The sequence below is a fragment of the Aliiroseovarius sp. CAU 1755 genome, from assembly GCF_054482655.1.
In genome coordinates this window covers 1-225,224 of sequence record NZ_JBTLRH010000003.1, presented here as the reverse complement: position 1 = coordinate 225,224, position 225,224 = coordinate 1, and the positions used below count along the sequence as shown (strand labels likewise).

At 59.7% G+C, this 225,224-nt stretch carries 223 protein-coding genes, 4 tRNA genes and 4 pseudogenes (1 of these 231 running past the window's edge); 98 read left to right on the top strand and 133 right to left on the bottom strand.

What is annotated here, in order from left to right:
- On the top strand, window positions 1-649 hold the 3' portion of the coding sequence (locus ACXYMP_RS13060; RefSeq protein WP_458906846.1) for a helix-turn-helix transcriptional regulator. 104 nt of this gene lie to the left of the window's left edge; 649 of the gene's 753 nt are visible here — the last part of the coding sequence; its start codon lies off the left edge, out of view; it ends in the stop codon at window positions 647-649.
- 482 nt (window positions 650-1,131) lie between these two features.
- Here ACXYMP_RS13060 and tsf read toward each other — a convergent pair whose 3' ends face one another.
- Both tsf and rpsB read right to left on the bottom strand, forming a co-directional pair.
- Complete coding sequence (gene tsf, locus ACXYMP_RS13055) at window positions 1,132-2,007, bottom strand: translation elongation factor Ts (RefSeq protein ID WP_298570878.1); 876 nt, start codon at window positions 2,005-2,007, stop codon at window positions 1,132-1,134.
- A gap of 116 nt (window positions 2,008-2,123) precedes the next feature.
- Window positions 2,124-2,906: a 30S ribosomal protein S2 gene (gene rpsB / locus ACXYMP_RS13050; protein WP_298570880.1), complete on the bottom strand. Its 783-nt coding sequence runs from the start codon at window positions 2,904-2,906 to the stop codon at window positions 2,124-2,126.
- Between the two features lie 306 nt (window positions 2,907-3,212).
- Between rpsB and ACXYMP_RS13045 the strand changes: the two genes are divergently transcribed.
- Both ACXYMP_RS13045 and ACXYMP_RS13040 read left to right on the top strand, forming a co-directional pair.
- Complete coding sequence (locus ACXYMP_RS13045; protein WP_458906843.1) at window positions 3,213-4,109, top strand: PfkB family carbohydrate kinase; 897 nt, start codon at window positions 3,213-3,215, stop codon at window positions 4,107-4,109.
- Window positions 4,106-5,014 (top strand): pseudouridine-5'-phosphate glycosidase, encoded by a 909-nt coding sequence (locus ACXYMP_RS13040; protein ID WP_458906841.1) that lies wholly within the window; start codon window positions 4,106-4,108, stop codon window positions 5,012-5,014. Before ACXYMP_RS13045 ends, ACXYMP_RS13040 begins: the two co-directional genes overlap by 4 nt.
- A gap of 30 nt (window positions 5,015-5,044) precedes the next feature.
- On the opposite strand, the gene ctrA is transcribed toward ACXYMP_RS13040, so the two are convergent.
- Window positions 5,045-5,758: a response regulator transcription factor CtrA gene (gene ctrA / locus ACXYMP_RS13035; RefSeq protein ID WP_298570884.1), complete on the bottom strand. Its 714-nt coding sequence runs from the start codon at window positions 5,756-5,758 to the stop codon at window positions 5,045-5,047.
- A 98-nt stretch (window positions 5,759-5,856) separates the two neighbouring features.
- Window positions 5,857-6,135: a CtrA inhibitor SciP gene (gene sciP / locus ACXYMP_RS13030; protein ID WP_298570886.1), complete on the bottom strand. Its 279-nt coding sequence runs from the start codon at window positions 6,133-6,135 to the stop codon at window positions 5,857-5,859.
- Between the two features lie 125 nt (window positions 6,136-6,260).
- On the opposite strand from sciP, the gene mnmA reads away from it, so the two are divergent.
- Both mnmA and ACXYMP_RS13020 read left to right on the top strand, forming a co-directional pair.
- Window positions 6,261-7,436: a tRNA 2-thiouridine(34) synthase MnmA gene (mnmA, locus tag ACXYMP_RS13025; protein WP_458906838.1), complete on the top strand. Its 1,176-nt coding sequence runs from the start codon at window positions 6,261-6,263 to the stop codon at window positions 7,434-7,436.
- 95 nt (window positions 7,437-7,531) lie between these two features.
- Window positions 7,532-8,020 (top strand): DUF2059 domain-containing protein, encoded by a 489-nt coding sequence (locus tag ACXYMP_RS13020; protein WP_458906836.1) that lies wholly within the window; start codon window positions 7,532-7,534, stop codon window positions 8,018-8,020.
- Window positions 8,021-8,048: 28 nt separating this feature from the next.
- On the opposite strand, the gene lpxB is transcribed toward ACXYMP_RS13020, so the two are convergent.
- The 13 genes from lpxB to pyrH all read right to left on the bottom strand — a co-directional run bounded on the left by lpxB (window position 8,049) and on the right by pyrH (window position 20,867).
- On the bottom strand, window positions 8,049-9,224 hold the full coding sequence (lpxB, locus tag ACXYMP_RS13015; RefSeq protein ID WP_458906834.1) for a lipid-A-disaccharide synthase: 1,176 nt from the start codon (window positions 9,222-9,224) through the stop codon (window positions 8,049-8,051).
- The gene (locus ACXYMP_RS13010) at window positions 9,221-10,036 is read right to left on the bottom strand and encodes an LpxI family protein (RefSeq protein WP_298570893.1); all 816 of its coding nucleotides are present in this window, start codon (window positions 10,034-10,036) and stop codon (window positions 9,221-9,223) included. The genes lpxB and ACXYMP_RS13010 overlap by 4 nt, the downstream gene beginning before the upstream one ends.
- 9 nt (window positions 10,037-10,045) lie before the next feature.
- Window positions 10,046-10,855 carry an acyl-ACP--UDP-N-acetylglucosamine O-acyltransferase gene (gene lpxA / locus ACXYMP_RS13005; RefSeq protein WP_458906832.1) on the bottom strand — a complete coding sequence of 270 codons (810 nt, stop codon included), beginning with the start codon at window positions 10,853-10,855 and terminating at the stop codon, window positions 10,046-10,048.
- A gap of 3 nt (window positions 10,856-10,858) precedes the next feature.
- Complete coding sequence (fabZ, locus tag ACXYMP_RS13000; protein ID WP_298570897.1) at window positions 10,859-11,323, bottom strand: 3-hydroxyacyl-ACP dehydratase FabZ; 465 nt, start codon at window positions 11,321-11,323, stop codon at window positions 10,859-10,861.
- Between the two features lie 87 nt (window positions 11,324-11,410).
- Window positions 11,411-12,178 carry an OmpH/Skp family outer membrane protein gene (locus tag ACXYMP_RS12995; protein ID WP_458906829.1) on the bottom strand — a complete coding sequence of 256 codons (768 nt, stop codon included), beginning with the start codon at window positions 12,176-12,178 and terminating at the stop codon, window positions 11,411-11,413.
- Window positions 12,132-14,486, bottom strand: a complete 2,355-nt coding sequence (gene bamA / locus ACXYMP_RS12990; RefSeq protein ID WP_458906827.1) for an outer membrane protein assembly factor BamA — start codon at window positions 14,484-14,486, stop codon at window positions 12,132-12,134. Before bamA ends, ACXYMP_RS12995 begins: the two co-directional genes overlap by 47 nt.
- Before the next feature lie 282 nt (window positions 14,487-14,768).
- On the bottom strand, window positions 14,769-14,900 hold the full coding sequence (locus ACXYMP_RS12985) for a hypothetical protein (RefSeq protein WP_298570902.1): 132 nt from the start codon (window positions 14,898-14,900) through the stop codon (window positions 14,769-14,771).
- Window positions 14,901-15,029: 129 nt separating this feature from the next.
- On the bottom strand, window positions 15,030-16,370 hold the full coding sequence (rseP, locus tag ACXYMP_RS12980) for an RIP metalloprotease RseP (protein WP_458906824.1): 1,341 nt from the start codon (window positions 16,368-16,370) through the stop codon (window positions 15,030-15,032).
- 33 nt (window positions 16,371-16,403) lie between these two features.
- On the bottom strand, window positions 16,404-17,615 hold the full coding sequence (gene dxr, locus ACXYMP_RS12975) for a 1-deoxy-D-xylulose-5-phosphate reductoisomerase (protein WP_458906822.1): 1,212 nt from the start codon (window positions 17,613-17,615) through the stop codon (window positions 16,404-16,406).
- A gap of 10 nt (window positions 17,616-17,625) precedes the next feature.
- Window positions 17,626-18,441 carry a phosphatidate cytidylyltransferase gene (locus ACXYMP_RS12970; RefSeq protein WP_298570905.1) on the bottom strand — a complete coding sequence of 272 codons (816 nt, stop codon included), beginning with the start codon at window positions 18,439-18,441 and terminating at the stop codon, window positions 17,626-17,628.
- A gap of 99 nt (window positions 18,442-18,540) precedes the next feature.
- On the bottom strand, window positions 18,541-19,302 hold the full coding sequence (locus ACXYMP_RS12965; protein WP_298571206.1) for an isoprenyl transferase: 762 nt from the start codon (window positions 19,300-19,302) through the stop codon (window positions 18,541-18,543).
- Window positions 19,303-19,352: 50 nt separating this feature from the next.
- The gene (gene frr, locus ACXYMP_RS12960) at window positions 19,353-19,919 is read right to left on the bottom strand and encodes a ribosome recycling factor (protein WP_298570906.1); all 567 of its coding nucleotides are present in this window, start codon (window positions 19,917-19,919) and stop codon (window positions 19,353-19,355) included.
- Between the two features lie 174 nt (window positions 19,920-20,093).
- On the bottom strand, window positions 20,094-20,867 hold the full coding sequence (gene pyrH, locus ACXYMP_RS12955; RefSeq protein ID WP_458906819.1) for a UMP kinase: 774 nt from the start codon (window positions 20,865-20,867) through the stop codon (window positions 20,094-20,096).
- Between the two features lie 114 nt (window positions 20,868-20,981).
- On the opposite strand from pyrH, the gene miaA reads away from it, so the two are divergent.
- From miaA to ACXYMP_RS12930, 5 genes are all read left to right on the top strand, one after another.
- Window positions 20,982-21,881: a tRNA (adenosine(37)-N6)-dimethylallyltransferase MiaA gene (gene miaA, locus ACXYMP_RS12950; protein WP_458906817.1), complete on the top strand. Its 900-nt coding sequence runs from the start codon at window positions 20,982-20,984 to the stop codon at window positions 21,879-21,881.
- Window positions 21,882-22,126: 245 nt separating this feature from the next.
- Complete coding sequence (locus ACXYMP_RS12945; RefSeq protein WP_298570908.1) at window positions 22,127-22,933, top strand: helix-turn-helix transcriptional regulator; 807 nt, start codon at window positions 22,127-22,129, stop codon at window positions 22,931-22,933.
- An 82-nt stretch (window positions 22,934-23,015) separates the two neighbouring features.
- Entirely contained in the window at window positions 23,016-24,650 is a 1,635-nt protein-coding gene (locus ACXYMP_RS12940) for a hypothetical protein (RefSeq protein WP_298570909.1), read from the top strand.
- Window positions 24,651-24,740: 90 nt separating this feature from the next.
- Window positions 24,741-25,286 (top strand): VOC family protein, encoded by a 546-nt coding sequence (locus tag ACXYMP_RS12935; protein WP_458906814.1) that lies wholly within the window; start codon window positions 24,741-24,743, stop codon window positions 25,284-25,286.
- 50 nt (window positions 25,287-25,336) lie between these two features.
- Window positions 25,337-25,699 (top strand): antibiotic biosynthesis monooxygenase family protein, encoded by a 363-nt coding sequence (locus ACXYMP_RS12930; RefSeq protein ID WP_298570911.1) that lies wholly within the window; start codon window positions 25,337-25,339, stop codon window positions 25,697-25,699.
- Between the two features lie 60 nt (window positions 25,700-25,759).
- Here ACXYMP_RS12930 and ACXYMP_RS12925 read toward each other — a convergent pair whose 3' ends face one another.
- Complete coding sequence (locus ACXYMP_RS12925) at window positions 25,760-26,368, bottom strand: lytic transglycosylase domain-containing protein (protein ID WP_458906811.1); 609 nt, start codon at window positions 26,366-26,368, stop codon at window positions 25,760-25,762.
- A 205-nt stretch (window positions 26,369-26,573) separates the two neighbouring features.
- Between ACXYMP_RS12925 and ssb the strand changes: the two genes are divergently transcribed.
- Entirely contained in the window at window positions 26,574-27,059 is a 486-nt protein-coding gene (gene ssb, locus ACXYMP_RS12920) for a single-stranded DNA-binding protein (protein WP_458906809.1), read from the top strand.
- Window positions 27,060-27,082: 23 nt separating this feature from the next.
- Window positions 27,083-28,171: a site-2 protease family protein gene (locus ACXYMP_RS12915; protein ID WP_298570914.1), complete on the top strand. Its 1,089-nt coding sequence runs from the start codon at window positions 27,083-27,085 to the stop codon at window positions 28,169-28,171.
- Window positions 28,172-28,230: 59 nt separating this feature from the next.
- On the opposite strand, the gene aroB is transcribed toward ACXYMP_RS12915, so the two are convergent.
- Window positions 28,231-29,361 (bottom strand): 3-dehydroquinate synthase, encoded by a 1,131-nt coding sequence (gene aroB, locus ACXYMP_RS12910; RefSeq protein ID WP_298570916.1) that lies wholly within the window; start codon window positions 29,359-29,361, stop codon window positions 28,231-28,233.
- The gene (locus ACXYMP_RS12905) at window positions 29,342-29,953 is read right to left on the bottom strand and encodes a shikimate kinase (protein ID WP_458906806.1); all 612 of its coding nucleotides are present in this window, start codon (window positions 29,951-29,953) and stop codon (window positions 29,342-29,344) included. Before ACXYMP_RS12905 ends, aroB begins: the two co-directional genes overlap by 20 nt.
- Window positions 29,954-30,129: 176 nt before the next feature.
- Between ACXYMP_RS12905 and ACXYMP_RS12900 the strand changes: the two genes are divergently transcribed.
- The 3 genes from ACXYMP_RS12900 (at window position 30,130) to ACXYMP_RS12890 (ending at window position 34,867) form a co-directional block, all read left to right on the top strand.
- A complete protein-coding gene (locus ACXYMP_RS12900) occupies window positions 30,130-31,743 on the top strand; it encodes a hypothetical protein (RefSeq protein WP_298570921.1) in 1,614 nt (537 codons plus the stop codon).
- Window positions 31,740-32,678 carry a tyrosine recombinase gene (locus ACXYMP_RS12895; RefSeq protein ID WP_458906803.1) on the top strand — a complete coding sequence of 313 codons (939 nt, stop codon included), beginning with the start codon at window positions 31,740-31,742 and terminating at the stop codon, window positions 32,676-32,678. Before ACXYMP_RS12900 ends, ACXYMP_RS12895 begins: the two co-directional genes overlap by 4 nt.
- Window positions 32,679-32,872: 194 nt before the next feature.
- Window positions 32,873-34,867 (top strand): DEAD/DEAH box helicase, encoded by a 1,995-nt coding sequence (locus ACXYMP_RS12890; protein WP_458906801.1) that lies wholly within the window; start codon window positions 32,873-32,875, stop codon window positions 34,865-34,867.
- Window positions 34,868-34,940: 73 nt separating this feature from the next.
- Here the strand turns inward: ACXYMP_RS12890 and ACXYMP_RS12885 are convergent, their stop codons facing one another.
- Window positions 34,941-35,396 (bottom strand): type II toxin-antitoxin system RatA family toxin, encoded by a 456-nt coding sequence (locus ACXYMP_RS12885; RefSeq protein WP_298570927.1) that lies wholly within the window; start codon window positions 35,394-35,396, stop codon window positions 34,941-34,943.
- Between the two features lie 69 nt (window positions 35,397-35,465).
- On the opposite strand from ACXYMP_RS12885, the gene hpt reads away from it, so the two are divergent.
- Complete coding sequence (gene hpt, locus ACXYMP_RS12880; protein ID WP_298570929.1) at window positions 35,466-36,011, top strand: hypoxanthine phosphoribosyltransferase; 546 nt, start codon at window positions 35,466-35,468, stop codon at window positions 36,009-36,011.
- 182 nt (window positions 36,012-36,193) lie between these two features.
- Here the strand turns inward: hpt and lipA are convergent, their stop codons facing one another.
- Both lipA and ACXYMP_RS12870 read right to left on the bottom strand, forming a co-directional pair.
- Window positions 36,194-37,144: a lipoyl synthase gene (lipA, locus tag ACXYMP_RS12875; RefSeq protein ID WP_458906798.1), complete on the bottom strand. Its 951-nt coding sequence runs from the start codon at window positions 37,142-37,144 to the stop codon at window positions 36,194-36,196.
- A 101-nt stretch (window positions 37,145-37,245) separates the two neighbouring features.
- The gene (locus tag ACXYMP_RS12870) at window positions 37,246-38,160 is read right to left on the bottom strand and encodes a LysR substrate-binding domain-containing protein (RefSeq protein WP_458906796.1); all 915 of its coding nucleotides are present in this window, start codon (window positions 38,158-38,160) and stop codon (window positions 37,246-37,248) included.
- A gap of 92 nt (window positions 38,161-38,252) precedes the next feature.
- Between ACXYMP_RS12870 and ACXYMP_RS12865 the strand changes: the two genes are divergently transcribed.
- Together ACXYMP_RS12865 and ACXYMP_RS12860 are read left to right on the top strand one after the other, a co-directional pair.
- A complete protein-coding gene (locus ACXYMP_RS12865; protein ID WP_458906794.1) occupies window positions 38,253-39,707 on the top strand; it encodes a catalase in 1,455 nt (484 codons plus the stop codon).
- Between the two features lie 176 nt (window positions 39,708-39,883).
- Window positions 39,884-40,429, top strand: a complete 546-nt coding sequence (locus ACXYMP_RS12860; RefSeq protein ID WP_458906792.1) for a redoxin family protein — start codon at window positions 39,884-39,886, stop codon at window positions 40,427-40,429.
- A 164-nt stretch (window positions 40,430-40,593) separates the two neighbouring features.
- Here the strand turns inward: ACXYMP_RS12860 and ACXYMP_RS12855 are convergent, their stop codons facing one another.
- The 4 genes from ACXYMP_RS12855 to ACXYMP_RS12840 all read right to left on the bottom strand — a co-directional run bounded on the left by ACXYMP_RS12855 (window position 40,594) and on the right by ACXYMP_RS12840 (window position 43,449).
- Window positions 40,594-41,277: a hypothetical protein gene (locus ACXYMP_RS12855; RefSeq protein WP_458906790.1), complete on the bottom strand. Its 684-nt coding sequence runs from the start codon at window positions 41,275-41,277 to the stop codon at window positions 40,594-40,596.
- A gap of 96 nt (window positions 41,278-41,373) precedes the next feature.
- Entirely contained in the window at window positions 41,374-41,898 is a 525-nt protein-coding gene (locus tag ACXYMP_RS12850) for a gamma carbonic anhydrase family protein (RefSeq protein ID WP_458906788.1), read from the bottom strand.
- Window positions 41,895-42,551, bottom strand: a complete 657-nt coding sequence (gmk, locus tag ACXYMP_RS12845) for a guanylate kinase (protein WP_298570945.1) — start codon at window positions 42,549-42,551, stop codon at window positions 41,895-41,897. The genes ACXYMP_RS12850 and gmk overlap by 4 nt, the downstream gene beginning before the upstream one ends.
- Window positions 42,552-42,555: 4 nt before the next feature.
- Window positions 42,556-43,449, bottom strand: a complete 894-nt coding sequence (locus tag ACXYMP_RS12840; RefSeq protein ID WP_298570947.1) for a YicC/YloC family endoribonuclease — start codon at window positions 43,447-43,449, stop codon at window positions 42,556-42,558.
- Between the two features lie 169 nt (window positions 43,450-43,618).
- On the opposite strand from ACXYMP_RS12840, the gene ACXYMP_RS12835 reads away from it, so the two are divergent.
- Window positions 43,619-44,482 (top strand): PAS domain-containing protein, encoded by an 864-nt coding sequence (locus ACXYMP_RS12835; protein ID WP_458906785.1) that lies wholly within the window; start codon window positions 43,619-43,621, stop codon window positions 44,480-44,482.
- 95 nt (window positions 44,483-44,577) lie between these two features.
- On the opposite strand, the gene ACXYMP_RS12830 is transcribed toward ACXYMP_RS12835, so the two are convergent.
- A complete protein-coding gene (locus ACXYMP_RS12830; RefSeq protein WP_458906783.1) occupies window positions 44,578-45,951 on the bottom strand; it encodes a class II 3-deoxy-7-phosphoheptulonate synthase in 1,374 nt (457 codons plus the stop codon).
- 249 nt (window positions 45,952-46,200) lie between these two features.
- Between ACXYMP_RS12830 and ACXYMP_RS12825 the strand changes: the two genes are divergently transcribed.
- From ACXYMP_RS12825 to ACXYMP_RS12785, 9 genes are all read left to right on the top strand, one after another.
- Window positions 46,201-47,190 (top strand): GlxA family transcriptional regulator, encoded by a 990-nt coding sequence (locus ACXYMP_RS12825; protein ID WP_298570953.1) that lies wholly within the window; start codon window positions 46,201-46,203, stop codon window positions 47,188-47,190.
- A complete protein-coding gene (locus ACXYMP_RS12820; RefSeq protein WP_458906780.1) occupies window positions 47,187-47,714 on the top strand; it encodes a GNAT family N-acetyltransferase in 528 nt (175 codons plus the stop codon). Before ACXYMP_RS12825 ends, ACXYMP_RS12820 begins: the two co-directional genes overlap by 4 nt.
- 84 nt (window positions 47,715-47,798) lie before the next feature.
- Entirely contained in the window at window positions 47,799-48,989 is a 1,191-nt protein-coding gene (locus tag ACXYMP_RS12815) for an ABC transporter substrate-binding protein (RefSeq protein WP_298570956.1), read from the top strand.
- Between the two features lie 88 nt (window positions 48,990-49,077).
- Window positions 49,078-49,860: an ABC transporter ATP-binding protein gene (locus ACXYMP_RS12810; RefSeq protein WP_298570957.1), complete on the top strand. Its 783-nt coding sequence runs from the start codon at window positions 49,078-49,080 to the stop codon at window positions 49,858-49,860.
- Window positions 49,857-50,684, top strand: coding sequence for an ABC transporter ATP-binding protein (locus tag ACXYMP_RS12805; RefSeq protein WP_458906777.1), 828 nt, complete (start codon window positions 49,857-49,859; stop codon window positions 50,682-50,684). The genes ACXYMP_RS12810 and ACXYMP_RS12805 overlap by 4 nt, the downstream gene beginning before the upstream one ends.
- Before the next feature lie 2 nt (window positions 50,685-50,686).
- Window positions 50,687-51,028: a hypothetical protein gene (locus tag ACXYMP_RS12800; protein ID WP_298570961.1), complete on the top strand. Its 342-nt coding sequence runs from the start codon at window positions 50,687-50,689 to the stop codon at window positions 51,026-51,028.
- Window positions 51,028-52,038, top strand: a complete 1,011-nt coding sequence (locus tag ACXYMP_RS12795; protein ID WP_458906775.1) for a branched-chain amino acid ABC transporter permease — start codon at window positions 51,028-51,030, stop codon at window positions 52,036-52,038. The genes ACXYMP_RS12800 and ACXYMP_RS12795 overlap by 1 nt, the downstream gene beginning before the upstream one ends.
- Window positions 52,035-53,390 carry a branched-chain amino acid ABC transporter permease gene (locus ACXYMP_RS12790; protein ID WP_458906772.1) on the top strand — a complete coding sequence of 452 codons (1,356 nt, stop codon included), beginning with the start codon at window positions 52,035-52,037 and terminating at the stop codon, window positions 53,388-53,390. The genes ACXYMP_RS12795 and ACXYMP_RS12790 overlap by 4 nt, the downstream gene beginning before the upstream one ends.
- A gap of 5 nt (window positions 53,391-53,395) precedes the next feature.
- Window positions 53,396-54,013 carry a nucleotidyltransferase family protein gene (locus ACXYMP_RS12785; protein ID WP_458906770.1) on the top strand — a complete coding sequence of 206 codons (618 nt, stop codon included), beginning with the start codon at window positions 53,396-53,398 and terminating at the stop codon, window positions 54,011-54,013.
- A 23-nt stretch (window positions 54,014-54,036) separates the two neighbouring features.
- On the opposite strand, the gene ACXYMP_RS12780 is transcribed toward ACXYMP_RS12785, so the two are convergent.
- From ACXYMP_RS12780 to ypfJ, 7 genes are all read right to left on the bottom strand, one after another.
- Complete coding sequence (locus ACXYMP_RS12780) at window positions 54,037-54,711, bottom strand: Hint domain-containing protein (protein WP_458906768.1); 675 nt, start codon at window positions 54,709-54,711, stop codon at window positions 54,037-54,039.
- Window positions 54,712-54,965: 254 nt separating this feature from the next.
- Window positions 54,966-56,078, bottom strand: a complete 1,113-nt coding sequence (locus ACXYMP_RS12775; RefSeq protein ID WP_298570970.1) for a cystathionine gamma-lyase — start codon at window positions 56,076-56,078, stop codon at window positions 54,966-54,968.
- A 67-nt stretch (window positions 56,079-56,145) separates the two neighbouring features.
- Window positions 56,146-56,231, bottom strand: a tRNA-Leu gene (locus ACXYMP_RS12770).
- A 75-nt stretch (window positions 56,232-56,306) separates the two neighbouring features.
- Window positions 56,307-57,659: a TRAP transporter large permease gene (locus ACXYMP_RS12765; protein ID WP_248364998.1), complete on the bottom strand. Its 1,353-nt coding sequence runs from the start codon at window positions 57,657-57,659 to the stop codon at window positions 56,307-56,309.
- A complete protein-coding gene (locus tag ACXYMP_RS12760; protein WP_248364999.1) occupies window positions 57,656-58,240 on the bottom strand; it encodes a TRAP transporter small permease in 585 nt (194 codons plus the stop codon). Before ACXYMP_RS12760 ends, ACXYMP_RS12765 begins: the two co-directional genes overlap by 4 nt.
- Before the next feature lie 129 nt (window positions 58,241-58,369).
- Window positions 58,370-59,407, bottom strand: coding sequence for a TRAP transporter substrate-binding protein (locus ACXYMP_RS12755; RefSeq protein ID WP_458906765.1), 1,038 nt, complete (start codon window positions 59,405-59,407; stop codon window positions 58,370-58,372).
- 297 nt (window positions 59,408-59,704) lie between these two features.
- The gene (gene ypfJ / locus ACXYMP_RS12750) at window positions 59,705-60,547 is read right to left on the bottom strand and encodes a KPN_02809 family neutral zinc metallopeptidase (RefSeq protein WP_298570976.1); all 843 of its coding nucleotides are present in this window, start codon (window positions 60,545-60,547) and stop codon (window positions 59,705-59,707) included.
- 160 nt (window positions 60,548-60,707) lie between these two features.
- On the opposite strand from ypfJ, the gene ACXYMP_RS12745 reads away from it, so the two are divergent.
- Window positions 60,708-61,286 carry a YqaA family protein gene (locus ACXYMP_RS12745; protein WP_298570977.1) on the top strand — a complete coding sequence of 193 codons (579 nt, stop codon included), beginning with the start codon at window positions 60,708-60,710 and terminating at the stop codon, window positions 61,284-61,286.
- Window positions 61,283-61,759, top strand: coding sequence for a disulfide bond formation protein B (locus ACXYMP_RS12740; RefSeq protein WP_458906762.1), 477 nt, complete (start codon window positions 61,283-61,285; stop codon window positions 61,757-61,759). Before ACXYMP_RS12745 ends, ACXYMP_RS12740 begins: the two co-directional genes overlap by 4 nt.
- Here ACXYMP_RS12740 and ACXYMP_RS12735 read toward each other — a convergent pair whose 3' ends face one another.
- Window positions 61,760-62,491: an RNA methyltransferase gene (locus ACXYMP_RS12735; protein WP_458907348.1), complete on the bottom strand. Its 732-nt coding sequence runs from the start codon at window positions 62,489-62,491 to the stop codon at window positions 61,760-61,762.
- 131 nt (window positions 62,492-62,622) lie between these two features.
- On the opposite strand from ACXYMP_RS12735, the gene ACXYMP_RS12730 reads away from it, so the two are divergent.
- Window positions 62,623-63,288: a thiamine phosphate synthase gene (locus ACXYMP_RS12730; protein ID WP_458906760.1), complete on the top strand. Its 666-nt coding sequence runs from the start codon at window positions 62,623-62,625 to the stop codon at window positions 63,286-63,288.
- Here ACXYMP_RS12730 and olsA read toward each other — a convergent pair.
- From olsA to ACXYMP_RS12715, 3 genes are all read right to left on the bottom strand, one after another.
- Window positions 63,285-64,121, bottom strand: coding sequence for a lyso-ornithine lipid O-acyltransferase (gene olsA / locus ACXYMP_RS12725; RefSeq protein WP_458906758.1), 837 nt, complete (start codon window positions 64,119-64,121; stop codon window positions 63,285-63,287). The genes ACXYMP_RS12730 and olsA overlap by 4 nt on opposite strands.
- Window positions 64,118-64,894: an L-ornithine N(alpha)-acyltransferase gene (gene olsB / locus ACXYMP_RS12720; protein ID WP_248365007.1), complete on the bottom strand. Its 777-nt coding sequence runs from the start codon at window positions 64,892-64,894 to the stop codon at window positions 64,118-64,120. Before olsB ends, olsA begins: the two co-directional genes overlap by 4 nt.
- A gap of 106 nt (window positions 64,895-65,000) precedes the next feature.
- Entirely contained in the window at window positions 65,001-65,192 is a 192-nt protein-coding gene (locus ACXYMP_RS12715; RefSeq protein ID WP_248365008.1) for a DUF3553 domain-containing protein, read from the bottom strand.
- Between the two features lie 27 nt (window positions 65,193-65,219).
- Here ACXYMP_RS12715 and ACXYMP_RS12710 point away from each other — a divergent pair, with 27 nt between their 5' ends.
- The gene (locus tag ACXYMP_RS12710; protein ID WP_458906755.1) at window positions 65,220-65,819 is read left to right on the top strand and encodes a histidine phosphotransferase family protein; all 600 of its coding nucleotides are present in this window, start codon (window positions 65,220-65,222) and stop codon (window positions 65,817-65,819) included.
- A 6-nt stretch (window positions 65,820-65,825) separates the two neighbouring features.
- Here the strand turns inward: ACXYMP_RS12710 and ACXYMP_RS12705 are convergent, their stop codons facing one another.
- The 8 genes from ACXYMP_RS12705 to ACXYMP_RS12670 form a co-directional block, all read right to left on the bottom strand.
- Window positions 65,826-67,073: a glutamate-5-semialdehyde dehydrogenase gene (locus tag ACXYMP_RS12705; RefSeq protein WP_458906753.1), complete on the bottom strand. Its 1,248-nt coding sequence runs from the start codon at window positions 67,071-67,073 to the stop codon at window positions 65,826-65,828.
- 32 nt (window positions 67,074-67,105) lie between these two features.
- Window positions 67,106-68,212 carry a glutamate 5-kinase gene (gene proB, locus ACXYMP_RS12700; protein WP_458906751.1) on the bottom strand — a complete coding sequence of 369 codons (1,107 nt, stop codon included), beginning with the start codon at window positions 68,210-68,212 and terminating at the stop codon, window positions 67,106-67,108.
- On the bottom strand, window positions 68,200-69,231 hold the full coding sequence (gene obgE / locus ACXYMP_RS12695) for a GTPase ObgE (RefSeq protein WP_248365013.1): 1,032 nt from the start codon (window positions 69,229-69,231) through the stop codon (window positions 68,200-68,202). Before obgE ends, proB begins: the two co-directional genes overlap by 13 nt.
- A gap of 85 nt (window positions 69,232-69,316) precedes the next feature.
- On the bottom strand, window positions 69,317-69,838 hold the full coding sequence (locus ACXYMP_RS12690; protein WP_458906748.1) for a GNAT family N-acetyltransferase: 522 nt from the start codon (window positions 69,836-69,838) through the stop codon (window positions 69,317-69,319).
- Window positions 69,835-70,353 (bottom strand): GNAT family N-acetyltransferase, encoded by a 519-nt coding sequence (locus ACXYMP_RS12685; RefSeq protein ID WP_458906746.1) that lies wholly within the window; start codon window positions 70,351-70,353, stop codon window positions 69,835-69,837. The genes ACXYMP_RS12690 and ACXYMP_RS12685 overlap by 4 nt, the downstream gene beginning before the upstream one ends.
- 9 nt (window positions 70,354-70,362) lie before the next feature.
- Window positions 70,363-70,902 (bottom strand): GNAT family N-acetyltransferase, encoded by a 540-nt coding sequence (locus ACXYMP_RS12680; RefSeq protein ID WP_298570994.1) that lies wholly within the window; start codon window positions 70,900-70,902, stop codon window positions 70,363-70,365.
- 196 nt (window positions 70,903-71,098) lie between these two features.
- Entirely contained in the window at window positions 71,099-71,368 is a 270-nt protein-coding gene (gene rpmA / locus ACXYMP_RS12675) for a 50S ribosomal protein L27 (protein ID WP_298570995.1), read from the bottom strand.
- A gap of 21 nt (window positions 71,369-71,389) precedes the next feature.
- Complete coding sequence (locus ACXYMP_RS12670; protein WP_458907346.1) at window positions 71,390-71,998, bottom strand: 50S ribosomal protein L21; 609 nt, start codon at window positions 71,996-71,998, stop codon at window positions 71,390-71,392.
- 386 nt (window positions 71,999-72,384) lie between these two features.
- Between ACXYMP_RS12670 and ACXYMP_RS12665 the strand changes: the two genes are divergently transcribed.
- On the top strand, window positions 72,385-74,553 hold the full coding sequence (locus ACXYMP_RS12665) for a tetratricopeptide repeat-containing sulfotransferase family protein (RefSeq protein WP_458906743.1): 2,169 nt from the start codon (window positions 72,385-72,387) through the stop codon (window positions 74,551-74,553).
- 49 nt (window positions 74,554-74,602) lie between these two features.
- On the opposite strand, the gene ACXYMP_RS12660 is transcribed toward ACXYMP_RS12665, so the two are convergent.
- Together ACXYMP_RS12660 and ACXYMP_RS12655 are read right to left on the bottom strand one after the other, a co-directional pair.
- Window positions 74,603-75,493, bottom strand: a complete 891-nt coding sequence (locus tag ACXYMP_RS12660) for a hypothetical protein (protein WP_458906741.1) — start codon at window positions 75,491-75,493, stop codon at window positions 74,603-74,605.
- Entirely contained in the window at window positions 75,490-76,320 is an 831-nt protein-coding gene (locus ACXYMP_RS12655) for a DUF2059 domain-containing protein (RefSeq protein ID WP_458906739.1), read from the bottom strand. Before ACXYMP_RS12655 ends, ACXYMP_RS12660 begins: the two co-directional genes overlap by 4 nt.
- Before the next feature lie 165 nt (window positions 76,321-76,485).
- On the opposite strand from ACXYMP_RS12655, the gene ACXYMP_RS12650 reads away from it, so the two are divergent.
- A tRNA-Ser gene (locus tag ACXYMP_RS12650) sits at window positions 76,486-76,575 on the top strand.
- A gap of 251 nt (window positions 76,576-76,826) precedes the next feature.
- On the opposite strand, the gene ACXYMP_RS12645 is transcribed toward ACXYMP_RS12650, so the two are convergent.
- The 9 genes and pseudogenes from ACXYMP_RS12645 to ACXYMP_RS12605 all read right to left on the bottom strand — a co-directional run.
- A complete protein-coding gene (locus ACXYMP_RS12645; protein ID WP_458906737.1) occupies window positions 76,827-77,111 on the bottom strand; it encodes a hypothetical protein in 285 nt (94 codons plus the stop codon).
- Complete coding sequence (locus tag ACXYMP_RS12640) at window positions 77,111-77,389, bottom strand: hypothetical protein (RefSeq protein WP_458906735.1); 279 nt, start codon at window positions 77,387-77,389, stop codon at window positions 77,111-77,113. The genes ACXYMP_RS12645 and ACXYMP_RS12640 overlap by 1 nt, the downstream gene beginning before the upstream one ends.
- Before the next feature lie 4 nt (window positions 77,390-77,393).
- Window positions 77,394-78,131 (bottom strand): hypothetical protein, encoded by a 738-nt coding sequence (locus tag ACXYMP_RS12635; RefSeq protein ID WP_458906733.1) that lies wholly within the window; start codon window positions 78,129-78,131, stop codon window positions 77,394-77,396.
- A 27-nt stretch (window positions 78,132-78,158) separates the two neighbouring features.
- Window positions 78,159-78,509 (bottom strand): hypothetical protein, encoded by a 351-nt coding sequence (locus ACXYMP_RS12630; RefSeq protein ID WP_458906731.1) that lies wholly within the window; start codon window positions 78,507-78,509, stop codon window positions 78,159-78,161.
- Window positions 78,510-78,698: 189 nt separating this feature from the next.
- A pseudogene (locus tag ACXYMP_RS12625) lies at window positions 78,699-79,061 on the bottom strand (transposase); the annotation flags it as partial.
- Between the two features lie 237 nt (window positions 79,062-79,298).
- A complete protein-coding gene (locus ACXYMP_RS12620) occupies window positions 79,299-80,042 on the bottom strand; it encodes an acylneuraminate cytidylyltransferase family protein (protein ID WP_298571005.1) in 744 nt (247 codons plus the stop codon).
- A gap of 65 nt (window positions 80,043-80,107) precedes the next feature.
- Window positions 80,108-80,797, bottom strand: a complete 690-nt coding sequence (locus ACXYMP_RS12615) for a hypothetical protein (RefSeq protein WP_458906729.1) — start codon at window positions 80,795-80,797, stop codon at window positions 80,108-80,110.
- 116 nt (window positions 80,798-80,913) lie between these two features.
- On the bottom strand, window positions 80,914-82,227 hold the full coding sequence (locus ACXYMP_RS12610) for a 3-deoxy-D-manno-octulosonic acid transferase (RefSeq protein ID WP_458906727.1): 1,314 nt from the start codon (window positions 82,225-82,227) through the stop codon (window positions 80,914-80,916).
- 541 nt (window positions 82,228-82,768) lie between these two features.
- Window positions 82,769-82,927, bottom strand: a pseudogene (locus ACXYMP_RS12605) (IS3 family transposase); the annotation flags it as partial.
- Window positions 82,928-83,028: 101 nt separating this feature from the next.
- Here ACXYMP_RS12605 and ACXYMP_RS12600 point away from each other — a divergent pair.
- The 5 genes and pseudogenes from ACXYMP_RS12600 to ACXYMP_RS12580 all read left to right on the top strand — a co-directional run.
- Window positions 83,029-83,608, top strand: a pseudogene (locus tag ACXYMP_RS12600) (transposase); the annotation flags it as partial.
- Window positions 83,609-83,610: 2 nt separating this feature from the next.
- Window positions 83,611-83,865 (top strand): type I restriction endonuclease subunit R, EcoR124 family, encoded by a 255-nt coding sequence (locus ACXYMP_RS12595; protein WP_458907344.1) that lies wholly within the window; start codon window positions 83,611-83,613, stop codon window positions 83,863-83,865.
- Between the two features lie 32 nt (window positions 83,866-83,897).
- The gene (locus tag ACXYMP_RS12590; protein WP_458906725.1) at window positions 83,898-86,744 is read left to right on the top strand and encodes an AAA family ATPase; all 2,847 of its coding nucleotides are present in this window, start codon (window positions 83,898-83,900) and stop codon (window positions 86,742-86,744) included.
- Window positions 86,741-88,048, top strand: coding sequence for an McrC family protein (locus tag ACXYMP_RS12585; protein WP_458906723.1), 1,308 nt, complete (start codon window positions 86,741-86,743; stop codon window positions 88,046-88,048). Before ACXYMP_RS12590 ends, ACXYMP_RS12585 begins: the two co-directional genes overlap by 4 nt.
- A gap of 413 nt (window positions 88,049-88,461) precedes the next feature.
- Complete coding sequence (locus ACXYMP_RS12580) at window positions 88,462-89,451, top strand: glutathione S-transferase family protein (protein ID WP_458906721.1); 990 nt, start codon at window positions 88,462-88,464, stop codon at window positions 89,449-89,451.
- A 43-nt stretch (window positions 89,452-89,494) separates the two neighbouring features.
- On the opposite strand, the gene betB is transcribed toward ACXYMP_RS12580, so the two are convergent.
- The 3 genes from betB to ACXYMP_RS12565 all read right to left on the bottom strand — a co-directional run bounded on the left by betB (window position 89,495) and on the right by ACXYMP_RS12565 (window position 92,930).
- A complete protein-coding gene (betB, locus tag ACXYMP_RS12575) occupies window positions 89,495-90,949 on the bottom strand; it encodes a betaine-aldehyde dehydrogenase (protein ID WP_458906719.1) in 1,455 nt (484 codons plus the stop codon).
- 137 nt (window positions 90,950-91,086) lie between these two features.
- Window positions 91,087-91,818 carry an RlmE family RNA methyltransferase gene (locus tag ACXYMP_RS12570; protein ID WP_458906717.1) on the bottom strand — a complete coding sequence of 244 codons (732 nt, stop codon included), beginning with the start codon at window positions 91,816-91,818 and terminating at the stop codon, window positions 91,087-91,089.
- Window positions 91,818-92,930 (bottom strand): Ppx/GppA phosphatase family protein, encoded by a 1,113-nt coding sequence (locus tag ACXYMP_RS12565; RefSeq protein ID WP_298571018.1) that lies wholly within the window; start codon window positions 92,928-92,930, stop codon window positions 91,818-91,820. Before ACXYMP_RS12565 ends, ACXYMP_RS12570 begins: the two co-directional genes overlap by 1 nt.
- A 277-nt stretch (window positions 92,931-93,207) precedes the next feature.
- On the opposite strand from ACXYMP_RS12565, the gene ACXYMP_RS12560 reads away from it, so the two are divergent.
- The 9 genes from ACXYMP_RS12560 to ACXYMP_RS12520 all read left to right on the top strand — a co-directional run bounded on the left by ACXYMP_RS12560 (window position 93,208) and on the right by ACXYMP_RS12520 (window position 102,118).
- Entirely contained in the window at window positions 93,208-93,504 is a 297-nt protein-coding gene (locus tag ACXYMP_RS12560; RefSeq protein ID WP_458906715.1) for a virulence factor, read from the top strand.
- A 26-nt stretch (window positions 93,505-93,530) separates the two neighbouring features.
- Window positions 93,531-94,469 (top strand): methylenetetrahydrofolate reductase, encoded by a 939-nt coding sequence (locus ACXYMP_RS12555; protein WP_458906713.1) that lies wholly within the window; start codon window positions 93,531-93,533, stop codon window positions 94,467-94,469.
- Window positions 94,470-94,472: 3 nt separating this feature from the next.
- Window positions 94,473-95,546 carry a methyltetrahydrofolate cobalamin methyltransferase gene (locus ACXYMP_RS12550; protein ID WP_298571022.1) on the top strand — a complete coding sequence of 358 codons (1,074 nt, stop codon included), beginning with the start codon at window positions 94,473-94,475 and terminating at the stop codon, window positions 95,544-95,546.
- 158 nt (window positions 95,547-95,704) lie between these two features.
- The gene (locus ACXYMP_RS12545) at window positions 95,705-96,862 is read left to right on the top strand and encodes a CaiB/BaiF CoA transferase family protein (RefSeq protein ID WP_298571024.1); all 1,158 of its coding nucleotides are present in this window, start codon (window positions 95,705-95,707) and stop codon (window positions 96,860-96,862) included.
- Window positions 96,863-97,051: 189 nt separating this feature from the next.
- Window positions 97,052-99,097: an ASKHA domain-containing protein gene (locus ACXYMP_RS12540; RefSeq protein ID WP_458906710.1), complete on the top strand. Its 2,046-nt coding sequence runs from the start codon at window positions 97,052-97,054 to the stop codon at window positions 99,095-99,097.
- 89 nt (window positions 99,098-99,186) lie between these two features.
- A complete protein-coding gene (locus ACXYMP_RS12535; RefSeq protein ID WP_458906708.1) occupies window positions 99,187-100,290 on the top strand; it encodes a hypothetical protein in 1,104 nt (367 codons plus the stop codon).
- Between the two features lie 60 nt (window positions 100,291-100,350).
- Window positions 100,351-100,424: transfer RNA gene (locus ACXYMP_RS12530), tRNA-Gly, on the top strand.
- Between the two features lie 39 nt (window positions 100,425-100,463).
- Window positions 100,464-100,955, top strand: coding sequence for an acyl-CoA thioesterase (locus ACXYMP_RS12525; protein ID WP_298571031.1), 492 nt, complete (start codon window positions 100,464-100,466; stop codon window positions 100,953-100,955).
- A gap of 113 nt (window positions 100,956-101,068) precedes the next feature.
- Window positions 101,069-102,118 (top strand): hypothetical protein, encoded by a 1,050-nt coding sequence (locus tag ACXYMP_RS12520; protein ID WP_458906706.1) that lies wholly within the window; start codon window positions 101,069-101,071, stop codon window positions 102,116-102,118.
- On the opposite strand, the gene ACXYMP_RS12515 is transcribed toward ACXYMP_RS12520, so the two are convergent.
- The 20 genes from ACXYMP_RS12515 to ACXYMP_RS12420 all read right to left on the bottom strand — a co-directional run bounded on the left by ACXYMP_RS12515 (window position 102,115) and on the right by ACXYMP_RS12420 (window position 120,021).
- Window positions 102,115-102,939: a sulfite exporter TauE/SafE family protein gene (locus ACXYMP_RS12515; RefSeq protein WP_298571035.1), complete on the bottom strand. Its 825-nt coding sequence runs from the start codon at window positions 102,937-102,939 to the stop codon at window positions 102,115-102,117. The two genes, ACXYMP_RS12520 and ACXYMP_RS12515, sit on opposite strands and share 4 nt — an antisense overlap.
- Window positions 102,940-102,947: 8 nt before the next feature.
- A complete protein-coding gene (gene dusA / locus ACXYMP_RS12510; protein ID WP_458906704.1) occupies window positions 102,948-103,979 on the bottom strand; it encodes a tRNA dihydrouridine(20/20a) synthase DusA in 1,032 nt (343 codons plus the stop codon).
- Between the two features lie 69 nt (window positions 103,980-104,048).
- Window positions 104,049-104,816, bottom strand: coding sequence for an SDR family NAD(P)-dependent oxidoreductase (locus ACXYMP_RS12505; protein WP_458907342.1), 768 nt, complete (start codon window positions 104,814-104,816; stop codon window positions 104,049-104,051).
- A gap of 81 nt (window positions 104,817-104,897) precedes the next feature.
- A complete protein-coding gene (locus ACXYMP_RS12500) occupies window positions 104,898-106,694 on the bottom strand; it encodes a SulP family inorganic anion transporter (protein ID WP_458906702.1) in 1,797 nt (598 codons plus the stop codon).
- 57 nt (window positions 106,695-106,751) lie between these two features.
- On the bottom strand, window positions 106,752-107,081 hold the full coding sequence (locus ACXYMP_RS12495) for a protein tyrosine phosphatase family protein (RefSeq protein WP_298571043.1): 330 nt from the start codon (window positions 107,079-107,081) through the stop codon (window positions 106,752-106,754).
- An 11-nt stretch (window positions 107,082-107,092) separates the two neighbouring features.
- Entirely contained in the window at window positions 107,093-107,980 is an 888-nt protein-coding gene (locus tag ACXYMP_RS12490; RefSeq protein WP_458906700.1) for an MBL fold metallo-hydrolase, read from the bottom strand.
- Between the two features lie 45 nt (window positions 107,981-108,025).
- Window positions 108,026-108,469: a YeeE/YedE family protein gene (locus tag ACXYMP_RS12485; RefSeq protein ID WP_247035610.1), complete on the bottom strand. Its 444-nt coding sequence runs from the start codon at window positions 108,467-108,469 to the stop codon at window positions 108,026-108,028.
- 12 nt (window positions 108,470-108,481) lie between these two features.
- Window positions 108,482-108,946, bottom strand: coding sequence for a YeeE/YedE family protein (locus ACXYMP_RS12480; protein ID WP_458906697.1), 465 nt, complete (start codon window positions 108,944-108,946; stop codon window positions 108,482-108,484).
- A 144-nt stretch (window positions 108,947-109,090) separates the two neighbouring features.
- On the bottom strand, window positions 109,091-109,549 hold the full coding sequence (locus tag ACXYMP_RS12475; protein ID WP_458906695.1) for a DUF302 domain-containing protein: 459 nt from the start codon (window positions 109,547-109,549) through the stop codon (window positions 109,091-109,093).
- A gap of 122 nt (window positions 109,550-109,671) precedes the next feature.
- A complete protein-coding gene (locus ACXYMP_RS12470; protein WP_458906693.1) occupies window positions 109,672-110,946 on the bottom strand; it encodes an FCSD flavin-binding domain-containing protein in 1,275 nt (424 codons plus the stop codon).
- 94 nt (window positions 110,947-111,040) lie between these two features.
- Window positions 111,041-111,751: a c-type cytochrome gene (locus ACXYMP_RS12465; RefSeq protein WP_458906691.1), complete on the bottom strand. Its 711-nt coding sequence runs from the start codon at window positions 111,749-111,751 to the stop codon at window positions 111,041-111,043.
- A gap of 78 nt (window positions 111,752-111,829) precedes the next feature.
- On the bottom strand, window positions 111,830-112,417 hold the full coding sequence (locus ACXYMP_RS12460; RefSeq protein WP_458906689.1) for a thioredoxin family protein: 588 nt from the start codon (window positions 112,415-112,417) through the stop codon (window positions 111,830-111,832).
- A gap of 165 nt (window positions 112,418-112,582) precedes the next feature.
- Window positions 112,583-113,632, bottom strand: coding sequence for a c-type cytochrome (locus tag ACXYMP_RS12455; RefSeq protein WP_458906687.1), 1,050 nt, complete (start codon window positions 113,630-113,632; stop codon window positions 112,583-112,585).
- Entirely contained in the window at window positions 113,616-114,896 is a 1,281-nt protein-coding gene (gene soxC / locus ACXYMP_RS12450) for a sulfite dehydrogenase (protein WP_298571059.1), read from the bottom strand. The genes ACXYMP_RS12455 and soxC overlap by 17 nt, the downstream gene beginning before the upstream one ends.
- A 95-nt stretch (window positions 114,897-114,991) precedes the next feature.
- A complete protein-coding gene (gene soxB / locus ACXYMP_RS12445; RefSeq protein WP_298571061.1) occupies window positions 114,992-116,689 on the bottom strand; it encodes a thiosulfohydrolase SoxB in 1,698 nt (565 codons plus the stop codon).
- Between the two features lie 110 nt (window positions 116,690-116,799).
- Window positions 116,800-117,651, bottom strand: a complete 852-nt coding sequence (gene soxA, locus ACXYMP_RS12440; protein ID WP_458906685.1) for a sulfur oxidation c-type cytochrome SoxA — start codon at window positions 117,649-117,651, stop codon at window positions 116,800-116,802.
- Window positions 117,652-117,678: 27 nt separating this feature from the next.
- Window positions 117,679-118,008 (bottom strand): thiosulfate oxidation carrier complex protein SoxZ, encoded by a 330-nt coding sequence (gene soxZ / locus ACXYMP_RS12435; RefSeq protein ID WP_298571065.1) that lies wholly within the window; start codon window positions 118,006-118,008, stop codon window positions 117,679-117,681.
- An 18-nt stretch (window positions 118,009-118,026) separates the two neighbouring features.
- Entirely contained in the window at window positions 118,027-118,443 is a 417-nt protein-coding gene (soxY, locus tag ACXYMP_RS12430; protein WP_298571067.1) for a thiosulfate oxidation carrier protein SoxY, read from the bottom strand.
- A 41-nt stretch (window positions 118,444-118,484) separates the two neighbouring features.
- Complete coding sequence (gene soxX / locus ACXYMP_RS12425; protein WP_298571069.1) at window positions 118,485-118,955, bottom strand: sulfur oxidation c-type cytochrome SoxX; 471 nt, start codon at window positions 118,953-118,955, stop codon at window positions 118,485-118,487.
- Between the two features lie 328 nt (window positions 118,956-119,283).
- Complete coding sequence (locus ACXYMP_RS12420) at window positions 119,284-120,021, bottom strand: cytochrome c biogenesis CcdA family protein (protein WP_458906682.1); 738 nt, start codon at window positions 120,019-120,021, stop codon at window positions 119,284-119,286.
- A gap of 82 nt (window positions 120,022-120,103) precedes the next feature.
- Here ACXYMP_RS12420 and ACXYMP_RS12415 point away from each other — a divergent pair, with 82 nt between their 5' ends.
- The 4 genes from ACXYMP_RS12415 to ACXYMP_RS12400 all read left to right on the top strand — a co-directional run bounded on the left by ACXYMP_RS12415 (window position 120,104) and on the right by ACXYMP_RS12400 (window position 122,804).
- Window positions 120,104-120,493, top strand: coding sequence for a thioredoxin family protein (locus tag ACXYMP_RS12415; protein WP_298571072.1), 390 nt, complete (start codon window positions 120,104-120,106; stop codon window positions 120,491-120,493).
- 172 nt (window positions 120,494-120,665) lie between these two features.
- The gene (locus tag ACXYMP_RS12410; RefSeq protein ID WP_298571074.1) at window positions 120,666-121,031 is read left to right on the top strand and encodes an ArsR/SmtB family transcription factor; all 366 of its coding nucleotides are present in this window, start codon (window positions 120,666-120,668) and stop codon (window positions 121,029-121,031) included.
- Between the two features lie 60 nt (window positions 121,032-121,091).
- Window positions 121,092-122,150 carry a YeeE/YedE family protein gene (locus ACXYMP_RS12405; protein WP_458906679.1) on the top strand — a complete coding sequence of 353 codons (1,059 nt, stop codon included), beginning with the start codon at window positions 121,092-121,094 and terminating at the stop codon, window positions 122,148-122,150.
- 159 nt (window positions 122,151-122,309) lie between these two features.
- Window positions 122,310-122,804: a flavin reductase family protein gene (locus tag ACXYMP_RS12400; RefSeq protein WP_298571078.1), complete on the top strand. Its 495-nt coding sequence runs from the start codon at window positions 122,310-122,312 to the stop codon at window positions 122,802-122,804.
- 12 nt (window positions 122,805-122,816) lie between these two features.
- On the opposite strand, the gene ACXYMP_RS12395 is transcribed toward ACXYMP_RS12400, so the two are convergent.
- A complete protein-coding gene (locus ACXYMP_RS12395) occupies window positions 122,817-123,230 on the bottom strand; it encodes a hypothetical protein (protein WP_298571080.1) in 414 nt (137 codons plus the stop codon).
- 167 nt (window positions 123,231-123,397) lie between these two features.
- Between ACXYMP_RS12395 and ACXYMP_RS12390 the strand changes: the two genes are divergently transcribed.
- Complete coding sequence (locus tag ACXYMP_RS12390; protein ID WP_458906676.1) at window positions 123,398-124,411, top strand: hypothetical protein; 1,014 nt, start codon at window positions 123,398-123,400, stop codon at window positions 124,409-124,411.
- 181 nt (window positions 124,412-124,592) lie between these two features.
- On the opposite strand, the gene ACXYMP_RS12385 is transcribed toward ACXYMP_RS12390, so the two are convergent.
- Window positions 124,593-124,799: a cold-shock protein gene (locus ACXYMP_RS12385; protein ID WP_298571084.1), complete on the bottom strand. Its 207-nt coding sequence runs from the start codon at window positions 124,797-124,799 to the stop codon at window positions 124,593-124,595.
- Window positions 124,800-125,044: 245 nt separating this feature from the next.
- Window positions 125,045-125,458, bottom strand: a complete 414-nt coding sequence (locus ACXYMP_RS12380; protein ID WP_458906673.1) for a VOC family protein — start codon at window positions 125,456-125,458, stop codon at window positions 125,045-125,047.
- 180 nt (window positions 125,459-125,638) lie between these two features.
- Here ACXYMP_RS12380 and ACXYMP_RS12375 point away from each other — a divergent pair, with 180 nt between their 5' ends.
- Complete coding sequence (locus ACXYMP_RS12375) at window positions 125,639-126,931, top strand: O-acetylhomoserine aminocarboxypropyltransferase/cysteine synthase family protein (RefSeq protein ID WP_458906671.1); 1,293 nt, start codon at window positions 125,639-125,641, stop codon at window positions 126,929-126,931.
- 72 nt (window positions 126,932-127,003) lie between these two features.
- Here the strand turns inward: ACXYMP_RS12375 and ACXYMP_RS12370 are convergent, their stop codons facing one another.
- Window positions 127,004-127,702 (bottom strand): SIMPL domain-containing protein, encoded by a 699-nt coding sequence (locus tag ACXYMP_RS12370; RefSeq protein WP_458906669.1) that lies wholly within the window; start codon window positions 127,700-127,702, stop codon window positions 127,004-127,006.
- Between the two features lie 186 nt (window positions 127,703-127,888).
- Between ACXYMP_RS12370 and ACXYMP_RS12365 the strand changes: the two genes are divergently transcribed.
- A complete protein-coding gene (locus tag ACXYMP_RS12365; RefSeq protein WP_458906667.1) occupies window positions 127,889-130,855 on the top strand; it encodes a hypothetical protein in 2,967 nt (988 codons plus the stop codon).
- A gap of 75 nt (window positions 130,856-130,930) precedes the next feature.
- Here the strand turns inward: ACXYMP_RS12365 and hppD are convergent, their stop codons facing one another.
- Window positions 130,931-132,028, bottom strand: a complete 1,098-nt coding sequence (gene hppD / locus ACXYMP_RS12360) for a 4-hydroxyphenylpyruvate dioxygenase (RefSeq protein WP_458906665.1) — start codon at window positions 132,026-132,028, stop codon at window positions 130,931-130,933.
- A 141-nt stretch (window positions 132,029-132,169) separates the two neighbouring features.
- Between hppD and ACXYMP_RS12355 the strand changes: the two genes are divergently transcribed.
- Window positions 132,170-132,631, top strand: coding sequence for an Lrp/AsnC family transcriptional regulator (locus ACXYMP_RS12355; RefSeq protein WP_298571094.1), 462 nt, complete (start codon window positions 132,170-132,172; stop codon window positions 132,629-132,631).
- A gap of 312 nt (window positions 132,632-132,943) precedes the next feature.
- Window positions 132,944-133,969, top strand: a complete 1,026-nt coding sequence (locus tag ACXYMP_RS12350; protein ID WP_458906662.1) for a chemotaxis protein — start codon at window positions 132,944-132,946, stop codon at window positions 133,967-133,969.
- A gap of 32 nt (window positions 133,970-134,001) precedes the next feature.
- Here the strand turns inward: ACXYMP_RS12350 and cobT are convergent, their stop codons facing one another.
- Entirely contained in the window at window positions 134,002-135,021 is a 1,020-nt protein-coding gene (gene cobT / locus ACXYMP_RS12345) for a nicotinate-nucleotide--dimethylbenzimidazole phosphoribosyltransferase (protein ID WP_458906660.1), read from the bottom strand.
- Between the two features lie 79 nt (window positions 135,022-135,100).
- Here cobT and cobS point away from each other — a divergent pair, with 79 nt between their 5' ends.
- Window positions 135,101-135,895, top strand: a complete 795-nt coding sequence (gene cobS / locus ACXYMP_RS12340) for an adenosylcobinamide-GDP ribazoletransferase (RefSeq protein ID WP_298571101.1) — start codon at window positions 135,101-135,103, stop codon at window positions 135,893-135,895.
- A 63-nt stretch (window positions 135,896-135,958) separates the two neighbouring features.
- On the opposite strand, the gene ACXYMP_RS12335 is transcribed toward cobS, so the two are convergent.
- The 5 genes from ACXYMP_RS12335 to ACXYMP_RS12315 form a co-directional block, all read right to left on the bottom strand.
- Complete coding sequence (locus tag ACXYMP_RS12335) at window positions 135,959-136,465, bottom strand: CarD family transcriptional regulator (RefSeq protein WP_298571103.1); 507 nt, start codon at window positions 136,463-136,465, stop codon at window positions 135,959-135,961.
- A gap of 295 nt (window positions 136,466-136,760) precedes the next feature.
- A complete protein-coding gene (gene fdxA / locus ACXYMP_RS12330; protein WP_248365160.1) occupies window positions 136,761-137,096 on the bottom strand; it encodes a ferredoxin FdxA in 336 nt (111 codons plus the stop codon).
- Window positions 137,097-137,145: 49 nt separating this feature from the next.
- A complete protein-coding gene (locus ACXYMP_RS12325; protein WP_298571213.1) occupies window positions 137,146-137,520 on the bottom strand; it encodes an RNA-binding S4 domain-containing protein in 375 nt (124 codons plus the stop codon).
- Window positions 137,521-137,577: 57 nt separating this feature from the next.
- Window positions 137,578-140,469 carry a helicase-related protein gene (locus tag ACXYMP_RS12320; protein ID WP_458907340.1) on the bottom strand — a complete coding sequence of 964 codons (2,892 nt, stop codon included), beginning with the start codon at window positions 140,467-140,469 and terminating at the stop codon, window positions 137,578-137,580.
- A gap of 54 nt (window positions 140,470-140,523) precedes the next feature.
- A complete protein-coding gene (locus ACXYMP_RS12315) occupies window positions 140,524-141,153 on the bottom strand; it encodes a tetratricopeptide repeat protein (protein ID WP_458906657.1) in 630 nt (209 codons plus the stop codon).
- Between the two features lie 183 nt (window positions 141,154-141,336).
- Here ACXYMP_RS12315 and ACXYMP_RS12310 point away from each other — a divergent pair, with 183 nt between their 5' ends.
- Window positions 141,337-141,627 (top strand): SCP2 sterol-binding domain-containing protein, encoded by a 291-nt coding sequence (locus ACXYMP_RS12310; protein ID WP_298571111.1) that lies wholly within the window; start codon window positions 141,337-141,339, stop codon window positions 141,625-141,627.
- A gap of 32 nt (window positions 141,628-141,659) precedes the next feature.
- On the top strand, window positions 141,660-142,619 hold the full coding sequence (locus tag ACXYMP_RS12305) for an alpha/beta fold hydrolase (protein ID WP_298571113.1): 960 nt from the start codon (window positions 141,660-141,662) through the stop codon (window positions 142,617-142,619).
- A 57-nt stretch (window positions 142,620-142,676) separates the two neighbouring features.
- Here ACXYMP_RS12305 and pgi read toward each other — a convergent pair whose 3' ends face one another.
- From pgi to ACXYMP_RS12260, 9 genes are all read right to left on the bottom strand, one after another.
- Window positions 142,677-144,308: a glucose-6-phosphate isomerase gene (gene pgi / locus ACXYMP_RS12300; RefSeq protein WP_458906654.1), complete on the bottom strand. Its 1,632-nt coding sequence runs from the start codon at window positions 144,306-144,308 to the stop codon at window positions 142,677-142,679.
- Between the two features lie 24 nt (window positions 144,309-144,332).
- The gene (gene pgl, locus ACXYMP_RS12295) at window positions 144,333-145,007 is read right to left on the bottom strand and encodes a 6-phosphogluconolactonase (protein ID WP_298571117.1); all 675 of its coding nucleotides are present in this window, start codon (window positions 145,005-145,007) and stop codon (window positions 144,333-144,335) included.
- Entirely contained in the window at window positions 145,004-146,458 is a 1,455-nt protein-coding gene (gene zwf / locus ACXYMP_RS12290; protein ID WP_458906651.1) for a glucose-6-phosphate dehydrogenase, read from the bottom strand. Before zwf ends, pgl begins: the two co-directional genes overlap by 4 nt.
- A 115-nt stretch (window positions 146,459-146,573) precedes the next feature.
- Window positions 146,574-147,524 (bottom strand): agmatinase, encoded by a 951-nt coding sequence (locus tag ACXYMP_RS12285; protein ID WP_458906647.1) that lies wholly within the window; start codon window positions 147,522-147,524, stop codon window positions 146,574-146,576.
- A gap of 81 nt (window positions 147,525-147,605) precedes the next feature.
- The gene (locus tag ACXYMP_RS12280; protein ID WP_458906645.1) at window positions 147,606-148,190 is read right to left on the bottom strand and encodes an HNH endonuclease; all 585 of its coding nucleotides are present in this window, start codon (window positions 148,188-148,190) and stop codon (window positions 147,606-147,608) included.
- A gap of 167 nt (window positions 148,191-148,357) precedes the next feature.
- Window positions 148,358-149,041, bottom strand: a complete 684-nt coding sequence (locus tag ACXYMP_RS12275; RefSeq protein WP_458906643.1) for an alpha/beta hydrolase — start codon at window positions 149,039-149,041, stop codon at window positions 148,358-148,360.
- Window positions 149,041-149,679 carry a DNA-3-methyladenine glycosylase family protein gene (locus ACXYMP_RS12270; RefSeq protein WP_458906641.1) on the bottom strand — a complete coding sequence of 213 codons (639 nt, stop codon included), beginning with the start codon at window positions 149,677-149,679 and terminating at the stop codon, window positions 149,041-149,043. The genes ACXYMP_RS12275 and ACXYMP_RS12270 overlap by 1 nt, the downstream gene beginning before the upstream one ends.
- Window positions 149,655-150,386, bottom strand: a complete 732-nt coding sequence (locus ACXYMP_RS12265) for a precorrin-6A/cobalt-precorrin-6A reductase (RefSeq protein ID WP_458906639.1) — start codon at window positions 150,384-150,386, stop codon at window positions 149,655-149,657. Before ACXYMP_RS12265 ends, ACXYMP_RS12270 begins: the two co-directional genes overlap by 25 nt.
- Window positions 150,383-151,435 (bottom strand): cobalt-precorrin-5B (C(1))-methyltransferase, encoded by a 1,053-nt coding sequence (locus ACXYMP_RS12260; protein ID WP_458906637.1) that lies wholly within the window; start codon window positions 151,433-151,435, stop codon window positions 150,383-150,385. Before ACXYMP_RS12260 ends, ACXYMP_RS12265 begins: the two co-directional genes overlap by 4 nt.
- 97 nt (window positions 151,436-151,532) lie before the next feature.
- On the opposite strand from ACXYMP_RS12260, the gene cobA reads away from it, so the two are divergent.
- The 7 genes from cobA (at window position 151,533) to ACXYMP_RS12225 (ending at window position 160,631) form a co-directional block, all read left to right on the top strand.
- Entirely contained in the window at window positions 151,533-152,402 is an 870-nt protein-coding gene (cobA, locus tag ACXYMP_RS12255) for a uroporphyrinogen-III C-methyltransferase (protein WP_458906635.1), read from the top strand.
- Window positions 152,402-153,694, top strand: coding sequence for a cobyrinate a,c-diamide synthase (locus ACXYMP_RS12250; RefSeq protein ID WP_458906633.1), 1,293 nt, complete (start codon window positions 152,402-152,404; stop codon window positions 153,692-153,694). Before cobA ends, ACXYMP_RS12250 begins: the two co-directional genes overlap by 1 nt.
- Window positions 153,695-153,772: 78 nt before the next feature.
- The gene (locus ACXYMP_RS12245) at window positions 153,773-154,999 is read left to right on the top strand and encodes an MFS transporter (RefSeq protein ID WP_458906631.1); all 1,227 of its coding nucleotides are present in this window, start codon (window positions 153,773-153,775) and stop codon (window positions 154,997-154,999) included.
- Between the two features lie 184 nt (window positions 155,000-155,183).
- Window positions 155,184-155,582, top strand: coding sequence for a hypothetical protein (locus ACXYMP_RS12240; protein ID WP_458906629.1), 399 nt, complete (start codon window positions 155,184-155,186; stop codon window positions 155,580-155,582).
- Window positions 155,579-156,187: a TetR/AcrR family transcriptional regulator gene (locus ACXYMP_RS12235; RefSeq protein ID WP_298571137.1), complete on the top strand. Its 609-nt coding sequence runs from the start codon at window positions 155,579-155,581 to the stop codon at window positions 156,185-156,187. The genes ACXYMP_RS12240 and ACXYMP_RS12235 overlap by 4 nt, the downstream gene beginning before the upstream one ends.
- A complete protein-coding gene (locus tag ACXYMP_RS12230; protein ID WP_458906626.1) occupies window positions 156,184-157,545 on the top strand; it encodes an efflux RND transporter periplasmic adaptor subunit in 1,362 nt (453 codons plus the stop codon). Before ACXYMP_RS12235 ends, ACXYMP_RS12230 begins: the two co-directional genes overlap by 4 nt.
- Window positions 157,542-160,631, top strand: a complete 3,090-nt coding sequence (locus ACXYMP_RS12225) for an efflux RND transporter permease subunit (RefSeq protein ID WP_298571141.1) — start codon at window positions 157,542-157,544, stop codon at window positions 160,629-160,631. Before ACXYMP_RS12230 ends, ACXYMP_RS12225 begins: the two co-directional genes overlap by 4 nt.
- 106 nt (window positions 160,632-160,737) lie before the next feature.
- Here ACXYMP_RS12225 and ACXYMP_RS12220 read toward each other — a convergent pair whose 3' ends face one another.
- Together ACXYMP_RS12220 and ACXYMP_RS12215 are read right to left on the bottom strand one after the other, a co-directional pair.
- Entirely contained in the window at window positions 160,738-161,016 is a 279-nt protein-coding gene (locus ACXYMP_RS12220) for a hypothetical protein (protein WP_458906624.1), read from the bottom strand.
- Between the two features lie 30 nt (window positions 161,017-161,046).
- The gene (locus ACXYMP_RS12215) at window positions 161,047-163,845 is read right to left on the bottom strand and encodes a [protein-PII] uridylyltransferase family protein (RefSeq protein WP_458906622.1); all 2,799 of its coding nucleotides are present in this window, start codon (window positions 163,843-163,845) and stop codon (window positions 161,047-161,049) included.
- Between the two features lie 138 nt (window positions 163,846-163,983).
- On the opposite strand from ACXYMP_RS12215, the gene ACXYMP_RS12210 reads away from it, so the two are divergent.
- Window positions 163,984-164,451, top strand: a complete 468-nt coding sequence (locus ACXYMP_RS12210) for a YbaK/EbsC family protein (protein ID WP_298571146.1) — start codon at window positions 163,984-163,986, stop codon at window positions 164,449-164,451.
- On the opposite strand, the gene ACXYMP_RS12205 is transcribed toward ACXYMP_RS12210, so the two are convergent.
- Window positions 164,448-164,918, bottom strand: a complete 471-nt coding sequence (locus tag ACXYMP_RS12205) for a MarR family winged helix-turn-helix transcriptional regulator (RefSeq protein WP_458906619.1) — start codon at window positions 164,916-164,918, stop codon at window positions 164,448-164,450. The two genes, ACXYMP_RS12210 and ACXYMP_RS12205, sit on opposite strands and share 4 nt — an antisense overlap.
- A gap of 92 nt (window positions 164,919-165,010) precedes the next feature.
- Between ACXYMP_RS12205 and ACXYMP_RS12200 the strand changes: the two genes are divergently transcribed.
- The 7 genes from ACXYMP_RS12200 (at window position 165,011) to ilvN (ending at window position 171,096) form a co-directional block, all read left to right on the top strand.
- Window positions 165,011-165,544, top strand: a complete 534-nt coding sequence (locus ACXYMP_RS12200) for a cytochrome b (protein WP_458906617.1) — start codon at window positions 165,011-165,013, stop codon at window positions 165,542-165,544.
- Complete coding sequence (locus ACXYMP_RS12195) at window positions 165,544-166,035, top strand: enoyl-CoA hydratase (RefSeq protein WP_458906615.1); 492 nt, start codon at window positions 165,544-165,546, stop codon at window positions 166,033-166,035. The genes ACXYMP_RS12200 and ACXYMP_RS12195 overlap by 1 nt, the downstream gene beginning before the upstream one ends.
- Window positions 166,036-166,234: 199 nt before the next feature.
- A complete protein-coding gene (locus ACXYMP_RS12190) occupies window positions 166,235-166,774 on the top strand; it encodes a DUF2852 domain-containing protein (protein WP_458906613.1) in 540 nt (179 codons plus the stop codon).
- A 99-nt stretch (window positions 166,775-166,873) separates the two neighbouring features.
- The gene (locus ACXYMP_RS12185; RefSeq protein ID WP_458906611.1) at window positions 166,874-167,362 is read left to right on the top strand and encodes an RDD family protein; all 489 of its coding nucleotides are present in this window, start codon (window positions 166,874-166,876) and stop codon (window positions 167,360-167,362) included.
- A gap of 125 nt (window positions 167,363-167,487) precedes the next feature.
- Window positions 167,488-168,339, top strand: a complete 852-nt coding sequence (locus ACXYMP_RS12180) for an arginyltransferase (protein WP_298571152.1) — start codon at window positions 167,488-167,490, stop codon at window positions 168,337-168,339.
- 422 nt (window positions 168,340-168,761) lie between these two features.
- Window positions 168,762-170,516 carry an acetolactate synthase 3 large subunit gene (locus ACXYMP_RS12175; RefSeq protein ID WP_298571153.1) on the top strand — a complete coding sequence of 585 codons (1,755 nt, stop codon included), beginning with the start codon at window positions 168,762-168,764 and terminating at the stop codon, window positions 170,514-170,516.
- Between the two features lie 13 nt (window positions 170,517-170,529).
- Entirely contained in the window at window positions 170,530-171,096 is a 567-nt protein-coding gene (gene ilvN, locus ACXYMP_RS12170; protein ID WP_298571154.1) for an acetolactate synthase small subunit, read from the top strand.
- Between the two features lie 72 nt (window positions 171,097-171,168).
- Here the strand turns inward: ilvN and ACXYMP_RS12165 are convergent, their stop codons facing one another.
- The 6 genes from ACXYMP_RS12165 to pdxH all read right to left on the bottom strand — a co-directional run bounded on the left by ACXYMP_RS12165 (window position 171,169) and on the right by pdxH (window position 178,292).
- Window positions 171,169-171,456 (bottom strand): hypothetical protein, encoded by a 288-nt coding sequence (locus ACXYMP_RS12165; RefSeq protein ID WP_298571155.1) that lies wholly within the window; start codon window positions 171,454-171,456, stop codon window positions 171,169-171,171.
- Window positions 171,457-171,916: 460 nt separating this feature from the next.
- Window positions 171,917-175,624, bottom strand: a complete 3,708-nt coding sequence (locus ACXYMP_RS12160; RefSeq protein ID WP_458906607.1) for a vitamin B12-dependent ribonucleotide reductase — start codon at window positions 175,622-175,624, stop codon at window positions 171,917-171,919.
- A gap of 747 nt (window positions 175,625-176,371) precedes the next feature.
- Window positions 176,372-176,448: transfer RNA gene (locus ACXYMP_RS12155), tRNA-Pro, on the bottom strand.
- Between the two features lie 80 nt (window positions 176,449-176,528).
- On the bottom strand, window positions 176,529-177,026 hold the full coding sequence (locus tag ACXYMP_RS12150; RefSeq protein WP_458906605.1) for a DUF192 domain-containing protein: 498 nt from the start codon (window positions 177,024-177,026) through the stop codon (window positions 176,529-176,531).
- A 6-nt stretch (window positions 177,027-177,032) separates the two neighbouring features.
- The gene (locus ACXYMP_RS12145) at window positions 177,033-177,572 is read right to left on the bottom strand and encodes a cold-shock protein (RefSeq protein ID WP_458906603.1); all 540 of its coding nucleotides are present in this window, start codon (window positions 177,570-177,572) and stop codon (window positions 177,033-177,035) included.
- Window positions 177,573-177,686: 114 nt separating this feature from the next.
- Window positions 177,687-178,292 carry a pyridoxamine 5'-phosphate oxidase gene (pdxH, locus tag ACXYMP_RS12140; protein WP_298571159.1) on the bottom strand — a complete coding sequence of 202 codons (606 nt, stop codon included), beginning with the start codon at window positions 178,290-178,292 and terminating at the stop codon, window positions 177,687-177,689.
- 156 nt (window positions 178,293-178,448) lie between these two features.
- Here pdxH and fabI point away from each other — a divergent pair, with 156 nt between their 5' ends.
- Entirely contained in the window at window positions 178,449-179,267 is an 819-nt protein-coding gene (gene fabI / locus ACXYMP_RS12135) for an enoyl-ACP reductase FabI (RefSeq protein WP_298571160.1), read from the top strand.
- 12 nt (window positions 179,268-179,279) lie between these two features.
- Window positions 179,280-179,783 (top strand): xanthine phosphoribosyltransferase, encoded by a 504-nt coding sequence (gene gpt, locus ACXYMP_RS12130; RefSeq protein ID WP_298571161.1) that lies wholly within the window; start codon window positions 179,280-179,282, stop codon window positions 179,781-179,783.
- 122 nt (window positions 179,784-179,905) lie between these two features.
- Here gpt and ACXYMP_RS12125 read toward each other — a convergent pair whose 3' ends face one another.
- From ACXYMP_RS12125 to prfA, 3 genes are all read right to left on the bottom strand, one after another.
- Window positions 179,906-180,481, bottom strand: coding sequence for a DUF4167 domain-containing protein (locus ACXYMP_RS12125; protein WP_298571162.1), 576 nt, complete (start codon window positions 180,479-180,481; stop codon window positions 179,906-179,908).
- Window positions 180,482-180,776: 295 nt separating this feature from the next.
- The gene (gene prmC, locus ACXYMP_RS12120; protein ID WP_458906600.1) at window positions 180,777-181,622 is read right to left on the bottom strand and encodes a peptide chain release factor N(5)-glutamine methyltransferase; all 846 of its coding nucleotides are present in this window, start codon (window positions 181,620-181,622) and stop codon (window positions 180,777-180,779) included.
- A complete protein-coding gene (prfA, locus tag ACXYMP_RS12115) occupies window positions 181,619-182,674 on the bottom strand; it encodes a peptide chain release factor 1 (protein WP_298571164.1) in 1,056 nt (351 codons plus the stop codon). Before prfA ends, prmC begins: the two co-directional genes overlap by 4 nt.
- Window positions 182,675-182,781: 107 nt before the next feature.
- On the opposite strand from prfA, the gene ACXYMP_RS12110 reads away from it, so the two are divergent.
- The gene (locus tag ACXYMP_RS12110; RefSeq protein WP_458906597.1) at window positions 182,782-183,087 is read left to right on the top strand and encodes a hypothetical protein; all 306 of its coding nucleotides are present in this window, start codon (window positions 182,782-182,784) and stop codon (window positions 183,085-183,087) included.
- Between the two features lie 12 nt (window positions 183,088-183,099).
- On the opposite strand, the gene ACXYMP_RS12105 is transcribed toward ACXYMP_RS12110, so the two are convergent.
- The 3 genes from ACXYMP_RS12105 to ACXYMP_RS12095 all read right to left on the bottom strand — a co-directional run bounded on the left by ACXYMP_RS12105 (window position 183,100) and on the right by ACXYMP_RS12095 (window position 185,905).
- Entirely contained in the window at window positions 183,100-183,543 is a 444-nt protein-coding gene (locus ACXYMP_RS12105) for a DUF1499 domain-containing protein (RefSeq protein ID WP_458906596.1), read from the bottom strand.
- Between the two features lie 152 nt (window positions 183,544-183,695).
- Window positions 183,696-184,658: an agmatinase gene (gene speB, locus ACXYMP_RS12100; protein ID WP_298571167.1), complete on the bottom strand. Its 963-nt coding sequence runs from the start codon at window positions 184,656-184,658 to the stop codon at window positions 183,696-183,698.
- 83 nt (window positions 184,659-184,741) lie between these two features.
- Window positions 184,742-185,905, bottom strand: coding sequence for a M20 aminoacylase family protein (locus tag ACXYMP_RS12095; protein WP_458906593.1), 1,164 nt, complete (start codon window positions 185,903-185,905; stop codon window positions 184,742-184,744).
- Between the two features lie 54 nt (window positions 185,906-185,959).
- Here ACXYMP_RS12095 and mazG point away from each other — a divergent pair, with 54 nt between their 5' ends.
- Complete coding sequence (mazG, locus tag ACXYMP_RS12090; RefSeq protein ID WP_458906591.1) at window positions 185,960-186,814, top strand: nucleoside triphosphate pyrophosphohydrolase; 855 nt, start codon at window positions 185,960-185,962, stop codon at window positions 186,812-186,814.
- A 70-nt stretch (window positions 186,815-186,884) separates the two neighbouring features.
- A complete protein-coding gene (locus ACXYMP_RS12085; RefSeq protein ID WP_458906589.1) occupies window positions 186,885-187,901 on the top strand; it encodes a Fe(3+) ABC transporter substrate-binding protein in 1,017 nt (338 codons plus the stop codon).
- Window positions 187,902-187,959: 58 nt separating this feature from the next.
- On the opposite strand, the gene uvrA is transcribed toward ACXYMP_RS12085, so the two are convergent.
- The gene (uvrA, locus tag ACXYMP_RS12080; RefSeq protein WP_458906587.1) at window positions 187,960-190,818 is read right to left on the bottom strand and encodes an excinuclease ABC subunit UvrA; all 2,859 of its coding nucleotides are present in this window, start codon (window positions 190,816-190,818) and stop codon (window positions 187,960-187,962) included.
- A 212-nt stretch (window positions 190,819-191,030) separates the two neighbouring features.
- Between uvrA and ACXYMP_RS12075 the strand changes: the two genes are divergently transcribed.
- The 3 genes from ACXYMP_RS12075 to ACXYMP_RS12065 all read left to right on the top strand — a co-directional run bounded on the left by ACXYMP_RS12075 (window position 191,031) and on the right by ACXYMP_RS12065 (window position 192,271).
- Window positions 191,031-191,384: a rhodanese-like domain-containing protein gene (locus ACXYMP_RS12075; RefSeq protein ID WP_248410835.1), complete on the top strand. Its 354-nt coding sequence runs from the start codon at window positions 191,031-191,033 to the stop codon at window positions 191,382-191,384.
- 124 nt (window positions 191,385-191,508) lie between these two features.
- Window positions 191,509-191,850 (top strand): ArsR/SmtB family transcription factor, encoded by a 342-nt coding sequence (locus ACXYMP_RS12070; protein WP_458906584.1) that lies wholly within the window; start codon window positions 191,509-191,511, stop codon window positions 191,848-191,850.
- A complete protein-coding gene (locus ACXYMP_RS12065; RefSeq protein WP_298571173.1) occupies window positions 191,843-192,271 on the top strand; it encodes an SRPBCC family protein in 429 nt (142 codons plus the stop codon). Before ACXYMP_RS12070 ends, ACXYMP_RS12065 begins: the two co-directional genes overlap by 8 nt.
- Before the next feature lie 71 nt (window positions 192,272-192,342).
- On the opposite strand, the gene lpdA is transcribed toward ACXYMP_RS12065, so the two are convergent.
- The 5 genes from lpdA to ACXYMP_RS12040 all read right to left on the bottom strand — a co-directional run bounded on the left by lpdA (window position 192,343) and on the right by ACXYMP_RS12040 (window position 200,760).
- Entirely contained in the window at window positions 192,343-193,737 is a 1,395-nt protein-coding gene (lpdA, locus tag ACXYMP_RS12060; protein WP_458906582.1) for a dihydrolipoyl dehydrogenase, read from the bottom strand.
- Window positions 193,738-193,883: 146 nt separating this feature from the next.
- The gene (locus ACXYMP_RS12055; protein ID WP_298571175.1) at window positions 193,884-194,468 is read right to left on the bottom strand and encodes a DUF924 family protein; all 585 of its coding nucleotides are present in this window, start codon (window positions 194,466-194,468) and stop codon (window positions 193,884-193,886) included.
- Window positions 194,469-194,540: 72 nt separating this feature from the next.
- On the bottom strand, window positions 194,541-195,791 hold the full coding sequence (locus tag ACXYMP_RS12050; protein ID WP_458906579.1) for an MFS transporter: 1,251 nt from the start codon (window positions 195,789-195,791) through the stop codon (window positions 194,541-194,543).
- A 102-nt stretch (window positions 195,792-195,893) separates the two neighbouring features.
- Window positions 195,894-196,955 (bottom strand): tRNA preQ1(34) S-adenosylmethionine ribosyltransferase-isomerase QueA, encoded by a 1,062-nt coding sequence (gene queA / locus ACXYMP_RS12045; RefSeq protein ID WP_458906577.1) that lies wholly within the window; start codon window positions 196,953-196,955, stop codon window positions 195,894-195,896.
- 43 nt (window positions 196,956-196,998) lie between these two features.
- The gene (locus ACXYMP_RS12040) at window positions 196,999-200,760 is read right to left on the bottom strand and encodes a hypothetical protein (RefSeq protein ID WP_458906575.1); all 3,762 of its coding nucleotides are present in this window, start codon (window positions 200,758-200,760) and stop codon (window positions 196,999-197,001) included.
- Between the two features lie 117 nt (window positions 200,761-200,877).
- Here ACXYMP_RS12040 and bcp point away from each other — a divergent pair, with 117 nt between their 5' ends.
- The 4 genes from bcp (at window position 200,878) to ACXYMP_RS12020 (ending at window position 204,279) form a co-directional block, all read left to right on the top strand.
- Window positions 200,878-201,360, top strand: coding sequence for a thioredoxin-dependent thiol peroxidase (gene bcp / locus ACXYMP_RS12035; RefSeq protein WP_458906573.1), 483 nt, complete (start codon window positions 200,878-200,880; stop codon window positions 201,358-201,360).
- Complete coding sequence (locus ACXYMP_RS12030) at window positions 201,357-202,229, top strand: ferritin-like domain-containing protein (RefSeq protein ID WP_458906571.1); 873 nt, start codon at window positions 201,357-201,359, stop codon at window positions 202,227-202,229. The genes bcp and ACXYMP_RS12030 overlap by 4 nt, the downstream gene beginning before the upstream one ends.
- A 204-nt stretch (window positions 202,230-202,433) precedes the next feature.
- The gene (locus ACXYMP_RS12025; RefSeq protein WP_298571183.1) at window positions 202,434-203,753 is read left to right on the top strand and encodes a M23 family metallopeptidase; all 1,320 of its coding nucleotides are present in this window, start codon (window positions 202,434-202,436) and stop codon (window positions 203,751-203,753) included.
- Complete coding sequence (locus ACXYMP_RS12020; protein ID WP_298571185.1) at window positions 203,743-204,279, top strand: bactofilin family protein; 537 nt, start codon at window positions 203,743-203,745, stop codon at window positions 204,277-204,279. Before ACXYMP_RS12025 ends, ACXYMP_RS12020 begins: the two co-directional genes overlap by 11 nt.
- A 221-nt stretch (window positions 204,280-204,500) precedes the next feature.
- Here the strand turns inward: ACXYMP_RS12020 and ACXYMP_RS12015 are convergent, their stop codons facing one another.
- The gene (locus ACXYMP_RS12015; RefSeq protein WP_458906568.1) at window positions 204,501-205,292 is read right to left on the bottom strand and encodes a DUF2189 domain-containing protein; all 792 of its coding nucleotides are present in this window, start codon (window positions 205,290-205,292) and stop codon (window positions 204,501-204,503) included.
- Between the two features lie 249 nt (window positions 205,293-205,541).
- On the opposite strand from ACXYMP_RS12015, the gene ACXYMP_RS12010 reads away from it, so the two are divergent.
- Window positions 205,542-206,345: a lytic murein transglycosylase gene (locus tag ACXYMP_RS12010; protein ID WP_298571187.1), complete on the top strand. Its 804-nt coding sequence runs from the start codon at window positions 205,542-205,544 to the stop codon at window positions 206,343-206,345.
- Window positions 206,346-206,380: 35 nt separating this feature from the next.
- On the opposite strand, the gene ACXYMP_RS12005 is transcribed toward ACXYMP_RS12010, so the two are convergent.
- The 7 genes from ACXYMP_RS12005 to ACXYMP_RS11975 all read right to left on the bottom strand — a co-directional run bounded on the left by ACXYMP_RS12005 (window position 206,381) and on the right by ACXYMP_RS11975 (window position 214,437).
- Window positions 206,381-206,875: a GNAT family N-acetyltransferase gene (locus ACXYMP_RS12005; RefSeq protein WP_298571188.1), complete on the bottom strand. Its 495-nt coding sequence runs from the start codon at window positions 206,873-206,875 to the stop codon at window positions 206,381-206,383.
- Between the two features lie 3 nt (window positions 206,876-206,878).
- On the bottom strand, window positions 206,879-208,006 hold the full coding sequence (gene prfB, locus ACXYMP_RS12000) for a peptide chain release factor 2 (protein WP_458906565.1): 1,128 nt from the start codon (window positions 208,004-208,006) through the stop codon (window positions 206,879-206,881).
- A 90-nt stretch (window positions 208,007-208,096) separates the two neighbouring features.
- Complete coding sequence (locus tag ACXYMP_RS11995; protein WP_458906563.1) at window positions 208,097-209,206, bottom strand: ABC transporter ATP-binding protein; 1,110 nt, start codon at window positions 209,204-209,206, stop codon at window positions 208,097-208,099.
- Window positions 209,207-210,868 carry an alpha-amylase family glycosyl hydrolase gene (locus ACXYMP_RS11990; protein WP_458906561.1) on the bottom strand — a complete coding sequence of 554 codons (1,662 nt, stop codon included), beginning with the start codon at window positions 210,866-210,868 and terminating at the stop codon, window positions 209,207-209,209.
- Window positions 210,869-210,871: 3 nt separating this feature from the next.
- Window positions 210,872-212,008 (bottom strand): carbohydrate ABC transporter permease, encoded by a 1,137-nt coding sequence (locus tag ACXYMP_RS11985; RefSeq protein ID WP_298571215.1) that lies wholly within the window; start codon window positions 212,006-212,008, stop codon window positions 210,872-210,874.
- A complete protein-coding gene (locus ACXYMP_RS11980) occupies window positions 212,005-213,000 on the bottom strand; it encodes a carbohydrate ABC transporter permease (protein ID WP_298571192.1) in 996 nt (331 codons plus the stop codon). Before ACXYMP_RS11980 ends, ACXYMP_RS11985 begins: the two co-directional genes overlap by 4 nt.
- A gap of 84 nt (window positions 213,001-213,084) precedes the next feature.
- Entirely contained in the window at window positions 213,085-214,437 is a 1,353-nt protein-coding gene (locus tag ACXYMP_RS11975) for an ABC transporter substrate-binding protein (protein ID WP_458906558.1), read from the bottom strand.
- 312 nt (window positions 214,438-214,749) lie between these two features.
- Here ACXYMP_RS11975 and ACXYMP_RS11970 point away from each other — a divergent pair, with 312 nt between their 5' ends.
- The 10 genes from ACXYMP_RS11970 to ACXYMP_RS11925 all read left to right on the top strand — a co-directional run bounded on the left by ACXYMP_RS11970 (window position 214,750) and on the right by ACXYMP_RS11925 (window position 223,251).
- A complete protein-coding gene (locus ACXYMP_RS11970; RefSeq protein ID WP_458906556.1) occupies window positions 214,750-215,826 on the top strand; it encodes a substrate-binding domain-containing protein in 1,077 nt (358 codons plus the stop codon).
- 11 nt (window positions 215,827-215,837) lie between these two features.
- Window positions 215,838-217,181, top strand: a complete 1,344-nt coding sequence (locus ACXYMP_RS11965) for a GH1 family beta-glucosidase (protein ID WP_458906554.1) — start codon at window positions 215,838-215,840, stop codon at window positions 217,179-217,181.
- A complete protein-coding gene (locus ACXYMP_RS11960) occupies window positions 217,178-218,140 on the top strand; it encodes a glucokinase (RefSeq protein ID WP_458906552.1) in 963 nt (320 codons plus the stop codon). The genes ACXYMP_RS11965 and ACXYMP_RS11960 overlap by 4 nt, the downstream gene beginning before the upstream one ends.
- A 136-nt stretch (window positions 218,141-218,276) precedes the next feature.
- Entirely contained in the window at window positions 218,277-218,561 is a 285-nt protein-coding gene (locus tag ACXYMP_RS11955; protein ID WP_458906550.1) for an STAS domain-containing protein, read from the top strand.
- On the top strand, window positions 218,558-218,938 hold the full coding sequence (locus tag ACXYMP_RS11950; RefSeq protein WP_298571198.1) for a response regulator: 381 nt from the start codon (window positions 218,558-218,560) through the stop codon (window positions 218,936-218,938). Before ACXYMP_RS11955 ends, ACXYMP_RS11950 begins: the two co-directional genes overlap by 4 nt.
- A complete protein-coding gene (locus tag ACXYMP_RS11945) occupies window positions 218,931-221,108 on the top strand; it encodes a chemotaxis protein CheA (RefSeq protein ID WP_458906548.1) in 2,178 nt (725 codons plus the stop codon). The genes ACXYMP_RS11950 and ACXYMP_RS11945 overlap by 8 nt, the downstream gene beginning before the upstream one ends.
- Complete coding sequence (locus ACXYMP_RS11940) at window positions 221,101-221,580, top strand: chemotaxis protein CheW (protein ID WP_458906546.1); 480 nt, start codon at window positions 221,101-221,103, stop codon at window positions 221,578-221,580. Before ACXYMP_RS11945 ends, ACXYMP_RS11940 begins: the two co-directional genes overlap by 8 nt.
- Window positions 221,577-222,461, top strand: coding sequence for a CheR family methyltransferase (locus ACXYMP_RS11935; protein ID WP_458906544.1), 885 nt, complete (start codon window positions 221,577-221,579; stop codon window positions 222,459-222,461). The genes ACXYMP_RS11940 and ACXYMP_RS11935 overlap by 4 nt, the downstream gene beginning before the upstream one ends.
- Window positions 222,462-222,473: 12 nt before the next feature.
- Window positions 222,474-222,860 (top strand): response regulator, encoded by a 387-nt coding sequence (locus ACXYMP_RS11930; protein WP_298571202.1) that lies wholly within the window; start codon window positions 222,474-222,476, stop codon window positions 222,858-222,860.
- Window positions 222,861-222,864: 4 nt separating this feature from the next.
- On the top strand, window positions 222,865-223,251 hold the full coding sequence (locus ACXYMP_RS11925; protein ID WP_298571203.1) for a hypothetical protein: 387 nt from the start codon (window positions 222,865-222,867) through the stop codon (window positions 223,249-223,251).
- Between the two features lie 69 nt (window positions 223,252-223,320).
- On the opposite strand, the gene ACXYMP_RS11920 is transcribed toward ACXYMP_RS11925, so the two are convergent.
- The 3 genes and pseudogenes from ACXYMP_RS11920 to ACXYMP_RS11910 all read right to left on the bottom strand — a co-directional run.
- Window positions 223,321-223,851, bottom strand: a complete 531-nt coding sequence (locus ACXYMP_RS11920) for a chemotaxis protein CheD (protein WP_458906541.1) — start codon at window positions 223,849-223,851, stop codon at window positions 223,321-223,323.
- Window positions 223,848-224,897, bottom strand: coding sequence for a protein-glutamate methylesterase/protein-glutamine glutaminase (locus tag ACXYMP_RS11915; RefSeq protein WP_458906539.1), 1,050 nt, complete (start codon window positions 224,895-224,897; stop codon window positions 223,848-223,850). The genes ACXYMP_RS11920 and ACXYMP_RS11915 overlap by 4 nt, the downstream gene beginning before the upstream one ends.
- Before the next feature lie 21 nt (window positions 224,898-224,918).
- Window positions 224,919-225,224 (bottom strand): annotated as a pseudogene (locus tag ACXYMP_RS11910) (hypothetical protein); the annotation flags it as partial.

Genomic DNA, 225,224 nt, shown 5'->3' with positions numbered 1-225,224 from the left:
GCTGATCTATGGCTTCACGCATTACATGACACCCAAGTCACTGGGCCCGCGCGAGGATTCGTTGATCCTGTTCTCGCACGCTCCCGAATACATGAAGCTCTACAAGGATGAAGAGATCTATCGCCATTCTCCGATGATCGAATGGGCGGCACAGAATACCGGCGCCTGCAGCTGGTCGTGGATCCGCGAAAACATCGAACGGTTCGGAAATCTGGGCCAGCAAGTGATCCAGATCAATCGCGACATGGGCGTCGTCGCGGGCTACACAATCTCGTTTTCGGAAACCTCGAAACGCGCGCGTGGTGTGATTGCTCTGACGGCCAAGCCCGGACTGTCGCAGTCCAAAGTTGATGACATCTGGGCCGAACATGGGTCGATGATCGAAGCCATGAACAATGTCGCGCATCTTAAGATCATTTCACTGCCGCAACAAACGGACCGTGCGAAACTGTCGGCCCGTCAGCGCGAGGTGTTGGAGTGGGTTGGTGACGGGAAAACCAATCAGGACATCGCGACAATCCTGGGTGTAACGCCCGCAACGATCGAAAAACACCTTCGGATTGCACGTGACAAACTGGGCGTTGAAACCACGGCGCAGGCAGTTCTGAAGATTTCCTACTTTAACCAGATTCACACACCAGAAAGTTGATGGTATTCACAAACGGGTAGGTTATCCGCTGTGAACAGCATTACTGTTGTCCATTTTGCGACAAAAAGTCACGAAGTGTTTACGCTAAGGTAGGGAATCCCTGACTTCCCCCATCACGAGAAATTGTGCACACTAAACCTGTTCCGTGAGTGGTGGCTTTATAGCCGTTGGAACTTGAAGGGGTGGACGTTCTGTGATTTCAGGTGACGCTTCATTCTTCCGGGAAACCGGGTGCTGACACTAAGGGAGTATTGATCCCCGCGGTGTCAGCGTCTTTCCGGCTTCTGGAATCCTCCTGAACCACACAGTGTCCCGTGTGGGTCTCAACGGCGCCGACCTCCCTGTCGGCGCCGTTGTTGGTTTTCATCTCGAACGCTGCGGGCGACCAAATCGAATGCCCCTGCCCCGCCTTCGTCCGGACAAAGAAAAGGGGGCCGAAAAATCGACCCCCTTGATACTCTCTTCAAAAAAGAAACTGCGACTTAGCCCTGAACGGCGGCCGCGACCTCGGCTGCGAAGTCCGATTCTTCTTTTTCGATGCCTTCGCCGACTTCCATGCGAACATAGCCGGTGATTTCAGCCCCAGCCTCTTTGGCGGCAGCTTCAACCGTCAGATCGGGATTGATCACGAAGTCCTGGCCCAGCAGTGTCACTTCGGCCAAGAATTTCTTCATGCGGCCTTTGATCATGTTCTCGATGATGTTTTCAGGCTTGCCGCTTTCGCGGGCTTGCTCGGTCAGGATGGTGCGCTCTTTCTCAACGACAGAGGCGTCCAGCTCGGCTTCGTTCAAAGCTTGCGGGTTGGCAGCTGCGATGTGCATCGCAACCTGACGACCGAAGTCTTCCGAACCACCCGTCATTGCAACCAGCACACCGATTTTACCCATACCGTCGGCGGCAGCGTTGTGTACATAGGTCACAACCGTTTCACCTTCGACCGAGGCCATGCGGCGCAGCGACATGTTTTCGCCGATGGTGGCGATTTTGTTGGTGATCGTATCGGCGACAGATTTGCCACCCAGATCGGCCGCGTTCAGCGCGTCAACATCCGACACGGTCAATGCAGCCGAAGCGATCGACGAAACCATTTCCTGGAATTCGCTGTTCTTGGCAACGAAGTCGGTTTCGGAGTTCACCTCAACCGCGACGCCCTTTCCACCCGAAACTGCGACGGCCACAAGACCCTCTGCAGCCGTGCGGCCAGCTTTCTTGGCGGCTTTCGCCAGACCTTTGGTGCGCAGCCAGTCGACGGCGGCTTCCATATCGCCATCGGTTTCGACCAATGCCTTTTTCGCGTCCATCATGCCAACGCCGGTGGATTCGCGCAGTTCTTTGACGAGTGCAGCAGTGATTGCCATATCTCAGCTCCTTGGTGTCTCGGGGCATTTCGGGCGCGGAGAAGATGCGCCGCCCCGGTATCAATTCTGTGACAAAAGCGCGAGGCAGGTCGCCCTGCCCCGCAATTGCGCGGTCCTTATTCGGCCGGCGCAGCTTCTTCGGCGACTTCGGCAACAGCCTCTTCCGCCGGTGCTTCTTCCATCGCGCCCAGATCAACGCCAGCAGCGCCCAACTGTGCCGACATACCGTCCAGCGCCGCGCGCGAAGCCAGATCGCAATACAAGGCGATTGCGCGTGCCGCGTCATCATTGCCGGGGATGATATAGTCAACGCCTTCCGGCGGGCAGTTGGTGTCGACGATGGCCACAACCGGGATACCCAGCTTGTTGGCTTCCGCGATGGCCAGGCTTTCTTTCTTCACGTCAATGACGAACAGAAGATCGGGAACGCCGCCCATTTCACGAATACCGCCCAGCGACGCTTGCAGTTTTGCCTGCTCACGTTCCATGCCCAGACGCTCTTTCTTGGTCAGGCCTTCGGCGCCATTCGCAAGTTTCTCGTCAAATTCTTTCAGGCGTTGGATCGACTTGGACACGGTCTGCCAGTTGGTCAGCGTGCCACCCAGCCAGCGGTGGTTCATGTAATACTGGGCCGATTTCTCGGCGGCTTCAGCGATGGCACCCGCAGCTTGACGCTTGGTGCCGACGAACAGCACACGACCGCCCTTGGCAACCGTTTCGCGCACCGCGTTCAGGGCGGCGTCGAGCATCGGCATGGTTTGCGTCAGGTCAAGGATGTGAATCCCGTTACGTTCACCATAGATGAACGGGCCCATGCGGGGGTTCCAACGTTGGGTCTGGTGACCAAAGTGAACGCCAGCTTCCAAAAGCTGACGCAGTGAAAAATCAGGCAGCGCCATGTTCTTTTCCTTTCCGGTTTCTACCTTGACGGGGCCATACGAGCGGTTCATGTCCTTGAAAAGACGTCGTTTTCACAACTACCCTTTCGTGGTCATTCCCCGGCTCAACCGGCGGACCTTTGGGAATGTCTCCCCCATCGGCCCAACCCCGCCTGTGGATTGATTGGGCGCGTATAGACGCCCGCCCCCACCCTGACAAGCCCAAAAAACAAGGATTTGCCCATATTTTGCTGGCGCGCTGGGTCGTGCGGATTGCAAGACGCATCCACTCTTGTGTCGCTTCGTAATCCTCGGCAGAACAGGGATATGAACATGAAGCACGATATTCTTTGCATCGGGTCCGTCCTGTGGGACGTGATCGGGCGCACGCAACAGCCGATGAACATCGGCTCGGACGAGCCCGGCCGCATCACCCGCCTGCCCGGCGGTGTCGCGATGAACATCGCCAAAACGGTGCAGCGGTTCAACCTGCGCCCCGCGATTTTGACCGCCATCGGGCGTGACGCCGAAGGTGAAGAGCTGATGGCCGAATGCGGTGCACGTGGGATTATCACGTCATACGTTTATCGCCCTTCTGGTCTGCCGACGGATATCTATATGGCCATCGAAGGACCACAGGGACTTGTGTCCGCCCTGGCTGATGCGCATTCGCTGGAAGCTGCTGGCGATGCGATCCTGACCCCGTTGGAGGATGGCACGTTGGGTTCGGCCGACGCGCCATTTGCGGGTATGATCGCGCTTGATGGCAATCTGACGGCGCCGCTGCTGACCGATATTGCCAAACGGCCCAGCTTTGCGGCGGCGGATTTGCGCGTCGCCCCGGCCAGCCCCGGCAAGGCGCGGCGCCTTTTGCCGCTGATGTTGCATCCCGGCGCCACGCTCTATCTGAACCGGGAAGAGGCCGGGTATCTGGCGGGCAAAACATTTGACAACGCGCTTGCCGCCGCCGAGGGGCTGCTTGCTGCAGGTGCCAACCGGGTGTTGGTCACGGATGGCGGCAGCTTCGCCGCAGATGGCAGCAGGCAGGATGGGATTATCCAAACCCCCTGCCCGGCCGTGCGCGTGCGACGCATTACCGGCGCAGGCGATACATTCATGGCCGCCCATATTGCCGCTGAAACGGCCGGCAAAAGCCGGGTTGACGCCTTGGCGCACGCCCAGAAAACCGCAGCCCATTATGTATCCGGAGAAGACGACACATGACCATAGCCATGCATTTCTCGCCCGAAGTTTCCGACGCGCGCGCCCGCGGCCTTCCCATTGTCGCGCTGGAAAGCACGATCATCACCCACGGAATGCCTTGGCCGCAGAATGTGGAAACCGCGCGCGAGGTAGAGACGGTGATCCGTGAAAATGGGGCTGTCCCGGCGACCATCGCAGTGCTCGATGGCCGTTTGCACATAGGTCTGACAGACGACGAGCTTGACGCATTGGGGCAAGCGAAAGACGTCGCCAAACTGTCGCGCGCCGATTTGGCAGCGTGTATGGCGACCGGCGGCACGGGGGCAACCACGGTCGCCGCCACGATGATCGCGGCGCATCTGGCTGGCATCCACGTCTTTGCCACTGGTGGGATCGGCGGCGTGCATCGCGGGGCGGACACCAGCTTCGACATCTCCGCTGACCTGCAAGAGCTTGCTAAGACCCCAGTCACCGTGGTTGGCGCAGGTGCGAAAGCCATTCTGGACCTGCCAAAAACGCTTGAAGTGCTAGAAACGTTGGGCGTGCCGGTGATCGCATTTGGACAGGCTGATTTCCCCGCGTTCTGGTCGCGCAGCTCCGGTCTTCCAGCGCCCCTGTCGATGGATAGCCCGTCCGATATCGCGCGGTCGATGGTGCTGCGGGGCGAAATGGGGCTTGAGGGCGGCCAACTGGTCGCCAATCCGATCCCAGAAGCGGACGAGATTCCGTCCTCTGTGATAAACCCGGTGATAGAAGAGGCACTGGCCGCCGCAACAGCGGACGGCATCGCCGCAAAATCCGTCACGCCCTATCTGCTTGATCGCATTTATCATGCGACCGATGGTGCCTCGCTGGTCGCAAATATCGCTCTGGTTAAAAACAATGCGCGCCTTGCAGCGCGCATTGCCAGCGAGTTTTCAGCTTGAGGATCGCCAGGCGCAGACTGGCCTGACAGCCTAAGCCCCCATCGCGATCTGGGCATCCAATTCGGCCGGTTCCGGATCGCGTAGAACATAGCCGCGACCCCAGACGGTTTCGATGTGATTGTCGCCACCAGTCGCCGTGGACAGCTTTTTGCGTAATTTGCAGATGAACACGTCGATGATTTTCAACTCAGGTTCATCCATGCCACCATAGAGGTGGTTCAAGAACATCTCTTTGGTCAAGGTCGTGCCCTTGCGCAAGGACAGTAGCTCGAGCATCTGGTATTCCTTCCCGGTCAGGTGAACCGTACGCCCATCCACATCAACGGTTTTCGCGTCAAGGTTGACCGAAATATGACCGGTCTTGATCACCGATTGGCTGTGTCCCTTGGAGCGGCGAATAATGGCATGGATGCGGGCGATCAATTCCTCGCGGTGAAACGGCTTGGTCATATAATCGTCAGCCCCAAACCCGAACCCCTTGATCTTGTTTTCGGTGTCATCGGCACCGGACAGGATCAGGATTGGTGTTTCGACACGCGCCAGCCGGAGCTGTCGCAACACCTCGTGCCCGTTCATATCAGGCAAATTCAGGTCGAGCAGGATCAGATCATAGTCATAGAGCTTAGCCAGATCGATACCCTCTTCGCCCAGATCGGTGGCATAGACGTTAAGGTTCGCATGGGTCAGCATCAATTCGATGCTGCGGGATGTGGTTGGATCGTCTTCCACCAAAAGGATACGCATATTCGGGTTCTCCGCTAAAAATTCCTAACGATTGCAAGCAGCATCACGTGAAATGGTTAATCACCGGTTACCCACAAAGAACTTTTAGCGAAAACAATCTAGGGTTGTCTATACCTTTGCAACGATGTGGCCTTCAACGCGGCCTCGCCGTGTTCAGAAACAGCCCGCATCCATTCATCCAGCTCTTCGGTAGACAGGGCATACATCTGCTCTGCATCCTTTTGCGTGATCAACCCGGAACGCACCGCTTTGACAACAGCTGCCTTACGGCTGGCCACCCAGCGGCGCGTGTCATTTGGCGGCAGATCAGCACGCGTCATGATTGATCCATCCGGCAGGGTGACTGCCCTTGGTCCTTCGACTTTCTTCAAATACATGTTTGGCCCTCACTTCAACGTATGCGCCAACTTTGTCGCCATTCACTTAAGGAGAGGTGAAGCTACCCCTTGTTGTTCATTCGAATTTTCCTATATTCCGTGTCTCTTCTGGAAAGGATTTGGTCATGACTTCGACCGCAGGCACCACGACAAAGACTAAAGACGCGGCTGTGCTGAATTCGTTGGGCTTTGCCAAATCCCCTGCGGACACCCGTGTGGTCGTGGCCATGTCGGGCGGTGTCGACAGCTCGGTGGTGGCGGCGATGCTCGCCGAAGAAGGCTATGACGTGATCGGGGTCACGCTACAGCTCTACGACCACGGTGCGGCCCTGGCCAAAAAAGGCGCGTGCTGCGCGGGGATCGACATTCATGACGCGCGCCATGTTGCTGAAAGCATGGGATTTCCCCATTACGTTCTGGATTACGAAAATATCTTTCAGGACGCGGTGATCGAGGAGTTTGCCGACAGCTATCTGGGCGGCGCAACCCCGGTGCCCTGTATCCGCTGCAACGAGCGGGTGAAGTTCAAAGACCTGCTGGAAACCGCGCGCGACCTTGGGGCGGATTGCATGGCGACCGGGCATTATATTCAGCGTGCCGACGGGACCGCCGGGCCAGAGCTTCACAGTGCCGCTGACCCAACGCGCGATCAAAGCTACTTTCTGTTTTCAACCACACCAGAGCAGTTGGCGTATTTGCGCTTTCCATTGGGTCACCTGAAAACCAAGGATGAAACCCGTGCTTTGGCTCGTAAATACGGGTTGGAGGTCGCCGACAAGCCCGACAGTCAGGACATCTGCTTCGTGCCGGACGGAAATTATGCCAGCGTGATTGAAAAACTGCGCCCCGGGGCTGCCGAACCCGGTGACATCGTCGATGCGGATGGCCGCGTGTTGGGCCGCCATGACGGCGTCATTCACTACACGATCGGACAGCGCCGCGGGCTGGGCATTGGCGGACTTAGCGAACCGCTTTACGTGGTCAAACTGGACGTGGACGCCAAACAGGTGGTCGTCGGTCCGAAAGAGCTTCTGGCCACCCGCACCGTGCCTGTTCGCGAGATCAACTGGTTGGGGGATGAGCCCTTCACCGCACGCAAGGAATGGCATCTTGGCGTGAAGATCAGGTCAACCCGACCCGCCCGCGAAGCGATTGTCAGGCCGACTTCTGAAACTGAAGCCGAGGTCGAGTTGTTGACCGCCGAAGAAGGCGTCAGCCCGGGGCAGGCCTGCGTGTTCTATGACCTTGAAGGCCCGCGCGTGTTCGGTGGCGGTTGGATCTGGCGCGGCCAGTCCTCATAGGCCTGAATTTCGCGCCTGGACTTGACCAATGCAGTGGCGGCAGACGCAAAACGAACCGAGTATTCGCAAGAACCGAACTCTGAAAGGTAAAACTCATGCGTAAAACCCTTGCCGCCTTTGCCGCTGTCGCTGTTCTCGGCGCGCCAGCCCTGGGCGAAGAAACCTATGAACAGCGCCTCGCGCTGGCCACCGGGTATATCGACGCCACGCTTGAAGACATCGACATGCAGGCGATGGTCAAGACCATGTGGCAGCCAATTGTTGCAGATGTCACGGCAAAGGGCATTCCACTGGATGAGGGTCAGATCGCGAAAATCGACCAGCTGTATCAGGAGGAAATGACCGGTCCGATGTATGAAATCATGCGCAATCAGGCCGCGGTCATGGCAGAGCTGTTCACCTTCGATGAAATCAAAGCCATACGAGATTTCTATGCCAGCGATCTTGGCCGTGCCGCGATGACCAAGCTGCCACAGGTGACCCAGCGACAGACGCCTATGGTGCTGCAGATGGTGCAGGAGAAAATGCCCGAGATCATCCCGAAGGTTCAGGCAATCCTGAGCGAAGGCAGCGCGGCGCAATAGCGCCCGCCCGTCCAGTTTGGCACGCTCATCAGTCTGCTTTTGAGCGCGCCACAACGTCCACCACCGCGCGCGCCGCGCGCAATCCCGGTGCCTCACCGCCCTGCCCCAAACGCGCCATCGTCACCTGCATTGCCGCGTGCTGGGCGGTTGGGTCTGCAAGCATTGCCAGAACCGCTGGGGCAATCCGGGCGGGTTGGCAGGCCTTGCCAAGAAATTCCGGCACCGCGCGTGTCTCAGACACAAGGTTGACCAGGGTCACCGTGTCGATTTGCAACAGCCAGCCAATCATCAACCGGCTGAGCCAGTTCATGTCATAGGCAATCACCATCGGTGTGCCCGCGGCAGCAAGCTCCAACGAGACGGTGCCGGACGCCGCCAACGCGACATCGGCGGCCCGAAAGGCTGCGCGTTTCTGATCGGGCTGGTCAGCGGGGATCAAAATCGGGGGGCTGGTCCAAGTGGCCGTTTGCGCGCGCACCTGATCCTCGACCCCTTGGGCGACGGGCAACGCTACGCGCAGGTCGGGATGTTCGCGTTGCACCCGCGCCAGCGTCTCGCCGAAGCGAGGCGCCAGCCGCGCAATTTCGCCCTGACGCGATCCGGGCAGCGCCAGAACCAAGGGTGCCGCGCCAATCTGGTGCTGTTCACGAAACGCTTGCGCCTCGGCGTCGGTGGCGACCGGTTCAGCCACGACGGGATGGCCAACGAAATCGCAGCCCATGCCAGCAGCGGTCATCAGGGGCGGCTCGAACGGCAACAGCGCCAGCACATGATCGACCCATTGCGCCATCTTGTCGGCCCGCTTTGGTCGCCACGCCCAGACGGAGGGCGCGACATAGTGCACCACCGGTATATCATGTCCGAAAGTCTGGCCCTCGACCTCGTCTTGTTTGACGATCTTCGCCACACGCAGGCAGAAATCCGGGCTGTCGATGGTCACCAGAACATCAGGGTCGGCGTCGATCACAGCCTTCGCGGTTTCACGAATGCGGCGTTTGAGGTGGAAGTATTTCGGCGCCACTTCGGCGATGCCCATCACTGAAAGGTCGGACATGGGAAACAGCGAGGTCAAACCCTGCGCCTGCATCGCCGCACCGCCAACGCCGATGAATTCTATATCGTCGCGCAACGAGGACAACCCCTCCATCAGCGCCGCCCCCAGCTTGTCGCCCGACGGCTCGCCCGCGATCAAAAAGACCTTCATGAGGTGTCCTCGAGGATGTCGAAAAACAGGTCATGCGCGGCAACAAGGCGTTCGACCTCGGGGCGGTCCAGAACGATGATGCCCGTCGCAGGCACCGCGATCCCGCCAAGGCCGGCTTCGGCCACCGCGCGCACGGTGTCCGGTCCGATTGTGGGGATGTCCATGCGCGCATCCTGTCCGGGCTTGGGGCGCTTGACGAACACCCCGCGCGCGCCTTGCTTCAGATGCGCAGGCGTGGCGGCCACAAAGCGCAATAGCGCGTCTGTGCCCTGAATGGTTTCAATGCCCAGACATTGCCCGCCAGCGACCACAACACCCTGCGCCACGTCTTCCCCCGCCAGCGCATCAAGGATGGACCAAGCGCGATCGCGGTCCGCACAATCCTGCGCATCAGGTTGGCGTCCAATGGTCGTGGCCTCGATGGTCAGGCCATCGGTCACGTCGGTGGCCGAGACCACTTCGAACCCCTGCTCTTCAAATACTTCGGCCACAAGCCTCAGCAGCGCATCGTCGCCTTTTCCCAAAACGGCTTTCACCCGAGGGAAAAGGCCAAGCGTCACGCGGTCCATCCGCAGCGGGTTCAACTTGGGTCGGTCAACCTTGCCGGCAAACACCACCCGCGTGACGTCACCTGCGCGCATGGTCTTGAACAGCGCCCCCAGCTTTTCATAGCTGGCTTCGGCCAGTTCAACCGCGTCGGGCGCAGCGACCTCGACCCCCTTTATGGTGACGAACAAGGCGTCCGGGTTGGCGGCCGCGATTTGATGCGGCAAGTCCCCGGTTCCGGCGATGATGGCAAGGCGATCTGTCATGCCCCCCCCTTATTTCGGGGTCAGAAACCCGCGATCGCTGTCGCCGGTAATGAAGGCCACCATCTCGCGGACATAAGGGCTGTCGGTATCCTCGGTGAGCCGGGCGGCGCGTTCCTGAAACGAACCTTCGCCCTGTTTGAGCATGAGAAACGCAGCACGTAAGGCCGTGATGTCGGCGCGGTTGACGCCACGCCGCTTCAGCCCGACAAGGTTCAACCCGTCCAGCTCGCCTCGCGGACCTTGCACAAGGGCGTGGGGCAAGACATCTGCCGTGACCATCGACAGGGCACCGATGATCGCACCACGGCCGATGCGCACCCATTGGTGCAAGCCCGACAAACCGCCGACGATCACATCGTCTTCGATCACCACATGGCCCGCGACGGCCACGTTGTTCACCAAGATCACGTTGTTGCCGATCTGGGCGTCATGGGCGACGTGACAGCCAGCCATGAACAACCCGTCATCGCCAATCCGGGTGACAAAGCCGCCCCCGGCGGTGCCGGTGTTCATGGTGACATGTTCGCGAATACGGTTGCGCTTGCCGATCACAAGCCGCGTGTCTTCACCGGCGAATTTCAGATCCTGCGGGATCTCTCCGATCACCGAGAACGGGAACACAACCGTGTCGTCGCCAATTTCGGTGTCACCAGTCACGATCACATGGGATTTCAGGACCACGCCCTGCCCCAACTTGACCCGCGCGCCGATGCAGCAAAACGGTCCGATCTCGCAACCCGCGCCGATGATGGCGCCCGCTTCGACGATGGCGCTGGCATGGACCGACGCCGTGGGATCAACACTCCCGTTGGCTGTCATTGGTCAGCCCTTTCCGCCGGTTACGTCGATCATGGCCATGAAGGTGGCCTGACAGGCGATCTCGTCACCGACCTTGGCAAGGCCGTCAAATTTCCAGACCTTGGCCCCGCCGCGCAATGTGGTGATTTCCAACTCCAACACGTCGCCCGGCACGACTTTGCGCCGGAACTTGGCACTGTCGATGCCCATGAAATAGACGACCGCACCCGACCCGACCAGATCCAGTGACAAGGACACCATAACCGCCGAGGTTTGCGCCATTGCCTCGATGATCGTGACACCGGGCATGATCGGCAGACCAGGAAAGTGACCCTGAAAATGAGGTTCGTTCATGGTCACCATCTTGATACCGCGCGCGAATTCTTTCTCGCGAATGTCCTCGACCCGATCAACCAGCAGGAACGGATAGCGGTGCGGGATACATTGCTGGATCAGTTGAATATCTGCAGTGCTGGGCACATCGACCATGTTTTCACGTCCTTTTCCGTCTTTGACCCTTGTCGGGCCTTTCGTTCCAACCTGACTAGCAGTCCGGTCAAACCGAAACAATCGCAATCAGTTGTCGGGCAAAGGCGCGGGCAGGTCACCATCGGCGGGCGCGGTTGGGGCAAGACCTTCAGGCGTCGGCGCGTCTGTGTCGCCCTCCACCGCATTGTCGTCGCCAGAGTTGGTATCCGCTTCGCGATCTGCGCCATCGCCCAAAACCTCGTCAATGCGTTGCACTGCCAGTTTGGTAATGTCGATGTTTTGCGTGGTCAGAAGAATGGCGCGACGGTCAAGGATCACCACAGCGCCCAGTTCCCGCACAAGCTGACCAAGAATGGGGCCAACCTGCTCAAAAAACTCGACCTGTTGGCGTTCTAACGTACTGACAAAGTCCTGTTCGCGGGTGGTGCCTTCGGCCCTGAGCGCCTGCACTTTCTCGTCAAATGCCTTCGCCAGCGCCCGGAAAGCCTCGGGGGTCATTTCGGCGCGCTTGGCGGTCAGGTCGCGTTCTTCTTGCAGCAAAGCCGCCTCGACCTTGCGCGTCTCGGTGGCCAAGCGTTGCCGTTCCACTTCGACCGTTTGAACGACCCGTCGACCATACTGCGTGTCTGAAAACAGGCTTTGACGATCAATCGTCACAATCTGCGACACCGCGCGCCCCAGCTCTTGCGCATGCGCGCCTGCACTGGTCACTGACAAGGTGCAAAGCGTCACACACCCGATGCGCAGCGCAGACACCACTTGGCGATGCAATCGGCGCATCAGCTGCGGCCCACCCATCCAAGCCCGATCAGAACTGGGCAGAAATCGTGAGTTCGAAGTTGTTTTCTTCGTCATAGGCTTCCTTGGCCAGCACGCGCGAGTAGTTAAACCGCAACGGGCCGATAGGGGTATCCCAGAAGAGCGACGCACCGATCGAGGACCGCAAATAGGCCTTGTCGTCAATTGCGCCGCCCAAAGTGTCATCCAATCCCCAAAGCGACCCAGCATCCACGAACAGACCACCGGTAATGCCATATTCTTCGGGCAGACCCAACGGGAACTGCGCCTCAAGCCGGGCCACGGCATACATATTGCCGCCCAGCGTATCCTGATTGACCGCCGTCAAATCGCGCGGCCCCAAACCGTTGGTTGCAAAGCCGCGTAGTTTCGACGGCCCCATGCGGAACCGGTCCGTCACCCGTGACACACCACCGTTCAACGACCCCAGCACACCGCCCTCGACCGTCGCCAACAGCGTGACCTGATCGTTCCAGACCTTGGTCTGTGCCTGTGCCAACGCGGTCGCGCGGGCGTATTGGTAATCCGAGCCAACGCCGCCGATATCACCGTCAAGCTGGAAGTAATACCCGCGGTTCGGATCAAGTCCGGTGCGACGGGTGTCATAGCTAAAGGTAAACCCAACCCCGCCACCGATCTGACGGCCCCGCGCGGCTTCGTTTTGCAACACGACAGAGCTATCGACACCAACATCCGTGATCTCGGCCCCATCGGCAAACACCCGCACGCCAAGGCGCGAATATTCACTGATCGGGAAGGTCAGCGATGGGCGGAAAGCAATGGCCTTGGTGTTGTATAGTGCCGAGGCAAAAGCGGTTTCGCGGTAATACGCCTCGAACCCGAGCTCCAGATCGCGACCAAGGAAATTCGGTTCGGCAAACTTGAACGAGAAACTGGTGGAATCTTCGGTGTTCTGGAAGCTTGCGCTGAGAAACTGACCGCGCCCAAGGAAGTTACGTTCGGAGAAGGACAGGTTCAGGCCAAAGCCGTTTTCAAGACTGTAGACGCCACCAAAGCTAAGCGACCCTGTGGGCCCCTCTTCCACATCCACATCAATGACCACCTGATCGGGGGCGGACCCCTCTCGGGCTTCGACGTTGGAGTTGGAAAAATAGCCAAGCGCGCGCACCCGTTCAGCCGCCTCGCGGATTTCGCGCGGGTTGAAAGGGTCACCTTCGACGATCCGAAACTGGTTGCGCACCACACGGTCAAGCGTGGTGGCGTTACCTTCGATGTCGATGCGTTCGACAATGATACGCGGGCCGCGGGTCAGCACCAGATCCACATCCAGCGTCAGATCACGATCATTGCGGGTCACGCGCGGCTCGACCCGCACGAAATCCAGCCCCTTGCGGATGGCCAGACGTTCCATCCGCGCGGTGGCATTTTCCAGCAGCGAGGGGCTGTAGACAGCACCCGAACGCAAGTTTTGCACCGCGTCGAACTCGTCGGCGTTAACCTCGGCGATCTCTGAGCTGGTGGTGATGTTGCCAAAGCGATACTGCTGGCCTTCCTGCACCGTGAAGGTGATGAAAAACGCATCGCGTTCGCGCGAAAACTCGCTCGTCACGCCGGTGGTCTTAAAATCGACATAACCGCGCGACAGGTAGAAGTCGCGCAGAACTTGCTTGTCGAATTCGATCCTGTCGGGCGTATACGTGTCCGCGCGGATCAGGGCGCGCAGAATGCCCGCCTGCTTGGTCTCAAGAACACGCCGCAAACGGCTGTCGGAATAGATGCGGTTGCCGACGAAAGACAGGCGCTCGACCTCGACGTTCTTGCCCTCGACGACTTCGAACACCAGATCGACACGGTTGTTCGCCCGGCGGATGATTTTCGGCGTCACCTGCGCGGCCAAACGGCCCTGCGCCTGGTAAAGCTCGGTGATGGTTTCAACGTCCAGCTCGGCCGTCGCAGGATTATAGACCCGGCGCGGTTGTGATTTCAGCAACGGCGTAAACACGTCGTCCTTGATCTTGCGGTTGCCTTCAACCGAGACAACGTTGATCGTCGGGTATTCACGCACTTTCACCACCAACACGTTGCCGCGCGGCAGGATCTGCACATCTTCAAACAAGCCCGAGCCGACAAGACGTTGATAGCCATCGTTCAGCGCTGCTGCCGACACCACCTCACCCTGAGCGATTCCCAGATAGGACAGGATGGTCGCAGCCTCGATCCGCTGCGTTCCCTCGATCTCGACCCGAGAGAAGGAATAGGCCTGCGCTGCGGCGGGCTTCGGGGCCACAACCGTAACCGCTGAAATTGCAAGGAAAATCGCAAGACCGCTGGTGGTTGCCAGTGCCTTGGTGCCTTGTTTCACGAAATCAAAACGGTTGCTGCTCAACCCCTCGACAAATGCCATCGTATTTACTTTCCTCAGACACCCCAGTTCCAATGTGGATAAGCGGTTGGGACGTTCTTGTCAAAGCGCGAAAGCAGAGTTTTCGAGGCCGCTGTGCATGGGTCACACCATCCGGCGCGCGCAATGCCTTCTGCCCAGCATGACGGCATCATTAGGCTGCATGGCGGACGGGGACAAAGCGGGGCGTCCAGAATGAAAAAACCCCGCCCGCAGTGGCACTGCGGCGAGGATCCATTTCAGCGATGGGCTTGATCGTGTCGGTGCCGGGCGGCAGCGTGGCCTTTAGTGCATCATCCCGCCAAGAATGACGCTGAACCACAAGGCGGCCGCGATGGCACCTGCAAACATCACGCGATCGTAATTGAGATCGAACAGAAGCGTCAAACCGCGGGTTTTATATCCAAAACGTTCCATATTCGCCTCTTGCCTTGTCTGGTCACTGGACCGGATCGCGTGTCGATTTCGATCATCTTGGCCGCCAATTGGGGCATCAGAATTTCGGAATTAAGGCAAAATTGTGGCAAAAGAGCCCGTGGCTGTTGTCTATGGACAGAACAAGTCGTTGGTCAGACCAAACATCATCAGCGCAAGAACGAGCGTCAGACCAATCGCCAGCAGCACATTCAGCACCTTGTCCGAGGGCGGCTTGCCAGTGACGGCTTCCCACGCGTGAAACACAAGATGTCCCCCGTCCAGCACGGGGATCGGAAACAGGTTCAACAGACCGATGGCCGTGGACAACATCGCGATAAAGCTGATGAAGCTTGTCGCCCCCATGGACGCCGCCTGCCCCGACACCTGGGCGATGCCGATCGGGCCGGACAGGTTGCAACTGGAAATCGCCCCCGTGATCATGTGCCAAAGGCCCGACAAGCTGGCGCGGATGATATAGATCACCCGATCGACGCTGGCTGTGACGCTTTCCCACAGGCCCGGCGTGCGGGTTGCCGGGTCAAACACCATGCCCGAGGTGATGCCGATCAGCCAGCGGGTTTCGAACCCGCCTTCGGCCGACGGGATGTCTTGGCGGCGCGGCGTCAGCGTCACCTGCGTGGGGGTGCCATCGCGCAAAAGACCCAGCGTCAGCGCAGCGCCATCGCCACCCACGACGATTTCACGCAAGCCTTCAAAGGTTGCCACCGGCACATCGTCAACGGTGGCGATGAAGTCGCCGGGCTTCAAACCCGCTTCAATCGCCGCTGATTTCGGACTGACCGACCCGACCAAGGGGGGGAACGGATGGGTTGCGGTCAGGTCAATGACCGCGCCGTCGCGGCGCACCTGATAGGCGACACGCGCAGTGTCGGGCAGCTTGTCCACGATGGTCTGAAACTCTGCAAGCGGAGGCGTCTCGATGCCCGCGATGGACAGAATTTCGTCACCGGGTTTCAGCCCCTGCTCCATCCCCGGAACGTCCTGCACCGCAGCGACCGACAGCGGATCGCGGGCGACGCCCGTGGACAGGATCAAGCCCGTGAAGATGATGACAGACAGGATGAAATTGAAAACAGGCCCGGCTGCAACCGTCGCCGCCCGCGCCCACAAGGGCGCACCATGCATGGTGTGGCGCCGCTCTTCGTCGCTCATCCGCGCCATGGCATCTTCGTCGGCGCTGCCCGAGGCAACATTGGCGTCGCCGTGGAATTTCACATAGCCGCCAATTGGGAAAGCAGCGATCTGCCAGCGGGTGCCATGTTTGTCCATTCGCGACCCAAGCACCGGCCCCATCCCGATCGAGAAGACATCCGCCTTGATCCCGGACCAGCGCCCCACGATGTAGTGGCCGTATTCATGCACTGCGACAATCACCGTCAGCGCCGCCAGAAAAGCGAGGATCGTGAAGGCAAGGTTGCCGAAATCGGGAAGCAGCCCGGTCAATTCCATGGAGTTTTCTCCTGCTTTCTTGGTTTTGGCTGCTCAGGGCCGCTGTGTGACGATTTGGGTGGCGGTTGTGCGACCCATTTGGTCGGCCGCGCGCACATTATCAAGGGTCATGCCCCCATGGGCCAAGCTCACATCCCCGTCAAGACGGCAAAGCGTGTCTTCGACCACGCCCGCCATGTCCATGAACCCGATGCGTCCGGCGATGAAACTGTCCAGAGCGATTTCCTTGGCGGCGTTGAAGATCGCCCCGGTCAGGCCACCTGCAGACATAACCTCGCGCGCAAGGCGCAGGGCTGGATAGCGCTGCTCGTCCGGCGTGGCAAAGTCAAGCGTGGCGACACGGGCCAGATCCAGACGCTCCACGGGCAGTGCACGGCGATCAGGCCAGTGCAGCGCATAGCCGATGGCATGGCGCATATCGGGTGCCCCCAGATGCGCCATCAACGCCCCATCGCGAAACCCGACCAGGGCATGGACGAGGCTTTGAGGGTGGATCAACACTTCGATCTGCTCAGGAGACACCTCAAAAAACTCTTTGGTTTCGATGACTTCCAGCGCCTTATTGAACATCGAGGCGCTGTCGATCGTGATCCGTTGCCCCATGTCCCAATTGGGATGCGCGCTGGCTTGGGCAAGGGTGGCCCCGGCCAGCTTTTCCATCGGCCAATCACGAAACGCTCCGCCCGATGCGGTGATGATGACCCGTTCGACCGCGCTGATATCTTCGCCGGCAAGCCCCTGAAACACCGCCGAATGTTCGCTGTCCACCGGCAAGATGCGCGCATGGTGCGCGTGGGCCGTGGCCAAGATCAACGGCCCCGCCGTGACAAGGCTTTCCTTGTTGGCCAACGCCAGTGTGGCCCGCGCTTCAAGCGCGCGCAAGCCGGGCAAAAGCCCCGCGGCCCCTACGATTGCGGACATCACCCAGTCACAGGGGCGGGTCGCGGCCTCTTCTATCGCAGCTTCGCCAGCGGCTGCGGTTATACCGGTGCCGGCCAAGGCGTCGCGCAGGGCCGGAAGGTGTTCTTCATGCGCTGTGACCGCGACCTCTGCGTTCAAGCGGATTGCGTCCTGGGCAAGGCACGCGATATTGTGCCCCCCCGTCAGCGCCACGACCTCATAGCGGTCGGGATCGCGCGCGATCAGGTCGATGGTGGATTGCCCGATAGACCCGGTCGCGCCAAAGATCGAAACGCGCCTCGCCGTGTTTGGCCGCGAATTTGGCGTTCTGTCGTCCTGTGCCATACGCCCTGCCCTAGCCCGCAACGCTGAGCGAGGCGATTGTAATCAGAAGGATCATGGCGCCGGACGCGCCGATCATGGCGTCAAACCGATCCAGCACGCCGCCATGACCGGGGATCAGGTTCGAGCTGTCCTTGACCCCCATCTTGCGCTTGATCGCGCTTTGCACGATGTCCCCCATCTGGCCGGCAAAGGCGACCAGCGGCAAAGCCAGGGCTTCGACCGGGGTGAAGGCGCCCAGAGCGGCTCCAATCACGCCCAGACCAAGCGCGCCGATCCAACCGGCAATGGTGCCGGACCAGGTTTTCTTGGGACTGACGCGCGGCCAGAACTTTGGGCCACCCAGAAGACGACCGGCAAAGTAGCCCGACACGTCCGAGATGATGATGATCAGAATAAACCAAACCAGAATCTGGCTGGTGCCCATTGCCACAAACCCAAGCCCGGCCAACATGATCAGAGCGGCATAGAAGAAAAACAACACCCGATGGCGCGGCAGCAACGCTGCCCCGACGAGGGGCGCGCCCAGCAGCACAGCAATTCTTGGCAATGAGAACAGCGCGACCGGGTCCGGGCTATCAAGGGTGATGCCGCAATAGATGACGCTGACCCCGGCAATCACTCCCAACACCACATGAAGCGCGCGGGCTTCGGCATGGATCAGGCGGGAAAACTCCCACATGCAAAGCCCGATCACCACCGCGAGGACAGCCAGAAAAACGGGTCCCCCCAAGGCAACAGCGATGATGGCAATCGCTGCCATACCAACAGCGGACAGCACACGCGGTGCCAAATCGGCCCATTTAGAGGAGGTGTCGGTTTGCGTCATGTGGGGGTTATGGCATTCAGGCGCGATGCTCTCAAGCAGTTGTGTGCAGCTTCTGCACGTTACGCAAGGCAACTGCCTCGGCCAATTCTGAACTGGGTGTTATTCTGCAGCGGTTTCCGCGATTGATCCAACCGCGCCGAACCGACGTTCACGCCCGGAAAAACGATCGACGATCTCGGCAAAAATATCCGACGAGAAATCGGGCCAGAGCGTGTCGATAAACTCGTATTCCGCATAGGCGGACTGCCACAGCAGAAAGTTGGAAATCCGGGCTTCGCCGCTGGTGCGGATGACAAGGTCAGGATCAGGTAAAACGCATGTATCCAAATAGCTTGCCAGCGTTTGTTCATCTACATCTTCCGGGTCAAGCTGACCGGCGGCCACATCGCGTGCCATACGCTGGGTGGCCCGTGCAACTTCGTCACGCCCCCCGTAGTTCAGCGCGATCGTTAGATGCACCCGGTCGTTGCCTTGGGTCAGCGTCTCAAGCTCGTGCATCAGCGCGATCAGCTTTTTGTCCAACCGGTCACGATCCCCAATAAAACGCACCCGAACGCCTTCGTTGAACAAGGCGCGCGCTTCTTTGTGGATGTAACGGCGAAACAGGCTCATCAGACCCGCGACTTCCGATTGAGTGCGTTTCCAGTTTTCGGTCGAGAAGGCAAAGATCGTGATATATTTCACGCCAAGGTCTGGGCACGCCTCGACGATTTCGCGCACCCGTTTGGCTCCGGCATGGTGGCCAAACAGCCGCGGCTTTCCACGGCGCTGCGCCCAACGCCCGTTGCCATCCATGATGATGGCAACATGGTCCGGCGTTTTCAACGCCTTCGCCTGTGCATCTGAGGCTTTGCTGCCCATCATCGCCTTGCCCAATTCCCGTCCATACGCCACGCTGATCCCCCGAAGGGTTACACCTGCATGATCTCTTCTTGCTTGACCTCAAGGGCCTTGTCCACTTTTCCGACAAATTGGTCTGTCAGAGCCTGAACTTCATCATGCCAGAATTTGTGGTCATCTTCACTCATTCCGTCATTTTTAGCCTTTTTAAGCTGTTCCATGCCGTCACGGCGCACATTGCGCACCGACACGCGGGCGTGTTCAGCGTATTGCGCGGCGACGCGGCTCAGTTCGCGGCGGCGTTCTTCGTTCAATTCCGGGATCGGCAGCATGATAATGGTGCCGTTCAGTTGGGGATTGATGCCCAGACCGCTTTCACGGATCGCTTTCTCGGCAACCCCAACCAGCCCTTTGTCCCAGATATTCACCGTGACCATGCGCGGCTCAGGCACGTTGACCGTGCCGATCTGGTTCAGGGGCGTTCGACTGCCGTACGCTTCGACCATGATCGGTTCAAGCATCGAGGCAGAGGCCCGACCCGTGCGCAAAGAGGCAAATTCGGTCCGCAAAGATCCCAAGGCGCCATCCATGCGGCGTTCAAGATCGGTCATATCCAGTTCAAATTCTTCGTCAGCCATCGCAGGCATCCCTTCGTCTTATTCTCAAGCTCTTGTCATCCGAGCGCATTGCGCCCGGTATAACGCCACTGCACACCTATTGTATAGGTCCAGCGCCGGGTGGCGCGGCAATCCCATCGTGGCTGGGCAGGATATTGCCTTGCGGGTCAATCCATGCGCCAGGATCAGATCACATTAGCCACCGACGCGCGTATAGGTGCCCTCGCCGGCCAGAATGCCACGGAACCCACCGGGTTCATCCAGCGAAAACACGATGATCGGCAGGTTGTTGTCGCGCGCCAGCGCGATCGCCGAGGCATCCATGACCCCCAGCCGCTTTTGCAAAACATCATCATAGCTGACATCGTCATAGCGCTGCGCTTCGTCGTGTTTGGCGGGGTCCATGTCATACACGCCATCGACCTTGGTGCCCTTGAAGATCGCCTCGCAAGCCATTTCATTTGCTCGCAAAGTTGCTGCCGTGTCGGTGGTGAAATAAGGGTTTCCTGTGCCCGCGGCGAAGATGCAGACGCGGCCCTTTTCAAGGTGGCGCACGGCCCGGCGCCGGATGTAGGGTTCGCAGACCTGATCCATCGGAATGGCCGAGATCACACGCGTGTAGACGCCAAGCCCCTCAAGCGCCGATTGCATGGCCAGCGCGTTCATCACGGTCGCCAGCATCCCCATGTAATCAGCCGTCGTGCGCTCCATCCCCTGCGCGGACCCTTGCAGGCCACGGAAGATGTTGCCACCCCCGATCACCATGCAGATCTCGACCCCCATGTCGTGCACCGACTTGACCTCTTGTGCGATGCGCTCGACGGTCGGCGGGTTCAGGCCAAACCCCTGATCGCCCATCAGCGCTTCGCCTGAAATCTTCAACATGACACGTTTATAGGCCGGTTGCGGGGTGTCGGGGTTGCCGGTGTCGGCATCCTCGCCCGTAACCTCGGAGGCTTGTTCACTCATCGGTTGCCACTCTCTGGTTGTCGTGATTGTGTTGGCGCGCAAGATGACCGATCCGGGCGCGACTTTCAATGTGCGATCCCGTGCTTGTCGGAAAAAAGGGGAGCAAGGCGCAGATTGTCGGCAACCAACACCGATATCAGCCAGATCGTGGCCAGCATCGACGCCCGCCAGCCCGTGTTGATCGCGGGGGCTACGGCGTCCGGCAAATCGGCATTGGCGCTGGCAATTGCAGAGGCGTCAGGCGGGGTGATCGTCAATGCAGACGCCCTGCAGGTTTTTTCCAACTGGCGCATCCTGACCGCCCGCCCGACACGGGCTGACGAGGCGCGTGCCCCGCATCGCCTTTATGGGCATATCGCTGGCGATACGGCCTATTCCGTGGGCCATTGGCTTCGCGACGTGGCGCCCATTCTGCAAGGCGATCAGCGCCCGATCATCGTCGGCGGCACGGGGCTGAACTTCACCGCTCTGACCGAAGGGTTGGCCGACATTCCCCTGACCCCGCCCAGCATCCGGGCCGAGGGCGAAGCGCTGTTGGAAACGGCAGGATTGCCCGCCCTTCTGCGCGCATTGGATGCTGACACTCTGGCGCGGATCGACACACAAAACCCAGCCCGCGTGGCGCGCGCATGGGAGGTGCAGCGCACCACCGGGCGCGGGCTTGCCGAATGGCAAGATGACACCCCTGCGCCGCTGTTGCCGCGCGCGGATGCCCGAGCTTTTCATCTGGATGCGGATCGCGACTGGTTACGCGACCGGATCGACCGGCGCTTTGACCAGATGTTGCGTGATGGCGCATTGGAGGAAGCACGCGCCAATCTGTCCGATTGGAACCCCAAAGACCCAAGCGCAAAAGCCATCGGCGCGCCCGAACTGATCGCCTATCTGCGTGGCCAGATTTCGTTAGAGGAAGCGCGCGCCCGTGCGATCACCGCCTCGCATCAATATGCCAAGCGGCAACGGACCTGGTTTCGTAAACGAATGCGAGATTGGGAGGTGATTCCCCGCCGCTGACCCGCCCCCGACCCGGCTCAGGCTCGCGCCCGCTGATCGGCGCGCAGACGCCAAAGAGACGCCAAAGACACGTGCAGATGTGCATCAATTCGCCAAGATCGCAGCAATTGTCCTCGTTTCATGTGTCAACTGCGCCTCTACTTGGCAGTTTGCAGGAAATTTTTCTGGGCCAGAGGCGCTTTTTGCGTTACCCCTGTTCTATTCAGATCACCTTTCTGTGCCCTAAAAATGTGTTCGATCGTCCCATGACCAAAACCACATCCGTCTCGTCTCCGTTCCGTGTTATGCCCTTGGCCCGTTTGGGGTCCGGCGGGCGATGGCGCACCGAAGCGATGCGGTCCTATGGTGCTCCGGTCCTGCTGTGGTTCACCCGTGGGCAAGGTCGCATCACCGTGAATGGTGTCACGGCGGGCTACGGCCCACATAACTGCATCTTTCTGCCGGCCGGAACGATGCACGGGTTTGAAATGTCCAATCAGGTGTCCGGCACGATCGTCGTGTTCCCGCAAGGATGCGAAGCCGATCTGGCCCTTCCCGAAGACCCGTTGCACCTGCGGCTGCGCGACGTCGACAGGCAGCTTGAGCTTGGTAAGCTGGTCGATGACCTGCTGCGCGAGATGGAAAAAGCGTCTGATCAGGCCCACCGCGCCATGATGTGCCACGCGGGGCTGTTGTCTGTCTGGCTTGAACGTCAGATTGCCAATCTGGACAGCGACAAACTGTCGGTGACCGCCACCGGACGCCTTGTGAATGCCTACACGGCGCTTGTCGAACAAGATTTCCACAGCACCAAAACCGTGCGCGACTATGCCGCTGAACTTGGCGTCACGCCGACCCACCTGAGCCGCGTTTGCAACAGGGCGTGTGGTCGTCCGGCCTCGGCGATCTTGCAAGACCGGGTGCATTACGAAGCCCGCCGCCTGCTGACCGAGACACATATTCCGATCAAGGATATTGCAGAATCCTTGGGGTTTGCCTCGGCCGCCTATTTCACCCGCGCATTTCAAAAACAGACCGGCGCGACACCTTCTGCGTTTCGCAAAGGTGGCTGAGACGCCCGTTCTTGCCAGCTGACCCGTCAGGCGAAACCCTGCGCGCGGTAGATTTTCGCGCAAGTCCCGAGTGCCCCACGCAATGAACTACAGACGCGCCTCCACGATCGAACTGATCTTGCTTTCAGCTGCTGCCTATGCCGCGATCCCCGTGGCTTTGTCGCAGATGGATTCGCGGCTTGTGTCAAGCTTTCCGGTGGCACTGATTGCGCTGAAATTGCTCACTGCGGTGCCCGTCTTCTTCCATCCGTGGAGCAGAAGCCGGCTGCTGAAATCCGTGCGCGACAAAGCGATTATTTTGTTCGCGTCAGCGCAGGCCTTCTTCTTTGTGCTGTCACTTTTGCTTTTCGCAATGTCACTGGCCACGCTCGACACCCCCGTCGCGATCGTCATCGCGGAAACCTGGCCAATTCCATCCGCCATCGCGATGAGCTATCTGCTGCGCGACCAGCTGCATCGACTGTCGCTAAGCGAATTCATGTGGGGCGGCATTGCGTTTTTGGGGGTGGTGCTGGTGCTTGACCTGCCGGGCAAGCTTGGCGCTGTCGAAACGACCACCTGGATCGGGGCCTTCCTGGCCATCGCCTCGGCTGTGTCGATGGGGTTGTCGACGGCATTCAAGGCACGCGCGGTCAAGCTGATGAAAAATCGCTACAGGATCGGACCGATGCTGAGCTTCTTTTTATTGCAATTCTTTTTTCTGCCGGCACTGCCACTGTTTGCACTCTATTTCGTGGTCTTTCCCAGTAGCCCGCTGGATCTGCCTTCGACGGTCTTGCAGGGCGCTTTGCCATGGGTGGCGCTGGTCGTGTGCCTCAATTTCACATCTTCGGTGCTGTATTCGTTCGCCACACTGAAGCTGAAACGCGCGTCGGACGGGTTTGTGTGGTTTTTTACCCCCGCCTTTTCCTTATTGCTGTTCGCATTGTGGACCGGCGAGGCGCTGAAGGGGCACGAGCTGATCGGCCTGACCTTCATTCTCAGCTCGAACCTGCTACTGACAATCGCCGCAGACACCTCGCGCGCGTTCAAATCGCTGGTGTTGACTGTGCTGGGCACCGGGTCATGGTGCTATTTCGTCGACCCTGTCTTCACGCAAAGTGACTACTACTTTGATGCCATCAGTATTCTGAGCATCTTCTTCGTCTTCATCCTTGTCGACGGGCTGGGGCAAGTGTCGCGACAGGCAGACGACGAAGAACGCCTGCTAATCGCGCTGAACCACAGCCTAGCCGAAAAACCCACAAGGTTTTCCAAATGTTTTGAACAGATCGCGACGCCGCTGAACCCGATCATCTTCAAGCGACGCTACCTAGTGCTGCGCCGCGAGTTGATTGCCGCGGGCGAACAGGCCCTTGCGCTGCAACTTGACTACCTTGCCCACGCGCGCAACCGGTCGCTTCGTCTTGGCAAGCACGTTTCGCTTGCGGCCTGCCTTCTTGCGACCGGCGCCATCGGGCTGTTGGCCCGGCCCGAGACATGGCTGACCGAGATGTTCATAACCGTCTACCTGCCCTCGATGGTGTTTTCCTTCTTCATCCTGATCGAAGGACAGTTGGGCGGCACCCGGTCGATCTTTCGCCTTCTCAACACCAGAACGCCCACCCATGTCATTCGGATCATGTCGCGCCGGTCGCCGCGCGACAGTGTCATCTGGTCACTGATCCTGAGCGCTTTCATCATCGTCACCTATGCCTATGCGCTGTCCCTGCCCTAAGGTGCTGATGTGGCGCATCAATGCGTCAATCCTATTTCGTTGCATTTGCAACGAGTGAATGTTAAACTCCCTTCAAACAGGAGATCACGCATGAAAATTGACCAAATTCACCACGTCGCCTACCGCTGCAAAGACGCCAAAGAGACCGTCGAATGGTATGGCAAAATGCTGAATATGGATTTCATTCTGGCGATTGCAGAAGACCACGTGCCATCCACTCACGAACCCGACCCTTACATGCATGTGTTTCTGGACGCAGGAAACGCCAATGTCTTGGCATTCTTCGAGCTTCCGACAAAACCTGAAATGGGGCGCGACCCCAACACGCCAATCTGGGTTCAACACATCGCGTTCAAGGTGAAGGACCGCGAGGAACTTATTGAATTCAAGGAACATCTTGAATCTAATGGTGTTGAGGTTCTGGGCGTAACTGACCATTCGCTGTTTCATTCGATCTATTTCTTCGACCCCAACGGGCACCGCGTCGAACTGGCCTGTCCCGACCCCGAGGAAGAGGCGATGCTGGCGCGCATGGATGCGGTCAAATGGGACATGCTGAACGAATGGTCCGAAACCAAGCGCGCGCCTAAACATGCCGAATGGCTGCATAAAAAAGAGCTCTCAGGCATAGAATAACCAAGGCCACCACTCTAATCTGGGCGTGCCCAAATCAAGGACACGCCCAGATGGTCTCCGACAGTCAGACCCCGAACCGCTTTGCCCCGATGCCAGATCCGCCTTATTACGCGGTCATCTTTACCAATCAGCTTGCAACCCCCGCGCCCGGCTATGACGCCATGGCGGATTTGGTCCTCGCCCTCGCCCAATCACAGCCAGGGTTTTTGGGGGCCGAAAGCACCCGTGACGAGGCGGGGCTCGGGATCACAGTGTCCTATTGGAAAGACGAGCGCGCAATCTCAGCCTGGAAGGCCGAGGCTCAACACCTTCTTGCCCAAAAGCTGGGGATCACGCGTTGGTATGCGCGTTACAACTTGCGGGTTGCCAAGGTTGAACGGGCCTATGACGGCCCGCAAGGGCGCGAGGTCTAGGTTGGCAAAGCCTCACATTTCAGGGGCGCACCCACATCAAACACCGCCGCCGCCCGCGCCTTAGCTGCCAAGGATCGCGCGCACATAGCCGCGCGTTTCGCGATAAGGGGGCACGCCGGAATATTTCTGAACCGCTTCCGGCCCGGCGTTATAAGCCGCCAACGCCAGACGCCACGACCGAAACCGATCATATTGCTGGCGCAGATACCGGGCACCACCTTCAAGGTTCTGCACCGGATCATGTGGATTGACGCCCAGCTTGCGCGCTGTGAAGGGCATAAGCTGCGCCAGACCAATCGCGCCTGCATGGCTTTTGGCACGCGGGTTCCAGCCGCTTTCCTGCTGCACAAGCCTCAGGAACAGATCTTCGGGAATGCCGTGACGCCGCGCTGCGGATTTCGCCAGCGGCAGATACTGGCCCTTGTAATTCCCTTTGAAGGAAGGAATGCCATAGGTCGGCACCGCCCCCTTGTTGGGCGTCAGCCGCACCGAATTGGCATATTGCTGGGCGCCACGCGTGTCGAGCACACGGGTCTGAGCAGAAAACGCTGCCCGCCCCCCGGAACTGGAAAAAAGCGTATCGGCCTCAGCCGGTCCGCCAAAAGTCGAAATGCTCATCGTCAGCCCTGAAAACAGGCCCGCAGCCACCAACAAAACCTTGCGTGACATCACCGTCCCCCGAAATAGATTGGCGCCAATATAGTCGGGTTCGCTCTTTTGGGAAAGGGGGTGTGACACTGGGGCCAGCGCCGCAAGGGCGCACGCGCGCTCGGCCTGTCGATGGCAGGCGGTCGAAAACCACGAAATCGCTCTGCCACTATGTCCTGTCTTGGTGTAACCATGTTGGCAACTTACAGAATCGAAAGGACGCAGGATGGCGGGTTCGCTCAACAAGGTCATGCTAATCGGAAATCTGGGGCGTGACCCGGAAGTGCGCACATTTCAGAACGGCGGCAAGGTGTGCAACCTGCGCATTGCCACGTCGGAAACCTGGAAAGACAAGCAAACAGGTGAACGGCGCGAGCGGACCGAATGGCATTCGGTCGCCGTGTTCCAAGAAGGTCTCGTTCGCATCTGCGAGCAATATCTTCGCAAAGGGTCCAAGGTCTTTGTCGAAGGCAAGCTTCAGACGCGCAAGTGGCAAGACCAATCCGGCAATGACCGCTATTCGACCGAGGTCGTCCTGCAAGGGTTCGACGGCACCTTGACCATGCTTGACGGGCGTGGCGAAGGCGGTGCTGGTGGCGGCGGCCAACAGGGTGGCTATGGCGGCGGTGATCAGGGTGGCTACGGTGGCGGCGATCCCGGCCCGGCTCCGGCTGGCGGCGGCGGCGGCTTCGACGACGAAATTCCGTTCTAATCAGACAGTAAGGAGGGCGCATAATGGGGTGGTCCTTTCCCATCGGGCGCCTTTTCGGTTCACAGCTCAGGGTCCATGTGACCTTCTTTCTGCTGCTGGGCGTCATTGGCTATGCCGCCTTCATTGAAGGTGGCGCGGCAGCGGCCCTGTGGACCACGGTCTTCGTGCTGTTGCTGTTTGTTTGCGTGATCGCACACGAATTTGGCCATGCGCTGATGGCGCGCAGGTTCGGCATTCGCACGCCCGACGTGACCCTGTTGCCGATCGGCGGTTTGGCGCGTCTGGAGCGGATGCCCGAGAAACCAGCGCAGGAAATCGCGGTGGCGCTGGCCGGACCTGCGGTGAACGTGGTGATCTGGGCGGTGCTGACCTTGGTCTTCGGCGCGCCCGAGGCACCCTCGGATCTGGTCGGGCTGGCCACCAACCCGCAATCGCTGCCCGCACAGTTGGCGACGCTCAATCTGGTGCTGGCCGTGTTCAACCTGTTGCCCGCCTTTCCGATGGATGGCGGGCGGGTGTTGCGCGCCGCACTGACCATGGCCACTGATCGGGTGACGGCCACGCGCATTGCTGCCAGCGCCGGGCAAGTTCTGGCCTTTATGATGGGGTTTGTCGGACTGACCAGTGGCAACCTGATGCTTGTGCTGATCGCCTTTTTCATCTTCACGGCGGCTGGGGCGGAAAGCTCGGATGTGGCGATGCGCCAGATTGCGCGCCGCTTGATGGCGCGCGATGCGATGATCACCGAATATGAAACGCTGCGGCCTGACGACACAATCCAGACCGCCGCGAACACCCTCATCCGCACCACCCAGCACGAGTTTCCCGTGGTGGACGTGAACGGGTTTTTTCAAGGCTTTCTGACCCGCGCCGTCCTGTTCGAAGCGATGGCGCAGGGCACGCAGGTGCATCGGGTGGCGGACCGGATGCAGACTGACCTGCCAACGGTTAAACTGCTGGATGGGCTAGAGACCGTGCTGGAACGCATGGGCGATGGGATCGCTCCTTTGGCCGTCGTCGATGAGACCGGGCATCTTCTGGGCTACATCACCCGCGAAAACATCGGAGAGCTGATGGTCGTCGCCAATGCCCGCCGTGACAGAGCAGTATGACCAGGGACGCCAAGTCGCCGAGAGTATATTGATTTCTATCAATAGCTAATTTGCCTAACTTAACGTTGCGCCAGCGCGTCATCCAAAACAGCACGCACCACATTCATGTCGACATCTTTTGCCACGAAGGCCTCACCGATCGCGCGCGCGAGGACAAAGCGCAGCTGTCCCGCCTCAACCTTCTTGTCTTGCCCCATCAAGGTGATCAGCCCGTCGGTATCGGGCAGATCGCCCGCGATGTCGGACAGGTCTTTTTTCATACCCATCGTGGACAAGTGCTGGCGGAAACGTGACGGGCATTCCTGGCTCATCACCCCCAAACGGGCCGAGGTTTCGAACGCAAGCGCACATCCGATGGCGACGCCTTCACCGTGCAAAAGCCGGTCGGAATACCCGGTTGCCGCTTCCAGCGCATGGCCGAATGTGTGGCCAAGGTTCAACAGCGCGCGATCGCCTTGTTCGGTTTCATCGCGCACCACGATGTCGGCTTTCATCTGCACGGATCGGCGCACAGCCTCTTGGCGCAGCGCCATGTCGCCCGCGGCCAGCGCGGGTCCGTTGACCTCGAGCCAGTCGAAGAAGGCCGCATCACCAAGACCGCCGTATTTCACGACTTCACCGTAACCCGCCAGAAAATCGCGTGGGGTCAGGGTGCCCAGCACCTCGATATCGGCCAGCACCAACGAGGGTTGATGAAAGGCGCCGATCAGGTTCTTGCCCTGAGGCGCATTGATCCCGGTCTTTCCGCCCACCGAACTGTCCACCTGCGCCAATAGCGAGGTCGGCAGCTGCACAAACCGCACCCCGCGCCGCAAGATCGCCGCTGCAAACCCGACAAGGTCACCGATCACCCCACCGCCAAAGGCAAGCACCACATCCTTGCGCTCGACCCGCGCTTCCAGCAGCCATTCGACGGTGCGCATCAGCTGCGGCCAGCTTTTGGTGCTTTCACCGGGTGGCAGGATCAGGGTTTGCGTGGCGATGCCCGACGCGCCCAACCCGGCATTCAGCGCGTCCAGATGCAGGCGCGCGACGGTTTCTTCGGTCACGATCCAGACTTTCGGACGGTTGAGCAGCGGCGCGATCTCGGCCCCGGCATTCGCCAATAGTCCGGGCGCGATGCGCACGTCATAGGCGCGATCGCCCAAGGGCACATGAACAGTGGTCACGTCAGATCTCCTCCAGAACATCAGGGCGGGTCAACAGAGCCGCCACCACCGCGTCGGCCATATCGGCAATCGAATAGCTCGCGCTGGCTTCGACCTTCAGGTCGGCCAAGGCGTAGACCGGCACGCGGGTGTTATAAAGCTGGGTCAGCGTCGCTTTCGGATCGGCCGTGCGCAACAACGGGCGCGTGTCTTTGTGTTTGACCCGGTTCCACAACAAATCCAGATCCGCCTTCAGCCAGACCGCCACACCACGCTTCGCAATCATCGAGCGGTTGCGTTCGGACATGAATGCCCCGCCACCGGTCGACAGAACCGCGCGTTCGGTATCCAGCAGACGGCCGATGACCTCTGTCTCGCGGTCGCGAAAGAAACGCTCTCCGTCGCGTTCGAAAATCTCGGCGATCGACATGTTGGCCGCGCGCACGATCTCTTCGTCGCTGTCAAGGAATGGCACCTTCAGCCGGCTGGCCAATGCCTGCCCGACCGCGGTCTTTCCCGCGCCCATCATTCCCACCATGACGATGGATTTCTTCACCTTGAAGGCCAAAGCGGCGTCCACTTGCTCAAATACGGGTTTCTTTCCTGAATGGCGTGATCTTGCTGGAAATGCCATATATAAAATGAGGCAAAACAGTATCTGAGGCAAAAATGGGCGAAACAACATGCTATTTCGATTGATCAAGCTATTGTTCTTTATGACAATATTGGGCCTGATCGGACTGACCGGCTATGCGTTTTTGGGGGATATGTCGCCCCGAACCGCGCCACAAAGCACCACAGTGACGCTGAATGGCGGCTGACAGACATGCGCAGCCGGGACGGGCGCGGGCCGTCTGTTGTGGCGGTTTGGCGATTTGTTTGCTCGCAGCGGGCGTCAGCGTAGCCGCGGCACAGTCAGAGCCGCCCGCGCGCCCGCTGTCGGCAATCGACTGGCTGTCTGACAGCATTGCCCTGCCCCCGCCATCATCCGACAACGCAATTCTGCCACCCGACCCCAACGAGCCTGCGACCAGCACCGGCGCGTCGGTCGCCGAAGTGACGATGTCGTTGCTTGAGATGCCGATCCTGGATGCGGTCGGGCTGTTGCCCCATACCGCGACGGGTTTGCCACGCGATCTGTGGGGCACTTCGCGCCCAGACGATCTGGCCCGGCGCATCGCTGCGATCGAGGTCGATCTGCTGCCCGCCATGCAAGACCTGCTGCACCGATTGCTGCTGGCCGAGCTTGATCCGCCCAAAGGTGCCAGCGCAGGCGAGGATCGCTTGTTTCTGGCCCGCGTCGACCGCCTGTTGACCATCGGCGCGCTGGATCAGGCCGAGGCGCTGTTGGCCCGGGCCGGGTCTGTGAACCCGCGCGTGTTCCGTCGCGCCTTTGACACCGCCCTTCTGTTGGGCAATGAGGACGCACAATGCACCACCCTGCGCGCCACTCCTGATCTAAGCCCCACCTACACCGCGCGGGTGTTCTGCCTTGCGCGCAGCGGCGATTGGGATGCGGCGGTGCTCACCTTGGGCACGGGGCGCGCGCTGGGCTATATCAGCGCCGAAGACGATGCGCTTTTGGCGCGGTTCCTTGATCCCGATCTGTTCGAAGAAGACCCCGAGCTTGAGCGCCCCGACCATCCTTCGCCCTTGGTGTTCCGGATGTATGAGGCGATAGGCCTGCACATCAACACCTCCACCCTGCCCCTTGCCTTTGCCCAGTCCGACCTGCGCGCCAATATCGGCTGGAAGGCCCGTGCCGAAGCTGGCGAACGGCTGGCACGCGTGGGGGCCGTGACAGACAACCAATTGCTGGGGCTGTATTCTGAACGAAAGCCCGCGGCCTCGGGTGGCATTTGGGATCGCATGATGGCGGTTCAAACCGTCGAACGGGCGCTGTCTTCAGGGTCCGATGACGATCTGGCCGCCGCCGTCGAAAACCTCTGGCCCCGGCTAGAGGAAAGCGGACTGGAAGTGCCCTTTGCGCAGGTGTTCGGGCCCGAAGTCGCGACCCGGTCCTTAGGGGGTGCGGCAGGCCGCATCGCGCTGCGACTTGGCCTGTTGTCAGACAGCTATGAGCGCGTGGCGGCACATGCAACCGCTGATCCAACCGATGCGCTTGCCCCCATCCTGATCGGCGTGGCCCAGGGCGATGTCACGGGCCTGTCGCCGATAGATGCGCGCAGCCGTGCCGTGATCGAAGCGTTCAGCGCCGATAAGATCCCGGTTCGGTTGCGATCGCTTGTGGACCAAGGCCGCCTGGGCGAAGCGATCTTGCGCGCCGTCGCGCTGTTTAGCAGCGGCAGCCACGGTGATCTGGACGAATTGACGGATGCGTTGGCGTTCCTGCACCAGATCGGTCTGGAACAGGTCGCACGCCAGGCCGCTCTTGAATTTCTGATCCTCGAGAGGCGCGGATGAACAGCGATCACGCCCGTTGGATCTCGACCTTCCTGGAGGCACAGGCGGCGGAGCTTGATGCCTCGGAGAATACGCTGCTGGCCTATGGGCGCGACCTGAAAGGGTTTGCCGAATTTGCCGCGGATCGCGGGCTGAACTTCGAGGATCTGACCCGCACGGATATCGAACGTTACATGGTCGACTGCGACACGCTTAGCTTAGCACAATCCACCCTTGCGCGGCGCTTGTCCGCGATCAAACAACTGTTTCGCTTTGGCTATGAAGAAGGCTGGCGCACCGACAACCCGGCTTTGAAAATCAAAGGGCCGGGTCGGTCCAAATCCTTGCCCAAAACGCTAAGCGAGGCAGAAGTGGAGGCGCTTTTGACCGCCGCGCGCAGCCATGGGCGCAGCCCGGCCGACAAGCTGCGCAACAGCTGTCTGGTCGAACTTCTCTATGCCACCGGGATGCGGGTCAGCGAATTGGTCACCCTGCCCGTGGCAGCCACCCGCGGCGATCCCAGAATGCTGCTGGTCAAAGGCAAGGGCGGCAAAGAACGGATGGTGCCGCTGTCTGGCCCGGCGCGCGACGCCCTGACCCGCTGGCTTGACGCCCGTGACGCGGCCGAAGACACAGCGCGGATGGAACGCGGCGCCAAGCCGTCGGCTTTCCTGTTCCCGTCGACCGGCAAAGGCGGCCACCTGACCCGCCATCGGTTCTATGGGTTGATCAAGGAAATCGCGGTCCATGCTGGCGTGCCCCCGGGCTCGGTCACACCGCACCGGCTGCGCCACGCCTTTGCCACGCACCTTCTGGCCCATGGCGCAGACCTGCGGTCGATCCAGACGCTTCTGGGACACGCCGATGTTTCGACCACCGAGATCTCCACCCATGTGCTGGAGGAGCGCCTGGAAGACCTGGTGCTGACCCGCCACCCGCTCGCCAAAGCCACCTGAGCAGTCCTGAGCGCCCCTGTGACCCCCACAGCAAGCCCGCGCAGGCGTGATAGGCCTATACATTCAGCTGCGGACAGGCTATTGCGCGCTTTCGTGATCCATCCCCACCGGACCCATGCGCTGTGCACGCATGTTCTGCCGCTTGTTGGCAGACCGCACGCAACTGGCACCCGACCAAACAGAATTGATTGCCCGTGAAAAACCTGATCTCTGACGCGCTGAACGAGCGTGGCTATTCCACATTGACGCAAGTGCAAACCGAAGTCTCCAAACCCGAGTTTGAAGGCGCAGACCTGCTGGTGTCGGCCCAGACCGGATCTGGCAAGACGGTGGGCTTTGGTCTGGCCATTGCGCCGGTCCTGTTGGGGGATGACGACCGGTTCGGTCCGGCGCAAAGCCCGCTTGGCCTGATCATTGCGCCAACGCGCGAACTGGCACTTCAGGTGAAGCGCGAGCTGACATGGCTGTTTGCGAAGACTGGCGCTGTTGTGGCGTCCTGCGTCGGCGGGATGGACATGCGCGACGAGCGGCGCGCGCTGGCGCGTGGGGCGCATCTGGTGGTGGCCACACCCGGACGGCTGCGCGACCACGTCATGCGCGGCTCGATCGACCTGTCGGCGCTGCGCAGCGTGGTGCTGGACGAAGCGGACGAGATGCTGGATCTGGGCTTTCGCGAAGACCTTGAGTTCATTCTGGATGAAACGCCTGACGACCGGCAGACCCTGCTGTTCTCAGCCACCGTGCCCAAAAGCATCGCCACGCTTGCCGCACGGTATCAAAAGGACGCCAAGCGCGTCACCACCGTGGCCGAGAAAAGCCAGCACGTTGACATTGAATACCGTGCGATGCCGGTTGCCCCGCGCGATGGGGAAAACGCGATCATCAACGTGTTGCGGTTTTTCGAGGCACCAAACGCGCTGATCTTCTGCAACACCCGTGCTATGGTCAGCCGACTGGCGACGCGCCTGTCAAACCGGGGCTTCTCGGTCGTGGCTCTGTCGGGGGAACTGACCCAGAACGAACGCTCGAATGCGTTGCAATCCATGCGCGACGGGCGTGCGCGCATTTGCGTGGCAACCGATGTCGCCGCACGTGGGATCGACCTGCCCAAACTTGATCTGGTGATCCATGCCGAGCTGCCCAACAACCATGAAACCTTGTTGCACCGGTCCGGCCGCACCGGGCGAGCGGGTCGCAAGGGGGTCAGCACGCTGATCGTGCCGCCAGCCGCGCGCAACAAGGCCGAACGTCTTTTGCGGTTTGCCAAGCTGAATGCCACATGGGCACCCCCGCCCTCTGCGCAAGAGGTCCATGCCGAAGATCAAAAACGCATCCTTGCCGACGAGGTCTGGCAGCAAGAGCCAACAGCAAACGAAGCCGCCCTGGCCGAGGAATTGGTCGAGACGTTCACCCCGGCCCAACTGGCCACCGCCTATCTGCAACTCTACCACACCGCCCATGCCGCCCCCGAGGAGCTGTCTGCCGTGAACGCCAAGCCGCAGGCGCGCGAACCGTTCGGCGCCAGTGTCTGGTTTTCGATGGCCAAAGGGCGCGATCAGGGTGCTGATCCACGCCACATCCTGCCGATGCTTTGCACGGCGGGCAACATCACCCGCACCGATATCGGCGCGATCCGCATTCAGGGCGACCAAACTTTCTTCGAAGTGAAAGACGCACAGGTCGACCGTTTCCTGAACGCCATCGGCCCCGGCATGACGGTCGAGAAACTGGCACTGACGCGGCTGGACACGCCCCCTGATCTGGGTCGCACAAGCAAGCCGCCTCGGCGCGACAAGCCCCGCAAGTTCGACAAACCCGGCAAGCAGGCCCGGTTCGACGATGACGCACGTCCACCCAAGCCGCACCGCAAGGGCGGTTCGGACACTGCGCCAAAGGGGGATCGCAAACCGAACCCGAAGCATAAGTGGAAAGACGACAAAGACAGCGACCGCCCGGTCAAAGCCTATGCCAAGCCGCAGGCCGAGGACCGCAAGCCCCGCAGCAAGGGTGCGAAACCGTCTGACGGAGCACCCACCGGCAAGCGCCCTGCCCGCGCCACGGATGCAAAGAAGGGGCCGCCACCGCCGAAGGGAAAGGCCTCCAGCAAGAAAAACCGCGCGCGCGCGGCTGCAAAGGTGCAGGCGAAAGCCAAAGGTGGTGATGGCGTGCCGAAGCGCCGAAAAACCTGATGTGATTTGGGGGCGCCGCGGCCAAACGGTCCGGTGCGCCCAATGCATTCCACCAGAAACTTAGCGCAGGGGTTTAGCTGACGGGGTCGTAAAGCACTGCGGCGCGTTTCTCGAACGCCGCAACGATGCGGTGCATCGCTTCGTTGAACACCAAGCCGATGACCCCTTGCAAAACCGTGCTCTTAAACTCGAAATCGACAAAGAACTCGACCTCGCACCCAGCCGGGTGGTCGCGAAATATCCAGTGGGATTTCAAGTATTTGAAGGGTCCATCAAGATATTCCGTATCAATCTTTCTGGTCTCCTGATCCAGCATCACACGGCTGGCAAACCGTTCGCGGAAAACCTTGAAGCTGATCACCAGATCGGCGTCCATCAGATGCCGGCCATCGGGTTGAGGCGTCACCCGACGCACCCGCGCCGCTGAATTCCAAGGCAAAAACTCCGGATACCGGCTCACGTCGGCCACCAGATCATACATCTGCTGCGGCGTGTAAGGCAGGACACGTTTTTCGCCATGTGTCGGCATCAGGCGGTTTTTCCTTCTAACTCATCGCCACATGTCCTAGGAATACGACCGGAAATCAAGGGGGAAGACATGGCACAGCGACCATATGTCATTGACACGATGATCTCGGCCAAGCAGATCGCGGCGCGGGTCGAAGAGTTGGCAGCCGACATCCAGAAGGAATTTGCCGGCACGGAAAAACTGGTCGTTGTCGGGCTGTTACGCGGATCGTTCGTGTTCATCGCTGACGTCGTGCGCGAACTGGACTTGCCGGTCGAAGTCGATTTCCTCGAAGCCTCATCCTATGGCGATTCGACTGAAAGCAGCCGCGAGGTGCGCATTCTGAAAGATTTGCGCGGCGAGATTTCGGGGCGTGACGTGCTGGTTGTCGAAGACATTGTCGATACAGGCTACACGCTTAAACACGTTGTTGGCCTGTTGAAGGCCAAAGGCCCGAGAAAGCTCAGAACAATTGCGCTGCTCGACAAACCCTCGCGCCGCGAGGTCGACATCCGCGCGGATTGGACCGGGTTCGAAATCCCTGACGAATTTGTCGTGGGATACGGCATCGACTATGCACAACGTGACCGCAACCTGCCCTGTATCGGCAAGGTGCGCTTTCTAGACGAGGACTAGCAGATGCACCAGCGGTGGTTTTGGCGGATGTCCAGATGGGCTCGTAATCCGCCCTCTGCCAAGCGTGTCAGGTTCGTGCTGGCAATCATTGCGATCTGCCTAATGCTCGTCGCATATGAAAAGATCTTTGGCATGCCAGGCTGGATGGAGCTTGAGCGGATCAGGCCATAAATCTTTTCTTATCAAGATTTTGCAAGACTTTCTTCACGTGCTTGGCGCAGTCGAGCGAAATCGTCACCCGCGTGATAGGATGATCGCGTCAAGGGTGTCGAAGACACCATATGAAAGCCTTTGCCAAACGCTGCAGTCTCGTAGTCCTTGAACTCATCAGGATGCACGAACCGTTCCACCGCGTGGTGTTTGGGCGTCGGCTGCAAATACTGGCCGATGGTCAGAAAATCGATGTCAGCGGCGCGCATGTCATCCATGACCTGCAACACGCCCTGACGATCTTCGCCCAATCCAACCATGATGCCCGATTTGGTAAACATCGACGGGTCCATTTCCTTGACCCGCTGCAACAGTCGCAGCGAATGGAAATAGCGCGCGCCGGGGCGCACCTGGGGGTATAGCCCGGGCACAGTCTCAAGGTTATGATTGAAAACGTCGGGACGTGCTTCCACAACGATTTCAAGCACTTTCGGGTCACACTTCAGAAAATCAGGGGTCAAGATCTCGATTGTTGTGTCAGGTGATTGGTGACGGATCGCGCGGATGGTCTGGGCAAAGTGGTCGGCCCCGCCATCGGCAAGATCGTCGCGATCGACGGATGTGATCACAACATGGTTCAAACCCAGTTTCTTGACTGCATTGGCGACGCGGCCGGGTTCGAACGCGTCCAGATCATCAGGCCGCCCGGTCGCCACATTGCAAAATGTGCAGCCGCGCGTGCAAATCTCGCCCATGATCATCATGGTGGCGTGGCCCTGGCTCCAGCATTCGCCGGCGTTGGGGCATGCGGCCTCTTCACAAACAGTGGACAGGTTGTTTTCGCGCATGATTTTGTGCGTTTCGGCGTATCCCTTGCCACCCGGAGCCTTGACGCGGATCCAGCTGGGCTTTTTGGGCTGCGCATTGTCCGGCCGATGCGCTTTTTCAGGGTGGCGGCTCTCGGGTATTTTCAAGTCACGCATGGCGGTCCTCCGGCCAAAAAACGGTTCACCGACGTATACCCGTATCCCGCGGGCAAGTCACCTTGAAAGCCGCAACGCTGCTATGCACGCCTTGCATGACTTTACGTCGGGTCATCTGCATGCGCTGCCTCGGTCAACAAGGCAGCCAGCGTCTCGAACCAGACCACATGGCGCGACAAATCGCGCCGCACCAAACCAATCTGGCGAAACGGCTGCGGGTCGGCAAACCGCGCAACTGCCAGATCTGGCGTCGCGGTCTGTTCATCCTTGCGGGCCATTTCAGGCAGAAATGTCACCCCCAAACCGCCCGCGGCCAGCCGACACAGCGTGCCCAGCGACGCCGCGCCAAGATCCAAGCGCCTGTCGCGACGACGAAACCCGCACACCTCAAGCGCCTGATCTGCGAGGCAGTGCCCTTCGTCCAGCAACAAAAGCAGGTCTGGATCAATCGCCTCGGGGCGCAGCGCCGCGCCGTGGGCGGCAAGCCCAACAATCTGTTCAGGTGTTCCGGCAAGCAAGAAACGGTCCTTGAACAGGGGCGTTTCCACCACTCCACTGGTCCCGGTGGGCAAGGCGACGATGGCGGCATCCAACCGACCGTTGTCAAGATCGGCCATCAGCTCTGTTGTTTGTGCCTCTCGCAATCGCAGGTCAAGGCCCTCGGCCCGCGCGCGGATCAAGGGAAGTGCGACGGGCAAAAGATAGGGGGCAACCGTCGGAATGATACCAAGGCGCAGGCGACCGGTCAGTCCTTGCTGCCAGTGAACCGCGTCTTTCATCCGGTCCAGTTCGGCCATGATCCGTTTCGCCGTGCCCAGAACGTCTTGCCCGGCCGAGGTCATGTCGATCCCATGTCGACTTCGCACGAACAGCTCTGTCCCCAAGCGGTTTTCCAGCTCCTTGATCTGATTGGAAAGCGCGGGTTGGGTCACGTGGCACTGCTGCGCGGCGCGGCCAAAGTGGCGGGTTTCGGCAAGGGCCATAACGTAGGTCAGTTGGCGCAAGGTGACTTCCATAACCTAAAGTTATCATAGCGCTAAGAAAAAGCAATTTTTCTTTATCGCGCTTAGCTGGCAAGCTTGTGTCGAACTTCATCAGGGAGAATGACATGTCCAAAACACGCATGACCACCACGGCTGGCGCCCCAGTGCCGGACAACCAAAACTCGCTAACCGCAGGTGAACGCGGTCCGGTTTTGATGCAGGACTATCAACTGATCGAAAAATTGGCCCACCAAAACCGCGAACGCATCCCCGAACGCGTCGTGCACGCAAAGGGCTGGGGCGCGTTTGGCACGCTGAAAATCACGGGCGATCTGTCAAAATACACCCGTGCCAAAGCCCTGCAACCCGGCGCTGAGACGCCGATGCTGGCGCGGTTCTCGACCGTGGCGGGCGAATTGGGGGCTGCGGACCACGAACGCGACGTGCGCGGCTTCGCTCTGAAGTTTTATACCGAAGAAGGCAACTGGGATTTGGTTGGCAACAACACTCCGGTCTTCTTTGTGCGCGACCCGTTGAAGTTTCCCGACTTCATCCACACCCAAAAACGCCACCCGCGCACCAACATGCGCAGCCCTACGGCGATGTGGGATTTCTGGGGGCAAAGCCCGGAGGCGCTGCATCAGGTGACGATCCTGATGTCGGATCGCGGCCTGCCGCAAACGCCGATGAACATGAACGGTTATGGCAGCCACACCTATTCGCTTTGGAATGACGCAGGCGAACGGTTCTGGGTGAAGTTCCACTTCAAAACCCAGCAAGGCCACGCGCATTACACCAACGAAGAAGGCAACGCCCTGATCGGTCAGACCCGCGAAGGGTATCAAGAGGCACTGTTTGGCACGATCGAGGCCGGCACCTTCCCGCGCTGGAAAATGCAGGTGCAGATTATGCCGGAAGCGGACGCGGAAAAGACGCCCTACAACCCGTTTGACCTGACCAAGGTTTGGCCGCATGGCGACTACCCGGTCATCGACGTGGGCGAGTTTGAACTGAACCGCAACGCGGACAATTACTTTGCCGAGATCGAACAAGCCGCCTTCAGCCCGTCCAACACCGTTCCGGGGATCGGCCACAGCCCCGACAAGATGCTGCAGGCGCGCGTGTTTTCCTATGCCGATGCCCACCGATATCGTCTGGGCACCCATTACGAGGCCTTGCCGGTGAACGCCCCGCGCTGCCCGATGCATCACTATCACAAGGACGGCCAGATGAACTTCATGGGCCCCAAAACGGGTCATCCCGACGCGTATTACGAGCCGAACATGTATGAAGACGCCGCGCGCGAAGATCCGACCACGCTGGAGCCGCCCTTGCGCATTTCAGGCGATGCGGCGCGGTATGATCACCGGGAGGGTAATGACGATTACAGCCAAGCCCGCGCGCTGCATGACTTGATGAACAGCGATGAGCAAGCCCGCCTTTACAGCAACACGGCGGCCGCGATGGACGGCGTGCCAGATGAGGTGATCGACCGGGTTCTGGTTCACTATGACAAGATCAGCCAAGCCTATGGGGATGGCATTCGGGCGGCCCGCAAGGCGCTGTCTGCGTCTGGCTGACCGTAGACCCTCGCCGACCCAGATGGTGCGCCCCGGTAACGCGGCGCACCTTTTTTATTGCACTTGCTGCAACTGCGAGAAACCTGATTGAGCCTTCATTGGAATCGTTCTAAACAATCCGCGAACCCGCGTGGCGATTCCCCACGCAACTGGACCACTGATCAAAGGATTTTGACATGCAAAAAGGCGTTCGCGTTCCCAACATCACCTTCCGCACCCGTGTTCGTGACGACAGCATCGACGGCCCCAACCCGTTCCGCTGGCAGGACATGACCTCGGATGATTACTTCAAAGGCAAGCGCGTCGTCCTGTTCTCGCTGCCCGGCGCGTTCACGCCCACATGTTCGACCTATCAGCTGCCCGGCTATGAAAACGGCGCCGACGATTTCCGCGCCCAAGGCATCGACGAGATCTATTGCATGTCCGTCAATGACAGCTTCGTCATGAACGCCTGGGCCCGCAACCAAGAGCTTGGGAACGTCAAGGTCATCCCCGACGGCTCGGGCGAATTCACCCGCGGCATGGGCATGCTGGTCAACAAAGACAACCTTGGCTTCGGCGCCCGCTCGTGGCGCTATGCCGCAGTTATCAATGACGGTGTGGTCGAGGCATGGTTCGAAGAGCCGGGCCGCTGCGACAACCACGGCGAAGACCCATACGGCGAAAGCGCCCCGGAAACGGTTCTGGCATGGCTTAAAGAAGCTGGTGAAAAAGTCGCGTAAGGCGTTTCAGACTGACAGACCGAAAAGGGCCGCTGGTTTCAGCGGCCCTTTTTGTTGCGCTTTTTTTTCCACCGACTGAAATGATGGCGTTTGGTCTGCTTTGCGGGTCCCGGCGGGGCCATAGTGCCGATGGTCAGGTGTCAAACGACCCGTGTTCGCAACGATCAGAATAGTATTGCAAGGCGTGCAGTGCCCCAAGCGACATGCCAAAAGAAATAAAATGCAAGTCGAAGAGTGATCATCGCGCCAAATCCATACCGTGTGAACAACCATATCTGTGCTGCGCTGATCAAACCGACGTTCGCCAACACCAGCCACGCTTGGATTCCGGAATCATAGGAATAGGTGGCTTGGAAAACAGGTTCCACGAACACCACGACAACAAACACCCACAAAGGAGCCGTGCGTTTTGACGTTAGACCGGTCAATGCGGTTAGGGTAGCCAGGGGAAGTAAGTGGAAGGTAACCTCTGCAACCAATGCTATAGCTGGGTAGAACAATAAGGCATTCGGCACCAGCACATTGATATCGCGGGGGAATCTGCTGAAAATATCAATTGTGACCGGAGGAACTGCAAGCATCGCACCCAGTCCGATCAAAGCGGCCAGTTGCCTCAGATTGGCAGGCATTGCCTTAGACCCGCAGATCGCCCTGCTTCGCAAAAATAGCAGGCAAGGGTAGCCGACAAATGCGGCACAGACTGTAGCTTGGTACAATGGAACGACATCGAGGACTGGAATTGGTCCAGCATCATGCAGAAGTGCAAAAAAGGCCGCGCTAGCGCAGGCTATCGCCGAAATGAAAATGTAACCCAAGTTGCGAACTAGCACTTGCTGCAATTTGTTCATGACTGCAGCTTAGAAACGACAAAAAACATCACGTTGACACAGGTCAACGACACTTCATTTGGTGGCTGTACCTTTTAACTGGGCGCAAAGCTGCACCTATCCACCAACCCCCTTCAACCCCTTCAAGAACCTCGCCGCGTTTTCCTGATAGTGCACAGCCGACGCCTCAAGCCCCTTGATCGCGGCCTCGTCCAGCTCCCGCACAACTTTCCCCGGTGCGCCCAGAACCATTGACCCGTCGGGGATCACTTTGCCCTCGGTCACCAGCGCCCCTGCCCCGATCAGACAGTTTTTGCCGATCACGGCACCGTTCATCACGGTGGCGTTCATGCCGATCAGGCTGCCGTCACCGATCGTGCAGCCGTGCAGAAGCACTTTGTGGCCGACAGTCACGTTTTCACCGATGGTCAGCGGGAAGCCCATATCGGTGTGAAAGACGCAGTTTTCCTGCACATTTGTGCCCGCGCCCACGTCAATCAACTCGTTATCGCCGCGCAACGTGCTTCCGAACCAGACCGAGGCACGTGCGCCGATGCGCACCTTGCCGATCAGGTTGGCATCCGGCGCGATGAACGCGTCGTCGGCGATGTCGGGTGAAACTCCGTCCAAGTCGTAGATCATTCATTTCCCTCTTCAAACTCGGCCTGCAACTTACGGACATGGTTCAACAATCCCGGTTGCTGGTTGCGCCGCTGGCGTGTGGCGTTCACGATGGTGATCAGCTTTTGCGCGGTTTCTTCCAGGTCGTCGTTGATCAGGACATAATCATAACTGCCCCAATGGCTGATCTCGTCCCAGCTTTTCTGCATCCGCTTGGCGATGGTGGCCGCGTCGTCCTGCCCGCGCCCCTCAAGCCGTGCGCGCAACTCTTTGATTGAGGGCGGCAGGATGAAGATCGACAGCGAATGCGAGGCAAGCGAGGAGTTTCGGATCTGCACCTCGCCCTGCCAGTCCACGTCGAACAGCACGTCACGGCCGGTTTCGATTGCCTTGCGCACGGGTTCAGACGGCGAGCCGTAGAAATTGCCAAAGACATGGGCGTGTTCCAGCATCTCGCCCTGAATGACCATGTCCTTGAACTTGGACTCGTCCACGAAATGATAGTGCTGCCCGTCCACCTCGCCCTCACGCGGGGCGCGGGTGGTGGCCGAGACCGAGAAGCTGAGCGTCGGATCCCAGTCCATCAGCCGCCGCGCCAGAGTGGATTTGCCTGCGCCCGATGGCGAAGACAGGATGATAAGAAGGCCGCGACGTTGATTGTTCTGGGCGCTCATGTCTCTACTCCACGTTCTGAACCTGTTCGCGCATCTGATCTATGACATGCTTCAGGTCAAGGCCAATGGCGGTCAATTCGTTGAACTGCGCCTTTGAGCACAAGGTGTTAGCCTCGCGATTGAATTCCTGCATCAGAAAGTCAAGTTTGCGCCCCACGGGGGCATCAGACTGCAGATGCTGGCGGGCCGCGGTGACGTGGGCGCGCAAGCGGTCCAGCTCTTCGCGAACATCGGTTTTCACGGCGATCATGGCAAGCTCTTGGGCCACGCGGTCGCCATCTGCCCCATCGGTGTTCTCCATCACCCGGCGTAGCGCGGATTTCAGCCCCTCGGCACGGGCATCGGCGCGCTGATCCAACACGGCTTCTGCGGCAGTGATCAGCAGATCGACCTCGTCAATCTGGGCAGACAGGATGCGGCCCAGTTCGACCCCTTCCTGACGGCGCGATTGCGTAAAGTCTTCCACCAGATCGGGAATTTGCGCCAACAAGGCGTCGATCAGGGGGGCGTTGTCCTGCTCGGACGGGGCGCGGAGGTCCAACACCCCGCGCATCGCAGCTATATCAGCAGGGCTGATCGGCGACACTTGCAGGCCGCGCGCCTCTGCCTCGGCCGAGATGGCGGACAGGTGACCAAGCGCCAGCAGCAATCCCTCCGGGCTAAGCGACAGCGCGCCCGCGTCGTCTTGGCGGGCTATTTTCAACGCTACCGAGACATTGCCCCGCGCCACCGCGCCTTTCAGCGCTTTGCGCAAGGCATCTTCGATTCCGTCCAGCCAATCAGGCAGCCGGGTGCGGATATCCAACCCGCGCGCATTCACCGCGCGAATGTCCCAGGTCCAGGTAAAACCCGCCTGTTCCCCGGCGGCGCTGGCAAACCCTGTCATCGACTGAGTCATGTGTAATTAACCATTTGTTAAGTTTTTACGCCAATTCCGCGCGGAATGTGGCATATTAAGACATCGGTAAGGAATACCTATTTATTCGTTAACAAACGGTCACAATTTGAACAAGGATACGGTTTAGGCCGTTTGTAGTGATTACCGTTTCAAACCTGGGGCGAGAAACATGAAGATCGAGTATTTGAAAGGCGGGAACGTCGTTGCATTGTCAACTGTGCGCCGCCAAAGCATTTTTCCCGCGACGGCACAGATCGAAGCCTATTGGCATGGTCTCAGAAATGGGCGGTTGATGCCTCAGCGCAGTGATGTGGATCCGCGCGGCATCTCTGACCAACTTGCCCATGCTTTCGTTCTGGAACGCATCGCCCCCGGACTGGCTCGCATCCGTCTGGCCGGACAGCATCTGAACGATATTCTGTCCATGGAAGTGCGTGGCATGCCAATCAGCGCCTTCTTTCTGCCCGGCGCACGCACCGAATTTCAACGTGTCCTCGAAAGCGTCTTCGACAGCCCCGCCGAAGCCTGCCTGAACTTGCGTGGCGAAGCCGGCATGTTTCAAGGCCGGGTGGACGCGCAGATGGTGCTCTTTCCGCTGAAGGACGCAGAAGGTCGCGTGACCCGCGTTCTGGGTGGGCTGCAAGTGCAAGGCCCGCTGGGACGCGGCCCGCACCGGTTCGACATCCGCGAGCTGGAACTGCGCCCGTTGCTGACCGAAGCCCCTGCCCCAAGCCGCACGCTGGCCAGCCCCCCGGACCTTGCTGCAACGTCCTTCACCTCGGACGCGGTCATGATGCGCGATGTGCATGACAGTGGTCTGCCGGACGTGACCCGTGTCGATATCCGCCCCACCCAATCCGAACATACTGGCGAGAAACGCACCGGGCACATCGTGCGACCGGGCTCTGGCGCGCAAGCCTTCATTCCGGGTTTTGCAGAACATGCACAGGGGTTTCAGACGCAAACCGCGCCTGAACGCGCGCCCAAACCGTTGCGCCCCGGCGGCCATCTGCGCTTGGTCAAATCTGACTGAGCCGCCTTCGGCGCCCGGCCAAAACACGTCAGTCTCAAAGAAAAACCCCGGACCGTGCCGGGGTTTTTCAGTTTCACAACAATTCTAGGTGCGAGTTAGCTTGCTTTGGCCGCCGCAGGTTGCGCATCGCGCATGGCCGAAAGCTCTTCGGCCACAAGGAACGCCAATTCCAAGGACTGGCTTGCGTTCAGACGCGGGTCACAGGCGGTGTGGTAGCGGTCTGACAGATCCTCATCCGTCACAGCGCGCACGCCACCCGTGCATTCGGTCACATCCGCCCCTGTCATTTCGAAATGCACGCCGCCAGGAATGGTGCCTTCGGCTTTGTGAACGCCAAAGAACTCCTGCACTTCCTGCAGCACATCATCGAACGGCCGGGTCTTGTAGCCAGTGGCAGACTTGATCGTGTTGCCATGCATCGGGTCGCAGGACCAAACGACATTGGCGCCTTCGTCCTTCACGGCCTTGATCAAGCGTGGCAAGTGGTCGGCCACGCTGCCGGCACCAAACCGCGCGATCAGCGTCAAACGACCGGCGTCGTTGTCCGGGTTCAGCTTGCTCATCAACACCTTCAGGTCATCAGCCGTTGTGGTCGGGCCACATTTCAGGCCGACCGGGTTGACCACGCCGCGGCAAAACTCGACATGCGCACCGTCCGGTTGGCGGGTGCGGTCGCCGATCCAGATCATATGCCCGGACCCGGCGACGGTTTTTCCGGTGGTGGCGTCCAGACGGGTCAGCGCCTCTTCGTATTCCAGCAGCAATGCCTCGTGCGATGTATAGAAATCCACCGTCTGCAGGCTGTGCATCCGGTCCGCGGTCACACCGGCAGATTGCATGAAGTCCAGTGAGTCCTGAATACGTTCCGCCATTGCGCGGTATTTTTCCGCCTCGTCCGATTCGGTGAAGCCCAGCGTCCAGCTGTGCACCTTGTGCACATCCGCCAGACCGCCGGTCGAAAAGGCGCGCAGCAGGTTCAGCGTCGCAGCTGCCTGCGTATAGGCCTGCAACATCTTGGCGGGATCAGGGATGCGCGCCGCCTCTGAGAAGGCAAGCTCGTTGATGATGTCGCCCCGGTAGCTGGGCAACTCAACCCCGTCGATGGTTTCGGTGGGTGCGGAGCGCGGCTTGGCGAACTGACCCGCCATGCGCCCAACCTTGATCACCGGCACTTTCGCGCCGAAGGTCAGCACCATCGCCATTTGCAGCATCACTTTGAACGTGTCGCGAATGCCATCGGCCGAGAAATCAGAAAAGCTTTCTGCGCAATCGCCGCCTTGCAAAAGGAAGGCTTCGCCACGTGACGCGCGCCCAAGCTCTCTGCGCAGTCGCATCGCCTCTCCGGCAAAAACCAGCGGCGGATACTTTGCAAGTTGTGCCTCGACCTGGGCCAGCGCGGCCTGATCGGTATAGTCAGGCATCTGCACCCGAGGCTTCTTGCGCCAGGCAGACTTGTCCCAATCCGTCATGTCTTTGCTCCGTATTCCTTAGTGGTTCCGCATGTGCGCGGTTCAAGCCCACCTTCTAACCTGACCAGCGCTAACGTGCAATTACAGTTATGTGACTGGCCTGTGACCGGCTATGATCATGTATTCTTGGGGCTGAGCTATGATCGCCGCAGAGAACGCCGCAGGCAGTTTCGGCCTTGTCGCAAGCCGTGAAACCTGTTGAAGTCCCCGACACCAAAGGGGAAAAATATCAGCAAGAAGGTAACGTTCATGACCAGAGAGACCTCGCCGGCAGACATGACGGCGCGCCGTTTCGTCTTTGTTTTGGTGGAAGGGTTCACCTTGCTGAGCTTTGCCGGTGCATTGGATGCGCTGCGCATTGCCAACCGCGCGGCCGGACAGCGGCTGTATGATTGGGTCATCATGGGCGAAGGCGGCGCGGTGGCGACGTCGTCTGCGGGTGCCTCATTCAATCTGGACAGCGATCTGGGCGAGCTAAAGCGCGACGACACCGTTATCATCTGCTCAGGCGTTGATGTTCAAACCCACTGCACCCCCAAACTGCTCGGTTGGTTGCGCCGCGAAGCGCGTCGCGGTGTGCGCGTGGTTGGGCTGTGCACGGCGGCCCATGTTCTGGCGCGCGCCGGGTTGCTGGCGGACAAACGCGCCACCATTCATTGGGAAAACCACGACAGCTTCGTTGAGGAGTTCGACGATGTCGATTTGACCAAGCGCGTCTTCGTCATCGACGGGAACGTGATGACGGCAGCGGGCGGCACGTCGTCGATCGACCTGATGCTGAAACTGATCGCGGATGATCACGGCGAGGACGTGGCCAATGTGGTGGCCGATCAACAGATCTATACGTCGATCCGCACGGATCGGGACACCCAGCGCCTGTCCGTGCCGACGCGGATCGGCGTGCGGCACCCCAAGCTTAGCGACGTGATCCAGAAGATGGAGGCAAATATCGAGGATCCGATTTCGCCCTCGACCCTTGCTTCCGAAGTCGGCATGTCCACCCGCCAGCTAGAGAGGCTGTTTCGACGTTATCTGAACCGCTCGCCCAAGCGGTATTACATGGAGTTGCGTCTTCAAAAAGCCCGCAACCTGTTGATGCAAACCGATATGAGCGTGATCAACGTAGCCTTGGCCTGCGGCTTTTCCAGCCCGTCGCATTTCTCGAAATGCTACCGGTCGCATTACGACACGACGCCCTATCGTGAACGCGGCAGCCACGCGGCAAAGGCGCCGACGTGATCCAGACACCGCGCCTGTTGCTGCGCGCGCCCGCTCCGAGCGATCTGCCGGCGTTGCACACGATCTTCTCCAACCCTGAGGCGATGCGGTATTGGAGCCATGAAACACATGACGACATCGCCCGCACAGAGCGCGTGCTGGACAATATGATCGCATCCCACGCCGATACCGGGCTTGAGTTTGTCGTCGAACGTGATGGAGCCGTGATTGGCAAAGCTGGGCTGTGGCGCATCGCCGAGCTGGGCTATATCCTTCATCCCGACCATTGGGGCCAAGGTCTGGCGCGCGAAGCCTTGGGTGCAGTGATCGAAGCAGCATGGCAAACCCGCGCCGACATTGATCGTATCACCGCAGAGATTGACCCGCGCAACACTGCCTCGGCCCGTCTGTTGACGCATCTCGGCTTCCACGAAACCGGGCGTAGACCGCGCACCTTACACCTATACGGCGAATGGTGTGACAGCACGGACTTCGCCCTGCCCCGTCCGCAGGCGACCGCCGCCAAAGAAGACCCGGTTTTTTAGGCGTTCAACACGCTTCTCCCTTTTCTTTTCCGAAACGCTTGCCTACGCTCGGCCCCGGAATTTTCCAATTGGGAGACAAAGAAAATGAAGAAGTTTCTGATGGCAACCGCCGCCACCGCACTTGTGGGTGGCGCAGCTTATGCCGACAACCATGAAACCATCAAAATCGGCACAATCCTTGGCTTTACCGGCCCGATTGAAAGCCTGACGCCGCATATGGCGGGGGGTGCCGAACTGGCGATGGAAGAGGTTTCGGCCTCGGGCCTGCTGCTGGGCGGCAAGAAAGTCGAAAGCGTGCGCGCTGATTCGACCTGTGTCGACAGTGCTGCGGCCACCGCTGCTGCTGAAAAACTGATCACCGGCGACGGCGTCAAAGGCCTGATGGGCCCCGACTGTTCGGGCGTGACCGGAGCAGTTCTGGCCAACGTGGCCCTGCCCAACGGCATCGTCATGATCTCGCCTTCGGCAACGTCACCCGGCCTGTCGACCGCAGAAGACAACGGCCTGTTCTTCCGCACCGCACCGTCGGATGCGCGCCAGTCGGACATCATGGCACAGATCCTGCGCGAAAACGGCGTGGACTCGGTCGCTGTGACCTATACCAACAACGACTACGGCAAAGGCATGGCCGATGCGTTCAAAGCCGCTTACGAAGCGGCAGGCGGCACCGTGACCATCGTGGCTGCGCATGAAGACGGCAAAGCCGACTATACCGCTGAAGTTGGTGCATTGGCATCGGCTGGCGGCGATCTGCTGGTGGTTGCGGGCTATGTTGACCAAGGCGGTGCTGGCATCGTGCGCGGCGCGCTGGACACCGGTGCGTTTGACATGTTCCACTTCCCCGACGGGATGATCGGGTCGAACCTCGAAGCCAATTTCGGCGACGAAATTGAAGGCTCGACCGGTCAGGTTCCGGGCACGGACAGCCCCGGCGCTGCCACGTTCGCTGAACTGGTGGGCGACAAGTTCGACGTGACCTCGCCCTATTCCGGCGAAAGCTATGACGCGGCTGCCCTGCTGTTGCTGGCGATGCAAGCCGCAGGCTCGGCAGAACCCGGCGACTATGCGTCGAAGGTCGAGATGGTGGCAAACGCCCCCGGCGAACAAATCTTCCCCGGCGAACTGGCCAAAGGTCTGCAAATTCTGGCGGATGGCGGTGACATCGACTATGTCGGCGCAACAGCGGTCGAGTTCGTGGATGGCGGCGAAGCAGCCGGTTCCTATCGTCAGATCAAGATCGAAGGCGGCAAGATGGTCACGGTTCAATACCGCTGATCTGCACCTTAGAAACAATGAAACAGCCCGGTTTTTCCGGGCTGTTTTGGTAAGTTAAGCAGCGAGATCACGCTGCGAAGGGGGATAGATGATCGTCATCGAAGACGTTCACAAGCATTTTGGCGGCTTCCACGCGGTGGATGGCGCATCCATGCGGATCGAGGAACGCTCTATCACCGGGCTCATTGGTCCCAATGGCGCGGGCAAAACCACGCTGTTTAACGTGATTGCCGGTGTGCTTCAGCCGACATCAGGGCGCGTCACAATGGCGGGCGAAGACATTACCGGCCTTGCACCGCATGAACTGTTTCACAAAGGGCTTCTGCGCACCTTTCAGATTGCGCATGAGTTTGGCTCGATGACGTGTCGCGAGAACCTGATGATGGTGCCCGGCAACCAGACGGGTGAAAAACTTTGGGACACGTGGTTTGGCCGCAAGCGGATCGCGGACGAAGAACGCGCACTGCGCGCCCGCGCCGACGAAGTGCTTGAATTCCTGACCATTTCGCACATAGCTGACCTGCGCGCGGGTGAAATCTCGGGCGGGCAGAAAAAGCTGTTGGAGCTTGGCCGCACCATGATGGTCGACGCCAAAATCGTCTTTCTGGACGAGGTCGGCGCGGGCGTGAACCGCACTCTGCTCTATACCATCGCCGATGCCATCAAACGCCTGAACGAAGAACGCGGCTACACATTCGTGGTGATCGAACACGACATGGATTTCATCGAACGCCTTTGCGATCCTGTCATCTGCATGGCCGAGGGCAAAGTGCTGGCCGAAGGCACGCTGGCCGAGATCAAGGCAAACGAGCACGTGATCGAAGCTTATCTGGGCACAGGTCTGAAAAACAAGGAGATGGTGGGCGCATGAGCCAGAACCCCTATCAGTCCGAGCGCGGCAACAAAGACGCTTCGATCGTGAACCCCAAGGGTCAGGGCACGATGATCCCGGCCACCGGCACCAAGCATAAGATGCACACGGGCGACGCCTTTCTGATCGGCGACAGCATGACCGGTGGCTATGGCAAAAACGGACCCGACATTCTGCATGATTGCACCATCGCCGTCGAAAAAGGCGAAATCGCTGTGATCGTTGGCCCCAATGGCGCGGGGAAATCCACGGCGATGAAGGCGGTGTTTGGCATGCTGAACCTGCGCCAGGGCTCGGTGCGGTTGAATGGCGAGGATATCACCGAACTCAGCCCGCAGGCGCGGGTGGGCAAGGGCATGGGGTTTGTGCCGCAGACGCAAAACATCTTCACGTCGATGACGGTCGAAGAAAACCTCGAGATGGGTGCGTTTATCCGCCAGGACGATATCTCGAAAACGATGGCGCAGGTCTATGACCTGTTCCCGATCCTTCATGAGAAACGCAATCAGGCGGCGGGCGAGCTGTCGGGCGGGCAACGTCAACAGGTGGCCGTGGGCCGCGCCTTGATGACCAAGCCAACCGTCCTGATGCTGGACGAACCAACAGCCGGGGTCAGCCCCATCGTGATGGACGAGCTGTTTGACCGCATCATCGAGGTCGCGCGCACCGGGATCTCGATCCTGATGGTCGAACAAAACGCCCGCCAGGCGCTGGAAATCGCCGACAAGGGTTATGTGTTGGTGCAAGGCGCCAACGGACATACGGGCACGGGCAAGGAACTGCTGGCCAACCCCGAAGTGCGTCAAAGCTTTCTGGGGGGATGAGCATGTTGAAACCCACATATGCCGTCTTGCTGAGCTGTTTGGGCGCGGTGCCTGCCGCTGCGCAGACCTGCACCTTCACCACCGAATGTTACGAGGCCGAGCCCTGTCAGGACACCAGTTTTGCGCTGTCCGCCGCGTTGGACGAGGCGAAACTGATCACGGATTTCGGCGATCTTGTCGTCGTCGGTGTCAAATCCGAGGGCAGTCTGACCACGATTTTCGCCACCGGCGAGGGCGCTGAATACCTGTTGTCGCGCAACGCGGACGCCGCGCGCTTCACCACCCACGCCAATGAAGGCCCCGCTGCAATCACCTATATCGGCACCTGCGAGGGAGAGTTCTGATGGATTTCCTAAATGCCATTGTGGCGCTTTCCAACTTCGTGCTGATCCCCGCGATTGCCTATGGCAGCCAATTGGCGCTAGGGGCCTTGGGCGTCACCATGATCTACGGGATCTTGCGGTTTTCAAACTTCGCACATGGCGACAGCATGGCGTTTGGGGCCATGGTGACGATCCTGATCACGTGGTGGTTTCAATCCATGGGTGTCTCGATCGACCCCCTGCCCACCGCACTTCTGGCGCTGCCTTTCGGGATCGTGGCAACCTCGATGATGCTGCTGGCGACCGACCGGGTGGTCTATCGCTTCTATCGGCAGGTCAAAGCCAAACCGATCGTGTTCGTCATGGCCTCGATCGGGGTGATGTTCATCATGAACGGGATCGTACGTTTCATCATTGGCACCGACGACCAGCGGTTTGCCGATGGCGCCCGCTTCATCATCAGCGCGCGTAAATTCAAGGAACTGACCGGACTGGACGAGGGGTTGGCCTTCAAGACCAGTCAGGGGCTGACAATCATCACTGCGGTGATCGTCGTCGCCGCGCTGTTCTGGTTCCTCAACAAAACCCGCACGGGGAAATCCATGCGCGCCTTCTCTGACAACGAGGACCTGGCGCTTTTGTCGGGCATCAATCCGGAACGGGTGGTGATGATCACATGGATCATCGTCGCAGGCCTGATCACCATCGCGGGCGTGCTTTACGGGCTGGACAAAAGCTTCAAGCCCTTCACCTATTTCCAGCTTCTACTGCCGATCTTTGCCTCGGCTATTGTGGGTGGGCTGGGCAATCCGCTGGGCGCTATTGCCGGCGGCTTTGTGATCGCTTTTTCCGAGGTGACGGTGACCTATGCCTGGAAAAAAGTCGCGACCTACGTGTTGCCTGAAAGCTTAGAGCCATCCGGGTTGGTGCAGCTGATGTCCACCGACTATAAATTCGCGGTCAGCTTCGTCATCCTGATCGTCGTTCTGCTGTTCAAGCCCACCGGGCTTTTCAAGGGGCAATCGGTATGAGCCAGTCCATTCGCACGCCGCTGTTGTTCGCGCTGGTCGCGCTTTTGTTCATCCTGCAAGGTTCGACCGACTGGTGGATTTTTGCGGGCAGCTGGAACTCCTCTCTGTCCATTCTCAACATGGCGCTGATTTCGGCGATCATGGCGCTGGGCGTGAACCTGCAATGGGGTTATGCCGGGCTGTTCAATGTCGGGATCATGGGCTTCGTGGCCCTTGGCGGGCTGGCGACGGTATTGGTGTCGATGCCCGCAACACCCGGCACCTGGGCGGCAGGTGGCAATAGCATCATCGCCGGGTTGGCGCTGGGTGCGGCTACGATCATGCTTGTGGTATTGCAAAACAAGCGCATGGCACCGGGACGCACGCGCATATTGACCATGCTGGCGACGCTGGTTCTGAGTTTCGTCCTTTACCGCTGGGTGTTCGACGCAGGCGTTGTCGGGGTCGAGGCCGTGAACCCGGCGCAAACCGGCTATCTTGGCGGGTTGAACCCCGGCGGGCCGGACAATTATCGGGCGCATGGCTACATGACGGTTCTCGCCTGGCCGGTCGGCGGATTGCTTGCGGCGGGGGCTGCGTGGATCGTGGGCAAAACCGCTTTGGGTCTGCGGTCTGACTACCTTGCCATCGCGACGCTTGGCATCGCCGAGATCATCATCGCCGTATTGAAGAATGAAGACTGGATGGCGCGCGGCGTGAAGAACGTGATCGGCCTGCCCCGCCCCGTCCCTTACGAGATCGACCTGCAGCAAAGCGCCGAATTCGCCACGCGCGCCGAGGCATGGGGCACGGATATCACCACCGCATCGACCATCGCGGTGAAGCTGTCTTATTCCGCGCTGTTCACCGTGGTGCTTGTCGTGCTGATCATCTTGGCACAATTGTCGCTTAATTCGCCTTGGGGCCGCATGATGCGCGCCATCCGTGACAACGAGGTTGCAGCGCAGGCGATGGGCAAGGACGTGACCAAGCGGCACTTGCAGATCTTTGTGTTGGGGTCTGCATTGTGTGGGCTTGCGGGCGCGATGATGACCACACTTGATGGACAGTTGACGCCGGGCACCTATCAACCGCTGCGCTATACGTTTCTGATCTGGGTGATGGTGATCGTTGGCGGGTCGGGCAACAATCTGGGGTCCGTTCTGGGCGCCTTTGTGATCTGGTTTTTCTGGATACAGGTCGAGCCGATCGGCTATTGGCTGATGTCGGTCGTGACCTCTGGCATGGCGGACGGATCTGCGCTGAAGGCCCACCTGTTGGATTCGGCGGCACATATGCGGCTGTTCTCGATGGGGTTGATCCTTTTGCTGGTTCTGCGCTTCTCGCCACGAGGCTTGATCCCCGAGAAATAGCCTCGATGCCCCCCGCCCCCCATATCGCCATACTTGTGATGGCGGCAGGCCAGTCTCTGCGGATGGGATGTGACAAGCTTTTGCTGCGGCAAGCGACGGGCCAGACCCTGCTTGAGGATCGGATCAGCGTGGCAATCGCGACGGGTCACCCTGTCTATGTCGCGCTTGGCGATCATGCCCGCGACCGCCACCGCATCACCCGCGCCGCAGGGGCCAACCCGGTTCTGTGTGCCGATGCGGAATTGGGGATGGGGCATTGCATGGCGCAAGCCGTTGCGACACTTCCAGCCCGGCTTGACGCCATCTTGGTGCTTCTGGCCGACATGCCCGCCATCACCACCGAAGACATCAACAGAGTTTGTGCGTCCTTCGATGGCAAACACGTGATCCGCGGGGCAGAGCCTGATGGAACCGCGGGTCACCCGGTCCTGTTTCCAGCCCAAATGCGACCCCAATTGGAGGCGCTTTGCGGCGATACAGGCGCAAAAGAGGTGGTGAAAACATCGCCCGCGCGTCTGGTGCACTTGCCACGACGTCACGCCACGACAGATATTGATCGACAGACGGATTGGGACAGCTGGCAACAGGCACAAGGCCGTGCCAATGGCGACAGAGAGCCTTAGTCAAGCACGCGCTTTTTCAGTGATCAGCTAAACAGCACCAATGCCTCGCGGGCATTCAGAACCGGACGGTTGCGCACATACGAAGCCAGCCCATGTTCGGTTTCCAAGCGCGGCAGAACTGCGGTGATTTCCTTCGCGACACCCAGATCAGCCGACCGGATATGGGACATGTTCGGCATCAGGCTTTCGACCCAATCCTCTCCGCATTTGATCAGCTCGTAGGTCTCAAACAGCAGGTGCACGAAAACCGGGGTGACGGTATCGTCTTGCACGAAAAGCCCCGCATCAGCCAGAAAGCGCGCGGGGCAAAGAACTTCATTGGTGCCGAACAAAAGCTCGGTGCGGGGATGGCGGACCATCACCAGGTTGTCGGGCGACAGCAACGTCGTGCTAGGGGAGCCGTCAGTTTCAACGCGGCGCATTGGCAGATCGCTGTTGTCCCCTTGGCGCGACAGGCCCACCCAACGCAGGGTCGCGAATTTATCGCCGTAGATCTTGACCTGATCACCTTCGCGCAGATCGCGGGCCGCGACCTTGCCGCGCAACGTATCAATGCGGGAATTGGCCGAAATGCCGGAAGCCGCAATTGCGTTGCGGGCTTGCGACGGACGCAGCGGGGCGTGATCCACGCCGAAGGGCGCGAAACCCGCTTGTGAAAGCGAACTGGATTGTTCGGATTTCAGGTCACGAAAGCTCAACTCGATATACCTCAACACAGGCCAGATGGGTCTCTGGTCAGACCATCTCTATAGCCAATTCATGCCGAAATTATGAAGAAAAACTATCAAAATTGGTGAATTTTCTATCGTCAGTGGTATTTACAGCAAGCCGCTGGGCACGCCCTATCCGATTTTCACCCTAAAAGAGAGCCACTCTAGCGAATTTCAGTGAATGGGCGTGGCAGGTCTGTGGCAGGGGTGTGACGATTCTGTTTCAGACGCGGCTTTGCCCCCTAAAGCCGGTCCAGCGCGGTCATGATCTCGGCGCGCAATGGCTCTTGCGGCTCGCACCCGACCGATATCCGCACAAAACCTTCGGCCACATCGTCGCCCCAGCGTGCACGCCGTTCGGCCGAGCTGTGCACCCCTCCGAACGATGTCGCCGGCCGCAGATAGGCACACTGCGCGATAAACCGTTCTGCTGTTGCCTTGTCGGCCAGCGTGACCCCGATCAGAAACCCAAACCGACGCATCTGGCGGCGTGCCAGGTCATGGGACGGGTCCGAGGCAAGACCCGGAAAGCGCAAGGCGCGCACGGCTTTGTGGGATGACATATCCTGCGCCACGGCAAGGGCAGTCTGACACATCCGTTCAAAACGGACCTCAAGCGTTTCCAGCCCGCGATGCAACAGCCAAGCCGCATGCGGGGCAGGAATGCTGCCCGACATCTTGCGCCAGTCCAGCACCGCGGCGCGCAAGGCCTCGTCACGCGTGGCAACGTGGCCCATCAGCATGTCGGAATGCCCGCCGGGCGCCTTCGTGTCTGACGCCACGACCATGTCCGCGCCCAGATCCAGCGGGCGCTGTCCAAACGGCGTCATTGTCGTGTTGTCCACGACTGTCACCCCGCCCATGGCACGCACCTCTGCCGTGATGGCGGCGATATCGCACAGATCAAGGCCGGGGTTTGACGGGCTTTCGATGAACACGACATCAATGCCGTTGAAACCGCCCGTGGCAAAGTCACAGGTCGGACGCTGGATCACGGTCACGCCAAGTTGGGACAAAAACCGCTCTGACAGGCTGCGCGTGACGTAATAGCCATCCGACGGGATCAACAAAGTCTGGCGGGTTTTCAGCGTCGCAAACAACGCCGCGGAAATCGCCGCCATACCGGATGGAAATGCCACGCAAGGCGCGTCTTCCAGAACCGACAAGGCATGCTCAAGCGCCTCCCATGTCGGGTTGTCCACGCGCCCGTAGCTGGCCGCGCCATCCGGGTCACCCGGCAGGTGGAACATCGAACTTGAGACAAGCGGCAACGCCACCGGTTCCCCTTTTGACAGCCCCTGCCCCCGAAGGTGCAGCAGATCGGCGGCGCGTTTGCTGGGTGGGTGATCCGTCATGGCAGGCTCCTGCGTCGCTCCGCGCGGACACGTGCCTGTTGCGGCATCGGTCTGATCGGATATCGGATGGTGCCCAAGGAGAGACTCGAACTCTCACGCCCGTGAAGGCGGGGGATTTTGAATCCCCTGCGTCTACCATTCCGCCACTTGGGCACTGGGTTGGAATTACCCAAGCGCCGGGGCAAGGTCAACGAAGTTTTTGCCCCGCCCCGCACGAATTTGCATGTTCTAGAACATGACCCCGACCAGCCAAAGCGTGATGCCCGGAAAGGCGACCAGAACCACGACGCGGATCAGGTCTGACAGCACGAACGGCGCCACACCACGATAGGTCGCCGACATCGGAATATCGCGCGCCATCGAGTTGATGATGAACAGGTTCATACCCACCGGCGGCGTGATCAATCCGACCTCGACCACGATCAGGGCGAGGATGCCAAACCAGATGCCTGCCTCTTCCGGGGTCAGTCCGAAATCGAGCACCTCGATGATCGGATAGAAGATCGGAATGGTCAGCAGGATCATCGACAGGCTGTCCATGACACAGCCGAAGATCAGATAGGCGACCAGCATCAAAGCCAGCACCATCAGCGGCGCATAGCCCTGTGCGGTGACCCACTCGGCCAGCATTTGCGGCGCTTGTGTGAAAGCCAGGAACGAGTTGAAAATCTGCGCGCCCAGCACGATGAAGAAGATCATCGCCGTGGACTGCGCGGTCGACAGGATGCTGTCCAGAAAGCCTTTCCAGTTCAGCCCGCCCGTCATGATGCCATAAAGGCCGGTTGCGACAGCGCCCACTGCGGCGCCTTCGGTCGGGGTAAACAACGCCTGAACGCCAACTTTGGACCAGTTCCAGTCCCCCGCGATGCCGCCCATCACCAGCCCGAAAATGACCACCACCGGCCAGATGGACAGAAGCGTCCTGAACCGGTGCGCATAAGACACCCGTTCGGCAGTCGTCGCGCTGTCGGGATTGATGCGCACCATGACCGCCACGGTCAGCATATAGCCGAGGGCGGCCAGAATGCCGGGGATAAGGGCTGCGATGAACATTTTCACAATGTTTTGTTCGGTCAAGATCGCATAGATCACCAAAATGACCGAAGGCGGGATCAGGATGCCCAGCGTCCCACCCGCGGCCAGAACACCGGTGGACAAAGCGTCGGAATAGCCGCGTTTGCGCATTTCCGGCAAGGCCACTTGCCCCATGGTCGAGGCCGTCGCCAGCGACGATCCACAGACCGCGCCAAAGCCCGCGCAAGCGCCGACGGCGGCCATCGCGACACCACCCTTGCGGTGCCCCAACCAGTCGGAGGCCGCCTCGAACAAGGCCCCAGACATACCTGACTTGGTGGCAAACTGCCCCATCAGCAAAAACAGCGGCACAATCGACAGCGAATAGCTGGAGAACGTGTCATAAGACAGCGTCTTAAGCTGGCTCAATGTGACTGCGGGTTTGCCCATCATATACCAGATGCCGAAAAATCCGGTCAGCCCCATCGCCAACCCAATGGGCAGGCGCAGGAAGATGGCCAGCAACATCAGGGCAAAGGCGACCAGCGCCAGTTCAATGCCGGTCATACCCGTTGCTCCTTGCCATCAAGAACCCAGTTGAAGGACCGCCAGACCGTAAAGGCTGCCACGATCAGAAAGAAAGCAGCGCCAATCACGCACAAGCCGAACGGGATCCACAGCGGGATCTCAAGCTCATAGGTGCTTTCAGGAAAGAAAGGTTTGGACCCCATGCCGAACACGCTGCGCAACCCGTCCGAGCCGAACGGGAATTTTTCGCCAAATCCCAGCCACAGCCGCCACAGGATGATGAACGCCGCGCCGGTCAGGAACACATCCCCGATCAGACCCAGAACGGCCTGCATGCGGTCCGACAGTTTGGAAATAAAGATGTCCACCGTCACATGGCCACGTTTCAGCTGGCACCACGGCATGAAGGCAAACACGGCCACCGCGCACCCCATTTCGACGATTTCATAGTCGCCTTTGATCGGGCTTAACCCGAAGCCGGACAGTGATCGACCGACAATCGAAAGGACCGTGGTCAACGCGATCCCAACCAGAATGGCCCCGCCTGAATACGCCATCCAACGGCTGCTGACCTCCATCAGTCGACCGATGCGGACTTGTGCTGATTTTGCGACTGCCACCGCGTGTCCCCTGCCAATTTGGTAAATGTGAGTGTGAAGCCCGACCCGCACGCCTGAGTGCGTCAGGCAAACGGGCGCAAAATCGCTTCGGGTCAGCCGGGGCCGCCCGAAGCGATCATCGCAACCCGATCAGTTGTCGGCGTATTTCGCAACCAGCGCCTTGGCGTCGGCAACCATACCTTCACCGTCAAGACCCTTCGAGGTCATATCAGCCGCCCAAGCCGCGGTCTGCGCCTCGCCGATCACCTTGATTTCATCGACCAACGCCGGATCAAGCTCGTGGATCTTGTTATCGGTGCCAGCCACGATCTCGCGTCCGATTACATCGCCCTTGTCGAACGACGCACCCGCCCAGCCCGAGGTTTCTAGCCCCGAATTGGCGTCGATAACGGCTTTCAGGTCATCGGGCAAATTGTTGTAGGTGTCATTGTTCATCGCCCAGATGAAGAACGTGTTGTAAAGCGACCGGTCGCCCGAGATTTCGGTGTGGCTGTCGGCCAGTTCATGCACCTTCAGCGGCGGCACGATTTCCCACGGGATGACGCCGCCTTCGACCACGCCTTTCGACAGGGCTTCGGGGAAGGTCGGCAAGGGCATACCGACCGGTGTCGCGCCCAGTGTTTCAAACAGGGCGTTGGCCTGACGGGACGGTCCGCGCAGTTTCAATCCGTCGAAGTCTGCCAGAGCCATCACAGGCTCGCCCTTCTTGTGGATCACACCGGGGCCGTGCACATGGACCGCCAGAAGGTGAACATCTGCCATCCGTTCCTGCATGTATTTCTGGGTAAACTCCCACGCGGCTTTCGAAGAGGCTTCGGCATTGCGGCCTGTCATGAAGGGCAGTTCGAACGCTTCAGCTTCAGGGAAGCGACCCGGCGTATAAGCCGGCAGCGCCCAGCCACAGTCGATCACGCCATCGCGGATCTGGTCATACAGCGCCTGTGGTTTGCCGCCCAGTTGCATCGCCGGATACAGTTCGACCTTGATGCGCCCTTCGCTTTCTTTTTCGATTTTTTCAGCCCAAGGGGTCATGAAATACAGCGGGGTCGAGCCTTTGGGTGGCAAGAAGTGTTGGCACCGCAGCGTGACCTCTTGCGCAAAGCTGGCCCCGGCTGTCAGCCCCAAGGCAACAGCGCCCGCAAAAGCAGTTTTCATGGTGTATTTCATTTCGCTTCCTCCCAAAGTCGCGATCTTTGACCGTTTCGTCACCGGTGGCTCCTCCGCCCGGTGCGTGGACTGATAAGAGCAGGCTCTGCCGTTTCACGCAAGCTTTTTAGACCGCTTGGTCGGTTTTGTTAGGCCCTGCTGCTGTGCAAGTGGTAGTCAAACTTCATTGCAAAAACAACAACCTTGAATTTGTTCATCTATTTGACCTACTTACCACGTTAAGCAATCGACTGAGACCTGTATCTGCAGCGTCTGCTGCGACAATCTTTCGAGCCAGAAGCCGAGAATCAGGCACCGTTAGAGCGCTTCGGCCGAGAACGTGTCACAGCTGCGCATGTCGCCCGTTTCATATCCTCGTACAAACCACGCCTGACGTTGGGCGGATGTGCCATGGGTGAAGGTATGCGGCATTGGCACCCGTCCGGCATTGCGCTGCAAGGTGTCGTCGCCAATCTGGCGCGCGGCATTCATCGCTTCGGCAATATCGCCGCGCTCCAACGTGCCAAAGCGCGCTTGCACTTCGCGCGCCCAGATGCCGGAGTAGCAGTCGGCTTGCAGCTCGATCCGGACCGAAATGGCGTTCGCCTCGGCGTCACTGACCTGCGCGCGGATCGCATTTGCCTGCCCCAAAATGCCAAGTTCGTCCTGCACATGGTGCGCGACCTCGTGGGCCACCACATAGGCTGCTGCAAAATCGCCACGCGCGCCAAGCTGGCGTGACAATGTGGTGAAAAAGCTGGTGTCCAGATACACTTTGTTATCGCCGGGGCAATAGAACGGGCCGGTCGCCCCCGAGGCGCCTCCGCAAGGGCTTTGTGTCACGCCTTTATACAAGACAAGCGTCACCGGGTTGTAGGCCTGCCCCACTTGCGTTCGGAAAAGATCGTCCCAGACATCTTCGGTATCCGCCAGAGTGACAGAGACAAATTCACCCGCCTGCTTGTCGGCTTCGGTGATTTCACCCCCGCCGCCACCGCCGCCGATGGCACCTCCATCTTGCAAGAACGGTGTCACATCGACCCCAAGGAAATACCCGATTGCCAACACGGCCAACAGCCCAAGACCACCCACCTGCGCCTTGCCACCAGCGCGCCGACGGTCCTCGATATTGCGACTTCCCCGCCGTCCCTGCCACTTCATCTTGTTCTCCAGCACTCGTAATTTGCACGGGGCCATCCCGTGTCATCCAGACCTGTGCAGTTTAACGGCCAACCCCCACGCATCAAGCCATGATCTTGCAGCTCACTCTTGACGCGGCAGGGCCCGCATGGTTCGTGAGGCAAAAACAAGAGGCACGCAGATGATCAGGCGTCTTTACGATTGGACCATGGGGTTGGCTGACACCCGCCACGCGCTTTGGGCGTTGGCGTTGGTGGCGTTTGTGGAAAGCTCGGTCTTTCCGATCCCGCCGGATGTCTTGATGATCCCGATGATCATTGCCCGCCCGTCGCGCGCCTTCGTTATCGCCACGGTCGCGCTGGTCGCGTCTGTCATCGGCGGGGCTTTTGGCTATTTCATCGGTTGGGGCCTGTTCGAAAGCGTCGGCCAACCTGTGTTGGAGTTCTACGGCAAGACCGACGAGTTCGGCCATTTCGCTGACACCTATAACAAGTGGGGTGCCTGGGCGGTGCTGATTGCCGGCGTGACCCCCTTCCCCTATAAGGTCATCACCATCCTGTCGGGGTCCACGGGGCTAAACTTTGGTGTCTTCATGGTGGCCAGCGTGATCGCGCGTGGCCTTCGTTTCTTCGTCGTTGCCACCCTGTTGTGGAAGTTCGGCGCGCCGATCCGCGACTTTATCGAACGTCGCCTTGGCCTGATGTTCATCCTGTTCGTCGTGATCCTGCTCGGCGGCTTTTACATGGTGAAATACCTATGAGCTATCTTGACCGCCTCACCGCAAACCAATGGATCGCCATTGCCGCTGCGTCGTCTGCGCTGATGCTGGCTGGCGCATTTGTCTTTCAGGCGCTGGGCTATGCGCCTTGCGAGATGTGCCTGTGGCAGCGCTGGCCCCATGCCGCCGCCGTCCTGATTGGCGGTGTCGCGTTGGGTTTTCGTCAGAAAGCGCTGGCATGGCTGGGCGCATTGGCGGCTGCGACGACATCCGCAATCGGCTTTTTCCATTCCGGCGTTGAACGCAAACTGTGGGACGGTCCGAGTTCCTGCACCGGCGGCGGTGTCGCGGACCTGTCGGTCGACGATCTTCTGGCGCAAATCAACGACGCCCCGCTGATCCGCTGCGATGAAATCCCGTGGGAGATGTTTGGCGTCACCATGGCCAACCTGAACGCGGTCGGATCGCTGGGTCTGGCCGTCATCTGGGTTGTGGCAGCCACTCGAAAGGGTTGATCAGTCCTGTTTGCCGCGCAGAAGCTGGCGCAAAATACCGTGGAAAATCTGCACATCCGCGCGTGTCATCGGCATGCGGCTCCACATATTGCGCAGCGCAGTTTTCATCACGGGGGCTTTGGTCGGCGGGTAAAAGAACCCAGCCTCGTCCAGCCGCGCCTCGTAATGCTCGGCCAGTTTTTCGACCTCGATCGCCTGCGCGCGCTCGGACCCGGCCCACTCCATCACCTCATGCTGAACCTCGGTGGTCTGTCGTCGCCACTCGTAAGCCGTCAGCAGCACACATTGCGCAAGGTTCAGTGACGCAAATTCCGGGTTCACCGGGACCGAGATTGTCGCGTTGGCGCGCGCGACCTCGTCATTCTCAAGCCCTGTCCGCTCTGGCCCAAACAGGATCGCGACTTTCTTGCCCGCCGCCCGCATTGCGCGTGCCTCGGCCATCGCACGTTCGGGGCTGAGGATCGGTTTTGCCAGATCACGCGAGCGCGCCGTGGTGGCATAGACGTAATCGCAATCGCCGATCCCGTCCGCGAGCGTGTCATAGACCCCGGCGGCGTCCAGCACCCGCCCTGCCCCAGACGCCATGGCCACCGCCGATGGGTTCGGCCAGCCATCGCGGGGCGCGATGATCCGCATCCGTTCCAGCCCGAAATTCAGCATCGCGCGCGCGGCCGCCCCGATGTTTTCGCCCATCTGCGGACGCACCAGCACGATTTCAGGCTGAGGTCCCAGATTGTCCGTCATTTGATCCGCCACCGCCGATCCTTCCTTTTGGTTGGCCGCGTGATACGCTGGCATTCGGCCCAGAGCAAGCATGCGTGGCGCGCTGGTCTGAATCACTTGCATTGGCGCAAGAGCCGTCTATGAAGCTGCAAGCACCAGACGAAAAGGACCGCAAGATGGCCGATACCGACATGGAACTTCCCCAGCTTTATCTGGTGACACCGCCCGAATTAGAACTGTCGCTGTTTCCCGACCAGTTGGCCCGCGTGCTGGATGCTCACGACACGGCCTGCCTGCGCCTGTCGCTGGCAACAAAGGACGAAGACCGCATCATGCGCGCCGCCGACACGTGCCGCGAGGTTGCCCATGCCCGCGACGTGCCGATTGTGATCGCCGAGCACGCTTTGATGGTTGAACGTCTGGGCTTGGACGGTGTGCATCTGGGCGACGGCGCGCGTCGGGTGCGCAAGACCCGCGATGATCTGGGCAATGACGCCATTGTCGGTGCGTTTTGCAACGCCTCGCGCCATGACGGCATGACAGCGGGCGAAGCGGGCGCGGATTACGTCAGTTTTGGTCCGGCGGGATCGACAGGGCTGGGCGACGGCACCCAAGCCGAGGCCGATTTGTTCGACTGGTGGTCAAAAATGATCGAGGTGCCGGTGGTGGCCGAAGGTGCGCTGACCGAAGACATCATTCGCACCCTGACCCCGTTCACCGATTTCTTCGCCATCGGGGAAGAGATCTGGCGCACCGATGATCCTTCGGCAACGCTGGCCCGCTTGCTGGGGGCGATGACCCGTTAAGACGCCTCGACGTTCAAATCGCCCAGCCCACCCCGCACCACAGTCTCGCAATAGGCGGCCAGGTCCTTGCGGCTGGCAAAGTCCGACACTTTGACCGGTGTGTGATAGACCAGCTCGACCCGGCCCTGTTTGCGCGCGGCAAGGGTTTGCACCAGATGCGGCACGAAATCCATATCGCCCCACCAGCCATAAAAGCGCGGGTCTTCCGTGTCGGGCGCGATATAGCGCACAGTCACGGGCTGCACCCACATGAAATCACGCAACTCCGGCGTGAAGAACGCTGCGAAAAGCGTTGACTTAAAGGGTAAAACGCGGCGTGAGTCGCTGGACGTGCCCTCGGGAAAGAACAGCAGCTTGTGGCCCGCCGACAGACGTTCGCGAAAGACCTCGATCTGGCGGGTCGCCTCGCGCCGGTCGCGGTTGATGAACACAGTGCCCGTCGCGCGCGCCAGCCAGCCGATCCCCGGCCAGTTCGCCACCTCGGATTTCGAAACGAAATAGACGCGTTTCTTGGCATTCAGCGTGAAGATGTCCAACCACCCCGCATGATTGGCCACGACGGCCCCCTTTTCGCGCATCGGCGTTCCGATGGGTTTAAACGGGATGCCAAGGGTCACGAACGCCATACGGCAAACGAATTGCGTGATATGGGGCGTGACCGGGCGTTTGATGCCGCAAAAGGGACGCTCTATCAGCCGGACGAGCAACAGCACCACAAGCCCGCCAAAAACAAGCAGCGCCAAGGGAACGCCGCGCGCGACAATGCGCACCCAATCCATGCCGGTCGGATGGAAGCTGTGCGGCTCTGGCTCGCCATGCCACAGGGCGGTCATGGGCGGGGCTTTCCGGTGTAGAATGCCGTGTGCTTCGCGCTCATCTGTTCGGTGTCCATGATCAGGCATACATCCGTGGTGTTGAAATCATGGTCAATATACGCGCCCTCGCCCACGAAACCACCCAGCCTAAGATATGCTTTGATCAATGACGGCACCGCGCGCATGGCGGCGGGCCGGTCGATCTGGTCCTCTGCCATCAGGTTCATGGTTTGAAACTGCGCGGGCTGTGCCCTCACGCGCAGGCCTTCCGGCGCCAGATGTCGGTGATGCAGCAGTGACAGCGGGGCCTTGAGCAGGTCGATATCGGTGCCGTGAAACGAGGCAACGCCGAAAAGCACCTCGATCTTGTGCTCCGCCACGTAGTCTGCCAACCCGCCCCACAACACCACCATGGCGCTGCCACCGCGATAGTCGGGGTGCAGGCAGGATCGGCCCAGTTCCAGAAGGTTGCGACCAGAGTTCTTTAGAACGCTCAGATCATATTCGTCCTCAGAATAAAACCGGTTCAACGCGCCGGGTGTGTCAGACAGGCGTGCGCCGCGCAACAGACGATAAACCCCTACAGCAGGCGTCCCAGGTCGAGCGCGATCAAACAGGATCAGATGATCGAAATAGGGATCAAACGCATCGCGTTCCAGGCGCGCATCGTGATCCACCAAATCGCCGCTACCGCCAAGTTCGTCCACAAAAACGTCATATCGCAGGCGCTGCGCCGCGATCAGATCGGCCTCGTCTTGGGCCAGGCGAAGGACAAAATCAGGCTGGGGCATCGGTTTTAACGTTTTGCTAACCTTGCTGGGCTTCTATGGCGACTGGTCCGGGTTTGCAACTGGGCCGAATACCATCTAGGGTTGTGTTTGAGTAGGATAATTTACTTCACGTTGCTTTCGGAGGCTCGAAGACTGGCATGAGATCAATTCGATCGGACATAATCACCTGCTTGCCGGCATGTTCGAAATTCACCGTGACTTTGCCGCCAATATTGGACTGCACCTGCCCCAACCCCCAATCCGGCTGTTGGGGGTGACGCACCAACATGCCCGGTTCCAGCAACGCTCCTAAACTCATCCCGTTTTCCCTTTCAAGGCACACCCCATGACAAAACAAGACCGCGACCTGACGGCACTGATCGGATCTCGTATCTGCCATGACCTTATCAGCCCTTTGGGGGCCATCGGCAATGGCGTTGAGCTTTTGCAGCTATCAGGCATGGCCGATAGTCCGGAAATGGCCTTGATCGCGGAAAGCGTGACAAACGCAAACCTGCGCATCCGGTATTTCCGCGTTGCATTCGGGGCCGCGCCGGACAACCAGATGATCGCCGAAAACGAGATTCGCGCTACTTTGGCCCCCGGCGTGGATGGTCGCAAGATCGAGATTGACTGGCAGCCGAACGGGGATCAACCGCGCACAGCCGTCAAGCTGGCTTTCTTGCTGCTGCAATGTTTTGAAACGGCGATGCCATGGGGCGGCCAGATTAGTGTCGTCAGCGACGGCAACCATTGGCAAATCCGCGGCGAAGCGAACAAACTAAAAATCGAGCCTGACCTTTGGGCGATGTTGTCGACGCCGCAACCCAACACGGATGTGCCACCCGCACAGGTGCATTTCGCGCTGGTCGCCCCAGAGCTTGCCCGGCAGGGTCGCACGGCCGGTGTGACGATCGCGGATCATTCGATCAGCGTCGAGTTCTAGGTCGTCTTAAGCCCGGACCGTCCCGTCGCCTTCGACCAGATACTTGAACGATGTCAGCTGCGCCGCCCCAACGGGCCCGCGCGCATGCATCTTGCCGGTCGCGATGCCGATCTCGGCGCCCATGCCAAATTCGCCCCCATCCGCAAACTGGGTCGAGGCATTTCGCATCAGGATCGCACTGTCGAGTCGGGTGAAAAACCGCGCCGCTGTGGCGTCATTCTCGGTCAGGATCGCGTCGGTATGGGACGAGGAATAGCGGTTGATATGCTCAATCGCACCGTCCACATCCGCGACGACCTTGGCGGCAATGATGCTGTCCAGAAACTCCTTGCCCCAGTCATCCTCGGTCGCGGCAAGCGTGCCGGTCAGCCCCTCGCCCGCGTGAACCTCGACCCCGGCCGCCATCAAATCGTCCAGCACCTTTTGACCAAGCGCAACCGCGTCCTTGTGGATCAGCAAACACTCTGCCGCGCCACAAATCCCAGTCCGTCGTGTCTTGGCATTCATCACCACACGCGCGGTTTTGTCGGGGTCGGCGTCCTTGTCGATATAGACATGCACGATGCCTTCCAGATGGGCAAACACCGGCACACGCGCCTCGCGCTGCACCAAGCCAACAAGACCTTTGCCACCGCGCGGCACGATCACGTCGATATAATCGGTCATGGTCAGCATCTCGCTGACTGCCGCCCGGTCACGGGTCGGCACACGCTGGATGGCATCTTCGGGAAGATCGGCGGCCCGCAGCCCGTCCTGCAAACACGCGTGGATCAGACCCGCAGAATGGAAGCTTTCCGACCCGCCGCGCAGGATCACGGCATTGCCCGCTTTCAAACACAGCGCCCCCGCATCCGCCGTCACGTTCGGGCGGCTTTCATAGATCACGCCAATGACGCCCAACGGTGTGCGCACACGCTTGATGTGCAGTCCCGAGGGACGATCCCATTCTTCCAGAACTTCGCCCACCGGATCGGCCTGCCCCGCCACGGCGCGAAGGCCGTCACACATCCCTTTGATGCGATCCTCGTCCAACATCAGACGGTCCATCATCGCAGGCGACAGTCCTTTGTCGCGGCCAAAGGCCATGTCTTTTTCATTGGCCGCGATGATCTCGGCCCGCCGGTCCCAACAGGCATCCGCCGCCGCCAGCAGTGCTTTTTCTTTGGCCTCGGCAGGCGCGAAGGCAAGCACCTTGGCCGCATCACGCGCGCGGCGTCCGATCTTTGTCATCATGGCCTTGATGTCTTCGCTCATTGGTCTGTCTCCAATATTCATGCTTTTGGCCGCTACAGCGCCATGTCGTCGCGATGGATCAGGGCTGCACGGCCCGGATAGCCCAGAATGGCCTCGATCTGGTCGGATCGCTTGCCCTGAATGGCGCGCGCTTCTTCGGCGGTATAGCGGCTCAGCCCTGCGCCCAGATGGGTGCCATCGGTGCTGTGAATTTCGACCGGGTCCCCGCGTTGGAAGCTTCCGCGCACTTGGGCCACACCTGCGGGCAACAGCGATTTCCCGGACTTGAGCGCCGCCACGGCACCCGTATCAACCACCACCGCCCCGCGTGATTTCATCGAAGCAATCCAGTGTTTGCGCGCCGCTTTCGGGTCCGTGCGGGCGGTGAACAAGGTGGACGCCGCCCCCCCAGCTAAAGCGGTCAGCGGGGACATACGTGACCCCAGCGTGATCGTCATATCGCACCCCGCGCCCGTCGCGGTTTTCGCCGCCATCACCTTGGTTTTCATGCCGCCTTTGGACAGTCCCGTTCCGGCATCACCCGCCATCGCCTCAATCTCGGACGTGATGGTGTCAATCACGTCATAACGCGTGGCCGAGGGATCATCCTTTGGGTTGCCGGAATAAAATCCGTCCACATCGGACAGAAGCACCAGGTGGTCCGCGCCGACCGTGACGGCCACCTGAGCGGCCAGGCGGTCATTGTCGCCAAAGCGGATTTCATCCGTCGCGACCGTGTCGTTTTCGTTCACGATGGGCACAACGCCCAGTGACAACAGCGTCTCCAACGTCGCGCGGGTGTTCAGGTAACGACGGCGATCCGCGCTGTCTTCCAGCGTCACAAGCACCTGTGCGGTGGTCGCGCCCAAGGGGGCCAAAGCCTCTTCATAGGCGCGCGCCAGCCGGATTTGCCCGACTGCGGCAGCCGCTTGTGATTGCTCCAGAGACAAGGTGCCAGCCGGCAAGCCCAGCACGCCGCGCCCCAATGCGATGGACCCGGACGAGACCAGCACAACATCCGCCCCGCGCGCCTTCAGCGCCGCCACATCAGTGGCCAGAGACTGCAACCAATTAGACTTCAACGCGCCCGTTTTGGCGTCGACCAAAAGCGCCGAGCCGATCTTGACGACGATTCGTTTGGCGTCTGTCAGGGCCGCCACGTCTCTTCCTCCTCTACGGGTTTTTGGCGGATGCGGTCCTCGGAAATCTCTTTGCGAAGCGCGCGCAGAACCTCGACGGTGCCTTGCTGGGCGACGCCGGACATCAGCATGACAGGCCCGGCAACGGCCTCAAGTGCTTTGCGTTTTTCTTCCCGTTCTTCATCGTCCAGCGCGTCAATCTTGTTCAGGACTGTCACGCGCGGCTTGCCGCCCAAAATGTCGCCATAGGCTTCGATCTCGGTGAGGATGGTCTGCCAATCTTCGACAACATCCTCGGACGTGCCATCCACAAGATGCAACAGGACCGAGCAGCGTTCGACGTGACCAAGGAACAGATCGCCTAGGCCCCGCCCCTCGCTTGCCCCTTCGATCAGACCCGGAATATCCGCGACGACAAATTCGGCGTTGTCCACGCCAACCACACCCAGATTGGGGTGCAGCGTGGTAAATGGATAATCCGCAATCTTCGGTCGCGCGTTCGATGTGGCCGCCAGAAAGGTCGATTTGCCCGCGTTCGGCAGACCCAACAGGCCCACATCGGCGATCAGCTTCAGGCGCAGCCAGATGGTGCGTTCGACACCCTCCTGCCCCGGATTGGCGCGGCGTGGTGCGCGGTTGGTCGAGCTGGTGAAATGCAGGTTGCCAAAGCCGCCATTGCCCCCCTTGGCCAGCACGAAGCGCTGCCCGACTTCGGTCATATCGGCGATCACGGTTTCTTGGTCTTCGTCCAAGATCTCGGTCCCGACGGGCACACGCAACACGATGTCGTCACCATCCGGGCCGGTGCGTTGTTTGCCCATGCCGGGGCGTCCGTTGCCCGCGAAGAAGTGCTGTTGATAGCGGAAATCGATCAGCGTGTTCAGACCATCGACCACTTCGACGATCACATCGCCGCCGCGTCCACCATCACCCCCATCAGGGCCACCATATTCGATGTATTTCTCGCGCCGAAACGACACGCAGCCGCCGCCGCCGGAGCCCGAGCGGATATAGACCTTTGCGAGATCGAGAAACTTCATGGGGCATGCGCCTTTTCTTGTTGTGACACTGGCGATAGAGGGAAATGAGCCGAGGCTCAAGAGTTGAGGGCCGTTTGGGGCGTTATCAAACCCGCGTAAGTGGCGGTCGTGGCAATTGGAAGCAACGAAGCGGAAAATCACCGCCGCGCGCTTTGCATGTGCCTATCGTTGGCTCGACCTCGTGAAAGCCCAGCTTATCAAGAACCCGCACCGATGCGGGATTGTCGTCATATGCCGAGGCTTTAATCACGTCCCAGTCATATTGTGCCCAGACATGGTCCAGCAGCGCACGCGCCATTTCGGTCGCAAACCCTTGGCCCCAATGGGCGCGCGCGAACATATAGCCTAGTTCAGGCCCGTCATCATACATCGACAGCGCGCCCATGATCCCGACGATTTCGCCTTTGCAAAACACCGGCCCCGCCATGCCATGCGCCGCGTTGATCGGAACGCACCGTGTTTTGGTGTAGGCGCGATCGGCGGGCCACGGCCAACTTGACGTCATCCGCACCACCTCGAAATCAGAGACGACGGCGTGGAACCCGTCAAGGTCCGTGGGTTGCGCGCGACGCATCATCAACCGGTCGGTGACAAGCCGCGTCATCATCGAGATGCCGCCCACATATCACGGGTCAATTCAGCCTTAACAAGCTTGACTTCAATACCTTGCGAGACGCAATTAACATCTTCGACGACACCCGTGTCACGAAATCCTAGCCTGTGCAGCACAGACTTGGACGCCACGTTTCCTTCGAAATACCCGGACCCGATTTGGTCGATATCCTGCTGCTGAAAGGCCCAGTTGACCAGCGCCGACGCAGCTTCGCCCATCACCCCGCGCCCTTGATGGGCACGACCCAGCCAATAGCCAAGCGTCGGGTCCAGACCGACCACACCCAGCACCTGACCCGCCTCTTCAATTGCCAATCCACCCAGCGGCGAGGTGTCGGCAAGATGCGCGAGGAACCCGTTGAAATCTGCCAACGTGTAAGGATGGGGAACAACCGTCAGCCAACGCGCCACCTCGTAATCATCCAGCAGGCGCACCACCGCGTCTCCGTCCGCAGGCCTTAGAGGACGGAGCGAGAACCGCTCCGTTCTGATATTGATTTCACGTGACATGGCAATGCGTTACACCATCTTCCTGATGTAGGTCCAGGTAGGCACATTGGTGTTGCGTGCCACCGAATGGCTTTCGGCGTCGCCAATATATTCAAACCCTGCATGGGTCAGCACCCGCGCCGAGGCCGGGCTGTCCTGAAACACCTCGGCAAAGATCGAGCTGTTATCTTGCGGGTTGGCCGCCACAAGCGCCTGCACGGCTTCGGACGCGATCCCCGCGTTCCAGAACGCTGGCGCGACCCAATAGCCAAGCTGCGACTGGCCGCGATCCAAGTGGTTCAGGCTGATCACACCCAACACCTCGCGTTGATCGCCCTGCGCGCCGTCCATGACCCAGACGTCTTCCGTGCGGGCAGGATCCAGGGCGCGTTCGACAAAGGCTTCGGTGACGCCGTCCGGCAAGGGATGTGGGATCGATCGCGACCCGCGCGCGACCCGTTCGTCACCCGCATAGAGCGAGATCATACCCGTATCAGACCGGCGCACCGGGCGCAGGACGAAACGATCCGCCTGAATGCGGGGTTGTGTCAGAATCTGTTCATGCTTCACGGCTTTCCCTCCTCTGAAAAGCGCAAGATGCACTGACCTTCATCAGCCCATGGGCCCCTCATACCTAACGATATGGCGGGGTTTACGACCAAAATGTGAAATCCTCGTGAAGGGCAGATAGTCACTTGATACAAAAAGAAAAGGGGCCGGCTATCACAGCCGGCCCCTGGTTTTTCACAACCTTGTCAGGTTCGGCTTACTCAGCGGCCTCCGCGACCGGGAGAACCGAAATAAAGGTGCGGCCCTTCAGGCCCTTGTGGAACTGGACATGCCCTTCGGCAGTCGCGAAGATCGTGTGATCCTTGCCCATGCCCACATTGGCGCCCGGCCACATTTTGGTGCCGCGCTGACGCACGATGATGTTGCCTGGGATGACCGACTGACCACCGAAAATCTTGACGCCAAGACGACGACCGGCTGAGTCGCGGCCGTTACGGGATGAACCGCCTGCTTTTTTATGTGCCATGCTATCTCTCCTTAGCTCAGATTAGGCCAGTGTCTTGGCCTGCTCAACCCACTCGGGCTTAACCTTGACGGCTTCAAAGCTGTCAACGTCAACGGCCGCAAGTTGGGCGAAGGTGGTGATGCCAGCGTCGGCCAGCTTCTTGGCGGCGGCCGGGCCGACACCAGTGATTGCGGTCAGATCGTCTGCTGCGGCGCCTTCCGCTTTTGCGGCTTTCGCAGGTGCGGCTTTCTTCGGAGCGGCTTTCTTGGCCGGAGCAGCCGCAACAGCTGCGCCACCCGAAACCGAACCTGCACCGATGGCAGCTTTCACGCCCGATTTGTCGGCACCCTTTTCAAGGATGTCCGTCACGCGCAAGAGCGTCAGTTGCTGACGGTGACCCTTGGTGCGCTTCGAGCTGTGCTTACGGCGACGCTTCACGAAGTGAATGACTTTTTCGCCTTTGATCTGGTCGATGATTTCAGCCTGCACGCCAGCACCGGCAACGGTGGGGGTGCCGACGGTTGCACCAACCATCAGAATCTCATTGAACTGGACTGTTTCGCCAGCATCAGCTGCCAGCTTTTCGACACGCAGAACGTCCCCAGCTTGGACCTTATACTGCTTGCCGCCGGTCTTCAAAACCGCAAACATTTGATCTTCCTTCATATTCCGCGTCCTGTGGCCCCGGAAAAACCGGTGTTTGACGAAGGGATGATCCCTTCACTTGCCTCGAACGGCGCGCCCCGATGGGCAAAGTTAAAGCTCCCACACGGGAAATTCCCGGTAAGAGTGGCGGCTTATCGGGTGATTTCGCCCATAAGTCAAGACGGTTTCCGGACTTTTCCGGCAGTTTCGCCAAGGGTCGAACGGGGCCTCGAACCGGGGATCGTGCAGGCGTTACGTCGCGAATTGAGAGGTGACCGCGCGCGGTGCACACCCCCTTGCAGGCTTGAGCGGGACATATTAGGCCAAGTAGGTGCTTGTCTACACAGGACATGCACCAAATAACGCGACGTAAAGACCCCGAGGAACCCGTCATGCTGCCCCTGAACACCAACCAGATCCCTGCCATGTTCAACCGGGCCATCGGGCTGGCACGGTCCGGCAAGCCACATGACGCGCTGGATGTTTTGGCCAAGCTGCGCAAACTTGCCCCCAAGCGGGCTGAGATCCCCTTCCATATGGGACAAATCCACCTGAAGCTGGGCCAGAACCAAGAGGCGACAGATCTGTTGGCGCAGGCCGTTCAACTGGCCCCGGGCGAACTGACTGTCTGGCGCGCCTATGCTGCGGCCATCACAGCACTTGGAAGCTCGCGCGCACGTGGCGAGGCCCGCAAGCTGTTGAAATCCGCCAAGCTGCCTGCGGCAGAGCGCAAGGCCATCGCGCAGGCTTTCGCCGCCAATCAGACCAGCAGCACGCGCCAGTCCAGCAAAGTCACTCCCACAGAGATCGAGGCGCTGGTCTCGGGTGTGAATGCCGGTCGCATCGCCGAGGTCGAGGCCGAAGCCCGCGCGCTGATCGCCAGCCGCGGCAAGAGCGAGATCCTGTCCACCATTCATGGCGCTGCATTGGCGCAACTGGGCCAGTTGCAAGACGCCGAGGCCGCCTTCAAGACCGCGCTTTCCATCGACCCGGATTACGGCGAAGCCGCCGCGCAGCTAGGTCAACTTTTGCTGGCCCAGAACCGCCGCGCCGAAGCCAAGACCCACCTGCTGCACGCGCGTCGACTGATCCCGCATAACCCGATTGTGCTGGGCAATCTGGGCAAGCTCTACAACGATATCAACGCGCCGCGTCATGCAAAGGACTGCCTTGACCTCTTGCTGAAGCAAGACCCTGACAATCGCCTTGCGTTGTTGATCCGGGCGCAGGCCGCGCTGTCGCTGGAAGAGGCCGCACAGGCGCAGGCCGATCTTGATCACCTCGAAACCCTGGCACCGGCTACCGGCGAGACACTTGCGCTTGGCGCGGTTGCGCGCAAGCTGTTGGGCGACGACGACAGCGCGCGCGCGATGATCGACGCGGCCTTGAAAAAAGACCCCGACAGCCTGCGCGTTGTCACCATTGCAGCCAACATGCTGCACCAAAGCGGCGCGTTTGACGAAGCGGATCGCTTGCTGCGTGACGCGCTTGCACGTGGGGTGCGGTCGGGCGCGATCTACAGGATGCTGACGCAAGGCAAGAGACTGCCTCTGGAAGACCCTGTCGTGGCTGAGATGCAGAACCTCTGGGACCGCCCCGACCTGCCCGATGACAGTCGCATGGACCTTGGCTACGGGCTGGTCAAAGTCATGGAGGACGCCAAGGACTATGACGCCGCATGGACCTATCTGGATCGATCCAACCAGATCATGCGCCAGCATTACCCGCATGACGCAGAGAAGGCCCAACGCGACTTCGACCGGTTCCATGCGTTTTTGAAGGGGTTTGATCGCGACCGGATCGGAACGGTCGGTTTTCAGGACAACCAGACGATCTTCATCACCGGCCTGCCCCGGTCCGGCACGACCTTGGTCGAACAGATCTTGGCCAGCCACACGACCGTCACGGGCGGTGACGAGTTGGGGATCTTCCACCCGATGGCATTCGAAGCCGTGGCAACCACAGACAAGACCGGTGGCACCATTGCCGACATGACCCCCGCGCAGCTTGACCAATTGGGGCGCGCCTATCAGGCGGCCATCGACACACGGCTTCCGGACGCGGACCGGATCACGGACAAAACCATTTCGACCTATCAGATTGCCCCCTTGGCGTGGCTGGCGTTGCCCAATGCCAAGATTGTCGCGCTGCGCCGCGATCCGCGCGACAACCTGTGGTCGATGCTCAAGAACCGCTTCGTGGCGGGGCTGCATCTGTATACCTATTCGCAGACTGATCTTGTCGACACCTACCGGCTGTATACCGAATACCTCGCCCTATGGCGCAAGATGGCACCGGATCGGATCTACGAAATCGAATACGAAGCGCTGGTCGCCAACCCCGAACAGGAGGTGCGCAAACTGCTTGCCTTTTGCGACCTTGACTGGGAAGACGCCTGCCTGAATTTCCACCAGACGGACCGCGAGGTCAAAACCCTGTCGCTGGCGCAAGTGCGCCAACCGCTTTACAGCTCGTCAGTTGGAAAATGGCGTCGTTATGCGCCCCATCTGAAGGACATGATCGAGGGGTTGAAAGGTCTGGAGGGCGTGCCGGAGGACTGACCGGCCTCTGCGACGGACCCTTGATCAAAGTATGGGCAAGCGCGCGGGTCTATAGCTCTTGCTGGCTGCTGAATTCGCCAACCGCGCGCCCCAGATCCGCAGATATCCGCAGATACATCTTATCAAACGCCGCAAAGATCGCATGGTTCAGCGCCTGCCCCGCATCGGTTTCCGAAAACGCGACATAGGCGTCCAGAACCTCTTCGGACACGGGGTCGTAGGCGGTGGTCAGAAAGGCAAACAGCCATTCCGATGTGTCTTGGCGAATTTCCACCTCTTCGGCCCAGACTTCGGCCAGGATCTGCTGATCTGTCATCCGTTCAGCGGCAACCGGATGGGCGTCCGTCATGGCCCTGAGAAACGCATAGTTTGAATTGAGCGCCCCAACCACGTTGCGTTCGATCAGGTCGTTGACCTCGACGAAGTGAAGGATCGCGTCCTCATGGGCGGTCAGTGCCAGACCGTTCAGCCATGCGCTGCGCGCCCGGTCTTCTACATCAGCATCCAAAAAGGCGCGCCGGACCGACACCTCCAACACGACGACGTTCTGCACCGACTGCGCGGAATAGAAGTCGCACAACGCATCCAGATGGGTGGGGTTCAGGGCCGCCAGCATCTCGCGCTGCAGGTCACGCTGCAAGCGGTCCATCTCGTAGATTTGTTCAAGCCGCTGCGTCCACGCCTGCCCGCCGGGCCGCCCCAGCAAGTCAACGTCAGAGGCCAGCGCAAGGGTGAAGCCTTCTTCGCGCATGATGACAACAAGGTCGTCCAGATGCAGAAGGCTCCAAAGTCGTTCAAAGTCCTGCGGCACGGTCTGCGCGCTGCCATGCGTGGGTGTCGCACTTTGGGGACCCGCCACGCCGGGATGGGTCAGCCCAAGTCCGATGGCAAATGGAACCACTGCGACCTTCACCAAAAAGAGGCGCAGCCAACAGATCACAATTCCTGCTCCGGGCTCAGGTCAGCCAGCCGGCTTGCAAGCGCCTCATACCGATCAGCCATGATCTGGTATTGGACCGCGTTCAGGATCTCATAGACCTGCCCCATTTGCGGGTCTTGCAGTGCCGACAGATAATCGATCAGTTCGCTGTCCGTCAGGTCGCGATAGGCATAAGCGTTTGAAATCAGGGTGTTCACTTCGATCCCTTCGCGCATCTGCCCGGCTTGTTCCATCAGCATCAGGCGCAGATCCTCTTCGCTGATGTCGAAATCACTCGCCCCGGCCGCGACTGCCGCCATCAGATAGCGCACCTGTATCTCCACGATCGAGCGGATCGCGGTCTCGGTCGACCCGATGGCGTCACTCATCGCGCGAAACAAGTCGACACGGATGCTGCCCTCATCAATCAGTTTGCCGGCCAGCGTCTCTCCCTCGGCGTATTTTTTCTCGTCATCGGCCATGTGGCTTTCATTTTCCACCGCGACGACACGTTGCCCCAGATCGCTGCCGTAAAAATCCACCCCGTGGTCCAGCAAAGGATCGGGCATGACGGCTGCCAGCATTTCGACCGCGTCGTCAATCATCTCGTCTGGATCGAAGATCTCTTCGGCCAGCTTGGTCCATTGCTTGCCGAACACCTCTGGGTCTTCGCCAGTCAGGGCCGGGCCCGCCATTGCGCCCAACTGGATCGAGGCGATGGCCACATCAAACCCTGTGACCTTCAGGAATTCCCTGATCTTCCCGTCCTCAGCCGCCTGCGCCCCCGATACGGTCCAGACCAGTGTAAATAGAACGGCAAAGAAAGGGGCTAATCTGTTAAGTCTCATAGGCTTAGTCGTCCTTTCGGAACTTTGATGCATCCGCAGACTAGACTTGACACCCCGGACTGCCAAGCCCTGCCCGGTCACGAAAGTGACAGTCGGCGGGGAAATGAGCAAAAAAATGGGTTGCACTAGTTGCGCGGTCGAATTATCCCCCCTCAAGACCCCCGCGGAGAGGTGCCGGAGTGGTCGAACGGGGCGGTCTCGAAAACCGTTGTGGGTGCAAGCCTACCCAGGGTTCGAATCCCTGTCTCTCCGCCACTTACCTTTGTAAGTATCTATTATTAAATAGAATTTTAGCTCAACTAAATCAAGATCCCCCAAACCATCCCCCAGGATGACTCTTGTGTGTTTGGTGGCATTGGATTGGGAATGAAGCCTGGACAACTCTGCGAGACAGTAAATCCCGGCCCATTCCGGACTTCAGGGCCAATGCTGGATGCTGCAGTGGCAGCCCGCAAAGCGGACATTCGTTTAGGCTATAGCCATGCTCTCCTCGCGGCCCGATGCCATCAATTCCATTCCGGCACCGGACCATCCTCAAAAAGATAAGCGAACAGCCGCTGAAGGTAGGCATAGAGCTCATCGTCACTCGCAAACTCAATATCGACATTCTCTTCATAAACTAGAGCATTTAACTGCCGCGAGATTAGGACGTGCTCAAAGTTGCGCTTCAGGCGTTCAGACCACTCGGATTTTTCTGCGGTGACCTGTCGTAGTTTGCCTGGGTCATATGTGTTGCCTCCGCAATACAGCCTAATATCTTGCAGGAACGCTTGTGTTTTCAGATCGCACATCAATTCAGGCTATTAGGCATCGGCCCATCCCCAAACAGGAAGCTATCCAGACCCGCAACCCAATTCCGAAGCTCATCAGCGTTCGTGAAACCGTAGTTTATATCTTTGCTCGCAACTGCAACTGACCAATTTTCGTCAGAGATCAGGCCTGCAAGATTTCTCCTGAATGCGGCGGAAAACTCAGGATCATCTTTCAAGAGTTCCTTCAATGCTTCAGGGTCATATGAATCCGCAGCAAGATAACAGAGGAAATTGTCATAAAATTCTTTATTTGGCATATGCTTATCTCTTGTTTGGATAGAGCGTATATAGTTCGACTGAACCGTCTGGTCGCAGAGTATACACCGCGATGATTGTCCCACCCTCAAATTTCACATCTACCGGGCGAGCGCCACTATCGCCGAATTCACCGATCCTTTCGACCCCTTCAACACGTCTAGCAAAATCAGGCTCCAAGGTATCTTCGATGGGAACCTCAACCCTGAAGCGACGGACGGGTTTTACCGGGCGGGCAGGTGCAGCATTCAGAGCATCTGTGAAATCTGCTCTCCGCTGGATGGTGGCGTCAGCAGCCACATAATCCGCTTCTGAAGTTATCCGAGATGCTGTTACCGGAGGCCGATGCTCTTGGCCAACATGGACACCATCAGACCTTGAGCCTGTCATCGGATCGAAACCACGCAGAACCCGATCCTCTAGCATCTGCCGCGTCACCGCTCCTTCATGCCGTTGTGGCCCGTGCCCTTGGGCCTCCAGCTCTGCAAAACGGCTCGCATTGAGCGCGTCCACCTCGCGGCGACGCGCGTTGATCATATCATCCAACCGAGTGCGACCAGCACGCAAGGCGTTCAGGGCCGCTGTCGGCCGTAAACGGGTCAGGTTGATCCCAAGCTTTGCGGCCCCCGCCGTGAAGGCCGTCCCACCAAGAAGCACCGACGCATCAAGGTAGGCCACGTCTTCGTAGGCGCGCAGCAAGGCCTCTTCACTGTTCAGGCCCAGGCGGTATTCAATGTCAAGCAAACGAAGCTCAGCGTGCTGCGCCTCGAACTAGGCGACCGCCTCCTCGGCGATCTGCTCGGCCGTTTCACGGTCCAGTTCCGCCAATCGCTCCAGCGCATCAAGGATATTCTGGCGCGCGGTCAGCCGCTCCTGTTCTTCCTCTTCTGTGCTGACACCAAACAGACGCCGGTATCCGAGATAGGAAAAAAGGAGCACATCATAGAGGCCAGTGACCGTGCCAACCAATGCGTCCCCACCGGCACTGGCGAGACCTCTGCCTTGTGCATCCGATATGCGATCCGCCAGGTCCGGCGACACCGGACGGCCTGTCAGAATAATTTGACCGTTGATGATGGCCGGTTCTGCGTAGCATCGGCAGTTGTGCGCTTCACCCGGCAAACCATCCGGAAAGCCGTGATCCCGCGGAAATACGCGGTCATCCCGCTCGGCATGGCTGGACCGGACCTTTGAATTGTCCGCTGACCACTAGATGTAATGTGTGACGCCCGCTGCCCGTTGCCGTGCTTCATTCAATTCGTTCTCAAACCGACGCAACAGCCAAGCTTCCGTCGATGCGATGTCCACTTCGATCAGAGACGCTATCTCGGCCCTGTTATGCCGGTTCTTCGAGAAGGTCGAGTGATCCGGAACCCGATCAGCTAGGTCGAGCCGGCAAAACCAGCGATACGCGAGGTTCAAATGCACCTCCTCGCAGAGGCGTCGCACGGACCGGATACCGAAACAGTAGCCGACCAGGAGCATGCGGATCTGCAGTTCGGGATCGGCAGACGGACGGCTGGTGTGACTGTAAAAACCCGCAAGATGGGCGCGGATGCTGCTCAGGTCGACGAACCGATCGATGGATCGCAGCAGATGATCTTGGGGGACGTGATCCTCCAGCGAGAACTCGTAAAACAGCGCCGCTTGTGCTTCTTGTTGCGGTCCCAAAATCGCCAAACCTCCCCTCAACTACAGGAATTGAATCAGCAAGCCAGACCCCGATCAAGGACGAGTTTTTCAACGAAATAAGCCCATAGTTACGGATGCTGCACTATGTATGAATGGCAGCAGACTGCAAAGTTTTGGCAAAAGTTCGCAGTATTGCCTTCTTCTGGCACTAACGATGTAAACGTTGGATGTGTGCAAGTGCTGCCGAATGAACACGGCATACACTCCAATACTTGAGCGTCAGATATCATCACCGGACGGGGTTTCATCTGACGTCCAGCCATATTTGCGCAACCATGCCTCGGTATAGGCAATATCTTCGTGCGTGTGGATGTCGATGCTGCCGGAATTTGGAACGCCCTTGATCCGTTGCCCCATGAAGTCCCAAGGTTGCTGACCTTGTGCTTCGGGACCGAAACAGGATGAAACCCTGAGCACCCAAAACGTGTGGTCGATAAACAGCGCCGGTTCGAGATCTTGCCGGTTTGTCGAGATTGGGCCTTCGGTTTCCAAAAACGGCACCAGATTTCCATCCGGGCCAGCCTTCTTGGTGCGCAGGGGATGATATTCATTTCGTTCTTCGACCGTGACCACGGAATCGAGTTCGGGGTTGTCGATAAGTTGCTGGATGCAATGATCCACCAGACCCGGGCGATGCGTGCCGACATTGCAAAGAAACACGACCAGAATCTCGGGCTTTTTCCCTTCCGCTTCAAGCACGGACAGTGCATGCGCGAGGGCATCTTTGTGCTGAGAGGTTGGCAGCGCAAGTTCTTCGGGGCGGTCGATGATCTTCAATCCCATCTCACGCCCAACGTCTTTCAGCTTCTCGCCATCGGTGGACAGGTAGACTTCGTCAATCAATTTCGATTGATTTGCCATCAAAGCCGCGTAACTCATCAAGGGGCGTCCCAAGACTTCGATGACATTTTTGTCGGGGATGGAGACACTTCCCCCGCGTCCAGTCAAAAGTCCAACAATCATCGTTTTCTCCTGTCTTTTTTCAATCGCATCATGACCTGTTTCCGGGGCATGTTGAACGGCTGATTTTACTTAAATTGGCGAAGGCTTTCGCCCAGATGCTTAGGTTCCAGTATTGTTTGATGCCGGTCCTCAGGCAGTTTCGCCCATTGCTCTGCGTCGCCATACCCATAGGCTGCATGCAACACGGTCATTGCCGTGCAAGTTTCATATAGCTCCAGCGGGGCTTTCGCTTGATCCTCGATCAAGACGAACTTCTGCTGCAAGCCACCATTGGCTTTCAGGATGCGACCAATCTGTTGCGACTTTCCAAGCCCGACATTGTCATACAATCCATTGAAATCACGAGAGTAAATTTTCTGCTCGTCAAATGGAAGGTTGGCCATTTTCAGGAAAGAAATCACAGCGGCCTTGTCCCGGGCTGTGCAAATATAGGTGTCGAACAATTCTGTGGAATCCCGCATCGCCTCGACCGCTTCGTTATAGGCGGTAAACAACCTAACATAGCGATTTTCGAGCAGGTATTGCAGGTCGCGGCGCGTGCCATAAAATGTGGTGTTGAACTTGCGGGATTTATCTTCATCCACCAAGACATCAAAGGCTTCCCAATACGCCTTGGACGAAGAAAAGTGGCGATTTGAGCGCACGAAATATTCAATCTGATAGAGGTAATCCTTCCCGTCCACGACATAGGGACGGTACGGTCGCAATGCTTCGGTCAGCGCGTCGACTTCTCCACTTTCCAGCGTTGTTTCCACAACATGCCGAGAAAGCGCTGGAAGGGTCCCCTCAAGCAATTGCATGGCAAAATGACTGACGGTTGCACACTCATACAGCGAGTTGCACACGACTCCGTCAAAATCCCAGATGCAAATCATGATGTTCCCTCCGGTGCCACATTATTCAACAGGATTGGTAGGGCCGCGATGCATTTTTCAGTCGCTCCGGCATGCGTCTGCAAGAAATCGCGTGTGGCGTTGGTGAACTTCAGCGCATCCCAACGGTCGGCAAGAAAATCGAGGGTAAAGGTCTCCAACTCTTCTATTGTTTCGCATTGCGTCAGAACACCAGCTTCGATCGCTTCCACCGATGGATATTCGATGTTCCAGGTGTAGGGGCCCACGACCACTGGTTTGCCCAGCAGCAGCGGCTCAATCACATTGTGGGATCCGCGCGGATGGAAGCTTCTGCCGACCACAACCATATCTGATAGGGCAAGATAGAAGAACATTTCACCAAGTGAGTTGCCGACAATCACTTCGATATCGTCAAGCGTCAGATTTTCTTTCTCTGAAAGGTCTGCATCCAGCCAATCGCTGCGCGCACAGGCCCGCAGGCCATAGCTATTCAAACTTTGGGTCAGTCCAGAAAAACGCTCGGGTTCGCGCGGGACATAGATGAAAAGAGGTTTGGTTTCAGTATCCTCAACGCGCTCCAGCATATGTTTCATATAGCTGAAGTGAAGATCCTCTTCTTCCGCGACCGCGCTGGTCAGTGCAATGACTTTGCGATTGGCAAATCCGGCCGACGCCTTAAGCTCATTGGCTGCTGCCAGATGATGTTTTGGCACGGGTTGGTCAAAACGAAGCTCGCCGGTGACGGCGATGTTCTTGATGCCCACTGCATGAAAGCGATCCTTGTGAAGGCTCGATTTCACCATCATGCCAGAAAGCTCACGCATGACGCCGGAACGTATGCCAAAAAGCTTTCGGTCCAATTCAACGCTCCGGCTTGAAAACAGGCCATTGCATAGAAAAAGAGGCACCCTTTGCCTGCGGCTTGCTGAAATCATGCGTGGCCAGATGTCGGCCTCGACGATAAGCCCGTATTTCGGGGCAAAAGCTTTAAAAAACCGTGAGAACACCCAATCGAACTCGAAGGGTACATAAACAGCTTTCAACCGTCCCGTTGCCATATCTTCTGCAAACAGTGACTGGGACGTGCGCCGCCCTGCAGGAGTGAAGTGGGTAATGATCACCCTTTCCCCCTGTGCAAGCAGCGCCCGGACTAGGGGTGCTACAGCAATGGTCTCGCCCATAGATACGGCATGAATCCAAACTGATGAGGACATGCCGAGATCCTGATATGAACCAAAACGCTCGGCCAGATGCTCTCTATATTCCCGGTCCTTGCGGCCGCGCAGGAACAAATATCCAAGAGCAAATGGAAATAACAGAACCCAGATCAAGGTGTATAATATATGAGTGAGATACAGCTTAATTGCGGGTCTTGATTTTTTCATCTTATGGATTTGCCAGCCTCGTTTAACATAGGGCCGTGAAGGATTGTTGGCTCATTATCAGGTTTTTTTCGTTGCGGACAGTCGAGAAATCAAGTCCTCCACTATTGATCAAGCGGGGATTCATTCCCGCGATGAAGGATCCCAACAACAAGCCAATATAAGTTTGGGACGAAACACTCTCTCATCTTGGCAGGCAGCTGGATGCGGTTTTGGCTTTGTTGGGCCGGATGCAGGAAAAATTGCAAGTCTATCCTGAAGCACAACGCAACGAGATTCATTTGATCATTAACGTTTTCGACGGCCGCACGGGAGTAGTGAGGACGTCCGGATCAATCTCTGTTTCCATCTGAGCAATGACCGCCTCGATATCCTCGAACTCGCCATTCGAATCCAAACGAGTGAGCATCCATACAAGCCCGCAGAGTTGTCGATTTACCGATGGATCCAGCACATAGGGGCCCATAGGAAGGTTTGTGCTTAGGCTCCACTCACGGCGGCAAAGGACAGCAATGCTTTCCTTGCCACGCAACCCCGCCACGACAATGCGGATCTTCTCCTCCGATGAATAGGTTTGCCGCGTTTTGCGGCGGCTATTCTTGACCACCTTGTCGGCAGCGTCTTTCGATGTGGCAGGCTTCCTCGTCATCTCGATCTCCTAATCGTTAAGATGAACAAGAAATCCTGCCTTATTTGATCCTCCCCCACTGAAATGGTCCTCCGCTATGTTTAGGAAAACGGAGCAAACACATGGCCAACAAGCGACCAAAGCCGGAAGAGACTGTCACGAAGCTACGGCAGGTTAAGGTTCTGACGGGGCAAGGGGTGCCACGTCTGGATGCGATCCGGCAGATTGGTGTGACTGAACAAACGTATTACCGCTGGAAGAAGAAGTACGGTGGAATGGGCACGGACCAATTGAAGGAACTGAAGCGCCTGCAGAAAGAGAATGAGCGATTACGCAAGGCTGTTTCTGATCTAACGCTGGACAAGCTTATCTTGGCGGAGGCTGCAAAGGGAAACTTCTAAGCCCCGCTCGTCGCCGTGCTCGCATTGATCGTGTTCGTGCTGAGCTGAATGTCTCGGAACGCCGCGCTTGTCGCGTTCTGAGACAACACCGATCCACGCAGCGCAAATTGCCCACCGGTCGCCCGGATGAAGACAGGTTGGTGGCGGACATGATCGAGCTGACCCGGCAATATGGCCGATACGTTTATCGTCGGATCGCCGCTTTGCTGAGAGATGCTGGCTGGCATGTAAACGAAAAACGGGTCGAAAGGCGATGAGGAAGACGCAGACGAAAATGCCGCCAAGAAAAAAGCGGTGCTGGACATTCTTGGTTCCGAGGCAAGACTGCGCAGCAAACGCGACCTCATCGAGGAATTCATAGAGTCCTACATGCCGCAGATGCGATCTGTTGATGAAACCAGAGATACCTTTAATGACTACTGGGAGCGCAAGCGATCCGAGGCTTTTGAAAGGATCTGTCGAGAGGAAGACCTGGATGCGGAGGCATTCAGCGCACTCATTGAGGCCTACCCTTCAATGAGCAGATGGGTGATATCGGCGACGCTTAGGCTACTTTGAGTTATTAACAACTGAACATTATTGAGGTTACTTTGCAGGAAGACAAATTCAGAAAGTGGTTATCCGAGGGCGGTGCGAATACCGAAAAGGGCCTCGACACTCGCATTTACGCGGTCAAGACAATCGAACGACAATTAGGCGCATTGGGATTTGATTGGCAGGATCTCGATCAAGCCTGGAAAGACGGTGGCTTTGATCAAATACGCGACCGCCTTAACCGGATCCGAGAAGATGCAAAGTCCGGCGGTGAGGACTTTCGAATTCTCTTTCCAAAATCCGAAAAGCCGCTTGGCCGTCTCTCAAGTTGGCGGAGCTGGTTGGCGCAATATGGCCGCTATCTGGCCGGCGATCCTCCTGGGCAGGCGCGCGATGCCGACCGGATCAGGCTATATGTTCTGGAACACTACATCGAGACTGCACGCGAACGCGGCGACGTCGCTGTCGACATCCTCGTGCGCGATGTGAATGAAGCTCTGGGCCTCTATCAAGCCTGGCCGAACATCTGTCAGGCTATTTCTGGCCCGATCTTTCAGGAAATTGCAGAGGTGACGGAGCCAGAGCGAATCGGAGCAAATCAAAGTTCCGCCACGATTTTCCGGTTTCATTTGAACGACGCCATGATTAACCGCGCAGTTCTTGAACAAATGCGAACCGTTTTCCTCAAAGAATGCCCAGACTTTCGAAAGTTTTCGGATCCCGGCGGCGGCTGGGCGAAGCGTGAAGGCGACTACAAGGTCGCTGCTTCCAAAAAGGTTCAGCAAGCAAGGCGTCAAAGCACCGAGGAAATAGAATTCGGTCAACAAGTATACGAAATCTTGAAAAACGCAGCACCTGACGGACCTTTAGTGCGGTGGCAGACGGAGGACTCAGTCAGAAAAATCGACAATGACCTGCTTGCCGATCTTTACTCTGCGGTCGGGAGGCTGGTCCGTTCGGAAGAACCCATCGATCTCGCCCTTGCTGAGGCTTTCCGCGAGCTCGAGCAGTTGCGTGCACGAGGCGCAACCACCCTGACCTTCGGCGAGCGGATCAATATCCTTACATCAGCCGCCGCTATGGCGCGACCCAGTGAAGTTGCGCCGTTCAAGATCACGGCGATCAATGGTGCATGGAAAGCGCTCACCGGCGCACCACTTTTCGTCGAATCCAAGTTCGACGCAATGCGAGACTATGCACGGCTGAAGTCCGGCTTTGAAGAGATGCTTGCCGTAATGCGAGACGACTGGGGTTGGGAACCCCAAAACTGGCTCGACGTTCAGGGGTTTTTATGGATCGCGATGGAAGGTGGATCGGAGTTCAATGCAATGCCTAAAGAAGTGAGTAATCCGGAGCCGGCCGCGCACCATTCCCCCGCCCCGACGAACCTGATCCTTTACGGACCACCAGGCACCGGCAAGACCTATGCGACGGCCGGGGAAGCCTTGAAGCTTTGCGGAGAAATCGTTCAGGAAGGCCGCGCTCAGGTCATGGCGGCTTACGCACGCCTCTGCGCAGAAAAGCGGATCGAATTCGTCACTTTCCACCAATCGATGTCATACGAGGATTTTGTCGAAGGGCGACAACCGATGACTGACGAGGCGGGCGACGACAGCAACGGGACAGGGTTCCGACTGGAAACGGTGCCAGGCGTCTTCCGCCGAATTGCCCGTCGCGCAGAGGCGAGTAAGGGGGGCACCCGGGACGACCACAGGATCACTCTGCAAGGGCGCCAAGTATTCAAGATGTCCCTTGGTGAGGCTGCCAACCCCGATGGCGCACATCTTTTCGATGATGCAATCGAAGGCGGCTATGCGATATTCGGGTTTGAGGACATCGATTGGTCGGACCCAAAATTCTCTGATCCGAATGAGATCTTGGCTGCTTGTCGGCAATTCGGCGAACGCGAAGGGCCTGTGACGCGGCAGTCCGGGCAAGTCAAATTGACAGACGTCTTTCGCAACAAGTTGAAGGTCGGCGACATCATCATTGTGTCCAAGGGCAACAAGCTGTTTCGAGCCATTGGAGAAGTCACCGGCGAGTATGAACGGCATGGACGGGAAGAAGGCGATTATGGGCATCGTCGCTCGGTGCGCTGGCTATGGATCGATGATGCAGGAGTTGCGGCCGAAGAGATCTATAAAGCCAATTTTATTCAACCGACAATCTACAGATTGAAGCGCGACTTTCTCAACATCCCGGCACTTGAGCGCTATGCAAACAGTCAATTGGAAAATGGTGACAGCGATCCTGAGCAATTCGTTCTGATCATCGACGAGATCAACCGGGCGAATATCTCCAAAGTTTTCGGCGAGCTCATCACACTCCTGGAACCCGACAAACGCCTTGGTCAACCAAACCAGATCAAAGTGCGCCTGCCCTATTCTGGCGATGATTTCGGTGTGCCGTCCAACCTGCACATCCTTGGCACCATGAACACCGCCGACCGGTCTATCGCGCTTTTGGATACGGCATTACGGCGGAGGTTCGAGTTCCGTGAGCTAATGCCGGAGCCGGTTTTTCTTGCCGATGCGGCACAGCAATGCGGCATTGACCTTACTCGCTTGTTGCAGGCCCTCAACGACCGGATCGAATACCTTTACGACCGCGAACACCAGATCGGCCATGCTTATTTCATCCAATGCAAAACCAAGGCGGCTGTTGACGCGGTCATGCGCGACCGGATCATCCCGCTGTTGGCAGAATATTTCTTCGAGGATTGGGCCAAGGTTGCAGCGGTTCTGGGCGATGCAGACTCAGCAGATGGTGAGATCAACGGTGGTTTCCTGAAACGCACGCGCCTGAAGGCCCCTCCGGGTATGGAAGACGATGAAGACGCAGTGCGGTTTCGCTGGTCCGTCCGTTCAGGGCCGTTCTCCTATGATAAACTGCTAAGCGCGTGATCCGCCGCACCATCCTTGAATGGCAACGCCTTCCTTACGGCGATGGGCCGGATCAGATCCCTGCGGGGGCTGCGTCCGGCCTTGCCGTCGCCGCTGCGGCGTCAAGTTTTGCTGGCCGCGGTGGCGACGGCGTGCTGGAGCATGGACGCAAATCGTTACGCGCGCGTGGGATTGTGGGCGTTCTGGCGACGCCTGACGCACAGCTGGAGATCCTGCCGAAGATCGACGCCCCGGGAGAGAACGATGCGGCAAGCGACACTGTCTTGCGCCATCGTCTTGTGCACATGCTCGGGGTTGCTCTCAACCTGCGCATTGACGAGGCGGGTATCGCGCGACTCGGTCTGCAAAGTGATAGTTTACTCGAAATCCTTATCCGCCTGTTCTCCACTCGTTTGCTGAACACGGTTCGCAATGGCATGCCTCGCCAATATCTGGCTCGGTCCGACGACCTCCCGGCCCTGCGGGGGCGGCTGAACACGACGCGGCAGTTCTCGGTTCTTGCGACGCATCCGGAGCGTCTTGCCTGCGACTTCGATGAATTGTCGGCTGACATCCCGCTGAACCAGGTAATGAAGGCCACCGTTACGCACCTGTCGCGGCTGGCACGAGCCAGCGACAACCAGCGCATCCTGAGGGAACTGGCCTTTGCTTATGCAGGCATTTCGAACCTGACGTTGGCCGAGTTGAATTGGGACGGGATCACTCTTGATCGGACCAACCAGCGGTGGGGCGACCTACTGTCGCTCGCCAGGCTTTTGCTGGGTGGACACTATCAGAAAACCAGCAGCGGGCGAACGGGAGGCCACGCCCTCTTGTTCGAGATGAACTTGCTTTTCGAAGAGTATGTCGCGCGGCTACTGAAAAACGCGCTGGCGGGCACAGAATTGCGCGTGTCAACGCAGGGTGGTCACCGATCGTGCCTCTATGACGGGGACGTAGGACGATTCAGAACAAAGCCGGACATCATCATCCGGCGCGGAAGCGAGATCGCAATGATCATCGACACAAAGTGGAAACGGATGACGCCCAGGATCGACGATCCCAAGCAGGGCGTAAGCCAAGGCGACGTCTATCAGTTGATGGCATACAGCCAACTCTATGGTTGCCAGCAGACCATGCTGCTTTATCCGCACCATACCGGTCTCGGGGACGAACCTGAAAACCGTGGTTATTCTATTGCTGAGCAGGACAGCCCAAATACTCTGACGCTGTCGACGATTGATGTGACAGCACCGGCTGTAAGTTGTGCTCAGGCATTGCGTAGGCTGGTGGGCACAAGGCTTTTGTCGACTGCTTCCCTTTGAGTGGTCTACGGACCGTCAGGCTATACTGAACTCCAGGACTGGCACCAACGGAGCAACTGTGACACTTTACTGTGACACCCCTGCCCGCTTTCGATGCCGATTTCGCGCATTTTTGGCGTCATTGACCCTTTTTTACTAGTCTCTCAATACCCGCCACACGTTCAAAAACGGTCTCGAAAACCGTTGAGCCTTCACGGGTTCCCAGGGTTCGAATCCCTGTCTCTCCGCCACTTTTCCCTTGGAAAACATGGCAATCCGGGCCGTCTGGGCTGACAGGCGGGGGCGCTTGCAGCGACTAGGCGCGCCGCGCTGGGGCGGTCTAGCTTGTGTCATTCCAAACCCTTGGCAATCCGAGCTTTCGTTATGGGATCAGATAGGTATCCTGTGGCGATACCTGCGGAAAGGGATTGAGCATGGGGCTATTGCAAGACGGGAAATGGGTCGACCAGTGGTATGACACGTCACAAACCGGCGGTCGGTTCAAACGAAAAGCCCCACAGTTCCGCAATTGGATCACGCCGGATGGATCCGCCGGGCCCAGTGGCCGCAGCGGGTTCACGGCGCAACCGGACCGCTATCATCTTTATGTGTCGCTGGCGTGCCCCTGGGCGCACCGAACACTGATCTTTCGCGCCTTGAAGGGGCTTGAGGACATGATCTCGGTGTCTGTGGTTCACTGGCTGATGGCAGAGCATGGATGGACCTTCGACACCTGCGACGGCACCATTCCCGACACGGTGAACAATGCGCGCTATATGCACCAGATTTACACGACCGCTCAGCCTGACTATTCCGGGCGCGTGACGGTGCCGGTTTTGTGGGACAGGCAGACAGGCACCATCGTGTCCAACGAAAGCTCCGAGATCATCCGCATGTTCAATACCGCCTTTGATGCGGTGGGCGCACAGCCGGGCGACTTCTACCCCGTCGCCCTGCGCCCCGAGATTGACGCCCTGAACGACCGCATCTACTCCACCGTGAACAACGGCGTCTACAAGGCCGGTTTCGCCACCACGCAAGAGGCCTATGAAGAGGCCATCGCCCCACTTTTCGAGACACTTGACTGGCTCGAAGCCCGATTGGATCGGCAGAGGTATCTGACCGGGTCCGCCCCCACCGAAGCGGATTGGCGGTTGTTTACCACCTTGCTTCGCTTTGATCCGGTCTATGTCGGGCACTTCAAATGCAACATCCGAAGGATTGCCGATTACCCCAATCTATCGGCCTATCTGCGCGATCTGTATCAGCAGCCGCGCATCGTTGAGACCGTCAATATGGAGCATATCAAAGCCCATTATTACGCAAGCCACGCGACGATCAATCCCAGTGGCGTGGTGCCTGTTGGGCCGGAGCAGGACCTGCACGCACCGCATGACCGGGCGCGATTTGACGGGGCGACTTAAGCGCGGCAGCTCTGCCCTGTCAGACTTGGCCCAACTGTCGTGATCAGAACGGCGCTTCCAGATCGCTCAACCGGACATAGACGGTTTTCAACTCCGAATAATGTTCAATCGCGGCTTTTGCGTTCTCGCGTCCAACGCCCGAGGCTTTGGTGCCGCCAAACGGTGCCTCGACCGGCGCGTCATTGTAGGTGTTGATGTAGCAGGTGCCCGCCTCGAACCCCGCCACAACACGGTGCGCGCGGGTCAGGTCGTTGGTGAAGACACCGGCGGCCAGACCGAATTCGGTGTCATTGGCGCGCGCCATGACCTCATCTTCGGTGTCGAAATCGAGCACGGACATGACGGGGCCGAAAATCTCTTCCCGCGCGATGGTCATGTCGTCGGTCACGTCGGCGAAGACGGTGGGCTTCATATAAAAGCCCTCGCCGTCGATCCGTTCGCCACCATAGACCAGCCGCGCGCCTTCCTCTTTGCCATTCTCGACATAGGTCATGACGATGTTCAGCTGCCCCTGGCTGACCATCGGGCCGAAACTGGTGTTGGGGTCAAGTGGGTCGCCAATGACCGCCCCGTCCAGCCGTTCAGCCAGACGTTTCAAGAAAGCCTCTTTGATGCCTTTCTGCACGAACACCCGCGTGCCGTTGGAACAGACCTGCCCGGAGGAATAGAAGTTGCCCAAAATGGCCCCCGACACCGCGTTTTCCACATTCGCATCATCAAAGACGATCATCGGGGACTTACCGCCAAGCTCCATCGTGACGTGTTTCATTTCGGCGGCGGCGGCGGCATAGACCTTCTTGCCCGTCGGCACGGACCCGGTCAGCGACACCTTGGCCACGCGCGGGTCAGTCACCAGGGCGCCGCCAACTTCACCATAGCCTTGCACGACATTGAAAATGCCCGCAGGTGCGCCGGCCTCCATCAGGATCTCGGCCACTTTGAGCGCCGAGAGCGGCGTCATCTCGGACGGTTTGAAAACAGAGGTGTTGCCGCAGGCCAGAGCCGGTGCGGCCTTCCAGCAGGCGATCTGGGTGGGATAATTCCACGCGCCAATGCCGACACAAACGCCAAGCGCCTCGCGCCGCGTATAGACGAAATCGCCATTTGCCATTGGAATATGCTCGCCCGTCAGGCTGCCGGCCAGCCCGCCGAAATACTCCAGCGCATCCGCGCCCGATGTCGCGTCAGCCACGCTGGTTTCCTGATAGGGTTTGCCGGTGTCGAGTGTTTCCAGAACCGACAGGTCATGGTTGCGTTCGCGCATGATATCCGCGGCGCGGCGCAGGATACGACCCCGTTCCGTCCCGGTCATCGCCGCCCAATCGGCCTGCGCCGACTTCGCCGCATCAAGCGCCTTGTCTATGATCGCGGGGGTCGCCGAATGAAGCTTGGCGATCACCTCGCCGGTTGCGGGAAAAACCACGTCGATCTGCGTGCCGTCCGTGTCCTCGACATATTCGCCGCCGATGAAATGGCTTGCTTTGGGTTGCGCTCTCATGCCGTTGCCTTTCTGCAAAGCGCGGTGTCGGGGGGCGTGGCCCGCCGGGAATCGCGCGCATTCGTGGAATTTCGCGCAGTGTCGCAGGATGGGCCGCAAAGGGCCATCCGAAAGGCGGCACCCTGCCCCGTGGTCGCCTAGCCCTTGAAGCCGGTTGCGACCACGAATTTCTCGGAACTGTCTGACCGGCTTGAGGGTGGCTTCACATTCACCACCTTTTCAAACTTCAGCTTCAGAAGTTTCTGCAACTCACCTTCCGCGCCGCCTGCCAAGACCTTGGCAACGAAGGTGCCGCCTTGTTCCAGCACATCGAACGCGAAATACGCCGCCGCTTCGCACAACGAGATGATGCGCAAATGGTCGGTCTGCTTGTGGCCGGAACTGGAAGCCGCCATGTCGGACATGACCACATCCGCCTTGCCACCCAAAAGCTCTTTCACCTTCACATCGGCGTCGTCTTCCATGAAATCGAGTTGGTGGAATGTGGCTCCGGCTAGCGGTTCAACCTCTTGCAAATCGATGCCCAGAAAGGTGCCGACCTTCTTGCCGCTTTTCTCACCAAGCGCGTTGATGCGCGGCACGGCGACTTGCGCCCAGCCACCGGGGGCGCAGCCCAGATCGACCACGCGTGCACCGTTCACCAGAAAGCGATACTTGTCGTCCAGATCCATGATCTTGAAGGCGGCGCGCCCGCGATAGCCCTCAGCCTTGGCGCGCGTCACATAAGGGTCGTTTAGCTGCCGTTGCAGCCAGCGGGTCGAACTGTTGGTCCGACCCCGCGCGGTTTTCACCTTCACGGTCAAATCCCGAAGCCCCCGGCCCGAGCTTTTGCGCGCCCGGCCGCCTTTTTTGCCACCTGTTTCTGTCATCAGAATGGTCCGCCTTCCAAAACACCGTCCGCAGACATCTGCGAATAAAGGATGCCCTCGCGCAGGCCGCGATCCGCCACGCTGAGCCGATCCGTCGGCCAGACGCGCAATAATGCTTGTAAGATCGCAGCGCCAGACATGATCAGCGATTGCCGATCGCGCCCGATATGCGAATTCATCCGCCGCCCCTGCGGGCCAAGCGCCAGATAGCCCTGGATCACCCGTTCGATCTGGTCCGAGGTCATGCGCAGCCCATCCACTTTGGTCCGGTCATAGCGGCGCAGGCCCAGATGGGTCGCCGCCACGGTCGTCACGGTGCCGGATGTGCCGATGATCTGGAACCCTTCGCGGGGCGGTTCATGGTGGAACGGGCTGAAGCCTGCCAGTTGCTCTTCGAAATGCACGGACATCAGCGCATAGCGGCCCGCGTCATCCTCTACGTCATCAAACATCTCACGCAGGGTGGCGACGCCCAAAGGCACCGAAATCCAGTCCACCACGCTGGCGGCGGGAAAATCGCTGACCCCACCGATAAAGCCGCGCCCCATCCGCATGATGGATCGCGGGCGTTCCAACGGCGGCACCTTGGACAGATCAAGCCACACAAGCTCGGTCGAACCGCCGCCAATATCGACGACCAAAAGCTGTTCGGTTTTTGTGGACACAAGCGGCGCACAGGACACGACGGCAAGGCGCGCTTCTTCTTCGGGCTTGATGATCTCCAGGTCCAAGCCGGTTTCACGCCGGATATAGGCCATGAAGCTCTTGCCGTTCGACGCACGGCGACAGGCTTCTGTCGCCACAAGGCGCATTCGCTGGACATCGTGCTTGATCAGCTTTTTGCGGCAAATACGAAGCGCCTGAACCGTGCGCGACATCGACGACCGGCTCAGCCGACCCGAGGCTTCCAGCCCCTTGCCGAGTTGCACCGATTTGGAAAAGCTGTCCACGACGTGAAACTGGCTTCCCTTCGGTTGGGCAACCAGCATACGACAACTGTTTGTTCCGAGGTCCAGCGCCGCATACAGGCTTGCCGGGTCCACGGGTGACGGCGCGGGGGTATCGACCGCTATTGGGAACGCGCCCGCACCATTGGGACGCTTGGGCGTCATAGGTCACGCCCTCCATTTCAAGTTGTCCTTAAGATAGGGATACGCGCCGTGTCTGACAATCCCTTCCCTGCAACATGGACGCACTATCCGCCGTCGCGCATAATCATCTTGAGAAGTATTCAGCTTCGCCCCCATGGCCCGTCGATGGGCAATCGCGTATCCCACAGATGCCAATCAGCATCATGGAAGTCGCTTGTGGTGCGCGTGGTGTCGAAAAACGACGCAGGAAACCCCCTGCCCACGCGTAGAAAAAGTGAAGCGGAGGAGGAAGAATCGCATGCCGGACGTGACCATCGTTTACTGGAGGGACATTCCCGCCCAGATCATCGTCGGCAAAGGGCGTCGTGGGTCGAAAGCCCCGCTGCCTGAGCGGTTCGAACAGGCCATCGACCGGGCCGCCATGAAGGTGAACGCGAAAGACAGCGACGCCTATCTGGCGGAATGGCGCAAGGCCGATCCCTATTCCGTGGACGGAGACCCGCAAGAGATCGCGGCGGCAGAAGCCGCCCGGATCGACACGGAATACGACAAAGAGCGCCTGGTCGCGCTGATTGGCAACGACGGATGGGCGTAAGCCTGTCCCGCATAAAGGAGGCAGCCATGGCGCTGTTGAACTTCCGCAGAAAGCCGACCGAAGGTCAGGCCACGCCCACGTCCCCCGCACTTCAGGACTTCCTGAAGGGCTATTCGATCGAGGTGATGCCCCGCACCGCCGAGAAGGTCGAGGATTTCCGCGACCTGCTGCCCGAGAACACCCGCGTCTATATCGCCCATATCGACGGCACCCCGATTGACGAGATGGTCGCCACCGCCAAACGCATCAACGCCGAAGGCTTCGAGGTCATGCCGCACTTCCCCGCGCGCATCATCAAGGATGAAGCCACGCTGGCCGACTGGATCGCCCGCTATCAGGGTGAAGCGAATGTGAAGCAAGCCCTGCTGCTGGCCGGTGGCGTGGAAAAGCCGCATGGTGATTTCGACAGCTCAATGCAGTTGCTTGAAACCGGTCTGTTCGACAAGGCAGGCTTCACCCAGCTGAACGTCGCCGGTCACCCGGAAGGCAACCGCGATATCGACCCGGACGGATCACGCAAGAACGTCATGGAAGCCATTCTTTGGAAACAGAAATTCTCGGAACGCACCGACGCCAAGATGGCCTTGGCCACGCAGTTCGCCTTTGAAGCTAAGCCGATTATCAAATGGGCGGACGGGCTTAAAGAGGCCGGCGTTGACCTGCCCATCCATATCGGCATCGCCGGTCCCGCCAAACTGCAAACGCTGATCAAGTTCGCGATTGCCTGCGGTGTCGGCCCGTCGCTGAAAGTGCTGCAAAAGCGCGCGATGGATGTGACCAAACTGCTACTGCCCTATGAACCGACAGAGGTTCTGAACGAATTGGCCAACCACAAGGCGGCCAATCCCGACTTCAACATCACTCAGGTGCATTTCTTCCCGCTGGGCGGGATCAAGACCAATGCCAACTGGGCCATCGAAAATGGCGGCGAAAACACCGCCCCAGTCAACGTGACCAAAGGATAAAGAATGACCCGTACCATCGTTGAGTCTCAATCAAAAACCGCCATCATCGGCTTTGACCAACCCTTCTGTGTCATCGGCGAACGGATCAACCCGACCGGGCGCAAGGTTCTGAACGCCGAACTGGAAGCGGGCGATTTCAGCCGCGTGCAAAGCGACGCGTTGGCGCAGGTCGCGGCGGGAGCGACGGTGCTGGACATCAACTCGGGCGCGGTATTTTCCAACAAGATGGCCGAAGACCCGCGCTATGCGGACAACAACTTTGTCGAACCGGACCTGATGCGCCAGCTGGTAGAAACCGTGCAGGCCGTCACCGATTGTCCGCTCTGCATCGACAGTTCGGTCCCCGGCGCGCTTGAAGCAGGCTTGAAAGCCGCCAATGGTCGCCCGCTGCTGAACTCGGTCACCGGTGAAGAAGAACGGCTGGAAATGGTTCTGCCGATGGTCAAGAAATACAACGTGCCGGTTGTGGCGATCTCGAACGACGACACGGGCATTTCGGAAGACCCGGACGTGCGCTTTGCGGTGGCCAAGAAAATCGTCGAACGCGCCGCCGATTTTGGCATCCCGGCGCATGATATCGTGGTCGACCCGCTGGTAATGCCGGTTGGCGCAATGGGCACGGCTGGCTTGCAGGTCTTTGCCCTTGTGCGTCGCCTGCGTGAAGAACTTGGCGTGAACACCACCTGTGGCGCGTCCAACATATCGTTCGGCCTGCCCAACCGCCACGGCATCAACAACGCGTTTCTGCCCATGGCGATGGGTGCGGGCATGACGTCTGCGATCATGAACCCGGTCGCCCTGCCCGTCGGCCCCACAAAGCTGGCGGAAAAGAAAGCCGAAGTGGAAGCCAAAGGCATCGTGATCCCGGCCGACATGGATGATGAAACCTTCTGCCAGCTGTTTGGTCTTGGTTCGACCCTACCGAAGGCCGGCAAGGAAATGGAGGCAATCCGCGCCGCCAACTTCCTGACCAACAACGATGACGGCGGGGCCGAGTGGATCAAGTTCAACTCAGTCAATGCAGGCGCCGCAGGCGCAGCTGGTGGTCGTCGCGGCGGACGTCGTCGCCGGGGGTAGGTTTTTGCCGCAGACAGAACGAGAAAGCCCACCTTTCCGGTGGGCTTTTTTCATCTCCAAGGATGTCGACAGCGGATTGCGGTGACTTGATCTGCCTCAAGGCCACGGTCCGCGACGCTCGCTAGTTGACCTTTGCGTAAACAGGAAAGGACAGGCCGATGAGCGCCCCTTTGGAAGATATCACCATTCTTGATCTGACCCATGTGCTGGCAGGGCCTTATTGCTCGATGGTCCTGTCGGATCTGGGCGCGAAGGTCATCAAGGTCGAACAGCCGGGCAGCGGCGATGACACGCGCCATTTTCCCCCCTTTCGCGGCACGGAAAGCGCTTATTTCGCGACGATCAACCGCAACAAGCAATCAATTGCCCTGAACCTGAAAGACCCAGCCGACCGGGCGATCCTAGAGCGCCTCTTGGCGCAGGTGGACGTCGTGATGGAGAATTTTCGCCCCGGCGTCATGGACCGGCTTGGCTATGGCTGGGACAGCCTTCACGAACGGTTTCCGCACCTGATCTACGGCGCCGTTTCGGGGTTTGGCCATACGGGGCCAGACGCCCAAAGACCCGCCTATGACATGGTCGTGCAAGCCCGTGGCGGAGTTATGTCAATCACCGGTGAACGCGACCGGGAGCCCGTGCGGGTCGGGGCCTCGGTCGGCGATATCGTCGCGGGGATGTTCTTGGGGCATGGCCTTCTGGCGGCATTGTATCAGCGCATCAAAACGGGGCGCGGACAGAAAGTCGACGTGGCGATGCTGGACAGCCAACTGGCTATTTTGGAACATGCCATCGCGATCACCAGTGAAACCGGGGTCGCGCCCGGGCCTTCGGGTGCGCGCCACCCATCGATTGCCCCGTTCGAGACCTTCCACACGAAAGATGGGCTGTTGGTCATCGCGTGTGGCAACGACACTTTGTTCGCCCGCTTCTGCGACGTTCTGGGCAAGCCAAAGCTCGCCAAACGCGCCGAGTTTGCGACGAACCTGGACCGGTGCGAAAATGTGAAGCTGTTGAAACGCCGCATCGAAACCGTGACCCTTGGCGAGACCCGCGACTACTGGCTGGAAAAGCTGTTGGCCGCCGGCGTTCCCTGTGCCCCCATTCTGGATGTGGCCGAAGCGATGCAAGACCCACAACTGCGTGCGCGCAACATGGTGGTGGACCTGCCCGCGCCAGACGGGGGCAAACCCTTCAAGGCGGCAGGCAACCCGATCAAGATGTCGGATCTGTCTGATATGACCCAAGCAGGGCCAGCGCCCTTCCTGGACGGAAACCGAGCGGAAATTCTAAGCTGGCTCAGCGCGCGCGAAACCTAGCGGGCGCTGCGGGGGCGCGGTCCTTGCGACCCGCACCTCAGAAACTGGGCCGCAAACTACGGGATTTGCACGAAAACCGGCGCGCTTTTGAAAAAATGGCGTTTCCGTCGCGCACATGCCGCAGCCAGGCATTGCACCTGCGCGCCATCTCCTTAGATTGGCAGAAATTCGATTGGGAAAGACGCGCGCATGTCACAAGATCCTTTGGTCATTTTCACCCCTTCGGGCAAACGCGGCAGGTTTCCCGAAGGCACCCCCATCCTGACGGCGGCCCGCCAGCTTGGCGTGGATCTGGACAGCGTCTGCGGCGGACGTGGGATCTGTTCCAAGTGCCAGATCACCCCAAGCTATGGCGAATTCCCCAAGCACGGCGTCACCGTGTCAGATGGGGCCTTGTCTGAGTGGAACGCAGTCGAGGCTCGCTATGACGACAAGCGCGGTCTGCCCAAGGGGCGCCGTCTGGGCTGTCAGGCCACCGTGCAGGGCGATGTGGTCATCGACGTGCCGCCCGAAAGCCAGGTGCACAAGCAAGTGGTGCGCAAACGGGCCGAGGCGCGCGACATCACGCTCGACCCGCTGGTCAAGCTGTTCTACGTCGCGGTGGAAGAACCCGACATGCACGAGCCGTCCGGCGATCTGGAGCGCCTAGTTCAAGCCCTGAAAGACCAATGGGGACTGGAAGATGTGAAGGCCGATCTGCACATCCTGCAATCCATGCAGCCGGTCCTGCGCAAAGGCGACTGGAAGGTCACCGTCGCGGTGCACTTGGGCGATGATGAGAACCCGCCCCGGATCATGCATCTGTGGCCCGGCTATTTCGACGGTGCAATCTTTGGGGTCGCAATAGACCTTGGCTCGACCACCATCGCCGCACATTTGTGCGATCTGGCGACGGGTGAAGTTGTCGCCTCATCCGGTTTGATGAACCCGCAAATCCGGTTCGGCGAAGACCTGATGAGCCGGGTGAGCTATTCGATGATGAACCCCTCGGGCGCGCAGGAAATGACGGATGCGGTGCGCGAGGGGCTGAACGCGCTGTTCACCCAAATCGCCTCGGACGCCGAGATTGACAAAGGTCTGATCATGGATGTGGTCGTGGTCTGCAATCCGGTCATGCACCACCTGCTTTTGGGCATTGATCCGTTCGAACTTGGCCAGGCCCCGTTTGCGCTGGCGACGTCCAACGCCCTTCGTCTGCGGGCCGATGATTTGAGTCTTTCAATCCACCACTCCGCACGGGTTTATCTGCTGCCCTGTATCGCGGGCCATGTGGGGGCGGATGCGGCTGCCGTGGCCCTGTCGGAAGCGCCAGACAAGTCCGACGACCTTGTGCTGGTGGTGGATGTGGGCACCAATGCCGAAATTCTGCTGGGCGACAAAACCGGCGTGATGGCGTGTTCATCCCCCACCGGCCCCGCCTTCGAAGGCGCGCAGATCAGCGCCGGCCAACGCGCCGCCCCCGGTGCCATCGAACGGGTCGAGATTGATCCCGTCACCAAAGAGCCGCGCTTCAAAGTGATCGGGTCTGACCTGTGGTCCACCGACGATGGGTTTGACGCTGCCGTCGCCACCACCGGCATCACCGGCATATGCGGATCCGGCATCATCGAGGTGATCGCTGAAATGCGCATGGCAGGCCTTGTGGACGCAGGCGGGTTGATCGGGTCGGCCGACCAGACAGGCACCGACCGCTGCTTCGCCGATGGGCGCACGAACTCTTTCCGGCTGTGGGATGGCGACGAAGATCACGGCCCGATTGCCGTGACCAATGGCGATATTCGCGCCATCCAGATGGCCAAGGCGGCGCTCTATTCCGGTGCGCGGTTGCTGATGGACAAGCGCGCGGTGGACAAGGTGGACCGGGTCGTGCTGGCGGGGGCCTTTGGGGCGCATATCTCAGCCAAGCACGCGATGGTGCTGGGCATGATCCCGGATTGCCCGCTGGACAGGGTGACATCGGCCGGCAACGCTGCGGGCACTGGCGCGCGCATCGCCCTTCTGAACCGTGCAGCCCGCGCCGAGATCGAAGACACTGTGCGCAAGATCCAAAAGATCGAAACCGCCGTCGAGCCGCGCTTTCAGGAGCATTTCGTCAATGCCTCGGCGATGCCCAACGCGGTCGAGCCCTTCCCGATCCTGCGCAGCATCGTTGCCCTGCCCGACCCGCATTTCAATACCGGTGGCGGGGACGGTGATGGCGCAGGTGGTCGCAGGCGGCGCAGACGGCGCGACTAAGCGCGCGGCCACACTGGCATGTCGCTTGTCTGCGCCCCCCTGATTTGCTAGGTCGCAAGAAGAAAAGCGTGCGAACGGGGCCTGCGGCCATGCTGAAGAAGATCATCGTTCACATCGGTTACATGAAGACCGGAACGACCTCGATCCAGAATTTCCTTCTGGCCCAGCGTGACGCGCTGCACCAGCGCGGTATCTTCTATCCCGACAAGCCGAACCATTTCGATCTGGCCCACCTTCACGACAAACGCGGACGCCTCCGCACGGATTATAGCTTCGAAGGTGCCACACCCGAAGACGCCCGCGCGCAGTCACGCCAGTGGTTCGATGTCCAGATTGCCGCGTGCCGTCGCGCGAAGCTCCACACGGCCATTTTTTCGTCTGAAGCCCTGCCGCGCAGCCGCCCCATCGATTTCGCAGCCCTTGATGCAGAGCTTCGCGGCCTTGCCACCGAGGTCACTTACCTGTGCTACGTGCGCCACCCATGGGCGATGTTTGAAAGCGTCTATCGCCAGCGGATCAAGACCGGGCGCACGACCTTTGCCGCACTGCAAGCCCAACCGGATTTGATCAATGTCAGCCCCGCGCGCAAACTGGCAAAGTTGGTGGACCGGTTGGGGCGCGATCGGTTCGACTTTCGGGTGTTTGACCGTGATCAACTTGTCGGCGGGGACGTGGTTTGCGATTGCCTGTCGGTGCTTGGGTTGTCCGATTTGGCGCCGCTGGCTACAGGCCTGCAAGACAACAACCCCAGCCCATCGCTTGAGGCGCTGTATCTGTCGGACCTGTTAACGCAGGACCTTCCCTATCTGGTGAACGGAAAGCGCAACCCGGCGCGCGCGCCGATGCCACAGATGAGCTTTGTCAAAGTGCGCGGCCGCCCGTTTCACCCGTTGACAGCGTCGATCGAAGCGGCACGACCCAACATCGAAGACGAGCTTGCTCTTTTTCGCGACACGCTTGGCATCACCTTCCCAGAGCGCGCCGAACCCATCTCGGTCGCCAAGTTCGACCTAGAGGCCGCCCGAACATGGGACGAAAGCGCCTTTCGCGATCTGGCCCACCTGATCAACGACATGAGCCTGGAGATCAGCGCGCTTCGAAAGGATCGTCACCGTCCGCTGTTGTCGCCGCTGAGCAAACCTGACGGCTGGCAAGCCGGATTGCGCAAACTGCGGACCCTGCTGCGGCGGTGACCGTCCGCGCGCTTGCCCCCCTTGACGCCCCTATCCGGGTGGCCTAATTCAAACCCCAACGCGGGTGTAGCTCAATGGTAGAGCAGCAGCTTCCCAAGCTGACGACGAGGGTTCGATTCCCTTCACCCGCTCCATTTTCCCGCGCCACTCGCCCCTTGCCGAAGGATCTGACCATGTCTGACCCATTTGCGAATATTCAACTCGTCACGCCGCTGGATGGGGCGACCCTGCAAAGTGTCGGCGTGCCGGCTGGTTGGAATTTCGGACTGGCAGACCGGGTTCGGTTTCATGAACTGGACGCCTTGAACCACGTCAACAACGTGGCCTATCTGCGGTGGTTCGAAAGCCTGCGCATCCCCTATTTCCAGGCCTACGGCATCACCACTTATGCGTCCGAGGACGATCCGCAAGTGGTTCTGGCCACCAACAGCGCGCGCTATTTCAAGCCGATGCATCTTGGCGAAAGCTATGTCATCACCGGGCGCACCATCAGCTTCCGCTCAAGTTCTTTCGTGATGGAATATGGCTGCTGGGTCGACGGAGACCTGCGGTGCAGTGGCGAAAGCGTGATCGTGTGTCTTGAGCAGGATGGCAAAACCAAACGCCCGCTCAGCACGGCCGTCGCCCAGACATTCATCGACCGCGACGGCGCGACACAAGGCTGACGAACGTCATCGGGCACGGCTTTCTTTCTAACACAATGTCAGATAGATAAGGGCGAACGCAGTCCATCTGCGCCCCACCGATCCATGGCCTGCCCCGCGTCCGGAGCCGTTGAATGTTTGACACGATCTACCTGCATGTCGGCAGCCCCAAAACGGGGACAACCAGCATTCAAGGCAGCTTCGACGCCAACCGCGATGTGCTGGAGCGTGCCGGATGGGGTTATCCAAGCGACCGCTTGCATTACCAGCTGATGGGGCTGGCAGGCTCCAACAAGCGCGTCTTTGGGCCCGGCGCGGACGACGGTCAGCCCATTGCGACCTTCAGGTCTGATTGCGAAACATGGTTCCGTCGCGAAACCAAGCGGCTGAGCGCGCTTGGCTTCAAACAGCTGATCTTCTCCTTTGAGCCCCTGTTCGCCGCCCCCGAGCCTGTGCTGCGTGAAATCATCGACCGGTTGCGGCACAAGGCGCGACGTATTGTGATCATCTGCTATTGCCGACACCCTTATCACAGATGGGCGGGTGTCTATCAGGAACGGGTCAAAAACGGCGGTTTGCCGGGCCGCAGATCAAAGCGGCTCGAGACCGGTCTGCATGACAGTCAAACGCTTGAAATGATAGAAAGCCTTGTGGGACCGTCGAACATGATCCTGCGCAAGTTTGACCGTGAAACCCTGATCAATGGCGATGTGATCGACGATTTCGCCGCCGCACTGGGATTTGCTGCCCTGCCGGCTGATTTCAGGAAATCCACGCGCGAAAATGAAAGCTTGTCCTGCGAGGCATTTGCCATTGCACGCGCGATCAACCGGCGTGTTCCGGCTAAGAAAAACGGGCTTTGGAATCCGGCGCGGGCCAAATCCCTGCCCGGCCTTCTGACGTCAATTTCAGGCACGCCCTTCGTGCCACCGCGCCGCGACATTGACCGTGTCGCCCCCTTGGTTGAGGCTGAACGCGCGCGTCTGAAAGACAGGTTCGGTCTGGACTTCGCGGCCCTTGAACCGCCCAACCGCCCTGCCTTGTTCCGGCGCAAGGATACGCTGGATGACATCGCACGGATCATCGCCGATCAGGCGGTCGAGATCGAGCGCCTGCGCGCCGCGCGCGACCGGGCGGTCTGGCGCCGTGCGCTCAGGTGGATCAGGCGGGCTGGCGGCGCTTAGCCAAGCAGCGCTTTTCGCAGCATGTTCAGGGCGACCAATGTCAGGAACACCGCAAACACCCGCTTCAACGGCTTTGGGTCCATGGCATGCGCGATTTTCACGCCATAAGGCGTGGTGATCAGGGTCATGGCGATAACCAGCCCAAACGCGGGCAGATTGACCGCGCCGATGGTGAATGGCGGGCGATGTTCGGGGGCTATGGGCAGCAACAAGAACCCCAGCACCGACGGCACAGCGATCAACAGACCAAAGCCCGCCGCCGTCGCCACGGCGCGGTGAATGGGACGGCTGTGCAAGGTCATCAGCGGCACGCCGAAGCTGCCCCCACCAATCCCCATCAGCACCGACAGGAAGCCAAGCATCGGCGACAGAATGGCGCGACGCAGCCCCTTGGGCATGTCCTGCGCAAGGCGCCACTCGGCCCGTCCCAGCCCCAAATAGGCCCCGATACAGAGGCCCAGAACACCAAAGATCGCCTGCAGCACCGTCGATCGCAGACCCGAGGCAACCAGCACCCCCAAAACGGCCCCCACCGCGATCCCCGGCGCCCATGTCTTCAGGATTTCCCAGTCAACCGCGCCCTTGCGATTATGCGCCAGAACCGACCGGATGGAGGTCACGACAATCGTTGCCAACGAGGTCGCCAGACAGATCTGCATCAGCTGATCCGACCCATACCCCAACCCCGCGAACGCATAGTAAAACGCAGGCACCAGAACGATCCCGCCTCCGACCCCCAACAAGCCAGCCAAGACGCCGGCAAAACCGCCGATCACCAAAAGCAATGCCGCCATGGGCAGTAGATTGATCAGGTCAGGCATCGGGTCTTTCAATCGGCTGGGATGTGGTCTGGATCTTGATCTGGAATACGGTCTGGCACATGTGACATCGCTTCACGCACAAGCGCAACCCCGGCGCCGTTGCGGGTGGCCCCTTCGGACAGCACGCGCCGCCATTTGCGCGCGCCCGGACGGCCGTTGAAGATCCCCAACATATGGCGGGTGATCGTGTGCAACCGAAGGCCGTTCGCCAATTGGCGTTCGATATAGGGCAGCATCGCCTCGACCACATCGTGAGCCGTCGGGGGCTCTGTCGTGGCCCCAAAAATCGCCTGATCAGCCCCAATTAGGATCTTCGCCGGGTCGTGATAGGCCACCCGCCCGACCATGACGCCATCCATGACCTGCAACTGCTCCTGAGCGTCATCCAGCGACGCGATGCCGCCATTGATCGACAAATGCAGATGTGGAAACGCGGCTTTCATCCGATGCACCAGCGGATAGTCCAGCGGGGGAATATCACGATTTTCTTTCGGGCTGAGCCCTTGCAACCACGCCTTGCGGGCATGGATCGTGAAGCGGGTCACACCTGCCGCGGACACGGTGTCCAAAAAGGCGGGCAGCGTTTCTTCGGCCAGTTGGTCGTCAACGCCAATGCGGCATTTTACTGTCACTTCAATGCCTTGCGCCGCACCCTTCATCGCCGACACACAATCCGCAACCCGCCGAGGATCGCGCATCAACACCGCGCCGAAAGTTCCCGATTGCACACGATCTGACGGACATCCGACGTTCAGGTTGACCTCATCATATCCGGCAGCAACGCAAAGCTTGGTGGCTGCCGCGAGTTCTTTGGGGTCAGACCCCCCCAATTGCACGGCCAAAGGATGCTCTGCCGCGTCATGGTCCAAAAGATACGTTGCCCCGCCCCGCACCAAAGCGGGCGCGGTCACCATCTCGGTATAGAGCAACGCCTCACGCGACATCAGCCGGTGAAACACCCGGCAATGCCGGTCGGTCCAATCCATCATGGGCGCGACAGACAGGCGCGCGGCTTTGCGTATGTCGACGTTGTAGCTCATCGCGGGCTACATAGGGGAATGCCCGGCACAATGCCAGCGGTTAGACGCCGGGGCGCAGCGGCGGCATTCTTAACGCGGCGCCATACGGATGGCGCCGTCCAGCCGGATCACCTCACCGTTCAGCATGGAGTTCTCGACGATATGGCGCACGGTGGCGGCGTATTCTGCCGGGTCACCTAGGCGCGAGGGGAACGGCACCTGTGCGCCAAGGCTGTCCTGCACCTCTTGCGGCAGTCCCGCGACCATCGGGGTTTTGAAGATGCCCGGCGCGATGGTCATCACGCGAATGCCGTCGCGCATCAGGTCGCGCGCCATGGGCAGTGTCATGCCCACCACGCCACCTTTTGACGCTGCATAAGCCAGCTGGCCAACTTGCCCATCAAACGCCGCGATTGAGGCTGTGTTGACGATCACGCCACGTTCGCCGTCATCGGTCACCGGGTCGGTTTGCGACATGCCCGCCGCCGCTTGGCTGGCGCAGTTGAACGTGCCGGTCAGGTTCACGCCGATGGTCTTTGCAAAGATGTCAGGGTCGTGGGGTTCGCCCTTGGACTGCGTTTTCGAGGCGGGTGCGATACCTGCACAATTGACCAGGACATGCTCCTGACCATGGGCCGCGCGCAGGGTTTTGAACCCTTCAGCCACCGACGCAGGGTCGGACACATCCACTTTCGCAAAGGTGCCGCCAATCTTGTCGGCCATCGCCTGCCCGGCGCCTTCGTTCAGGTCAAAGATGCCAACTTTCGCCCCGGCAGCCGCCAATGCCTGTGCCACAGCGCCGCCCAACCCGGACGCGCCCCCGGTGACGACGGCAACGGTGTTTTCAGTGATGTGCATGGCAAGCCCTCCGCTTATGGTCTGCTGCGACATAGCAAGAATTGCACAAGCGTTCAATAAACTCCGGAAGGTGCCCCTATGTTACGCAGCGTCGCCCTGCTCCGTTCGATCCTGCCCTGCACAGATCGGCACAGCCCCGTTCACAGGCCCCAACGCCTGCATGGCGGCAAACTGGGTCAGATACACGCAACCGGTCAGATGCTCGAGGAAATCTATGCGTTTCAAACGATCCATCACCGGGCCTTTAACCTCTGACAAGCTGAGCGTGATGCCAGCGTCGCCCAACTGCCGGTTCAGTTCTTCCAGCGTTTCCAGCGCGGACAGGTCGATCTCGTTCACTGCCGAACACATCAGCACCACATGCTTGATGCCGCCCTTCGCGACGCGGGCCAGCAGGTAATCCTCGATAAACCGCGCGTTGGCGAAATAGAGGTTCTCGTCCAGCCGCAGCGTGACCAGTTCCGGGTGGGTCAGAACCTTGTGGCGTTTGATGTTACGGAAATGCTGGGTGCCGGGGACCAATCCGACCTCGGCAATATGAGGCCGCGAGGTTTTGTAAAGATACAGCACGATAGACAGGATCACGCCTGCCGACACGCCAATTTCCACCCCGAAGCTGAGGGTCAGCAGGATGGTTGCCAGAACGGCGGTGAAATCCGCGCGGTGATAGGCCCATGTGGCGCGCAGGATGTGGAAATCCACAAGGCTCAGCACGGCGACAATGATGGTCGCGGCCAGCGTGGCCTTGGGCAGGAAGAACAGAAGCGGCGTCAGGAACAGTGCAGCCCCGGCGATGCCGATCGCGGTGAACGCACCGGCCGCCGGGGTTTCCGCGCCTGCGTCGAAATTGACGACCGACCGCGCAAACCCGCCTGTCACGGGATAGCCGCCCGACATGGCCGCTGCGATGTTCGACGCCCCCAGCCCCACGAGTTCCTGATCCGGCACGATGCGCTGACGCTTCTTGGCAGCCAGCGTCTGCGCGACCGAGATGCTTTCGACAAACCCGATGATCGAGATCAGCAGCGCCGAGCCAAACAAGCTGGTCCACAGGTCGGCATCAAAGCTGGGGAGTGTCAGCGGAGGCAGGCCTTGCGGCACGTCGCCCACAATGGCCACCCCCTTTGATTGCAGGTCAAACCCCCAACTGATCAGCGTCGTCACCGCAACAGCGCCGACAGGTCCGGCTTTAGCAAGTATTTCGGCCAGTCGCGGGCCAATGCCCAGCGACAGCAGCAATGGTTTCAACCCTTTGCGCACCCAAAACAGAAACGCGACGGAAGCGGCCCCGATGGCCAATGTAATGAGGTTGGTTTGGCTGACATGCGACAGAAGCGAGCCGAGAAGCTCAAACAGGGAATGCCCATGCGCCTCGATGCCAAGGATATGTTTCAACTGGCTGGTTGCAATCAAAAGCCCCGAGGCCGTGATGAAGCCTGCGATCACAGGATGGCTCAGGAAATTTGCCAGAAAGCCCAGACGAAACACACCCATGACCAGAAGGATCAGCCCTGACAGGAAGGCCAGTGTGATCGCGGCAGCGGCGTATTCGGCAGGGTTGTCCAACCCAAGATTGCCCACAGCGGCCGCCGTCATCAGGCTGACCACCGCCACCGGCCCCACGGCCAAGGCGCGTGAGGTGCCGAAGATCGCATAGGCCACCAGCGGCAGGATCGAGGCGTAAAGCCCCATCTCGGCCGGCAAACCCGCCAGCAGCGCATAGGCCAGCGATTGCGGGATCAGCATGATCGTCACAATCACCGCCGCCACCAGATCCGAGGTCAGCGCCGTGTTATCATAGCGCGCACCCCAGTCGAGGATCGGCACATAGCCTCTGAGGGCGGCGGCGCGCGCCACGGATTTCGACGTATCACTCATTCGCGTATTCCAAGTTTTCCGGACGCGGCGGGTCAGAAAGACCAGACCGCCATCCGTTTAGGTCTGTGCGGTCATCCAAAGGATCTCGCAGCGTGTGCCCGACCGGCAATAGGCAAAGACCGGGCCTGAGGCTTGCGCCAAGACGCGCTGGAAGGCGTCTTTGACGGCAAAGGCGTCTTCGCGGTTGGACATCGGCAGGAACGAGGTGTCCAGACCCGCCGCCTTGGCTGCGGCCTCGATTTCGGACCAGGCGGGCTGGCCCGGATCTTCGCCATCGGGTCGGTTGCACATCACAACAGTGAAGCCCGCCGCCTTGATCGCGGGAATATCCGCAACGGTGATCTGAGGGGCAACCGTGACCTGGTCATCCAGTTTCTTCATCTGCATCAAACTGCCTTTCAAAGCGTGTTCACGGGCACTTTCAGGAAGGTTCTTCCTTCCTCATCTGTTGGCGGCATCTCGCCTGCGCGCATGTTAACCTGAAGCGACGGAATGATCAGCCGCGGCATGTCCAGTTGCGCATCACGTTCGGTGCGGAATTTCACGAATTCCTCTTTCGTTTTGCCACCACCCACATGGATGTTGTGCGCTTTCTCATCTGCCACCGTGGTTTCCCACTGAATGGCGCGCCCGTTGGGGCCGTAATCGTGGCACATGAATAGCCGCGTTTCATCGGGCAGTGCCAGCACCTTCTGGATCGAGTCATAAAGCTCGCCCGCGTCCCCGCCGGGGAAGTCGGCCCGCGCTGATCCACCATCGGGCATGAACAGCGTATCGCCCACGAAGGCTGCATTGCCGATCACATGCACCATGCAAGCGGGGGTGTGGCCGGGCGTGTGCATCACGAACGCGTCCATCGTGCCGATCTTGTAGGTGTCGCCATCTTCAAACAGCCGGTCAAACTGGCTGCCGTCGCGCTGAAACTCGGTGCCTTCGTTGAAGACCTTGCCGAACACTTCCTGCACAACGGTGATCTGGCTGCCGATACCGATCTTGCCGCCCAATTGCTCTTGAATATAAGGCGCGGCGGACAAGTGGTCGGCATGGACATGGGTTTCGATCACCCAGTCAAGCGTCAGCCCTTCGGACTTGATATAGTCAATGATCACGTCGGCATGGTCATGGGTGATACGGCCAGCGGCATAGTCAATGTCCATCACGCTGTCGATCACCGCACAGGCGTTCGACGCCGGGTCTTTGACCACATAGGAAATGGTATTGGAATCTTCCTCAAAAAAGGCTTTCACCTCGGGTTTGAGGGATGTGTTGACGGGATAGTCGCTCATGATCTGTCCTTTCCAGTCTGCGCGGGCGCGATCGGCGCCCAATGATTAGTTTGCCTGCGCGGCATCGCGGCGGCGCGCGGTGTTTGTGATCATCCAGCGGGCCAGAAACAAACCCGCAACCATTGAAACCGTGAAGATCAAAACCGAGGGGTTCCCGGTCGAAATCACGGGCAACGCGGCACCGGGGCAGAACCCCGCCAGCCCCCAGCCAAGACCAAAGGTGAACGATCCCAGCACCAGTTTTCGGTCGATCAACCGGGTGCCGGGCAGTTTGAAGCTTTCGGCGAAGGCGGGTTTGGGGCGTTTGAACACCAGCATGTAGCCCGGTGCGGTCACCAGAAGGGCCGCCCCCATGACAAAGGCAAGGCTGGGGTCCCATGCCCCGAACACATCAAAGAAGTTCAGTACCTTGGCCGGATTTGCCATGCCCGAGATTGCAATCCCAAGCCCAAAGACGACGCCTGCCAGATATGTCAGAAAAAGTTTCATCTTACGCCCCCTTCACAACCCGATGACGTGACGGGTCAGAAAGACCATCACCGCCGTGCCTGCCATGAAGGTCAGCGTGGCGACGACTGACCGCGGCGAAAACCGCGCCATGCCGCACACGCCGTGCCCCGACGTGCAGCCCGAGCCATAGGTGACGCCGACGCCGACGATCAACCCGCCGACGATCATCGACAGGGTAGACACCGGCACCTCGATCGCCGGAAAGCCGCCTGTTGCCGCCAGAAAGATCAGCGGACCAGTCAGCATCCCCGCAAGGATGGTCGCGCGCCAGGACCAGTCGGTCGAGCTGCTGGGTTGCAAGAACCCCGCCAGAATACCCGTAGCCCCCAGCACATTGCCGCGCACATACATCAAAAGCACCGATGCCAGCCCGATCAATGCGCCCCCCAGCGCGGATGCGAGCGGTGTGAATTCCGTTTCGATCATGTCCTGCCTCACCAGTTGTTCTATTCGCATGTTAAATTTAGGGTCAGTGCTGCTTGCAGGCAAGACTTACATTCGTTTTTTTGAATGTTTTCTTCAAACCTACCGCAACGTCATGCCCCCGCGCGTCATTGGGACACGCGGGGGCATGTTTTTCAAGTCTTGCCGAAGGGTGCGTTATTCGCCCATCGCATCCTTGACGATCCCGTCCAGCAGCGCCTGCACCTTTTGCATGTCGCCGTCGGGATACTTGCGATAGCCGATGCGGACTTCGCCCTCTTTGTCGGTGACAAAAATACCATAGGGACAAAAGGCGATGTTCATCGGGTCGGTCTCCATCACTTCGCGGCTTGTTTGCGCCGAGCAGAACAGAAAGATATCTGCCGCATCAAAGATGGTCACATCCGATCCGACATCGCCCTTTGTGCGTTCCAGCATATCGCCGGTATGGCTGACATAGTCGATGACCAGCCCTTTGCCGACAATGGCCGTTTCGACCGAGAATGTCGCATCATCGAAATCCCCGTCAAACGCATAGGTGACGGCATGGTCGGTTTCCTGCATGGCGTGGTTGTCGGCCATCGCCGGTGCGGCCAAAAGGGCGGCGGACAGGGTGAGGGTCAGCAATTTTTTCATAAGAGGCTCTCCTTGACGTTGCGGGCAAGGCCCCTGCCCTGTCCATTGATTGCGTCGGGGGCCGTTCAACCGGCCCCGGCTGTGTTAAAACATATTCTTACTGCTGAATGTAATCAACAGGGTCAGCCGAACATGTCCGAGGTAATACCAGCATACCAGCCGATGCTTTCCTCATAGGTGGCTTTGCGCAGCGCGCTGTCTTCGCCGGTCTGGCTGATGAACCCGTCGACCTTGGCGATCTTTTCGTCCGTGGCTTCATAGCTCGCCCCCACCTTGACGCCATCGTCTGCGTCGATCAGCGACCAGCAGGTGTTGGTGAACTTGGCCGGGAACAGCTTTGACCCCGTCAGTGCGGACCGCACCGCCATCGCGGCCACCTTGGCCTGACTGTTGGCGGCAAAGCCGGACTTGGGCATGTCGCCCTGATGGCTGGCGTCGCCCAGCACATGGATGTTTTCATCCACACGGCTTTGCATGGTGTGCGGGTTCACGGGTGCCCAATTGCCATCGGTGATGCCTGCAATCTCGCAAATGCGCCCGGCCTTCATGGCGGGGATCACGTTGCAGACATCAACCTTGGTTTCCTCGCCATCAATGGTCAGCGTCATCGCGTCCGGATTGACCGAGACGTTGCCGCCCCCGAAATCCGGCCCGATCCAGTCAATCATGCCGTCATAGTGCCGACCCCAACCTTCCTGAAACAAAGCCATTTTCGAAAACTTCTCTTTCGGGTCGGCGATAATGATCTTCGCGGTCGGGTTCTTTTCCTTCAGAATATGCGCCACCATCGAGATCCGCTCATACGGCCCCGGCGGGCAGCGGAACGGGTTGGGTGGGGCCACCATGGCAAAGGTGCCGCCTTCGGGCATCGCCTCGATCTGCGCCTTCAAAAGCTCGGACTGCGACCCGGCCTTATAGGCGTGGGGCATCTTGTTTTGCTGGGTAACGTCCCAGCCCTCGACCGCGCCATCGACGAAATCAATGCCGGGCGACAGGATCAGGCGGTCATAGGGCAACGTCGCCCCACCGGCCAGCGTGACCGTGCGCGCCTCGCGGTCGATCCCGACCGCCCAGTCATGCACCACGTTGACCCCGAACTCGGACGCCAGCTTGCCATAGCTGTGCGCAATCGACCCAAGCTCGCGGAAGCCCGCCATGTAGAGGTTTGAGAAGAAGCAGGTGTAATAGCTGCGCGTGGGCTCGATCAGCGTCACGTCGATCTCGCCGTTGCTGTCCTTGGCGATGTAGCGCGCGGCGGTTGCCCCGCCAGCCCCACCGCCGATAACAACCACCCTAGGTTTGCCGTTGGTCGAGGCATGCGCCATTGGTGCCGACAACGTCGCGACAGCCGCCCCCGCCGCAGCCCCACCCATGAAAAGACGTCTGTTCAGTTTCATACGAATTCCTCCCGGTTTGGTGCGAGGTCCGCGCGCACCGTTCGCGTTTGACCGACCCGTCCCGGCCAGCCCCATTATTGCCCTGCTGTGATCGCTATGATCCTGCGGCCTCGAAATAGGCGGCCAGGGCGGCAATCTCTTCATTGGACAGTCGGCCTGCCATCATCTGCATCACGGGATGGGGCCGGAACTTGTCCTTGTAGGCGTGCATGGCGACCACGAAATCTTCGATCGGCCAGCCGATAATGCCCGGAATACCGTCATAATCACCATCCAGCTGATGGCACGACACACATTCCGACGACAGGTATTCGCCATATTCCGGGTCGCCCTGAATGGCGAGGATGGCGGCGTCGACCGAATGATCGGTGCCCGCAGCCGTCGGCGCGGCTTCCGGAATGTTGCTTGGATCATCGGAATACCTGCGCAAAAATGCAAGCAAATCAGCGCGTTGCTGCGCGTCTTTCAACCCCTTATACGCCATCCGCGTGTCCGACGCGAAGGCTTTGGGGTTTTCGACATAGCGATCCAGCAGATCAAAGTCCCAGACCAGCCCGTCTTTGCCCATGCGCGTCAGCCCGTTGGAGTAGTTGAACCCCTCAATCGCGGCCGCGCGACGGCCGAAAAGACTGTTCAGATGCGGCCCGACCCGGTTTTTCGCCCCTTGTCCCACGGAATGGCAACTTGAGCATTCGCGAAACACGGCCTCGCCCTTGTCGGCATCCCCGATCTCGTTGGCGAAACTCGGTGTCGCTGTGACAGCCAAGACGGCAAAGCAGGTCGTAATGTGTCGAATCCAACGCATGCAAAAAGCGTAACGTGTTAACCTGACGCACTCAATAATATTCATATCATGATGCGTGCATTTGGTTGGAATTTTCGATCACCACACGTCAGGCGTTTCGCCCTTCTCGTCCATCTGCTGGAACACATCCTGTAGATAGCGCTGGAACACCTGATCCTGATAGGCATCGGTCGAGACGTATTCGAGCGATTTCAGGAAATGAAACGGTTTGAAATAGCCCGGCATGCGGAAGGCTTCGGCTGTGCGGGCGGTGCTTGTATCAGGCGCGTCGGCGGGAAAAATCACCACGGTCGGCGTGAAGTTGACGCCCCATTTCACCGCCAGATCACGCTCTTCCAAGGCCTCGCCGTCGAAATCCACCACCTCGCGCGCACCAAACAGGTTCAGCTGCACGACCATGAAATTATCATTCAGGTGTTTGACGATTTGCTCGCGCGCGAAATTGACCTCGTGCAGCTCGCGGCAATAGGGGCAACCTTGCTGTTCGATCAGGATCAGAAGGTCTTTGCCCTCGGCCCCGGCTTCGGCCAGATCATCGGACATTTCAAGAAAACTGTCGGTGAACCATGGCTGCTTGTGCAAGCCGTCATCGCCCAGTTCAGCGGCTGTCACGCTGGTCGCCATCGTGAAGGCAAGAACACCAAGGATTACTGTTATCAAGCGCATCGGACCCTCCCGCGAGTTTGTGTTGGACTGACGGGTTTGAAAGACCGCCAGATAGACTGGAAACCTTCGAAAATTCTAGCACGATCACGTCCACTTACCAAATAGAGCGCGCAAAAAGGCGCCGCGGGTGTCCCGGCGGCGCCTTCTACTTGCAGCCTGATCAGCTTACTGGCTGTGTGACTTCAGAAATTCGAGGACGGCCTCGATATCTGCATCCTTTTTCAAGCCAGCGAAGGTCATCTTGTTGCCCTTCAGATAATTGCGCGGGTTGGCCAGATAGCCCGACAGGCTTTCCGTGTCCCACACCAACCCGCCTTCGCCGGCCGCCATCATGGGTTTGGAGTATTTAAACCCTTCGATGGTGCCAGCGGTTCGACCCCAGACACCGTTCAAGATGGGTCCAACGCCGTTTTTCGCGCCCTCACCCACCTTGTGGCAGGCTTTGCATTTCTTGAAGACCTTCTCGCCATCGGCGGCAAGATCGGCATCAAAGGCGACAGTCATGGGTGCTGCCTCTTCGGCGGCAGGGGCTGCGGCCTCGTCCGTTGCGGCAGGGGCTGTGGTTTCCACCTCGCCCGCATCAGCGCCCGCATTCGGGTCGCCTTTGAAGACCACGTTGCGCGTGATTTCGACCGGGCCGGATTTGCAATCGCTCATGCAGCGTTCGGTGAATGTGCCATACTCGGTCTCGGGCCGGTCATCGATGATGAACCCGTCCGCATTGGGCATGACCACGTCGGTAAACGTCTCTTTCGACAGGGTGAAATCTTCTTCGACCAGATAATTCGAATAGAGGATATACGCCACGATCGCATAGACATCGTCGTCCGACAGCGTTTGCGCCGATCCAAACGGCATTGAACGGCGCACATAGTCAAACGTGGTCGAAAGGTAAGGCCAGTAAGACCCCACCGTCTTCAACGGATCTTCATCCGCCAGACTGTCCTCGCCGCCCGCCAGTTTCGGCCAGTTGTCCACTCCTTCGGCAAATTCGCCGTGGCACGATGCGCAGTTCTCCGAAAAGACCGTCTCGCCAGTCAGCACATCACCCGAGCCTTCCGGCAGGTTCGACCCGTCGGGGAACACGTCCAGATCCCACGCCGCCACTTCGGCATCGGTGGCCGCGCGACCAAGGCCAAGCTTTTCCGCCATCGCAGGCGCGGCAGTCAGGGTGGCAATGGCGGTCGCCATCAGGAATTTAGGAAACTTCGACATTGTTCGCCTCCCCGTTTGCATTGACGTGCCAGGTCTGAATGCCGTTGTTGTGATAGATCGAGTTCAACCCGCGCACCTCGCGCAGTTGCGTCTTGGTGGGTTGCACATAGCCGCTGTCATCCATAGCGCGCGACTGCAGGAACATCTCGGACCCGTCCCAGTCGATATCCAGATAGAAGCGGCTCAACGCCATCGGCTTGCCGGGTTCGGTCAGCCGCGCCTCTTGCCACGTGACACCGCCGTCCAGCGATACATCGACAGCCGTGATCGCGCCGTTGCCTGACCATGCAAGCCCGGTGATAACCAGCGGGCCTTTACCGTGCGTGATCGGCATTTGCGGGCTGGGGCTGGTGATAATCGACTTGGCGTCCATCGTCCAAGTCCACTTGCGCGATGTGCCATCTTCCAGCGTGTCGGTGTATTTCGAGGTCTCTTCCCGGCTTTCCACCGGCTTGTCCATCACCTCGATCCGGCGCAGCCATTTGACCCACATGTTGCCTTCCCAACCGGGCACGACAAGACGCACAGGATAACCATGCTCCATCCGCAGCGCTTCGCCATTGGCTTTGAACGCGACCAGGCAGTCATCCAGCGCCTTCTCAATCGGGATCGAGCGGCCGTTCGACGAGGCATCCGCCCCCTCGACATAAACCCACTTGCCTGCCAGATCGCCTGCGGCGTCCAGTCCGGCCTCTTCCAACAAGGTGCGCAGGGTGACGCCGGTATATTCCATGTTGTGGATCATGCCGTGGGTGTATTGCGCGCCATTCAACTGAGCGCCTGCCCATTCCATGCCGGTGTTGGCGGCGCATTCCAGAAAGAAGGTGCGCGTGACACGCGGGAAGCGTTCCAGATCGGCGTAGCTGAACACCAAGGGCGTATCGACCAGCCCGTTTATCATCAGACGATAGTCTTCCTTCTTCAGCGTGATCGCACCCGAGTGGTGACGTTCAAACGCACAGCCCTGCGGGGTGATCGTGCCATCCAGCGCGTGAATGGGCGTGAAGTTGATCGAGCTGATCGTGTCCGCCGTCAGCCATTCCACAGTGCGCCGCACCACGTCGTCTTCGAACTCAATCGGCAGGCCATACGGCGTTGCATCAACACCGTCCCCAAAACCGCTCGCCCAGTCCTGCACCTCGGTGATCAGCGGATCACCTTCGGCCCGTGCGGCCCCTGCGGCTCCAAGCGCGGCCCCTGTTGCCGCGGCCCCTTTCAGGAACGCGCGGCGGGATGCGCCCGATTTCGTAGAGCTGTCACTCATTTGGCATCTCTCCTCTAACATCTCAATATTCGCCTATATGCATGAACAGGCTTGTAAAAATGGCCCGGAGCGTTGCCGCCCCGAGCCGTGATAGATCAGGCGCCGACCACTGTGACCGAGTTGTTCGGGTCCAGTTTGATCGTGCCTTGTTTCTTGATGTGGCTTTCGACCACATCCCAAATCTGCGGACCTTCCGTGCCCTCGTTCACCGAGGCCCAGCCCGCGACCACATAGGTCTTGGCCGGGTCAATCGCTTCGCCGGTTTTCAAAAGCGTCATCTCGGTGATCCGGTCGCCCTGCGGCTTGGTGATGTCGATGCGATAGCCCATGCCACCGATGCGAACCATGTCGCCGCCCTGCTGGTAATAGGGATCGGGGTTGAACAGGTTGTCGGCCACATCCTCAAGGATCGTGTGGATGAATTCGCCGGTCATTTCTGAGCGGTAAGCCTTGCCATAGGACATCGAGGTCACGTTCCAGATGTCTTCCCGCGTGATCTCCTGCCCCGGCAGAATGCTCGGCCCCCAACGCACGCCGGGCGACATGGCAATGTCGGCCTCGCGTTCGTTGATCAGCGCGTCGCAAATCAGGTCGTCCCACGAGCCGTTGAAATTGCCGCGACGATACAGAAGCGTGTCGGTGGTGCCGATCACCTCTTCCAACTCGGCCTTATACGGCGCGCGTTGCTCGTCGATCAGTTGGGTGATGGTCGCGTCCGGCGTGATCACGTCGGCGAAGATCGGGATCAGCTTGTGACGGATGCCCATCATCTTGCCATCGCGCACATCCAGATCGACGCGGCTGACAAATTTCGAGTTCGATCCCGAGGCGATGATGAAGGTCTGTTCGACTTGCACCGGTTCCGGCAGCGCGTCATGGGTGTGGCCCGACAAGATCACGTCGATCCCCTTGACCTTGCTGGCCATTTTCTTGTCCACATCAAAGCCATTATGGCTGAGGACAACGACCAACTCGGCCCCCGCCGCGCGCACTTCGTCCACCATCGCCTGCATGTTTTCATCGCGAATACCGAACGAGTATTCAGGGAACATCCAGCCGGGATTGGCAATCGGCATATAGGGGAAAGCCTGCCCGATCACCGCGACTTTCACGCCGCCACGCTCGAAGAATTTGTAAGGCTTGAACAGTTCAGCCGGCTCGTCCCACTCGGCGTCAAAGATGTTTTGACCGAGGGCGGCGAAGGGCAAACCTTCGACGATCTCGTTCACCCGGTCCGATCCCAGCGTGAATTCCCAGTGGAAGGTCATCGCGTCGGGCTTGAGCGCGTTCATCACATTGACCACGTCTTGGCCCTGCGTGTGGTGACAGGTGTAGGAGCCATGCCACGTGTCGCCGCCATCCAGCAGCAGCGCATCTGGGCGCTCGGCGCGAATGGCGTTCACCACGGTCGCCACGCGATCCATCCCGCCAACGCGGCCATAGGTCTGCGCCAGCGCCGAAAAGTCGTTATAGGTCAAGGCGTAAGCAGACGGCGATCCATCCTCGATCCCGTAAGCCTTGCGGAAATCTGCGCCGGTCACATGCGGCATCTGCCCTTTGGCAGCGCCCACGCCAAGATTGATCTCGGGCTCGCGGAAATAGATCGGTTTCAGTTGGGCGTGAATGTCGGTGATATGGATCAGGCTGACATTGCCAAACGTGTCGAACTTCAGAAGATCGTCCTGGGTCAGCGCCTGCTGGGCGGCCAAACGCGCCCAATTGCCGAAGCCCGAGCTGCCGTAAAGCGCCGAGGCAGCCATAGAGACCTGAAGAAAGTCGCGGCGAGAGATCATGTGCGGTTTTCCTTGGCTTTCAAACCCTTGGCGACCACAAGTCATGCGCAGGTTTGAATGTGTTCACGAAAAGAAACCCCGCCCGGATGAACCCGGACGGGGCGAAAGACTTAGTTACGGACAGACGGACCTTCGACCGACAGACCGTTGCCGCGCGAAGCGACATAAAGCTCAAGCGCCACGAACTCGTCCGACCCCGGGCTGAACGTTTCAGCGCGCGTATCGCGGATGCAGCCTTTGAAGCGCGAATGAATGCCGTTCAGCTTGGTGTTTTTCAATCGATACGTCGGAAATCCATTGATCTGACCTTGGCTCAGGTGGTCGGCGCGGATCATGTTGCCATAGTTCTGTTCGTGACAGTTGGCACAGCTCAGGTCCAACTGACCGAAACGGGTATAGTAAAGCTCTTTACCCTGCTCCCATGTGGCCTGCGCCGGGCCGTCAATGGCGACATTGACCGGCATCCCGCGTGACACGGACGCCAAAAGCGCCTCGGTATCGATGGCGGGCGCCTTGTCATAGCCCCAAGGCTCGGCCCCCATGCGGTTTTCGCGACAATCGTTCACCTGCATTTGCAATGTGCGAACTTCTTGGGCTTCGTCATTCCACTTGGGATAGACCGCTTTGACGCCGGCCATATCTTCCGGTGCACCGTGACAATCAGCACAGGACTTGCCTTCGGTGCCATCAGCGGTGGACCAGATCTCGATCCCGTTTTCGACACCCAACATACCGGGGTTGTCGAAATCATCCATTTGCATGGTCTGGGTCTGATCGGACCGGAAACGCCAGCCGGACATCACTTCGTCCAGCGCATCCGAAAGATGCGCAGGTGCGGCCGTTTTGGTGACGATCTCGATGTCACCATTGATGATAAGTTCAGCGTTTTCATCGGCGGTGGCGACCGCCGCCCCGGTGAACGAGGCAGCGATCAATGCTGCTATGCCGTGAAGTTTTTTCATTATATTTATTCCTCCCTTGCGCCGCGCTTAGCCGACTGCGATCGGCTTCGACTCTTCGTAGACAGAGCCGTCGTCGTCATACCAGGTGAATTTGAAATCACCGGCTTCGTCGACCTTGGCGTCGAATTCCAGATACGGATTGGTCGAAATCGCCGGTTCCAGAGTCACGTCGACCACCATCTTGCCGTTCAGCTCGCACGTGAAACGGTTGATGATCGAGCGCGGGATCAGGTTGCCGTCGCCGTCTTTGCGCTGACCCGATTCCATCTTGTGGCTGATCAGGGTCTTCAGGGTCACCACTTCGCCGGCGCTTGCCGACTTGGGGACTTTTACGCGGGGTTTTACACCTTTTGCCATGTCTTCAAACTCCTCTGATTAGCCGCCGCAGCCGCCGATGGTGACTTTAACGGTCGAAGTGGCTTGCACGAAGCTGCCATCGGCCATCTTGGCGATCGCAATCACGTCTTGAGTGCCGGCCAAACGAATACGGGTTGATGCAGCCTGGCTACCGGCGGCTTCGCCGAAGTTGAACTGCGCCACACCGGGGGTCGGGTTGCCTGCGGCCAGCAGCAGGATCGAAACGGCGCCGGGGGCGTCGACCGATACCGGCACTGTGTTGCCGTTCTCTGCAATCTCGGGGGCTGTCAGGGTGATCCCGCCAGCGCCAGCTTCAGCGCCACCGGTGAAGGCGGCGATCGCCTCGTCGGCGGCAGCCGCCGCACGCATCGGCAGCATGGCGACGGCGGTCGCGCCGAGTCCAAGTGCCAGAGCTTCACGTCGAGTGAATTTCATCTGTGTCTCCTGTAGATAGGTTTTCGTGCCGACCTGTGTGCTTATTTCAGCGTCATCAGGTAGGCGACAACATCTTCGATCTGCTGTGCCGACAGCAGCGGTTGGACTTCGCCTTCATGCGCCTTGCCCGTGTAGGCATTGCCCAGGCGGTTGAACCCGGTGGTTTGGTAGAAGGCCGGCATGACCGAGTCCTCGAACAATACCTTGGCGTTTACCAGAATGCCGCGCAGCTCTGCCGCGGTCCAGCGATCCCCTGCCCCATCGAGCAACGGTCCCACCTCACCATGAAAGGGAACATCTTCCAGATCGGTGATTTCGTGGCAGGCAATGCAATTGCCCATCGATTTCGTTGAAACAACCTTGGCACCTTCCGCCGGGTTGCCCGTGACGCCCGTCAAAGATTGGGCGACTGCGCCCTCTTCAAACGTGACAGCTTCTGGCATTACCGTTTCGGCGTTTGCCATTCCAAGCCCTGCAAGCAGGGCTACAAGCGTGATCGTTGTCCGCTTCATGTTACCTCCCATGACCGTTGTTGTGATAAACTAGCCATGTGAAGTAATTTTCGCAATATCAAATTCCATTATTTGAATTAATGTTAGGGCGCCGACACCTATGGCTTCGCTGCACCTGCGAAATCGGCGGTGCTGCTGGCAGGGTACCGCTGTATACGTTGAGGTTTTACCACCCCACACGGGGCGCTTGGTCTGCCGCTTTAGGCGTCTCTTTTGCAGAGCTTCGTCGAGTCGTTGCATGAGCAATGAAAAAAGTGATCGCGTGCGATGCTGCTCTGGGGCCATCTGAGCGGACCGTGCGCGAATCCCCCTTGCGGGCGACCAATGCCTAGCCGACGCTGGCCAGCCATGGCATCCAGTCGAGCAAGAACTGCCCGATCGCGTTGACGCTGTTGGTCACGATCAGCACCGCAAACAGGATCAGCATGACCCCCATGACCCGCTCGACCCATGGCAGGTATTTTCGATTGCGCCCCGCCCACGCCAGAAACGGTCGCGCAAACAGCGCCGCTATGACAAATGGTGTGGTCATGGCCAGCCCATAGACGGCAAGCAACAGCGCCCCGCGCCACAAATCCCCCATGCCGCTGGCAATCATCAGGATCGAGGCCAGCGCCGGGCCAACACAGGGCGTCCATCCAAAGCCGAAGGCCAGCCCCATCAGATAGGCGCCGATGATCGAACTGGGCTCGGCCCGGCTTTCCAAACGCGCCTCGCGATACAGAAACGGGATTTTCATCACGCCAAGGAAGTGCAGACCGAAGACCAACAGGATGGCCGCGCCAAAATAGCTAAGCGTTTCCTTGTGACGCGCGAAGGTGGACCCAAGAGCCGTGGCCCCCAGCCCCAAAAGGATGAAGATCGTCGTCACCCCAAGCGCAAATGCGATGGCAGACACCACAAGCCGTTTCTGCGCACCAGAGCTGATTTTCCCATCACCCGTTAGCTCAGACATCGAAATTCCAGCCATGTAGCACAGATAAAACGGCACCATGGGCAGGATACAGGGCGTGAAAAACGACAACAGCCCCGCGAACGCAGCGCCTGCCAATGAGATGTCCAACATATGGTGTTCCTTGAATTCGCAACATATTCAAATTAGGTGTTGTATTGAAACAAGGTCAACCTTTTCGCGAACGGGATACTTCATGCTACGTGCCTTTGCTGCCGCGACACTTGCGCTTTGCGTCTTTCTTGGCGCACCTGTTCGCGCGGCCGAGTTGATCATGGTCGAGGAGCCGGGCTGTGCGTGGTGCGCCAAATGGGAAAGAGAGCTGGGCGCCATCTATCCGAAAACGCCCGAAGGCCAGTTTGCCCCGCTGCGCAAGGTGCAACTGCACGATTTACGCAAAAGCGACGCGGTTTCGCGGCACGGTTTCACCCTTGTCCGTCCGGCCATGTTCACCCCGACCTTCGTGCTGATCGAGGACGGCAAAGAGCTTTCCCGCCTTGAAGGGTATCCTGGCGAGGATTTCTTCTGGGGGCTGCTAAAACAGATGCTGGTCGACCAGACCGACTATACGCCGCCTGAGAATTAGCAATCCGATTGGCAAAGCCCTGCATAGACCAACAAGCCCACGATTTGGTCAAAAAGGGCGCTGTGACACCGTGATCACGGTCGATTGAACGCAAATGCGGCAAGATTGCAAATTGATCGCTGCACCTTTATGACAGAAAAAGTGCGGTATCAGATAGAAAGAGGATCCGACAATGGCATTGCCTGTCATCCGCGAGAATATGACAAATGACGAGCTGGACAAGATGATGACCAGCGCCTGTGATGCCTCGACCCTTCTCAAGGCGATCAGCCACGAGGGGCGACTGATGATCCTTTGCCATCTTGTCACCGGCGAAAAATCTGTGACCGAACTGGAAAACCTTCTGCATGCCCGCCAGGCGGCCGTGTCCCAGCAACTGGCCCGTCTGCGGCTTGAGGGGCTTGTGACGCCGCGGCGCGAAGGCAAGACGATCTATTATTCTTTGACCGATGATCGCCCCCGGCGCATTCTTGAAGTGATTTACGAGCTTTTCTGTTCGCTCGACACGCCGGCCGACGATCGCAAGGCTGCGGAATAAACCGGCGCACCCCACCGCCACCGTCCCCAATTCGTCAATCCGGAAGCGAAGGAGTGGCCTATGTTTGACTGGATCAGCGACACCAGTTTGGCCGCTCTTGTCGGACTGATCGGCGGCGTAATGCTGGGCTTGTCGGCCCGGCTTGGCCGGTTCTGCACGCTGGGTGCCATCGAAGATGCTCTTTATGCCGGGTCGTTTTTACGGCTTCGTATGTGGGGTATCGCGATCGGTGTCGCGATGATCGGCACGCATGTTCTGATGGCAGCCGAGACCATTCAGGCCGCAGACGCGGTCTACCTTCGATTGGGCTGGAACCCGATCGCCTCGGTCATCGGCGGTCTGATGTTCGGGTATGGCATGGCGCTGTCGGGAAACTGCGGGTTCGGGGCCTTGGCGCGGCTTGGCGGCGGTGATCTGCGCGCCTTTGTCATCGTGCTTGTGATGGGCGTGTCAGCCTATGTCGCCATTTCCGGCCCGCTTGCGTGGCTGCGGGTGATGCTCTTTCCTGAAAGCGCTGCGGACCCGACCGCGTTGCCATCCGTCGCTGATGGTCTGGGGCGCGTCACAGGCATGTCGCCTGCGCTGATCGGGATCATCCTTGGCGCCGTGCTCGTCGCCGCGATGTTCACCACCAAAGAGATGCGCCGCGCCCACAAGGAGACATTCTGGGCCACCATAGCTGGTCTTGCGATCGTGACTGGCTGGGGCGGCACTGCGTGGGTTCTGGAGAACGGATTTGCCGCTATCCCAATGGAAAGCCACACGTTCTCCGCCCCGTTGGGCGACATGGTTCTTTACCTGATGACCTCGTCTGGCAGCAATCTCAACTTTGGCGTCGGCAGCGTCGTCGGCGTGTTGGTCGGGGCTTTCATCGGAAGCCTGTTCAAAGGTCACTTCCGCTGGGAGGCCTGTGAAGACCCGCGCGAGCTGAAACGCCAGATCGGCGGGGCCGCGATCATGGGTCTTGGCGCGGTCATCGCGTTTGGGTGCTCGATCGGTCAGGGCTTGTCGGCCTTCGCGATCCTTTATTACGGCGCTCCTGTCACCTTTCTGGCGATTGTTGCCGGCGCCGCACTTGGACTGCGGCAGTTGATTTCGGGCTTCGCCATCGCCGAGTGAGCGAACCCGTAAGGTCCATCGCATTGGCCCTGTCGATGCCCTGCTTGTCAGGCGGTGAAAACTCCTGCTTCATGTTTGGTCCGAAGCGCTATAGGGTCCGCGCCGAAAACGACGCGATTGCCCCATGGGCAAAACAGGATGACAGGGGACAGACCGTCCATGACCAGCTTCACCCCAAGCCCGGACCATGCTGGCGCCTTTCGGGCCGCCCTTGGGCAGTTCACAACCGGTGTTGCACTGGTCACCACCACCACGGCGCGCGGGCCGCTGGCGATGACGGTGAACAGCTTTACCTCGGTGTCGCTGGACCCGCCCTTGATCTTGTGGTGTCCGGCCAAAGTCTCGGCCCGCCATGACGGGTTCGTGGCCGCGTCCCATTTCACGGTGCATGTGCTGCGCGAGGATCAGGTGGATCTGGCGCGCCACTTCGCCCGGCAAGGCGAGGACTTTTCGACCGTCGATAACAGCCTGGGCGCGCATGGCCTGCCCTTGGTGGTGCCCTGTCTGGCCCGTTTCGAATGCGCAACGGACCGGGTTGTGGACGCTGGCGATCATTCAATCATGTTGGGCCGGGTCTTGCGGGTGACGCAGTTCGACGGGGCGCCACTGGCGTTTCATGCAGGCAAATTCGGCGCGTTCAGCACGCCTGATTGATCGGGCAACCCATCAGGGGGTCATGATCGACGCACGCTCGTAGGCGCCGGTCGCTTCTTGCCCATCATCATAGACCAGGCGCACCGTGACTGTTTCGATCGTGCCAAGCTCAAAGCTCAGATAGGGCAGTTTGTCTTCCACCTTGATCGCGTTGGGTTGCGATTCGCCTTCATAACAGGGTTCGGCCTCGAACTGGCGTTCAGACCCGCCATTCAGCGCATAGTGGATGCGGTCCAGTCCGCAGCGCCACGCCAGAAGATGGGTGAAATAGAGCAGATCTTGCCCCTCGTATTCCCGCACTGCCACCCAATTGGACTTGGTCGCCTCGAGGATCGGGCGCACCTCGTCTGCCGTGGTGAAATCCTGTGCCCCCGCCTGGGTCGCCAACAAAGCCAAACCGACCGCCGCACTCATCGACTTGCGCATAAAACGTTCCTTCTTGCAGGACCGGAGCACACGTGCCTTGCGCAACCTACGCAAGAGCGGGTGCAACTCCGGTCCGAGATCATTGCAGGTTTCGCGTCGTCAACACTTTCAGACTCGCCTGCTTCGCGCCTATACTGCCCCAAACAAAGACGACAGGCAAAGCAACGATGAACAAAGCCCCCCGCCGATCGGCAAAATCACGCCCTGCCGTCAACATTATGCTTGTCGCGCAGGCCGGTCGGCTGTCCTACGAGGCGTTGTTGTTTGCCGCATCGCTGCGGCACGCCGACCCCGACTTTTCCGGCCGCTTGATCATTGCCGAACCCCAACCTGGCGACCACTGGCCCAACGACCCACGCCTCAAGCCGCATATCTGCGAGGCGCTGGAGATGCTGGGCGCCGAGATCATACCGTTCGAGAACACACATTTCGGTCACGAGTATCCCAATGGAAACAAGATCGAAGGCCTGTCAGTCCTGCCCGAAGGCGAACCCTTCATCTTTTTCGACAGCGACACCGTGGTGACCGGAAAGCTGTCACAGGTCGCGTTCGATTTCGATCGCCCCTCGGCGTCGATGAAACGCGAAGGCACATGGCCGCAGATCGAACTCTACGGCCCCGGTTATGGCGAGATCTGGAAATCCCTCTATGACCGGTTCGGTCTTGATTACGCCGCGTCGCTGGATCCGAGCCAACCAGACGAATATTGGCAACGCTACATGTATTTCAATGCCGGATGGTTTTTCGGCGCTTGCCCACGGGTCTTCGGCCAACGGTATCTGGACTATGCGCTGGCCATCCGCGACGACCGCCCCGATGCGCTGGTCTGTCAGGAACTGTTCCCGTGGCTGGATCAAATCGCCTTGCCGCTCGTGATTTCAAGCCTTGGGGGTGGGCGCCCGGGGCCGGAGCTGGCCGGGCTGGATGGCGATATCACCTGCCACTGGCGCATTTTGCCACTGATGTATGCACGCGAATCCGACCACGTGATTAACACGATCGAGGCCGCGGCCGCCCCAAACAAAATCAAGAAGATCCTGAAGGAATATGATCCGATCAAGCGAATGATCTATCAGGGGCGCGGCCAGAAAGTGCGCGCCCTGTTCGACCGCGACGCCCTGCCCCGCCGTGAACAGGTGATCCGCAACCGGATCAAACGTGAAGGGTTCTGGATGCGGTAGCGCACGAAGCTTTGCCGCTTGCTAGGATTGCCAGCTTTATCAGGCTGTGCCGATGGCGGACCGATCAGGGCCACGCGGGCCTGCACGATCATGAAGGCCCACATTGCAAAGAAGAAGGGCGCACCGTTTCCGATGCGCCCCACTTGGTCAAGGAAACCTCGACCTATCTAGAACTCAAGGCTTATGCCAGAGCGATGTTCGACGCGCTTTCGCGGCCGTCACGGCCGGGTTCGATGTCGAAAGTCACTTTTTGGTCATCGGCCAGACCGGTCAGGCCTGCGCGCTCAACAGCCGAGATGTGCACGAACACGTCTTTGCCGCCACCTTCAGGTGCGATGAAGCCGAAGCCTTTAGTTGTGTTGAACCATTTGACGGTACCAGTAGCCATCATATTTCTCCTAGTTAGTCTGCCCGCAGGATGCGGCAGGTCGGCAAAGTCAGTACAAGATCGAGAGACTGAGCCTTTAGGAGCAGTGTAGTCGATAGTCGTAACGTCGCAGGGATTACATGGGGCTCTTGGGTCAAAAATACAAGTGTTTTTCTCTTGCGGCTGATTTTCGGTGGAAATTTGCGCGCCAAATTGCCGAACGCCACGCCGCGACGACGGAAGGCAAGGGGTGAACAGGGTCTGGATTAGCTTGCGAACACGCGCGATAAATCGCGAAACCCCTTCACTTCGATCGGATTGCCGGATGGATCACGGAAAAACATCGTCCATTGTTCGCCCGGCTCGCCCTCAAATCGGGCGGTGGGTGGGATCACCCAGTCAGTGCCATGCGCCTCAAGCCGATCAGCCAGCCCGCGCCAGTCGTTATAGCCAAGCACCACACCGAAATGCGGCATCGCCACCATATGCGCGCCGACCTTACCGGTGTCGGAGGTCTCAAATGGTGTGCCCAGATGCAGGCTGAGCTGGTGGCCGAAGAAGCTGAAATCGACCCAACTGTCTGTGGATCGCCCCTCCTTACACCCCAGCAGGTCGCCGTAAAAGCTGCGCGCGGCGTCCAGATCAGTGACATTCAGGGCAAGGTGGAAAGGGGTCAGCATGGCGTGCTCCGGAACAAGGTTCTGAAAACCATAGCAGCGGGCGAAAAAAGGACCAGCCGAAAGCGCCGGCGCAAATGCGGTTCCAATGTCCGCACCCCTGCCCGTTTCACTTAGCAAGACCCGTTGAAGCGCCACGCCCTTTCGCCTAGCCTGCGCGCAACGAAAACGAGGGAGACTTTCATGTCCAACGACCGCCAACTGGCCTTTGACACGCTGCAAATTCATGCTGGCACCGAACCTGATCCGGCCACCGGTGCCCGTCAGGTGCCGATTTACCAGACCACCGCCTATGTCTTCAAAGACGCCGACCACGCCGCGCGGCTCTTCAATCTGGAAGAAGTGGGCTACATCTATTCCCGCCTGACCAACCCAACGATCGCCGCCCTGCAAAACCGCATCGCGGCGCTGGAAGGTGGTGCGGGTGCTGTGTGCTGTTCGTCCGGTCACGCGGCACAAATCATGGCGCTGTTCCCGCTGATGTCGCCGGGCAAGAACATCGTTGCCTCGACCCGTTTGTATGGTGGGTCCGTCACGCAGCTGAGCCAGACCATCAAGCGGTTCGGCTGGGAAACCAAGTTCGTCGATTTCGATGACGAGGCCGCCGTGGCCGCTGCCATCGACGACAACACCCGCGCGGTGTTCTGCGAATCCATCGCAAACCCCGGTGGCTACATCACCGACATTCCGGCGATCGCCGCAATTTCGGACAAAGCGGGCGTGCCGTTGATCGTCGACAACACCTCGGCCACCCCTTACCTGTGCAACCCGATCTCGCTGGGCGCGACGCTGGTCGTGCATTCGACCACAAAATACCTGACCGGCAACGGCACCGTCATGGGTGGCTGCGTGGTGGATTCGGGCAAGTTCGACTGGATGGCGTCCGACAAGTTCCCGTCGCTCAGCCAGCCAGAGCCCGCCTATCACGGTCTGGTCTTTGCCGAGGCGCTCGGCCCGATGGCGTTCACCTTCCACGGCATCGCCATTGGCCTGCGCGATCTGGGCATGACCATGAACCCACAAGCCGCGCATTATACGCTGATGGGGATCGAAACCCTGTCGCTGCGCATGGAAAAACACGTCGCCAACGCCATTGAGGTCGCCAATTGGCTTGAATCCGACCCGCGCGTCGATGCCGTGACCTATGCAGGTCTGGACAGCTCGCCCTATAAGCACCGCATCGCGACCGTCTGCCCGAAAGGCGCAGGGGCGTTGTTCACCGTCGCGGTCAAGGGCGGTTATGACGCCTGCGTCAAGCTGGTGGACAGTCTGGAACTGTTCAGCCACGTGGCGAACCTTGGCGACACGCGGTCGCTGATCATCCACTCGGCCTCGACCACGCACCGGCAATTGTCGCCAGAGCAGCAGAAAGCCGCAGGGGCTGCACCCAACGTGGTGCGCATCTCGATCGGGACCGAGGATGCCGCTGACATCATCGCCGATCTGGATCAGGCGCTGGCGAAGGCCACGGCCTAAGTCTGGATCACCAACTAGAAAAAGGCCACCTGAAAGGGTGGCCTTTTTTATTTTATTACAATGCCCTTCAGATCATTCTTCAAGCAATTCGAACACCATAGTCACGCTTGATCCGATCTCAAGCTCGCCCGCCGCAATCGGCATGTCCGACTGCGCGGCCTCCATCGTCATGCGGCCATAGACTGGCGCCGCCCGTGCGCCGCCTTCGTGGATCGAGATGATCGGCCCCAGCGTGACACCCGCAGCGTCCGCCAGCACCTTTGCCCGCGCCATCGCGTCCTTGACCGCATCTGCGCGCGCCGCGTCTTCGGCGCTGGCCCGGTCCTGCACGTCAAACTGCAGCCCGTTCAGTTGATTTGCACCGTCCTGCGTTACCGCCGACATGATCGCGCCCAGTTGATCCAATGCGCGCACCTGCACAGCTAGTGTCGTGCTCGCGGTGAAGCCTGTCAGCTTCGGTGGCCCATCGCTGTTGCGGTTGTAATCATAACGGGGTGCCAGGCTGACCTGCGCAGTTTGCATGTCGCGCGGGGCGATCCCAACCGCCTCCAGCCGGGCGAATATCGCCTGCGCGACCTTGGCCACGCCCTCAAGTGCAACGGGCGCCTCTGGCGCGTCTTTGGTCACGCCAAGGCTGATCCGGGCCATGTCCGGCACCACGTCAGCGACGCCCTGCCCTGTGACCGTCAGTCGCGCTGCAGCGTCGTTTTCAGCTTGAAGCGGCGTGGCAAACGCCAACACCAAACCCATAATCGCAATCGTTCTTCGCATCTTAGCCTCCTGTTTCGGCCACTTTGCGCCGATCTTCGCCATGTGCAAGGCTGCCCTCCAGCCCCCCTTTCCATGGGCAATTTCCTGCTATAGTTTCAATGCAGTGGGCCCAGCCAATGGGATGTGCCTGCTTTGAAGAAGGGTCCCGGTCTATTCGGGTGGGGTTACGACAGGACGTCAGACGGCATGAAACCCAATTTCGCGCTTGATCTCAGCCATGACGGCATCGGTCTTGTCCATAGAGGCAAGGGCGGCTGGACGCTTGTGGGCGAGTTGTCGCTGGACGACCCCGATATGCATGGTGCGCTCGAGGGTCTGCGCCAAAAGGCAGCGGCGTTGGAAAGTGGCGGGTTTTCGGCCAAGCTGATCATCCCCGGATCGCAACTTCTTTTCACTAGCCTGACCGCCCCCGGCCCCGATGACGTCACTCGCGAGGCGCGGATACGCGAAGGGCTTGAGGGGCTGACACCTTATGCGGTGGACGATCTTGTGTTCGACTGGCATCCGGACGCGAACGATACGGCCTTGGTCCATGTCGCGGTTGTCGCCCAAGAAACGCTCGACGAGGCAGAAGCTTTCGCAACAGAGCACAAGCTTAACCCTGTCAGTTTTGTGGCCCGTCCCGAAGCCAGCTTTTCGGGCGAGGCATTCTTTGGCCTGTCCAGCGCCAATGTCTTGGCGCCGGGCACGCGGGTTGATCGTGATACGCGCCCCGTTCCCGTCCTTTTGGGACAGACCCCAGCCACGATACAAGCGACCGCAACTGCGGCCCCTGACCAAAGCACCTCTGAGCCCGAAGGCACGGCCAGCACGGACACCAGCGCGCGCAAGCCTTCGGACGGGGCCAAAACGCTGCCGGAACTTGCCCCCTTCCCGCCAACCCCGGAGCAGCCGGCCTCACCTCCGCTGACCCTTGGCAGCAGCGATCGCACCGACAAGGCGCGGTCGACCGATGCGAATTCAGACCCGGCGGGCGCCAAGCAACCCGCCGCCCCGGAGCGCGAACCCAGCCTGCCGCCCTCCACCAAAGCGCCTGCAGCACAGACCCGTGCCGAGCCGTCCGAAACGCCTTCTGCGCCACCGCCACCACCTGCGCCTCCTGCGCCGTCCACTGACCCGGCTGTGCGCCCGCAGACGCAGGCCAGCCCCTCATTCTCGTCCAGCCGCGCGGAAGAACGGGCAGAGGTTTCTGCCGTGGATCATACTGACCCGCGACCAGAGGACGACGCCGCTGACCGCCCTGACACATCCCCCACGGCCCCTGACAAACCTGCCGCTGACAAGCCTGCGCCCGAGGCGCCGCAAGTCGAGCCGGCGCCGGACGCTCTGCCCCGGTTGTCGTTTGGCGTGAGCCGGGACGCGGCTGATCTTGCCACACCGCCACAGGCCAGCTCTGAGCAGCCCGACGGTGATGCACCGACGGCGCCCGCAAAGACGGTTCACGTGCCCGTCACTGCGCCCACCGCATTCGGGGACGACCCTGATCTTGCGTCGGCCGAGGCATCTAAACGCCCTGAACGCAACGCCGTGAAAGGGACCGAGAAACTCGCCACGGCGGCCCGCAAAAGCGTGGCTGGTGTGGCGGCGGCGGCCGGTGCGGCCAGCGCCATCGGGCGCAATGCCGCCAAGAAGCTGCCGCAACCTCGCAAGACCGCAACAGACACGCCAAACACGCCCGAGGCCGGACGCGCGCGCGCATTCGGGCTGCGGCGCAAACAGGAAGCGGCGCAATCGGCCGAAACCGATACCGCCATCGCGCCGCCGCCGCAGCCGTCACAGGCGTCACAGGCGTCCGGGGCAACAGGCCAACGACCCCCATCGCGCCGGACCCGTGAAGCCGAAGCGATGACGATCTTTGGCGCGCGTCAGACGCAGGTTATCGGCGGAAAACCCAAATATCTTGGGGTCTTTCTGGTGCTTGGTTTGCTGTTGTTCATGGCGGTCGTGGTGATCTGGTCGATGTTTTTCATGACCGACAGCACGGCGTGGTTGTTTCCAGACCGTGAAGACCAGTTCGAAGCGGCGATTTCGTCACGTCCAATTGACCTTGATCGCGCCGAGATCGACGCGGCCAACGCCCCTACCGATGATCAGGAAGATGGCGCACTTGTTACCGGGGCCGATCCGAACGCGCCCGACCCCTTATCCTCCGAAGCCGCCCAAGCGCGCTATGCCGCGACCGGGATCTGGCAGCGGTCCCCGGACCCGTTGCGCGACCCCGTGACCGATGATCTGGACGATCTCTACATCGCCTCAATCGACCCGCTGGCAGGCAACAATGATGCGATCGCCCTGCCCTCGCCTGCGTTGACCGTCTTCGGGGCCGAAGGTCTGCTCCTGGCCGCCCCGCCCCCCTTGGGCACCACGTTTGCGTTGAACGAAGACGGGCTGGTTCTGGCAACGCCTGATGGCGCGCTGACACCGGATGGCGCGATCGTATTTGCTGGGCGTCCATCGCTGTTTCCCGCCCCGCGCCCGGGCAGCACAACCGAGCCGGAACCAGAAGAGGCCACCGAGGTCGCGCCGGGGCAGCCCGGTCTGCGCCCCCGCGCGCGCCCTGAGGGCCTGATCGAAGGCAACGAACGGTTGCAGCTCGGCGGGCGCACACGTAACGAAATGGCTGGCTTGCGCCCACGCGCGCGCCCAACAACGCCGAAAGCCGCCGCTCAGGCCGCCGCGATTGCAGCAGCGCTTGAAAACGCCGAGGTTTTCGAAAGCGCAGCGGCGGCAGTCATCGCCCCGACCAAGCTGGCCATCGCCAAGTCGATCGAACCACGCCATCGCCCGCGTAATTTCGGCAAGATCGTCGCGCAATCACGCGACAATGGGGATGCCTCTGATGGGTCTGTCGTCGTGGCGGCCGCCGCGGCCTCGCCGGCGCAAACCGTTTCTCCGAAGATCCCGACCCGTGCCTCGGTGGCCAAGCAAGCCACGATCAAGAATGCGATCAATCTGCGCAAGGTCAGCCTGATCGGGATCTACGGTTCGGCCTCGGCGCGGCGCGCCTTGGTTCGGCTGCCATCGGGTCGTTACTTGAAAGTCGGGGTGGGCAGCCGACTGGATGGTGGCAAGGTTCTGTCGATCTCGGCCACGAAGCTGGTTTACAAAAAGGGGTCGCGCACCCACGAACTGGTCGTGCTTCCCTTCAGCTAGGACTGAATGGAAGACGCCCGACATCGTGCATGCCGGGCGTCAAATCTTGCTTGAATTGGATTGCTAACCGGCCCTTCAGGCCACGTCGCCCAATTCACCTTTTTCAATCTGTTCGCGTTCAATGGATTCAAACAGCGCTTTGAAGTTGCCTTCGCCAAAGCCATCATCGCCCTTGCGTTGGATAAACTCAAAGAAGATCGGGCCGATCACGGTTTTCGAGAATATCTGAAGCAAGATACGTGTTTCGCCGCCACCAAGGACACCTTCGCCGTCGATCAGAATACCATGCTTCATCATGTCGGCCTTGGGTTCATCGTGACCCGTCACGCGGTCATAGGAGAGGTCATAATAGGTCTCGTTTGGACCGGGCATGAATTTCAGCCCACGCGCCGCAATCTCGTCGACCGAGGCATAGATATCCTCGGTGCCGACAGCGATGTGCTGGATGCCCTCGCCTTTGTATTTCTCAAGATAGGCGACGATCTGACCTTTCTCGCCGCGATCTTCGTTCAGCGGGATGCGGATCTTGCCACAGGGCGAGGTCAACGCGCGGCTGAACAGCCCGCTATGCTTGCCCTGAATGTCGAAAAACCTGATTTCTTCGAAGTTGAACAAATCGCCGTAGAACTTGAACCACACATCCATGTTGCCCTTGAAGACATTGTGGGTGAGGTGATCGAGGTAGTAAAACCCAACCCCCTTGGGGTGGGCATCCGCGATCCAGTCAAACTCAGCGTTATAGGCGCTGGTGTCGAAATACTGGTCGATGAAATAGATCAGCGAGTCGCCGATGCCATAGATCGCAGGCACATCCATCGCCTTGCCATCCGCCTCATAGGGTTTTGCCCCCATCTTCACCGCATGGTCAAACGCGCGCTGTGCATCGACAACGCGCCAGCCCATCGAGGGCGCACAGGGGCCGTGTTGATCAATGAAGTCCGCGGCATGACTGCCCGGTTCGATGTTGATCAGATAGCTGACGTCGCCTTGTTGCCACAGCTCGATCTTGCGTCGTTTGTGGTTGGCGGTGTGTTCAAACCCCATCTTGGTGAAAAGGTCACGCAATTCCTGCGGGTCAGGATGGGCAAATTCGACAAATTCGAACCCGTCGGTTCCGGCGGGGTTCTTTTCGCTGATTTCAGCGCGCGGGGCATCATGTGGAAACGGACCCATGTGGATCTCTCCTGTTCATTAACGTGTTATGGAACGAGTATCACGCAAGAGCATTGATTTTTTCGCGCGTTCTTTGCAGTATTTTGGATAAATACCGCGCGTTTTGCGCATATTTGGCAGAATTCCGTGGAGATCACGCATATGGACGAAACAGACCGGCGGCTATTGAAGGCGTTGCAGATCGACGCGCAGATGACCGCACAGGATCTGGGCGAGCGATTGAACCTGTCGGCCAGTCAGGCAGGACGACGGCGCGCCCGGCTCGAAGAACAGGGCTATATCCGCGCCTATGCCGCGCGGCTGGACCCGGCGCGCCTTGGGCTGCATGTGCAGGCCTTCGTGCAAGTGCAGATGGAAAGCCAAGCCCCAAAAGCCGCGCGCGCTTTTCTGCGTCTGGTCGAATTGCGGCCCGAAGTGACATCGGTCTGGACGCTGACGGGCAATTCCGACTACCTGATGCGGGTCTATTGCTCGGATCTCGGCGCCTTGAACGAGCTGATCCACGATGTGTTGTTGCCGCACCCTTCGGTGGCACGGGTTCAAAGCCAGATTGTGCTGGACCATGTCAAACAAGATGCCCCCCTGCCGACTGATCACAGTTGAAGGCAACTTTCTTCCCGCCCGTTAACCGATGCAAAACGGGTCTGACCTATAAGCTGAGGGCCTCAGGTGTCGACCGGCACCCGCATTTGGCATCGGCAATAACATGGGCAGACCAGTTTGACATTCATTGACCGGCGACAAGAACAACGCCCCAAGACAGGCGCCGCCCCCTTTCGGTTGGACGAGGTATTTTATTCTCGCACAGACAAACGAGGGGTCATTCAATCAGGGAACTACGTCTTTCGTCGGGTCAGCGACTATGACTGGCCTGACCTGATCGGCGCGCCCCATAAAATCGTGCGACACCCGGACATGCCGCGAGGTGTCTTCCACTATTTCTGGACCCGGATCGGGCAAGGTGACCCCTTTGGCGCCTATGTTAAGAACTTGGCGCGTGACGGCCTTCACTATTGGGTTTTTGCGGTCGTTTTGCCGCTGGGTGACGGGTATCTGTCGGCACGGATCAAGCCCTCGAGCCCGTTGTGGCGAAAGATGGAAACGGTCTATGCCGACCTTTCAGCGGCGGAAAAGTCGGACAAGCTAGCGCCCGACGACAGCGCGCAGCACCTGCTGGGACAACTCGCTGATCTGGGCTTTGCCAGCTATGACCAATTTGCCGCCATTGCCTTGGCCGAAGAACTGACCTGCCGCGATCTTGCCCTGACAGGTGCTGCGGACCCGCATCTGCAAGCCATGAAGGCGACGTTCGAGGCCGCGCGCAATATGGCCGCCGAAACCCAAGCGTTGATCCACGATTTCGAAGGGATGCAGACCATTCCACACAATCTAAGGGTCATCGCCTCGCGTCTGGAACCCACAGGCGGACCGATTTCCACGCTATCGCAGAACTATGGCACCATGTCGCGCGAAATGTCGGGATGGTTTGAACACAACGTGCTTGGCCCGAAAAGCGACTTTTCCAAGATCACGGGCACGGTCGCGACCTCGTTGTTTCTGACCGGGATGGTCAGGGTCTTGGCAGAGTGCGAGGCGCAGATGCGCCATGAGCAACGCAAGCTCGGACATCAGGACGCAAGCGAAGAACATGCGCAATTGATCGCCGCGACGAAAGCCTACCAGACCCTGGCCCATGAGGGTTTGATGCAGGTGCGCAGGGAAACCAGACGCATTCTGGATGCCTGCAAGGTGATGAACCGCTATGTGCTTGGGCTAAGCTCGACACGCATCATGTGCAAAATCGAAAGTGCGCGCTTGCAGGAAGGGGGCATTGGGCTGGCAGACATCATCCAACAGCTAAAGCTGTTTCAGGAACGGGTCACAGCGCGGCTTGAGGCGGTCGAGGCCAAGGCGCATATCATAGCGCTGACCCGTGACTGACATGGCGTGGCGAGAGGCGCACTGAACTAACTTCAGGCGTCTGAAACACCCGCTTCGGCAAAGGTCGCCATGCCGGAATGGCAAGCCACTGCGCCTTGCAAGATGCCAATGGCAAGTGCACCACCCGACCCTTCGCCCAATCGCATCCCCATGGACAGAAGCGGCGCCTTGTTCAACGCGGCCAGCACCTGACCATGCGCCGCTTCGGCCGACACGTGACCTGCCACCACATGATCCAGCGCGGTCGGGGATATCGCATTCAGGCAGGCTGCCGCGGCCGAGCAGATGAACCCGTCAAGGATGACCGGAATGCGGTCGACACGCGCGCGCGCCATGGCTCCGGCCATGGCCGCCACTTCGCGACCGCCAAGGCAGCGCAGCGCCTCTATCCCGTTGCCTTTCGCCATTGGGTTCGCCTGAAGCCCCGCGCCGACAACCCGCGCCTTTAGGTCAAGACCAGCGTCGTCGACACCCGTGCCACGCCCCACCCAGTCCTCAGGCGCGCCTCCGAACAGCGCGAAGGCGATTGCCGCCGCCGAGGTCGTGTTGCCGATACCCATCTCTCCGGTGACCAGCAGGTCAGTCCGCCCATCGACAGCGTTCCAGCCGATTGCCAATGCGTCCAGCAGATCAGCTTCGTCCATCGCGGGTCCACGGGTGAAATCTGCCGTTGGTGCATCCAGAGACAGCGCATGGACATCCATTTTCGCGCCGAACGTTTTGGACAACTGGTTGATGGCCGCACCGCCATGTTGAAAATTCAGCACCATTTGTTCGGTCACTTCGGCCGGGAAAGCAGATACCCCTTGTGCCGTGATCCCGTGATTGCCAGCAAAGACAATCACTTGTGGCGCATTGACCGCAGGGCGACCGGTGCCACGCCAGCTGCCATACCAAATCGCCAAATCCTCTAACCGTCCCAACGCGCCGGGGGGTTTGGTCAGTTGGCCATTACGATCCTGCGCAGCAGCGCGGGCGTCGCTGTCCGGGTCTGGCGCTCCCAATAGCACCGCTTCAAATTCCAAGAGCGAGGCGAAAGGCGGCGTGGTCATGGCATGATCCCGATTGATTCCCGTTGACACCCTCTTTACCCATGGCAGTGGCCCGCAACCAGACCGCAAAAGACCAAATATGACCAAACACGACACACATACCCATGATGACGCGCCGCTGATCGACCCGGTCGATGTTCCAGCCGCGTTGGGGCTGTTGACCCGTTTGCCGATCAAGGTGGACACAACGCGCGCGGTGGCACGCGGCGCGCAGGCAGCCTGGGCGTGGCCTGTGGCCGGGCTGGTGCCCGCCGGCCTTGCGGCCGTGACCGGCTTTGCGGCATTGGGTCTGGGTGCGGGGCCAATTTGGGCCGCGACATTAGCGGTGGGCGCGCAGGTGATGGTCACCGGAGCCATGCACGAAGACGGGCTGGCCGACACAGCGGATGGGCTGTGGGGTGGCCAAGACACAGCGCGCCGCCTTGAAATCATGAAAGACAGCCGGATCGGCGCCTATGGTGTGATCGCATTGATCTTGGCGCTTTTGCTCAGGATCAGCGCACTCGCGGCCCTTCTGCCCCTGTCCGGCGCATTTGGGGCTATTCTGGTCTGCGGGCTGGTGAGCCGGGTGCCGATGGTGATCCTGATGGCCTCGCTGCCAAATGCACGCAAGGTAGGACTGGCCCAATCCGTTGGTCGCGTTCCGGTCAAGACGGCCGGGCTTGCCACCGCTCTGGGCGGCGTGGCGACCTTGATCTTCGCACCTTGGGCGCTGCTGGCGCTGTTTTTCTGGATTGCGGTCCCGGTGTTGGCCTTGGCGGCATTGGCCAGAACGAAAATCGGCGGTCAGACCGGCGACATCCTTGGTGCCAGCCAACAGCTTTCCGAGATTGCGGCGCTGGCGGTCTTCGCGGCGCTGCTTAGTCAGACCTAAACACAAAAAAACCGCCGCCCGGTGTCCCGAACGGCGGATTTTCTTCTGCGTCGAACGCCGCGCTTAGGCGGCGCGCGACATCAGCACATCGCTTACGCGTTTTTGCGCGGCCAGCTCATCCCCACCGCCAACGGCGGCGACTTCGCGGGTTAGACGCTCAAGCGCGGCTTCATAAAGCTGACGCTCGGAATAGCTTTGTTCGCGCTGATCATCCGTGCGGTGAAGGTCGCGCACGACCTCAGCGATGGATTGCAGATCGCCCGAGTTGATTTTCTGCTCGTATTCCTGCGCCCGACGCGACCACATGGCGCGTTTCACACGGGCCTTGCCTTTCAACGTGTCCATTGCCTTCGACACTTCATCCGGGCTGGCCAAGCTGCGCATCCCGACTTCGGTCGCCTTGTGGGTCGGCACGCGAAGCATCATCTTGTCTTTTTCAAACGAAATGACAAAAAGCTCCAGCTCGATCCCGGCGACTTCTTGTTCTTCGATCGAAACGATCTTGCCAACGCCATGCGCCGGATAGACGACAAACTCGTCAGGGCGGAAATCCAGCTTTTTCTTGGTCATACAACGCATCCTTTGCGTATTTGTTTCAGTGTGCGGTCGGAATACGCGCTGTTCGCGAAGCGAAAAGAACACCGCAGGGGGCAAACGCTCCCTTCGGGTCAATCTCATTTTCGAAACAATCTGCCATGTGGCAGGGTGGATCCCAACTGTCTGACAGGGAGTATAGCACAAAATGCGCCCTGCAGAAAGTGCCGCAGTGCAGCAGCGCGCGTTAATCAAACCCGAACAGTAACTTAGAAGACTGACCGGCGGTCAAATACAGATCAAAACGGGCAGAAAACCTCGGCTATTCGAATCACTGCTCTGCAGGGGCTTCGGAGAAGTATTTCTGCATCTTGCCCTCTTCCCCATCGCGTTCTTCCGCGTCGGGCATTGGGTCTTTGCGTTCGATGATCACGGGCCAGAGCTCGGAATATTTGCGGTTGAACTCGACCCAGCTTTCGGTGCCCGGCTCAGTGTCTGCGCGGATCGCATCCGCCGGACATTCGGGTTCACAAACACCGCAGTCGATGCATTCATCAGGGTGAATCACCAGCATATTCTCGCCTTCGTAGAAACAATCTACGGGGCAAACCTCGACGCAATCGGTGTATTTGCAGGCGATGCAGTTATCTAGAACGACATAGGTCATGTGGACACCTCAATTTGGCTTACCGCCTCCAATATTGCAGGGCGCGCGATCAATCAAGCATTCCACCACGGGAAACTGGCAAGTTGCGACGATCTTTCTTGGTTGGGCGGCCTTTGCCGTAGAATTTCTTGCCCGAGGTAAGACCTTCCGGGACAGAATTCTGGCGCGGCTGTGGTGGATCAAGATCCTCATACAGCGCCTGTGCCTCGGTGGCAGGACCACGACGAGTCGATAGGACCTGAATACGGATCACCCGAACCTGATTGCCTTGCGGGAAGGTCAACACATCCCCGGACCCAACATTGAAGGCGGGTTTTGACACCTTGGTGCTGTTGACCCGCAAGTGGCCTGCTGAAATCAACTTGGTCGCCAACCCACGCGTCTTGAAAAACCGCGCATGCCAAAGCCACTTGTCGGCCCGCATCTTCGGGCCGTTCGAAGGGGCGGCATCACCGCCCCCTGAGTTGTCGGCCTTCACCAATCAGTTCTTTTCCTTCAGCGCCAACAGAGCCGCGAACGGGTTGTCAGGATCGATGGCTTTTTCCTTGCGCGGACCAGACTGATAGCTTTTGGGCTTGTTGTCCTGCGGTCCTTTGCGCGGACCACCCCGGCCCGGCTTGCCACCTTGCTTGCCACCGGGTTTGCCACCCTGCTTTCCACGAGGACGATCGCCCTGCGCCGCCCGTTCGCCGCGCGGTTTTCCACCGCGCGCGCGGCCAAAACCACCCCATGTGAAGGTATAAAAGACCTCTGTTTCGGGGGCCTCTTCGCCGTCGGAAGCGGGCGCCGCATCTGTGGCAGACGTTTCCGTCGGCACCTCGGTAGGGGCTTCGGTTGGTGTCTCGGTCGGGACTTCAACCGGCGCTTCGGCCGGCACTTCAGTGGGGGGCGCTGCAGGTGTTTCGTTTGGCGTCTCGGTTGGCGTTTCGACAGGGGGATCACCGGCAACCGTGCTGTCAGCCGCCCCAACTGCGGGCGCTTTCACCTTCACACGCTCGGCCTTGTCAGCCTTGTAGCCAAGTCCCTGCATCAAGTCGGCAAACTGCTCCAGCGTCATGCCAGTGATCGACAGCATGTCGGCTTTCGCCTCAAACCCGCCACGGCTGTCTTCAGCGCGCAGCTGGTCGGCCAGACGTTCCAACATGTCGATCCGGATCGCACGGGCACCGGCTGGGCGGTAACCTGCCAGCAAATAGGCATGCGGGTCGACACCGCTGACCGCGGGGATCGTCACCAAACCGGGCGGGGGCGATTCCGGAAACTCGGACAGGTCTTTGAACAGGCTGTCCAGCACCAGACGCAGACGCGTCGGCGCGGGTTTCAGCAGCAAAGGCATGAAGATCGTGAACTGGCCGAACCGGACGCCATGCTTGCGCAATGCCGCGCGGGCATCCTGATCCAACTCTTTCACTTCCTGCGCCACCTGATCGCGCGGGATAATGCCCAACGCCTCGATCATGCGGAAGCCAAAGCCCCGGGCCAGGCCGGTCAGCGTCTCGTCTTTTTCGATGGTGGTCAGCGGCTCGAACAGCGCCTGCACCTTGCGGTCGATGAAGTGCTGAAGGCGGCGGGTGACCTTTTCGGCGACATCCGTTCCGGCTTCCTCGTCAACAAAGGCCTGCACGCGCGGCTTTAGCAGCTCGTCGCCCTTGACCAGCTTACCAACGGCAAGCTCGCCCCACATCAACCCGCCCTGCTCAGTGAAATCAAGCTCGGTATCGGGCGCGTTATAGAAACGGTCCGCACGCAGGTGGAATTCGGGCGCGAGCGCCTTCATGCTGGCCGCGCGGAGGGTTTTTGCCTCTTCCGGGCTTTGGGCGGAGTCCTGACGAAACTGGAACCCCTCCAGTCGACCAACAAATTGGCCTTCGACCGTCACTTCACCTTTGTCATTCACGTCAGCCACGAGGCTCTCCTTCTGTTTCAACCGCCGCAGCAACACAGAGGTGCGGCGATCTACAAATCTTTTGGTCAATGCGCTGTGTAGTGCATCCGACAGGCGATCTTCTACAGCACGCGCTTCGCCGCGCCAATGGGCAACATCATCCAGCCAATCGCGTCGTTGTGCAACATATGTCCATGTGCGAATATATGCCAACCGTTTGGAAAGCGTGTCGATATCGCCTTCGGTGCGGTCAATCCGCTTCACCTGCCGGGCAAACCAGTCTTCGCGCACGCGCCCATGTTCGTGGATGTCATTGAAAAGGCTGGTGATCAGACCGGCGTGTTCTGCATGGCTGATACCGCGGAAATCGGGCAAGCGGCACACATCCCACAAAAGCCCGACAGAGCGCCCGTCAGTGGCGCGCGCGGCCACCTCGGCGTCTTCCGCAAGCATCTTCAGGGCCACAAGGTCATCCGCGTCCCGCGCCCGCGCCAACCAGCTGTTGGTGGTGGGCAATTCGAGTGAGCGAATAAGTGCCTGCACATTGCCAAACGCCAGATCGCCGTTGCGCCAACACAGCTTGCGGATCGGCGTGAAGGAATGCGAGGTGATGGCATCGGCCATCTCATCGGACAGCGGCGCGGCTTCGCCCGTCACACCGAACGAGCCATGTTTCATATAGCGCCCTGCCCGTCCGGCGATCTGCGCCAGCTCATTCGGCGCCAATTGCCGCATCCGGTGGCCGTCAAACTTCGACAGGGCCGAAAACGCCACATGGTCGATATCAAGGTTCAGACCCATCCCGATGGCATCCGTGGCGATCAGGTAGTCGACCTCGCCGTTCTGATACATCTCGACCTGTGCGTTGCGCGTGCGGGGCGACAGCGCGCCCATGACGACAGCCACGCCCCCTTTTTGGCGACGCATCAACTCGGCAATGGCGTAGAGGTTATCGACCGAGAACCCCACGATCGCCGAGCGCCCCGGCATGCGGCTGAGTTTCTTCGAGCCGGAATGAACCAACTCGGAAAACCGCTCGCGATAGAGGAACTGCACCTCAGGCACCAAACCCGCGATGGCGCTGCGCATCGTGTCGGACCCCATGAACAGCGTTTCCTGCGTGCCGCGCATGTGCAGCAGCCGGTCGGTGAACACGTGCCCGCGTTCCGGGTCGGCGCAAAGCTGGATTTCGTCGATGGCGACAAATTCTGCCCCGACGCCGAGCGGCATCGCCTCGACCGTCGCGACCCAATATTGCGCGCGTTCGGGCACGATGCGCTCTTCGCCAGTGACCAGCGCGACCGCATTGGGGCCACGAAGGGCCACCAGCTTGTCATACACCTCGCGTGCCAGAAGGCGCAGCGGCAGGCCAATTACCCCGGTGCGGTAGCCCAGCATCCGATCCAACGCATAGTGGGTTTTACCCGTGTTGGTCGGGCCAAGAACGGCCGTGATCCGCGGGCCACCCCGCGCATTGTCCGAGACCATGTTCTGCCTTTCCCGTCGCTGTTCGGCAGGCGCGCCCGCGCGCGCCATTTCCGATCAGATATCCTGCCCGTCCGCCGCTTCAAGCCGCTGAACGGCCTCTTTTACGTCGGGGTTGCGGGGATGTATAGCAAGCGAGAGGCGATAGGCATCCAGCGCGCGGCGTGGGTCGCCCAGATCCTCCATGATGATGCCCAGCCCGGTCAGTGCTGCGAAATGGCGCGGCTCCAACGCCAGTGCACGGGCGATATCATCCAGCGCCAACCCCAGCCGACCCGCCCGATAGAAGGCAGTGGCGCGGGCGTTCCATCCTTCGGCAAAGTCCGGCGCGTGATCGGTCAACGCGCTCAGATGTTCGATTGCAGCCTCAAGGTCGTCGCCCTCCATCGCCTTGCGCCCCCGCGCCAAAAGCAGGTCCAGCGCGTCAGAGCCTGACTTGGACCAAAGCTCCCAGACCTCGTCCTCCAACGCTTGCCAGTTGCTGTCATCGGCCTGACGCAAAAGCGCCAAAAGGCGATCCAGTTCGCTCTGACCTTCCCCCGCGATCAATTCAGAGGACACCGACTGGCTGTCCCCCAGATCCGTTCCTTGTGCCAAAAGCGCACCAGAGGATCCGCCCAGACAGGTGATCATCGCCAAGGCGAACAGGCTGTTGAAGTTGCAGGCGGTCAGAATGCGGCAGGTCATACGTCAAGTTAACGCCATGGCGGGGCCGGTAACAGACACTTTCCCGTGCAAACGGCAGGTTTTCGCCCGTCTGATGGTTCCCACACGTCACTTCGGCCGAAAAGCCGTTTACGCCCGCGTCAACGCTGCGTTAGCATTCAGATGATACAAAAGCCCTGTCGGGCACCAATCGGAGGATTACACGTGAGTGACGTGATCAATAAGGCTGTGGCTTCGCTGAACGAGAAGATGAGCGATGGGTTTGACGGCGGAACTGCCAAATTCGTGATCGAAGGCGAAGGCGCGATCATTGTGGATGGAAGCGGCGCACGCGCAGGCGATGACGACGCAGATGTCACTCTGACGGCCGATGCTGGCGTGTTTCAGGACATGCTGTCGGGCGAAATGAACCCGACCACTGCGTTCATGACTGGCAAACTGTCGGTCGATGGCAACATGGGACTGGCCATGCAACTTGGCGCTGCGTTGGGCTAGAATGGTCTGACAAGGGTCAATCGGGGGGCGAGATGAGCGACGCACCGCTGTTTGCAGATATCGCCAAAGGTCCGCCTGACGGGCGGGCGTTTTGGCGCATGACCTCGGACGGGGTCAGGCTGCGTCTTGGTCACTGGCCGCGCATCAGCGAAACACCTTTGCGTGGCACCGTTCTGCTGTTCCCCGGTCGCACCGAATATATTGAGAAATATGGCCTGATCGCCGCAGAATTGGCCGCGCGCGGGTTCGACACGCTGACGATTGACTGGCGCGGGCAAGGGTTGTCAGACCGGCCCGATGCCGAACGCGAGCTGGGTCATGTCAGCCATTTCGACGAATACCAAACCGATTTGGCTGAAATGATGGCCCTTGCCACGGAATTGGACCTGCCCCGCCCCTTTACCCTGCTGGGCCATTCGATGGGCGGCTGCATTGGTCTGCGGTCGCTCCAGAATGGGCTGGATGTCGTCGGTGCCTGTTTTTCCGCGCCGATGTGGGGCATCACCATGTCAACACCGCTCAAGCCCATTGCCTGGAGCCTGTCTTGGGCGTTGCATCAAACCCCGTTGAAGCTGATGCTGTCACCCGGAACCGCGCGGGCGACCTATGTTTCCACGCAGCCGTTTGACGACAACATGCTGACCACGGATCGCGAGATGTATGCGCTGATGCAAGATCAGGCCAAGCAGCATCCCGAACTGACCTTGGGCGGACCCACCACCGGCTGGCTGTTCGCCGCATTGACCGAAATGCGGGATCTGATGGCAATGCCAGCCCCATCGTTGCCGGCTGTCGCCTTTCTTGGCACACACGAACGCATCGTCGAGCCGGGACCGGTTCACGACTACATGGCGCGCTGGCCGCTTGGTCGGCTTGAGATCGCCCAAGGATGCGAACACGAGGTGCTGATGGAAGCCCGACCGATCCGCAAACGCGTATATGAGGCTTTGGAGATATTGGCACAGCGGCAGAGCGAGACGTCAGCGGCCTGAGCCAGCCAACTGGCGCGCAGGACACCCCTTCGCCACATCAATCGCAATCGAGTAAATTCAATTTCTTGGCACAGAGGCCTTCATCGCCTGCACATGTGACACCAGGGCGCGGGTCGATCCGTCCAGCCCTGCCCCATCACGCGCGCCGGTCACCACCGGTTCCAGCGCGACAGCCAGTTCCTTGCCCAGTTCGACGCCCCATTGGTCGAACGAGTTGATGCCAAGGATCACCCCCTCCACAAACACCCGATGTTCATAAAGCGCGATGATCTGACCCAAAACATGCGGCGTCAGCTTGGGATAGACCAACGTGGTCGACGGGCGGTTGCCGGGAAAGACGCGGTGCGCGGCCTGCCGCTCCAGCTCGTCTCCGCTAAAGTCCATGGCCGCCATCAGCGCGCGCGCTTTCTCCAGACTGCGCCCCTGCATCAGGGCTTGCGACTGTGCAAGGCAGTTGGCGACGAGCAAGCTGTGTTGATGGGCCAGCTCAGCCTCATGCCCTGTCGCGCCCACGAGGAATTCACATGGAATGATATCCGTGCCCTGATGGATCAATTGATAGAACGCATGTTGGCCGTTGGTGCCGGGTTCGCCCCAGACCACGGGGCCTGACGGCACGGACAATGGTTGCCCGTCCAGCGCCACGCGTTTTCCGTTGCTTTCCATCTCGAGCTGTTGAAGGTAGGCCGGCAGCCGTGCAAGGCGTTGTTCATAGGGCAAAACAGCCCGTGTCGGGTAGCCACAGACCTGCCGATGCCAAATCCCGACAAGCGCCAGCATCAAGGGCATGTTCGCGCGCCCGTCTGTGGTGCGGAAATGGTCGTCCATATCGCGCGCACCGGCCAGCAATTGTTCAAACCGCTCAGGCCCGATCGCAATCATCAGCGAAAGCCCGATGGGGCCCCACACCGAATATCGCCCGCCAACCCAGTCTTCAAAGCCGAACACGCGTTCAGCGGCGATGCCCCAATCGGTGGTCTTTTCAAGGTTCGAGGACAGCGCCACGAAATGCAGCCCGACCCCGGCTGCCCCAAGATCACGCATCAGCCAATCGCGCGCCGTCGCGGCATTGGTCATCGTTTCGATGGTCGTAAAGGTCTTGGATGCCACGATCACCAGCGTTTCGGCCGGGTTCAACCCCGACAGCACATCCGCGATCTGCGCCCCGTCCACGTTCGACACAAAATGAACCCGTGGCCCGTCATGGTAGGGCGACAGCGCCAGCGTCGCCATGGCGGGCCCCAGATCAGAGCCACCGATCCCGATATTGACCACATCGCGAAAGCGTCCGCCACCGGGGGCTCGGATCTGACCGGATCGCAAACGAGACGCGAAATCGCGCATACGGATCAGCGTCTGGCGCACCTCTGGCATGACATCCTGACCGTCAACGTGGATTTGTGCCTCGGACCCGGCACGCAACGCCGTGTGCAGCACAGCGCGCCCTTCGGTGAGGTTGATTTTTTCGCCACAGAACATCGCGTCGCGCCGTGATGCCACCTGCGCCGCATCCGCCAGTGCCAACAGCAAGTCAACGCCCGTATCGTCCAACGCGGTCTTGGACCAGTCGAACACCAGCCCGTTCGTGCGCGTTGAAAACGCCGCCGCGCGGTCGCCATCCGCAAACAACGCGGCGATATCACGGTCCTTATTGGCGTCGTGATAGACCTTCAGATTACTGATATCCATTGTTCCCCCACCCCGTGTTGGCAGCTAGGCCGCCCAATGCACCGTCATATCCGGCAAAACGGCTTTGACCGGTGCCTCGATCGCGTCATCCGCCTTGAGCGCCACGGCCAAAGCCGCGCGTTTCGCTTCACCCAGGATCAACAGGTGTTTTGACATCGCCCCGTTCAGAACCGGGGCGGTCAGCGTGACGCGCGGCTCGCTCGCCCCTGGCGCGCGCATAGCAAGCACGGCCGGCGCACGCGTCGACAACGCATCTGACAGCCGATCTGCCCCCGGAAACAAGCTGGCCGTGTGCATATCGGCCCCCATCCCCAGCAGCACGATCGACAAGGGCAAGGCATCAGAAACCCCGCGCGACAGGGCGTCCAGGCTGTCTTCTGGTGCTGCGGTGTCCGCGTAAAGCGGCACCAGCCGCGCCTTGGCGGCGTTGTTGACCAACAGCCGCGCCTTCAACAACGCCGTATTTGACCGCGGGTCGCTTTCCGGCACCCAGCGTTCGTCGGTCAACATGACATCCACCCGCGCCCAATCCAGATCGACAGCGCAAAGGGCATCGAACACCGGACCGGGAGACGTCCCGCCGGGCACCGCCAACGACGCGCGATCCTCGTGATCCAGCATCGCCACCAATTCCGAGGCCAGCGTGTCCGCCAAATCCAGCATCATCATGTCGCGATCGGCATATTCGATCAGTTTCATTCGCGGATCTCCCTCCAGCGACGTCCGTCTTTGTGGAGCAGCATAAGCGCCTCTTCCGGTCCCGTCGAGAAAGCGTCGTAAAGCCTGGGCTTGTCGCGACGGTCTACCCAGCCAGCAATGATCGGATCGGTCCAGGCCCAGGCGGCTTCTACTTCGTCTCCGCGCATGAACAGCGTTTGGTTGCCCCGAATCACATCCATGATCAGCCGTTCATAGGCATCAGGGGCATCGGCCACATCATCGCCAAGGGCTTCTGCAAAGGTCATATCCAACGGCACGTCGATCAGACGCATGCCGCCCAGTCCGGGTTCCTTGATCGTGACCTTCAAATCCATGCCTTCATTGGGTTGCAGGCGGATCGACAATTCGTTGGCGGACTGGCCGGTATCCTCTTCAAAGATCGAATGAGGCGGTTCCTTGAAGCGCACGACGATTTCGGACATCCGGGCGCGCAGACGTTTGCCCGTGCGCAGATAGAAGGGTGTCCCGTTCCAGCGCCAGTTCGAGATATGCAGCTTCATCGCCACAAAGCTTTCAGTGGTGCTGGCATCGGTTTCGGCGTCCTGAAGATAGGTCGCCACGCTGTCGCCACCGCGATATTGCCCCCGCACGATATCGTCAGAGGTCACCGGATCAAGGGCGCGTATGATCTTCAGTTTCTCGTCACGCACAGCGTCAGGTTCGAATTTCGAAGGCGGCTCCATCGCGGTCAGGCAAAGAAGCTGCATCAGGTGGTTCTGCACCATGTCGCGCATCGCGCCCGACTTGTCATAGTAACTGCCGCGACCTTCGACCCCGACGGTTTCGGCCACCGTGATCTGGATGTGGTCCACGTATTGCGCATTCCACAGCGGTTCAAACAGCATGTTTCCAAAGCGCAAGGCCATAAGGTTCTGGACGGTTTCCTTTCCAAGGTAGTGGTCGATGCGATAAATCTGACCCTCATCGAAATGCCGGGCCAGCACCTGGTTCAGCGCCCGCGCAGTCGCCTGATCATGCCCAAAGGGCTTTTCGACCACGATGCGCGCCTCGGGCCCGGCAATGCCATGGCGATGCAAGCGTTCCGCGATGGGCCCAAACAGGTTTGGTCCGACCGAGAAATAGAAGGCCTGCACGTGCTCATCGCGAATTTTGGCCTTCAGCTTGTCCCATCCCTGTTCCCCAACCGCGTCGACCTGAACAAAGCACAGCCTGTCAAGAAAGGCTGACAACACCTTTGGATCGCACTTCTTTTTGGAAATGAATTCGCGCACCGCTTCGCTGACGAACGCCCGATACCCTTCGGTATCCATGTCGCTGCGCGCCACGCCGATGATGCGCGCGGTGTCGGGCATTTGTTCATCTTGAAAACGCCGATACAGACCGGGCAGGATCTTGCGGCGCGCAAGGTCACCCGTGCCCCCAAAGATCACAAGGTCGAACGGATCGACTGGAATGACGCGAGAGACCATGGGAACCTCCAAGACTGCGTTAGCGCTAACGAACTGTGTGAAATGCGTTCTACCGATCAATACCCACGAAGTCTAGCATTCATCGGCGCGACCTCAAGCGAAAGTGGTCCGTCACCTAGCCCGTCATGACACACAAAAGCTCGAACATGATCGAGGCGCCCAGATATGCGGTTGCGCCGGATGCATCGAACGGGGGCGAGACTTCAACCAGATCTGCCCCGACAATCTTAGTCCCACGCAAGCCGCGCACCACTTCGAGCGCCTGAAACGAGTTTGGGCCACCCACTTCCGGCGTGCCGGTGCCGGGCGCAAAGGCCGGGTCAACAAAGTCGATATCGTAGCTGACATAGGTGTCGCCTGATCCCGCGATGTCACGAGCTTCGGCCATCACATCGGCCACGCCACGCTTGTGGAATTCTTCGATCGGGATGACCCGGATGCCAACGCTTTCGGCGAAATCCCGGTCCTCGTTGTCATAAGCCGTGCCACGAATACCGATCATCACCACACGCAGAGGGTCCAGAAGCCCCTCCTCCACCGCGCGGCGGAACGGGGTGCCGTGGGTATACATGGTCCCGCCGAAATAGGAGTGATACAGATCCGTGTGGCTGTCGAAATGCACCATGCCCAGCGGCTTGTCTTTGGCCAAAGCGCGCAAAATCGGCAGGGTGCACAGATGGTCGCCGCCCGCTGTCAGCGGCCTGATCCCCGCCGCCTTCACCCGTTCATAGAACCGCTCCATCCGCTGCAAACTGTCCATCAGGTCGGCGGGGTTTGGGGCCACATCGCCCAGATCGGCGCAGTTCGCGGCCTCGAACGGGCGCACACCGGTCGCCCCGTTTTGCGCACGGATCATGGTGGACAGATCGCGCAACTGGCGCGGCCCATGGCGTGGGCCGGGTCGATTAGTGGTGCCACCGTCCCATGGCGCGCCGATCAGGCCAATCTGCACTTCGTCAAATCGCGGATGATCGAAATCCACATGCGGCAGGCGCATGAATGTGGGCACACCGGCAAACCGTGGCAGATCGAAACCGGAGATTGGCGTGAAGAATGGGTCGGACATGGCGAAGCTCCCTTGAGTTGCGGCAAGGCTAACTGGCAATCGGGTGCGGGTCATTCAAAAAAGGTGCAGCGTCGGGCGGGTTCAGGCGTCCAGTTCGGCATCCCAATACAGGAAATCCATCCAGCTTTCATGCAGGTGGCCCGGTGGGAATTTGCGCCCGACATTGCGCAGCTCTTCTGCGGCGGGCTGGCGCGGCGGGCGGCGCAGATGCAGCCCGGACAGGCGCAGCGGTTTCGAGCCCTTGCGCAGGTTGCACCGCTGACAAGCCGCGACGACGTTTTCCCAGCTGGTCACCCCGCCTGCCGCCCGTGGCACCACGTGATCAAAGGTCAAATCACCCCGTGCACCGCAATACTGGCAACAAAACTCGTCCCTCAGAAAAAGATTAAAGCGCGTGAAGGCCACGCGCTTTTGAGGTTTGACATAGTCTTTCAGGACGACGACCGACGGGATCCTGATTTCAAGCGACGGGCTTCTGACCACCTCGTCATACTCAGCCAGTATGTTGACCCGGTCCAGCACCGCGGCCTTCACCGCCTCTTGCCAAGGCCACAGTGACAAAGGGTAGTAGGAAAGCGGTCTGTAGTCGGCATTGAGCACCAGGGCCGCGTGGTTCTTCACGCCACCCCCTTCGCGCACAAAATCTGTCCTGAAGTCTCCGTCCATCGTGCCACATCACCTCACCTTATCGACCCGTCGCGGTCGGATCAGGGCGAGATACCCGCCCCAGCAATATAAGATGACTATATATGGGCAATTCAACCTGACAACCCCTAGATATAGAGGCCGCACCGGCATCACACCACCGTCCGTCAGGATGGTGGAAACGCCAGCTACTTGGGCTGTGCGGCGCGCGCGATGCCCAGCTTGTCTTGCATGAAGCTCAGCGCGACCGACAGGCCATCCATGGCGATGCCGTGCCCCGTGCCCTTCATGATGAAGCCGTAGGTCTCGAACCCTTCGGCTTGCAGGATCTCGCCGCTTTCCGAAAAATGGCCGGGCGGAACCATGTCATCCTGATCGCCATGCACCAGCAACACCGGTGGTTTCGATTTCACCTGCTCCGCGAACTGGTCAGGTTCCAGCATGCGTCCGGAAAACGCCACAAGCCCCGCGATCGGCTCGGACCGGCGCGGCAGCACGCGCAGCGCCATCATCGTGCCTTGCGAAAACCCGAAAACGATGAGCTGTTCAGGGGTTATCCCCTCGTCTTCAAGCACCTGATCCAAGAAGGCATCGATATCCAGCGCGGCCTGATTGGCACCGTTCATGCTGTCTTCTTCGGAAGAACCGTCAAGCCACGGAATCGGGAACCACTGAAAGCCCACTGGGTTTCCTGCGCATTTCTCGGGGGCGTCGGGCGCGATGAACGTGGTATCCGGCATGTGTTCTGACAGCGGATCAGACAGACCCAAAAGGTCCGCGCCATCCGCGCCATACCCGTGCAGAAACACGACGACCGACTTGGTCGTGCCCGAGGCAGCCTCGCGGCGTTTTACATCCAGAATGCGGTTCATCATGCGACCCCTTCGCGTTTTTTCTCGACCCGGTAATACGCCCAGAGCAGCCGGGCTGCAACGCCCCTCCAGGGTGTCCAGTCTGCGGCCATGGTGCGCAGCGCTTTGTCGGTTGGCCGGGTGGGCAGATCAAACAGCATCCGGGCCGCCTCTTGTAAGGCCAGATCACCCGCCGGAAAGATGTCGGCGCGGGCCAGCGCGAACAAGGCATAGATTTCGGCGGTCCAAAGCCCAATACCCGGCACGGCAGTCAGGGTCGCGATCACTTGATCTGACGGTGCGCGACGCAATGCAGGGTAATCCAGCCCCGCCCCAGCCAGCGCGTGGGCATAACGGATTTTGGGGCGCGACAGGCCCAAAGCGGCAAGACCTTCCGGGCTGGCTTGGGCGACGCTGTCGGGTGTGGTCATCCCGGCCGCGTCAATCCGCGCCCAGATCGCCGCCGCCGACGCGGTTGAAACCTGCTGGCCGACGATGGCAAACAAGAGGGCTTCAAAACCGTCTTCGCGCAGACGCAGCGGTATTTCGTCGATCTGATCCAGAACACCCTGAAATCTGGGCTCCTTGGCGCAAAGCCACGCAGCACCTTCGTGCAAGCAATCCGGCCCACGGATCAGGCGCTCTGTGTGGTCAGCCACGTCAGCGCCTCTTGAGCGGTTTGCGCATGATCGCAGTCCAACATCGCGGGCCGGTCCAGCAAGGCGACCGGCAACCCCAAGGCGCGCGCTGCATCAAGCTTTGCGCGGGTCGGACCACCTGAGTTTTTTGCCACAACCCACTCTACTGCATATGTTTTCAGCAAACGCATTTCATAAGCCAGAACAAAAGGCGGCTGGCCGATAATCCAGCTTCCCTCATAGGGAAACGGGTCATTTGTTCGGTCCACACGCCGGCAAAACAGCGTTCTGCCTTTTGCAAGACCGGCCCATTTGTCGATGGATTGCGCCCCGGTCGCCAGAAACACGCGCGCGCGCTGCGGGATCAGCTTTTCGACGTCTTTCTCCGTTTCAACACTGTGCCACAGATCGCCGTCCTGAGCGCGCCAGGAGGGGCGCAGCAGGCGCAGATATGGCACCCCCAATCGCCGCGCAATGGTCAGGCTGCGGCTGGAAATCTGGGTTGCGAACGGATGCGTTGCGTCAATCACGGCGTCAAACTCGCCGTCTTGCATAAAGCGTTCTTGCGCGGCCTCGCCACCAAACCCGCCCCTGCGAGTTTGGATGGGGAACAACCTTGGCGCGTCGGTGACACCCGCCAGTGACGCGACCGCATCCACGCCGTCTGCGACGAACAGGTCCGCCAGCGCGCGCGCTTCTTGCGTTCCTGCCAGCAGTAAGGTTTTCACGACGCCCGCGCGATCACCGCGCCTTTGCGGTCGATCATGACAACATCAAGGGCAACGTCCGCATCCCGCAACATCTTGGCGGCCTCGCGCCGGGCTTTCTCGACGATCAAATCTGACATCTTTTTTCCATGTTTTTCATAGACCTCAAGGGCCGTATTCATGTGCTTTACTTCGGCGTCATCCAGCCAGATGGCGAGTGTTTCAAAATTCACCTGACTGCGTCCTGAATGCAGATCGCGCGCGCCTTGTGCCAGTTTCGTCAATTTTCCAATACCTCCGCCAATGGTCGCACGCTGGATCGGGTGGCGCGCGAGATATTTCAACAATCCCCCAACAAAATCCCCCATATCAAGCATTGCGCCATCCGGTAGGCCATAAAGCGCCTGCACCGCGCGTTCGGACGTTGCCCCCGTGCAGCCCGCCACATGTGCCAACCCCTCGGCGCGGGCCACGTCAATGCCCCGGTGGATCGAGGCGATCCATGCGGCGCAGGAAAACGGGCGAACGATGCCCGTCGTGCCAAGGATCGACAGCCCGCCTTTGATGCCAAGACGCGGATTCCAAGTCTTTTCAGCCAGTTCCGCGCCATTCCTAACCGAGATCGTGACATCCAGATCCGCGCTTTTTCCGAACGCATCCGCCGCTTCGTGAATGACCCCTTTCATCATCTGGCGCGGCACAGGGTTGATCGCGGGTTCGCCCGGTGGAATGGGCAGGCCGGGTTTGGTGACGATGCCCACGCCATCACCTGCCAGAAAGCGGATGCCTTGCCCCGGTTGCCCGGACGCGACATGCGCGCGGATCAGGGCACCGTGGGTCACATCCGGGTCGTCGCCCGCATCCTTGATGATCGCGGCTTCGGCCCAGCCGTCATCCCGCGCGGCCTCTTCAATCTGGAATGTTGGGGTTTCACCTTTGGGCAGGGTGATCGTGACCTGTGACGGCACACCTGCGCCCCACACCCCCTCCAGCGCCGCCTTTACGGCAGCCGTAGCGCAGGCGCCCGTGGTCCAGCCACGGCGCAGTTTGGGGGGCAAATCACTGCTCATCGCGCCGACTATAGGCGCAGCGGTGCACGCCGCCAATCCATCGTTTGGGGTCGCAACGGCGCTTTTCGTTGCCCGCCGTCCGGTGCATAAGAAGCCAATGAGCGAGTCGTCCACTTATACCCCGCCCCCCTTGCCAGGAACTGACTGGCCCGTGATGCAACCCGGTTGGGTGTGGCTGTGCGGCGCCGGTCCCGGCGATCCCGGGCTTTTGACGATCCATGCGCTCAACGCGCTGTCCCAGGCCGATGTGATCGTGCATGACGCGCTGGTGGCACCCGAGATCTTGGCGTGGGCGCGTGCCGATGCTGAAGCGATCTATGCCGGCAAGCGCGGTGGCAAGCCCTCGGCCTTGCAGCGCGATATTTCCCTGCAACTGGTGGATTTGGCGCGCGCCGGCAAGAAGGTCCTGCGCCTGAAAGGTGGCGATCCCTTTGTATTCGGACGTGGTGGCGAAGAAGGTCAGACCCTTGTGCAGCATGGCGTTCCGATCCGCATTATTCCCGGCATCTCGGCCGGGATTGGCGGGCTGGCTTATGCGGGCGTTCCCGTCACCCACCGTGACGTCAACCAATCGGTGACCTTCGTGACGGGGCACGACCAGTCGGGCGAAACGCCCGGCACGCTGGATTGGGCCGCGATTGCGCGCGGATCACAGGTGATCGTGATCTATATGGGCATGAAGCATCTGGACCGCATCCGCACTGCGCTGGTCAAGGCGGGTCGCCCGAGTGATGAGCCGGTGGCGATCACTTCAAACGCGACGACGCCGCAGCAGCAGGTTTTGGAAACCACCCTTGGCAGCTGCGTCGAGGACGCCGCGCGCGACGGGATCGGCGCGCCTGCGATCATCTGCGTCGGTCGCGCCGTCCTGATGCGACAGGCCTTGGACTGGCAGGCGATGGCAGCCGGTCATGCGCCCCGCAACACCGACCCGCTGGGCCGTGGGCGCCCGGCCGAGGATCGGTGATGCCCGCCGCCGCGCGAAACGGTCAGCGCGGGCTTATCCTATCCGCGCCGTCGTCAGGCAGCGGCAAGACCACCCTGACCTTGGGCCTTTTGCGGGCGCTGTCACGCCGCGGTGTGGATGTCAGCGGTGCAAAATCCGGCCCCGACTACATTGACCCGCGTTTTCACGCCGCCGCCTGTGGGCGCGACTGTCCAAATCTAGACGCGTGGGCGATGAAACCCGCACGGATCGACGCTTTGGCCGCGTCTGGCGCGGACCTGTTACTGATCGAAGGCGCGATGGGGCTGTTTGACGGTGCACCGCCACACGGGCGCGGGGCCACGGCCGAACTGGCCCGCCAGTTGGGTCTGCCCGTGGTGTTGGTCATCGACTGCGCGCGGTTGGCGCACTCTGTCGCGCCGCTTGTCTACGGGTTTGCGTCACACGACCCTGACGTCCGCGTCGCGGGTGTGATCCTGAACAATGTCGGCAGCCCGCGCCACGAGGCGATGCTGCGCGCCGCACTGCACCCAAGCAATATTGCGATATTGGGCGCGGTTCATCGCCAAACGGGCATGGCGCATCCCTCGCGCCATCTGGGCTTGGTGCAGGCGGGTGAACATCCGGATTTGCAGTCCTATCTCGACCGTGTGGCCGATGCTGTGGAGGCTGCGCTTGATCTGGAGGCGCTGGTGGCGCTGGCGGAACCGATCACGGCGCGCGCAGAGGCCATGGCGCGTCTGGCGGCACCGGGCAAGCGGATCGCCATCGCGTCAGACCGGGCCTTTGCCTTTGCCTACCCACATATACTGGCTGATTGGCAGGCAGACGGCGCGGCCATCCTGCCCTTCTCGCCGCTGGCCGACGAAGCCCCGGCGCGCGACGCCGACTTCATCTTCCTGCCCGGTGGCTATCCCGAGTTGCACGCCGCCACGCTGGCCGCAGCACAGACGTTCAAGGCCGGACTGCGCGCCGCCACCTGCCCGATCTATGGCGAGTGCGGGGGGTATATGGTGCTGGGCCGCGCGATCACCGACAAGGACGGAGATCGCCACGAGATGTTGGGGCTGCTCGACCTTGAAACCAGCTTCGCGGCGCGCAAGTTGCATCTTGGCTACCGGACCCTTCACGCGACCCACGGCCCCTTCCCCGGCGCATGGGCTGCGCATGAGTTCCACTATGCGACCACCCTGCGGGCCAATGGCCAAGCGCTGTTCGATGCGAGGGATGCGGAATGCACCGCCTTGCCCCCTATGGGTCTGGTGAACGGCCAAGTCTCAGGCAGCTTTGCGCATCTGATCGACCGCGCCTAGACGGCAGCGGTCAATTGCCGCGTCGCGGCTGGTTTTTCCATCTGGTCAAATCCGCGCCCCGCAGATACCCATATGCGCATGAGTGACGCGATCCAGACCCCAGGCGACGACGCCCGCGCCAAGCGCAATGTGACCATCCTTGTGCTGGCGCAGGCTTTTCTGGGCGCGCAGATGCCTATGATTTTCACCATGGCAGGGCTGGCCGGGCAATCGCTGGCGTCGAACCCCTGCTGGGCGACGCTGCCAATTTCGCTGATGGTCGGCGGCTCGATGTTCTTCGCCAATCCTGTATCTTGGGTCATGCAGACCTATGGCCGCCGTGTGGGCTTTTGGCTTGGCACGTTGGGCGGCACGCTGGGCGCCGCGATCAGCGCCTATGCCCTGACCCAAGCCGATTTCGGTATCTTCCTTCTCGGGTCGTTCCTGATGGGGCTATATCAATCCTCGCAAGGGTTCTTTCGGTTTGCGGCGGCCGACACGGCTTCGGCCGCGTTCCGACCCAAAGCGATTTCTTATGTCATGGCGGGCGGTCTGGCCTCGGCGGTCATTGGACCTCAGCTGTTCAACGCCACAAACGACGCGATGGTCGTGCCCTTTCTTGGGGCTTATCTGACCATCATCGCGATCAACATTCTGGGCTCGTTCCTATTTTTGGGGCTGGACATCCCCAAGCCGCCAAAGCCGCATGTGGATGACCCCAAAGGCCGCACAAGACGCGAGCTTTTGCGCGACCCTGTCATCGCCGTTGCGATCATCTGCGGGATGGTATCCTACGCATTGATGAACCTTGTCATGACCTCGACCCCGCTGGCCGTCGTCGGCTGTGGGTTTGAAACCGATATGGCGGGAAATGTCGTCACCGCACACGTGCTGGCGATGTTCGTGCCCAGCTTTTTCACCGGCCACCTGATCGCCCGCTTCGGCACCCGCAAGGTGATCGCAACCGGGCTGGCCATTCTTGGGCTGGCGGGCGTCGTCGCGCTGCAAGGCGTCGAGCTTGAGAACTTCTTCATCGCGCTGATCCTGCTGGGCGTCGGCTGGAACTTCGGGTTCATCGGCGCAACCACCATGCTGGCAGGTGCCCATGCCCCGGAAGAGCGTGGCCGCGTGCAGGGCATGAACGATATGATCGTGTTTGGCTGCGTGACCATCGCGTCGCTGGCCTCGGGCGGGTTGATGAACTGCTCAGGCGGATCGACGGTCGAGGGCTGGAACGCGGTCAACATCGCCATGGTGCCGTTTTTGGCGCTGGCGGGCGCGTCGCTGATCTGGCTGATGCTGCGCCCACAGGACGATTTGGCCTGATTGGACGCGCTCGGCGCGTCTGCATCAACTGCCCGTCGCACATCACCTCTTTTTTACAAAAATGTGTCACCGACCGCTTGGCACCAGCTTGCCCAGCGACATTTTGGCATGCCGGACGCTTTGGCTTGAAATCCTTGTGACGGGTCATTAGTTATAAGCCTATAACTAACCTTGCGAGGCCGCCATGCCCAACCAATCCACACCCGTTCGCTGGATCAAACCGATCGCTGTTGTTGCGTTGGTGTTTGGTCTTCTGACCCTCTTTTCCGGCGGCAACGTGCTGTTTGGCCCGGACGAAGCGCGCGCCTCCGCCGGGCAATATGTCGGTTTCGTGGTCTGGTTCAACTTCCTCGCAGGCGGCATTTACGTGCTGGCAGCCATCGGCCTGTGGCTTGGCAAGTCCTGGGCCCCCAGATTGGCCGCACTGATCGCCATTGCTACGGCAGTGGTCGGACTGGGCTTCGCATTCGTCGTCTTGCGCGGCAGCCCGTTTGAGATGCGCACGGTCGGCGCCCTGACCCTCAGATTTGCCTTCTGGGCCGCGATTGCCTTGATCACCACCCGACGCTCTGCCCCAGCATGAGCGCGCGCAAATCCACAGACGATCGCAAGACCGAGATCCTGGACGTGACCCTTGATCTGGCCTTCAGGGTCGGGCCGGACCATGTGACGACCGGCATGATTGCAACGCAACTTGGGCTGACCCAACCGGCGATCTACAAGCACTTTCCCAAGAAAGAAGATATCTGGCGGGCCGCGACCGACCGGCTTTGTGCCCTGATCCGCGACAATATCGACCGAACCGCCCAAGCAAACCTGCCCCCGACCCACGCCTTGCGTCGCCTGATACTTGGGCATCTGAAATTGGTCTGCGACACCCCCGCACTGCCCGAAATCATGGTGACGCGCGACCCGTCCGGCAATCTGACCCAAACCCGCCGCCTCATTCTGGAAGCGATGACAGAATTTCGTGCAACGCTTGCGCAATATCTTTCGAACGCCCAACAGACCGGACAACTTCGCCCCGATCTGCGAAGCGAAGATGGCGTGACGCTGCTGATCGGGATCGTGCAAAGCCTGGTGCTGCGCCTGATCGTAACCCGCGACACCGCAACGCTTGTGCCAGACGGCGAACGCCTGCTTGACCTGCAACTGACGCTCTTCGAACGCCAAGGAAAAGACATATGAAAACCGGCTTCAAACTGGCTCTGATCACCCTTCCCATCGCGGCCATTGGCGCGGGCATTCTGGCCTATGTCGTATCGACAAGCCCACCACCCGAACGCAGCACGCTGGCCGAACGCAGCGCCGCGGTGCGGGTGATCCCTGCTGACAGCAGATCACTTGTGCCAACCCTGACCGGGTTCGGGCTTGTGACCCCGCAACGCACGTTCGACGCAATCGCAGAGGTCGGCGGGCGCGTCGAATATGTCAATCCGGGGCTCCGCGGCGGGCAGATCCTGCCCGCAGGCGCCGTGCTTCTGCGCGTATCGCCTACGGATTTCAACCTCGCCATTGCACAGGCCAAGGCCAACATTCGCGCCGCCGAAGCCCGTCTGGCCGAACTGGACGTGTCCGAACAGAACCAGCGCGACGCCCTGGAGATTGAACGCGAGGCGCTGGAGGTAAAAGCATCCGATCTGGCCCGCGCCGAGGCGCTGTTCAAAGCAGGCACCATGTCGAAAGGCGCACGCGACCAGTCCCGTGCCGCCCATCTGGCGCAACGCCAGAAGGTGCAGGGGATTGAAAGCACGCTGGCCTTGTTCCCAACCCAGCGCACCGTTCAGACCGAACAGATCGCCGTTTACCAGGCAACGCTTGCCACCGCGCAACTGAACCTTGAGCGCAGTGAATTGACGTTGCCATTTGCGGCCCGCGTCGCCGCCTATTCCGTCGAGGTCGGGCAGTTTCTGAAAACCGGGCAAACAGCCGCAAGTCTGGACGGGATCGAGCGCGCCGAGGTCGTGGTGCAGGTGTCTCTGGACGATTTCGGCCGTCTGGTGCGGCTTGGTCGCAGCACAGCGCCGACAATGCCGATCGAACCAACCCAGATGACCGAAGCTCTTCACGCCCTTGGACTGACGGCTCAGGTCCGGTTGCGGCTGGGCGAGCAAACCGAAACCTGGCCGGCCACGGTTGACCGGATCAGCGACGGGATCGACCTACGGTCAGGTACGGTCGGTGTGGTTGTGGTGGTGGAAAACGCCTATGGGCAAAGCGGCCAAGGCAATCGCCCGCCCCTGACCAAAGGCATGTTCGTCGATGTGGTGCTCAGCAGCGCGCCAGTTTCGGGTCTTGTCTTGCCACGCAGCGCGCTGCGTGACGGCAGTCTCTATGTCGCTGACAGTGACAACCGGCTGCGTATGGTCGCAGCCACACCTCGGTTTGAACAAGGCGAGATCGCGCTTTTTGCCAGCGACACGCTTGCACAGGGCACGCATGTTTTGCTGACCCCGCCAAACCCGGTGATCGAGGGACAATTGCTTGATCCGCATGTGGATGAAGGTCTGATGCCGCAGCTTTTGGCCAAGGACGCAGCTCAATGATCAGGTTTTTCGCAGGTCACCCGACCATCGCCAACCTCCTGATGATCCTGTTCCTTGCAGCGGGGCTGTTTGTCAGCCCGACCTTGCTGCGCGAAACCTTCCCGCGTGCCAATCTCAGCGAGGTTGAGATCAGCGTCCCCTATCCCGGCGCCCGCCCCGAAGAGGTGGAAACCGCGATTTGCGAGCGGATCGAAAGCGCTCTTGATGGGGTGACGGGTCTTGAGAAACACGCGTGCGAGGCGCGCGAAAACGCGGCGCTTGCGGTCGTCAAAATGCGCGAGGGCGACAATTTTCAAACCTTCGTCGCCGATGTGAAGACGGAAGTTGACGCCATCTCGGATTTTCCAGAACGCGCCGAGGCGGCCACCGTCAGACCGTTGGGGCGCACCGATTTCGTCGCCTCGGTCGCGTTGACCGGTCCGCGCACGCGCACGGATCTGAACGACTATGCCGAATACATACGCACCGGTATGCTGCGCTGGGGCGGCATTCCGAAAGTTGACATTCGTGGCTTTGCCACCCGCGAGTTCCAGATCGACCTCCGCCCGTCAGAGCTTCAGAAATTCGGCATTTCCGTCGCTGACGTTGCACGCACGGTGCAGGCAAACAGCCTTGATCTGCCAGCGGGCAACATAGAGGCGGCAACCGAAACACTGCTGGTGCGTGTCGCCGAAGAGCGGCGCGATAGCCGTGCGCTGGAAGCCCTGATCGTGCGGTCCTCGGCGCAGGGGGGACAGGTGCGGTTGGGCGACATCGCAGACATTTCCGAAGGGTTCGCCTCTGATGACGATGTGATCTTGTTCGACGGCAAACCCGCCGCCATCCTTGATATCACCAAGACCCGCGCCGAAGACAGCCTGCGCACAATGGACGCGCTGCAGGGGTTTCTTGACGCCGAACGCGCACAGGCGCCCCCCGGTGTGACGCTTGAAATTACCGCTGACGGCGTGTCGGTGGTGCGCGACCGGCTTACACTGGTGGTGGTCAACGGCCTGCAAGGTCTGGCTCTGGTGTTTATGGTCCTGTGGCTGTTTTTCGGCTTTCGGTTTTCGTTCTGGGTGGCGATGGGACTACCGGTGTCCTTCATGGGCGGCGTCGCCCTGATGGGGCTTGTCGGCTATTCGCTGAACCTGATGACGACGCTGGGCTTGTTGATCGTGATCGGGCTGTTGATGGACGACGCCATCGTTATCGCGGAAAACATCGCCCGGTTGCGCGAAAAAGGGCGCAGTGCGCTGGACGCCGCGGTCGAAGGCGCAAGGCAGGTGTTTCCCAACGTCTTTGCCTCGTTCGGGACAACCGCGATGATTTTCGGCTCGCTTGCCTTTCTTGCCGGTGATCTGGGTGCTGTGTTGCGCGTGGTGCCTGTGGTGATGCTGTTCGTTCTTATGGTGTCGCTGGTCGAGGCGTTCCTGATCCTGCCCCACCACCTGATCCACAGCCTTGAGGTCGCCAACCACGACAAGGGGCTGCGCGCGCGTGTCGAACACGCCGTCGATTGGACGCGCGAACGCCTTGTCGGGCCGCTGGTCGATCTGACGATCCGTTGGCGATATGCGGTGGCAGGGCTAAGTCTTGCGGTGCTGTTGACCTCGGTCAGCATGCTGGCGGGAGGCTACTTGAAATTCACCGCCTTTCCCGAATTGGACGGCGACACGATTGTCGCGCGCGTTCTGCTGCCGCAAGGCACGCCGCTGTCGCGCACCGACCAGATCGTCGCCCAGCTTGAGGCCGGTCTGGACGAGGTCAATGCCACCCTGACGCCCGAGCAACCCAACGAGGCCACTCTGATCCGCCATGTCAGCGTTTTTCACGGTTTGAACCGGGATGCCTTCGAGACCGGCGCCCATGTGGTCACCCTGAGCGTCGATCTTCTGCCCTCGGCCAAACGCGTCAGCACACCGGACGAGATCATGGCGCTGTGGCGCGACACCGTCGGTCCCGTGGCCGATGTGATCAGCCTGAAATACGCCGAAAGCACGATCGGCCCCGCCGGGATCGCCATCGATTTGCGCTTGAAGGGCGACGATCTGGCAGCCCTCAAGGCGGCGTCGATCGAGTTGCAGGATTGGCTGTGGCAGTATGAGGGCGTCACCTCGATCCTTGATGACCTGCGACCGGGCAAACGTGAATTGCGCGTGACGCTCAGGGACAGCGCAGGCCCGATGGGGATCACCGCGGCGATGGTCGCAGACCAGTTGCGCGCCGCCTATATCGGCACCACAATCAGCGAAATGCAGGTCGCCGGAAGCCTGATCGAGGTCACCGCGCAATTTGGCAAGGATGATCGCGGCGACCGGTCCATCTTCGACAACTTCTCGGTCACCCGGAGCGATGGCAGCTATGTGCCCCTGGATATCGTCGCCAAGGTCGAGATCGGTCAGGGCTACAACCGCATCAACCACGAAAACGGGGTGCGCACGGTCACCGTTCAGGGGTCGATTGACACCCGCACCGCGAATGCGAACGCCATCGTCGGCGACACCCTGACGCGCTTTGTGCCAGAGCTTCTGGCGCGCCATCCCGGCGTCACACTTGATGTCGAGGGTCAGAATGCCGAGGCCGGTAAAACCCAGCAATCCATGCTGAAAGGGTTCGTCATCGGGCTATTGGGCGTGTTCTTGCTGCTCAGCTTCCTGTTTCGCTCGTATCTGGAGCCGATCGTGGTGATGTTGGTGATCCCTCTGTCCCTGCCCGGTGCGATCTTCGGCCACATGGCGATGGGGCTCGACTTTTCGATGCCCAGCATGTTGGGCTTTGTCGCGCTGGCGGGGGTCGTGGTCAACAACTCGATCTTGCTTGTCGATTTTGTCAAACACGAACATGTCGAGGCGGCAAATGTGTCGCAAGCCGCTGCGCGCGCTGCACGGGCGCGGTTCAGGGCGATCTTTCTGACCACCACGACGACGACGGCGGGTCTGTTGCCGATCCTGACGGAAACCAGCCTGCAGGCGCAGATCCTGATCCCGCTGGTGGCCAGCCTGGTGTTCGGGCTGCTGTCAGCCAGCGTGGTGGTGCTGTTTGTGCTGCCGGCGATCTATGCCATTTTGGATGACCTCGGCCTGACCACGCTGTCCAAAGCCTGACGGTCAGGTTCTTTGGGGTTTGGGCCGGGTCGTCGCTTGACGACACATCGCGTGGGCGGATCAGAAGAACGACCGCTTTGGTCAGGTCAGGTCAGGTCATGACAGGTCAGGCCTGATCGACCCGCCCCTTTCGACCACCACGCCGCTTGGGCTGGGGTAGCTCTTGTCGGGCGTCGCGCAGCACGGTGGTCATCGGGTGCGCAGGTTGAGCCGTTTCGTAGTGGTCCAGCAACAGCGTGATCCGTTCGGACTGCGGCATGGCATGGTCATCAAACAAGGCCCAGTCCAGAAAGATCGACCGGCATTCCTCTATCCTGATCCCGTCGATCAGATAGCTGTCCTTGATCAGACCGCGCGGGTCGATGTCTTTGATGAGATCGCTCATCGCGGCTCCTTGGGTGCCGACGCGATCGGGTTACCCCGGTGGTGCGGCCAGCACCTCTTCGATGGCTTGGGCGGCGGCCCTTGCCTTTTTCTCCAAATCCTCAACCAGCGCCGCCTCACTTTCGGCACCGGTCTCTCGCAAGAGCAAGTCCTGCCCGCCCTTCCCCAGCGCGTCAAGGTCCAACGGACCCTCTGACAGTAGTTTAGAGACCGCCTGAAGGCGCCACATCAGGTCATGGCTGTCGGCCAACGCGCGGCCTTGGGCGTCGGAAAACCAGCCGATCGCGATGCCTTGTGCAATCTGGTCGCGCGGCGCGCGGGCCGTTTCACGCGACAAAAGGGCAGCGGCCTGCGCGACCAGTTCAACGTCCTGGAGATGTCCGACGCCCAGCTTGGCATCCAGAGCCCCGCCCCCGTGGCCCTTGGCCTGTGCGATCCGGTCGCGCATCTCTTTCACATCGGCGACCACCGTGGGAGGGTCACGGTCAAACGCCAAAACCTCGGCGCGCGCGGCGTCATAGGAAGCGGCCACAGCGTCGGGTCCGGCAACCACCCGTGCACGGGTCAACGCAAGATGCTCCCATGTCCAGGCCTCGTCGCGCTGATAGGCACTGAAACTGCTTATCGACGTCGCCACCGGCCCTTGCCGTCCGGACGGGCGCAGGCGCATGTCGACCTCGTAAAGCCGCCCTTCCGCCATTGGTGCGGACAGAGCGGTCAGAAACGCCTGCGTCAGACGGGCATAATAGGCCCGCGTAGCCAGCGGACGACGCCCGTCAGACATGTCTTCGTCCTTGGGATCATAGATCACGATCAAATCCAGATCCGATGTCGCCGTCAAACTGCGCGCGCCCAATGACCCCATTCCCACAATCACAGCGCCCGCCCCCGGCGGCGGGCCATGCTTGAGCCCAAAGTTGTCGATCACCACGGGCCAAAGCGCCCGGATGACCGCATCGGCAAGGTCGGTATACTGGGTGCCGGCCTCGCGCGCGGTGATCAGTCCGCGCAGCAAATGCACGCCAATGCGAAAATGCCATTCCTTCATCCAGCGCCGCGCCATATCAAGGCGCGCCTCATAGTCGGTCGCTTTTTGCAAACGGGTCTCCAGCTGGCGTTCCAACGCCTCGGCGCTTGGCCAATCTTCGAAAAAACCGCCCCCGATGACAGCATCAAGCACTTGTGCATTGTTGCCCAGATACGCCGCCAGCGCCGGCGCGGTGGCCGCGATGTCCACGATCAGGTCCACAAGGGGGGGATTGGCTTCGAACAGGGAAAACAGCTGCACACCGGCGGGCAGGCGTGACAGAAACCCGTCGAAATGGATCAATGCGTCATGCGGGCGTGGGGCTTCGGCCAGACGCGCAAGCAAGTCGGGCTTCAGGCGTTTGAAGATTTCAACCGCGCGCGCTGATCGCAGGCAGGGATAGGTTTCCCAACGGCGCACGATCTCGGCTTCGTTTTCGTCCAGGTCGGGCACAGCCGAGGACGCGTCATCCGGCGCAAAGAAGCTTTCCGTCACCTCATGAACCTCGGACAAGGCGTCGCGCAGGCGGGCGCGCAAGCTGTCGGTGTCGCCTTCGCCCATCATCCGCGCCAGCCGGTCAAATTCCCCGTCCGTTGCAGGCAGTTTGTGCGTCTGCGCGTCGCGCATCATCTGCACCCGGTGTTCAACCTCGCGGTGGGACCGGTAATGGCCGGTCAGAATCTGCGCCACGCGCTCAGGAATCCAGTCGCGCGCGGCCAGTGCGGCCAGCCCCTGCACGGTTTCGCGCATCCGCAGGCTTTCGTCGCGCCCGCCCGCGATGATCTGGCGGGTCTGGGTGAAGAACTCGATCTCGCGGATGCCACCCTGCCCCAGCTTCATGTCATGGCCTTCCAGCGCCAACGCGCCATGCAAGCCTTTGTGCTTGCGAATACGCAAGCGCATGTCATGGGCGTCCTGAATGGCGGCGAAGTCCAGATGCTTGCGCCAGATAAACGGGCGGAGCCGCTCAAGATAGGCCGCGCCGGCGGCAAGGTCGCCGCCACAGGGGCGCGCCTTGATATGCGCGGCGCGTTCCCATGTGCGACCGAGGCTTTCATAATACCGCTCTGCGGCCTCCATCGAGACACAGACGGGCGTCACAGCCGGGTCGGGGCGCAGACGCAGATCGGTGCGAAAAACATAGCCATCGGCGGTCAGCTCGGACAGCATCGCGCTCATCTTGCGGGTGGCGCGAACGTGGCTGGCGCGGGCGTCGTGGAAGTCATCGCGGTCGAACTGGCTGTCGTCAAACAGCATGATCAGGTCGATATCCGAGCTGTAGTTCAGCTCGTGCGCGCCCATCTTGCCCATCGCCAGCGCGACCATGCCCCCGGCGCTGGCAATGTCGTCTTCCGTCTTGCCGGGCAGCTTGCCGCGTCGGATTTCCTGACCGACCTGAAACTGCATCGCTTTGGTGGTGGCGGTGTCGGCCAGATCGGTCAAGGCACCGGTCACCTGCTCCAGCGCATAGACACCGGCAAGGTCTGCCAGCCCGGTCAGCAAGGCCACCCGCTGCTTGGCAATGCGAAGTGCGGCGCGCAGGGCGCTGTCGGTATCACCTGCGATGCCGTTCAGAACCTCGGTGATGGCGTGTTCCGGGGGGCCTGACAAAGCCAGCCGCAACCAGTCGGACTGGTGTTCCATCAGTGATTTCAGATAGGGCGCGCAGCCCGCCGCCCCGGCCAGAAGCTCTCTGATCTCGGGGGGCTGATCAGCGAAGGCAGTATCAATTTCCGTCGCCGGATCGGCCTCGTAGGGGATCGGGCAGCGGGTGATACGGGCAGAGAAGGTCTGGTGCGTCATGGATGCAAATTGCGCCGCCGCGCGGGATGGGTCAACCGGGGATCGACGAATGCGACAAAGGTGCAAAACTGGCGGGCAAAGCTGGCTTGCACCGCCATCACAGTTTGTTACCGTGACCCGCAACGCAGGAGCCGCCAAATGTCCAAAAGTCTGAAACGCGTGCGCGCGGCGCTGGAGACCGCCGGGATCGACAGCGAAATACGCGAGATGAGTGAGGGCACCCGCACCGCAGCGGACGCGGCGCGCGCGGTGGGGTGCGCCATCGATCAGATCGCAAAATCGATCATTTTTCGCGGCACGCAGAGCGGCCACGTGGTGCTGTTCCTGACTGCAGGCGGCCACCAGGTGGATACGGACAAAGCCTCGGATCTGGCTGGCGAGGCGCTTGGCAAGGCCGATGCGGCCCTTGTGCGGGCCGAGACCGGGTTTGCCATTGGCGGCGTGTCCCCGGTGGGTCTGATCAGCCCGGTGCGGGCGTTCTTCGATCCGCGTTTGCTGGAGTTTGACACCGTCTGGGCCGCTGCAGGCACCCCGCGCCACGTCTTTTCCGCCGCGCCCCGCGCCCTGATCAGCGCATGCGGCGCGCTGCCCGGTTCCTTCACCTAAGCGTCAGGCGAAGCAGACAGCGTCACCAGCAACTTGGCCAACGAAGCGCGCTCGTCTTTGGTCAGCGGGGCCAGGAACGCATCATTCACGTCGCTGACGGTCGCAAACAGCTTTGGCATCAGGTCAGACCCGGATTGGGTCAGAAAAACCCGATGGGATCGGCGCGACTGGGCATCTTTTCGACGCTCGACCAGCCCGGCTTCTTCAAGAAAATCCAGCGCACGGGTGATCGCGTAGTTCGGCATCGATATCCCCTCGCCCAACTGGGTCTGGGTTACGTTGTCGCGTTCCGCCAATGTCATAAGGATCACAAAATGATCGATCTTCAGCCCATGTGCTGCAAGCCTGGCGCTCATGTCACGCTCGACCACGCAGGCCAGCCGTTGAAAGTGCCAGCCAGCGCTTGTGAGCCGCGTGGCTTTTGCGCGTTTTGAAAGAGGCGTGTCCTTGGTCATCTGGAAAACCATAGACAACAACTATTGCATTCGCAAATGTTAATGTTGCCAATGTTGCAATTGCAACTATAATGGGCGCGACTCTTTACACATCGGAGACCCTCATGACACGTTACCACCCCCTGCTCGTCGCCCTGCACTGGGGACTGGCCGCAATGATTGCCGGCGCACTGATCATGGGCGGTCAGGAGCTGGCTGCACTGCCCAATGACAGCCCCGACAAACTGTTCAGCCTGCGCGCGCATATGACAGTCGGACTGGTGATTGGTGCGCTGATGGTTCTACGCCTCGTGACGCGGCTCAGAACACAGCACCCGCCAAAGGCAGACACCGGGAACGCGCTGTTGAACACGGGCGGTCGTGGGGCCCATTGGGCGCTTTACGGCTTGGTTTTGCTCATGGTTGCCAGCGGCATCGGCATTTCGATCACCGCAGGCCTGCCCGACATCGTGTTCGGCGGATCAGGCGCCCCCCTGCCCGAAACCTTCAACGATCTGGCCCCGCGCAAGGCGCACGGGATCCTGTCCAAGCTGCTTGCACTGACCATTCTTGCGCATGTCGCAGGCTGGGCCTATCACCAGTTCGCCCTCAAGGACGGTCTGATCAGCCGGATGTGGTTCGGCAAACGGAGCGAGTGATGTCCCGCAAGTTTGTTGATTTTCTGAATGAGGTCGCCGGCATCATGTATGTCGGCGGCATCCTGTCTCACATTATCATCGGGGCAGCCATCGGCGCGACAGATGGCGGGACCGCAACTGTCATCTACGAATACAAGCTGATCAGCGCGTATATACTAATCCTACCCGGGTTAGCGATGAAACTTATGTGCGACATTGCGTTGTTTACTTATTGGAACGAACGCGGGCGCTGGATGATCGTCAAACTGCTTTGCCAAGCCTTCCTTGCCGTGAACGCTTTCGTCTTCCTCGTTCCTATGATGCCTAAGTTGCTGGCTCTTGCCGAGGCTGGAGACCCATCAGGACCCGTAAGTGAGGCATTCCACGCGTTAGAAGCAAAAGAAGCCTTAGTGGGCATGTCCAATGTCATTCCGCTGGTCACTGAAATCTTCATGGGAGCCTTTAAGCCCAGGCTAGGACAGCGCTCAAACACTGCTGGTTTGGCCGCATAAGTCCGATTTTGTAGCGGGGGACATACATTGTGAATTAGGGCCGCAGAAATTTCTGCGGCCTTTTTTCGTTACTAAACAGTATCTTATGAACATAATGTAAAATACTTTCACATTATCCCTTGATGCCGACCACGAAATCCCCACATCTTAATCATGTGAAAGGCATTCACATTACTTAACTCAACGATTGGAGACCACCATGAACACCGCCGCTCAAACCGATTACACCGCCGCACCGCGTGGCTGGTTTTCGCGAAGCGAAACTTGGCTGGATGAGCGCGGCAAAGGCGCGTGGATCGCCGCCATGGTCATCGGCTTCATTCTCTTCTGGCCCATCGGTCTGGCCCTTCTTGCCTATATGATCTGGAGCAAACGCATGTTTTCGAAATCCTGCCGCCACCGCACCTCGACTGAAACCGCTCCGTGGAATGATGCGCGTTTCGCACGTCGCCATGGCTTTTCCAGCTCAGGCAACACAGCGTTCGACGCCTATAAAGCGGAAACCCTGCGCCGCCTGATGAGCGAACAGGAAGCCTTCGAGGCCTTCTTGGAACGCCTGCGCGCAGCCAAAGACAAGTCCGAGTTTGACGAGTTCATGGATGAACGCGCAAACGTAGCCCGGTCAGCGCGTGAAGCCGCCCAAGCCGAGTTCGACGACACTGCAATGGACGCAGACATTGATGCGGACGACATCGAAGTGCTTGACGAACCCAAACGCGGCAAGAAAAAGCCATCGTAAGCTAGGGATTGACTGTTCACTTTGTCATCCTGCAGACCCGGCCCCATATAACAGGGCCGGGTCCTTCCACCTGAACGACCTTTCACAACAGGAGCCGCCATGCCGGACGATCCGCACAGCTTTCACGACAACGGGCAGACGCACGCGCCCTATTGGGGACTTCCCGACCCGGTCACGCAGGCCGAGTTTTACCAGGATGTGACCCTAAAGCGCCTGCTGGCTTGGGTGATCGACGTGGTGATGATCGTGGCAATCTGCCTGTTGATCAGCCTCCTGACCCTTGGCATCGGCTTTTTCTTGTGGGGCCTGATCTATCTGGCGGTTGGATTTGTCTACCGGGTAACGACGCTGACGCGTGCCTCGGCGACCCTTGGTATGCGGCTGATCGCGATTGAGCTTCGCACCCATCGCGGAGAGCATTTTGACCGACAAACAGCGGTTCTGCACACGCTGGCCTATTTGGTGGCCATGTCCACCTTCGTGCTGCAGATCTTTTCGATCGTGATGATGTTCACCACGCCGCGCGGTCAAGGACTGGGTGACATGGTGCTGGGCACGGCGGCGGTGAACCGCGCCGCGGGCCACTAGCCACCAGGCTGATCGTCCGGGTGCGCCGGGTCGTGCACTGGCCATTTACCCTGTGATCAAGCAGGACTTGCCCGCTTCAACCGACCGCGCTAACCTTCTCTGGACTGGTCAAATTTGAAGGTGTCATGCGCCATACACTACCCCTTGCCCCTCAGTTTTATGTCACTGCGCCGCAGGATTGCCCGTATCTGGATGGCCGGATGGAACGCAAGCTTTTCACCGCGTTGCAGGGCGAGCATGCTACCAAGCTGAACGACAGCCTATCCAAGCAAGGGTTCCGCCGGTCTCAAAACGTGCTTTATCGTCCGTCTTGCGCCGATTGCTCTGCCTGTCTGTCCGCACGAATTCGCGTGGCGGATTTCACCCCTACCAAAGGTCAGCGGCGCACCGTTCGGCGCAATGCCGATCTGGAACGACGCGCCCGCGCGCCATGGGCCAGCGAAGACCAATACGAGCTGTTCCGCCACTATCTGGACACCCGCCATGCTGATGGCGGCATGGCGGATATGGATGTGTTCGAATTTGCCGCAATGATCGAGGAAACACCGATCAAAAGTCGCGTCATCGAATATGCTGAACGCGGGCGCGACCAAACCCCCGGCGACGAGGCCACGGGGCCGTTGCGGGCGGTCTGCCTGACGGATGTTTTGGATGATGGGTTGTCGATGGTGTATTCCTTCTACGACCCTGACCGGACCAAGACCTCGCTTGGCACTTACATGATCCTCGATCACATCCAGATCGCGCGCGAGGCGGGGTTGCCCTATGTCTACTTGGGCTATTGGGTGCCGGGAAGTCCGAAGATGGACTACAAATCCAAGTTTTCCGCGCTTGAAATCTATCGCGCTGGTAACTGGACACCGCTGCACGGAAACGAAGATTACTCGGCCGAGCTGCACCCGCTGTCCACCGATCCGATCGCAGAACAGGTTGCAGGGATCACCCTGCCGGACACGGTCGGCCCAAACACCACCTGAGACAACGATGATTTGCATGGCCGCGGTCTGATGCAGCCTTGGCTGAGACGCACAGGCGTCGGGCTGCCCGTTGGCGGAGCCAGGCGACCGAGACCGCGCAACAGTCGCAAAACTCGCCTTCGCTTTCCGATAATTGCGCCGCTCAAGCCAAATGCTGCACGAAAATTTCAAAAAAAGCGCCCCTGCGACACTTTATTCACCCATTTCGCGGTTGACGCCCTTTGCCCCCCCTCATAATGTCCCGCGCACGTAGTCAAGAAGCCCGCTTGGGCAAGGCATAGGAAAAGTTGCAATGGGCAGCGTCCTCGTACTTGTAGAAATATGGCGCATGGGCCGGTAACGGAACCCTTTAGGTCCCCCATGCGCCCCCGTAAAACCGGGGGCTTTTTTGTGAATACCGCACGTGGAACGGAGAGAGAGAAATGACGCGTCAGATAACCGGAGCGAAAATGGTGGTTCAAGCCCTGAAGGATCAGGGTGTGGACACGGTATTCGGCTATCCAGGGGGTGCCGTCCTTCCGATCTATGACGAGATATTCCAGCAAAATGATATTCGCCACATTCTTGTGCGCCACGAACAAGGGGCTGTGCACGCGGCCGAAGGCTATGCGCGTTCGACCGGCAAACCCGGCGTCGTTCTGGTAACCTCGGGCCCCGGTGCGACAAACGCGGTGACCGGGCTGACCGATGCGTTGCTGGATTCGATCCCGCTTGTGGTGCTGACCGGACAGGTGCCGACCTTCATGATCGGCACGGACGGGTTTCAAGAGGCGGACACTGTCGGCATCACCCGCCCTTGCACCAAACACAACTGGCTGGTGAAAGAGACAGACAAGCTGGCGGAAACGATCCATCAGGCGTTTCACGTCGCAACCTCGGGTCGCCCAGGGCCAACGCTTGTCGATATCCCGAAGGATGTGCAGTTCGCCACCGGCACTTATACACCGCCCGCGAAGGCCGAAACCGGTCACTACGCGCCCCGTCTGCGTGGCGACACAGAGGCGATCACCGCGTTGGTCGAAGCCATGGAGACCGCGAAACGTCCGATCTTCTATACCGGCGGCGGCGTGATCAACTCGGGCCCGGAGGCCTGCCAGCTTCTGCGCGAACTTGTTGCCGCGACGGGCTTTCCCATCACCTCGACCCTGATGGGTCTGGGGGCCTATCCCGCGTCAGGCGAACATTGGCTGGGCATGTTGGGCATGCACGGGCTTTATGAAGCCAACATGGCGATGCATGATTGCGACCTGATGATCTGCGTCGGCGCACGTTTTGATGACCGGATCACCGGGCGGATGGATGCGTTCAGCCCCGGATCGAAAAAGGCGCATATCGACATTGATCCCAGCTCGGTCAACAAGGTGATCCATGTGGACATTCCGATCATCGGCGATGTCGGGCATGTGCTTGAAGACATGTTAAAAATCTGGAAGGCGCGCGGCCGCAAAACCAATGGCGAGGCGCTGGCCGGATGGACCCAACAGATTGCAGACTGGCGCGCGCGCAACTGCCTGTCCTACCGCAACTCGGACGAGATCATCCAGCCACAATACGCTTTGGAACGGCTGGAGGCGCTGACCAAAGGGGCGGATCGCTATGTCGCAACCGAAGTTGGCCAGCACCAGATGTGGGCGGCTCAATTTCTTGGCTTCGAGGAACCGAACCGCTGGCTGACATCGGGTGGCCTGGGAACCATGGGCTATGGTCTGCCCGCCTCTCTGGGCGCGCAAATTGCCCATCCCGACGCCGTGGTCATCAACGTGGCCGGCGACGCCAGCTGGCTGATGAACATGCAGGAAATGGGCACCGCCGTTCAGTTCCGCGCGCCCATCAAGCAGTTCATCCTGAACAACGAACGCCTGGGTATGGTGCGCCAGTGGCAAGAGCTGTTGCACGGCGAACGCTATAGCCAAAGCTGGTCGGAAAGCCTGCCTGATTTCGTGAAGCTGGCCGAGGCATTTGGCTGTAAAGGTCGACAAGTGTCGGACCCGGCCGAGCTGGACGACGCCATTCAGGAAATGCTGGATTATGACGGCCCGTTTATTCTGGATGTGCTTGTCGAAAAGCACGCGAACTGCTTCCCGATGATCCCGTCGGGCGAACCGCACAACAAGATGCTTCTGGGCGAAGCCGAGACGCAGGGCGTCATCGGTGCCTCGGGCGCGACGCTGGTATAAGGAGGGCTGAGACATGTCTGCACTGAAGATCAAAAAAGGCTCGTCACGCAAATCGGCTTATGACCTGCGCGATCCCAACTCCGACGTGGTGGAAAGCCATACACTGGCCTGCGTCGTGGACAACGAAGCAGGCGTTCTGGCCCGCGTTATCGGTCTTTTCGCCGGTCGCGGCTATAACATCGAAAGCCTGACCGTGGCCGAAGTTGACCACAAGGGCCATCTGTCGCGGATCACCATCGTGACCACCGGCACACCCGCAGTGATCGAACAAATCAAGGCGCAACTGGGCCGCATCGTGCCCGTGCATGAAGTGCATGACCTGACCGTCGAAGGCCGTTCGGTCGAACGCGAGCTTGCCTTGTTCAAAGTCGAGGGCTCTGGCGACAAACGGGTCGAGGCCTTGCGCCTGGCCGACATTTTCCGCGCCAATGTCGTCGATAGCACGCTGGACAGTTTTGTCTTTGAAATCACCGGGACAACCGAAAAAATTGATGCGTTTGCTGACCTGATGCGCCCGTTGGGCCTGATCGAGGTTGCGCGCACCGGCGTTGCGGCCTTGTCGCGTGGCGCTCTGGTCTGATCACCGCGCCTCCGTCCAGAAAATTTGTGCCCGCCTCGGAAACGTGGCGGGCGCATTTCGTTCAAAGTCGCGTCAGGCCACGACGCGAAGGCGCGACCGTTCCGGCGCGGGCTCATAGCTGGCCAGCACCTGCCCCGGATCGACCGTCCCCGGCAACACGGCAATCGCGTCGATGCGCTGCACGGTCCGAAAGCCGTTTCTTTCCTCAAGCTCAAAGCGGATCTGCGTTCCACGATGAAAATTGATGACTGGCCCCGCCGTTTCAACCTCGGGTCCGATATAGGCAAGCGGCCCCTGATCTTCGCACCAGACCAAGCCAACGCTCTTTTCGGCGTTATACCACAGGATTATCCCCAACATGCGCGTCTCCATTCTTTGGAGTTATTCTAGAAGCAGGTTGCGGCAGAAACAGGGCAAATATCAATTTTAAGCGCCGCTGCATGGCGTCATTGCGCAGCTTTTCCGACGCTAAGGCGCGTCAAATCGATCGGATTCAGCGCATTATTTGCCCCAACGTCAATTTGATCATTTTCGTTAGGAATCAGTGCGATACATAAAGGTATCTATGTATTTGAATGCGGAGAGGCGCAAGATCACCCCAAACCCGCCAAGCCAAAAAGAATGGGGCGCCCGAAGGCACCCCAGTTTCGCTGATAAGGCTCGTGATTGATACTGCCCGATTTGTTTTTTACCTGCGGCCCTATCCGCGTCAGGGGGCGAGCGCACCCGCCCCGTGTCATGTCGGGTGGGCGGCATAACCGCCCTACCCCTATTTCGCCGATTGCCACCCCTTGGGAAAAGCGGCAACCAGCGGAAGATCTTAGCTGCAGCCCGTGGTCGAGCCGCAGGTGTTGCACTTCATGCAAGTGCCGTTACGCACCAATGTGTAGTTGCCACATTCGCCGCAAGGGTCACCCTCGTAGCCTTGCATCTTGGCTTTGGTGCGCGCGTCGATCTTGTTGATCGTGCCCGCCGAAATCGCTGTCTCGCTGACCAGCGTTTCGGTCACGGTCGTCGTCACGCCCGACGTTTCCGGAACCAATGTGTTCAGAACACCCACCGGATCAGTGCCGGTCAGCATGGTTTCTTCCGCGCCGGCCCCGCCCTGCAAGACCATCAGCTCTTGCGGCATGCGCTTGCGCAGATATCCGGTCGAGCTGATTTGCTTCAACACTTCCAAGGACTTGGTGGCGGCGGTTTCCGTCATTTCCTGAACGTTGGCGACGCCTTCTTCCTGACCACGGCCCAGATCGTCGAAGGCAGCGCCCTCAGGCTTCACATGCGCCAGATCGGTGCGGTCCAGGTAGGACACGGCCAGTTCGCGGAAGATGTAATCCAGGATCGAGGTCGCGTTCTTGATTGAATCGTTGCCCTGCACCATGCCCGCCGGTTCAAACTTGGTGAAGGTGAAGGCGTCGACGAATTCCTCAAGCGGCACGCCGTATTGCAGGCCGACCGACACCGCGATGGCGAAGTTGTTCATCATCGCGCGGAAGCCAGCCCCTTCCTTGTGCATGTCGATGAAGATCTCGCCCAGATTGCCGTCTTCGTATTCGCCGGTGCGCAGGTAAACCTTGTGCCCGCCAACGATGGCTTTCTGGGTGTAGCCCTTGCGACGTTCGGGCAGCTTTTCACGGCCACGCGCCACTTCCTTGATCACGATTTTCTCGATGATCTTCTCGGCCAGTGTCACGGCTTTATCGTGGGTCGAACCCGATGCGAGGATCTCTTCGGCTTCTTCGTCATCTTCGACCAGTGCCGCAGCCAGCGGCTGGCTGAGTTTCGAGCCATCGCGATAGAGCGCGTTCGCCTTGATCCCCAACGACCAGCTCAGCTCATACGCCTTCTGACAGTCTTCAATCGTCGCGTCGTTCGCCATGTTGATGGTTTTCGAGATTGCGCCGGAAATGAAGCTCTGCGCCGCCGCCATCATATAGATATGGCTGTCAACATTCAGGAAACGCTTGCCTTTTTTGCCGCACGGGTTGGCGCAGTCGAACACGCTGTAATGCTCTTCCTTCAGGTGTGGCGCGCCTTCCAACGTCATCGTGCCGCACACATGGTCGTTGGCCGCGTCGATGTCCTTGCGGGTGAAACCAAGGTGGCTGAGCAGGCTGAAATCGGGGTTGTTCAGCTTCTCGGTCGGGATGCCCAGCACGTTGGTGCAGAACTCTTCGCCCAGCGTCCACTGGTTGAACACGAAACGGATGTCGAACGCCGACGGCAGTGCCGCCTCGATCTTGTCGATCTCGTTTTGGCCAAAGCCGTGCCCGATCAGGGTCGTGTGGTTGATCCCCGGCGCGTTGCCGATGGTGCCGTGACCGACGGCGTAGCTGATGATCTCTTCAATCTCGGACGAGGCATAGCCAAGCTTTTCAAGGGCTGCGGGAACCGACCGGTTGATGATCTTGAAATACCCACCGCCGGCCAATTTCTTGAACTTCACCAGCGCGAAGTCAGGTTCGATCCCCGTGGTGTCACAATCCATCACCAGTCCGATGGTGCCGGTTGGCGCAATCACAGACACTTGCGCGTTGCGGTAGCCGTGCTTTTCACCCAGCGCCAGCGCTTCGTCCCACGCGCCCATGGCCAGATCGACCAGCTTGGCATCGGGGCAGTTTTTCTGGTCCAGCGGCAAAGGTTTGATCGCCAGATCCTCATAGCCGTCTTTCGCGCCGTAAGCGGCGGTGCGGTGGTTGCGAATGACGCGCAGCATGTGGTCCTTGTTGCGCTCGAACCCTTCAAACGCGCCCAACTCGCTCGCCATTTCGGCAGAGGTCGCATAGGATACGCCCGACAGGATCGCGGTCAGCGCCCCGCACATCGCGCGGCCCTCGGGCGAGTCGTAACCAAAGCCCATGTTCATCAGCAGACCGCCGATATTGGCATAGCCCAGACCCAACGTGCGGAAGACATAGCTGCGCTCAGCGATCTCTTTCGACGGGAACTGCGCCATCATCACCGAGATTTCCAGCGTGATCGTCCATAGGCGGGTCGCGTGCATGTAGTCTTCGGCTTGAAACACGCCATCCTTCAGGAAGGTCAGCAGGTTCATCGACGCAAGGTTACAGGCGGTGTCGTCCAGAAACATATATTCCGAGCACGGGTTCGAGCCGCGGATCGCGCCATCTTCCGGGCAGGTGTGCCATGCATTAACCGTATCGTGATACTGGATGCCGGGATCAGCACAGGCCCATGCCGCGTGACCGATCTGGTCCCACAGATCGCGCGCCTTGATGGTCTTGGCGACCGAGCCGTCGGTGCGGCGGATCAGTTCCCAGTCGGCGTCGGCCTCAACAGCTTTCAGATAAGCGTCAGTGACGCGCACCGAGTTGTTCGAGTTCTGGCCCGATACAGTTGCGTAGGCTTCGCTGTCCCAGTCGGTGTCATAGGTCGGGAACTCGATCGAGCCATAGCCTTGCTTGGCGTAATCCAGCACGCGCTTAACGTAAACTTCGGGGATTGCGACTTTTTTCGCGGCCCGAATGACGCCTTTCAGGGTCTCGTTCACCTTGGGATCATAGGCGTCTTCCTCGGCCCCGTCCCATGCGCGGATGGCGGCAAAGATGTGGTTCAGATGCTCTTCGTGCATCTTCGAGCCCGCGACCAACGAGGCCACTTTCTGCTCTTCCTTGACCTTCCAGTTGATGTATTCCTCGATATCCGGGTGGTCGCTGTCCACGATCACCATCTTGGCCGCACGGCGCGTGGTGCCGCCCGACTTGATCGCGCCAGCAGCACGGTCACCAATCTTCAAGAACCCCATCAGGCCGGACGACTTACCGCCACCGGACAGATTCTCGTTGGCCGCCCGCAAGGACGAGAAGTTGGTGCCGGTGCCCGAGCCGTATTTGAACAAACGTGCCTCGCGGACCCACAGATCCATTATGCCGCCGTCACCCACCAGATCATCGCCAACAGACTGGATGAAGCAGGCGTGGGGCTGCGGATGCTCATAGCTCGACTTGGATTTGGTCAGCTTGCGGGTCTTGTGATCGACGTAATAGTGACCTTGAGCGGGGCCATCGATGCCGTAGGCCCAATGCAGGCCGGTGTTGAACCACTGGGGCGAGTTCGGGGCCGCGCGTTGGCTGGCCAGCATGTGGCGCATTTCGTCGAAATAGGCTTTGGCGTCGGCCTCGGTGGTGAAATAACCACCCTTCCAACCCCAATAGGTCCACGCACCCGCCAGACGATCAAACACTTGCTTGGCCGAGGTCTCGCCGCCGAAGCGGTCTTCTTTGGAAAGGTCTGCGAGCGCCTTGTCGTCGGGAACCGAGCGCCACAGGAATTCAGGAACACCCTTTTCTTTCACGCGCTTCAGGGCAGCAGGCACACCGGCTTTGCGGAAATATTTCTGCGCGATCACGTCCGAGGCGACTTGGCTCCAGGCAGATGGGACTTCGCAATCGTCCAGTTTGAACACGATGGTCCCATCTGGGTTTCGAATTTCCGAAGATGTGGTGATGAAATCCAGATCGGAATAAGCGTCTTTGCCTGCCTTGGTAAACTTACGTTCAATCTTCATGTGCCCCGTCTGTCCTTCATGCGCTGTGGCGGCTCGCGTCTTGGCGCGGGTCCACCTTGATCAATACCTTCTGCGCTGATCACAAAGGACCGGAAACAAAGAAAACCCCTCCCCTCCGAGACGTGAAAACACCGCTTCGGACCAAAGTGACCTATTGGGTCATGTCAAATTTGTTTCACTGTCCCGCAACAACCTGCCGCCACTATATGTTGTGGCTTGATGACCAGCGCCCACAAGTTGGCGTAGAGACACCTATCAGGTCAACGAAAAATTATGGGATATCCACAACTCTTTTCCATTGACCTGAGGGGCATGTTCATTCTGCAAGAAAGTGGCGTTTGATTCCCCCGCGCCGACAACCCCTGCGTGTATTGAGTTTTTTCTATTTATGGGGCTGGTTTATCTGACAAAGGCAAGGTGGCGCCTGAATAGCATCAAGGTCGCAAAACACCGCGCGCGTGTATTTTGTGGCAGCCGGCCGCGCCCGGAGCATCCGTCACACTGAAAATCATTGTGCACCTGCAGAAACTCAACAAATCAAGGCGCTCGTGCCTGAACGCGTGTCCTGTTCGCAACAGGCTTGCCCCTGTCCTTGCCCAAGCGCGCGGCGTGACGAACAGAATCGGCAGAGTAGACAGCAAGGGGGACCATGGCGTTTTCAGACCACCACATCAGACACAACATCTTGGGTCAGCTCACACCCGTTTGGCGGAAAAACCTTGTCTGCAGGATGGTCAAGAAAGGTGGTGGTCGGGACGGCAAGATTCGAACTTGCGACCTACGGTACCCAAAACCGTCGCGCTACCAGGCTGCGCTACGCCCCGAACGCCCTCTCCATAGCGACCGTTCCGCATGATGAAAAGAGCAAAACGCCGCGCGGGCCAGCATCAATCGCAAGAAGTCGTCATTCAGGCGCATCACAAGGCCATGCGGCGCGCGTTTGATCCAATGCAGGGTGGCGCAAAACACTGCCCGTGGTGATGCCCAGACGATCTGTCATCCCGCCGTTCACTTCGAGGACGGCCAGTATATCGGATCCGCCCGGAATGGGAGTTAGGTCAAGTGGCTGGGCGTTTTCATGGATCGTCGCCACGGTCCCATCTGCGCGCAGAAACAGCATATCCAACGCGATAAGCGTGTCCTTCATCCAAAAGCTCACATTCTGTGGGGCCTCAAACAGAAACAGCATGCCGTGGCTGGCCGCCATGTCTTCGCGGTGCATCAACCCGCGCGCCCGGTCGGCGGGGGTCTGTGCCAGCTCGACGGTGAAACGTGCCACGCCCCAGTCACCGCGCAAATCCACATGTGTCGGGCTGCAATCACCAGCCGCGGCGGCGATGGAGGTTGCCGCCCAGACCCAAAGGCTGACCCCGACGTTCCGTCCAAAGGAGGAAAGCCGCATCTCAGATCACTCTTTTTCGTGGATCGCTGCGTCCCAAGCCGACACGCTGACCGCCATGCAGCCCCGTTTGCCTTGGGCCGCGCGAAGGCTGATCGCCTCGCCGGGTTGCAAATCCGCCAGACCAGAGCGGCGCAGAACCTCGACATGGATAAAAACATCCTCGGGGCGGCCGAACACATTGGCAAAACCGAAGCCTTTGGCCTTGTCGAACCACTTGACGCGCGCAGGCTCTACCGGCCCGACATCTTCGGGGTCGACCAGCCCTTCGGCAAATTCTTCCAACTGGTGAAGTCCACCATCTGCGGGTGGCTCGATCGACAGAACACTGACCGCCTGACGGCCCCGATCCGTGGACTGTACCGTGATTTCGATCCGCGACCCGTCAGCCACCGAGCTTTGCCCGAAGTTGCGCAAGACATTGGCGTGAAGCAGAATATCTGCCCCGCCCTCGTCCGCAATGACGAAGCCAAACCCCTTGCTCGGGTCAAACCACTTGACTTGCCCGTGCACGACCACTGGCTCTTGCGCGTCGCTGGCTAGCGCCATTTGAAACCTCTAGAATTTCGCATCCCCAACTCCATAAATGGGACTAATGCGCAGGTGACGCAAGACCTAATAACCTATACTTTTAGCTAGGCTACGCATCACAACTGCCCGAAATCATGGGTTTAGTCGGGTGACAGACCACGGTGCGCCTGCCTCGGCCCGCGTCCAGCGAAACCGGTCATGAAGGCGGAATGCCCCGTCGGCCCAGAATTCTATTTCGACCGGCTTAAGTCGATATCCACCCCAAAACGGAGGCCGCGGCGGATGCGTGCCATGGGTCGCGGTCACCTTCGCGACCTCGGCCATCAACGCCGCTCGCGAGGCGAGCGGTTGGCTTTGTTGCGACGCCCAAGCGCCCAGCCGACTTTTCAGCGACCGTGACGCATAATAGGCGTCGGCCTGCGGCCCCTCTTCGCGCGTTATCAACCCGCGCACCCTGATCTGACGGCGCAGGCTTTTCCAATGCATGACGAATGCGGCCTTGCCGGCTTGATCAAGCTCGTGCGCCTTGGCAGAGCCGAAGTTGGTGTAGAACACGAACGCATCGTCTTCGATGTCTTTCAACAGAACCATGCGCACATTGGGCAGGCCGTCTGCGTCCACCGTGGACAGGGCGATGGCGTTGGGATCGTTGGGCTCGGTTTTCTCAGCTTCGGTCAACCAGCTGCGTGCAATCACAAACGGATCGTCGCCCGAAAATATCCCGCCTCTTTCCGTCATGGTCGCATCCTTTCCTGCTCGTGCCACATATAAGCGCCTGCGCGATAAGGCGCCAATTGAATTCCAACCACGCAACGTCTTCGGTGCCAAGACTTGAAGAAGCAATGCCAATCGCCTAAACGGGCTTATTGCAGTATCTCGGGACGGGGAATACATATGTCGACCGAATTGATGAAGGGCAAGCGCGGCCTGATCATGGGACTTGCCAATGACAAGTCCATCGCGTGGGGGATCGCGAAAGCCTGTGCCGAGGCCGGGGCAGAGCTGGCTTTTTCCTATCAGGGCGAAGCGCTGAAGAAGCGCGTCGGGCCGTTGGCTGACCAGCTTGGGTCAGACATCGTGCTGGAATGCGACGTGTCGGACCAAGGGTCGATCGACACCTTGTTCAGCACCCTTGAGGCAAAATGGGGCAAGCTCGACTTCGTCGTTCATGCCATTGGGTTCTCAGACAAAAACGAACTTCGCGGCCGCTATGTGGACACCAGCCCGGAAAACTTCCGGATGACAATGGACATCTCGGTCTATTCGTTCACTGCGGTGGCGCGGCGTGCCGCTGCCATGATGCCGGACGGGGGATCACTTCTGACGCTGACCTACTACGGCGCCGAACAGGTCATGCCGCATTATAACGTCATGGGCGTGGCGAAGGCCGCGCTTGAGGCCTCGGTGCGCTATATGGCCGAAGATCTGGGCAAGGATGGCATCCGGGTGAATTCCATCTCTGCGGGGCCAATCAAGACGCTTGCGGCCTCGGGCATTGGTGATTTTCGCTATATCCTCAAATGGAACGAACTGAATTCCCCGCTGCGTCGCAACGTGACCATTCAGGATGTGGGAAACTCCGCGCTATATCTTCTGTCTGACCTAGGGTCGGGGGTGACCGGCGAAACCCACCACGTTGACAGTGGTTATCATGTCGTCGGCATGAAGGCCGTCGACGCACCGGATATCGACGTGGCCACAGGCCGCAAGTAAGGAGACCCAGATATGAGCGACCGCTTGCCGCACGAAAAAGGGTTCCACATCAGCTGGGATCAAATCCACCGCGACAGCCGCGCCTTGGCGTGGCGCCTTGATGGTCAGGGGCCCAAAGACACTGGGTGGCGCGCCGTGGTTGCGATCACGCGCGGCGGCCTTGCCCCCGCGATGATCGTCGCCCGCGAGCTGGACATTCGAACCGTCGACACCGTCTCGGTCAAGTCCTATCACCACCAATCCCAGGGCGAAGCAGAGCTTCTGAAAGCCCCGGATGCGGCAATGATGGGCGACGGCGAGGGGATCTTGATCATCGATGATCTGGTCGATACCGGCAAAACGCTGGAGCTGGTGCGCAAGATGTATCCCAAAGCGCATTTCGCGACTGTTTACGCCAAGCCCAAAGGGCGTCCGCTGGTCAACACCTTCATCACCGAAGTCAGCCAGGACACCTGGATTTTCTTCCCCTGGGACATGGCCTTGCAATATGTAGAGCCTTATCGCGGCACAGATTAAACAGCGGCGCGGTTGCCAAGACCCCTCCTGCCCCAAAGCGCAGACCAGAAACAAAAACACCCGGCGCTCTGACAAGAGGACCGGGTGTTTTTCGTTTTGGTAGCGACGTGAAGCGCGCGGGGCTATTCAGCAGCTTTTGGCGCATCATCCGGTGCGGCCGGTGCGGATCCAGATGAGGCCTCGCCCTGATCAGGCGATCGTTTCACCGGTTTACGCGGCTTGCGCGCCCGGGTTGGGGCTTTCTTGGACTTGCTTTCCGGTGTTTCCACCAAACCGCTGTCGGCGTCGTTGGACACGTCAGATTGCGATGGCGCCGACACATTGGGTTGCTCACCCTCGCCCGCCACATCAGGCGTCGGCTTGTTGTCGGGCCGCGCTTCGCGATCCTCTTTTTCGCGTTGCTGGCGTTCGCGGTTCTGCTGTTCGGTCTGCACCCGGCGGGCTTCCATCTCGCGCTGCGCTTCGCCCAGAAGGCGGGTGTAGTGTTCGGCGTGTTGCTGGAAGTTTTCGGCGGCGACCCTGTCGTTGGACAAAAACGCATCGCGGGCCAACTGGGTGTATTTCTCGATGATCTGCTGGGGGGTGCCGCGCACCTTGCCCTCGGGCCCCGAACTGTCGAAGACCCGATTGATATTGTTTCCCGGATTGTTCCGGTTACGGTTCGACTTGTTGCGCGAACGCGATTTGGAAGATCTCATAAGCTTGTTTTTCCAGCTTTAGCTTCAGACGCACGATGCAATAACCGTGCTGAGTTCTCGGACAAGACACCATTCTGTGCCACGACATCCGAATTGTAGGGCTTACCTGCGGCGGCTGTCCAAAGGACTGCGACGCTGCTTGTTTCTGATTGTCATGCGCGGGGTCGAAAGACAAGCCCAAACTGTCCAAAACCTCTGCAAGCGGGGGTTTTTGCCGAAAATTTGCGGGTTTGCGGGGCTTGGGCAACATCCCGACACGCCCCTCACGCCGGGTGATTCTTGTGACCAACAGCGGTCAGCTGCCTTGCCAAAATCCGGTCACAACCCGGTCATGCCCGGTCAGATCTTGCGCGACCCGCACCGATTGAAACCCCGCACTTTCAAAAAGCCCGGACACAGCGCGCCCTTGGGTGGCCCCGATTTCAACGATCAGGCGCCCTTTGGGGCGCAAGAAATCGGGGGCCTGGGCCACGATGATCCTGAAGGCCGCCAGCCCGTCCCCCCCCGGGGTCAGCGCCACATGTGGTTCCCAATCCCTCAGCTCAGGCGCTAACGCGCGCATTTCAGCCTCAGAAATATAGGGGGGGTTCGAAACAATCAGATCGACCGGTTCGGCTTTGGCCAAGGGGTCGAACCACGACCCTTCCACAAAGGCAGCACGATCGGTCAGGGCCAGTTGGGACGCATTTTTCTGTGCCACACCCAACGCGGGCGCGGAAATGTCCACCCCCTGCCCAGTCGCCAAAGGTCTTTCTGCCAGCAAAGTCAACAAGATACAGCCCGACCCGCAGCCCAGATCCACAACGGTATCAAATGGGTGATCCAGCGCCGTTTCGACAAGCCGTTCGGTGTCGGGGCGCGGATCAAGAACGTCGCTGGTGACGTAGAAATCGCGACCATAGAAAGCGCGTTTGCCGATGATCTGAGCCACGGGCTGGCGCGCGGTGCGGGCGTTGATTGACGCGGCAAACACCGCCTCTGCCTCTTGCGCGACCTCATCGGGCAAGGCAAGCGTCAGTCGACTTCGGTCGATCCCCAAGGCGTGGGCCAACAGCACACGGGCGTCGCGCGCGGGGTCGTTCACGCCCGCCGCGCGCAGGGTCTGTGTGGCGGCAATCAAAAGCGCCGTTCCGGTGGTCATCCGTCCAGCGCAGCCAGTTGTGCCGCCTGATCCTCGGCGATCAGGGCGTCGATGACCTCGTCCAGATCGCCTGCGATGATCTGATCCAGCTTGTAGAGTGTCAGGTTGATCCGGTGATCGGTCATCCGGCCTTGCGGAAAGTTGTAGGTGCGGATGCGCTCGGACCGGTCGCCCGACCCGACTTGCGCCTTGCGATCCGCGGCGCGCGCATCATCGACACGTTGGCGTTCAAGGTCGAACAGCCGCGTTTTCAGAACCTGCATCGCGATCTCGCGGTTGCGGTGTTGGCTTTTTTCCGAGCTGGTCACCATGATCCCGGTCGGAATATGGGTGATGCGCACGGCGGAATCCGTCGTGTTCACATGCTGCCCCCCCGCCCCCGATGCGCGCATCGTGTCGATGCGAAGATCGCCGGGGTCGATCTGGATATCCACGTCTTCGGCTTCGGGCAGCACCGCCACGGTCGCCGCCGAGGTGTGGATGCGTCCACCGCTTTCTGTTTCGGGCACGCGCTGCACACGGTGCACGCCGCTTTCGTATTTCAGCCGCGCGAACACGCCGTCACCTTTCACATGCGCCACCACCTCTTTGACGCCACCCAGTTCTGAAAGGGTTTGTTCCATGATCTCAAAGCGCCAGCCGCGGGCCTCGGCATAGCGTTGATACATCCGCAACAGATCGGCGGCGAACAGTGAGGCCTCCTCACCCCCGGTGCCGGGCCTGATCTCGATCATCGCAGGGCGCGCGTCTGCGGCGTCTTTGGGCAACAGCACCAGCCGCATCGCCTGTTCAGCCTCCGGCAAACGCTCGCGCAGCAGGGGCAGCTCTTCTTCGGCCAGTTCCCGCATGTCGGGGTCCGTCAGCAACGCCTCGGCTTCGGCGATGTCATCCAGAAGTTGGCGATACGAAGCGATTTCTTCGACCACAGGCCTAAGTTCGGCATATTCACGGCCAACTTTGGCGATCTCGTCGCCAGTCAACCCTTCGGCCATGCGCGCTTCAAGGAACTGAAACCGTTCGGTGATCGCTGAGAGTTTTTCCATCGGAACCATGTCAGGCGGTGTCCCTTATTGCGCGGGTTTGGTCAAGTGGCAGGGCGCTTTGGCGTGCGCTTGGACGACACGCTTCAAATTCCGCACATTTCGGGGTAAAATGGCATATGGCAAATCGCATGCTTTTCATCTTGTTCGCGGGGCTGATGTCCTCGCCCGCGGCGTTCGCGGATGTCACCACGCCGGGCGGCAAGGTGATCGACTGCTATTGCACCGACACCCAAGGCAGCCGCGTTGAGTTGGGCGAAAGCATCTGCCTGTTCGTGGGCGGGCGCGCCTTCATGGCCCGCTGCGAGATGAGCCTGAACGTGCCCATGTGGCGTGACACTGGAAAAGGCTGTGTTTCGGCTGGCAATGCGACCCCGCTGCCCCTGCCCAACAGTCCTGCGCCAAACGATCTTTCCCGCCTGTAAGCGCGGGCACCGTCAGTAGTCGTCGTCTTCTTCCAAATGGCGCAGCTTTTCCAGCCAACGGTCGATGCGCGCGGCGTTGGTGCCAAGATCATTGCGCCCGTAGACAAGATGGGCGTGTATATGAAGCGCGTCGTCCGCCACCCATGCCACGGTGATATCGGGGAATCCGATCCGACGCGTTCGGGTGACAATGGCGATCTGGTCATCGGATTGCTGGCGCAACCTGCTGCGCGGGGCCTCCAGCGCGACCCATGCCAGATGATCCAGCGCGCCCTCGGGCAGGTCCTTCAACGGCACCACGTATTTGACGCCGCCCGGAAAAACATGGCGCCCCGGTGTGTCCGGACCGGGGCGGGCGGAAAAACGCTCAACCGGCAGTGGCGCCAATCGCACCCAGCCTATCCCCAATATGGCCAGAAACAAGACCAGCAAAATCACACTTGTCAGAAGATTCACACGCCCCCCTCGCGGCACCCAGAACCGCCACACCCACTATACCCTAGCGATACTGGAGCAGACTTCCCCTTGCAAGTCCACGCTGTTTCGCGGGCGGTCTGGCAGACGCAAAGACAGCCGCCCGTAACGTAGCGCAGGCCCTGCGGTGAGGGCTAGCTTCGGCGCGTAAACGCCCACAAGTTCAGAATTTCCATTGCCACATGCGCCCCGGCAATCGCCGTCGCACCGGTGGTGTCGAAAGGAGGCGAGACTTCGACAATGTCGCCACCGACAAGATTGATCCCTGCCAGATCACGCAGGATGATCGCAACCTGTGCTGTGGTCAGACCACCCCAAACCGGTGTGCCCGTCCCCGGCGCATAGGCAGGGTCCAGCCCGTCTATGTCGAAGGTCAGGTAGGTTTTGTGGTCGCCAAGGATCGACTTGATCTTCTTGACCACCGCAGCGGGGCCGGTTTCATGCACTTCGCGCGCATCAATGATATTCACACCCAACGTGTCGTCATTATGGGTGCGGATGCCCACCTGAACGGATCGTGACGGGTCAATCAGCCCCTCTTTCACCGCCTTGTAGAACATCGTTCCATGATCGACACGGGTCATGTCATCGTCGGGCCAGGTGTCGGTGTGCGCATCAAACTGCAACAGGCTAAGCGGCCCGTGCTTCTTCACATGCGCGCGCAGGATGGGGAAGGTGATGTAATGGTCGCCCCCAAGGGTCAGACAGGCCGCGCCTTGGTCCAGAATACCGCTGATATGCGCCTCGAGCGTCGCGGGAAACTGGTCGATATGGGCATAGTCGAACGCCATGTCGCCGTAATCGGCGATGGCAAATTCGCTCATCACGTCGAAGTCCCAGCCATAGGCCTGATCGGGCGATTGCAGGCATGACGCCTCGCGGATGGCGCGCGGGCCAAGGCGCGTGCCCGGGCGGTTGGTGACAGCTTGATCAAACGGAATGCCGGTGACAGCAATATCCACCCCTGTCAGGTCTTTTGAATAGGTGCGGCGCAGGAAAGATGTCGCCCCGCCGAACGTGTTTTCATAGGCCAAGCCCTTCAACCCATCCCGCGTAAACGCCGTGTCCACCTGAGTTCTCGCGTCTTCCAAAGCCATTGCCGCCTCCTTTGCTTTCAGACCGACTAGCACAGACTGATTGGTCTGGCCATATAATTTGATCAAATTATCGACTGATCCATCTAGACAGGGTTCAATCGCTCGACAAGCCGCGCAAAGAAACTGGCCCCAAAGGGCGCGGCCTCGTCGTTGAAATCATAGGCGGGGTGATGCACGCCTGCGCCGTCTTCGCCCTGCCCCAAAAACAAATAGGCGCCGGGACGTTCTTGCAGCATATAGGCGAAATCTTCGGCCCCCATTTCACGCCCCTGATCGGCAAAAACGCGCGCCGCGCCGCTGACCTCTTGGGCGGCTTCGATCGCTTTTTCGACCGCTCTGGCGTCGTTCACCGTGGGGGGGTAGCCCAGTTCATAATCAATATCGGCCGTCACGCCGAAGCTTGCCGCCTGCCCTTCGATCACCTCGCGGATGCGCCGCTGCGCCATCTCGCGCACCTCGGGCGTGAAAGAGCGGATCGTCGCGCCGAACCATGCCTCTTCGGGGATGATGTTGTCCGCTGTGCCGCCACCGATTTGCGTGACCGAGATGACAAGGTTTTCCATCGGCGACAGATTGCGGCTTACGATGGATTGCAGCGCCTGCACCATTGTGACCAACGCCATGATCGGGTCGACCGTGTCATGCGGATAGGCCGCATGCCCGCCCAACCCGCGCAGCTTCACCACCAGCGTATCCACCGCCGCCATGATCGGCCCCGGCGTGGTGTAGAACGCGCCCAGCGTGCGACCGGGAAGGTTATGCAGGGCATAAACCTCATCGATCGCAAAGCGATCCATTATACCGTCGTCACACATGTGCTTGGCACCACCAAAGTTTTCTTCGGCCGGTTGGAAGATCAGCGCCACACGGCCCTTGAAATTCCGCGTCTCTGCCAAGTATCGCGCCGCCCCCAACAGCATCGCCGTGTGGCCGTCATGACCGCAGGCATGCATCAAGCCCGGCACGGTCGAGGCATGGTCAAGCCCCGTCGCCTCGTCCATCGGCAACGCGTCCATATCGGCGCGCAGGCCAATCGTCGGCCCCTCGCCCTGCCCGTTGATGATCGCGACGACACCCGAGACTCCGATCTTCTCATGCACCTCATCCACCCCGAAGCTGCGCAATTGTTCGACCACGAAGGCAGCCGTGTCGTGACACTCCAACCCAAACTCGGGATGCGCGTGCAGATGGCGTCGCCAGGTCGTCATATCCCCGGCAAATTCGCCAATGCGGTTGATGATGGCCATGACTTCCTCCTATCAAGGGTGCGACGAGACAATCCTGAAAAGGGCGTGGATGCAATGACCAAAACACAGGACCTGAGCCGATCAGATGCGTTGGTGTATGACCCGAAAGGTGGCATGGATCGCCTGCGCGAGATCATGCGCCGCCTGCGAGATCCAAACGGGGGCTGCCCGTGGGATATCGAACAGACCTTCGCCACCATCGCGCCCTACACGATCGAGGAAGCCTATGAGGTCGCAGATGCGATCGAACGTGAAGCCTGGGACGAACTAAAAGGCGAATTGGGCGATCTGCTGTTTCAGTCAGTCTTTCATGCGCAAATGGCGGAAGAGGCCGGGCTGTTCAGCTTTGACGAGATCGCCGACACGATGTCCGACAAAATGGTCGCCCGCCACCCGCATGTGTTCGGCAGCGAATCCCGCGACAAGTCCGCCGATCAGCAGACCCGCGACTGGGAAACGATCAAAGCGGCAGAACGGGCAGACAAGGCGCAGCAAGGGGTGCTGGATGGGGTCGCCATCGGCCTGCCTGCCCTGCTGCGGGCGGTGAAGCTGCAAAAACGCGCCGCGCGGGTGGGATTTGACTGGCCTGACATTGGCCCGGTGCTGGACAAAATCACCGAAGAAGCGCGCGAACTGGCCGAAGCGCGCGACAGTCTGAGCCAAGACGAGGTGCGCGAAGAACTGGGCGACCTTTTGTTCGTCGTCGCCAATCTGGCCCGCCACCTGAATGTCGAGCCGGAAGAGGCGCTGCGCCATACGAACGCCAAGTTTGAACGGCGTTTTCAGGGGATTGAACGCCGACTGGCCGCAGACGGGCGCGCGCCTGATGATGCGACGCTGGAAGAAATGGATGCGCTGTGGGACGCCGAGAAGGCTGCTGAGCGGATCGCAAAAAATATTCCCGATTAAATTAATCAGGTATTGACCCTAGCAAAAGACTCGGATTTAAGCGGCGTCATCGAAACAAGGAGATCGCGCGATGAAAACTGTCCGCACACTCGCCATGGCCCTGACTGCGGCCACAGCCCTGACCCCCGCCCTTGCCAGCGCGGACGAGGTCAACGTCTATTCCTACCGTCAGCCAGAGCTGGTCCAGCCGCTGATGGATGCCTTCACGGAAGAAACCGGCATTCCGGTCAATGTGGCCTTCCTGAAGAACGGCGTGATCGAACGCTTGCAGGCCGAAGGCAAGCGCAGCCCGGCTGACCTGATCATGACCGTCGATTTCGCCCGTCTGGCCGCTGTGGTCGAAGCAGACCTTACCCAGCCGGTCGAAAACGAAACCCTGACGGCCAACATTCCCGCCGCCTATCGCGATCCGGGCAATGAATGGTTCGGCCTGACCTCGCGCGCGCGGATCGTCTATGCCTCGAAAGACCGCGTCGCTGACGGCGAAGTCACCACCTACGAAGATCTGGCCGACCCGAAATGGAAAGGTCGCATCTGCACGCGGTCAGGCACCCACGCCTATACGTTGGGCCTTGTCGCCGCCCATCTGACCCACAACGGCGAAGAAGCCACCCGCGCCTGGATCGACGGCGTGAAGGCCAATCTGGCCCGCAAACCGCAAGGCAATGACCGCGCGCAGGTCAAGGCGATCTGGGCTGGCGAATGCGACATTTCGATCGGCAACACCTATTACATGGGCAAGATGCTGTCAGACCCCGAACAAAAGGAATGGGCCGACAGCGTCAATGTCGTCTTCCCGGTCTTCGAGGGATCGGGCACCCATGTGAACGTATCGGGCATGGCGCTGACCAAACACGCGCCCAACAAGGAAACCGCCATCAAGCTGATGGAATTCCTCGCATCACCGAAAGCGCAGCAGATTTACGCCGCGCAGAACTTCGAATACCCGATTGCGCCTGATGTCGCGGCCGACGAGATCGTGCAAAGCTGGGGCAGCTTTACCCCGGATGGATTGAATCTGATGGAAGTGGCCGGACACCGCGCTGACGCCCTGAAACTGATGCAGGAAGCCGATTTCGACGGTTAAGACGCTGAGTTGGAAGTAAGACTGAAAAGCCCGGCATATTTGCCGGGCTTTTTGTTTGTCACTCGCCCGCTTTACGCATCGGCGTCAGCATCTGCGCCAGATAATGACCCGTGTAGCTTTCGGCGACCTGCGCCACCTTTTCCGGTGTGCCAGTCGCCACGATCAACCCGCCCCCGTCGCCGCCCTCGGGACCGATATCAATCAGGTGGTCGGCCGTTTTCACCACATCCAGATTGTGTTCGATCACGACCACGGTATTGCCCTGATCGACCAACTCGTGCAGCACCTCAAGCAGCTTCCTGACATCCTCGAAATGCAGGCCCGTGGTCGGTTCGTCCAAGATATAAAGCGTGCGCCCGGTGGAGCGTTTGGACAGCTCTTTCGACAGCTTCACCCGCTGCGCTTCACCACCTGACAGCGTCGTCGCTTGCTGGCCCACCTTAATATAGCCAAGCCCGACCCGCATCAGCGCATCCATCTTTTCGCGGATCGTCGGGACGGCCTGAAAGAAGGTCTGCGCATCCTCAACTGTCATATCAAGAACGTCGGCGATGCTTTTGCCTTTGAACTTAATTTCCAGCGTCTCGCGATTGTAGCGCGCACCGTTGCAGGTCTCGCAGGTGACATAAACATCGGGCAGGAAGTGCATTTCGATCTTGATGACACCGTCTCCCTGACAGGCCTCGCACCGCCCGCCTTTCACGTTGAAACTGAAGCGTCCGGGCTTATAACCACGCGTCTTGGATTCCGGCAGGCCCGCGAACCAGTCACGGATCGGGGTGAACGCGCCGGTATAGGTCGCGGGGTTGGACCGCGGCGTGCGCCCGATGGGGCGCTGGTCGATGTCGATCACCTTGTCCAGATGCTCCAGCCCCTTGATGGTTTCACAAGGCGCGGGCGTCTGGCGCGCACCGTTCAGACGCATTGAGGCGGTCTTGAACAGCGTTTCAATCGTCAACGTCGATTTGCCCCCACCCGACACACCGGTCACGCAGACGAACTGGCCCAGCGGGAATTTGGCGGTCACGTTTTGCAGGTTATTGCCAGTGGCCTTCACCACCTTCACCGACTTTCCATTGCCCTTGCGCCGACGCGTCGGAACCGCGATTTCGCGCTTGCCGGTCAGATACTGCCCGGTGATCGAGGCGTCGCAGGCCGCAATGTCGTCAGGTGTGCCGTGGGCGATCACCTCACCGCCATGGACACCCGCGCCGGGGCCCATGTCGAACACGTAATCCGCCTCACGAATGGCTTCTTCGTCATGTTCAACCACGATCACGCTATTGCCTTGATCGCGCAGGTTTTTCAGCGTGGTCAGAAGCCGCCCATTGTCGCGCTGGTGCAAGCCGATGGACGGCTCATCCAGCACGTAAAGCACCCCCGTCAGGCCCGAACCGATCTGGCTGGCCAAACGGATCCGCTGGCTTTCCCCGCCCGACAGCGTGCCGGAGTTGCGACTGAGCGTCAGGTATTCCAGCCCCACATTGTTCAGGAACCCAAGACGTTCGCGGATTTCTTTCAGGATCGCACGGGCAATCTCGTTCTTCTGGACGGTCAGGTGGTTTGGCGCATCCTCGATCCAGTCCAGCGCCTCGCGGATCGACATCTGAACCACCTGCCCCACATGCAGCCCGCCAATCTTCACCGCCAACGCCTCGTCGCGCAGGCGGAAGCCGCCACAGGCCCCGCAAGGGCGATTGTTCTGGTAGCGTTCAAATTCTTCGCGAATCCAGTTCGAATCCGTCTCGCGATAGCGGCGTTCCATGTTGGGAATGACGCCTTCAAACGGCCGCGTCACTTCATAAACGCGCCCGCCCTCATCGAACCGAAACTTGATCTCTTCCTCGCCCGAGCCATACAGGAACACCTGCTGCACATGTTTGGGCAGATCTTTCCACGGTGTGCTTTTGTCGAACTCGTAATGGCGCGCAATGCTCTCGATGGTTTGCAGGAAATAGGGCGACTTGCCCTTGCGCCACGGGGCCAGTGCGCCGTCATAAATTTGCAGCGTGGCGTCGGGCACGACGAGGCGCTCGTCAAAGAACAGCTCCTTGCCCAACCCGTCGCAAACCGGACACGCCCCGAACGGTGCGTTGAACGAAAACAGGCGCGGCTCGATTTCAGGAATTGTGAAGCCTGACACGGGACAAGCGAAGTTTTCCGAGAAGGTGAAAATCTCTGGCTCACCCTCGGTCGGGGCGGTTTCCAACAGTGCGATTCCATCGGCCAAATCCAGCGCGGTGCGGAAGCTGTCGGCCAACCGCTGATCCATGCCCTCGCGCACCACAACGCGGTCCACGACCACGTCGATATTGTGCCGATACTTCTTGTCCAATGTGGGGGGATTATCAAGCTCGTGCAGCTCTCCGTTTACCTTGACGCGCTGGAATCCCTTCTTTTGAAGCTCTTGAAATTCCTTGCGATATTCGCCTTTCCGGTCGCGAACGATGGGGGCGAGCAGATAGGCACGGGTGCCCTCCTCCATCTGCATCACGCGGTCAACCATGTCTTGCACCTGCTGGGCCTCGATGGGCAATCCGGTGGCGGGTGAAAACGGCGTCCCGGAACGGGCAAACAGCAGACGCAGATAGTCGTAAATCTCGGTCACGGTGCCGACGGTCGAACGGGGGTTCTTCGAGGTCGTCTTTTGTTCAATCGAAATCGCAGGCGACAGTCCCGCAATGTGATCCACATCCGGTTTCTGCATCATATCAAGGAACTGACGCGCATAGGCAGACAGGCTTTCGACATAGCGCCGCTGCCCTTCCGCATAGATCGTGTCAAACGCCAGCGACGACTTGCCAGACCCGGACAGCCCGGTGATCACCACAAGCCGGTCGCGCGGAATATCCACGTCGATGGATTTCAAGTTATGCTCGCGCGCGCCGCGAACCTGAATTTCTTTCAACTCGGCCATTCTGACCCCCAGTTCACAATTGCTTAACGGTTAGGCCAAACCGCGCGGCGGGACAATCGGAAAGTTAGAACATTTGCGGAACACTTGTAAACGCGCTGCGTTGCCCAGCCCGTTACATTCACTTTCTTGAATTTTAATTCTCAGACCCATTGACCTGAATACGTTGCGATCTATATCCCGGATCAAACCCTTTTCGGGACAGGAGCGAAAACATGTTTGGTTTCATGATGGGCGGCGCGAAAATGGACCCGCGCGAGGCCGTGACCAAAGCCCGCGCTGGCGAGATCACGGTGATCGACGTGCGCGACCACGGCGAGGTGCAGATGACTGGCAAGGCCAAGGGCGCTGTCGTTGTGCCGCTGACGGTGATGCCCTTTCAATGCGACCCGAAGGGGCCGGACTTCAACGCGACGATTGATCCGACTAAGCCCATCGCGCTCTATTGCGCGTCCGGCGCGCGGTCTGCCCAAGGCGCGCAAGTTCTGAAACGACTGGGCTATGACGAGGTCTATAACATCGGCGGACTAGGGCATTGGCATCAGGCAGGCGGCGAGATCGAGCGGTAAGCGCCCTACACCCCCCCACAACGCAACCCGCGCAGGCCCAGCCCGCGCGGGTTATTGATGGTAGAGGCAAATCGTCATTCACCTTCTTGGTTGACTGATACCTTTGATTCCGTTATTCACCCATATGGCTGAACGAAACGACATGGACCACCTCAGCGCCGTTCTCAAGGCCACATCGGACGCCAATCGCCGTGCGATCCTGACCCTGCTGGCACAAGAAGGCCCCATGCGCGTCACGGATATCGCGCGTCATTTTGATATCAGCCTGAACTCGGTTTCAAAGCACATCAAAGTGCTTGAGGCCTGTGGTCTGGCGACCCGGCGCACCGAATGGCGCGAGCACTTGATCGAAGTGCAGATGGGGCCGCTTTCCGACATCGATCAATGGTTTGCCAAATTGCGTTCGATCTGGGCGCTGCGGCTGGATGCCCTCGAAGCTGCCTTGAAGGAGGACGACAATGACTGATCTATCCCTCGAAATCACCCGCCACATCGCCTACCCGCCCGAACGCGTATTCGATGCGTGGCTGGACCCGAAGATGCTCGCGAAATTCATGATCCCCGGCGCAGGCGTCACCGTGCCCGACGCGACTGTCGATGCCAAGATCGGTGGGCGCTTCAGCATCATCATGCGGGTCCCCAACGCGGGCGATCTGCCGCATGAAGGTGAATACAGGATCATTGATCGCGCCAGGCAGCTGCAATTCACTTGGGAATCGCCCGCCAGCACGGCCGAGGAATCGATCGTCACGCTGGATCTGACGCCGAAAGACGGAGGCACCGACCTGTGCCTGCATCACATCCGTTTCCCGTCCGAGGAAAGCCGCGACAACCACAATGGCGGTTGGACCGCGATCCTTGCCAAGCTGGATGAGGCGTTGACCTGAATGGCCGTCAGCCCTGCCTGACCACCCACGCACGATGCATAAAGGCCGGGCAATGATCCGGCCTTTATGTCTTACATATGAATGACGCGGTCATAGGCGTCCAGCACCGCCTCGTGCATGCTTTCCGAGATTGTCGGGTGCGGGAAGACCGTGTGCATCAGCTCTTCTTCGGTGGTTTCCAGCGACTTGCCGACCACATAGCCCTGGATCATTTCGGTCACTTCCGGGCCGACCATATGCGCACCCAGAAGCTCGCCGGTCTTGGCGTCGAAGATCGTCTTAATCATGCCCTCGGGGTCGCCCATGGCGATGGCCTTGCCGTTGCCAATGAAGGGGAAGCGGCCAACTTTGATATCGTATCCCTGCTCTTTCGCCTTGGCTTCCGACAGTCCGACGCTGGCGACTTGTGGGTGGCAATAGGTGCAGCCGGGGATGCTTTCAGGCTTTACCGGGTGGGCGTGCAGGCCAGCGATCAGTTCAGCCACCATCACACCTTCATGGCTGGCCTTGTGGGCAAGCCACGGTGCCCCGGCGATGTCGCCGATGGCATACAGTCCATCGACACCCGTGCGGCAATGTGCGTCGGTCACAACATGGGTGCGGTCGATCTTCACGCCCAGTTCCTCAAGCCCCAGCCCTTCGACATTGCCAACGATGCCAACGGCGGAAATCACGGTGTCAAACTCAAGCTTCTCGACCTTGCCGCCGGCCTCGATATGGGCCGTGACCTTGCCCTTGGCGCGGTCGAGTTGCTTGACCATGGCTTTTTCCATGATCTTCATACCTTGCTTGACGAAGGACTTTTTGGCGAAGGCAGAAATCTCGGCATCTTCGACGGGCAGTACGCGGTCCATCACTTCAACGACAGTCGTGTCGGCGCCCAGCGTATTGAAGAAGCTGGCAAATTCGATGCCGATGGCACCCGACCCGATGACCAGCAGCTTTTTGGGCATGCGCGGCGGGTTCAGGGCGTGGCGATAGGTCCAGACCAGATCACCGTCAGCCTCAAGCCCCGGCAATTCGCGGGCGCGCGCACCGGTGGCCACCACGATGTTCTTGGCGGTCAGTTCCTCGGTCCCTTTGTCGGTTTTGACGGACACCTTGCCCTTGGCGGGGATGGTCGCCTCGCCCATGAACACGGTGACCTTGTTTTTCTTCATCAAGTGGCCGATGCCCCCGGACAGTTGAGCCGCCACCCCGCGCGAGCGTTTGACGATGGCGGGCAGGTCGTAATCGATCTTTCCTGCCGACAGGCCAAACTCCTTGGCGCGGTGCATCAGGTGGAAGACTTCTGCCGATCGCAAAAGCGCCTTGGTCGGGATACAGCCCCAGTTCAGGCAGATGCCACCAAGGTTTTCGCGTTCGATTATGGCCACGTTTTGACCAAGCTGCGCAGCCCGGATCGCCGCGACGTAACCGCCGGGACCAGCACCGACAACGATTGTATCAAAAGCCTTGCCCGCCATGGGGTATCTCCTTATCTCAAAGGTAGTTTGCCATTAAACTATATCTTTTCGCAGATCAATGACGTAGCGGAAGACCCGCCATGCGCCAAGCGGGAAACTTCCCGCCCGACGTTTGTTGCCTGACGCGACGACCGACGCGCACGCCATCAGTCGGCGCCCGTCTCCAGGCTGCGCAATATCGCCCCATAGCCGCCGTCGGCGATGAAGCTGGCTTCTTCTTGTGTGGTGTCACGCCCCAAGGCATCGTTGCGATAGGGGAAGCGGCCGAAACGTTCGATGATCTTTCGGTGCGCGCGCGCATGCAGGGTGTCGCCCTGCCCCGGCGTGTCGGCCATGCGCTCTGCCATCAGTGCGATGCAACGGTCCTGATCTTCCATCGCCTCGCTGTGCATGAAGGGCAGATAAAAAAACTGCCGGTCGGGCAGCCCGATCTGCATATCTAGCCCATGCTCTATCGCATAGTCTGCACAGGTCCGCGCCGCGGGGTCGGTCGCGAAGGATCGCGCGTCGCCGCGAAACATATTGCGCGGAAACTGGTCGGTCAGGATCAAAAAGGCCAACGCACCGTCTGCGCTGCTCTTCCAGTGGTCGCGTTCACCGTCCCGCGCGGCCTCATAATCCGCCATGAAGCGCGTTCGAATTTCGTCATCCAGCGCGTCCGAGGCTTCATACCACCCCTTTGGCCCAACCTCGTCGATCCAGAAAGTGATGATGTCTTTTGGCTCTGTCATGTGTCTGGCCCTCTCGCTTTCCCCCACCCTAACGGGTGAGGGACACAGTGCAAGACGTCTACCGATACCGCGTCAGTTGTCGTCGTCTTGCGCCTCATCGGCCCAGACTTCCTGCGCCATATCCGCAGCCACGGGCGATGCGGCCGGAGACATGGTCATATACGCACCCGTCTCCTTCGGCCCAGGCCCAGACCGCCGGGTCATACGCCACATCCCGTAGGCCAAAAAGCCAAACAGCAATAGCGCCATATAGCCAAAGAACCCAAGCGGCCCCATGACCCCCATGACCCAACCCGTGACCACAGGGCCCGCGATGGCCCCCAACCCGTTGATGAAGATCAGCCCAGCCGAGGCGGCGGGCATGTCTTCAGGCTCCAGATAATCGTTCACATAGGCCAGCAACAGCGCATAGAGCGGGTTGGTCATCCCGCCCAGAAGGAACGAGGCCACCAGCAGGATTTCATAGCGCACGCCGAAAACGACCGGAAGAAGCGCGGCAACCATGGCAATAGCGGTCACGATCAGGATCAAGAGGCGTCGGTCCATTCGGTCAGAAATCCAGCCAATCGGATATTGCAGCACAAGGCCGCCGATAAACAGTGCCGACACAAAAGCCGAGATCTGCCCGACCGATAGTCCGATCTGTTGACCAAAGACCGAAGCCATACCGAACTGGGCAGCAAACACGCCCCCCAGAAGCATGAAGCCGACACAGCCCAAGGGGGAGATCTCGAACAGCTCGCGCAGGCTCAAACCCTTGATGCTTTCAAAGGCGGGCGTCGGGTTGACCGACAGAAGGATCGGCGCAAAAGCGATGGACACCAGCACCGAGGGCAGGATGAACAGGATAAACCCGCCGGGGTCTCCAATCACCAAAAGGCCTTGCGCGGCGATGATGCCGACCATCTGCACGAACATGTAAAGCGACAAGGCCTTGCCGCGGTTTTCGTTGTCAGCCGCGTTGTTCAGCCAGCTTTCAGCGGTGACATACACACCGGAAAAGCAAAACCCGATGATCACACGCAGCGCGGTCCACGCCCACGGATCGGTGAACGTGGGATACAGGATCAGCACAGCCGAGATGAACGACCCAAGGGCCGCAAACACCCGCACATGCCCAACCCGACGGATCATGATCGGCGCCATGCGCGAGCCAAACAGGAAGCCAGCAAAATAGCCCGACATCACCAGCGAAAGCTCGAAGGTGGAAAAGCCTTCGATCCCGCCCCGGATGCCCAGAAGCGTCCCTTGCACGCCGTTGCCCACCATAAGCAGCATCATGCCAAGAAGCAGAGCCCAAGAGCTTTTGAGTACCTGCAGCATGGATCCCTCCTGTTCGCGTCAGACCATCACGCTATCAGCACGACGCAGCGTTGGATCGAGGTTTCGCGACACTACAACGCCCCGATACGTCCTTGTGTGCTGTCACACTTCGGACGGCAAAAGCAAGGAGCTGTCGCCATATGAAAAGAAACGATAACGCTCTGCAATCGCGTGGTCATAGATCTGGCGCATGCGATCAGATCCCATCAGGGCTGACACCAGCATCATCAATGTCGATTTGGGCAGGTGAAAGTTGGTCATCAAGGCATCCGCGATGCGAAACTGAAAGCCCGGCGTGATGAAAATATCGGTCTCGCCTTCCCAGGGTGCGATCTGCCCCGGCCCCGTGGCCGCGCTTTCGATCAGCCTGAGCGCCGTGGTGCCGACCGGGATCACGCGCCCGCCCGCTTGCTTGGTGGCGGTGATCTGGGCTGCAGCTTCAGCGCTGACCTGTCCCCATTCGGCATGCATCTTGTGGTCGGTGACATTGTCCACCTTGACCGGCAGGAACGTGCCCGCCCCGACATGCAGCGTGACGTGGGTTAAGTCTACGCCCTTCGCTTTGATGCGCGCGAGCAACGCCTCGTCGAAATGAAGCGAGGCTGTCGGTGCCGCAACCGCTCCGGAATAGCGGGCAAAGACGGTTTGGTAATCCTCGTCATCAAGCGCATCCGCCGCGCGTTTGGCCGCGATATAAGGGGGTAAAGGCATCTTGCCGGCCACGCGCAACGCAGCGTCAAACGCATCACCTTCAAGGTTAAACGCCAGCAGGGCCTGTTCCCCATCCCGCCCCAGATACTCTGCGTGCAGTCTGTCGGAAAACGTGATCACATCGCCTTCGCGCAGCTTGCGCAACGGTTTGGCCATTGCGTGCCACTGCCCGGCCCCGTCCGGCGACAACAGCGTCACCTCAATCTTCGCGACCCCTTCGCCGGGCGCTTGACCCGCGCGGGTGCGGGTGCCGAACAACCGGCCGGGGATCACCTTGGTGTCGTTCAACACCAGCCGATCACCGGGCCTGAGCCACTGGGTCAGGTCGCTGACCTGCGCGTCGGTGATCTGATCGGGCGTGGCCACCAAAAGACGGCTGGACGTGCGCGGGCGCGCAGGACGCGTCGCGATCAGGTCGTCGGGCAGATCGAAGTCAAAATCACTCAGTTTCATGGCCGCGCGTGTAGGCTTCTTGACGCGCCGCGTCAATCATTCGTCATTCGTCTTGCTGCTGTGGGGGCGGGTTGCGACGAAAGATGTCGCGAAAGAAGCCGGGGGTGAACAGGGACAGCGGATTGACCGACACTTTCGGGTCGCTGGCGGTGCCTCTGAGGTCATAGTTGAACCCCAGCAGGCCTTCACCCTTCCGGGCAAATATGCGCCCAGCAGAGTTCACCACGTAGAAGGGCGAAATGACGCCCTGCATGTCCATTTGACCCGACCCAAGCTGGTAATAGCCATCCATCGAGATCCCCATGGAATGGCCTGTCGCGGCGCTTTCATAGACGGTGATTTTTTCTGGATCCAACCGGAACCGCGCGTCGACATCGGTGAAGGCGATGCCCTTGCCGCCCAGTTGTTGCAGCAGCCCGACCACCGAAATGGCGGACAGAAGCTCGGCCATGGCGGGGGCATCGTGCACGTCCACGTTTTTGATCTTCAGGTTGCCTTCGTATACGCCTTCGCCGCCACCGGGGGCCAGGATCAGTTCCAGATCCCCCTTGCGCGCCGACTTGAAAACGCCTGCGGCGCGCATCACACCGCCGGCATTGGGCGAGGTGATGCGGTAGGCCGTGCCATTGGGTTGAGGCGCGGCGGTGCCATTGATCCGTGGCCCACGGGAATTCGGAACACCACCCAGACGGCCCTTGAAGGTACCCTTCATCCCGGCGGAACTGCGCGTGAAGTCACCCTGAAACTCGTTGATCCAGATCCCTTCCGAGATGGTCAGCCGATCAAGGATCAGCGAAATCGGCACCGCGCCACCGCTGACGGGCGCGGTACCGTTGCCCGCCCCAAGCTTGACCTTGCGCAAATCCACACGCCCCCCCTTGACCGTCACAGACACCGGCTTGCCAGCGCCGCGCCCGGTCAGGGTGACAGGTGCATCCAGCCACCCGCCCAGCCTGACCCGGTCGAACTGGGCGGCGACCAAACCGCCCCCTTCGGCCATCAGAACACTTCCCGAGGTCTCTAACCCTGGCGCGCGCAGGGCGATCTTGTCGATCACCGGCGTGGCGCCAAGTCGCCCTACCACCGACAACGTGCCTTTGCTGCTCTTGGGCTTGGACCAGCCCAAGGGGGCGATGCTGACCCCCAGCCCGTCCAACGACGAGGAAAGCGTCATACGTGGCGGCTGTCCTTTTTGCAGCGAAATCTCGTAGTCACCCTGCGCGGACCCCGAAATGCTGCCCCTTGGCAGACCGATGGAGAACGCGTCTAGAAACGCCTGATCCAGAGTGAGCTGCCCACTGACCGTTGATACCGGCGCCGCTTTGCCATCCTTCAACGCCTGAACCCATTTGCCCGTCATTGGCACGCCAGACAGGCTGCCCCGCCCGCCTATCGACACCGATGTGTCAGAGGCCTCCAGCGTGGCCTGAGGCAGCGACAGGGTCTTGCCCGCGACGATCTTGTCGCTTTTGACCGCGGCCAGCGTGCCGGTCAGATCATAGCGGACAGCATCGCGCGGGGGCTTGGGTTGCAACGCGATGTCGATCCGGCCTACAAGGTCAATCCGGCCCGTTGCCATGTCGGGGCCGATCGCCCCCTCAGGCGTGTCGCGAAAGATCCGAAATGGAGCGTCGTCCAACAAATGTAGGGCACTGGTCAGGGGACCGGACACGGCCAGATTGACCAGCGCGGGAACCGGTGGGCGTGGCGCGTCCGGATCCTTCGGACGCCGCGCCATCTGGGGGATCACAAAGCTGGTGCCCGCCGCATCAAGCATGCCGGCCACCTTGCCGTTGCGGTCGCGCGGGCGCACGACTCCACGATCCGACATGACGACCAGTCGCCGCCCGTCGATTGAGAACTGGCCCGCGGCCTCTTCGATCGGAGCCATGGATTTGACGGCCTGCACCGTCACCCCCTCGAAATCTGCGCTAAGCGCGGTGTGGGCAGGGTCCGATCCCTGTTTGCGCCATGCCACGGCCACATCGTTGAACTGCCCGCCGATCACGTTCTCATGTGTCCATTTTCGGCTGCGAAGACCCGTGGTCAAAGGCCAGAACGCTGTCACTTGCTGTGGGGTGACATGGTTGGCCTGCGCGTCGACGGCGATCACCCAGCCCTCAGAGTCCGTCGATATCTTCGCCGCTCCGGTCACCTGCGCCCCGTCATGGGACACGGCAAACTGGCCCATATCAACGCGAAACGGGTCGAGCGTCAGCCGGAAGTCCGCAGCCCCTTCGCCAAGTTCGATCGGCGCCTCGAACACGCCGGGCGGGCTTATGCGCGCCTTGGACACCTGCAACTGCCCAAGCAGCTCGGTCGGCCAACCCGCGCTCCAGCCGCGCAGATAGGTATGGCCATCGGCATGGATCACGCCCCAGTCGGATTCCACAAACATATCGGCAAAGTTCATCCGCTCGCGTTCAGGATCATAGTCCAGGTAGACCTTGCCTCCGGTGAATTTAACGGGCTTCGCGGCAGGGTCCGGCGACAATGTTCCAGCCCCGAACTCCAACGTGCCCGCGAGCCCGGACACGGCACCGCTTGCATCGATAACGGTGCGCAAGGCACCCGAAATCGGCGCGTCCACTAGCCCCAGAAAGGTCAACAGCGGCGACTGTGCCGCAATGTCACGGGCCAATGCGTTTTTGAACGTCGCAGTCAGACGAGCGGCCGAACTGCCTTTGACAGACCGAAACCCCAAAACGGTTTCGGCCAGTTCCTCGGTCTGGTTGAACACGTCGAAGGACAACGTCATATCCAGCGCTTTTTCGGTCTGAGACACCGTAAGACGCCCATCGGTGACCTGCCACAACCGCCCCGAGCGCGCGTCTTCTAGCGTGATTGTCAAATTCGTCGCCGTGATCGTGTCGGTCTGGGCCAGAACGCCTTTCGAAAAGACGGTATCGATGCGATCCAGCACGGCCGCCAGATCACCCGAGGCGCCGATCCCCTGCCCCAAGCTCAGATCAAACGCGCCATCTCGCTGGCGGCGCACGGTTATCTGGGCACCGGACAGCGACAGCGATTGCGGCGCGACATTGCCAGACAGGACCGGACCCAGGAACAAGGCACCTTCAACGGCATTCAAGCGACCGATTTCCAGCCCCGTTGCGTCACGCACCCCAAGATCGACAAGCCGAAGGCGTGGCAACCCCCGCGAGGTTATGCCCAGCTCAACCCGTGAAAGAGACACCTGCACATTGCCAGATTGCGTGTTGATGCTGCGTTCAATGCGCTGCGTCACCCAGTCGGGCATGGTCAGCACGCGGCCGGTCGCGGACATCGATACCAGCACCAAGAAGACTGCGGCCAAGGCAAGAAGCGCGACGGTCCAGATGCTGAAATGCCAAGTCAAACGGCGACGACGACGGGCGTGGCGGTCAGGGAGCGGAAGGTCAGACTCGCGCGCGCGCTTGCGGCCAAACCGCGACCTTCTCGCAGCTGCAGCAGTCAGGCCTGTCGCCACATCGTCCGATGCGGGCTTGTCTTCTGCCGGATCATCCTTTTTCTCGCCACTGTCAGCGTCGGACGCCTTTGGGTCATCCGCCCCGACCAACGCATCTTCGAGCCGATCTGGCGCGCCGTCCGTGTCGTCTTCCGTGTTGTCGTCGGTGTCGTCTTGCGTGTCGTCTTGCGTGTCGCCGTCGGTGTCGTCATCCGTGTCGCTGTCCTGGTCGTCATCCGGCACTTGATCCGCGTCGGGTTCCTGCTGAGGTGGGCCTTGCGTCAACGCATCAGGCCCGGCACCGTTGGGGTCGGTTGCCGGGTCGTCTTTGGTATCTGGCGTTTCCTGCTTGCTCATCCGGTTTGCCCAAATGCGTGTCTTTCGACCTGCCCCATCCCTTTCATCCTGACGCGAACGGGCTTAGAACGAAAGCTCACAAAACACTAGAGACTCGCAGCGGAGATTGCCAAGACCATGACCGATCACATGCCTGCCACCGGCGACATTGCGCCTGATTTCACCCTGCCGCAGGATGGCGGCGATCCGATCACGCTGAGCACGCTCGCGCCGGCCCCTGTCGTTTTGTATTTCTACCCAAAAGACAGCACACCGGGATGCACCACCGAAGCGATTGATTTCTCGACCCTTCTGCCTGAATTTCACGCCCTTGGCGCACAGGTGTTCGGCATCTCGAAAGACAGCCTGAAACGCCACGAAAACTTCCGTGCGAAGCAGGACCTGAGCGTGCCGCTTTTGTCGGATGATGGCACCGATGTGTGCGAGCGCTACGGCACGTGGGGCGAAAAGAAGAACTACGGACGCACCTATATGGGCATCACGCGCGCCACGTTTCTGATCGGGCCGGATGGCAAGATCGCGCAGGTCTGGTCCAAGGTGAAGGTGAAGGGCCATGCCGAAGAGGTGTTGGCCGCCACGCGTGCACTGGTCAGCGCATGACCGCCCTGTCGCGCCCGCTTGCCGAGATGGCGGATGCCGTTCTGCGCACCGCCGACGGTCGTGCGAAGACGGCGCTTGCTCGGGCGTTTGCAGCGGAATGGACCACCGCGCGCGACAGCGGCGCGATCACCGCCCCGCTTGAAGACCGCGCCGCCATCATTGGCCACGCCGTGCCGCCTGACTTTCCCGCGCGCCCCGCGCGACCTGAACTGAAAGACCCCCGCGACGTTCCGCGCCGCCGCCCCGGCAGCCGAGACGGCCAAATCGCGCTGTTGCACGCGGTGGCGCATATCGAACTGAACGCAGTTGATCTGCACTGGGACATCATTGCCCGGTTCACCGACACGCCAATGCCGATGGGGTTTTACGACGACTGGGTGAAAGCGGCCGATGAAGAAGCCAAGCATTTCAACCTTTTAAGTGACTCCCTTGAAGCATTGGGCAGTCACTATGGCGCCCTTGCTGCCCATGCTGGCATGTGGCGCGCCGCCGAGGACACCGCCCGCGATCTTCTGGGGCGCCTTGCGGTGGTGCCAATGGTGCTGGAGGCACGCGGTCTGGACGTCACCCCCGGCATGATCGAGGTGTTTCGCAAAGCCAAGCTGGACGACACGGTCGCGGCGCTGGAGGTCATTTATGCCGAAGAGGTCGGGCATGTGGCCTATGGGTCGAAATGGTTTCACTTTCTGTGCGGTCGCCACGAGCTTGACCCCAAAGACACGTTCCACACTCTGGTTCGCACCTATTTCCATGGCGCCCTGAAACCCCCGTTCAACGAAGAAAAACGCGCCGAGGCCGGCTTGCCGCCAGATTTCTATTGGCCGCTGGCCGACAGCACACCGAAACAGACGCGCGGCACCCCGCAGTGATCTGCAAGGGCGCAGACGCTACGGCACCGGACGCAGGGGCATCGGCAATTTCCCGCTTGAAACAAAGGCCTCTGTGCAGAAAACCCAAAAAATGTTGCGCCCGCAAAGTCGTCGCGGTAATCACCACGGGTCCGTTGGCGTCGCCGACAAGAGCATAATAAAGCTGCGGATTGAGGGTTTAGGGAAGAAACTGGGACTTGAAACTTGCATAACCGCTTGATCAACAAGGTAAATCACCTGCTGGACCGGGCTTTTCCCGAACAGCGTTTGTTTTTGCGCTCCGAAGATGGCACCCGCTTTATCCGCCTCTCGCCGCTGACGCAGGCTCTGGGCTGGACCGGATCCGCCGCCTTTTTCGCCTGGTCGATCATCGCCACCGCCGTGTTGTTGATGGATTCGATCGGGTCAGGCAACTTCCGTGATCAGGCACAGCGCGAAAAGCGGCTATACGAACAACGCCTTCAGACCCTGTCCGAAGAACGCGACGCCCGCGCCATCGAAGCGGCTGCCGCGCAAGAGCGGTTCAACCTTGCACTGGCTGAGATTTCCGAGATGCAAAGCGAACTTCTGTCATCAGAAGAACGCCGCAAGGAACTGGAAACCGGCATTGGCGTCATTCAGGCAACCTTGCGCCGCACCATGGGCGAACGCGACGCGGCCACGGACAGCCTTGAAGAGATGCTGGCCGCCGTCAAGGATGACACCCAGAACGGCACAAGTGGGTCGAACCAGACCCAAGCGAACGCAACGCTTGCCTTCATGACCGACGAATTGGGCCGCATCGCGGCCGAACGCGATCTGATCGCCAACAACGCCGCCGAAGCTGAACGGTTCGCTCAGGACATGCTGTATGAGGCGCGCCTGCGCGACGAACGCAACGACCAGATTTTCCGCCAGCTTGAGGACGCCGTGACGATCTCGTTGGAGCCACTGGACAAGATGTTTGCCAAGTCCGGCATGTCTGTGGACCATATCCTTGATCAGGTGCGGCGCGGCTATTCCGGCCAAGGTGGCCCGCTGACCCCGATGATCATGTCCACACGAGGCACAGGGCCAGATCCGGACGCCGATCGCGCCAACACTATTCTGAGCGAACTGGACAAGATGAACCTGTATCGGATCGCCGCCCAGAAAATGCCGTTTGGTATGCCGGTGAAATCCGGGTTTCGGTTCACCTCGGGCTATGGCTATCGCTGGGGCCGCATGCATAACGGCACCGATTTCGCCGCCCCCATCGGCACACCGGTCTATGCGCCGGCAGATGGCGTGGTGGTCAGCGCGGCCTGGAGCTCGGGCTATGGACGGTTAATCAAGATCCAACATGAATTCGGTATCGAAACGCGCTATGCCCATCTTTCGCGCATGAATGTGCAAAAGGGACAAAGGGTCTCGCGCGGGGATAGAATTGGTGATATTGGAAACTCCGGGCGTTCAACCGGACCGCATCTTCACTATGAAGTGCGCGTCGGCGGCAAGCCCATCAACCCGATGGTCTATATCAAGGCAGCAAAAGATGTTCTCTAAAAGCAGGATCAACGAACCGGGCCCCAAAGCCGGCGACAAAGAAACGAAACCCGCGGCATCGGCTGACAAGCCGTCGTCTTCAGCTCCGGCCGTTCCGCCCGCTCCGTCGTCCTCGGCTGCCCCCAAGCCCAAGCCACCCGCATCCACCCTGTCATCCGACATCACCATCAAGGGTGACATCAGATCGACCGGCGATATCATTGTCGAAGGCACCGTCGAAGGTGATATCCGCGCCCACCAGCTGACGGTCGGTGAAGGCGCCACCGTAAAAGGTGAAGTGATCGGCGATGACGTGGTCATCAACGGCCGTATCATTGGGCGCCTGCGCGGCTTGAAAGTACGTCTGACCTCGGCAGCACGTGTCGAAGGCGACATCATTCACAAGACGATCGCGATCGAAAGCGGCGCGCATTTCGAGGGGTCCGTGCAACGGCAGGACGACCCGCTTGGCGGCGGCAAGATGGCCACACCGCAGACAACAGCGGCCCCGGCAGCGCAGCCAGCCTCCAAAAGCGACAAGAGCTGATCTGAGCCACGCGGTCTTTGCCGCAGCTTTGTCTGCGGCGCAGACACGTGCACAGGCAATCGAACAGACAACAAAAAGGCCGCCCCGGTGTTGGGCGGCCTCTTTCTTTTTCGGCTGGGTCTTTTCCGGCGTCCTGATCCGGCTGAGCGCGCTGGTCGACCCGCTGTGCATGTCGGGGCCTGTGGTCTGGTGTGTTCCACCTGCCCGCGCTGTCGTTGGGGTCAGTCCGCCTCGAAGCTCATGACACGGCGATACAGGTGCCATGTGGCATGCCCGAAGATGGGAAGCACCACGAACAGTCCTAGAAAGAAGGGCAACATTGCCAGGACCATGCCGACGCTGACAATCACGCCCCAGAGCAGCATCGGCACCAGGTTTTGCAAAACCGACTGGAACGAATAGATCATCGCGGTGATGAAGTCGATCTCGCGGTCCAGCAGCAGGGGCAAGCTGGTCACGGTCAGCGAAAACAGGCAGAAAGACAGAACCGCCCCCACCCCAGTGCCCACGACCAACATGGTAATGCCATTGCGGTTCAGCAGCGCATCCTGCCAGTTCGTTGTGATGTTGGTCAGCGGCTCAAGCCCCATGAAGATGGCAAAGACCAAATGGGCCACGAACACCCAGAACATGAAGATCATAATGATCACCATCGCGATCGACGGAAACTGTCGATCCTTCTGGTTGAACACCACGCCCAGAATCTGCGCCCAATCCAAGGCTTGTCCGCTTTCCAGTCGACGACTGACCTCGTAAAGGCCGACGGCCAGAAACGGCGCGAGCAGCGGAAAGCCCAAGCCCACCGGGATGATCCAGTAGCTTTGATCCAACACATCAAGCTGAAGGTAGATCACGATTCCCATGACGACATAGAAGCCGGCGAAGAACAGACCAAAGGCCGGCGCCCGCGCAAAATCCCGCGCGCCAGCATTGAGCGCGGCAACGATGTCGCTGAACGTGATGTTTTCGATATTTGGGGGCGCCGAGGCCTCCAAATGGGTGCTATCTGACATGACTTCTCCCTGCACGTATCTGTTGGCGTTCGCGCGCGTGGAAAGAGTGTCGCGAGTGGCAGGCCATTCGTCAAGCTTGTGAACATGTGAAAGTTTCGCAGGCCCGTGTGCGCGAAAAACAAACCTTGACCTGCGCTTGGTCACAGTCTCTGCTTGGATCAGTGTCGCAGAAAAACCGCGTCGTGTGGGGCGGTTATGCTATAAACACGAATATCGGAGCCGTTCATCTTTCTAAACGAGTCATTGCAAATGTCTATTTTTCGGACGCTGGCACATGCTGGCATCGCCCTCACCCTAAGCTTTGGATTTGCCCTTGGGGCGACCTGCGGAAACACTGCAAGCGGGTTTGAGACCTGGAAAGCAAGCTTCGCCGCAGAGGCCAAGTCAGCAGGCGTCGGCCAGCGCGGCTTGCAGGCGCTGGCTTCGGCAAGCTATTCGACCGCGACCATCCGCGCGGACCGCAATCAACGGTCGTTTAAATATTCGCTCTCCAAGTTCATGCAAGTGCGCGGGGCAGAAACGATCATTGCCCAAGGGCGCAAACGCAAAGCGCGTAATCCTGGGTTCTACCAGGCGCTGGAAAAGGGGTATGGCGTGCCCGCCGGTGTTTTACTCGCGATCCACGGGATGGAGACCGGCTTTGGTGGCTTTATGGGAGATACCTCGGTCGTCTCTGCGATCACGACCCTTGCCTATGACTGCCGTCGTTCTGAGTTCTTCACGCCACATGCCATCGGCGCGTTGAAACTTGTCGACCGCGGCACGATCACCGCCAACACCCGCGGTGCAAAGCACGGAGAGCTGGGTCACACCCAGTTTCTTCCGGGCAACGCCTTCAAATACGGTGTTGATGCGTCAGGCGACGGGCGCGTTGATCTTTACAATCTGGCGGATGCGCTAGCGTCGACCGCAAACTTCCTGCGAAAGAAAGGGTGGAAGCCCGGCAAGGGATACCAGCAGGGGCAGCCGAACTTCAACGTGATCAAGCAATGGAACGCGGCCACGGTCTACCAGCAGGCCATTGCCATCATCGGCGCGCGGATCGACGGCTGACCAAGGTATTGGCTGCGCCTGTGCGGCCTGTTGTTTCAGCCAGCGATATCCGCGTCGCGTTTGTAAAAAACGTCGCGCCCGTCCCGGTGTGTTTCGGCAAATCCCATGCGCAGCAAAAGGCGTTGCGACGCGATGTTGCCTTGATCGGTGTCCGCGACCAAGGTTGAGACGCTATGTCGTGATCGCAGTTCGTTGATCATCATCTCGACAGCGACTTGGGCAACGCCGGTTCCCCAAACCTCTGGCGACAGGACATAGGCGATGCTGGCATGGCCGTCGCGCGGCAATGTGGCTTGTGTATAGCCGACAATCGAAGCGCCTTGGACCACACACCAGTTCAGCCAGATTTCTGACCCGTCAGGCGGCCCGCCGGCCATCAGTCGCGCAATGCGGTTCTTGACGGCCGTGACGGACAGTGGCGGGTTTTCATCCAAATACCGAAAGATCCGAGGGTCAGAGAGCGCCGCAAACAGACCCTCTGCATGCGTGGTGTTTTGGGGTTCAAGTGTTATGTCGCCGCGATCGCGCACCGCTTATTCCTCGGCGTTGGCTTCCGCGCGACTTTTCCCGGCCACGTCCTGAGCCAGAACGGCGGCCATGAACGCATCCAGATCACCATCCAGAACCCCCTTGGTGTCTGAGGTTTCGTGCCCTGTGCGCAGGTCTTTTACCATCTGATAAGGTTGCAGTACGTAAGACCGGATCTGGTTGCCCCAGCCCGCATCGCCCTTGTTTTCATGGGCCTCGTTGATCGCGGCGTTCCGCTTGTCCAGCTCCATCTGATACAGCCGCGATTTCAGGGCCTTCATGGCGATGTCACGGTTCTGGTGTTGCGACTTCTCGGAACTGGTGACGACGATGCCGGTGGGTATGTGGGTGATGCGCACGGCCGAATCCGTCGTGTTGACGTGCTGCCCGCCCGCGCCCGAGGACCGATAGGTGTCGATGCGGATATCCGAAGGGTTCACATCAATCTCGATATTGTCATCCACCACCGGATAGACCCAGACCGAGCTGAAAGACGTGTGCCGTTTGGCAGCACTGTCATAAGGCGAGATGCGCACAAGACGATGCACACCGCTTTCCGATTTCAGCCAGCCATAAGCGTTATGGCCAGAAATTTTGTAGGCAGCAGATTTGATCCCCGCCTCGTCGCCCGCACTTTCTGATTGTAGTTCGACCTTGTAACCCTGTTTTTCGGCCCAGCGGACATACATGCGTGCCAGCATCGACGCCCAGTCACAGCTTTCCGTGCCGCCTGCGCCTGCGTTGATCTCAAGAAATGTATCGTTCGCGTCCGCTTCGCCGTCCAAGAGCGCTTCCAACTCGGCGGCGGCAGCTTTCTTCACAAGCTTGGCCAGCGCCGCTTCGGCATCCGCGACAACCTCGTCATCCTCTTCCATTTCGCCCAGTTCGATCAGGTCCACATTATCCTGAAGGTCCTGCGCCATCTCTTTGTAACTGTTGACAGAATCCATCAACGCCTGACGTTCGCGCATCAGCTTCTGCGCGCGGTCCGGGTCGTTCCACAGGTCCGGGTCTTCGGTCATCGCGTTGAATTCCTCCAACCGATGTTCCGCCGTGTCCCAACCGATCCGCTGACGCAACAGCGCCAGAGATTTTTCGATTGCGTCAACGTTGTTCTGAGCCTCTGCCCGCATGGGTGCGTCCCTTGTCCGAAAACCTGCCCCCGCAATATCAACAGGGGCGCGGATGGGCAAGATGCGCCCGATCATCGCGCGGATCAGACCCTACGATTGCATCGTCACGCCGTCATGAAAAATCTGTAGCTTCGATGGGTCTGCAGTCAGTTTGACCGTCTTGCCCTTCAGGTCATCGTGGATGCCGGGCACCTTGGCGATCAGGTGGGTCTGGTTGGCGCTGTCCGCGCCCTCGCCCACTGACATTTTGGCGGGAAGGTAAAGAAGCGTAACTTCGCCCAGAGCTTCGACGATTTCAGCAGCACCGGTGAAGATCGCTTCACCATCTGTCTGCACGAAATCCTCTGGCCGCACGCCAAGATTGACCGGCTTGCCCATGTCGGCGTCGGTGGTGGCGATGTCCGCGCGCCCGATGCCACCTGCATCCAGCGTCACCTCGGTCTGCGCCCCCGTTCCGGTAATCTTGCCGGGCAGAAGGTTCATCGCGGGCGAGCCGATAAACTGCGCCACAAATTCAGTGCGGGGACGTTCATAAAGCTCCAGCGGGCTGCCCACTTGGGCGATTCCTTTGTTGGCGAGGACAACAATCCGGTCGGCAAGCGTCATGGCTTCGACCTGATCATGGGTCACATAGATCATGGTGCTGTCCGGCATCGCCTCTTTCAGTTGCGAAATCTCGATCCGGGTGGCGACGCGAAGGGCCGCATCGAGGTTTGAGAGCGGCTCATCAAACAGATAAACCTTGGGGTCGCGCACAATGGCCCGCCCGATCGCGACCCGCTGGCGTTGCCCGCCCGACAGTGCCTTGGGCAAACGGTCCAGATAGGGATCCAGTTGCAGCGCCTTGGCGGCTTTTTCCACAGCGGCGTTAATCTCGGCCTTCGGCTTTTTCGCGATGTTCAGCGCAAATGCCATGTTGTCGCGCACGGTCATGTGTGGATACAGCGCATAGGACTGAAACACCATCGCGATGCCGCGTTGGCTGGGCGGCACATCGTTGACCACCTCGCCGTCGATTTCCAGCGTGCCCGCGGTGATCTTCTCAAGCCCCGCGATCATTCGCAAAAGCGTGGACTTGCCGCAGCCCGAGGGACCAACAAAGACAATCAATTCGCCGGTCTTTATGGTCAGGTCAATGTCGCGCAGGACATTCACCTTGCCATAGGTCTTGTCGACATCTGTCAGCTTCAGATCAGCCATTCATTCGTCCCCCTCGGGTTTCATCACAAGCGATTGCCAGCCGGCAAGCGTGACTGTCTTGCCCTCGATCTTGGTCGCTTTCGGCACGGCATCCACAACGGCCCACTTGCCCGCAGGCAGCGGGACCGATGCGGTGTCCGGTCCGATGTTAAAGAGGCACAACAGTTCGTCTGCCTGCATTTTTCGCCGAAACTGCAAAACCGCACCATCAGCGCGCATCTGTTGCATCGCGCCCTTCGCAAGAGCCGGGTGGGCGCGCCGCAACGCGATGGCGTGGCGGTAGTGATCAAGAAGGGAATGCGGGTCGCGTTCGGCTTGCTCGACCGACATTGCAAGATGTTCGTGCGCGACCGGCAGCCAAGGCTTGGCGGCGGTCGAAAACCCACCGTTTTGGTTTGACGCCTCCCAGACCATCGGCGTGCGACACCCATCGCGGCCCTTGAATTCGGGCCAGAACTCGATGCCGTAAGGGTCTTGCAGGTCGTCAAAGGCGACGCTTGCTTCGGTCAGCCCCAGTTCCTCGCCCTGATAGATGCAAGCCGAGCCGCGCAGGCACATCAGAAGCGTGGCAAACAGCCGTTGGGCGTCCTCGGTCAGGTTCCAGCGGGTCGCATGGCGCACCACGTCGTGGTTGGAATAGGCCCAGCAAGCCCAACCATCGCTGGCGACACGTGCCACGTGGTCCATCACCTCGGCGACATGGGCGGCGTCAGGCTGCTCACCGGACAAAAGCTCGAAGGCATAACACATCTGCACAAGGTCATCGCCCGCAGTGTATTCGCCCATGATCTCCAACCCGCGTTGCGCGTCACCCACTTCGCCGACCGCGGCGGCCCCGTAAGGGTCCATTAGCGCGCGCAGTTTGCGCAAGAACTCCAGCGTCTCGGGCCGGTTCTTGTCATAGAGGTGTTCTTGATGGTTATACGGGTTCACCGCAGGCGCGATGGAGGCATTGCGCGCTTCAACCGGCAACGGGGGGTTGTCACGCAATTGGGCGTCGTGGGTGTAGAAATTGATCGTATCCAGACGGAACCCATCCACGCCGCGCTCCAACCAGAACCGCGCCACGTCCAGCAGCGCGTCTTGCACTTTGGGTTCATGGAAATTCAGGTCGGGCTGCGACACAAGGAAATTGTGCAGGTAATACTGGCACCGGCGCGCATCCCACGACCAAGCCGATCCGCCAAAGATCGACAACCAGTTGTTGGGCGGGGTGCCGTCGGGTTTGGCATCTGCCCAGACATACCAGTTGGCCTTGTCATTGTCCCGGTCCGCACGGCTTTCGCCAAACCAAGCGTGCTGATCCGAGCTGTGGCTGAGCACCAGGTCGATCATCACTTTCAGTCCGTGCACATGCGCCGCATGCACAAGCGCGTCGAAATCCGCCAGCGTGCCAAACATCGGGTCCACGTCGCAATAGTCCGACACGTCATACCCGAAATCCTTCATCGGCGAGGTGAAGAAGGGCGAAATCCAGATCGCATCCACCCCGAGGCTGGCGATATAGGGAAGACGGCGGGTGATGCCGCGCAAATCCCCGATCCCGTCCCCGGTATCGTCCTGAAAACTGCGCGGATAGATTTGATAGATCACAGCCCCGCGCCACCAGTCTTGATCCTTGGCAAGCCCGATCAGGTCACTTTTTATTAAAGTCGCGTTCAAATCTCAGCCTCCTTTGACCGAGCCGGCCAGCAGGCCGCGCACGAGGTAACGTTGAAGTCCGAAAAACACCGCGATCGGCACCGCAATCGACACAAAGGCCGAGGCCGCAAGGATTTCCCAATCGCCGCCACGTGACCCAAGCAGCTCGACGATCCGTCCGGTCATGACCAGTTCGTTCTCGCCAGACCCAAGGAACACCTTGGCCACCAACAGGTCGTTCCAGACCCACAGGAACTGGAAAATCGCGAATGAAGCCAGCGCCGGAAAGCTGAGCGGCAGGATGATCTTGCGAAAGATGTCGAAATCCGAGGCGCCATCAACGCGCGCGCTTTCAATGATCTCGCCCGGCAACCCGACCATGTAGTTACGCAACAGGAAGATCGCCAAGGGCAAACCAAACCCGGTATGGGCCAGCCAAATTCCTAGATAACCCTTGCCAAGCCCGACCCCGTTGTGAAGCTTTAGCAGCGGGATAAAGGCGACCTGAAGGGGCACGACCAGAAGACCGACGATGCCGGCAATCAACAGCGCGCGTCCCGGCATTTCCATCCAGGCCAGCGCATAGGCTGCGAAGGCTGCGATCAGGATCGGAATGATGGTTGCCGGGATGGTCACCGTGAACGTGTTGAGAAGGCTCTTGCCCATCCCCTCGGCGAACAAGACCTCGCGGTAATTGTCGAAGGTGAAGCTGGGCGGCGCCTCGGCGCGCACAAACAGGCGCTGACCGCGACTGCCCTCGGGCTTTTCGGCGTAGCTGATGCGGTAGTCACCGTTGGCCGCGACGGTGATCTCATGGCCCTTTGGGTGCGTGGCGACCTCGCCCGGGGCGAATGCCTCTGGTTCACGCGAGGTGATGCCGAAGGCGGTCACATTGCCCGCGCCGCTGTCGAAGGCATTGCCGGTCACGACCCAGACCGCGCCGTCCTGCACGGCATTGTCGGGGGCATCCGCGCGCACGATCGCGTTACGTTCCGAGGCAGACATCGCCGTCCACCAGCCCGAGGTCGAGATCGCGTCACGATCCCGAAATGAGCTGACCAGAAGGCCAAAGGTCGGGATGATCCACAGCAGGACAAGAAAGCCCACGGACAAGTTGACCGCCCATGTCAGGCGGGATCGGGTGCCAGCCATTTCCATCAGCGGTTCTCCTTATGTGCGTTCGAAATGTTCCACACCATAACGGGTGTCACCAACAGCATGATCACCATGACAATCGCCGATCCGCGCCCGAAATCGGGCGACCCGCGAAACATCCAGTCATACATGAGGTTGGCCAGAACCTGAGTGCCCCATTGGCCGTTGGTCATCGCAAAGACGATGTCAAAGACCTTCAGGACGGTTACCGTAATCGTCGTCCAGACCACGGCGATGGTGCCCCAGATTTGCGGGATCTTGATTTTGAAGAAGATTTGCAGCGGCGTCGCACCGTCCAGATAGGCGGCTTCGATGGTTTCTTCGCTGATCCCCTTCAGGGCCGCCGACAGAATGACCATGGCAAAGCCCGTCTGGATCCAGATCAGGATCACCATCAGGAAGATATTGTTCCAGAACGGCAACGTGATCCAGGCCTGCGCGTCCCCGCCCATCGCCTGCACCAAGGCATTCAACAGGCCAATCTGCTCGCCCTGATTTTCGCCGCGATAGTCATAGATAAACTTCCAGATGACCGAGGCGCCGACAAAGCTGATTGCCATCGGCATGAAGATAAGGCTTTGCGCCAGTGATCCCCATTTGATGCGGTCGGTCAGTCCTGCGGCGACGAGGCCGAAAAAGGTCGAGGCCGCCGGCACGATCACCAACCACAGAAGGTTGTTGCCAAGGCTTTCGCGAAATTTCTCGTCGCCGGCGAGCCAGACGTAGTTTTGCGCCCCGACGAAGTCACCCGAGGTGTCGCGCATCGACAAAAAGAACGTCGAGAAGACGGGATAGACGAGGTAAAGACCAAGCACCAAAAGGGCAGGCAACACAAACAGCCATGGCCGGATCGCCGTGGAACGGTTGATGTTGCGACCGGCATTGGGTCCTCGGGCTGGAAAGACGCGGTCCAGAACGATGTTCGAGAAATAGAAGTAAGCGACACAGCCAAACACGCCGACGATGATTGTAGAGACTGCAAAGAACAGCTGGTTCATGGCTCCTCCTGTCACCGCGCACGGTGCTGTTGTGGCAGGGGTTTGGCCGACAGATCGGCCAAACCCACTTGTTTCACGTTGGGTTTACTTGATCGAATCCCAGGTGGACTGGATCGACGCAGCCACTTCGCCTGCATCCTTACCGCCAGCATAATCCACCATGCCCGTCCAGAAGACCCCGGCACCGATCGCGCCCGGCATCAGGTCAGAGCCGTCAAACCTGAACGTATCCGCGTTCAGCAGGATGTCATTCATCTTGGCCACGGTCGGGTCTGTATAGACGCCGGTGTTCACACCCTTATGCGGGGTCAAGAAGCCCTTCTGCGCCATCCAGACCTCATGTGCGATCGGGGATTTCAGGAAGTCCATGAACGCCTGCGCGCCCTTGCTGTCATCCGTAATCGCCCAAAGCGTGCCGGCACCCAGCACCGGTTTGCCAAGGTCTTTTTCCGCATAGGCCGGGAAATAGAAGAAATCCGCATCGACGCCCACTTCGGTGCCTTCGGGGAAGAAGCTTGGAATAAAGCTGGCCTGACGGTGCATGTAGCACTGCGGCGGCGACGCAAACAGGCCCTGCGGGCTGTCGCGGAAATCTGTGGTTGCCACAGCCCCTGCCCCGCCCGACACATAGGCATCATTGCGCGCAAAGGCGCCAAACTCTTCGATCGCACCGACGACCTTGGGGTCATCGAATTTCAGGTCGTTGGACACCCACGCATCATAGTCTTCTGGCGATTGCGTGCGCAGCATCATGTCCTCGACCCAGTCGGTCGCAGGCCAACCAGTGGCCCCGCCTGACCCCAAGCCGATGCACCACGGAACGCCACCATCCTCGACGATCTGATCGGACAGCGCCTTCAACTCTTCCATGGATTGCGGCACGTCATAGCCTGCATCTTCGAAGTTTTCGGGCACATACCAAACCAGCGATTTCAGATCGACCTTATAGAAGAACCCGAAATGGGCCGGGTTGCCGTCCTTGTCGCTATAGGTGCCAAGATCGACCCAGCTTTGTCCGGCGGCATAGTTGTCGCGCACCCAGTCATCCGTGCCTTCGGGCAGTGGTGCCAGAAAGCCTTTCGACGCAAGGTCTGCGGCAAGGCCCGGCTGCGGGAACACCGCGATATTGGGCGGGCTGCCTGCTTCGGTATCAATGACGATCTGCTGTTCGAAACTGTCGGACCCGGCATATTGCACGTCCGCGCCGGTGGCCTCTTCGAAATAGTGAAGGACGCTATCGACCAAATCCTTATCGGCACCGATCCAAGGCCCCAGAATGGTGATCACCTCGCCCGACAAATCCATCGACTTCAGCGCTTCGAAACTGTCCCAGCTGAAAGTCCCTTCACCCGGCGCGAATTTGAGGTGGTTGTCCGCCTGCGCAATTCCAGCCGTAAGCGCAAGCGCTGCGGCGCTGGCGTAAAACACGTTCTTCATCTTTTTCCTCCCTACAGCCCAAACGGGCTTCCCAGGTAAATGAGACCGGATGCCCCGGCCCCGACGCCTAAGCGCCATATGATTTCGCCAAATCGCATCAGGTAACGACAGATTCGCCAGCGTCCCCAAAGCGCTTTGAATAACTCAGCCTCGCCCAGAACGCGAAGCCTGTCAATGATGCTGCTAGCGCAACCAGTTTTCTTTGCAAATATGCGCATTTTCCCCGAAGTTTTGTAATATTGCTTTGACGCGCTTGGACGTCGTGGCTAACCTCGGAACGTTCAAACCGCTTTGAAAGCTGCTGCGCGCACCATGACCCTAAAAGAGCTCTCGCAACTTCTGGGCCTGTCCCCGACCACCATCAGCCGCGCGTTGAATGGGTATCCTGAGGTGTCCGAAGCAACCCGCAAAAAGGTTGCCGCCGCCGCCGCAGAACATGGCTATGCCCCAAACACCCGCGCGCGGTCGCTGGCCACCGGGCGGGCAATGGCCATCGGGCACGTGATCCCGATCAGCGCAAAGCACGAGATGGTGAACCCCGTTTTCGCTGACTTCACCGCAGGCGCTGGCGAGGTTTATTCCCGCAATGGCTATGACATGCTGCTGTCCGTCGTGTCGGACGAAGACGAAGATCAGGCCTACCGTGGGTTTCGCACGAAACGAAACGTCGATGGGATCATGCTACACGCCCCAACGCTGCAAGACCCGCGCATTCCGTTGCTGACCGAGTTGCAGATCCCATTCGTCGTGCATGGCCGCAGCTCTCAGTCGGTCGCGCCTTATGCCTGGATTGATGTCAACAACACACATGCGTTCCAGCGGGCGACGGATTTCTTGCTGGATCTGGGGCACACACGAATTGCGCTGGTCAACGGGCTGGAGCATATGGATTTTGCGATCCGCCGCCGGGCCGGGTATCTGGCAGCACTTGAGGCGCGCGGTATCGCGCCAGATCCCGCCTTGATGTTTTCCGGCGAGATGACCGAAGCACAGGGGCATGACATCACGCGCGCCCTTCTGGCCCGCCCTGAGCCTCCCAGCGCCATTCTTGTCAGCTCGATGATCACCGCCATCGGCGTGCGGCGCGGGATCGAGGAGCTGGGACTGACGATGGGACGGGATGTGTCGCTGATCACCTATGACGATGATCTGAGCTATTTTCGCAATGGCGCGAACATTCCGGTCTATACGTCGACCCGGTCATCGGTGCGCGAAGCCGGTCGGCAGGCCGCGCAAATGCTGATCGACATCATTCAAGGTCACGACCGTCCCCGCGAGATCCTGCTGGAGGCTGAATTGACCCTGGGCTTGTCGACCGGACCCGCGCCACGACCGCCCATTGCAGGAAGGTCCGATCACGCCACTCACCCACATGGCACCAGCCAGTGAAGGGGATGAACATGCTCCCGAAACGTGCTGATTTTCCTGAAGGTTTTCAGTTCGGGACGGCCACATCTGCCTATCAGATCGAAGGGCATGCCAAAGGCGGTGCCGGGCGCACCCATTGGGACGATTTCGCTGCTACACCCGGCAATGTGGCTGGTGCCGCGAACGGGGCCATCGCCTGCGACCATCTGGATCGGTGGGCCGAGGATCTGGACCTTGTGCGGGACGCAGGGTTCGACGCTTACCGTTTCTCGACCTCGTGGGCGCGTGTGCTGCCCGAGGGGCGCGGCACGCCCAACACGGCCGGGCTGGATTTCTATGATCGTCTGGTGGACGGGATGCTGGAGCGGGGGATCAAACCAGCGGCAACGCTGTATCACTGGGAACTGCCTTCGCCGCTGGCCGATCTGGGGGGCTGGCGCAATCGCGATATCGCGCATTGGTTTGCTGATTTTACCAACGTGATCATGTCGCGCATCGGCGATCGCGTCTGGTCCGCCGCTCCGATCAATGAGCCGTGGTGCGTGTCGTGGCTCAGCCACTTCGAAGGCCATCACGCCCCCGGTCTGCGCGACATTCGCGCGACCGCCCGCGCGATGCACCATGTGCTGCTGGCCCATGGCCGTGCGATCGAGGTCATGCGAGGTTTGGGCATGTCCAACCTTGGGGCCGTGTGCAACATGGAATACGCAGCCCCCGTCGATGACAGCGACGACGCCCATCGCGCATCGCGCGTTCAGGATGCGATCTATAACCGGTTTTTCATTTCTGGAATGACCAAAGGCGTTTATCCCGACGAGGTGCTGGACGGGATTGAACCGCATCTGCCGCATGGGTGGCAAGATGACTTTCCGACAATTACCGCACCGCTCGACTGGATCGGAGTGAATTACTACACGCGCAAGCTCTATGGTCCCGCTGCCCCGGTGGACGGCGCACCTGCCCCGTGGCCCGGCACCTGCGAACATGACGGCCCCTTGCCGAAAACCGCCATGGGGTGGGAAATCTACCCTGACGGCCTTGCCCATTTTCTGGAGATGGTCGTGCAAGACTATACCGGCGACTTGCCGCTTTATGTGACAGAGAACGGTATGGCCGGCGTGATTGAGCAAAAGGGCAACCCGACCCATGATCCCGACAGGACCGCCTATCTGGGCGCCCATCTGGAGGTCGTGCGCAGAGCGATTGCCAAAGGGCTTCCGGTGAAAGGCTACTTTACCTGGTCTCTTCTGGACAATTATGAATGGGCCTTGGGCTATGCACCTCGGTTTGGGCTGGTCCATGTCGATTTCGAAACGCTCGAACGCCAGCCAAAAGCATCATATCACACCCTCAGAGAGGCCTTGTCGTGCCCATGACCGAATACTCACTTCTTGCCGATGTCGGCGGCACGAATACCCGCGTCGCCTTGGCGAAGGGCACGACGATTTTGCCCGACACGATCGTAAAGCACCGCAATCTGGACCACGAGGGGCTTGAGGCGCTGCTTGCCTCTTATCTGGACCGTCAGGGATCGCCGGCCTGCAGCGGGGCTGCGGTGGCCATAGCGGGACCCGTGAAGGATGGTGCCGGGCAGCTGACGAACCTAAACTGGAAGCTCGACAAAGAAACGCTTGCGCGGCTCAGCGGGGCGGCGCGATCAGCCGTCGTGAACGACCTACAGGCACAGGGTCACGCCCTTGGACATATCGCGCCAGAAGATCTGATGGTTCTGAAGACAGGGTCCGAGACCTCCGCACAGGCTGCAATGCTGGTTGTCGGCATAGGCACCGGTTTCAATTGCGCACCCGTCTTTCAAACCGCGAAGGGACGCCTTGTCCCTCCGTCCGAGGCCGGGCATGTGACATTGCCGTCAGTCGACACCGATCTATGGGATCTGTCGCGCTATCTGACCTCAAAGCTGGGTCACGCGGCGGTCGAAGATGCTCTGTCAGGCCGCGGTCTGGAGCACTGCTATGCCTTTGCCGCCGCGCGGGCGGGCGGTGCCGGGACAGCAACCACCACGCAGATCTTCGCTGCCGCCGACGCGGGCGACCCGGTGGCCCAACAGGCGCTGGCGCTTTTCGTGCGCGCCATGGGCGGCGTGATCGGTGACCTTGCGCTGACGCTTTTGCCGTTTGGTGGAATTTTCCTTGTCGGCGGTATGGCGCGCGCGATTGCGCCATGGCTTGCCCCGATGGGGTTTGATGCAGCCTTCAGCGACAAGGGACGGTTTGGCCCCTTCCTTGATGGGTTTTCGATCAGCCTGGTGTCGGATGACTACGCCGCGCTGTCCGGGCTTGCTCATTTCCTTGCCGGATCAGACCACCAAAGCTAGCCGTGTTTGCGGCCCGGTCGAAATTCTCTGCGCGCGTAAGCCATTCTTAACGGTCCATGCCCTATTCCTTTTGAAACGGAAGGATGAAAGGGCAGCACGTGAACACTCGGTTTGAATTCGCCATGCGGGGTCTGCGATGACCCCCACCACCCTCGCCTTGGCCCCCAAGCTCGACCTGCACGCGCTGGATGGCGTGCGCGAACAAATCCTTGATCTGCGAGGTCAGGATGTTGCTCTGGACGCACAGGATGTGACCCATTTCGGCGCGTTGTCAGTGCAATTGATCCGCTCCGCCGCGCTCAGCTGGGCGTCCAGCCGACATCGCCTGTCCTTGGTGAATGTGACCCCGGACGGCATGGAACAGCTGCGATTGCTTGGTTTCACGCCCGAAACACTAACCCAAGCAGAGGGAACGACATGACATTGCAAGTGCTTGCCGTGGATGACAGCCGCACAATGCGCGATATGGTGCGGTTGACCCTGACCAATGCTGGGATTGCCACCCATCTTGCCGATGACGGAGTTCACGCGCTCGAGGTGCTGGACGGCATGCCCACCCCGGATGCGATCATCACCGATATCAACATGCCGCGCATGGATGGGTTCGGTCTGATCGACGCCGTGCGCGCCCGCACAGACTGTCGCGCGATCCCGATCCTCGTTTTGACAACCGAAAGCGCTGACGACATGAAAACCCGCGCGCGTCAGGCGGGTGCGACAGGCTGGATCGTCAAACCGTTTGACCCGCAAAAGCTGGTCAAAGCACTAAAAATGGTCGCGGGGACATCCAATGGCTGACCCGATGGCGGAAATAAAAGCGTCCTTCTTCATAGAATGCGATGAGCTGCTGGAGGCGCTTCAGGATGGACTGCAACTGATCGAAAACGGAGAGCAGGACAGCGACACGGTCAATGTGATTTTCCGCGCGGTTCACTCCATCAAGGGCGGCGCGGGCGCCTTTGGCCTGACGCAGCTTGTGGATTTTGCCCATCGGTTCGAAACCGTTCTGGACGAATTGCGCGCTGACCGGATGCAGATCGACCAGTCCCTGCTGGCGCTGTTTTACCAATGTGGCGATGTGCTGTCGGACCTTGTGCGTGAATCCCGCGACGGCATCGCCCATGATATCGCCAGCGTCCAACCTGTTTTAACAGCGCTGGACCAACTGATCCCGGCGGATGAGGAAGACACCGACGACGCAGTAGATTTTCAGCCAATGGCCGTTTCACTCGATTTGCCAGATCTGGACGACATGCCTCTGACCACCGATGGCCTACCACCGCTGGCAGGCGGTTCTGACGACACGGCAAAAACCTATCTAATCCGCTTTGTCCCGCAACAGGCGCTCTACACGCTTGGAAATGAACCGGTTTTCCTGCTGTCTGCCCTGAGCGAACTTGGCACGGTGCAGGTAAGCTGCGACGATAACGCTGTTCCGCCGCTTGAAGACCTTGACCCGGAAGCTGGTTATCTGTGCTGGGAAATCCAGATCCAAACGACAAAGGATGAGGCTTGCCTCTGCGAGGTTTTTGAGTTCGTCGAAGGAATCTGCGCGCTCGAAATCACCACTTTGGGCACCGCTCAGCCCACCCTATGTGACAGCATCGAGGCAGACCTCGCGATCAGCCCACCAGACCCTGAGGTCGCGCCAAACCTCGAGCTTGCTCTCCCTTCTCCCGCTCCTTCTCCGTCACCAGTCACCCAAGCCACCGCGCCAGCACCTGCGAATGACACGCGCCGTGAAGCGCCACGGGCGACCGTTCGGGTAGAGCTTGAACGCGTCGACCGACTGGTCAATCTCGTCGGAGAGCTTGTAATCAACCAAGCCATGCTGTCGCAAAGTGTAGACGCCGCCGGTCTGTCAGCGAACACTTCAGTTCATACCGGGCTGGAAGAATTCCTGCAGCTAACGCGCGACATACAGGAAAGCGTCATGCTGATCCGCGCGCAACCGGTGAAGTCCCTGTTTCAAAGAATGAGCCGTATCGTCCGAGAAGCGTCTCGCGATATCGGAAAATCCGTGCGCTTGCGAACCGATGGCGAAAATACCGAAGTCGACAAAACCGTCATCGAACGTCTTGCCGACCCGCTGACACACATGATCCGCAACGCCGTTGATCATGGGCTTGAAACCGATGCGGACCGTGTTGCTGCAGGTAAACCGGCTGAAGGGACGATAGAGCTTACCGCCGCGCACCGTTCCGGCCGGGTGGTGATTGAGGTTCGCGATGACGGTAACGGTATCAACCGGCCAAAAGTTCAAAGCATCGCGATCAGCAAAGGTCTGGTTCCGAAAGACGCCGACCTGACCGATTCCGAGATTGACAACCTTCTGTTCTTGCCGGGGTTCTCGACTGCGACCGAAGTGTCCAACCTGTCTGGCCGCGGCGTCGGCATGGACGTGGTGCGCAGCGCAATTCAAGCGCTGGGGGGGCGGATATCAATCGCATCGACACCGGGAATGGGCACCACTTTCTCGATCTCATTACCGCTGACATTGGCTGTCCTGGACGGAATGGTCGTGCGCGTCGCGGATCAGACTTTGTTGGTTCCCCTGAATGCGATTTTGGAAACCCAAACGCTGTCCGCCAACGATATACGCGTCTTTGGTCCCGAGACGAATGTGATCTGCATCCGTGACAGCTTTGTGGCGATGTTGGATCTTGGCGCGGAACTTGGCTACCGTGCCCCTCTTCAAAGCTATATTGGCTGCGTGATGCTTCTGGTTGCGACCGAAGACGGCTCGAAAGCCGCGATCATCGTCGACGCGATCGAAGACCAAAGACAGGTCGTCATCAAAGGACTGCAAGACAGTTATGGCCGCATTCCCGGCATTGCGGCAGCAACGATACTTGGCGACGGGCAAATCGCCCTGATCCTTGATCCCATTGATTTAATAGCAAATTCAGAATGGAGAACACGGCCACCATCCCTGGAACAGCACGAAGTAGGAGCATGCAATGGATAAAACTGACCAAGCCCTTTGCGCAGCGCAGGCCGAGAAAGAGACCGAACTTCTGTCGTTTATTGTTGGGGATCAAGACTACTCCGTCGACATCATGAGTGTGCGTGAAATACGCAGCGCCAGCAAGGCCACGCCTCTGCCAAGATCACCGTCCTATGTGCTTGGTGTCATCAACCTGCGCGGCACCGTCCTGCCAATTCTGGACCTATCGCTTCGCCTTGGAATGGATCGTTCCGCCGAACTTGCCCGCAATGTCATCATCGTCGTTGCCATCGGCGACAAGACACTGGGACTGCTGGTTGACGCCGTCTCTGACATCTTGTCGGTGGCTGCTGATGACCTTCAACCCCCACCAGACATGCAGGCGGATGCGGAAAACCAATTCGTCTCTGCCCTCACCATTTTCGAAGACCGCATGATCCGCATTCTTGATCTGGACAGCGTGTTACCAACGATGAGTGAGGAGGCCGCATGAGCATTAGCGCTTCCCGAAATCCGCTGACACGGACACCCTTGGCGCATCAGCAGACCGAAACGTTTCGGAAGCTGGCCGACATTGCGCGCCAGGAAGCGGGTCTTTCGATCGAGCCCCAGAAGTTTGCTATGCTTCAGACGCGCCTGACCACACGCCTGCGCCGGCTTGGGCTTAGCAGTTTTGAGGACTATCTGGCCCTTGTTTCCGACGCGACGGACGCGACCGAACGGGGTGAGTTCATATCGGTGCTGACAACAAATGTCTCAAGCTTCTTTCGCGAACCCAACCACTTCTCGGCGCTCGCAGAGGATATCGGCCCCGCGCTGGTCGCCAAACAGGAACGCGGGGATCGCGTTCGCATTTGGTCGGCCGGTTGTTCAAACGGTCAAGAACCATTGTCGATTGCAATGACCTTGATCGACCATGGGGTGGTGCGCCCCAATGGAGATGTGAAAATTCTGGCCACGGACATCGACCCAAACGTGATCCGATTCGCCGCTTCAGGCACGTATCCCGACCGGATGATCACCGGCTTGCCTCCCCAAAACCGAGATCGATTCTTCGATCAGGTTACAGGCCAAGATGGCGTGTCTTGGCGCGCATCGAAATCAGTTCGTGATCTGATTAGCTATCGCGAACTCAACCTGCTTTCTCCTTGGCCCATGACTGGGAAATTCGACGTGATTTTCTGCCGCAATGTTGTGATCTATTTCGACCAGGACACGCAAGACCAACTCTGGGAACGGTTCACAAAGATTTTGACCGATGATGGGCACTTGATCCTTGGGCATTCCGAACGCCTTTCTGAACCCGCTGTCTTGGCGTTTCACACCAGCGGCACGACCACCTATCGACACGTAGCCTCCGCCACCCCCGAATGAGAAGGGACTTCAATGGCTCTCCGAGACCAACTCAGAACAATCGTCGTAGATGACATGTCAACAAGTCGTGGCTTGATTACACAAGCCCTGGAAGGTTTCGGCATTCGCCAGGTTGAAACCGCAGTCGATGGCACCAGCGCGCTGCAAAAAATTGCTACATGGCCCGTTCATTTGGTCATCAGCGACATGAATATGCCTGGCATGAACGGGTTGCAGCTCCTGCATGCGTTACGCAGCGCCCCTAAAACCAAGGGTGTTGGTTTCTTGTTGATAACGGGCAAGGCTGACCGGCAAATCATCGAACATGGCAAACGGCTGGGCATGAACAACTTTGTGAAGAAACCCTTCGAACCTGACGACCTCAGAAAAGCCGTCGAAGCGATTGTCGGGCGACTATAACGCTATGGATGACCCCACCGGCTTTGACGATCTGGCGCGCGTCGGCGACCCGTCGAATGCGACCACCCTTCAACGGTTCAAGATCGAGTTGGATCAGCTGAATGCGGATTGCCACGTCATTCAGGACGGGTTGAGCGATCTGTTAGTAGTGACACCCCCAGTTGGTCTACCGACCGAAATGCATTTGCTGCAGGTTATTGACCGGATGGAACAGACGCTTTGCGATCTGGCCGCGTTCATCGACCGACTCGACAGCAGCACGGAAGAACACGCACTGCAGCACAAGGATCTTGCTGATGCTTTGAAACTCGCCAGCTTAAAAGCTCGGCTGTTTCCCTCTGGCCAAACACACAATAACGCAAACAAATCTGGCGAGGTGGATCTGTTTTGATGCAGGTGTAGGATAGCCCGAAATCCACTTGCCCGAAGGCGCTTCTTCACCGGTCGCTGGTTGATACCCTTAGAAAAGCTCGATCCCTGTGCCAGTATCTTGCAATACTGGGGCGGCACACACCCGATCATTAATCAGTTTCTGGCGCGCACGCCCTGTCGCTGGGTGGAATTCGACCTGACGTGCTTTCACGCCACCAATATCCCCGCCAACATAGGCGATGCTTTCACGCGACAAGAAATCTAGAACGAACTCGCCATTTCGCGACCCTGCATCTGATAGCCCGTCAAACATTTGCGCGCCTCCAAAGACCTTTGCGCGCATATTTTGACGCCGCGCGCCGGCTTTTAGCAGGCCATTTATCAAAAGCTCCATACCATTCACGCCATAGCCAAAATGCTCCTCGGCGTCACTATAGCCGCCGACGAAAAGCACATGGTTCATCCCTCCTACCATTTCCTGCGGATCCCAAATGCAGGCCGACACACAAGATCCGAGCAGGGTTGAAATACAGCTGTCACGCTGCTTCAGGATCGCAAACTCACCTTGGCAGATATAGGTCTTTTGCAACCGCGCGTGCGGAAAACTAATCTGGTTCATGAAAAAGCCTGTGTCGTTTGGGGATCGAAGGTGGCACGGAGAACCCATCTGGCAATTTCAGACAGAGGCAAAACACGATCAACGCCGTCTTGGGCGATCGCGGCGCGGGGCATCCCAAACACGACAGAGCTTGCTTCATTCTGCGCGGCGCATTTCGCACCCTGCGCGCGCAGTTGCGCCATGCCTTGCGCACCGTCGCGCCCCATTCCCGTCAACACGACCCCGACAACGCGCGAGGCGACAGGAACTGCGCTGCGCATCAGAGCATCTACGGACGGTCGGTGACCGTTCTGCGTTGGACCCTGCACGAGGTCGACGACGAAGCTTCGCCCTGGCCTGAGCATCAGGTGGGTGTTTTCTCCGGGTGCCAGGATCACTTCACCGCAGCCAACACTCTGACCGTGCTGTGCAATGCTCACATGTGGCAGCACATGTTCGTTCAGACGGTCGGCAAACCTCTCTAAGAACAGTGCCGGCATGTGTTGGACGATCAAGGTGGGCGGACACATCGCGGGAAAACCAGAGAGCACGGTTTCCAGCGCATCAACCCCGCCCGTTGATGCGCCGATCAAGACCGCGCTTCCATTCCATTTGCCCTCTTGGACACCGGAAAGCTGTGTAAGCGTGCGTCCAGCGGCAGAGTGTGGTGCAACCGTGGCTGCCAGACGAATTGCCTGTGCAAGACGGCGACGGAATCGTCCCAAATCTGCAAAGGCGGGCTTTTCAACACAATCGACCGCGCCCATCGACAAGGCAGCCAGTGCAAGATCACTGTTTGCCGGTGTGAAGGATGAAAGCATGACGACAGGCATGGGACGTAGTCTCATCAGCTTTTCCAAGAACGCGATGCCGTCCATGCCCGGCATTTCGACATCCAATGTCAGAACATCCGGGTTGTGTTTCTTTATCAGGTCGCGCGCTTCTTGCGCAGAGGCGGCTTGGCCAACAACGGCAATATCTGCCGCGTCTTGCAACACCTGTCGGATGAGGGCGCGCATCGAAGCACTGTCATCAACGATCAGCACACGGGTTTTTTCTTGCATCATAAGTTCCCGATTTGATTGTGGTCAAAACTCTTCCCACGCCTCGAGGTTTTGGTGTTCCGGGTCGGTCTGGGTGTCGGGCGGCGTGGTGGTCGGGGCGATGGCGAGGGCGGCGCCGGAATGCGCCACGGGTGGTGGGTTGGGCGCGGTGGCGCGGTCTGGCGCAGGGTCTTGCGCCGATCCGCCGAAGGGCGCGCCGGTCAGGACCCGCGCCGGGTCGGCACGCGCAACGCCGGTTTCAAACCGCGCCATGGTCGAGGTCAGCGCCTCGGCCTCGCGGGTCAGCGCGTGGCTGGCGGCTGTGGTTTCTTCGAACATGGCCGCGTTCTG

Bases quoted from the DNA above. Each gene is read 5' to 3' on its own strand.
- ACXYMP_RS11950 (WP_298571198.1), top strand. From the start codon at position 218,558: ATGACATTGCAAGTGCTTGCCGTGGATGACAGCCGCACAATGCGCGAT.
- rpmA (WP_298570995.1), bottom strand. From the start codon at position 71,368: ATGGCACATAAAAAAGCAGGCGGTTCATCCCGTAACGGCCGCGACTCA.
- ACXYMP_RS12085 (WP_458906589.1), top strand. From the start codon at position 186,885: ATGAAAACTGTCCGCACACTCGCCATGGCCCTGACTGCGGCCACAGCC.
- ACXYMP_RS12390 (WP_458906676.1), top strand. From the start codon at position 123,398: ATGAACAAAGCCCCCCGCCGATCGGCAAAATCACGCCCTGCCGTCAAC.
- ACXYMP_RS12205 (WP_458906619.1), bottom strand. From the start codon at position 164,918: ATGGTTTTCCAGATGACCAAGGACACGCCTCTTTCAAAACGCGCAAAA.
- ACXYMP_RS12200 (WP_458906617.1), top strand. From the start codon at position 165,011: ATGACACGTTACCACCCCCTGCTCGTCGCCCTGCACTGGGGACTGGCC.
- ACXYMP_RS12370 (WP_458906669.1), bottom strand. From the start codon at position 127,702: ATGCGAAGAACGATTGCGATTATGGGTTTGGTGTTGGCGTTTGCCACG.
- ACXYMP_RS12515 (WP_298571035.1), bottom strand. From the start codon at position 102,939: ATGCCTGACCTGATCAATCTACTGCCCATGGCGGCATTGCTTTTGGTG.
- gpt (WP_298571161.1), top strand. From the start codon at position 179,280: ATGAGCGACCGCTTGCCGCACGAAAAAGGGTTCCACATCAGCTGGGAT.
- ACXYMP_RS12715 (WP_248365008.1), bottom strand. From the start codon at position 65,192: ATGAGTTTAGGAGCGTTGCTGGAACCGGGCATGTTGGTGCGTCACCCC.
- queA (WP_458906577.1), bottom strand. From the start codon at position 196,955: ATGAAACTGAGTGATTTTGACTTCGATCTGCCCGACGACCTGATCGCG.
- ACXYMP_RS12745 (WP_298570977.1), top strand. From the start codon at position 60,708: ATGATCAGGCGTCTTTACGATTGGACCATGGGGTTGGCTGACACCCGC.
- zwf (WP_458906651.1), bottom strand. From the start codon at position 146,458: ATGGTCTCTCGCGTCATTCCAGTCGATCCGTTCGACCTTGTGATCTTT.
- betB (WP_458906719.1), bottom strand. From the start codon at position 90,949: ATGAGAGCGCAACCCAAAGCAAGCCATTTCATCGGCGGCGAATATGTC.
- ACXYMP_RS12245 (WP_458906631.1), top strand. From the start codon at position 153,773: ATGAGTGACGCGATCCAGACCCCAGGCGACGACGCCCGCGCCAAGCGC.
- ACXYMP_RS12195 (WP_458906615.1), top strand. From the start codon at position 165,544: ATGTCCCGCAAGTTTGTTGATTTTCTGAATGAGGTCGCCGGCATCATG.
- ACXYMP_RS12350 (WP_458906662.1), top strand. From the start codon at position 132,944: ATGCCGCGAGGTGTCTTCCACTATTTCTGGACCCGGATCGGGCAAGGT.
- ACXYMP_RS12505 (WP_458907342.1), bottom strand. From the start codon at position 104,816: ATGCACATCACTGAAAACACCGTTGCCGTCGTCACCGGGGGCGCGTCC.
- ACXYMP_RS12815 (WP_298570956.1), top strand. From the start codon at position 47,799: ATGAAGAAGTTTCTGATGGCAACCGCCGCCACCGCACTTGTGGGTGGC.
- prfA (WP_298571164.1), bottom strand. From the start codon at position 182,674: ATGGTTCCGATGGAAAAACTCTCAGCGATCACCGAACGGTTTCAGTTC.
- ACXYMP_RS12670 (WP_458907346.1), bottom strand. From the start codon at position 71,998: ATGTTTGCGGTTTTGAAGACCGGCGGCAAGCAGTATAAGGTCCAAGCT.
- rseP (WP_458906824.1), bottom strand. From the start codon at position 16,370: ATGGAATTGACCGGGCTGCTTCCCGATTTCGGCAACCTTGCCTTCACG.
- bamA (WP_458906827.1), bottom strand. From the start codon at position 14,486: ATGGCATTTGTCGAGGGGTTGAGCAGCAACCGTTTTGATTTCGTGAAA.
- ACXYMP_RS12995 (WP_458906829.1), bottom strand. From the start codon at position 12,178: ATGACGAAGAAAACAACTTCGAACTCACGATTTCTGCCCAGTTCTGAT.
- ACXYMP_RS12765 (WP_248364998.1), bottom strand. From the start codon at position 57,659: ATGACCGGCATTGAACTGGCGCTGGTCGCCTTTGCCCTGATGTTGCTG.
- ACXYMP_RS12870 (WP_458906796.1), bottom strand. From the start codon at position 38,160: ATGGAAGTCACCTTGCGCCAACTGACCTACGTTATGGCCCTTGCCGAA.
- ACXYMP_RS12305 (WP_298571113.1), top strand. From the start codon at position 141,660: ATGAGCGACGCACCGCTGTTTGCAGATATCGCCAAAGGTCCGCCTGAC.
- ACXYMP_RS12220 (WP_458906624.1), bottom strand. From the start codon at position 161,016: ATGAGCGATCTCATCAAAGACATCGACCCGCGCGGTCTGATCAAGGAC.
- ACXYMP_RS12070 (WP_458906584.1), top strand. From the start codon at position 191,509: ATGGCTGAACGAAACGACATGGACCACCTCAGCGCCGTTCTCAAGGCC.
- ACXYMP_RS12860 (WP_458906792.1), top strand. From the start codon at position 39,884: ATGCAAAAAGGCGTTCGCGTTCCCAACATCACCTTCCGCACCCGTGTT.
- ACXYMP_RS12905 (WP_458906806.1), bottom strand. From the start codon at position 29,953: ATGGCATTTCCAGCAAGATCACGCCATTCAGGAAAGAAACCCGTATTT.
- ACXYMP_RS12235 (WP_298571137.1), top strand. From the start codon at position 155,579: ATGAGCGCGCGCAAATCCACAGACGATCGCAAGACCGAGATCCTGGAC.
- prfB (WP_458906565.1), bottom strand. From the start codon at position 208,006: ATGCGGGCAGAGGCTCAGAACAACGTTGACGCAATCGAAAAATCTCTG.
- ACXYMP_RS12175 (WP_298571153.1), top strand. From the start codon at position 168,762: ATGACGCGTCAGATAACCGGAGCGAAAATGGTGGTTCAAGCCCTGAAG.
- ACXYMP_RS12560 (WP_458906715.1), top strand. From the start codon at position 93,208: ATGCCGGACGTGACCATCGTTTACTGGAGGGACATTCCCGCCCAGATC.
- mazG (WP_458906591.1), top strand. From the start codon at position 185,960: ATGACCAAAACACAGGACCTGAGCCGATCAGATGCGTTGGTGTATGAC.
- ACXYMP_RS11925 (WP_298571203.1), top strand. From the start codon at position 222,865: ATGGATGACCCCACCGGCTTTGACGATCTGGCGCGCGTCGGCGACCCG.
- ACXYMP_RS12010 (WP_298571187.1), top strand. From the start codon at position 205,542: ATGTCTATTTTTCGGACGCTGGCACATGCTGGCATCGCCCTCACCCTA.
- ACXYMP_RS12840 (WP_298570947.1), bottom strand. From the start codon at position 43,449: ATGACTCAGTCGATGACAGGGTTTGCCAGCGCCGCCGGGGAACAGGCG.
- soxB (WP_298571061.1), bottom strand. From the start codon at position 116,689: ATGATCTCTCGCCGCGACTTTCTTCAGGTCTCTATGGCTGCCTCGGCG.
- ACXYMP_RS12180 (WP_298571152.1), top strand. From the start codon at position 167,488: ATGCGCCATACACTACCCCTTGCCCCTCAGTTTTATGTCACTGCGCCG.
- ACXYMP_RS12755 (WP_458906765.1), bottom strand. From the start codon at position 59,407: ATGAAATACACCATGAAAACTGCTTTTGCGGGCGCTGTTGCCTTGGGG.
- ACXYMP_RS12565 (WP_298571018.1), bottom strand. From the start codon at position 92,930: ATGACGCCCAAGCGTCCCAATGGTGCGGGCGCGTTCCCAATAGCGGTC.
- ACXYMP_RS12915 (WP_298570914.1), top strand. From the start codon at position 27,083: ATGGGGTGGTCCTTTCCCATCGGGCGCCTTTTCGGTTCACAGCTCAGG.
- ACXYMP_RS12985 (WP_298570902.1), bottom strand. From the start codon at position 14,900: ATGGAACGTTTTGGATATAAAACCCGCGGTTTGACGCTTCTGTTCGAT.
- ACXYMP_RS12320 (WP_458907340.1), bottom strand. From the start codon at position 140,469: ATGGTCTCGGACAATGCGCGGGGTGGCCCGCGGATCACGGCCGTTCTT.
- ACXYMP_RS12020 (WP_298571185.1), top strand. From the start codon at position 203,743: ATGTTCTCTAAAAGCAGGATCAACGAACCGGGCCCCAAAGCCGGCGAC.
- ACXYMP_RS12185 (WP_458906611.1), top strand. From the start codon at position 166,874: ATGCCGGACGATCCGCACAGCTTTCACGACAACGGGCAGACGCACGCG.
- ACXYMP_RS12525 (WP_298571031.1), top strand. From the start codon at position 100,464: ATGTCTGACCCATTTGCGAATATTCAACTCGTCACGCCGCTGGATGGG.
- ACXYMP_RS12800 (WP_298570961.1), top strand. From the start codon at position 50,687: ATGTTGAAACCCACATATGCCGTCTTGCTGAGCTGTTTGGGCGCGGTG.
- tsf (WP_298570878.1), bottom strand. From the start codon at position 2,007: ATGGCAATCACTGCTGCACTCGTCAAAGAACTGCGCGAATCCACCGGC.
- ACXYMP_RS12225 (WP_298571141.1), top strand. From the start codon at position 157,542: ATGATCAGGTTTTTCGCAGGTCACCCGACCATCGCCAACCTCCTGATG.
- ACXYMP_RS12835 (WP_458906785.1), top strand. From the start codon at position 43,619: ATGAAGATCGAGTATTTGAAAGGCGGGAACGTCGTTGCATTGTCAACT.
- ACXYMP_RS12145 (WP_458906603.1), bottom strand. From the start codon at position 177,572: ATGGCGCTAGCCAGCGACGCGCAAGAGCCAGTGGTCGTGCACGGGCAA.
- lpdA (WP_458906582.1), bottom strand. From the start codon at position 193,737: ATGGCGGGCAAGGCTTTTGATACAATCGTTGTCGGTGCTGGTCCCGGC.
- ACXYMP_RS12900 (WP_298570921.1), top strand. From the start codon at position 30,130: ATGGCGGCTGACAGACATGCGCAGCCGGGACGGGCGCGGGCCGTCTGT.
- ACXYMP_RS12075 (WP_248410835.1), top strand. From the start codon at position 191,031: ATGTTTGGTTTCATGATGGGCGGCGCGAAAATGGACCCGCGCGAGGCC.
- ssb (WP_458906809.1), top strand. From the start codon at position 26,574: ATGGCGGGTTCGCTCAACAAGGTCATGCTAATCGGAAATCTGGGGCGT.
- ACXYMP_RS12215 (WP_458906622.1), bottom strand. From the start codon at position 163,845: ATGACGCACCAGACCTTCTCTGCCCGTATCACCCGCTGCCCGATCCCC.
- dxr (WP_458906822.1), bottom strand. From the start codon at position 17,615: ATGGCACAGGACGACAGAACGCCAAATTCGCGGCCAAACACGGCGAGG.
- soxY (WP_298571067.1), bottom strand. From the start codon at position 118,443: ATGAAATTCACTCGACGTGAAGCTCTGGCACTTGGACTCGGCGCGACC.
- ACXYMP_RS12365 (WP_458906667.1), top strand. From the start codon at position 127,889: ATGAAACCCAATTTCGCGCTTGATCTCAGCCATGACGGCATCGGTCTT.
- ACXYMP_RS13010 (WP_298570893.1), bottom strand. From the start codon at position 10,036: ATGACAGATCGCCTTGCCATCATCGCCGGAACCGGGGACTTGCCGCAT.
- ACXYMP_RS12545 (WP_298571024.1), top strand. From the start codon at position 95,705: ATGAGCGCCCCTTTGGAAGATATCACCATTCTTGATCTGACCCATGTG.
- ACXYMP_RS12490 (WP_458906700.1), bottom strand. From the start codon at position 107,980: ATGAGCGACTATCCCGTCAACACATCCCTCAAACCCGAGGTGAAAGCC.
- ACXYMP_RS12385 (WP_298571084.1), bottom strand. From the start codon at position 124,799: ATGGCTACTGGTACCGTCAAATGGTTCAACACAACTAAAGGCTTCGGC.
- ctrA (WP_298570884.1), bottom strand. From the start codon at position 5,758: ATGCGTATCCTTTTGGTGGAAGACGATCCAACCACATCCCGCAGCATC.
- ACXYMP_RS12550 (WP_298571022.1), top strand. From the start codon at position 94,473: ATGACCCGTACCATCGTTGAGTCTCAATCAAAAACCGCCATCATCGGC.
- ACXYMP_RS12570 (WP_458906717.1), bottom strand. From the start codon at position 91,818: ATGACAGAAACAGGTGGCAAAAAAGGCGGCCGGGCGCGCAAAAGCTCG.
- ACXYMP_RS12930 (WP_298570911.1), top strand. From the start codon at position 25,337: ATGGTCTCCGACAGTCAGACCCCGAACCGCTTTGCCCCGATGCCAGAT.
- ACXYMP_RS12470 (WP_458906693.1), bottom strand. From the start codon at position 110,946: ATGAAACTGAACAGACGTCTTTTCATGGGTGGGGCTGCGGCGGGGGCG.
- ACXYMP_RS12250 (WP_458906633.1), top strand. From the start codon at position 152,402: ATGCCCGCCGCCGCGCGAAACGGTCAGCGCGGGCTTATCCTATCCGCG.
- ACXYMP_RS12535 (WP_458906708.1), top strand. From the start codon at position 99,187: ATGCTGAAGAAGATCATCGTTCACATCGGTTACATGAAGACCGGAACG.
- rpsB (WP_298570880.1), bottom strand. From the start codon at position 2,906: ATGGCGCTGCCTGATTTTTCACTGCGTCAGCTTTTGGAAGCTGGCGTT.
- sciP (WP_298570886.1), bottom strand. From the start codon at position 6,135: ATGTATTTGAAGAAAGTCGAAGGACCAAGGGCAGTCACCCTGCCGGAT.
- prmC (WP_458906600.1), bottom strand. From the start codon at position 181,622: ATGACCACCGGAACGGCGCTTTTGATTGCCGCCACACAGACCCTGCGC.
- ACXYMP_RS12065 (WP_298571173.1), top strand. From the start codon at position 191,843: ATGACTGATCTATCCCTCGAAATCACCCGCCACATCGCCTACCCGCCC.
- ACXYMP_RS12945 (WP_298570908.1), top strand. From the start codon at position 22,127: ATGACCAAAACCACATCCGTCTCGTCTCCGTTCCGTGTTATGCCCTTG.
- ACXYMP_RS12555 (WP_458906713.1), top strand. From the start codon at position 93,531: ATGGCGCTGTTGAACTTCCGCAGAAAGCCGACCGAAGGTCAGGCCACG.
- ACXYMP_RS12315 (WP_458906657.1), bottom strand. From the start codon at position 141,153: ATGACCTGCCGCATTCTGACCGCCTGCAACTTCAACAGCCTGTTCGCC.
- fabZ (WP_298570897.1), bottom strand. From the start codon at position 11,323: ATGGTCGATGTGCCCAGCACTGCAGATATTCAACTGATCCAGCAATGT.
- ACXYMP_RS12645 (WP_458906737.1), bottom strand. From the start codon at position 77,111: ATGTGCGATCTGAAAACACAAGCGTTCCTGCAAGATATTAGGCTGTAT.
- ACXYMP_RS12830 (WP_458906783.1), bottom strand. From the start codon at position 45,951: ATGACGGATTGGGACAAGTCTGCCTGGCGCAAGAAGCCTCGGGTGCAG.
- ACXYMP_RS12495 (WP_298571043.1), bottom strand. From the start codon at position 107,081: ATGCAGATGAAGAAACTGGATGACCAGGTCACGGTTGCCCCTCAGATC.
- ACXYMP_RS12485 (WP_247035610.1), bottom strand. From the start codon at position 108,469: ATGAAACTTTTTCTGACATATCTGGCAGGCGTCGTCTTTGGGCTTGGG.
- ACXYMP_RS12275 (WP_458906643.1), bottom strand. From the start codon at position 149,041: ATGAACCGCATTCTGGATGTAAAACGCCGCGAGGCTGCCTCGGGCACG.
- bcp (WP_458906573.1), top strand. From the start codon at position 200,878: ATGACCGATCACATGCCTGCCACCGGCGACATTGCGCCTGATTTCACC.
- ACXYMP_RS12480 (WP_458906697.1), bottom strand. From the start codon at position 108,946: ATGCGAATAGAACAACTGGTGAGGCAGGACATGATCGAAACGGAATTC.
- ACXYMP_RS12280 (WP_458906645.1), bottom strand. From the start codon at position 148,190: ATGGACGGAGACTTCAGGACAGATTTTGTGCGCGAAGGGGGTGGCGTG.
- ACXYMP_RS12455 (WP_458906687.1), bottom strand. From the start codon at position 113,632: ATGTCGAAGTTTCCTAAATTCCTGATGGCGACCGCCATTGCCACCCTG.
- ACXYMP_RS12395 (WP_298571080.1), bottom strand. From the start codon at position 123,230: ATGCGCAAGTCGATGAGTGCGGCGGTCGGTTTGGCTTTGTTGGCGACC.
- ACXYMP_RS12925 (WP_458906811.1), bottom strand. From the start codon at position 26,368: ATGTCACGCAAGGTTTTGTTGGTGGCTGCGGGCCTGTTTTCAGGGCTG.
- ACXYMP_RS12965 (WP_298571206.1), bottom strand. From the start codon at position 19,302: ATGGGCAGCAAAGCCTCAGATGCACAGGCGAAGGCGTTGAAAACGCCG.
- fabI (WP_298571160.1), top strand. From the start codon at position 178,449: ATGTCGACCGAATTGATGAAGGGCAAGCGCGGCCTGATCATGGGACTT.
- ACXYMP_RS12095 (WP_458906593.1), bottom strand. From the start codon at position 185,905: ATGGCCATCATCAACCGCATTGGCGAATTTGCCGGGGATATGACGACC.
- lpxA (WP_458906832.1), bottom strand. From the start codon at position 10,855: ATGACAGCCAACGGGAGTGTTGATCCCACGGCGTCGGTCCATGCCAGC.
- ACXYMP_RS12580 (WP_458906721.1), top strand. From the start codon at position 88,462: ATGGGGCTATTGCAAGACGGGAAATGGGTCGACCAGTGGTATGACACG.
- ACXYMP_RS12030 (WP_458906571.1), top strand. From the start codon at position 201,357: ATGACCGCCCTGTCGCGCCCGCTTGCCGAGATGGCGGATGCCGTTCTG.
- ACXYMP_RS12015 (WP_458906568.1), bottom strand. From the start codon at position 205,292: ATGTCAGATAGCACCCATTTGGAGGCCTCGGCGCCCCCAAATATCGAA.
- ACXYMP_RS12110 (WP_458906597.1), top strand. From the start codon at position 182,782: ATGGCAAATCGCATGCTTTTCATCTTGTTCGCGGGGCTGATGTCCTCG.
- ACXYMP_RS12885 (WP_298570927.1), bottom strand. From the start codon at position 35,396: ATGCCGACACATGGCGAAAAACGTGTCCTGCCTTACACGCCGCAGCAG.
- cobT (WP_458906660.1), bottom strand. From the start codon at position 135,021: ATGACCACGCCGCCTTTCGCCTCGCTCTTGGAATTTGAAGCGGTGCTA.
- ACXYMP_RS12520 (WP_458906706.1), top strand. From the start codon at position 101,069: ATGTTTGACACGATCTACCTGCATGTCGGCAGCCCCAAAACGGGGACA.
- ACXYMP_RS11940 (WP_458906546.1), top strand. From the start codon at position 221,101: ATGGATAAAACTGACCAAGCCCTTTGCGCAGCGCAGGCCGAGAAAGAG.
- ACXYMP_RS12805 (WP_458906777.1), top strand. From the start codon at position 49,857: ATGAGCCAGAACCCCTATCAGTCCGAGCGCGGCAACAAAGACGCTTCG.
- ACXYMP_RS12475 (WP_458906695.1), bottom strand. From the start codon at position 109,549: ATGAAAAAATTGCTGACCCTCACCCTGTCCGCCGCCCTTTTGGCCGCA.
- soxA (WP_458906685.1), bottom strand. From the start codon at position 117,651: ATGAAAAAACTTCACGGCATAGCAGCATTGATCGCTGCCTCGTTCACC.
- ACXYMP_RS12125 (WP_298571162.1), bottom strand. From the start codon at position 180,481: ATGAGATCTTCCAAATCGCGTTCGCGCAACAAGTCGAACCGTAACCGG.
- ACXYMP_RS13040 (WP_458906841.1), top strand. From the start codon at position 4,106: ATGACCATAGCCATGCATTTCTCGCCCGAAGTTTCCGACGCGCGCGCC.
- cobA (WP_458906635.1), top strand. From the start codon at position 151,533: ATGAGCGAGTCGTCCACTTATACCCCGCCCCCCTTGCCAGGAACTGAC.
- ACXYMP_RS12935 (WP_458906814.1), top strand. From the start codon at position 24,741: ATGAAAATTGACCAAATTCACCACGTCGCCTACCGCTGCAAAGACGCC.
- ACXYMP_RS11920 (WP_458906541.1), bottom strand. From the start codon at position 223,851: ATGAACCAGATTAGTTTTCCGCACGCGCGGTTGCAAAAGACCTATATC.
- ACXYMP_RS12705 (WP_458906753.1), bottom strand. From the start codon at position 67,073: ATGAGCGAAGACATCAAGGCCATGATGACAAAGATCGGACGCCGCGCG.
- ACXYMP_RS12040 (WP_458906575.1), bottom strand. From the start codon at position 200,760: ATGAGCAAGCAGGAAACGCCAGATACCAAAGACGACCCGGCAACCGAC.
- ACXYMP_RS12240 (WP_458906629.1), top strand. From the start codon at position 155,184: ATGCCCAACCAATCCACACCCGTTCGCTGGATCAAACCGATCGCTGTT.
- ACXYMP_RS12055 (WP_298571175.1), bottom strand. From the start codon at position 194,468: ATGACAGAGCCAAAAGACATCATCACTTTCTGGATCGACGAGGTTGGG.
- ACXYMP_RS12500 (WP_458906702.1), bottom strand. From the start codon at position 106,694: ATGAGTGATACGTCGAAATCCGTGGCGCGCGCCGCCGCCCTCAGAGGC.
- hppD (WP_458906665.1), bottom strand. From the start codon at position 132,028: ATGGGTCCGTTTCCACATGATGCCCCGCGCGCTGAAATCAGCGAAAAG.
- pgl (WP_298571117.1), bottom strand. From the start codon at position 145,007: ATGAAACTGATCGAATATGCCGATCGCGACATGATGATGCTGGATTTG.
- ACXYMP_RS12810 (WP_298570957.1), top strand. From the start codon at position 49,078: ATGATCGTCATCGAAGACGTTCACAAGCATTTTGGCGGCTTCCACGCG.
- ACXYMP_RS12380 (WP_458906673.1), bottom strand. From the start codon at position 125,458: ATGCTGACCCCTTTCCACCTTGCCCTGAATGTCACTGATCTGGACGCC.
- ACXYMP_RS12790 (WP_458906772.1), top strand. From the start codon at position 52,035: ATGAGCCAGTCCATTCGCACGCCGCTGTTGTTCGCGCTGGTCGCGCTT.
- ACXYMP_RS12165 (WP_298571155.1), bottom strand. From the start codon at position 171,456: ATGTTGGGGATAATCCTGTGGTATAACGCCGAAAAGAGCGTTGGCTTG.
- speB (WP_298571167.1), bottom strand. From the start codon at position 184,658: ATGGCTTTGGAAGACGCGAGAACTCAGGTGGACACGGCGTTTACGCGG.
- ACXYMP_RS12230 (WP_458906626.1), top strand. From the start codon at position 156,184: ATGAAAACCGGCTTCAAACTGGCTCTGATCACCCTTCCCATCGCGGCC.
- ACXYMP_RS12050 (WP_458906579.1), bottom strand. From the start codon at position 195,791: ATGCTGCAGGTACTCAAAAGCTCTTGGGCTCTGCTTCTTGGCATGATG.
- ACXYMP_RS12325 (WP_298571213.1), bottom strand. From the start codon at position 137,520: ATGCGGGCCGACAAGTGGCTTTGGCATGCGCGGTTTTTCAAGACGCGT.
- ACXYMP_RS12825 (WP_298570953.1), top strand. From the start codon at position 46,201: ATGACCAGAGAGACCTCGCCGGCAGACATGACGGCGCGCCGTTTCGTC.
- ACXYMP_RS12160 (WP_458906607.1), bottom strand. From the start codon at position 175,624: ATGAAGATTGAACGTAAGTTTACCAAGGCAGGCAAAGACGCTTATTCC.
- ACXYMP_RS12640 (WP_458906735.1), bottom strand. From the start codon at position 77,389: ATGCCAAATAAAGAATTTTATGACAATTTCCTCTGTTATCTTGCTGCG.
- mnmA (WP_458906838.1), top strand. From the start codon at position 6,261: ATGACTTCGACCGCAGGCACCACGACAAAGACTAAAGACGCGGCTGTG.
- ACXYMP_RS12335 (WP_298571103.1), bottom strand. From the start codon at position 136,465: ATGACCAAGAAAAAGCTGGATTTCCGCCCTGACGAGTTTGTCGTCTAT.
- soxX (WP_298571069.1), bottom strand. From the start codon at position 118,955: ATGAAGCGGACAACGATCACGCTTGTAGCCCTGCTTGCAGGGCTTGGA.
- hpt (WP_298570929.1), top strand. From the start codon at position 35,466: ATGGCACAGCGACCATATGTCATTGACACGATGATCTCGGCCAAGCAG.
- ACXYMP_RS12375 (WP_458906671.1), top strand. From the start codon at position 125,639: ATGTCCAACGACCGCCAACTGGCCTTTGACACGCTGCAAATTCATGCT.
- ACXYMP_RS12465 (WP_458906691.1), bottom strand. From the start codon at position 111,751: ATGCGTTGGATTCGACACATTACGACCTGCTTTGCCGTCTTGGCTGTC.
- ACXYMP_RS12795 (WP_458906775.1), top strand. From the start codon at position 51,028: ATGGATTTCCTAAATGCCATTGTGGCGCTTTCCAACTTCGTGCTGATC.
- ACXYMP_RS12190 (WP_458906613.1), top strand. From the start codon at position 166,235: ATGAACACCGCCGCTCAAACCGATTACACCGCCGCACCGCGTGGCTGG.
- uvrA (WP_458906587.1), bottom strand. From the start codon at position 190,818: ATGGCCGAGTTGAAAGAAATTCAGGTTCGCGGCGCGCGCGAGCATAAC.
- ACXYMP_RS11965 (WP_458906554.1), top strand. From the start codon at position 215,838: ATGCTCCCGAAACGTGCTGATTTTCCTGAAGGTTTTCAGTTCGGGACG.
- ACXYMP_RS12685 (WP_458906746.1), bottom strand. From the start codon at position 70,353: ATGTCACGTGAAATCAATATCAGAACGGAGCGGTTCTCGCTCCGTCCT.
- ACXYMP_RS13020 (WP_458906836.1), top strand. From the start codon at position 7,532: ATGCGTAAAACCCTTGCCGCCTTTGCCGCTGTCGCTGTTCTCGGCGCG.
- ACXYMP_RS12855 (WP_458906790.1), bottom strand. From the start codon at position 41,277: ATGAACAAATTGCAGCAAGTGCTAGTTCGCAACTTGGGTTACATTTTC.
- lpxB (WP_458906834.1), bottom strand. From the start codon at position 9,224: ATGAAGGTCTTTTTGATCGCGGGCGAGCCGTCGGGCGACAAGCTGGGG.
- ACXYMP_RS12690 (WP_458906748.1), bottom strand. From the start codon at position 69,838: ATGATGACGCGGCTTGTCACCGACCGGTTGATGATGCGTCGCGCGCAA.
- ACXYMP_RS12740 (WP_458906762.1), top strand. From the start codon at position 61,283: ATGAGCTATCTTGACCGCCTCACCGCAAACCAATGGATCGCCATTGCC.
- ACXYMP_RS12865 (WP_458906794.1), top strand. From the start codon at position 38,253: ATGTCCAAAACACGCATGACCACCACGGCTGGCGCCCCAGTGCCGGAC.
- ACXYMP_RS11975 (WP_458906558.1), bottom strand. From the start codon at position 214,437: ATGAAGAACGTGTTTTACGCCAGCGCCGCAGCGCTTGCGCTTACGGCT.
- olsB (WP_248365007.1), bottom strand. From the start codon at position 64,894: ATGCCCCAGCCTGATTTTGTCCTTCGCCTGGCCCAAGACGAGGCCGAT.
- ACXYMP_RS11930 (WP_298571202.1), top strand. From the start codon at position 222,474: ATGGCTCTCCGAGACCAACTCAGAACAATCGTCGTAGATGACATGTCA.
- ACXYMP_RS11980 (WP_298571192.1), bottom strand. From the start codon at position 213,000: ATGAACCAGCTGTTCTTTGCAGTCTCTACAATCATCGTCGGCGTGTTT.
- ACXYMP_RS12775 (WP_298570970.1), bottom strand. From the start codon at position 56,078: ATGACGGATCACCCACCCAGCAAACGCGCCGCCGATCTGCTGCACCTT.
- ACXYMP_RS12620 (WP_298571005.1), bottom strand. From the start codon at position 80,042: ATGATTGTTGGACTTTTGACTGGACGCGGGGGAAGTGTCTCCATCCCC.
- ACXYMP_RS12710 (WP_458906755.1), top strand. From the start codon at position 65,220: ATGACAAAACAAGACCGCGACCTGACGGCACTGATCGGATCTCGTATC.
- soxC (WP_298571059.1), bottom strand. From the start codon at position 114,896: ATGAGTGACAGCTCTACGAAATCGGGCGCATCCCGCCGCGCGTTCCTG.
- ACXYMP_RS12730 (WP_458906760.1), top strand. From the start codon at position 62,623: ATGAAGCTGCAAGCACCAGACGAAAAGGACCGCAAGATGGCCGATACC.
- dusA (WP_458906704.1), bottom strand. From the start codon at position 103,979: ATGAGCTACAACGTCGACATACGCAAAGCCGCGCGCCTGTCTGTCGCG.
- ACXYMP_RS12665 (WP_458906743.1), top strand. From the start codon at position 72,385: ATGCTGCCCCTGAACACCAACCAGATCCCTGCCATGTTCAACCGGGCC.
- ACXYMP_RS11960 (WP_458906552.1), top strand. From the start codon at position 217,178: ATGACCGAATACTCACTTCTTGCCGATGTCGGCGGCACGAATACCCGC.
- aroB (WP_298570916.1), bottom strand. From the start codon at position 29,361: ATGTTCTGGAGGAGATCTGACGTGACCACTGTTCATGTGCCCTTGGGC.
- ACXYMP_RS12970 (WP_298570905.1), bottom strand. From the start codon at position 18,441: ATGACGCAAACCGACACCTCCTCTAAATGGGCCGATTTGGCACCGCGT.
- ACXYMP_RS13045 (WP_458906843.1), top strand. From the start codon at position 3,213: ATGAACATGAAGCACGATATTCTTTGCATCGGGTCCGTCCTGTGGGAC.
- fdxA (WP_248365160.1), bottom strand. From the start codon at position 137,096: ATGACCTATGTCGTTCTAGATAACTGCATCGCCTGCAAATACACCGAT.
- ACXYMP_RS12540 (WP_458906710.1), top strand. From the start codon at position 97,052: ATGTCACAAGATCCTTTGGTCATTTTCACCCCTTCGGGCAAACGCGGC.
- ACXYMP_RS12785 (WP_458906770.1), top strand. From the start codon at position 53,396: ATGCCCCCCGCCCCCCATATCGCCATACTTGTGATGGCGGCAGGCCAG.
- ACXYMP_RS12415 (WP_298571072.1), top strand. From the start codon at position 120,104: ATGCTACGTGCCTTTGCTGCCGCGACACTTGCGCTTTGCGTCTTTCTT.
- ACXYMP_RS11945 (WP_458906548.1), top strand. From the start codon at position 218,931: ATGGCTGACCCGATGGCGGAAATAAAAGCGTCCTTCTTCATAGAATGC.
- lipA (WP_458906798.1), bottom strand. From the start codon at position 37,144: ATGCGTGACTTGAAAATACCCGAGAGCCGCCACCCTGAAAAAGCGCAT.
- ACXYMP_RS12940 (WP_298570909.1), top strand. From the start codon at position 23,016: ATGAACTACAGACGCGCCTCCACGATCGAACTGATCTTGCTTTCAGCT.
- ACXYMP_RS11955 (WP_458906550.1), top strand. From the start codon at position 218,277: ATGACCCCCACCACCCTCGCCTTGGCCCCCAAGCTCGACCTGCACGCG.
- pgi (WP_458906654.1), bottom strand. From the start codon at position 144,308: ATGGATATCAGTAATCTGAAGGTCTATCACGACGCCAATAAGGACCGT.
- ACXYMP_RS12210 (WP_298571146.1), top strand. From the start codon at position 163,984: ATGTCCAAAAGTCTGAAACGCGTGCGCGCGGCGCTGGAGACCGCCGGG.
- ACXYMP_RS12260 (WP_458906637.1), bottom strand. From the start codon at position 151,435: ATGAGCAGTGATTTGCCCCCCAAACTGCGCCGTGGCTGGACCACGGGC.
- ACXYMP_RS11915 (WP_458906539.1), bottom strand. From the start codon at position 224,897: ATGATGCAAGAAAAAACCCGTGTGCTGATCGTTGATGACAGTGCTTCG.
- ACXYMP_RS11935 (WP_458906544.1), top strand. From the start codon at position 221,577: ATGAGCATTAGCGCTTCCCGAAATCCGCTGACACGGACACCCTTGGCG.
- ACXYMP_RS11970 (WP_458906556.1), top strand. From the start codon at position 214,750: ATGACCCTAAAAGAGCTCTCGCAACTTCTGGGCCTGTCCCCGACCACC.
- ypfJ (WP_298570976.1), bottom strand. From the start codon at position 60,547: ATGAAGTGGCAGGGACGGCGGGGAAGTCGCAATATCGAGGACCGTCGG.
- obgE (WP_248365013.1), bottom strand. From the start codon at position 69,231: ATGAAGTTTCTCGATCTCGCAAAGGTCTATATCCGCTCGGGCTCCGGC.
- ACXYMP_RS12460 (WP_458906689.1), bottom strand. From the start codon at position 112,417: ATGCGCTTGATAACAGTAATCCTTGGTGTTCTTGCCTTCACGATGGCG.
- ACXYMP_RS12410 (WP_298571074.1), top strand. From the start codon at position 120,666: ATGGCATTGCCTGTCATCCGCGAGAATATGACAAATGACGAGCTGGAC.
- ACXYMP_RS12655 (WP_458906739.1), bottom strand. From the start codon at position 76,320: ATGAGACTTAACAGATTAGCCCCTTTCTTTGCCGTTCTATTTACACTG.
- ACXYMP_RS12895 (WP_458906803.1), top strand. From the start codon at position 31,740: ATGAACAGCGATCACGCCCGTTGGATCTCGACCTTCCTGGAGGCACAG.
- soxZ (WP_298571065.1), bottom strand. From the start codon at position 118,008: ATGGCAAAAGGTGTAAAACCCCGCGTAAAAGTCCCCAAGTCGGCAAGC.
- ACXYMP_RS12285 (WP_458906647.1), bottom strand. From the start codon at position 147,524: ATGTCCGACCCATTCTTCACGCCAATCTCCGGTTTCGATCTGCCACGG.
- ilvN (WP_298571154.1), top strand. From the start codon at position 170,530: ATGTCTGCACTGAAGATCAAAAAAGGCTCGTCACGCAAATCGGCTTAT.
- gmk (WP_298570945.1), bottom strand. From the start codon at position 42,551: ATGAGCGCCCAGAACAATCAACGTCGCGGCCTTCTTATCATCCTGTCT.
- ACXYMP_RS12420 (WP_458906682.1), bottom strand. From the start codon at position 120,021: ATGTTGGACATCTCATTGGCAGGCGCTGCGTTCGCGGGGCTGTTGTCG.
- ACXYMP_RS11995 (WP_458906563.1), bottom strand. From the start codon at position 209,206: ATGGCTGATCTGAAGCTGACAGATGTCGACAAGACCTATGGCAAGGTG.
- ACXYMP_RS12355 (WP_298571094.1), top strand. From the start codon at position 132,170: ATGGACGAAACAGACCGGCGGCTATTGAAGGCGTTGCAGATCGACGCG.
- frr (WP_298570906.1), bottom strand. From the start codon at position 19,919: ATGGCTGACGAAGAATTTGAACTGGATATGACCGATCTTGAACGCCGC.
- ACXYMP_RS12150 (WP_458906605.1), bottom strand. From the start codon at position 177,026: ATGCGGCTTTCCTCCTTTGGACGGAACGTCGGGGTCAGCCTTTGGGTC.
- olsA (WP_458906758.1), bottom strand. From the start codon at position 64,121: ATGACCGCCCTGTGGCATGGCGAGCCAGAGCCGCACAGCTTCCATCCG.
- pyrH (WP_458906819.1), bottom strand. From the start codon at position 20,867: ATGAGTGAACAAGCCTCCGAGGTTACGGGCGAGGATGCCGACACCGGC.
- pdxH (WP_298571159.1), bottom strand. From the start codon at position 178,292: ATGACGGAAAGAGGCGGGATATTTTCGGGCGACGATCCGTTTGTGATT.
- cobS (WP_298571101.1), top strand. From the start codon at position 135,101: ATGACCAAACACGACACACATACCCATGATGACGCGCCGCTGATCGAC.
- ACXYMP_RS12405 (WP_458906679.1), top strand. From the start codon at position 121,092: ATGTTTGACTGGATCAGCGACACCAGTTTGGCCGCTCTTGTCGGACTG.
- ACXYMP_RS12400 (WP_298571078.1), top strand. From the start codon at position 122,310: ATGACCAGCTTCACCCCAAGCCCGGACCATGCTGGCGCCTTTCGGGCC.
- ACXYMP_RS12850 (WP_458906788.1), bottom strand. From the start codon at position 41,898: ATGATCTACGACTTGGACGGAGTTTCACCCGACATCGCCGACGACGCG.